This is a genomic window from Terribacillus saccharophilus (genome assembly GCF_046592895.1).
Lineage (GTDB): Bacteria > Bacillota > Bacilli > Bacillales > Amphibacillaceae > Terribacillus > Terribacillus saccharophilus_D.
The window spans coordinates 634,388-865,073 of record NZ_JAWVPU010000002.1 but is presented as its reverse complement, the minus strand read 5'-3'; the positions used below and the strand labels follow the sequence as shown (position 1 = coordinate 865,073).

The 230,686-nt window shown below is 45.7% G+C and carries 227 protein-coding genes and 2 pseudogenes (2 of these 229 cut by a window edge); 205 read left to right on the top strand and 24 right to left on the bottom strand.

The window, feature by feature from the left end; genetic code table 11:
- The 7 genes from rsmB to spoVM all read left to right on the top strand — a co-directional run.
- Nucleotides 1–86 carry the end of a 16S rRNA (cytosine(967)-C(5))-methyltransferase RsmB gene (gene rsmB / locus SFC66_RS10165; RefSeq protein WP_411218568.1) on the top strand. Its footprint begins 1,258 nt before the window's first position, so the window shows 86 of its 1,344 coding nt (coding positions 1,259–1,344); its start codon lies off the left edge, out of view; the stop codon is at nucleotides 84–86.
- Between the two features lie 63 nt (nucleotides 87–149).
- Entirely contained in the window at nucleotides 150–905 is a 756-nt protein-coding gene (locus SFC66_RS10160; RefSeq protein WP_411218737.1) for a Stp1/IreP family PP2C-type Ser/Thr phosphatase, read from the top strand.
- 1 nt (nucleotide 906) lies between these two features.
- Nucleotides 907–2,910 carry a Stk1 family PASTA domain-containing Ser/Thr kinase gene (gene pknB, locus SFC66_RS10155; protein WP_411218567.1) on the top strand — a complete coding sequence of 668 codons (2,004 nt, stop codon included), beginning with the start codon at nucleotides 907–909 and terminating at the stop codon, nucleotides 2,908–2,910.
- The gene (gene rsgA / locus SFC66_RS10150) at nucleotides 2,911–3,795 is read left to right on the top strand and encodes a ribosome small subunit-dependent GTPase A (protein WP_411218566.1); all 885 of its coding nucleotides are present in this window, start codon (nucleotides 2,911–2,913) and stop codon (nucleotides 3,793–3,795) included.
- Between the two features lie 2 nt (nucleotides 3,796–3,797).
- Nucleotides 3,798–4,451, top strand: a complete 654-nt coding sequence (gene rpe / locus SFC66_RS10145; RefSeq protein WP_411218565.1) for a ribulose-phosphate 3-epimerase — start codon at nucleotides 3,798–3,800, stop codon at nucleotides 4,449–4,451.
- Nucleotides 4,452–4,454: 3 nt separating this feature from the next.
- Nucleotides 4,455–5,099, top strand: coding sequence for a thiamine diphosphokinase (locus SFC66_RS10140; RefSeq protein ID WP_411218564.1), 645 nt, complete (start codon nucleotides 4,455–4,457; stop codon nucleotides 5,097–5,099).
- Entirely contained in the window at nucleotides 5,092–5,226 is a 135-nt protein-coding gene (gene spoVM, locus SFC66_RS10135; RefSeq protein WP_411218563.1) for a stage V sporulation protein SpoVM, read from the top strand. The genes SFC66_RS10140 and spoVM overlap by 8 nt, the downstream gene beginning before the upstream one ends.
- A gap of 81 nt (nucleotides 5,227–5,307) precedes the next feature.
- On the opposite strand, the gene rpmB is transcribed toward spoVM, so the two are convergent.
- The gene (gene rpmB / locus SFC66_RS10130; RefSeq protein ID WP_038560076.1) at nucleotides 5,308–5,496 is read right to left on the bottom strand and encodes a 50S ribosomal protein L28; all 189 of its coding nucleotides are present in this window, start codon (nucleotides 5,494–5,496) and stop codon (nucleotides 5,308–5,310) included.
- 218 nt (nucleotides 5,497–5,714) lie between these two features.
- Between rpmB and SFC66_RS10125 the strand changes: the two genes are divergently transcribed.
- The 11 genes from SFC66_RS10125 (at nucleotide 5,715) to rnc (ending at nucleotide 15,881) form a co-directional block, all read left to right on the top strand.
- The gene (locus SFC66_RS10125; protein WP_411218562.1) at nucleotides 5,715–6,077 is read left to right on the top strand and encodes an Asp23/Gls24 family envelope stress response protein; all 363 of its coding nucleotides are present in this window, start codon (nucleotides 5,715–5,717) and stop codon (nucleotides 6,075–6,077) included.
- A gap of 30 nt (nucleotides 6,078–6,107) precedes the next feature.
- On the top strand, nucleotides 6,108–7,754 hold the full coding sequence (locus SFC66_RS10120; protein ID WP_411218561.1) for a DAK2 domain-containing protein: 1,647 nt from the start codon (nucleotides 6,108–6,110) through the stop codon (nucleotides 7,752–7,754).
- 96 nt (nucleotides 7,755–7,850) lie between these two features.
- Nucleotides 7,851–8,513 (top strand): L-serine ammonia-lyase, iron-sulfur-dependent subunit beta, encoded by a 663-nt coding sequence (gene sdaAB, locus SFC66_RS10115; protein WP_411218560.1) that lies wholly within the window; start codon nucleotides 7,851–7,853, stop codon nucleotides 8,511–8,513.
- Between the two features lie 14 nt (nucleotides 8,514–8,527).
- Nucleotides 8,528–9,412, top strand: coding sequence for an L-serine ammonia-lyase, iron-sulfur-dependent, subunit alpha (gene sdaAA / locus SFC66_RS10110; protein WP_411218559.1), 885 nt, complete (start codon nucleotides 8,528–8,530; stop codon nucleotides 9,410–9,412).
- A gap of 5 nt (nucleotides 9,413–9,417) precedes the next feature.
- Entirely contained in the window at nucleotides 9,418–11,454 is a 2,037-nt protein-coding gene (gene recG / locus SFC66_RS10105) for an ATP-dependent DNA helicase RecG (RefSeq protein WP_411218558.1), read from the top strand.
- A gap of 75 nt (nucleotides 11,455–11,529) precedes the next feature.
- Nucleotides 11,530–12,099, top strand: a complete 570-nt coding sequence (fapR, locus tag SFC66_RS10100) for a transcription factor FapR (protein ID WP_411218557.1) — start codon at nucleotides 11,530–11,532, stop codon at nucleotides 12,097–12,099.
- Nucleotides 12,100–12,102: 3 nt separating this feature from the next.
- Nucleotides 12,103–13,113, top strand: a complete 1,011-nt coding sequence (plsX, locus tag SFC66_RS10095; RefSeq protein ID WP_411218556.1) for a phosphate acyltransferase PlsX — start codon at nucleotides 12,103–12,105, stop codon at nucleotides 13,111–13,113.
- A complete protein-coding gene (fabD, locus tag SFC66_RS10090) occupies nucleotides 13,114–14,064 on the top strand; it encodes an ACP S-malonyltransferase (RefSeq protein ID WP_411218555.1) in 951 nt (316 codons plus the stop codon).
- Complete coding sequence (gene fabG / locus SFC66_RS10085) at nucleotides 14,061–14,804, top strand: 3-oxoacyl-[acyl-carrier-protein] reductase (protein WP_411218554.1); 744 nt, start codon at nucleotides 14,061–14,063, stop codon at nucleotides 14,802–14,804. Before fabD ends, fabG begins: the two co-directional genes overlap by 4 nt.
- Before the next feature lie 68 nt (nucleotides 14,805–14,872).
- Nucleotides 14,873–15,106, top strand: coding sequence for an acyl carrier protein (gene acpP / locus SFC66_RS10080; RefSeq protein WP_411218553.1), 234 nt, complete (start codon nucleotides 14,873–14,875; stop codon nucleotides 15,104–15,106).
- Nucleotides 15,107–15,197: 91 nt separating this feature from the next.
- Nucleotides 15,198–15,881, top strand: a complete 684-nt coding sequence (rnc, locus tag SFC66_RS10075; protein WP_411218552.1) for a ribonuclease III — start codon at nucleotides 15,198–15,200, stop codon at nucleotides 15,879–15,881.
- A 34-nt stretch (nucleotides 15,882–15,915) separates the two neighbouring features.
- Here the strand turns inward: rnc and SFC66_RS10070 are convergent, their stop codons facing one another.
- Nucleotides 15,916–16,137, bottom strand: a complete 222-nt coding sequence (locus tag SFC66_RS10070; protein ID WP_411218551.1) for a DUF1128 domain-containing protein — start codon at nucleotides 16,135–16,137, stop codon at nucleotides 15,916–15,918.
- 134 nt (nucleotides 16,138–16,271) lie between these two features.
- Here SFC66_RS10070 and smc point away from each other — a divergent pair, with 134 nt between their 5' ends.
- The 121 genes and pseudogenes from smc to glnA all read left to right on the top strand — a co-directional run bounded on the left by smc (nucleotide 16,272) and on the right by glnA (nucleotide 137,098).
- Nucleotides 16,272–19,838 carry a chromosome segregation protein SMC gene (gene smc / locus SFC66_RS10065; protein WP_411218550.1) on the top strand — a complete coding sequence of 1,189 codons (3,567 nt, stop codon included), beginning with the start codon at nucleotides 16,272–16,274 and terminating at the stop codon, nucleotides 19,836–19,838.
- A 16-nt stretch (nucleotides 19,839–19,854) separates the two neighbouring features.
- On the top strand, nucleotides 19,855–20,865 hold the full coding sequence (ftsY, locus tag SFC66_RS10060) for a signal recognition particle-docking protein FtsY (RefSeq protein WP_411218549.1): 1,011 nt from the start codon (nucleotides 19,855–19,857) through the stop codon (nucleotides 20,863–20,865).
- A 74-nt stretch (nucleotides 20,866–20,939) separates the two neighbouring features.
- The gene (locus SFC66_RS10055; RefSeq protein ID WP_411218548.1) at nucleotides 20,940–21,266 is read left to right on the top strand and encodes a putative DNA-binding protein; all 327 of its coding nucleotides are present in this window, start codon (nucleotides 20,940–20,942) and stop codon (nucleotides 21,264–21,266) included.
- A gap of 12 nt (nucleotides 21,267–21,278) precedes the next feature.
- On the top strand, nucleotides 21,279–22,622 hold the full coding sequence (gene ffh / locus SFC66_RS10050; RefSeq protein ID WP_411218547.1) for a signal recognition particle protein: 1,344 nt from the start codon (nucleotides 21,279–21,281) through the stop codon (nucleotides 22,620–22,622).
- A gap of 79 nt (nucleotides 22,623–22,701) precedes the next feature.
- Nucleotides 22,702–22,974, top strand: a complete 273-nt coding sequence (rpsP, locus tag SFC66_RS10045) for a 30S ribosomal protein S16 (RefSeq protein WP_095217635.1) — start codon at nucleotides 22,702–22,704, stop codon at nucleotides 22,972–22,974.
- 14 nt (nucleotides 22,975–22,988) lie between these two features.
- Entirely contained in the window at nucleotides 22,989–23,216 is a 228-nt protein-coding gene (locus tag SFC66_RS10040) for a KH domain-containing protein (protein ID WP_411218736.1), read from the top strand.
- Nucleotides 23,217–23,286: 70 nt separating this feature from the next.
- Nucleotides 23,287–23,670, top strand: a complete 384-nt coding sequence (locus tag SFC66_RS10035; RefSeq protein WP_411218546.1) for a YlqD family protein — start codon at nucleotides 23,287–23,289, stop codon at nucleotides 23,668–23,670.
- A gap of 14 nt (nucleotides 23,671–23,684) precedes the next feature.
- Nucleotides 23,685–24,212, top strand: a complete 528-nt coding sequence (rimM, locus tag SFC66_RS10030) for a ribosome maturation factor RimM (RefSeq protein ID WP_486388641.1) — start codon at nucleotides 23,685–23,687, stop codon at nucleotides 24,210–24,212.
- Nucleotides 24,209–24,940 carry a tRNA (guanosine(37)-N1)-methyltransferase TrmD gene (gene trmD, locus SFC66_RS10025; protein WP_411218545.1) on the top strand — a complete coding sequence of 244 codons (732 nt, stop codon included), beginning with the start codon at nucleotides 24,209–24,211 and terminating at the stop codon, nucleotides 24,938–24,940. The genes rimM and trmD overlap by 4 nt, the downstream gene beginning before the upstream one ends.
- Before the next feature lie 129 nt (nucleotides 24,941–25,069).
- On the top strand, nucleotides 25,070–25,414 hold the full coding sequence (gene rplS, locus SFC66_RS10020; protein WP_411218544.1) for a 50S ribosomal protein L19: 345 nt from the start codon (nucleotides 25,070–25,072) through the stop codon (nucleotides 25,412–25,414).
- Between the two features lie 90 nt (nucleotides 25,415–25,504).
- Nucleotides 25,505–26,062, top strand: coding sequence for a signal peptidase I (lepB, locus tag SFC66_RS10015; RefSeq protein WP_411218543.1), 558 nt, complete (start codon nucleotides 25,505–25,507; stop codon nucleotides 26,060–26,062).
- Nucleotides 26,063–26,077: 15 nt separating this feature from the next.
- On the top strand, nucleotides 26,078–26,929 hold the full coding sequence (ylqF, locus tag SFC66_RS10010) for a ribosome biogenesis GTPase YlqF (protein WP_411218542.1): 852 nt from the start codon (nucleotides 26,078–26,080) through the stop codon (nucleotides 26,927–26,929).
- An 82-nt stretch (nucleotides 26,930–27,011) separates the two neighbouring features.
- A complete protein-coding gene (locus SFC66_RS10005; protein WP_411218541.1) occupies nucleotides 27,012–27,788 on the top strand; it encodes a ribonuclease HII in 777 nt (258 codons plus the stop codon).
- A gap of 15 nt (nucleotides 27,789–27,803) precedes the next feature.
- On the top strand, nucleotides 27,804–29,564 hold the full coding sequence (locus SFC66_RS10000) for a hypothetical protein (RefSeq protein ID WP_411218540.1): 1,761 nt from the start codon (nucleotides 27,804–27,806) through the stop codon (nucleotides 29,562–29,564).
- Complete coding sequence (locus SFC66_RS09995) at nucleotides 29,561–29,836, top strand: EscU/YscU/HrcU family type III secretion system export apparatus switch protein (protein WP_411218539.1); 276 nt, start codon at nucleotides 29,561–29,563, stop codon at nucleotides 29,834–29,836. The genes SFC66_RS10000 and SFC66_RS09995 overlap by 4 nt, the downstream gene beginning before the upstream one ends.
- A 201-nt stretch (nucleotides 29,837–30,037) precedes the next feature.
- Nucleotides 30,038–31,198, top strand: a complete 1,161-nt coding sequence (gene sucC, locus SFC66_RS09990) for an ADP-forming succinate--CoA ligase subunit beta (protein ID WP_411218538.1) — start codon at nucleotides 30,038–30,040, stop codon at nucleotides 31,196–31,198.
- Nucleotides 31,199–31,215: 17 nt separating this feature from the next.
- Nucleotides 31,216–32,118, top strand: coding sequence for a succinate--CoA ligase subunit alpha (sucD, locus tag SFC66_RS09985; RefSeq protein WP_411218537.1), 903 nt, complete (start codon nucleotides 31,216–31,218; stop codon nucleotides 32,116–32,118).
- A 63-nt stretch (nucleotides 32,119–32,181) separates the two neighbouring features.
- Nucleotides 32,182–33,078 (top strand): DNA-processing protein DprA, encoded by an 897-nt coding sequence (gene dprA / locus SFC66_RS09980; protein ID WP_411218536.1) that lies wholly within the window; start codon nucleotides 32,182–32,184, stop codon nucleotides 33,076–33,078.
- A 152-nt stretch (nucleotides 33,079–33,230) separates the two neighbouring features.
- Nucleotides 33,231–35,312 carry a type I DNA topoisomerase gene (topA, locus tag SFC66_RS09975; protein ID WP_411218535.1) on the top strand — a complete coding sequence of 694 codons (2,082 nt, stop codon included), beginning with the start codon at nucleotides 33,231–33,233 and terminating at the stop codon, nucleotides 35,310–35,312.
- 369 nt (nucleotides 35,313–35,681) lie between these two features.
- Nucleotides 35,682–36,590, top strand: coding sequence for a tyrosine recombinase XerC (gene xerC, locus SFC66_RS09970; protein ID WP_411218534.1), 909 nt, complete (start codon nucleotides 35,682–35,684; stop codon nucleotides 36,588–36,590).
- A gap of 15 nt (nucleotides 36,591–36,605) precedes the next feature.
- Nucleotides 36,606–37,154, top strand: a complete 549-nt coding sequence (hslV, locus tag SFC66_RS09965) for an ATP-dependent protease subunit HslV (RefSeq protein ID WP_093726606.1) — start codon at nucleotides 36,606–36,608, stop codon at nucleotides 37,152–37,154.
- A gap of 2 nt (nucleotides 37,155–37,156) precedes the next feature.
- A complete protein-coding gene (hslU, locus tag SFC66_RS09960; protein WP_411218533.1) occupies nucleotides 37,157–38,545 on the top strand; it encodes an ATP-dependent protease ATPase subunit HslU in 1,389 nt (462 codons plus the stop codon).
- A 17-nt stretch (nucleotides 38,546–38,562) separates the two neighbouring features.
- A complete protein-coding gene (codY, locus tag SFC66_RS09955; protein WP_411218532.1) occupies nucleotides 38,563–39,339 on the top strand; it encodes a GTP-sensing pleiotropic transcriptional regulator CodY in 777 nt (258 codons plus the stop codon).
- A gap of 425 nt (nucleotides 39,340–39,764) precedes the next feature.
- Nucleotides 39,765–40,163 (top strand): flagellar basal body rod protein FlgB, encoded by a 399-nt coding sequence (flgB, locus tag SFC66_RS09950; RefSeq protein ID WP_411218531.1) that lies wholly within the window; start codon nucleotides 39,765–39,767, stop codon nucleotides 40,161–40,163.
- Between the two features lie 2 nt (nucleotides 40,164–40,165).
- Nucleotides 40,166–40,621, top strand: coding sequence for a flagellar basal body rod protein FlgC (gene flgC / locus SFC66_RS09945; protein ID WP_411218530.1), 456 nt, complete (start codon nucleotides 40,166–40,168; stop codon nucleotides 40,619–40,621).
- Nucleotides 40,622–40,634: 13 nt separating this feature from the next.
- Nucleotides 40,635–40,934, top strand: coding sequence for a flagellar hook-basal body complex protein FliE (fliE, locus tag SFC66_RS09940; RefSeq protein ID WP_411218529.1), 300 nt, complete (start codon nucleotides 40,635–40,637; stop codon nucleotides 40,932–40,934).
- A gap of 75 nt (nucleotides 40,935–41,009) precedes the next feature.
- Nucleotides 41,010–42,626 (top strand): flagellar basal-body MS-ring/collar protein FliF, encoded by a 1,617-nt coding sequence (gene fliF, locus SFC66_RS09935; protein ID WP_411218528.1) that lies wholly within the window; start codon nucleotides 41,010–41,012, stop codon nucleotides 42,624–42,626.
- 15 nt (nucleotides 42,627–42,641) lie between these two features.
- Nucleotides 42,642–43,655, top strand: a complete 1,014-nt coding sequence (gene fliG / locus SFC66_RS09930) for a flagellar motor switch protein FliG (protein ID WP_411218527.1) — start codon at nucleotides 42,642–42,644, stop codon at nucleotides 43,653–43,655.
- Nucleotides 43,648–44,394, top strand: a complete 747-nt coding sequence (gene fliH, locus SFC66_RS09925) for a flagellar assembly protein FliH (protein ID WP_411218526.1) — start codon at nucleotides 43,648–43,650, stop codon at nucleotides 44,392–44,394. The genes fliG and fliH overlap by 8 nt, the downstream gene beginning before the upstream one ends.
- Entirely contained in the window at nucleotides 44,394–45,704 is a 1,311-nt protein-coding gene (gene fliI, locus SFC66_RS09920) for a flagellar protein export ATPase FliI (RefSeq protein ID WP_411218525.1), read from the top strand. Before fliH ends, fliI begins: the two co-directional genes overlap by 1 nt.
- Nucleotides 45,705–45,708: 4 nt before the next feature.
- Complete coding sequence (gene fliJ / locus SFC66_RS09915) at nucleotides 45,709–46,155, top strand: flagellar export protein FliJ (protein ID WP_411218524.1); 447 nt, start codon at nucleotides 45,709–45,711, stop codon at nucleotides 46,153–46,155.
- A 3-nt stretch (nucleotides 46,156–46,158) separates the two neighbouring features.
- Complete coding sequence (locus tag SFC66_RS09910) at nucleotides 46,159–46,791, top strand: MotE family protein (RefSeq protein WP_411218523.1); 633 nt, start codon at nucleotides 46,159–46,161, stop codon at nucleotides 46,789–46,791.
- Nucleotides 46,784–48,172, top strand: coding sequence for a flagellar hook-length control protein FliK (locus SFC66_RS09905; protein WP_411218522.1), 1,389 nt, complete (start codon nucleotides 46,784–46,786; stop codon nucleotides 48,170–48,172). Before SFC66_RS09910 ends, SFC66_RS09905 begins: the two co-directional genes overlap by 8 nt.
- Nucleotides 48,169–48,612: a flagellar hook capping FlgD N-terminal domain-containing protein gene (locus SFC66_RS09900; RefSeq protein ID WP_411218521.1), complete on the top strand. Its 444-nt coding sequence runs from the start codon at nucleotides 48,169–48,171 to the stop codon at nucleotides 48,610–48,612. The genes SFC66_RS09905 and SFC66_RS09900 overlap by 4 nt, the downstream gene beginning before the upstream one ends.
- 21 nt (nucleotides 48,613–48,633) lie before the next feature.
- A complete protein-coding gene (locus SFC66_RS09895; protein WP_411218520.1) occupies nucleotides 48,634–49,512 on the top strand; it encodes a flagellar hook-basal body complex protein in 879 nt (292 codons plus the stop codon).
- A gap of 36 nt (nucleotides 49,513–49,548) precedes the next feature.
- Complete coding sequence (locus tag SFC66_RS09890) at nucleotides 49,549–49,767, top strand: flagellar FlbD family protein (RefSeq protein ID WP_411218519.1); 219 nt, start codon at nucleotides 49,549–49,551, stop codon at nucleotides 49,765–49,767.
- Complete coding sequence (locus tag SFC66_RS09885) at nucleotides 49,757–50,179, top strand: flagellar basal body-associated FliL family protein (protein WP_411218518.1); 423 nt, start codon at nucleotides 49,757–49,759, stop codon at nucleotides 50,177–50,179. The genes SFC66_RS09890 and SFC66_RS09885 overlap by 11 nt, the downstream gene beginning before the upstream one ends.
- Before the next feature lie 32 nt (nucleotides 50,180–50,211).
- Nucleotides 50,212–51,213 carry a flagellar motor switch protein FliM gene (gene fliM, locus SFC66_RS09880; RefSeq protein WP_411218517.1) on the top strand — a complete coding sequence of 334 codons (1,002 nt, stop codon included), beginning with the start codon at nucleotides 50,212–50,214 and terminating at the stop codon, nucleotides 51,211–51,213.
- Nucleotides 51,206–52,342, top strand: a complete 1,137-nt coding sequence (gene fliY / locus SFC66_RS09875) for a flagellar motor switch phosphatase FliY (RefSeq protein WP_411218516.1) — start codon at nucleotides 51,206–51,208, stop codon at nucleotides 52,340–52,342. Before fliM ends, fliY begins: the two co-directional genes overlap by 8 nt.
- 26 nt (nucleotides 52,343–52,368) lie before the next feature.
- On the top strand, nucleotides 52,369–52,731 hold the full coding sequence (locus SFC66_RS09870) for a response regulator (RefSeq protein ID WP_411218515.1): 363 nt from the start codon (nucleotides 52,369–52,371) through the stop codon (nucleotides 52,729–52,731).
- 16 nt (nucleotides 52,732–52,747) lie between these two features.
- Nucleotides 52,748–53,437 (top strand): flagellar biosynthetic protein FliO, encoded by a 690-nt coding sequence (gene fliO / locus SFC66_RS09865; protein ID WP_411218514.1) that lies wholly within the window; start codon nucleotides 52,748–52,750, stop codon nucleotides 53,435–53,437.
- Entirely contained in the window at nucleotides 53,430–54,095 is a 666-nt protein-coding gene (fliP, locus tag SFC66_RS09860; protein ID WP_411218513.1) for a flagellar type III secretion system pore protein FliP, read from the top strand. Before fliO ends, fliP begins: the two co-directional genes overlap by 8 nt.
- Nucleotides 54,096–54,117: 22 nt before the next feature.
- On the top strand, nucleotides 54,118–54,387 hold the full coding sequence (gene fliQ, locus SFC66_RS09855) for a flagellar biosynthesis protein FliQ (RefSeq protein WP_411218512.1): 270 nt from the start codon (nucleotides 54,118–54,120) through the stop codon (nucleotides 54,385–54,387).
- A 5-nt stretch (nucleotides 54,388–54,392) separates the two neighbouring features.
- Nucleotides 54,393–55,172, top strand: a complete 780-nt coding sequence (fliR, locus tag SFC66_RS09850) for a flagellar biosynthetic protein FliR (RefSeq protein ID WP_411218511.1) — start codon at nucleotides 54,393–54,395, stop codon at nucleotides 55,170–55,172.
- Nucleotides 55,173–56,252, top strand: a complete 1,080-nt coding sequence (gene flhB / locus SFC66_RS09845) for a flagellar biosynthesis protein FlhB (protein WP_411218510.1) — start codon at nucleotides 55,173–55,175, stop codon at nucleotides 56,250–56,252.
- Nucleotides 56,253–56,269: 17 nt separating this feature from the next.
- Complete coding sequence (gene flhA / locus SFC66_RS09840; RefSeq protein ID WP_411218509.1) at nucleotides 56,270–58,303, top strand: flagellar biosynthesis protein FlhA; 2,034 nt, start codon at nucleotides 56,270–56,272, stop codon at nucleotides 58,301–58,303.
- The gene (gene flhF, locus SFC66_RS09835; RefSeq protein WP_411218508.1) at nucleotides 58,300–59,403 is read left to right on the top strand and encodes a flagellar biosynthesis GTPase FlhF; all 1,104 of its coding nucleotides are present in this window, start codon (nucleotides 58,300–58,302) and stop codon (nucleotides 59,401–59,403) included. Before flhA ends, flhF begins: the two co-directional genes overlap by 4 nt.
- Nucleotides 59,396–60,283, top strand: a complete 888-nt coding sequence (locus SFC66_RS09830; protein ID WP_411218507.1) for a MinD/ParA family protein — start codon at nucleotides 59,396–59,398, stop codon at nucleotides 60,281–60,283. The genes flhF and SFC66_RS09830 overlap by 8 nt, the downstream gene beginning before the upstream one ends.
- A complete protein-coding gene (locus SFC66_RS09825) occupies nucleotides 60,252–61,334 on the top strand; it encodes a protein-glutamate methylesterase/protein-glutamine glutaminase (RefSeq protein WP_411218506.1) in 1,083 nt (360 codons plus the stop codon). Before SFC66_RS09830 ends, SFC66_RS09825 begins: the two co-directional genes overlap by 32 nt.
- Nucleotides 61,325–63,316: a chemotaxis protein CheW gene (locus tag SFC66_RS09820; RefSeq protein ID WP_411218505.1), complete on the top strand. Its 1,992-nt coding sequence runs from the start codon at nucleotides 61,325–61,327 to the stop codon at nucleotides 63,314–63,316. The genes SFC66_RS09825 and SFC66_RS09820 overlap by 10 nt, the downstream gene beginning before the upstream one ends.
- A 13-nt stretch (nucleotides 63,317–63,329) precedes the next feature.
- Complete coding sequence (locus tag SFC66_RS09815; RefSeq protein ID WP_411218504.1) at nucleotides 63,330–63,800, top strand: chemotaxis protein CheW; 471 nt, start codon at nucleotides 63,330–63,332, stop codon at nucleotides 63,798–63,800.
- Nucleotides 63,800–64,444: a chemotaxis protein CheC gene (locus SFC66_RS09810; protein WP_411218503.1), complete on the top strand. Its 645-nt coding sequence runs from the start codon at nucleotides 63,800–63,802 to the stop codon at nucleotides 64,442–64,444. The genes SFC66_RS09815 and SFC66_RS09810 overlap by 1 nt, the downstream gene beginning before the upstream one ends.
- A complete protein-coding gene (locus SFC66_RS09805) occupies nucleotides 64,434–64,931 on the top strand; it encodes a chemotaxis protein CheD (RefSeq protein WP_411218502.1) in 498 nt (165 codons plus the stop codon). The genes SFC66_RS09810 and SFC66_RS09805 overlap by 11 nt, the downstream gene beginning before the upstream one ends.
- A gap of 50 nt (nucleotides 64,932–64,981) precedes the next feature.
- The gene (locus SFC66_RS09800) at nucleotides 64,982–65,758 is read left to right on the top strand and encodes a FliA/WhiG family RNA polymerase sigma factor (protein ID WP_411218501.1); all 777 of its coding nucleotides are present in this window, start codon (nucleotides 64,982–64,984) and stop codon (nucleotides 65,756–65,758) included.
- Nucleotides 65,759–65,794: 36 nt separating this feature from the next.
- Complete coding sequence (locus SFC66_RS09795) at nucleotides 65,795–66,268, top strand: DUF6115 domain-containing protein (RefSeq protein WP_411218500.1); 474 nt, start codon at nucleotides 65,795–65,797, stop codon at nucleotides 66,266–66,268.
- 173 nt (nucleotides 66,269–66,441) lie between these two features.
- The gene (gene rpsB / locus SFC66_RS09790) at nucleotides 66,442–67,182 is read left to right on the top strand and encodes a 30S ribosomal protein S2 (protein ID WP_095223141.1); all 741 of its coding nucleotides are present in this window, start codon (nucleotides 66,442–66,444) and stop codon (nucleotides 67,180–67,182) included.
- 81 nt (nucleotides 67,183–67,263) lie between these two features.
- A complete protein-coding gene (gene tsf, locus SFC66_RS09785; RefSeq protein WP_411218499.1) occupies nucleotides 67,264–68,145 on the top strand; it encodes a translation elongation factor Ts in 882 nt (293 codons plus the stop codon).
- A 67-nt stretch (nucleotides 68,146–68,212) separates the two neighbouring features.
- Nucleotides 68,213–68,938: a UMP kinase gene (gene pyrH / locus SFC66_RS09780; RefSeq protein ID WP_411218498.1), complete on the top strand. Its 726-nt coding sequence runs from the start codon at nucleotides 68,213–68,215 to the stop codon at nucleotides 68,936–68,938.
- Nucleotides 68,938–69,495: a ribosome recycling factor gene (frr, locus tag SFC66_RS09775; protein WP_411218497.1), complete on the top strand. Its 558-nt coding sequence runs from the start codon at nucleotides 68,938–68,940 to the stop codon at nucleotides 69,493–69,495. The genes pyrH and frr overlap by 1 nt, the downstream gene beginning before the upstream one ends.
- A gap of 145 nt (nucleotides 69,496–69,640) precedes the next feature.
- Nucleotides 69,641–70,405, top strand: a complete 765-nt coding sequence (gene uppS, locus SFC66_RS09770; RefSeq protein ID WP_411218496.1) for an undecaprenyl pyrophosphate synthase — start codon at nucleotides 69,641–69,643, stop codon at nucleotides 70,403–70,405.
- A 15-nt stretch (nucleotides 70,406–70,420) separates the two neighbouring features.
- Nucleotides 70,421–71,245 (top strand): phosphatidate cytidylyltransferase, encoded by an 825-nt coding sequence (locus SFC66_RS09765; RefSeq protein WP_411218495.1) that lies wholly within the window; start codon nucleotides 70,421–70,423, stop codon nucleotides 71,243–71,245.
- Between the two features lie 25 nt (nucleotides 71,246–71,270).
- Nucleotides 71,271–72,416: a 1-deoxy-D-xylulose-5-phosphate reductoisomerase gene (locus SFC66_RS09760; protein ID WP_411218494.1), complete on the top strand. Its 1,146-nt coding sequence runs from the start codon at nucleotides 71,271–71,273 to the stop codon at nucleotides 72,414–72,416.
- Nucleotides 72,417–72,431: 15 nt separating this feature from the next.
- Complete coding sequence (gene rseP / locus SFC66_RS09755) at nucleotides 72,432–73,688, top strand: RIP metalloprotease RseP (RefSeq protein WP_411218493.1); 1,257 nt, start codon at nucleotides 72,432–72,434, stop codon at nucleotides 73,686–73,688.
- A 15-nt stretch (nucleotides 73,689–73,703) separates the two neighbouring features.
- Entirely contained in the window at nucleotides 73,704–75,401 is a 1,698-nt protein-coding gene (locus SFC66_RS09750) for a proline--tRNA ligase (RefSeq protein ID WP_411218492.1), read from the top strand.
- Nucleotides 75,402–75,478: 77 nt separating this feature from the next.
- Nucleotides 75,479–79,771, top strand: coding sequence for a PolC-type DNA polymerase III (locus tag SFC66_RS09745; protein ID WP_411218491.1), 4,293 nt, complete (start codon nucleotides 75,479–75,481; stop codon nucleotides 79,769–79,771).
- Nucleotides 79,772–80,050: 279 nt separating this feature from the next.
- Nucleotides 80,051–80,524: a ribosome maturation factor RimP gene (gene rimP / locus SFC66_RS09740; RefSeq protein ID WP_411218490.1), complete on the top strand. Its 474-nt coding sequence runs from the start codon at nucleotides 80,051–80,053 to the stop codon at nucleotides 80,522–80,524.
- A 14-nt stretch (nucleotides 80,525–80,538) separates the two neighbouring features.
- Entirely contained in the window at nucleotides 80,539–81,648 is a 1,110-nt protein-coding gene (nusA, locus tag SFC66_RS09735) for a transcription termination factor NusA (protein WP_411218489.1), read from the top strand.
- Nucleotides 81,649–81,663: 15 nt separating this feature from the next.
- Nucleotides 81,664–81,936: an RNase P modulator RnpM gene (rnpM, locus tag SFC66_RS09730; RefSeq protein WP_411218488.1), complete on the top strand. Its 273-nt coding sequence runs from the start codon at nucleotides 81,664–81,666 to the stop codon at nucleotides 81,934–81,936.
- Nucleotides 81,933–82,250, top strand: coding sequence for a L7Ae/L30e/S12e/Gadd45 family ribosomal protein (locus tag SFC66_RS09725; protein WP_411218487.1), 318 nt, complete (start codon nucleotides 81,933–81,935; stop codon nucleotides 82,248–82,250). The genes rnpM and SFC66_RS09725 overlap by 4 nt, the downstream gene beginning before the upstream one ends.
- 4 nt (nucleotides 82,251–82,254) lie before the next feature.
- Nucleotides 82,255–84,417 (top strand): translation initiation factor IF-2, encoded by a 2,163-nt coding sequence (gene infB / locus SFC66_RS09720; protein WP_411218486.1) that lies wholly within the window; start codon nucleotides 82,255–82,257, stop codon nucleotides 84,415–84,417.
- Nucleotides 84,414–84,692: a DUF503 domain-containing protein gene (locus tag SFC66_RS09715; RefSeq protein WP_411218485.1), complete on the top strand. Its 279-nt coding sequence runs from the start codon at nucleotides 84,414–84,416 to the stop codon at nucleotides 84,690–84,692. Before infB ends, SFC66_RS09715 begins: the two co-directional genes overlap by 4 nt.
- A gap of 29 nt (nucleotides 84,693–84,721) precedes the next feature.
- Nucleotides 84,722–85,072 (top strand): 30S ribosome-binding factor RbfA, encoded by a 351-nt coding sequence (rbfA, locus tag SFC66_RS09710; RefSeq protein WP_411218484.1) that lies wholly within the window; start codon nucleotides 84,722–84,724, stop codon nucleotides 85,070–85,072.
- Nucleotides 85,073–85,147: 75 nt separating this feature from the next.
- Nucleotides 85,148–86,068 carry a tRNA pseudouridine(55) synthase TruB gene (gene truB, locus SFC66_RS09705; protein WP_411218483.1) on the top strand — a complete coding sequence of 307 codons (921 nt, stop codon included), beginning with the start codon at nucleotides 85,148–85,150 and terminating at the stop codon, nucleotides 86,066–86,068.
- Nucleotides 86,055–86,993, top strand: coding sequence for a bifunctional riboflavin kinase/FAD synthetase (locus tag SFC66_RS09700; RefSeq protein ID WP_411218482.1), 939 nt, complete (start codon nucleotides 86,055–86,057; stop codon nucleotides 86,991–86,993). The genes truB and SFC66_RS09700 overlap by 14 nt, the downstream gene beginning before the upstream one ends.
- Nucleotides 86,994–87,128: 135 nt before the next feature.
- Nucleotides 87,129–87,398: a 30S ribosomal protein S15 gene (rpsO, locus tag SFC66_RS09695; RefSeq protein ID WP_411218481.1), complete on the top strand. Its 270-nt coding sequence runs from the start codon at nucleotides 87,129–87,131 to the stop codon at nucleotides 87,396–87,398.
- 134 nt (nucleotides 87,399–87,532) lie between these two features.
- Nucleotides 87,533–89,659 carry a polyribonucleotide nucleotidyltransferase gene (locus tag SFC66_RS09690; protein WP_411218480.1) on the top strand — a complete coding sequence of 709 codons (2,127 nt, stop codon included), beginning with the start codon at nucleotides 87,533–87,535 and terminating at the stop codon, nucleotides 89,657–89,659.
- Between the two features lie 113 nt (nucleotides 89,660–89,772).
- On the top strand, nucleotides 89,773–90,726 hold the full coding sequence (locus SFC66_RS09685) for a polysaccharide deacetylase family protein (RefSeq protein ID WP_411218479.1): 954 nt from the start codon (nucleotides 89,773–89,775) through the stop codon (nucleotides 90,724–90,726).
- Nucleotides 90,727–90,767: 41 nt separating this feature from the next.
- A complete protein-coding gene (locus tag SFC66_RS09680; RefSeq protein ID WP_411218734.1) occupies nucleotides 90,768–91,982 on the top strand; it encodes a M16 family metallopeptidase in 1,215 nt (404 codons plus the stop codon).
- Between the two features lie 18 nt (nucleotides 91,983–92,000).
- Entirely contained in the window at nucleotides 92,001–92,231 is a 231-nt protein-coding gene (locus SFC66_RS09675; RefSeq protein WP_411218478.1) for a YlmC/YmxH family sporulation protein, read from the top strand.
- Between the two features lie 401 nt (nucleotides 92,232–92,632).
- Nucleotides 92,633–93,511 carry a dipicolinic acid synthetase subunit A gene (gene dpaA, locus SFC66_RS09670; protein WP_411218477.1) on the top strand — a complete coding sequence of 293 codons (879 nt, stop codon included), beginning with the start codon at nucleotides 92,633–92,635 and terminating at the stop codon, nucleotides 93,509–93,511.
- A 14-nt stretch (nucleotides 93,512–93,525) separates the two neighbouring features.
- On the top strand, nucleotides 93,526–94,116 hold the full coding sequence (dpaB, locus tag SFC66_RS09665) for a dipicolinate synthase subunit B (protein ID WP_411218476.1): 591 nt from the start codon (nucleotides 93,526–93,528) through the stop codon (nucleotides 94,114–94,116).
- Nucleotides 94,117–94,237: 121 nt separating this feature from the next.
- Nucleotides 94,238–95,287, top strand: a complete 1,050-nt coding sequence (locus SFC66_RS09660) for an aspartate-semialdehyde dehydrogenase (RefSeq protein WP_411218475.1) — start codon at nucleotides 94,238–94,240, stop codon at nucleotides 95,285–95,287.
- Nucleotides 95,288–95,296: 9 nt separating this feature from the next.
- Nucleotides 95,297–96,505, top strand: coding sequence for an aspartate kinase (gene dapG / locus SFC66_RS09655; protein WP_411218474.1), 1,209 nt, complete (start codon nucleotides 95,297–95,299; stop codon nucleotides 96,503–96,505).
- A gap of 32 nt (nucleotides 96,506–96,537) precedes the next feature.
- Complete coding sequence (dapA, locus tag SFC66_RS09650) at nucleotides 96,538–97,401, top strand: 4-hydroxy-tetrahydrodipicolinate synthase (RefSeq protein WP_411218473.1); 864 nt, start codon at nucleotides 96,538–96,540, stop codon at nucleotides 97,399–97,401.
- 100 nt (nucleotides 97,402–97,501) lie between these two features.
- On the top strand, nucleotides 97,502–98,233 hold the full coding sequence (locus SFC66_RS09645) for a ClpP family protease (RefSeq protein ID WP_411218472.1): 732 nt from the start codon (nucleotides 97,502–97,504) through the stop codon (nucleotides 98,231–98,233).
- Complete coding sequence (locus SFC66_RS09640; RefSeq protein WP_411218471.1) at nucleotides 98,230–98,439, top strand: YlzJ-like family protein; 210 nt, start codon at nucleotides 98,230–98,232, stop codon at nucleotides 98,437–98,439. The genes SFC66_RS09645 and SFC66_RS09640 overlap by 4 nt, the downstream gene beginning before the upstream one ends.
- Nucleotides 98,440–98,593: 154 nt before the next feature.
- Nucleotides 98,594–100,906 carry an FtsK/SpoIIIE family DNA translocase gene (locus tag SFC66_RS09635; RefSeq protein ID WP_411218470.1) on the top strand — a complete coding sequence of 771 codons (2,313 nt, stop codon included), beginning with the start codon at nucleotides 98,594–98,596 and terminating at the stop codon, nucleotides 100,904–100,906.
- Nucleotides 100,907–101,121: 215 nt separating this feature from the next.
- Nucleotides 101,122–102,198, top strand: coding sequence for a BMP family lipoprotein (locus tag SFC66_RS09630; protein WP_411218469.1), 1,077 nt, complete (start codon nucleotides 101,122–101,124; stop codon nucleotides 102,196–102,198).
- 152 nt (nucleotides 102,199–102,350) lie between these two features.
- Nucleotides 102,351–103,883, top strand: coding sequence for an ABC transporter ATP-binding protein (locus SFC66_RS09625; RefSeq protein ID WP_411218468.1), 1,533 nt, complete (start codon nucleotides 102,351–102,353; stop codon nucleotides 103,881–103,883).
- Nucleotides 103,883–104,926, top strand: coding sequence for an ABC transporter permease (locus SFC66_RS09620; RefSeq protein ID WP_411218467.1), 1,044 nt, complete (start codon nucleotides 103,883–103,885; stop codon nucleotides 104,924–104,926). Before SFC66_RS09625 ends, SFC66_RS09620 begins: the two co-directional genes overlap by 1 nt.
- A 1-nt stretch (nucleotide 104,927) precedes the next feature.
- Nucleotides 104,928–105,881, top strand: a complete 954-nt coding sequence (locus SFC66_RS09615) for an ABC transporter permease (RefSeq protein ID WP_411218466.1) — start codon at nucleotides 104,928–104,930, stop codon at nucleotides 105,879–105,881.
- Between the two features lie 164 nt (nucleotides 105,882–106,045).
- A complete protein-coding gene (gene yfmF / locus SFC66_RS09610; RefSeq protein ID WP_411218465.1) occupies nucleotides 106,046–107,332 on the top strand; it encodes an EF-P 5-aminopentanol modification-associated protein YfmF in 1,287 nt (428 codons plus the stop codon).
- Nucleotides 107,325–108,614: an EF-P 5-aminopentanol modification-associated protein YfmH gene (yfmH, locus tag SFC66_RS09605; RefSeq protein ID WP_411218464.1), complete on the top strand. Its 1,290-nt coding sequence runs from the start codon at nucleotides 107,325–107,327 to the stop codon at nucleotides 108,612–108,614. The genes yfmF and yfmH overlap by 8 nt, the downstream gene beginning before the upstream one ends.
- A gap of 2 nt (nucleotides 108,615–108,616) precedes the next feature.
- Nucleotides 108,617–109,330: an elongation factor P 5-aminopentanone reductase gene (gene ymfI, locus SFC66_RS09600; protein WP_411218463.1), complete on the top strand. Its 714-nt coding sequence runs from the start codon at nucleotides 108,617–108,619 to the stop codon at nucleotides 109,328–109,330.
- A gap of 79 nt (nucleotides 109,331–109,409) precedes the next feature.
- On the top strand, nucleotides 109,410–109,670 hold the full coding sequence (locus SFC66_RS09595; RefSeq protein WP_411218462.1) for a DUF3243 domain-containing protein: 261 nt from the start codon (nucleotides 109,410–109,412) through the stop codon (nucleotides 109,668–109,670).
- A 160-nt stretch (nucleotides 109,671–109,830) separates the two neighbouring features.
- Nucleotides 109,831–110,586 (top strand): DUF3388 domain-containing protein, encoded by a 756-nt coding sequence (locus SFC66_RS09590; RefSeq protein WP_411218461.1) that lies wholly within the window; start codon nucleotides 109,831–109,833, stop codon nucleotides 110,584–110,586.
- Nucleotides 110,587–110,616: 30 nt separating this feature from the next.
- Nucleotides 110,617–111,552 (top strand): helix-turn-helix domain-containing protein, encoded by a 936-nt coding sequence (locus SFC66_RS09585; protein ID WP_411218460.1) that lies wholly within the window; start codon nucleotides 110,617–110,619, stop codon nucleotides 111,550–111,552.
- Between the two features lie 75 nt (nucleotides 111,553–111,627).
- Entirely contained in the window at nucleotides 111,628–112,206 is a 579-nt protein-coding gene (pgsA, locus tag SFC66_RS09580) for a CDP-diacylglycerol--glycerol-3-phosphate 3-phosphatidyltransferase (RefSeq protein WP_411218459.1), read from the top strand.
- A 1-nt stretch (nucleotide 112,207) separates the two neighbouring features.
- Nucleotides 112,208–113,452 (top strand): competence/damage-inducible protein A, encoded by a 1,245-nt coding sequence (locus SFC66_RS09575; protein WP_411218458.1) that lies wholly within the window; start codon nucleotides 112,208–112,210, stop codon nucleotides 113,450–113,452.
- Nucleotides 113,453–113,621: 169 nt separating this feature from the next.
- Nucleotides 113,622–114,665, top strand: coding sequence for a recombinase RecA (gene recA / locus SFC66_RS09570; RefSeq protein ID WP_411218457.1), 1,044 nt, complete (start codon nucleotides 113,622–113,624; stop codon nucleotides 114,663–114,665).
- Nucleotides 114,666–114,884: 219 nt separating this feature from the next.
- Nucleotides 114,885–116,447 (top strand): ribonuclease Y, encoded by a 1,563-nt coding sequence (rny, locus tag SFC66_RS09565; protein WP_411218456.1) that lies wholly within the window; start codon nucleotides 114,885–114,887, stop codon nucleotides 116,445–116,447.
- Between the two features lie 76 nt (nucleotides 116,448–116,523).
- A complete protein-coding gene (locus SFC66_RS09560; RefSeq protein ID WP_411218455.1) occupies nucleotides 116,524–117,321 on the top strand; it encodes a TIGR00282 family metallophosphoesterase in 798 nt (265 codons plus the stop codon).
- 156 nt (nucleotides 117,322–117,477) lie between these two features.
- Nucleotides 117,478–117,738, top strand: coding sequence for a stage V sporulation protein S (locus SFC66_RS09555; protein ID WP_093726526.1), 261 nt, complete (start codon nucleotides 117,478–117,480; stop codon nucleotides 117,736–117,738).
- Between the two features lie 100 nt (nucleotides 117,739–117,838).
- On the top strand, nucleotides 117,839–119,398 hold the full coding sequence (gene miaB, locus SFC66_RS09550; RefSeq protein ID WP_411218454.1) for a tRNA (N6-isopentenyl adenosine(37)-C2)-methylthiotransferase MiaB: 1,560 nt from the start codon (nucleotides 117,839–117,841) through the stop codon (nucleotides 119,396–119,398).
- Nucleotides 119,398–119,760, top strand: a complete 363-nt coding sequence (locus SFC66_RS09545) for a YlbF/YmcA family competence regulator (protein ID WP_411218453.1) — start codon at nucleotides 119,398–119,400, stop codon at nucleotides 119,758–119,760. Before miaB ends, SFC66_RS09545 begins: the two co-directional genes overlap by 1 nt.
- A 161-nt stretch (nucleotides 119,761–119,921) precedes the next feature.
- On the top strand, nucleotides 119,922–120,494 hold the full coding sequence (gene cotE, locus SFC66_RS09540; RefSeq protein WP_411218452.1) for an outer spore coat protein CotE: 573 nt from the start codon (nucleotides 119,922–119,924) through the stop codon (nucleotides 120,492–120,494).
- Between the two features lie 114 nt (nucleotides 120,495–120,608).
- Nucleotides 120,609–123,200, top strand: a complete 2,592-nt coding sequence (gene mutS, locus SFC66_RS09535; protein WP_411218451.1) for a DNA mismatch repair protein MutS — start codon at nucleotides 120,609–120,611, stop codon at nucleotides 123,198–123,200.
- A 12-nt stretch (nucleotides 123,201–123,212) separates the two neighbouring features.
- Nucleotides 123,213–125,048, top strand: a complete 1,836-nt coding sequence (gene mutL / locus SFC66_RS09530; RefSeq protein WP_411218450.1) for a DNA mismatch repair endonuclease MutL — start codon at nucleotides 123,213–123,215, stop codon at nucleotides 125,046–125,048.
- Between the two features lie 110 nt (nucleotides 125,049–125,158).
- Nucleotides 125,159–125,554 (top strand): annotated as a pseudogene (locus SFC66_RS09525) (M23 family metallopeptidase); the annotation flags it as partial.
- Nucleotides 125,540–125,779, top strand: a complete 240-nt coding sequence (locus SFC66_RS09520; RefSeq protein ID WP_411218733.1) for a peptidoglycan-binding domain-containing protein — start codon at nucleotides 125,540–125,542, stop codon at nucleotides 125,777–125,779. The pseudogene SFC66_RS09525 and the gene SFC66_RS09520, both read left to right, overlap by 15 nt.
- 36 nt (nucleotides 125,780–125,815) lie before the next feature.
- On the top strand, nucleotides 125,816–126,274 hold the full coding sequence (locus tag SFC66_RS09515) for a Dps family protein (protein ID WP_411218449.1): 459 nt from the start codon (nucleotides 125,816–125,818) through the stop codon (nucleotides 126,272–126,274).
- An 85-nt stretch (nucleotides 126,275–126,359) separates the two neighbouring features.
- On the top strand, nucleotides 126,360–127,289 hold the full coding sequence (gene miaA, locus SFC66_RS09510) for a tRNA (adenosine(37)-N6)-dimethylallyltransferase MiaA (RefSeq protein ID WP_411218448.1): 930 nt from the start codon (nucleotides 126,360–126,362) through the stop codon (nucleotides 127,287–127,289).
- Between the two features lie 41 nt (nucleotides 127,290–127,330).
- Nucleotides 127,331–127,564: an RNA chaperone Hfq gene (hfq, locus tag SFC66_RS09505; protein WP_411218447.1), complete on the top strand. Its 234-nt coding sequence runs from the start codon at nucleotides 127,331–127,333 to the stop codon at nucleotides 127,562–127,564.
- Between the two features lie 143 nt (nucleotides 127,565–127,707).
- Nucleotides 127,708–128,628 (top strand): stage V sporulation protein K, encoded by a 921-nt coding sequence (gene spoVK / locus SFC66_RS09500; protein WP_411218446.1) that lies wholly within the window; start codon nucleotides 127,708–127,710, stop codon nucleotides 128,626–128,628.
- Nucleotides 128,629–128,788: 160 nt separating this feature from the next.
- Complete coding sequence (locus SFC66_RS09495; RefSeq protein WP_411218732.1) at nucleotides 128,789–130,384, top strand: spore germination protein; 1,596 nt, start codon at nucleotides 128,789–128,791, stop codon at nucleotides 130,382–130,384.
- Nucleotides 130,385–130,399: 15 nt separating this feature from the next.
- Nucleotides 130,400–131,512 carry a GerAB/ArcD/ProY family transporter gene (locus SFC66_RS09490; RefSeq protein WP_411218445.1) on the top strand — a complete coding sequence of 371 codons (1,113 nt, stop codon included), beginning with the start codon at nucleotides 130,400–130,402 and terminating at the stop codon, nucleotides 131,510–131,512.
- A complete protein-coding gene (locus SFC66_RS09485; RefSeq protein ID WP_411218444.1) occupies nucleotides 131,487–132,629 on the top strand; it encodes a Ger(x)C family spore germination protein in 1,143 nt (380 codons plus the stop codon). The genes SFC66_RS09490 and SFC66_RS09485 overlap by 26 nt, the downstream gene beginning before the upstream one ends.
- A gap of 136 nt (nucleotides 132,630–132,765) precedes the next feature.
- Entirely contained in the window at nucleotides 132,766–134,007 is a 1,242-nt protein-coding gene (gene hflX / locus SFC66_RS09480; RefSeq protein WP_411218443.1) for a GTPase HflX, read from the top strand.
- The gene (locus SFC66_RS09475; protein WP_411218442.1) at nucleotides 134,004–135,257 is read left to right on the top strand and encodes a methionine gamma-lyase family protein; all 1,254 of its coding nucleotides are present in this window, start codon (nucleotides 134,004–134,006) and stop codon (nucleotides 135,255–135,257) included. The genes hflX and SFC66_RS09475 overlap by 4 nt, the downstream gene beginning before the upstream one ends.
- Before the next feature lie 97 nt (nucleotides 135,258–135,354).
- Complete coding sequence (locus SFC66_RS09470) at nucleotides 135,355–135,747, top strand: MerR family transcriptional regulator (protein WP_411218441.1); 393 nt, start codon at nucleotides 135,355–135,357, stop codon at nucleotides 135,745–135,747.
- Between the two features lie 16 nt (nucleotides 135,748–135,763).
- Nucleotides 135,764–137,098 carry a type I glutamate--ammonia ligase gene (gene glnA, locus SFC66_RS09465; RefSeq protein WP_411218440.1) on the top strand — a complete coding sequence of 445 codons (1,335 nt, stop codon included), beginning with the start codon at nucleotides 135,764–135,766 and terminating at the stop codon, nucleotides 137,096–137,098.
- A 422-nt stretch (nucleotides 137,099–137,520) separates the two neighbouring features.
- Here glnA and SFC66_RS09460 read toward each other — a convergent pair whose 3' ends face one another.
- On the bottom strand, nucleotides 137,521–137,742 hold the full coding sequence (locus tag SFC66_RS09460; protein ID WP_411218439.1) for a DUF2188 domain-containing protein: 222 nt from the start codon (nucleotides 137,740–137,742) through the stop codon (nucleotides 137,521–137,523).
- Nucleotides 137,743–137,942: 200 nt separating this feature from the next.
- Between SFC66_RS09460 and SFC66_RS09455 the strand changes: the two genes are divergently transcribed.
- Nucleotides 137,943–138,329 (top strand): hypothetical protein, encoded by a 387-nt coding sequence (locus SFC66_RS09455; protein ID WP_411218438.1) that lies wholly within the window; start codon nucleotides 137,943–137,945, stop codon nucleotides 138,327–138,329.
- Nucleotides 138,330–138,726: 397 nt separating this feature from the next.
- Here SFC66_RS09455 and lexA read toward each other — a convergent pair whose 3' ends face one another.
- Nucleotides 138,727–139,356, bottom strand: coding sequence for a transcriptional repressor LexA (lexA, locus tag SFC66_RS09450; protein ID WP_411218437.1), 630 nt, complete (start codon nucleotides 139,354–139,356; stop codon nucleotides 138,727–138,729).
- 284 nt (nucleotides 139,357–139,640) lie between these two features.
- Here lexA and SFC66_RS09445 point away from each other — a divergent pair, with 284 nt between their 5' ends.
- From SFC66_RS09445 to SFC66_RS09390, 12 genes are all read left to right on the top strand, one after another.
- Nucleotides 139,641–140,300 carry a YneB family resolvase-like protein gene (locus SFC66_RS09445; protein ID WP_411218436.1) on the top strand — a complete coding sequence of 220 codons (660 nt, stop codon included), beginning with the start codon at nucleotides 139,641–139,643 and terminating at the stop codon, nucleotides 140,298–140,300.
- Between the two features lie 44 nt (nucleotides 140,301–140,344).
- Nucleotides 140,345–140,569: a DUF896 domain-containing protein gene (locus SFC66_RS09440; RefSeq protein ID WP_411218435.1), complete on the top strand. Its 225-nt coding sequence runs from the start codon at nucleotides 140,345–140,347 to the stop codon at nucleotides 140,567–140,569.
- Between the two features lie 125 nt (nucleotides 140,570–140,694).
- The gene (gene tkt / locus SFC66_RS09435) at nucleotides 140,695–142,698 is read left to right on the top strand and encodes a transketolase (protein WP_411218434.1); all 2,004 of its coding nucleotides are present in this window, start codon (nucleotides 140,695–140,697) and stop codon (nucleotides 142,696–142,698) included.
- 155 nt (nucleotides 142,699–142,853) lie between these two features.
- Nucleotides 142,854–143,240: a sporulation inhibitor of replication protein SirA gene (sirA, locus tag SFC66_RS09430; protein ID WP_411218433.1), complete on the top strand. Its 387-nt coding sequence runs from the start codon at nucleotides 142,854–142,856 to the stop codon at nucleotides 143,238–143,240.
- 43 nt (nucleotides 143,241–143,283) lie between these two features.
- Entirely contained in the window at nucleotides 143,284–143,505 is a 222-nt protein-coding gene (locus SFC66_RS09425) for a YneF family protein (protein ID WP_411218432.1), read from the top strand.
- 373 nt (nucleotides 143,506–143,878) lie between these two features.
- On the top strand, nucleotides 143,879–144,517 hold the full coding sequence (locus tag SFC66_RS09420; protein ID WP_411218431.1) for a hypothetical protein: 639 nt from the start codon (nucleotides 143,879–143,881) through the stop codon (nucleotides 144,515–144,517).
- Nucleotides 144,518–144,784: 267 nt separating this feature from the next.
- Entirely contained in the window at nucleotides 144,785–145,198 is a 414-nt protein-coding gene (locus SFC66_RS09415) for a DUF2512 family protein (protein WP_411218430.1), read from the top strand.
- Between the two features lie 91 nt (nucleotides 145,199–145,289).
- A complete protein-coding gene (locus SFC66_RS09410; protein WP_411218429.1) occupies nucleotides 145,290–145,982 on the top strand; it encodes a cytochrome c biogenesis CcdA family protein in 693 nt (230 codons plus the stop codon).
- A 54-nt stretch (nucleotides 145,983–146,036) separates the two neighbouring features.
- Nucleotides 146,037–146,510 carry a Na(+)/H(+) antiporter subunit B gene (locus tag SFC66_RS09405; protein WP_411218428.1) on the top strand — a complete coding sequence of 158 codons (474 nt, stop codon included), beginning with the start codon at nucleotides 146,037–146,039 and terminating at the stop codon, nucleotides 146,508–146,510.
- Nucleotides 146,485–146,844, top strand: a complete 360-nt coding sequence (locus tag SFC66_RS09400; protein ID WP_411218427.1) for a response regulator — start codon at nucleotides 146,485–146,487, stop codon at nucleotides 146,842–146,844. Before SFC66_RS09405 ends, SFC66_RS09400 begins: the two co-directional genes overlap by 26 nt.
- Nucleotides 146,845–146,872: 28 nt before the next feature.
- A complete protein-coding gene (locus tag SFC66_RS09395; RefSeq protein ID WP_411218426.1) occupies nucleotides 146,873–147,346 on the top strand; it encodes a CcdC family protein in 474 nt (157 codons plus the stop codon).
- A gap of 186 nt (nucleotides 147,347–147,532) precedes the next feature.
- Nucleotides 147,533–148,642 (top strand): ATP-binding protein, encoded by a 1,110-nt coding sequence (locus SFC66_RS09390; RefSeq protein ID WP_411218425.1) that lies wholly within the window; start codon nucleotides 147,533–147,535, stop codon nucleotides 148,640–148,642.
- Between the two features lie 39 nt (nucleotides 148,643–148,681).
- Here the strand turns inward: SFC66_RS09390 and SFC66_RS09385 are convergent, their stop codons facing one another.
- Entirely contained in the window at nucleotides 148,682–148,807 is a 126-nt protein-coding gene (locus tag SFC66_RS09385; protein ID WP_084160682.1) for a small acid-soluble spore protein P, read from the bottom strand.
- 244 nt (nucleotides 148,808–149,051) lie between these two features.
- On the opposite strand from SFC66_RS09385, the gene acnA reads away from it, so the two are divergent.
- The 5 genes from acnA (at nucleotide 149,052) to SFC66_RS09360 (ending at nucleotide 155,348) form a co-directional block, all read left to right on the top strand.
- Nucleotides 149,052–151,760, top strand: a complete 2,709-nt coding sequence (acnA, locus tag SFC66_RS09380) for an aconitate hydratase AcnA (protein WP_411218424.1) — start codon at nucleotides 149,052–149,054, stop codon at nucleotides 151,758–151,760.
- A gap of 90 nt (nucleotides 151,761–151,850) precedes the next feature.
- Nucleotides 151,851–152,294 carry a TlpA family protein disulfide reductase gene (locus SFC66_RS09375; RefSeq protein ID WP_411218423.1) on the top strand — a complete coding sequence of 148 codons (444 nt, stop codon included), beginning with the start codon at nucleotides 151,851–151,853 and terminating at the stop codon, nucleotides 152,292–152,294.
- 115 nt (nucleotides 152,295–152,409) lie between these two features.
- On the top strand, nucleotides 152,410–154,611 hold the full coding sequence (locus tag SFC66_RS09370; RefSeq protein ID WP_486388642.1) for an AAA family ATPase: 2,202 nt from the start codon (nucleotides 152,410–152,412) through the stop codon (nucleotides 154,609–154,611).
- Nucleotides 154,608–155,027 (top strand): acyl-CoA thioesterase, encoded by a 420-nt coding sequence (locus tag SFC66_RS09365; protein WP_411218421.1) that lies wholly within the window; start codon nucleotides 154,608–154,610, stop codon nucleotides 155,025–155,027. Before SFC66_RS09370 ends, SFC66_RS09365 begins: the two co-directional genes overlap by 4 nt.
- Before the next feature lie 3 nt (nucleotides 155,028–155,030).
- Entirely contained in the window at nucleotides 155,031–155,348 is a 318-nt protein-coding gene (locus SFC66_RS09360) for a hypothetical protein (protein WP_411218420.1), read from the top strand.
- Between the two features lie 2 nt (nucleotides 155,349–155,350).
- Here the strand turns inward: SFC66_RS09360 and yidD are convergent, their stop codons facing one another.
- The 3 genes from yidD to plsY all read right to left on the bottom strand — a co-directional run bounded on the left by yidD (nucleotide 155,351) and on the right by plsY (nucleotide 157,271).
- Nucleotides 155,351–155,608 carry a membrane protein insertion efficiency factor YidD gene (yidD, locus tag SFC66_RS09355; RefSeq protein WP_411218419.1) on the bottom strand — a complete coding sequence of 86 codons (258 nt, stop codon included), beginning with the start codon at nucleotides 155,606–155,608 and terminating at the stop codon, nucleotides 155,351–155,353.
- Between the two features lie 4 nt (nucleotides 155,609–155,612).
- Nucleotides 155,613–156,551, bottom strand: coding sequence for a GTP cyclohydrolase FolE2 (gene folE2 / locus SFC66_RS09350; RefSeq protein ID WP_411218418.1), 939 nt, complete (start codon nucleotides 156,549–156,551; stop codon nucleotides 155,613–155,615).
- Between the two features lie 114 nt (nucleotides 156,552–156,665).
- Nucleotides 156,666–157,271: a glycerol-3-phosphate 1-O-acyltransferase PlsY gene (plsY, locus tag SFC66_RS09345; protein ID WP_411218417.1), complete on the bottom strand. Its 606-nt coding sequence runs from the start codon at nucleotides 157,269–157,271 to the stop codon at nucleotides 156,666–156,668.
- A gap of 155 nt (nucleotides 157,272–157,426) precedes the next feature.
- On the opposite strand from plsY, the gene SFC66_RS09340 reads away from it, so the two are divergent.
- The 10 genes from SFC66_RS09340 (at nucleotide 157,427) to SFC66_RS09295 (ending at nucleotide 170,142) form a co-directional block, all read left to right on the top strand.
- Nucleotides 157,427–158,494, top strand: coding sequence for an ABC transporter ATP-binding protein (locus tag SFC66_RS09340; protein WP_411218416.1), 1,068 nt, complete (start codon nucleotides 157,427–157,429; stop codon nucleotides 158,492–158,494).
- A complete protein-coding gene (locus SFC66_RS09335; RefSeq protein WP_411218415.1) occupies nucleotides 158,491–160,011 on the top strand; it encodes an ABC transporter permease/substrate-binding protein in 1,521 nt (506 codons plus the stop codon). Before SFC66_RS09340 ends, SFC66_RS09335 begins: the two co-directional genes overlap by 4 nt.
- A 17-nt stretch (nucleotides 160,012–160,028) precedes the next feature.
- Nucleotides 160,029–160,457 (top strand): CoA-binding protein, encoded by a 429-nt coding sequence (locus SFC66_RS09330; RefSeq protein WP_411218414.1) that lies wholly within the window; start codon nucleotides 160,029–160,031, stop codon nucleotides 160,455–160,457.
- A gap of 78 nt (nucleotides 160,458–160,535) precedes the next feature.
- Nucleotides 160,536–161,963: a protein adenylyltransferase SelO gene (locus tag SFC66_RS09325; protein ID WP_411218413.1), complete on the top strand. Its 1,428-nt coding sequence runs from the start codon at nucleotides 160,536–160,538 to the stop codon at nucleotides 161,961–161,963.
- A 395-nt stretch (nucleotides 161,964–162,358) separates the two neighbouring features.
- A complete protein-coding gene (parE, locus tag SFC66_RS09320; RefSeq protein ID WP_411218731.1) occupies nucleotides 162,359–164,311 on the top strand; it encodes a DNA topoisomerase IV subunit B in 1,953 nt (650 codons plus the stop codon).
- 12 nt (nucleotides 164,312–164,323) lie between these two features.
- Nucleotides 164,324–166,756, top strand: a complete 2,433-nt coding sequence (parC, locus tag SFC66_RS09315; protein ID WP_411218412.1) for a DNA topoisomerase IV subunit A — start codon at nucleotides 164,324–164,326, stop codon at nucleotides 166,754–166,756.
- 159 nt (nucleotides 166,757–166,915) lie between these two features.
- Nucleotides 166,916–167,374 carry a flavin reductase family protein gene (locus SFC66_RS09310; RefSeq protein WP_411218411.1) on the top strand — a complete coding sequence of 153 codons (459 nt, stop codon included), beginning with the start codon at nucleotides 166,916–166,918 and terminating at the stop codon, nucleotides 167,372–167,374.
- Between the two features lie 23 nt (nucleotides 167,375–167,397).
- A complete protein-coding gene (locus SFC66_RS09305; RefSeq protein ID WP_411218410.1) occupies nucleotides 167,398–168,090 on the top strand; it encodes a response regulator transcription factor in 693 nt (230 codons plus the stop codon).
- Nucleotides 168,087–169,424: a sensor histidine kinase gene (locus tag SFC66_RS09300; protein ID WP_411218409.1), complete on the top strand. Its 1,338-nt coding sequence runs from the start codon at nucleotides 168,087–168,089 to the stop codon at nucleotides 169,422–169,424. The genes SFC66_RS09305 and SFC66_RS09300 overlap by 4 nt, the downstream gene beginning before the upstream one ends.
- An 88-nt stretch (nucleotides 169,425–169,512) precedes the next feature.
- Nucleotides 169,513–170,142 carry a PepSY domain-containing protein gene (locus SFC66_RS09295; RefSeq protein WP_411218408.1) on the top strand — a complete coding sequence of 210 codons (630 nt, stop codon included), beginning with the start codon at nucleotides 169,513–169,515 and terminating at the stop codon, nucleotides 170,140–170,142.
- 34 nt (nucleotides 170,143–170,176) lie between these two features.
- Here SFC66_RS09295 and SFC66_RS09290 read toward each other — a convergent pair whose 3' ends face one another.
- Nucleotides 170,177–170,461, bottom strand: coding sequence for a hypothetical protein (locus SFC66_RS09290; protein WP_411218407.1), 285 nt, complete (start codon nucleotides 170,459–170,461; stop codon nucleotides 170,177–170,179).
- A 134-nt stretch (nucleotides 170,462–170,595) separates the two neighbouring features.
- Between SFC66_RS09290 and SFC66_RS09285 the strand changes: the two genes are divergently transcribed.
- From SFC66_RS09285 to SFC66_RS09265, 5 genes are all read left to right on the top strand, one after another.
- Nucleotides 170,596–170,760 (top strand): hypothetical protein, encoded by a 165-nt coding sequence (locus SFC66_RS09285; protein WP_411218406.1) that lies wholly within the window; start codon nucleotides 170,596–170,598, stop codon nucleotides 170,758–170,760.
- 122 nt (nucleotides 170,761–170,882) lie between these two features.
- A complete protein-coding gene (locus SFC66_RS09280; RefSeq protein WP_411218405.1) occupies nucleotides 170,883–171,926 on the top strand; it encodes a C45 family autoproteolytic acyltransferase/hydrolase in 1,044 nt (347 codons plus the stop codon).
- Nucleotides 171,927–172,013: 87 nt separating this feature from the next.
- Nucleotides 172,014–175,574, top strand: coding sequence for a dynamin family protein (locus tag SFC66_RS09275; protein ID WP_411218404.1), 3,561 nt, complete (start codon nucleotides 172,014–172,016; stop codon nucleotides 175,572–175,574).
- Between the two features lie 61 nt (nucleotides 175,575–175,635).
- Nucleotides 175,636–177,138 carry an FAD-dependent oxidoreductase gene (locus SFC66_RS09270; RefSeq protein ID WP_411218403.1) on the top strand — a complete coding sequence of 501 codons (1,503 nt, stop codon included), beginning with the start codon at nucleotides 175,636–175,638 and terminating at the stop codon, nucleotides 177,136–177,138.
- Nucleotides 177,139–177,236: 98 nt separating this feature from the next.
- Entirely contained in the window at nucleotides 177,237–177,677 is a 441-nt protein-coding gene (locus SFC66_RS09265) for a PH domain-containing protein (RefSeq protein ID WP_411218402.1), read from the top strand.
- A 28-nt stretch (nucleotides 177,678–177,705) separates the two neighbouring features.
- Here the strand turns inward: SFC66_RS09265 and SFC66_RS09260 are convergent, their stop codons facing one another.
- Together SFC66_RS09260 and SFC66_RS09255 are read right to left on the bottom strand one after the other, a co-directional pair.
- Nucleotides 177,706–178,218, bottom strand: a complete 513-nt coding sequence (locus tag SFC66_RS09260; protein ID WP_411218730.1) for a DUF6141 family protein — start codon at nucleotides 178,216–178,218, stop codon at nucleotides 177,706–177,708.
- 53 nt (nucleotides 178,219–178,271) lie between these two features.
- Nucleotides 178,272–178,718, bottom strand: coding sequence for an AraC family transcriptional regulator (locus SFC66_RS09255; protein WP_411218401.1), 447 nt, complete (start codon nucleotides 178,716–178,718; stop codon nucleotides 178,272–178,274).
- Nucleotides 178,719–179,149: 431 nt separating this feature from the next.
- Here SFC66_RS09255 and SFC66_RS09250 point away from each other — a divergent pair, with 431 nt between their 5' ends.
- Nucleotides 179,150–180,325 (top strand): NupC/NupG family nucleoside CNT transporter, encoded by a 1,176-nt coding sequence (locus SFC66_RS09250; protein ID WP_411218400.1) that lies wholly within the window; start codon nucleotides 179,150–179,152, stop codon nucleotides 180,323–180,325.
- 132 nt (nucleotides 180,326–180,457) lie between these two features.
- On the opposite strand, the gene SFC66_RS09245 is transcribed toward SFC66_RS09250, so the two are convergent.
- Nucleotides 180,458–181,186 (bottom strand): IclR family transcriptional regulator, encoded by a 729-nt coding sequence (locus tag SFC66_RS09245; RefSeq protein WP_411218399.1) that lies wholly within the window; start codon nucleotides 181,184–181,186, stop codon nucleotides 180,458–180,460.
- A gap of 314 nt (nucleotides 181,187–181,500) precedes the next feature.
- On the opposite strand from SFC66_RS09245, the gene SFC66_RS09240 reads away from it, so the two are divergent.
- Nucleotides 181,501–183,198 carry a CocE/NonD family hydrolase gene (locus SFC66_RS09240; protein WP_411218398.1) on the top strand — a complete coding sequence of 566 codons (1,698 nt, stop codon included), beginning with the start codon at nucleotides 181,501–181,503 and terminating at the stop codon, nucleotides 183,196–183,198.
- A 27-nt stretch (nucleotides 183,199–183,225) separates the two neighbouring features.
- Nucleotides 183,226–184,488 (top strand): MFS transporter, encoded by a 1,263-nt coding sequence (locus tag SFC66_RS09235; RefSeq protein ID WP_411218397.1) that lies wholly within the window; start codon nucleotides 183,226–183,228, stop codon nucleotides 184,486–184,488.
- Nucleotides 184,489–184,695: 207 nt separating this feature from the next.
- Here SFC66_RS09235 and SFC66_RS09230 read toward each other — a convergent pair whose 3' ends face one another.
- A complete protein-coding gene (locus tag SFC66_RS09230) occupies nucleotides 184,696–185,115 on the bottom strand; it encodes a MerR family transcriptional regulator (protein WP_411218729.1) in 420 nt (139 codons plus the stop codon).
- 230 nt (nucleotides 185,116–185,345) lie between these two features.
- On the opposite strand from SFC66_RS09230, the gene SFC66_RS09225 reads away from it, so the two are divergent.
- Together SFC66_RS09225 and SFC66_RS09220 are read left to right on the top strand one after the other, a co-directional pair.
- A complete protein-coding gene (locus tag SFC66_RS09225; protein ID WP_411218396.1) occupies nucleotides 185,346–186,386 on the top strand; it encodes an NAD(P)-dependent alcohol dehydrogenase in 1,041 nt (346 codons plus the stop codon).
- A gap of 118 nt (nucleotides 186,387–186,504) precedes the next feature.
- Complete coding sequence (locus tag SFC66_RS09220; RefSeq protein ID WP_411218395.1) at nucleotides 186,505–186,777, top strand: HPr family phosphocarrier protein; 273 nt, start codon at nucleotides 186,505–186,507, stop codon at nucleotides 186,775–186,777.
- A gap of 373 nt (nucleotides 186,778–187,150) precedes the next feature.
- Here the strand turns inward: SFC66_RS09220 and SFC66_RS09215 are convergent, their stop codons facing one another.
- On the bottom strand, nucleotides 187,151–187,627 hold the full coding sequence (locus tag SFC66_RS09215; protein WP_411218394.1) for a pyridoxamine 5'-phosphate oxidase family protein: 477 nt from the start codon (nucleotides 187,625–187,627) through the stop codon (nucleotides 187,151–187,153).
- A gap of 293 nt (nucleotides 187,628–187,920) precedes the next feature.
- Between SFC66_RS09215 and SFC66_RS09210 the strand changes: the two genes are divergently transcribed.
- On the top strand, nucleotides 187,921–189,102 hold the full coding sequence (locus tag SFC66_RS09210) for an MFS transporter (RefSeq protein WP_411218393.1): 1,182 nt from the start codon (nucleotides 187,921–187,923) through the stop codon (nucleotides 189,100–189,102).
- Between the two features lie 83 nt (nucleotides 189,103–189,185).
- On the opposite strand, the gene SFC66_RS09205 is transcribed toward SFC66_RS09210, so the two are convergent.
- Nucleotides 189,186–190,535, bottom strand: a complete 1,350-nt coding sequence (locus SFC66_RS09205) for an MFS transporter (protein ID WP_411218392.1) — start codon at nucleotides 190,533–190,535, stop codon at nucleotides 189,186–189,188.
- A gap of 44 nt (nucleotides 190,536–190,579) precedes the next feature.
- Entirely contained in the window at nucleotides 190,580–191,968 is a 1,389-nt protein-coding gene (locus SFC66_RS09200; protein ID WP_411218391.1) for an aminotransferase-like domain-containing protein, read from the bottom strand.
- Nucleotides 191,969–192,372: 404 nt separating this feature from the next.
- On the opposite strand from SFC66_RS09200, the gene SFC66_RS09195 reads away from it, so the two are divergent.
- Both SFC66_RS09195 and SFC66_RS09190 read left to right on the top strand, forming a co-directional pair.
- Nucleotides 192,373–194,004 carry a catalase gene (locus tag SFC66_RS09195; RefSeq protein ID WP_411218390.1) on the top strand — a complete coding sequence of 544 codons (1,632 nt, stop codon included), beginning with the start codon at nucleotides 192,373–192,375 and terminating at the stop codon, nucleotides 194,002–194,004.
- 332 nt (nucleotides 194,005–194,336) lie between these two features.
- A complete protein-coding gene (locus SFC66_RS09190) occupies nucleotides 194,337–195,698 on the top strand; it encodes an amino acid permease (RefSeq protein WP_411218389.1) in 1,362 nt (453 codons plus the stop codon).
- A 138-nt stretch (nucleotides 195,699–195,836) separates the two neighbouring features.
- On the opposite strand, the pseudogene SFC66_RS09185 reads toward SFC66_RS09190, so the two are convergent.
- Nucleotides 195,837–197,229 (bottom strand): annotated as a pseudogene (locus SFC66_RS09185) (aminotransferase-like domain-containing protein).
- 198 nt (nucleotides 197,230–197,427) lie between these two features.
- Between SFC66_RS09185 and azlC the strand changes: the two are divergent.
- From azlC to SFC66_RS09170, 3 genes are all read left to right on the top strand, one after another.
- The gene (gene azlC, locus SFC66_RS09180; protein ID WP_411218388.1) at nucleotides 197,428–198,132 is read left to right on the top strand and encodes an azaleucine resistance protein AzlC; all 705 of its coding nucleotides are present in this window, start codon (nucleotides 197,428–197,430) and stop codon (nucleotides 198,130–198,132) included.
- Nucleotides 198,129–198,455: a branched-chain amino acid transporter permease gene (locus SFC66_RS09175; RefSeq protein ID WP_411218387.1), complete on the top strand. Its 327-nt coding sequence runs from the start codon at nucleotides 198,129–198,131 to the stop codon at nucleotides 198,453–198,455. Before azlC ends, SFC66_RS09175 begins: the two co-directional genes overlap by 4 nt.
- Before the next feature lie 185 nt (nucleotides 198,456–198,640).
- Nucleotides 198,641–198,787: a hotdog domain-containing protein gene (locus tag SFC66_RS09170; protein WP_411218386.1), complete on the top strand. Its 147-nt coding sequence runs from the start codon at nucleotides 198,641–198,643 to the stop codon at nucleotides 198,785–198,787.
- A gap of 212 nt (nucleotides 198,788–198,999) precedes the next feature.
- Here SFC66_RS09170 and hmpA read toward each other — a convergent pair whose 3' ends face one another.
- Both hmpA and hisJ read right to left on the bottom strand, forming a co-directional pair.
- Entirely contained in the window at nucleotides 199,000–200,217 is a 1,218-nt protein-coding gene (gene hmpA / locus SFC66_RS09165) for an NO-inducible flavohemoprotein (RefSeq protein WP_411218385.1), read from the bottom strand.
- A gap of 336 nt (nucleotides 200,218–200,553) precedes the next feature.
- Nucleotides 200,554–201,375: a histidinol-phosphatase HisJ gene (gene hisJ, locus SFC66_RS09160; RefSeq protein WP_411218384.1), complete on the bottom strand. Its 822-nt coding sequence runs from the start codon at nucleotides 201,373–201,375 to the stop codon at nucleotides 200,554–200,556.
- A 116-nt stretch (nucleotides 201,376–201,491) separates the two neighbouring features.
- Between hisJ and SFC66_RS09155 the strand changes: the two genes are divergently transcribed.
- Genes SFC66_RS09155 through hisIE form a run of 7 tightly spaced genes read left to right on the top strand, consistent with a single transcriptional unit; the run spans nucleotide 201,492 to nucleotide 207,118 of the window.
- A complete protein-coding gene (locus SFC66_RS09155; protein WP_411218383.1) occupies nucleotides 201,492–202,610 on the top strand; it encodes an ATP phosphoribosyltransferase regulatory subunit in 1,119 nt (372 codons plus the stop codon).
- Complete coding sequence (gene hisG, locus SFC66_RS09150; RefSeq protein WP_411218382.1) at nucleotides 202,607–203,224, top strand: ATP phosphoribosyltransferase; 618 nt, start codon at nucleotides 202,607–202,609, stop codon at nucleotides 203,222–203,224. The genes SFC66_RS09155 and hisG overlap by 4 nt, the downstream gene beginning before the upstream one ends.
- A complete protein-coding gene (hisD, locus tag SFC66_RS09145; RefSeq protein ID WP_411218381.1) occupies nucleotides 203,224–204,498 on the top strand; it encodes a histidinol dehydrogenase in 1,275 nt (424 codons plus the stop codon). Before hisG ends, hisD begins: the two co-directional genes overlap by 1 nt.
- A gap of 17 nt (nucleotides 204,499–204,515) precedes the next feature.
- Nucleotides 204,516–205,103 carry an imidazoleglycerol-phosphate dehydratase HisB gene (hisB, locus tag SFC66_RS09140; RefSeq protein WP_411218728.1) on the top strand — a complete coding sequence of 196 codons (588 nt, stop codon included), beginning with the start codon at nucleotides 204,516–204,518 and terminating at the stop codon, nucleotides 205,101–205,103.
- Entirely contained in the window at nucleotides 205,100–205,723 is a 624-nt protein-coding gene (gene hisH, locus SFC66_RS09135) for an imidazole glycerol phosphate synthase subunit HisH (protein WP_411218380.1), read from the top strand. The genes hisB and hisH overlap by 4 nt, the downstream gene beginning before the upstream one ends.
- Nucleotides 205,720–206,478 (top strand): imidazole glycerol phosphate synthase subunit HisF, encoded by a 759-nt coding sequence (hisF, locus tag SFC66_RS09130; protein ID WP_411218379.1) that lies wholly within the window; start codon nucleotides 205,720–205,722, stop codon nucleotides 206,476–206,478. The genes hisH and hisF overlap by 4 nt, the downstream gene beginning before the upstream one ends.
- Nucleotides 206,468–207,118 (top strand): bifunctional phosphoribosyl-AMP cyclohydrolase/phosphoribosyl-ATP diphosphatase HisIE, encoded by a 651-nt coding sequence (gene hisIE, locus SFC66_RS09125; RefSeq protein WP_411218378.1) that lies wholly within the window; start codon nucleotides 206,468–206,470, stop codon nucleotides 207,116–207,118. Before hisF ends, hisIE begins: the two co-directional genes overlap by 11 nt.
- An 11-nt stretch (nucleotides 207,119–207,129) precedes the next feature.
- Here hisIE and SFC66_RS09120 read toward each other — a convergent pair whose 3' ends face one another.
- Entirely contained in the window at nucleotides 207,130–208,305 is a 1,176-nt protein-coding gene (locus tag SFC66_RS09120; RefSeq protein WP_411218377.1) for a trans-sulfuration enzyme family protein, read from the bottom strand.
- Between the two features lie 132 nt (nucleotides 208,306–208,437).
- Here SFC66_RS09120 and SFC66_RS09115 point away from each other — a divergent pair, with 132 nt between their 5' ends.
- Together SFC66_RS09115 and SFC66_RS09110 are read left to right on the top strand one after the other, a co-directional pair.
- On the top strand, nucleotides 208,438–209,409 hold the full coding sequence (locus SFC66_RS09115) for a TRM11 family SAM-dependent methyltransferase (RefSeq protein WP_411218376.1): 972 nt from the start codon (nucleotides 208,438–208,440) through the stop codon (nucleotides 209,407–209,409).
- 362 nt (nucleotides 209,410–209,771) lie between these two features.
- Nucleotides 209,772–210,776 carry an LLM class flavin-dependent oxidoreductase gene (locus tag SFC66_RS09110; protein WP_411218375.1) on the top strand — a complete coding sequence of 335 codons (1,005 nt, stop codon included), beginning with the start codon at nucleotides 209,772–209,774 and terminating at the stop codon, nucleotides 210,774–210,776.
- Between the two features lie 236 nt (nucleotides 210,777–211,012).
- Here the strand turns inward: SFC66_RS09110 and msrA are convergent, their stop codons facing one another.
- On the bottom strand, nucleotides 211,013–211,540 hold the full coding sequence (msrA, locus tag SFC66_RS09105) for a peptide-methionine (S)-S-oxide reductase MsrA (protein ID WP_411218374.1): 528 nt from the start codon (nucleotides 211,538–211,540) through the stop codon (nucleotides 211,013–211,015).
- A gap of 136 nt (nucleotides 211,541–211,676) precedes the next feature.
- Between msrA and SFC66_RS09100 the strand changes: the two genes are divergently transcribed.
- A complete protein-coding gene (locus SFC66_RS09100; protein ID WP_411218373.1) occupies nucleotides 211,677–212,564 on the top strand; it encodes a 5'-3' exonuclease in 888 nt (295 codons plus the stop codon).
- Between the two features lie 33 nt (nucleotides 212,565–212,597).
- On the opposite strand, the gene gltC is transcribed toward SFC66_RS09100, so the two are convergent.
- The gene (gltC, locus tag SFC66_RS09095) at nucleotides 212,598–213,500 is read right to left on the bottom strand and encodes a glutamate biosynthesis transcriptional regulator GltC (RefSeq protein WP_411218372.1); all 903 of its coding nucleotides are present in this window, start codon (nucleotides 213,498–213,500) and stop codon (nucleotides 212,598–212,600) included.
- Nucleotides 213,501–213,632: 132 nt separating this feature from the next.
- Here gltC and gltB point away from each other — a divergent pair, with 132 nt between their 5' ends.
- The 3 genes from gltB (at nucleotide 213,633) to SFC66_RS09080 (ending at nucleotide 221,145) form a co-directional block, all read left to right on the top strand.
- Nucleotides 213,633–218,180 carry a glutamate synthase large subunit gene (gene gltB / locus SFC66_RS09090; protein WP_411218371.1) on the top strand — a complete coding sequence of 1,516 codons (4,548 nt, stop codon included), beginning with the start codon at nucleotides 213,633–213,635 and terminating at the stop codon, nucleotides 218,178–218,180.
- A 15-nt stretch (nucleotides 218,181–218,195) separates the two neighbouring features.
- Nucleotides 218,196–219,677 (top strand): glutamate synthase small subunit, encoded by a 1,482-nt coding sequence (gene gltD / locus SFC66_RS09085; RefSeq protein ID WP_411218370.1) that lies wholly within the window; start codon nucleotides 218,196–218,198, stop codon nucleotides 219,675–219,677.
- 172 nt (nucleotides 219,678–219,849) lie between these two features.
- Nucleotides 219,850–221,145: a protoglobin domain-containing protein gene (locus tag SFC66_RS09080; protein ID WP_411218369.1), complete on the top strand. Its 1,296-nt coding sequence runs from the start codon at nucleotides 219,850–219,852 to the stop codon at nucleotides 221,143–221,145.
- A gap of 119 nt (nucleotides 221,146–221,264) precedes the next feature.
- On the opposite strand, the gene SFC66_RS09075 is transcribed toward SFC66_RS09080, so the two are convergent.
- Nucleotides 221,265–221,582 (bottom strand): hypothetical protein, encoded by a 318-nt coding sequence (locus SFC66_RS09075; protein ID WP_411218368.1) that lies wholly within the window; start codon nucleotides 221,580–221,582, stop codon nucleotides 221,265–221,267.
- 206 nt (nucleotides 221,583–221,788) lie between these two features.
- Here SFC66_RS09075 and SFC66_RS09070 point away from each other — a divergent pair, with 206 nt between their 5' ends.
- From SFC66_RS09070 to SFC66_RS09050, 5 genes are all read left to right on the top strand, one after another.
- A complete protein-coding gene (locus SFC66_RS09070) occupies nucleotides 221,789–222,862 on the top strand; it encodes a branched-chain amino acid aminotransferase (protein WP_411218367.1) in 1,074 nt (357 codons plus the stop codon).
- A 290-nt stretch (nucleotides 222,863–223,152) separates the two neighbouring features.
- Entirely contained in the window at nucleotides 223,153–224,376 is a 1,224-nt protein-coding gene (locus SFC66_RS09065; protein WP_411218366.1) for a cytochrome P450 family protein, read from the top strand.
- Nucleotides 224,377–224,578: 202 nt separating this feature from the next.
- A complete protein-coding gene (gene proB / locus SFC66_RS09060) occupies nucleotides 224,579–225,670 on the top strand; it encodes a glutamate 5-kinase (RefSeq protein ID WP_411218365.1) in 1,092 nt (363 codons plus the stop codon).
- Between the two features lie 67 nt (nucleotides 225,671–225,737).
- Entirely contained in the window at nucleotides 225,738–225,866 is a 129-nt protein-coding gene (locus SFC66_RS09055) for a hypothetical protein (RefSeq protein ID WP_411218364.1), read from the top strand.
- 12 nt (nucleotides 225,867–225,878) lie between these two features.
- A complete protein-coding gene (locus SFC66_RS09050) occupies nucleotides 225,879–226,673 on the top strand; it encodes an SDR family oxidoreductase (RefSeq protein ID WP_411218363.1) in 795 nt (264 codons plus the stop codon).
- On the opposite strand, the gene shc is transcribed toward SFC66_RS09050, so the two are convergent.
- Nucleotides 226,670–228,532: a squalene--hopene cyclase gene (shc, locus tag SFC66_RS09045; RefSeq protein ID WP_411218362.1), complete on the bottom strand. Its 1,863-nt coding sequence runs from the start codon at nucleotides 228,530–228,532 to the stop codon at nucleotides 226,670–226,672. The two genes, SFC66_RS09050 and shc, sit on opposite strands and share 4 nt — an antisense overlap.
- Before the next feature lie 118 nt (nucleotides 228,533–228,650).
- Here shc and SFC66_RS09040 point away from each other — a divergent pair, with 118 nt between their 5' ends.
- From SFC66_RS09040 to dacB, 4 genes are all read left to right on the top strand, one after another.
- Complete coding sequence (locus SFC66_RS09040; RefSeq protein WP_411218744.1) at nucleotides 228,651–228,776, top strand: hypothetical protein; 126 nt, start codon at nucleotides 228,651–228,653, stop codon at nucleotides 228,774–228,776.
- Nucleotides 228,730–228,840: a zinc-binding dehydrogenase gene (locus tag SFC66_RS09035; protein ID WP_411218727.1), complete on the top strand. Its 111-nt coding sequence runs from the start codon at nucleotides 228,730–228,732 to the stop codon at nucleotides 228,838–228,840. Before SFC66_RS09040 ends, SFC66_RS09035 begins: the two co-directional genes overlap by 47 nt.
- Before the next feature lie 26 nt (nucleotides 228,841–228,866).
- On the top strand, nucleotides 228,867–229,634 hold the full coding sequence (locus SFC66_RS09030; RefSeq protein WP_411218361.1) for an exodeoxyribonuclease III: 768 nt from the start codon (nucleotides 228,867–228,869) through the stop codon (nucleotides 229,632–229,634).
- A 117-nt stretch (nucleotides 229,635–229,751) separates the two neighbouring features.
- Nucleotides 229,752–230,686: the 5' portion of a D-alanyl-D-alanine carboxypeptidase/D-alanyl-D-alanine endopeptidase gene (gene dacB, locus SFC66_RS09025; RefSeq protein ID WP_411218360.1), read on the top strand. 526 nt of this gene lie beyond the right edge of the window; the window shows 935 of its 1,461 coding nt (coding positions 1–935); it begins with the start codon at nucleotides 229,752–229,754; the stop codon falls past the right edge of the window.

The window sequence follows — 230,686 nt, the reverse complement described above, 5'->3', positions numbered from 1 at the left end:
GATTGACGGATGCAGGACTGCAAGTTTTTCCACAGGATTTCGATACCGATGGCTTTTTCCTTGTCCGACTTGTTAGAAAAGGATAAAAAATGTGGTAGGATGAATTTGGAGCAGCAAACAGAATGCAAATAGATGATGAGGTGAAGAGCGTGAGAGGTTTTTTCATTACTGACCGCGGGCAAATCAGAAGTCACAATGAAGATGCAGGCGGTGTTTTCTCTAATTCCAATGCACAATATCTAGCAGTGATTGCAGATGGCATGGGCGGCCACAAAGCCGGCGATGTGGCCAGTCAGCTGGCAATTTCCCATTTGCGCAGCTGGTGGGAAACCGCTGCAGTCTTCGATTCACCGCAGCAGACCGAAGAAGCTATCAAGCAGGCAATCAAGGATGTCAATACAAGCGTGTATGGAGCATCGCAGGAAAGTGAAGAATTGTCAGGGATGGGGACGACAGTCGTCGCTGCCGTTTGCACGGATGATTTTGTCACCATTGCCCATATTGGCGACAGCCGCTGCTATTTGCTCAATGAAGAAGGATTCAAACAAGTGACGGAGGACCATTCCCTTGTGAATGAACTGGTCCGCTCTGGAGAAATAACAGAACAGGATGCCGAGCATCATCCCCGAAAAAATGTCCTGCTGCGCGCCCTTGGCACAGATCAGGATGTGGAGATGGACTTGGTATCGATCACCTGGGAAGCCGGGGATCGCCTGTTATTATGTTCGGATGGACTATCCAATAAAATCGATAAGCAAGAGCTTTTGCAATACCTCACATCCGGAGAAGAAATCGAACATATCGCAGCTCGTCTTGTGACGATTGCCAATGAACGTGGCGGAGAAGATAATATATCCCTGATCATCGCCGATTTGGCTGATACACCTGTCCGGGAGGGTGCATAGCATGCTCGAAGGACGTACGCTGAATGAACGGTATGAAATACACCGTCTGATCGGCGGAGGCGGTATGGCAAATGTCTATCTGGGTCAAGATATCATCCTCGATCGCGAAGTCGCCATTAAAGTCCTGAAACTGGAATATGCCAACGATGATGAATTCATCGCCAGATTCCACCGGGAAGCCCATGCGGCTACCAGTCTTTCTCACCCGAATATCGTCACCATCTATGATGTAGGCGATGAAGATGGCATCTACTATATGATCATGGAATATGTCAGCGGCATGACATTGAAGCAATACATACACACACATGGTTCCATCGTTGTACCTGATACAGTCGATATCATGAAACAAGTCACTTCGGCAATATCCCATGCCCATGCGAACGGAATCGTCCACCGCGACATCAAACCGCAGAATATATTGATTGATGATTTTGGTAAAGTGAAGGTGACCGACTTCGGAATTGCGACAGCCTTGAGCGCGACGTCGCTGACACAGACGAATGCCATGCTTGGCTCTGTCCACTATTTGTCCCCGGAACAAGCTCGGGGAGGTACAGCAACAAAGAAATCGGATGTGTATTCGCTTGGTATCGTCATGTTCGAATTGCTTACCGGACGCCTGCCTTTCTCTGGTGAATCTGCAGTGAGCATCGCTTTGAAGCATTTGCAAACCGAGACACCATCCGTCAGACGCTGGGCTGGCGATATTCCGCAAAGTGTGGAAAACATCGTCTTGAAGGCAACGACGAAGGATCCTTTTTATCGTTATATGAGCACTTACGATATGGAAGCAGATTTGGAAACATGCCAAGATCCAGCCAGGGCAGCTGAGCCGCGCTTCACACCGCCAAAGGATGACGGGGAAACGACAAAAGCAATTCCGATCATTTCAGAAAAAGATCTGAATAAAGCATCATTGGCAGATACGATCGTACACAACGGTCAGACGAACCCGCCGAAGCAAACAGAACAACCAAAACCGAAAAAGAAGAAAAAACGCTGGAAAGTCCTGTTATGGCTGACGGTCATCATTGTATTGCTGGCAGGAGCCGGAGTGGGTCTTGTTCTTGCGACTGCGCCGAAAGAAGTCACCATGATCGATGTCACTGGGGAATCATATGCAGATGCCGTTGATAAGCTATCCGACTTGGATTTGCATGTGAAACGTGAAGCGACGGCATCTGAGTCTGTCGAAGAAGGGAATGTGGTGAAAACCGACCCTACAGCAGGCAGTGCCATCAAAGAAGGCAGCAGTGTCACGGTTTACACGAGCATCGGCAAAGAAAAGGAAGATTTTGATGATTACGAGGGCGAAACATTCTCCGAAGTGGAAAAATCACTCGATGCTAAAGGATATAAGAATGTCCGCTCATATGAAGAGTTTTCGGATGAGCCGGTAGGTACGATCATCTCTCAAATCCAGCCTCAAGCGGGCACCAAGGTTGTTCCGGAAGATACAACCGTCATCTTTGAAGTCAGCAAAGGACCGGAAGCAGTGACGCTGACCGATCTTTCAGGAATGTCAGAAGAAAAAGCACAAACGTATCTGGATAAGAACAACCTGAACGGCAATTTCATCGAGCAGCCATCCGATGAAGTCGATGAGGGTGTCGTCATCCGGCATGAACCAGGGGCAGGCCAATCGATCGAAGATAATGGCAGTGTCGATGTGTACGTCTCGACTGGTCCGGAAAACCTGCCTCCCGCAACACATACTGTGACATTCACAGTTCCTTATGAACCGGCTGAGGAACAAGCGAGTGAAGAAGAAACAACAGAAGAGGGGCAGGACGAACCTGCCCCACAAAAGGTGCAAATATATGTCGGGGATGCTGATCATGATGTAACGGAGCTTTATGATGAACGCGAGATTACCGAAGATGAGGAAATTTCGCTGACACTCAGCATTCCAGCAGGCGGAGAAGCCGAATACCGCGTATTGCGGGATGATGAAGTTTATCTGGAAAAAACGGTACCGTATGAAGACAGGGAAGGTGAATAAATGCCATCAGGTAAGATTATGAAAGCACTGAGTGGGTTTTATTATGTGCTTTCAGATGACGGAGAGACCTACCAATGCCGCGGCAGAGGGGTCTTTCGCAAACAAAAGATAACCCCGCTTGTCGGTGATGAAGTGGAATTCGAAGCAGAGACAAAGCAAGAAGGATATGTCTTGGATGTGCTTCCCCGAAAGAATGAGCTTGTCAGGCCGCCAATCGCCAATATCGATCAGGCCATCATCGTAACATCGGCAGCTCAGCCCGATTTCAGTACAGCATTGCTTGACCGATTCCTGGTATTGGTTGAATCAAAGCATATCGAGCCAGTGATTTTCATCACGAAAATGGACATGCTGTCAGCAGATCAGATGGATAAAATAGAAGCCTTTAAAGCGGATTATCAGCGGATCGGCTATTCGGTCGAAATGCTATCTTCCAAAGAAGAAACGAATCTGGAGCAAGTGCAGCTGCATATGAAAGATAAGATTTCGGTCATTGCAGGTCAATCAGGTGTCGGAAAGTCTTCGATGCTGAATGCAATCGATCCGCGCCTCGACCTGGAAACGAATGAAATATCCGAAAGTCTTGGACGCGGGCGTCATACGACAAGGCATGTGGAGCTCATACCGATCGGCGGCGGTCTTGTAGCGGATACGCCGGGATTCAGTTCACTGGAGTTCACCGAACTGGAAGCCGAAGAGCTGCCTTCTTGCTTCCCTGAATTCAGGAAGCGCGAAGAAGACTGTAAATTCAGAGGCTGTATGCATCATAAGGAACCTAAATGCGCGGTGAAACAAGCGGTTGAATCTGGGGATATCCCAGAATACCGTTACACGCACTATCTGCAGTTCCTGGAGGAAATCAAATCGAGAAAGCCGAGGTATTAATCATGACAAAAATCGCACCATCTATCCTTTCAGCAGACTTCGCCAATTTGGCAAATGAAATAAGGGATGTAGAAAACGGCGGAGCCGATTACATCCATGTCGATGTGATGGACGGTCATTTCGTCCCGAACATCACAATCGGTCCCCTGATCGTAGAGGCGATTCGTCCAGTGACAAAACTACCTCTTGATGTCCATTTGATGATTGAAAATCCAGAACGATATATCGGATCGTTCGTCAATGCAGGAGCCGATATCATCACCGTACATCAGGAAGCTTGTGTTCATTTGCACCGGACGATCATGATGATCAAAGAACAAGGCGCAAAAGCTGGTGTCGTATTGAATCCAGCCACTCCAGTCAGCTTGATCGAAGAAATCTTGCCTGAGGTGGATATGGTATTGTTGATGACAGTGAACCCAGGCTTTGGCGGTCAGCGTTTCATTCCTTCCGTACTGAAGAAAGTGGAAGAGCTGTCACGACTTCGCGAAGCATTGGAACTTGATTTTGAAATCGAGATCGATGGCGGTGTGAATATCGAAACAGCTGGATTATGTACTGCGGCAGGAGCGGATGTGCTTGTTGCAGGAAGCGCTGTTTATAATCAGGAAGATCGGGCTGCAGCAATTGCAGCAATCCGGAAAGCGGCGGAATGATCTATGAGTGACAAGCTTAGTATCGGGCTTGTTGGCGGTGCGGGCAGCCTGCCGGATTTACTTGCTGAAAAGCATGATATATGGGTTGGAGCGGATGCCGGTGCGAAAGCACTGGCATCTGCTGGTATCCGGATGAAGCTGGCAGTCGGGGATTTTGATTCTGTATCGGAAGAAGATATCGTGCTGATCCGTCAATATGCAGATGAAGTGATCATGTTCCCCCCGGAAAAGGATGAAACAGATCTTGAATTGGCTATTCGCTATGCAGAAGGATACGGTGCGCATGTTGTATCGGTGTATGGCGTCACCGGCGGAAGACTCGATCATGAATTGATCAACATCCAAATGCTTTACCGCCTGCTCGACACTTTTGAACAAGCCGTCATCATCGACAGGCAAAATGATATCCGCATGAACCGTCCGGGCACATACCATATCGAACAAGATCATACATACCGTTATGTATCATTTCTTTCCTTCTCTGAGCAAGTTACTGGTCTAACTTTGACTGGCTTTAAATATCCTTTAACAGATGCTTCTATCCATTGGGGTGAAACATTGTCCATCTCCAATGAGCTTGTTGCACAAACTGGTACTTATTCATTCGCTTCAGGCATAGTAATAATGATAAAGAGCAAGGATGTTTAAAAGCTACAGCGTCAGGCTGCTCAGGAAAAAGGAGGAAGAGGATCTTATGAAATTCTATACCTTTAAACTCCCGAGGTTCATCGGTGGCTTCGTCCGTGTCCTTATCGGAACGTTTAAAAAAGACTAGCACAAAAAAAGCACTCCTTTTGCAAGGGTGCTTTTTTTGTCGCATGCGAATGCTACCATAAAAGTATTTTAGAAATGCTATTTATACGCGTTCGATGTTACCTTTTTTAAGCGCACGAGCTGAAACGTAAACTTTTTTAGGTTTACCATCAACAAGGATGCGAACTTTTTGAACGTTTGCTTTCCAAGTACGTTTATTAGCGTTCATGGCATGAGAACGAGCATTACCAGAACGAGTAGTACGTCCTGTGATTACACATTTGCGTCCCATGTTATCCCTCCTAATATGACGAGTAGTTTGTAACACTAAACAAATTTATCACAACTTGGCACGTAATGCAATAATCTAACAAAAATATATCAAGAAAAATTACTTGACAGTATTCTGTTTAGCTGGCATTGTAAAAAGGGCTAATTTTAATCCGCTTTCAAATGGAGCTTCCATATAGTATAGTAGGAGTAGATTTGAGAAGTGTTAGGAGGAGCCGTATGACCCTTCATCTGAATACAGAAGACGGAAATATCACGATCGCCACGGATGTGATCGCAACATTGGCTGGAAGCGCCGCAGTAAAATGCTATGGCATCGTCGGTATGGCTTCCAAACATCAATTACGTGACGGCATAGCAGAAATTCTCCGCAGGGAAAACTACTCGAAAGGGATAGTCGTGACCCAAGCGGACAACAAAGTCCAGATCGACTTGCATATCATTGTGAGTTATGGAACGAAAATATCCGAGGTTGCACATAATGTGCAGTCCCAAGTGAAATATACATTGGATCGGGCATTGGGCGTACTGACGAGCTCTGTGAACATTTATATACAAGGCGTCAGTGTTTCTGCAGACTAGAATAGCCGGCAGATTTAAGGAGGAAACAGTTTGAGTGTTGGAAATGTGGATGGAAAGACATTTGCAGGGATGCTGCTGACTGGTGCACATCACTTGGCCAATAACGCCAAGACGATCGATGCATTGAATGTATTCCCTGTGCCAGATGGTGATACAGGAACAAACATGAACTTGACGATGACGTCTGGGGCGAAGGCTGTCCAGGATACCGACAGCGAAGAAGTCGGTGTGCTTGCAGCAGCCTTTGCCAAAGGTTTGCTGATGGGAGCAAGAGGAAACTCCGGGGTCATTCTCTCTCAGCTTTTCCGAGGCTTTGCCAAAGCTCTGGAAGGAAATGAAGATTTGACTGCCGGAAAGCTTGCCAGTGCACTCGATGCTGGTGTCAATACAGCTTATAAAGCAGTGATGAAACCAGTCGAAGGAACGATCTTGACGGTTGCGAAAGATAGCGCAGCTGCAGCAGTCGAGAAATCGAAAACGGAAGCTGACCCAGTTGAGTTGTTTAAATACGTCGTGGAATCAGCCAAGCAAAGTTTGAGCCGTACACCTGAACTGCTGCCGGTTTTGAAAGAAGTCGGTGTCGTGGATAGCGGCGGCCAAGGTCTGGTGACGGTTTATGAAGGTTTCCTTGCTGCGATGACAGGGGAAGAACTGCCAGCGGAAGTACAGCATGGCAAGATGGAGAATCTTGTGAGTGCAGAACATCATAAGCAGGCGCAGGACTTTTTGGACACAGCTGATATCACGTATGGCTATTGCACGGAATTCATGGTCAAATTCGAAGCGGACAAGCTGAAAGAGAATCCATTCGATGAACAAGCTTATCGCCAAGAATTGGACGGGCGTGGTGATTCCTTGCTTGTGGTTGCCGATGAGGATGTCGTGAAGGTGCATATCCACACGGAATATCCAGGTGAGGTAATGACTTACAGTCAAAATTACGGCAGCTTGATCAATATGAAGATTGAAAATATGCGCGAACAGCATCAAGCCATCGTAGGAAAAAAGGAAAAGCAACAACGCAATCAGCATGCAATTGTGACAGTTGCCATGGGTGATGGTGTAAAGGCACTGTTTGAAAGCTTGGGCGCAACAATCGTCATTTCAGGCGGTCAAACAATGAACCCTAGCACACAAGACATTGCCGATGCCATCAAAGCAGCAAACGCTGATGCTGTATATATTCTGCCTAATAATAAAAATATCATCATGGCAGCACAGCAGGCTGCTGAAATGGCGGAGGTACAGGCTTTTGTCGTTCCGACGAAAACGATACCGCAGGGTATGCGCTCTTTGCTTGCATTTGACTCCTCGCATGCTGCAAAAGCCAATCAAGAGGCGATGACGGATGCGATTTCTCAAGTGAAGTCCGGTCAAATCACGCATGCAGTCCGTGACACAACAATTGAAGGTGTCGAGATCAAAGAAGGTCAATACCTTGCCATATTGGAAGGCAAGATCATCACCACTGCTTCAGAAGCCGAAGAGGCACTTGAACTTTTGCTTGAGCAAATGGTAACGGATGAAGATGAATTGATTACAGTCATCCGCGGGGAAGATGCGGAATCTGCTGATGATAGATTGGAAAGTTTTGTGGAAGATAAATTCCCGGAAGCGGAACTGGAAATCCATGAAGGAAATCAGCCTGTTTATACGTACTTGATCGCAGTCGAATAAGAATGGGGAAAGCTCCTTGGCGGGAGCTTTTTTCATTGCTTACAGTAGGAACATATGTGTGATGCATGATAAAATGAAGATAGAAGGAGTGAGCGTATGAAATATCAATCCGTATTTGATATCATCGGACCGGTCATGGTCGGCCCATCCAGTTCACATACAGCTGGTGCCGCTCGTATCGGCCGTGCAGCAAGACTTATCTTCGGGAAAGAGCCGACTTGGGCCACCATCCATTTGTATGGCTCGTTTGCAAAAACGTATCGAGGCCATGGCACCGATTTGGCGATTGTCGGTGGTCTGCTTGGTTACGATACCGATGATGATCGAATCAGGTTCGCACTGGAAACAGCAAAAAAACAAAATATGAAAATAGAATTCATTGAAGATACAGCAGCTACAGAACATCCGAACACAGCAAGGGTGAAGCTTGGGACGAATGACAGCAGCATGGAGCTTGTCGGAATCTCAATCGGCGGCGGTAAAGTGGAAATCACCGAGCTGAACGGTTTCGAACTGCGGATGTCGGGAAACAAGCCTGCCATTTTGATCATGCACAATGATCGTTTTGGTGCTATTGCTTCGGTTACGCAGATTTTGGCACAGCATGAAATCAATATAGCGCATATGGAAGTATCTCGAAAAGATGTCGGAAAAGATGCGCTGATGGTGATCGAGACGGATCAAAATGTGGAAGATGACGTGATGCTTGTTTTGGAAAAAGCAGCACATATCAACCGCGTATCCCGATTGATGAATTAATAGGAGGAATTTTTATGTTTCGCAATGTAGCGGAATTGATTGAACAAGCAAATGCAGACAGCATTTCCATATCAGAGGTCATGATTCGGCAGGAGATGGATATCCATCAGCGTTCCCGTGAAGAAGTCATGGGTCAGATGGAGAGAAACCTGCAAATCATGGAAGAAGCAGTGGAACGCGGGTTGAAGGGAGTAACATCCCATTCAGGATTGACCGGAAATGATGCTGTCTTGCTTCAGCAATATATGGCAAAGGGTAATACCTTATCGGGAAATCTATTATTGGATGCAGTAAGTAAAGCTGTTGCGACCAATGAAGTGAACGCTGCGATGGGGATGATTTGTGCAACACCAACTGCAGGAAGTGCCGGCTGCGTGCCGGGAGCGTTATTTGCTGTCAAAGAAAGGCTGCATCCGACACGCGAACAAATGATCCGCTTCTTGTTTACAGCAGGTGCTTTTGGCTTCGTTGTAGCCAATAATGCATCGATCAGCGGCGCTGAAGGCGGCTGTCAGGCTGAAGTTGGCTCTGCGGCTGCGATGGCCAGTGCAGCGGTGGTGGAGATGGCTGGCGGCAGTCCGGAGCAAAGTGCTGAAGCGTTTGCGATAACGCTGAAAAACATGCTTGGACTTGTATGTGATCCAGTCGCTGGTTTGGTGGAAGTGCCGTGCATCAAAAGAAACGCAGCAGGAGCTTCCAATGCGATCGTATCTGCTGACATGGCGCTGGCAGGCATCACAAGCAGGATCCCTTGTGATGAGGTGATCGGCGCGATGTACCGGATCGGTAAGAGTATGCCATCCTCCCTTCGTGAAACAGCGGAGGGCGGTCTGGCTGCAACGCCGACCGGGCGCCGACTTGCGGATATGATATATGGCATAACAAAAGGAAAAGAGTGAGAGATGTGTTAAAGCAACCGGTTGATCAAGTCAAGGGAATCGGTGCGAAGCTTGCGGAAGGATTGGCGAATATGGGGATCTTCACAGTTGAAGATCTCCTTTTTCATCTGCCATATCGGTATGATGTCTTCGATGTCCAGCCGCTTGCTGAACTGATTCATGATGATAAAGTGACGATTGAAGGTGAAATCGCTTCTCCTGCCCAGGTACAGTTTTATGGAAGGAAAAAAAATAAACTGACGGTGACACTATTGGTGGAAAATGTAGCAGTGAAGGCGATCATGTTCAATCGTGCATTTGCCCAAAAACAGCTGCTGCCTGGCAAAAAAGTGACAATGACTGGAAAATGGGATCAGCATCGTCTGCAGCTGACTGTCAGCAACTTCAAGTTCGGCGGAGCGGATGAGCAAACGCCGGTTCAGCCTGTGTATGGTGTCAAGGGAACTGTGACAGTACGCCAGCTTCAAAAAAGCGTGAAGCAGGCGCTGGATCAGTATGATGAAGATATTGAAGAAATTCTTCCAGCATCATTTTTAAAATCGTATAAAATGCCGGACCGGAAAACTGCACTGCATTATATGCACTTTCCGCCTGACAGAAAGGCGCTGGCTCATGCGCGCAGGAGATTCACATATGAAGAATTCCTGCTTTTCCAGCTTAAGATGCAATTCATCCGAAAACAAAAACGGGAAGCTTCGGCTGGAGCCAGCTTAACGTATGATAAAGAAAAAGTGCAAGCTTTTGTGGCGACGCTGCCTTTTACGCTTACAAATGCACAGCAGCGGGTGCTGAAGGATATCATGCGGGATTTACAATCCCCTTACCGGATGAACCGCTTATTGCAAGGAGACGTTGGTTCTGGTAAGACGGCGGTTGCAGCCGTTGCCCTTTATGCTGCGGTTACCGCGGGTAAACAAGGTGCCATCATGGTGCCGACAGAGATTTTAGCCGAACAGCATGCCCAGTCATTGTCTAGTATGCTGGATGGTTTTGCGACAGTCGCATTGCTTACTGGAAGCATAAAAGGAAAGCGCCGCAAAGCTGTCCTCGAACAAGTGGTGAATGGGGAAGTGGATATACTGGTCGGGACGCATGCACTGATACAGGATGAAGTCCATTTTCAAAACCTGGCCCTTGCCATCGTCGATGAGCAGCATCGTTTCGGTGTGGCACAAAGACGGACGCTCCGAGATAAGGGGCTTTATCCGGATGTTCTTTTCATGACAGCCACTCCGATTCCGAGGACCTTGGCGATTACGGCTTTTGGCGACATGGATGTGTCGGCAATCGATGAAATGCCTGCTGGCCGGAAAGAAATCGAAACGTATTGGGTAAAGGAAAATACTATCGATCGCGTGCTGGATTTCATCCGGAAGGAAGTGGCAGCAGGGCATCAGGCGTATGTGATAAGTCCGCTGATCGAGGAATCAGAGAAACTCGACATCCAGAATGCCGTCGATTTGCATCAGATGCTATCTGCTGTCTTTGAACCCGATATCCACGTCGGACTCATGCATGGGCGATTGCGTGCGGATGAGAAGGAAGAAGTCATGAAGGAATTTGCGGCCAATGAAACGCAAGTGCTCGTTTCGACAACCGTAGTCGAAGTAGGGGTGAACGTGCCGAATGCCACTTTGATGATCATTTATGATGCAGAACGTTTTGGGTTATCCCAGCTGCATCAGCTCCGGGGACGAGTAGGTCGTGGAGATGCACAAAGCTATTGCATTTTGATTGCAGAACCAAAAGGGGAAATAGGCAAAGAACGCATGCGTATCATGACAGAGACCAATAATGGTTTCGAGCTTTCCGAACAAGACTTGCAGTTGCGCGGACCAGGTGATTTCTTCGGGAAAAAGCAAAGCGGGATACCGGAATTCAAAGTCGGGGATATGGTGCATGATTACAGGGCACTGGAGACGGCGCGCAAGGATGCGGAGCAGATCATAGCAGAAGAAAGACTCGAAAATGATCCTGCTTATCGCAATTTATTACAGGCTTTGGATACAGAATTTGCACTGAATGGAAATGTGCTTGATTAAAAACGGCGGTTGCAAATTCTGGTCTGCTATTATATATTACTTTTAGTACCTAGTCTTAATTTTGGCGGTGGAGAAATGAGAAGAAGCAAAAAAGACAGACAGGACTTACTGCGGGAAACGATTGAAAAAACACCGTTCATCACAGACGAAGATTTGGCCAAGAAATTCGGCGTCAGCATCCAGACCATCCGGTTGGACAGAATGGAACTGACGATCCCGGAACTGCGGGAGCGAATCAAGCATGTAGCTAATTCGCAGTGGGATGAAACCGTGAAATCCATCAATATTGATGAAGTGATCGGGGAAATCATCGACTTGGAGCTGGATGAACGTGCAATAAGTATATTGGATATCAAACCAGAGCATGTATTCACCCGGAACCAGATCGCCAGGGGACATCATCTGTTCGCACAGGCCAATTCTTTGGCTGTGGCGCTGATTGATGATCCATTCGCGCTTACTTTCCACTCCGAGATCACTTTTACGAGACAAGTGAAACTGCATGAACGGGTAGTGGCGAAAGCGAAGGTCATCCGCCAGGACAGGAAGCGGACGGTCATTCAGGTGGATAGTGCCGTGGACCAGGAACAAGTATTCAAAGGTACGTTCGAGATGTTCCGCTCGAACGTTAAAGAAGGGAAATAAGATATGCGAATCGCAATTGATGCAATGGGTGGTGACCACGCACCAGAGGAGATTGTCAAAGGAGCTGTGCTTGCGGCAGCGGAAGATGAGTCTTTGGAGCTGACACTTGTAGGAGATCAAAGCAAGATCGAAAAGCATCTCGGCGAGATCCGTCCGGCTAATATCCGGATCATACATACAGAGGAGTACATTACAGCAGATGATGAGCCTGTGCGCGCAATCCGGCGCAAGAAGCAGTCATCACTTGTACTTACTGCTCAGGAAGTGAAAGAAGGACGTGCTGATGCATGTATTTCAGCGGGGAATACTGGCGCGCTCATGACAGCAGGCTTGATGATCGTCGGTCGTATCAAGGGCATCGAGCGTCCGGCACTGGCTCCGACACTTCCGACAATGGATGGGAAAGGTTTTGTCTTGCTTGACGCTGGTTCCAATATTGACGCCAAAGCAAGCCATCTATTACAATACGGCGTGATGGGATCCATTTACGCCGAAAAGGTACGAGGCATTGAAAACCCGCGTGTCGCATTGCTTAATGTTGGTACCGAAGCTGGAAAAGGCAATGAGCTGACAAAGAAAACGTTCGAACTTCTCAGCAAAGCACCAATCAACTTTGTTGGTAATGTAGAGGGACGCGACTTTCTTTCAGGTGATTATGATGTCGTCGTGACCGATGGATTCAGCGGGAATATTGCGCTTAAGACAACGGAAGGCGCAGCAATGATGTTCTTCTCCATCATCAAGAAGGCTTTCTTGAAGAATATGAAGACCAAACTAGCTGCTGGTATGATGAAACCCGAATTGAAAGAATTGAAAGCAAGCATGGAATATGCGGAATATGGCGGAGCTGCTTTGTTTGGCCTCGCTGCACCAGTGGTGAAGGCACATGGTTCTTCCAATGCGCGTGCCATTCAAGTTGCAATCCAGCAAACCAAGCAAATGGCCGAAAATAATGTCACAAAAGTGATTCAAGAAACCATACAAGGCATGAATACCGACGAGGAGGAAGCATAAGTGAAAAAAGTCGCTTTTGTATTTCCTGGACAAGGCTCACAAGCAGTGGGCATGGGACAGGAAATGTATAATGAATATCCAGAAGTGAAAAGTCTATTCCAGGCTGCGGATGAACTATTGCCTCAGCCGATCACACCTTTGATGTTCGAAGGACCGGCAGAAAGCTTGACGAAGACTGAAAATGCACAGCCTGCTTTGCTTTTGACAAGTGCTGCCATTTACCAAGTGTTGCAAAATGAAGGCGTGCGCCCAGTCGTTACTGCTGGACACAGCTTGGGAGAATACAGCGCACTTGTTGCAGCTGGCGTACTTCGCGCAGAAGATGCAGCTGTTCTCGTGAACAAACGCGGTCAGCTGATGGAGAAAGCATATCCGGCGGGGCAAGGGTCGATGGCTGCTGTACTTGGGTTGAGCTTGGAAGATATCAAGACTGCTCTTGAGACGGTGGACAAGGAGCATGGCGAAATCGTCGATGCTGCCAACATCAACTGTCCCGGACAGGTCGTCATCTCGGGTACGAAAAAAGGAATCGAACTTGCAGAGCCACTTTTGAAAGAAGCAGGGGCGAAGCGTGTGCTACCGCTTAACGTCAGCGGACCTTTCCATTCCCGATTGATGAAACAAGCTGCTGAGGAATTCGCATCCGTACTTGCAGATGTTGAAAAGACTGATGCGTCCATACCTGTTTATGCCAACGTAACGGCAGAAAAAGTGCTGGATCACAAAGATATCGAGCAGCTGCTCGTACAGCAGTTGTACTCACCGGTTCGATTTGAAGAGACTATTGTCAACATGCTTCAAAACGACGAGTTGGATGCCATCGTCGAAGTGGGACCTGGCAAAGTGCTAAGTGGTTTGGTGAAGAAGATCAACCGCCGCACAACAACTTTCAACGTACAAGATCCAGAATCATTGCAAGCATTCTTGACGTGGTATAAGGAGGAAGAATGATGCTAACAGGTAAAGCTGCACTTGTCACAGGTGCATCCCGTGGGATCGGAAGGGAAATCGCATTGGAACTTGCGCGTAATGGCGTCAACGTTGCGGTGAACTATTCCGGAAGCAAAGAAAAAGCTGAGGCTGTTGCAGAGGAAATCCGTGTCCTTGGACAGGAATCGATCGTCATCCAAGCGAATGTAGCGGAAGAAGAAAGTGTAAAAGATATGGTCAAGCAGACCATCGACGCATTCGGCAGTTTGGACATACTAGTGAATAATGCTGGCATCACGCGAGATAACTTGCTGATGCGTATGAAGGAAGAAGATTTCGATGCAGTCATCGCGACGAATTTGAAAGGCGTATTCCTTTGCACGAAAGCAGTGACGCGTCAAATGATGAAACAAAAAGCCGGCCGCATCATCAATGTCGCAAGCATTGTCGGTGTCAGCGGCAACCCAGGACAAGCCAACTATGTTGCAGCAAAAGCAGGCGTCATTGGCTTGACGAAAACAGCAGCCAAAGAATTGGCTGCCCGTAACGTCCTTGTCAATGCTGTAGCTCCTGGATTCATCACGACTGATATGACAGATGAGATGACAGATGAACAGAAGCAGGCCATGCAAAGCATGATCCCGCTTGGTAAGCCAGGCAAGCCGGAAGACGTTGCCCGTGTCGTTCGCTTCCTTGCTTCTGAGGACAGCAATTACATGACAGGCCAGACGCTTCATATCGATGGCGGCATGGTGATGTGACCTTGGCGAAAAAAATGTAGTTTTCCGGGACGAAATGTCCTATAATACTGAAGGGAGGTGAATTTCCTATGGCAGATGTATTCGAGCAAGTAAAACAGATCGTTATTGATCGTCTTGATGTAGACGAGTCCAAAGTAACTATGGAGGCTTCTTTCAAAGAAGATCTAGAAGCAGATTCCCTTGATGTGGTGGAATTGGTTATGGAATTGGAAGATCAATTCGACATGGAAATCTCTGATGAAGATGCGGAAAAAATCGCTACTGTTGGCGACGCTGTAAACTACATAAACAGCAAACAGTAAGGTTTAAATATGATGCATAGGAAAGTCCCGCTTGATTTCAGGCGGGACTTTCTCCGCATCATCACACCAAATGGAAAGTGGGGACAGCAGAATGAACTTATCTACACTGCAGGAGAAGCTGGGAATACATTTTCATGATGAAGCTTTATTGCAGAATGCCTTGACCCATTCATCTTATGTGAATGAACATCGTCACCTGAAAAAGACGGATAACGAGCGCTTGGAGTTTTTGGGCGATGCCGTATTGGAACTGGGTGTGTCCCAATTTTTGTACAAGCATTATCCGGAGATGCCGGAAGGGAAGATGACGAAGCTCCGCGCGGCAATCGTAAGGGAGGAATCTCTTGTGCTTTTCGCCAAAGAAATGGATCTTGGTGCATATGTACTGCTTGGAAAAGGGGAAGAGCGTACGGGAGGCAGGACGCGTCCGGCATTGCTGGCCGATGTATTCGAGGCGTTTGTCGGAGCTTTGTATCTTGATCAGGATTTCAAAGTGGTTCTTCAATTCTTTGAAAAGATCGTTTTTCCGAAAATCAGTCAAGGTGCTTTTTCACATGCGATGGATTATAAAAGTCAGCTGCAGGAAGTCGTTCAGCAGGACAAGGACAAATTGATCACGTATACGATCATTGATGAGAGAGGCCCTGCGCATAGCCGGGAGTTCGTGGCCGAGCTTAAAATCCAGGGTGAACTTGTCGGTACCGGTACAGGCCGTACGAAGAAAGAAGCAGAACAGCAGGCTGCCCGCATTGCGCTGGAAGCGTTGAAAGAATAGAAAAACGGCGAAGAGCTGATGCTCTTTGCCGTTTTTATTTGCGGAAATTCGCCAGTTCCTGGATGAATGCTTCTATCTCGGAGACAGAGAGCTGTCCTTTGGATTCGATATGATCATATAAGAACTTGATATCGTTGTAGTTATCCAAGTGATAATCTTCCGGCTGCATGATGGAACGATTGACAAGGTTAAGCCGGTCGGCTATGCCATTGATGAGGATGGACAAGTTCTCCTCCGTTGCCTGTTCGAGCTTCATGTGCGAGCCTCCTTTGACGTAATTGATACCTATTATGTACCTTTAGTTTATGATAAAATAAATAAGTTAAAAACAAAAGAAAAATCAATGATTTTGCAGAAACAAGCATAAAGCTTTTATATAGGAGAATGAGTATGTTCCTGAAACGATTAGAAACCGTCGGATTCAAATCATTTGCTGAAAAAGTGACACTGGACTTCGTGCCGGGAGTAACAGCAGTGGTAGGGCCGAATGGGAGCGGGAAAAGCAATATAACCGATGCCATCCGCTGGGTATTAGGCGAGCAGTCGGCAAAAAGTCTGCGCGGATCCAAAATGGAAGATATCATCTTCCAGGGAAGTGATACGAGGAAGGCACTGAATGTAGCGGAAGTGACACTCGTATTGGACAATGCGGATCAGACATTACCGCTGGAGTATCAGGAAGTGAGTGTTACCAGAAGGGTTTCCCGTTCTGGGGAGAGCCAATTTTTGATCAATAACCAAAGCTGCCGTCTGAAGGATATCATCGATTTGTTCATGGGGTCCGGATTGGGACGGGAAGCCTTTTCCATCATCAGTCAGGGTAAAGTCGAGGAGATCCTGAACTCCAAACCGGAAGAACGGCGATCGATCTTTGAAGAAGCTGCCGGTGTATTGAAGTACAAACAGCGTAAGAAAAAGGCTGAATATAAATTAGCCGAAACGCAGGAAAACCTGAACCGAGTGGAAGATATCACGTACGAAATCGAAGGACAGCTTGAACCGCTCCGTGAGCAAGCTGCGATCGCCAAGGACTTCCTGGAGAAGAAAGCACAGCTGAAAGATGTTGAAATTGGATTGCTTGTCGCTGAGATCGAGCAATTACATAAAGAATGGCAAGCTGTTCTGCAGGAGCTTGAAGCGAACAAGCATCGTCTGGAAGAACAGAAGCAGGAAATCGGCGGTAAAGAACAGCTGCTGGAGACTGAAAAAGCAGAATTGCACGCCCTCGATGCTTCCATCGATGAATTGCAAGCTTCCTTGCTCATCGTCACACAAGAACTGGAGAACCTGGAAGGCAAGAAGCAGCTGTTGAACGAACGAACCAAGCATATGGCAGAGAATAAAGAAAAGCTGGAGAAAGATACAGCTCAGCTTGGCATCACATTAGAACAGCAAACCAAACAGCTCGAGCAAGAGCAACATGTGCTAGAAGCGCTCGAAAACGAAAATAAAACGATAAAATCCGAATTGCGGGACTTGGATAAACAGCTGTCCCGCACCCAAGAGGATTTGAGTGAACAAATCGAAGAGAAGAAAAGCGATTATATCGACTTGCTGAATGAGCAAGCTGCCAAACGGAATGAAACGAATTCACTGAAACAGCAGCTGACGAGCATCGATGCGAAGAAAGACCGTCAGCGAACGAAATATAAAGATGTTGTTCAAAACCGTGACGAAATCAGCGAAAAGCGCAACCAACTGGCTGCAAGCCTGGCGGAAGCCGCTGCCAATAGGGAGCAGGCGGAAGAGAAGGCAGACACACTCCGGATGGAGGCAGCCAAAAAACGGGAACAATACCAGGAAGCGCAAAGCAAATTATTCACCGGCTACCAGCATATCGAAAAGCTCCGTTCCAAACAGGAAATGCTGCAGGAAATGAAAGAAGAATTCCAAGGATTCTTCCAAGGCGTAAAGGCCGTCCTGAAAGCACGCCAGGATCAAAAGCTTGCCGGTATCGAGGGAGCCGTCATTGAACTGATCGATGTTCCGTCTGCTTATGTCACTGCAATGGAGACGGCGCTGGGAGGACAAGCGCAGCATGTTGTCGTCGATACGGAAGAAAGTGCTCGACAAGCAATCAATTGGCTGAAACAGACACATAATGGCCGGGCGACATTTTTACCGTTATCATCGATTCAGCCAAAGCAAATTCCGGCTAATATAGTATCGAATGCGAGCAATCGGGATGGATTTGTCGGTATCGCGGCAGATTTGATCCAAGTTGATTCCAAATACAAGCGGGCAGTCGATTTTCTATTGGGGAATGTAGTCATTGCGGAAGAACTTCAGCATGCCAATGCAATCGCTGCTGCTTTGGGCAGAAGATATCGTGTCGTGACGCTATCGGGTGATGTGGTCAATCCTGGTGGTTCGATGACTGGGGGAGCGCAAAAACGCAACAGTCAATCATTATTCACAAGGGAAAAAGAAATGCAGGAAGTGACGGAAAAGCTAGCCGACTTCCAAGCGCGGACCGAAGTGTTCGAGCGCAAAGTGTCGCAGCTGAAAGAGGAGCTGCAGCAGCTGGATGCTTCCGCCGAAGAAACGCGGCACAGCTTGAAGCAGCTTCAGGAACAAGAGCAGGATATCCAGGCTGCCTACACGGAAACTAGCATCCGTTTCATGCATGCCAATGATAATCTTACGATGTATGACCAAGATAATGCCCAGTATGATGCAGAGCGGGAAGAAGTGGAAGTACGCACGAAAAAGCTTCAAGCTGAACTTGTCGAATTGGATGAACAGCTAAAGGCGATACAGCGTGAAATCGCCGAGCTGACAGCAGCTCATGAGGCTTGGCAGCAGACGAAGGAAATCAAACGCGAAGAACAGCAGGCCCTCCAGATACGTTCTGCAGAAAGCCTTGCAAAACTACAGCATCAGCAGCAGCGTCTGGAAGAATTGACAGAACAGCAAAACCAGACCAGACAGAAACACGAAGAGCAGCTGCAAGTACTGCAACAAATGATCGAAGTTGCCGAAAAAGGGCAGACAGAGGAAGAAATCATCGAGCTGCTCAACGTCAAGCAGCTTCACAAGCAGCAGACAGCTGCCTTGATCGCGGAGCGTAAAGCAGAGCGTCAGAAGCGATATGATTGGGTGCAGCAGGAGGAACAGACTGTCAAGGAGGCAAATCGCCTTCATCAGAATCTGGTCCAGCAAGTACAAGATCAGGAAGTCCGCTCGAACCGACTGGATGTGGAGCTGGAGAATCGCCTGATGAATTTACAGCAAAGCTATTCCTTGACATTTGAAAAAGCGCTGGCAGCTTTCGGCAGGGCAGAAGATATCGAAACTGCCCGAACGGAAGTCAAACTCATCAAGCGTGCAATCGCTGAGCTTGGCTCAGTCAATGTTGGTGCGATCGAGGAGTTTGACCGGATCAACGAAAGATACAGTTTCCTTACCGAGCAAAAAGATGATCTTTACCAAGCAAAAGCAACGCTGCTTGCCGTCATCGAGGAAATGGATGAAGAGATGAAACGGTTGTTCGAAGATGTATTCAATAAAATCAAGGCTGAATTCACCGAGGTATTCCGTTCTCTCTTCGGCGGTGGTCATGCTGAGTTGAAGCTGACAGATTCGGGTAATCTCCTGGAGACCGGCGTGGATATCATAGCTCAGCCGCCAGGCAAGAAGTTGCAAAATCTAGGCTTGCTTTCCGGCGGGGAGCGCGCTTTAACGGCGATTGCCTTGCTGTTCTCCATTTTACGTGTCAGACCGGTGCCATTCTGTATCCTGGACGAAGTGGAAGCAGCACTGGATGATGCGAACGTCAGCCGTTTTGCTCAATATATGAAGCAATTCAGCGAAAAGACCCAATTCATTTCGATAACCCACCGCAAGGGTACAATGGAGGAAGCGGACGTCCTCTATGGTGTGACGATGCAGGAATCAGGCGTTTCCAGACTTGTTTCCGTGCGGCTGGAAGACACACCTGCATTAGTGAAGGTATAAGAAAGGAAGAGCGAAAATGAGCTTTTTTCAGAAACTGAAAAATAAATTCACCAATACAAACAATGAAGCAGAGCAACAAGCACCTGAAAAGTACAAAGAGGGTCTGAAAAAGACCCGTACTTCCTTTTCGGATCGGATGAACAACTTGATGGCACGCTACCGGAAAGTGGATGAAGATTTCTTCGAGGAATTGGAAGAAGTATTGATCGCTTCCGATGTTGGAGTGAATACAGTGATGGATTTGGTTGATGAGCTGCGTATGGAAGCGAAACGCCAAAATATCAAAGATAGCAGTCAGCTGAAGGATGTCATTTCAGAGAAACTGGTGGAAATCTACCAAGGTGACGAAGAGGAAAAACCGCAAAAACTGAAAATGAATGAAGATGGCCTGACGATTTACTTATTTGTCGGTGTCAACGGCGTCGGCAAGACGACGAGTATCGGTAAGCTAGCATATAAACTGAAGCAAGAAGGCAAAAAGGTAGTCATGGCTGCCGGTGATACGTTCCGTGCCGGCGCCATCGAACAACTGCAAGTATGGGGCGAGCGGACTGGTGTCGAAGTGATCCGCCACAATGCGGGCAGTGACCCTGCTGCCGTCATCTATGACGGCATCAAAGCGGCGCAGGCTCGCGGTGCGGATGTTTTGCTCTGTGATACGGCCGGCCGTCTGCAGAACAAAGTCAATCTGATGAATGAGCTGAACAAAGTGCATCGCGTCATCGAACGTGAGGTTCCGGGTGCGCCGCATGAAGTGCTGCTCGTCTTGGATGCAACGACAGGTCAGAATGCACTTGCACAAGCGAAGACTTTCCAGGAAACAGCGAGTGTTTCTGGTATCGTGTTATCGAAGCTTGACGGTACAGCCAAAGGTGGTATCGTGCTGGCGATTCGAAATGAAATGAAAATCCCGGTCAAGTTCGTTGGTCTCGGTGAACAGATGGAAGATTTGCAGGAATTCGATCCGAATGCTTTCGTATACGGATTGTTCGCTGATTTGATGCAGGATGAGGAACAGGCCGAATAGCAGTTTCTTGACAGCTGCGCACTAGGTTGGCTACAATTTTGTAAAGGCATTTCACTTAACAAGGGGTGCGTCGCATGTTAGAGAAAACGACACGGATGAATTATTTATTCGATTTTTACCAAGCATTGCTTACACCAAAGCAGCGCAGTTATATGGAGATGTATTATCTGGAAGATTTGTCTCTGGGGGAAATTGCGGAATCATTCGATGTATCCCGGCAGGCAGTATATGATAATATCAGACGCACCGAAGCGATGATCGAAAGCTATGAGAAAAAGCTGCATCTGTATGATCGTTTCAAAGAAAGAAGCGCACTGCTGGATGAATTGGAAGAAGTACTTGCTTCCGATGCCCAGACAGCTGCCACAGATTTGATCCAAAAGATAAAAGAATTAGATTAGGAGGTCGATTCCATGGCATTTGAAGGATTAGCCGACCGACTGCAGAGTACGATTCAGAAAATACGCGGGCGCGGTAAAGTCACAGAACAAGATGTAAAAGAAATGACGCGCGAAGTACGACTTGCACTTTTGGAAGCAGACGTCAACTTCAAAGTCGTCAAACAGCTGATCAATAAAATCAAAGAGCGGGCCATCGGTCAGGAAGTGATGGAGAGCCTTACACCTGGTCAGCAGGTCATCAAGGTTGTACAGGAAGAACTGACACAGCTCATGGGCGGCGAACAAAGCAAGATCGCTGTCGCGGACAGACCGCCGACTGTCATCATGATGGTCGGTTTGCAAGGTGCTGGTAAGACGACCACGACTGGGAAACTGGCAAACCTTTTGCGCAAAAAGCATAACCGTAATCCATTGCTTGTAGCAGCCGATGTATATCGTCCGGCTGCAATCGACCAGTTGGAGACACTTGGCAAGCAGCTGAGTTTGCCGGTGTTTTCGATGGGGACAGAAGCAAACCCTGTCGATATCGCGAATGAGGCGCTCAAGAAAGCAAAAGAAGAACATCACGATTATGTGATCATCGATACGGCCGGTCGTCTGCATGTGGATGAGAAGCTGATGGATGAATTGACACAAATCAAAACGAACGTCAAACCTGCTGAGATCTTTTTGGTGGTCGACGCCATGACAGGTCAAGACGCCGTCAATGTGGCAGAGAGCTTCGACAGCCAGCTTGATATCTCTGGAGTAGTATTGACGAAGCTTGACGGCGATACACGAGGCGGGGCGGCACTATCCATCCGCGCCGTGACCGGAAAGCCAATCAAGTTCGTCGGTATGGGAGAACGCACAGATCAGCTGGAAGCCTTCCACCCGGAACGTATGGCATCGCGGATCCTCGGCATGGGGGATGTGCTCTCCCTAATCGAAAAAGCACAGGAAAATGTCGATGAGAAACAAGCGCGTGACCTGGAAGAAAAAATGCGCAGCATGAGCTTCACATTCGATGACTTCCTGGATCAAATGAGCCAGGTGAAGAAAATGGGGCCGCTTGATGACTTATTAAGCATGCTTCCTGGCGCCGGCAAAATGAAAAATATGAAGAACGTCCAGTTGGATGAGAAGCAGCTTGTGTATGTGGAGGCCATCATCCAATCGATGACGCGCAAAGAGCGTCAGGAGCCGTCTTTGATCAATGCCAGCCGCAAAAAACGTATTGCCAAAGGCTCCGGCCGCAGTGTATCCGAAGTCAATCGTCTGCTGAAACAATTCGAAGATATGAAGAAGATGATGAAGCAAATGACCAACATGCAAAAGGGTAAAAAAGGCCGCGGAATGAAATTTCCTTTTATGTAATGTAAAAACCCTTTACAGTGATTATTTAATCTGATACAATCATATCTTGTGAGAAACATTAATTTGGAGGTGCAACAACATGGCAGTAAAAATTCGTCTAAAACGTATGGGTTCTAAAAGAAACCCTTTCTATCGTGTCGTAGTTGCTGATTCTCGTTCTCCTCGTGATGGACGTATTATCGAGCAAATCGGAACATATAATCCAACAGTTAACCCAGCTGAGGTTAAATTGGATGAAGTTAAAGCGATGGACTGGATGGCTAAAGGCGCTAAGCCAAGCGACACAGTTCGCAACCTTTTCTCTAACGAAGGTATTTTGAAAAAGTTCCACGACTCAAAAAACCAGAAGTAAAGGGCTGATCGATTCTGAAAGCACTAATTGAAACGATGGTTGCTCCGCTTGTTGATTTTCCCGAGCAGATCGTCGTGCATCAAAGGGAAGAGCAGCATAAGGTCATCTATCAGCTTCAGGTGCATGAATCTGATATTGGCAAAGTAATCGGGAAAGACGGCCGCAATGCACGTGCCCTGCGCACGGTATTGCGCGCCGCAGCTCACGATTGCAAAAAACGCATTTATCTGGACATAATGTAAAAGGGAGAGGGAAACCTTTCCCTTTTTTACCATGTCAAAAAAGCTTTGACAGCAGAAAGCCAGGTGCCAGGTGAAGATAATCAAAAAGCTGCGTGTTGATGAAGTCGTCACCGAATCCAGCAAAAAAAGCATAAGGGAACGTCTTCAAAAATCGGCGCATCAACTTGACCAAGAGTGTCAACAGCTGTTATTCGAGAAACGAAAACTGGAAAAGAAACAAGGTATATCCAAACAGGATGTGCACAGACGTTTTCAAGCAGAAATCCAAAAGCGTGAGGAAAAAGCGGCTTCGATCGCATTTCAGCTCACACAGCTGGACGTACTGCCTATCGGGAGCGAGATCAGGATCGAAGAAGTTGAAGCTCTTGTTGAAGTTGAAGTAGGCATGAAGTGGGACGAGCTTGCCACACAGAAAATCGTCATCCAAGATGGTATCATCATACGGATGGAATAATGAAGGTGAAAAGAATGGATTTGAAAATGTACAACGTAGGAAAAGTCGTCAATACACATGGTGTAGTAGGCGAAGTCAGGGTCGTTCGCATCACTGATTTCGATGAACGTTTCGAGCCGGGGGAAGAGCTGTACTGGTTCCAGGATGAAAACGAAAGCGGCAAGCCGCAAAAGCTGATCATCAATACACATCGTAAGCACAAGACGTTTGATTTGCTTACTTTCCAAGGGTATACATCGATTAATCAAGTGGAACAATTGAAAGGCGGCGTCCTGAAAGTCCGTGAGGATCAGCTAGGCGACTTGGAAGAAGATGAATTCTATTATCACGAGATCATCGGCTGCGCGGTTGAGACAGTTGATGGGGAGGTACTTGGGAAGGTGAAGGAAATCCTCTCACCTGGTGCAAATGATGTTTGGGTCGTACAACGAGCAAAACAGAAAGATTTATTGGTGCCTTACATCGAACCGGTCGTCAAACAAATCGATGTCGAGAATAAGAGAGTCGTGATTGAACCGATGGAAGGATTACTGGACTTATGAAAATAGATATTTTGACACTATTTCCGGAGATGTTCGAAGGTGTGCTGCAGCATTCCATCCTGAAGCGCGCGCAGGAATTGGGCGCCTTTCAACCGAATCTGGTGAACTTCCGGGAATTCACGACGAATAAGCATAAAAAAGTGGATGATTATCCGTATGGCGGCGGAGCTGGCATGGTACTTGCACCGCAGCCGATATTCGATGCGATCGAGCAAGTCACCTCGGAATCCTCAGCCAAGCCGCGCATCGTCCTCATGTGTCCACAAGGCGAGACGTTCAACCAAAAAAAAGCAGAGGAACTTGCAAAAGAAGAACATCTTGTCTTCATTTGCGGTCACTATGAAGGATATGATGAGCGTATTCGCGAACATTTGGTCACCGATGAGATTTCCATCGGCGATTATGTGCTGACAGGCGGGGAAATCGGTGCCATGGCGGTGATTGACAGTGTGGTGCGGCTTTTGCCGGATGTATTGGGCAATGCCTCTTCCGCTCCGGAAGATTCCTTCTCCACCGGATTGCTTGAACATCCTCATTACACGCGCCCCGCCGATTTCCGGGGCATGCAAGTGCCGGAGGTCCTTACATCGGGTGATCATGGCAAAATCGAGGCTTGGCGCCGGGAACAATCCCTATACCGGACAGCTACGAGGAGGCCTGACCTGCTGGATGATGCGGAACTTACCAGTAAAGAACGGGAACAAGTGAAAAAGTGGCAAAAAGAATGAATAAAGCTTTGTATTCATGACCTAAATATGATATATTAAATGCTGTGCTTACAACGGTGAGCACCATATTACGATGTTCCGCTGTCGTATATTGCGAGAATGAGCATTGGTGAGAAGGAGTTGAACAGAATGCAGGAATTAATTCATGACATTACAAAAGAACAGCTTCGCGCTGATCATCCTGAATTCCGTGCCGGAGATACGGTAAAAGTACACGTTAAAGTAGTAGAGGGTACACGCGAGCGTATCCAGATCTTCGAAGGTGTCGTTATCAAACGTCAAAACGGTGGAATTTCAGAGACTTTCACAGTACGTAAGATTTCTTCTGGCGTTGGTGTGGAACGTACTTTCCCAGTACACAGCCCACGTTTGGAAAAAATCGAAGTTAGCCGTCGCGGTAAAGTACGTCGTGCGAAACTTTATTACCTACGTAAACTTCGCGGAAAAGCTGCTCGTATCAAAGAAATCCGCTAAGTACCAGAAAAGAGAGCTTGCTTCGTCAAGCTCTTTTTTTGCTATATAGACGAATTAGATTCAATAGAAGACAATTGGAGGCTTATGAAAATGGCCAAACAGAAAAATGAATGGCTGGATTGGCTGAAGGCTTTGATCATCGCTGTCATCATCGCGGTGGTCGTTCGGATGTTTTTGTTTGCTCCGATTGTAGTCGACGGACCTTCCATGCAGCCGACTTTGCATGATAATGACTTCATGATCGTGAATAAAATCAATTATCGCTTCAGTGAGCCGGATCGGAAGGATATCATTGTCTTCCACGCCACTGAAACAAAGGATTATATCAAACGGGTGATTGGTGTGCCGGGGGATCATGTCGAAATGATTGACGATACATTATATATTAATGGTGAAATTGTGGATGAGCCTTATTTGGACAGCGAAAAAGCTTCCCTGTCTGATGGCGGCAATCTGACGAATGATTTCAAACTTGAAGATCTGCCGGGCAATTACGAGGAGATTCCGGAAGGCTATGTACTCGTACTCGGGGATAATCGCAGAAATTCAACTGATAGCAGATACATCGGCTTGATTCCAGAAGAGCAGATTGTCGGAAAAGTACAGCTGACGTTCTGGCCGCTGGATCGTATCGGTCTGACAAAATAGGAGGAACATATTCTCGTGACGATTCAATGGTTTCCCGGTCATATGGCCAAAGCTAGAAGAGAAGTAGAAGAAAAACTGAAGCTCGTGGACTTTGTCATCGAGCTTGTGGATGCACGGGCACCTGAAGCATCACAAAACCCGATGCTTCGTAAAGTCCTCGGTGACAAACCGAAAATGGTCGTTCTCATGAAGAAAGACTTGGCGGACAAATCGGTCACGGACGCCTGGATCCGTCATTATGAGGAACAAGGCACACCAGCGTTGTCTGTCAATGCAGATGAAAAAGGCGATATCCAGCGTGTCGTCCAGCGCGCCCACGATATGCATGCTGCGAAACGGGAAAAATGGAAGCGCAGAGGAGTGCAGAATCCACCACCAGGCCGAGCGATGATCATCGGTATCCCGAATGTAGGCAAATCGACACTAATCAACCGGCTTGCGAGTAAAAAGATCGCAAAAACAGGCGACCGTCCGGGTGTTACGACACAGCAGCAGTGGATCAAAGTGAAGAAGGATTTTGAATTATTGGATACACCAGGGATCCTATGGCCGAAATTCGAAGATCCGCAGGTAGGGTTGGTGCTTGCTGCCATTGGTACGATCAAAGATCAGATTTTGCCGATGGAAGAAGTAGCTACGTTCATCCTGAACTATTTGAAAGAGCAATATCCGAAGCAGCTTGCCGAACGATATGCAATAGAGGATGTTTCCATGGATACAGTCGAGATGTTCACCCATATCGGCCGATTCCGAGGTGCACTGGAAGCCGGCGGTGCAATCAATTATGAAAAAACGTACGAAATCATCATTCGTGATCTTCGCAGCAAGCGGATCACCAATGTGACGTTCGAAAGACCTACAGTGTAAGAAGCAGGCATACATATTTCTTTTATGTATGTCTTTATTTTTTGTCCAAATGACCGATAAACAGAGAAAAGGAAGATTGTCCATGAAAGATGCAATGACGATCCAGCAGATACGGACACATATGCAGGAGGGAACGTACTCGGAAGAAATGCTTTCTTCCTGGCAAGCTGACCATCGTGCAGGTGTCCAAAAGCTTATGGATACACATAGAAGGAAACAAATGAAAGAGCAGGAGCTTCGTGACCAGTATGAGCGTATGTGCAGCTTTGAAAATGCCTATCATGAACAAGGAAAGCAGTATATTGCTGGCATAGATGAAGCAGGCAGAGGCCCACTTGCTGGTCCCGTTGTCGCTGCAGCAGTGATTTTGCCAAACGATGCATACATAGCAGGCCTGAATGATTCCAAGCAGCTGAGCGAGCTGAAGAGGGAAGCATTGTATGAACAAATCATCAATGCCTGCATCGCCTATGGTATCGGAATCGTCGATAGTCAAAGAATCGATGAAGTCAATATCTACCAAGCAGCCAAACAAGCAATGCTGGAAGCAGTCGCAGAGCTTTCTTGCGAGCCGGATCAAGTACTTGTGGATGCCATGCCGCTTCCTGAGCTGTCATGTCCCCATGAATCCCTGATCAAAGGTGACCAGCGGAGTGTGTCGATTGCAGCTGCAAGTATCATCGCCAAAGTCACCCGGGATCGTCTGATGAAACAAGCCGATGTGCAATACCCAGGTTACGGCTTCAAAGATAATATGGGTTATGGGACGAAGCAGCATTTGGAAGCATTGCATAAGCAGGGCATCACACCACTTCACCGGCTGAGCTTTGCACCTGTCAAGGACCTTTCCCATAGCTAGGAAGGAAGAAACGTCATGCAACATCCATCCATTCAAATGTCGCAAGGAATTTTACCTGCTTTGCAGTCTCAGCTCCAGTCCCAGAACAATTTACAAGCAGGACAAATTGTCACTGGTAAAATAGCTAAGTTCTTTCCAGATAATAAAGCACTGCTTCAAATCGGTGCCAAACAAATCATAGCAGAGCTGCAAACGTCGTTATCTGCAGGTAGCGCCTATTGGTTTGAAGTGAAAGAAGGCGGAGAGCGACCCCGCCTGCAGGTCCTGCCACAAGCAGCAGGTAAACAACCAGACGTGAACCAGCTGATAGAACTCACCGGCCATAAGCCAAGCAAGATGAATACAAGTTTTGTGGACGGACTATCAAAGCAACAGACGCCTTTTTCCATGCCGCAGCTGAAGCAAGCTTTGGATCTATTGCAGCTTGATCCTCGGTCTTTTGAAGTCCACAAAGAAGCGCTGCAGGTTATGCTGGACCGCAAGCTGCCTCTGTCTGAGAATGTGCTGCAGGCGATTGCAGCGCGTCAAACACAGGACTTGACAAGCTCTTTGCGGCAGCTGACTGCCACTATCACCACCCAGAATAATAATCCGCCGCTGCAGCAGACGCTCACCAGTGTGTCCCCCGAGGGACCGGCAGTCAATGAGGGACAGCTTATACAGCAGATCATCCAGGAAGCAAAAATGGGAAAACAAGGATTGTACCAAGCAATCCGCCCATCTCTTCTACCGAATGCACCTTCCTATGAGGAGTGGCAGCAGCAATGGAATGATTTTGGGAAGCAATCAACCGTAGCTGGCAACCCGCAGGAAGGGATAAATAGGATATCTGACAAAACAGCCGGTGTGCTGCCATTTGGTCAAGCATTTGAATCTTTCAAAGCTGACTTGCAGGAAGTCGGTAAGCAGCCTGTGCTTGTTCAAGAACGCCTCCAGACATCACTGTCGACTGCCCAGCAGCTGCTCAGTATGTTTCCAGACCGTGCACTGCCGGAAGAGATAACAGCAAATCTGCGTAACTCTATGGAAGCTTTTCGGTCAGTTCCAGTAGTTCGAGACATAGACCAGCTGCTACAAAATACGAGCACGAACAAGGAGCAATTACTGGCAAAGACTTCGGATTTGTCTCAATTGCTTCAGATTTCGCAGCAGAATGAGCAAAGCAAAGATGGTGCTTTCTTCAGACAACTGATGCAGGATATCCTGCGACAGACAGGGTTTGCATATGAACATGACTTACTCGATACAAATGCAGAAGACACTCTGAAAGGCGTGCTGCTTCAGCACACAGCACAAGGTCATGAAAAAGCGGATTTGCCTGCGCAGCTCCTGCAGCAGATCACGGGCAGCCAGCTGCTGCAAGTCCATGATGATAAGCAAATGCTGCACATTCAGCTTCAGCTGCCGGGAGCTCCGTTTGGATTCGATAAAGATATCTTGATGGAGATGGAAGGCAAAAAAGAAGAGGATGGACAATTATCGGCAGACCATTGCAGAATTTTGTTTTACTTGCATCTGCCCAACTTGAAAGATGTGGCCATCGATATGTATGTGCAGAAAAAAACGATAAATCTGCATATTTATACAACTGCAGAAGAAGCAGAGCAAGTGATGCGTCCGTTGCAAGAAAAATTGAAATCAGCGCTTGATTCGAACGGTTATCATCTTTCAGCAGTGAAATTCTCAGCCAGTGACACAGTGAAGGAAAGAAATGGAACCAAATTGGATTATGCGGCAGTTCATCCTGAGCAGAAAGGTGTCGATTATCGTATATGAGTGAGAAACATACTATGCGGCAAGCAGCAGCGCTGAAGTACGATACAGCGAAACGGCAAGCACCAGTCATCACAGCGAGCGGTCAAGGGCTGACAGCAGAAGCAATCATCAAACGTGCACAGGATAATGGTGTGCCGATCCAGGAAGACCCTGCTTTGGTCGGGTTATTGACTGAACTGAAAGTGAACGACATGATACCGGCGGAGCTTTACGAAGCAGTTGCAGAGGTCTTTGCCTTTGTATATCAAGCAGACAAACAGGCAGGGAAATAAGCGCTCTAAATGAGGGCGCTTATTCCATAAATTCTCTTATGAAAGCATTTTCATAAATATTCAGGGTGGAGGGTTTCTGCATCTGTATTTACTTGTGCCAAGTTTTATGTAGATTCTGTCTTTTCTATAGTTTTTGGTAGACTTTTGCAGAAGAAATCGTTTACAATGGTTTTGCACGGAATCTGACGGGGAGGGTACAGAATGAATATTCATGAGTATCAAGGCAAAGAGGTTTTACGTGAATTTGGTGTGTCTGTTCCTGCTGGTAAAGTGGCATTCAGTGTCGAGGAAGCTGTGGAAGCGGCTGAGAGCCTGGGCACAAATGTATGCGTTGTCAAAGCGCAAATCCACGCTGGCGGACGCGGTAAAGCGGGCGGTGTAAAAGTAGCGAAGGGCTTGGATGAAGTTCGTACATACGCCGAGGAAATCTTAGGCAAGACGCTTGTAACGCATCAGACAGGCCCGGAAGGAAAAGAAGTGAAACGGCTTTTGATTGAAGAAGGCTGTGATATCCAGAAAGAATATTATATCGGTCTCGTTCTTGATCGCAGCACATCCCGGATCGTGATGATGGCGTCTGAAGAAGGCGGCACGGAGATCGAGGAAGTTGCAGAAAAGACACCGGAGAAAATCTTCCGGGAAACGATCGACCCTGTTGTCGGGCTGACTGGCTATCAAGCTAGAAGACTGGCATTTGCCATCAATATTCCACCTGAGTCATTGAACAAAGCTGTCGGGTTCATGATGAGCCTGTATCAAGCTTTCGTGGAGAAAGATTGCTCCATCGCAGAGATCAACCCGCTTGTCACGACAGGCGATGGTCAAGTACTCGCATTGGATGCAAAACTGAATTTTGACGAAAATGCATTATACAAACATAAAGATATCGTCGCACTTCGCGACCTGGATGAAGAAGATGAAAAGGAAATCGAAGCCTCCAAGCATGATTTGAGCTATATTTCCCTTGATGGGAATATCGGCTGCATGGTAAATGGTGCAGGTCTTGCCATGGCAACGATGGATATCATCAAGCATTACGGCGGGGATCCCGCTAACTTCCTCGATGTTGGGGGCGGTGCCACGACAGAGAAGGTTACCGAAGCCTTCAAGATCATTTTGGCTGATCAGAATGTCAAGGGCATCTTGGTCAATATTTTCGGCGGCATCATGAAGTGTGACGTCATTGCAGAAGGTGTGATCGGTGCGTCCCGTCAAGTCGGTCTGGAAATTCCGCTTGTCGTGCGTTTGGAAGGAACGAACGTTGAGCAAGGTAAGAAATTGCTCGAGGAGTCCGGTTTGAATATCACATCGGCAGCGTCCATGGCAGATGCAGCAGAGAAAATCGTCGCGCTTGTAAACTAACGGGGAGGTACAATTTCATGAGTGTTTTTATTAACAAGGAAACAAGAGTGCTCGTTCAAGGTATCACAGGGTCCACTGCGTTATTCCACACAAAACAGATGATTGAATACGGCACCCGTATCGTTGCTGGTGTCACACCGAAAAAAGGCGGTACCGAAGTCGAAGGTGTACCTGTATACAACACTGTCAAAGAGGCGGTCCATGAGACAGGTGCCACAGCTTCTGTCATCTATGTGCCTGCTCCGTTTGCGGCTGATGCGATTCTTGAAGCGGTGGATGCTGAAATGGATCTGGTCATCTGTATCACGGAACATATCCCTGTCATGGATATGGTTCGTGTCAAACGGGCAATGGAAGGCAAAAAAACAAGGCTGATCGGACCGAACTGTCCGGGTGTCATCACACCGGAAGAATGCAAAATCGGCATCATGCCTGGTTATATCCATAAAAAAGGTCATATCGGAGTCGTTTCACGTTCCGGTACATTGACATATGAAGCAGTGCATCAGCTTACGCAAGCTGGTATCGGACAATCGACAGCCGTAGGTATCGGTGGTGACCCGGTCAACGGAACCGACTTCATCGACGTTCTGAAAGCATTCAACGAAGACCGTGAGACAAAAGCGGTCATCATGATCGGGGAAATCGGCGGAACAGCTGAAGAAGAAGCAGCTGAATGGATCCGTCAGCATATGAATAAGCCAGTCGTCGGCTTCATCGGCGGAGCGACGGCACCACCGGGTAAACGTATGGGACATGCGGGTGCCATCATTTCCGGCGGGAAAGGCACAGCCGATGAAAAGATCAAAGTCCTGGAAGCTTGCGGCGTCAAAGTTGCCGATACGCCAGCAGTCATGGGAGAGACATTGATCGAGGTTTTGAAAGAAAAGGGACTATACGAAATCTGTCAAACGCACTAAGATGAAAGTGGGCCGGTCAATCGGCCCGCTTTCTTATTCTTTTCTAAAGACAGGAGTGGAAAATTGGATAAACGTAAACGATTGCTGTTACTGCACCGAGTGCTGCGGGGACGGCGCAAAGTCATGCAGCATATGCTTCGAATCGACCCTCAGCTGGACAATCTTCTACATGCATCCTCCCTTGAATTGACAACGCTTTATCAACTTCCTCACTCTTTTGCCGCCACACTGTTCCAAGAATTGCAGAACGAAGGACATGCTATTGCTCTGGAACAGGATATGCAGGATTACCACACGTTGACTTATTTTGATGAAGTCTATCCCCCAGCCTTGCGTTATATACCAGACCCGCCACTGGTTATGTACGCTGTGGGCAAAATGGAACTGCTGAGCCTTCAGCCAGCAATCAGCGTGGTCGGCACCCGCCAGCCGACGAAAGCGGCAGGTGAAAAAATTGCATATGTGCTCAACCCGCTACTGGCAGCTGGATGGACGATTGTGAGCGGAATGGCAAAAGGTATCGACAGTTTGGCGCATCATGCTGCCCTGCAGGCCCAAGGCAGCACAATCGCCGTATTGGGAAGCGGCTTGCGACACATTTACCCGCACTCCAATCAAAGATTATATGAAAGTCTCACAGCAACACAACTTGTCCTCAGCGAGTACTGCCCAGACCAGCAGCCGCTTAAACATCACTTTCCGGAGCGTAACCGTATCGTCAGCGGACTCGGGTTCTGTACACTAGTAGTCGAAGCAAAAAGGCAGAGCGGCACGATGCATACGGTAATGCACGCTTTGGAACAAGGGAAAGATGTATTCGCCATTCCTGGTGACCCTTTCAAAGATCAGACTGAAGGTTGTCATCAATTGATTGCGGATGGTGCAGGAATTATTTTCGAGCCGGGCCAGCTGCTTGACGAATGGGAGCATAATAAGTCGAAAAATATACACTTTATATAGTAGAAACTAGCATTTTTATGTATGTTTCATTACAAAAAATAACAAGTTATGTTTGACAAACGGAATATAAGTATTCAATAATAGGGAAGATTTATCGGAAGCTTAACTATAAAAAAACAAATAGAAAAGAAAACCTCTTGGGAGGAAACAATATGGCAGATTATCTTGTAATCGTGGAATCTCCAGCTAAAGCGAAAACAATTGAACGTTATTTAGGAAAAAAATATAAAGTAAAAGCAAGTATGGGACATATCCGTGACTTGCCAAAAAGTCAAATGGGTATCAATGTGGAAGAAGACTTTGAACCTCGCTATATCACCATCCGCGGAAAAGGGCCTGTGCTCAAGGAACTGAAGAGTGCAGCAAAAAAAGTGAAGAAAGTATATCTCGCAGCCGACCCCGATCGCGAAGGCGAAGCGATTGCTTGGCATTTGGCGCATAGCTTGAACATTGACGAAACGTCAGACTGCCGTGTCGTTTTTAACGAAATCACGAAAGATGCCATCAAGGAATCATTCAAGCATCCGCGCAGTATCGATATGGATTTGGTTGATGCACAGCAGGCACGCCGGATACTGGATAGGCTTGTAGGCTATAACATCAGTCCGCTGCTTTGGAAGAAAGTGAAAAAAGGTCTGAGTGCAGGGCGTGTACAATCCGTGGCAGTAAAAATGATCATGGATCGTGAAAACGAAATCAAGGCATTCGTTCCAGAGGAATATTGGTCGATCGATGCTGCTTTCCAATCCGGCAAAGACAATTTTGAAGGTGCGTTTTACGGAGTCGATGGTGAGAAAGTAAGCCTGGCGTCCGAGGAAGAAGTCAATGATATCCTCGGTAAACTGAAAGGCAAAGACTTCAGCATCGATAAAGTGAACAAACGGGAGCGCAAACGCAACCCAGCAGCACCATTCACAACATCATCTTTGCAGCAGGAGGCAGCACGGAAACTCAACTTCCGTGCCCGCAAAACCATGATGGTTGCACAGCAGCTGTATGAAGGGATCGACTTGGGTAAAAAAGAAGGCGGAATTACTGGTTTGATCACATATATGCGTACCGACTCGACGCGTATTTCGAATACAGCCAAAGAAGAAGCCGCCAACTATATCAAAGAAAAGTATGGCGAAGAGTTCCTAGGGAGCGGAGCAGTGAAAGGTAAGCAATCTGAAGGTGCGCAGGATGCCCATGAAGGTATCCGTCCAACTTCAGCTCACCGCCATCCTGACAGTGTCAAAGCAATCCTTTCACGTGATCAGTTCAGACTGTACAAGCTTATCTGGGAGCGTTTCATTGCAAGTCAGATGTCGCAGGCTGTACTGGATACCATGACGGTGCATCTTGTGAATGAAGGCGTGGAGTTCCGCGCTACAGGCTCCAAAGTCAAATTCAAAGGTTTCATGAAAGTATATGTGGAAGGTAATGATGATAACACCAGTGAAAAAGATCGCCTGCTCCCTAATCTCGAAGAAGGCATGACGGTGAAAGCGGATGAAATCACTCCGAATCAGCATTTCACACAGCCGCCGCCACGATATACGGAGGCCCGTCTGGTACGGACGATGGAAGAACAAGGTATCGGCCGTCCTTCCACGTATGCACCGACACTTGATACCATCCAGCGCCGCGGCTATGTGACGCTTGATAACAAGCGTTTCGTTCCGACCGAGCTTGGCGAAATCGTCATAGATATCTTGAAGGAATTCTTCCCTGAAATCATCGATTTGGAATTTACGGTGAAGATGGAAGAAGATCTTGACCACGTAGAAGAAGGCAAGACTCAGTGGGTGACGATCATTGATGATTTCTACAAAGGATTCGATACACGCTTGGAAAAAGCTGAACAGGAAATGGAAAAAATCGAGATACGTGACGAACCTGCCGGCATTGATTGCGAGGAATGTGGTCATGAGATGGTCTATAAAATGGGACGCTACGGTAAGTTTCTTGCCTGTTCCAATTTCCCGGATTGCCGCAATACGAAGCCTATCCTGAAAAAAATCGGTGTCACATGCCCAAAATGTAAGGAAGGCGAAGTCGTCGAACGCAAATCGAAGAAAAATCGTGTGTTTTACGGTTGTGATCAATATCCTGATTGCGATTTCCTCAGCTGGGATAAACCCATTTCGAGACCTTGTCCGAAATGTGCAAGCATGCTTGTCGAAAAGAAAGCCAAAAAAGGAACGCAGATTACATGTTCGAGCTGTGATTATAAAGAAGAAGTTCAGCAGTGATATGAAACCCCCAGCTTTTGATAAGCTGGGGGTTTTTGCTTCAATTGTTAAGACTTTGTGAAAACAAGAACAGAAACTAGAAATTATTTGACACAGATTTGTACGAGGTCTATAATAACGGATTGGAAAGGTATTTTGCTTGACACCTTGAGAGGGAAATACCGGGTCATGCATGAAGGCAGGGGAAACGTTGAGTCAACGAAGGCGAGTTTCCTTAAATTGAGGGTATAGTAAGTGGAAATCACATGGAGCAGGATCGAACTGTGATGCTGACATCAATTCAGAATTTTTCTACAATTGTATTTCTTTCGTTTGCTTCTGCGCTTGAAACTGTGTTAAGCTTTATACGCTTGAAGTGAGGAGATCAATTTGAAAAGAGCAGAACAGTATGTACAAGATTTTAAATCTTATCTGCAAGTGGAGAAACACGCATCTCCGCATACCGTTTACTATTATCTGAATGATGTGAATTTTTTCCTGGGATTTCTTGAAGCGGAATCTGTTCCATTTCAACAGGCAGATCCCGCAGTTGTCCGCATATTCCTGACGCAGCTATATGATAAAAAGCTGTCCAGGAGAACTGTTTCGCGCAAGATATCCAGTTTGCGTTCTTTTTATAAATTCCTGGAAAGGGAAGGTGTTGTATCGGCTAATCCATTCCTGCGCCTCGTCCAGCCGAAAGCTCCAGCGTACGTTCCTAGTTTTTTATATGAACAGGAGCTTGAGAAGTTGTTTGATGCTTCCGATTTGGAGAGCCCATTAGGTCAAAGGGACCAAGCCATCCTTGAGTGTCTTTACGGAACGGGTATGCGGGTCAGCGAATGTGCCGGCATATCGATCGATGATATCGATTTATCGATTGGAACTGTACTCGTACGCGGAAAAGGACGCAAGGAAAGGTATGTCCCGTTCGGCAGCTTTATGGAAAAAGCGATACAGACATACTTACAGGACGGACGTAACCGGCTTTTGGAGAAATCGAAAGAAAGCACAGGCAAACTGTTCTTGAACAGCAGAGGAAAACCGATCACGGAACGGGGGATCCGCCTCATCCTGAACAAACTGGTTGAGCAGTCCGCTGTACATATGCACCTGCATCCGCACAAGCTGCGCCACACATTTGCCACGCACATGCTGAATGAAGGTGCTGATTTGCGTGCTGTGCAGGAACTTCTCGGTCATGAACATCTGTCTTCCACACAGATTTATACGCATGTGACGAAGGATAGGCTGCGTACGATATATATGAATACCCATCCGAGAGCGAATCGGGAATAAAGGAGATGGATAACCATGAGTTCTGAATTTCATGCCACCACGATATTCGCTGTGCGTCATAAAGGGGAATGCGCCATGTCCGGAGACGGACAAGTGACACTGGGCAATCAAGTAGTCATGAAACATAAAGCTAAGAAAGTCAGAAGGCTTTTCAAAGGGCAGGTCCTGGCTGGTTTTGCCGGATCTGTAGCTGATGCGTTTACGCTTTTTGAGAAATTCGAAGGCAAGCTGGAAGCGTATAATGGGAACCTTGCCAGAGCTGCTGTTGAATTGGCGAAGGAATGGCGCAGTGATCAGGTCCTTCGTAAACTGGAAGCGATGCTGATCGTGATGAATAAGGAGCAGATGTTTCTTGTATCGGGAACAGGGGAAGTCATTGAACCGGATGACGATATCCTTGCTATCGGCTCAGGAGGCAATTTTGCCTTGAGTGCAGGACGCGCCCTGAAAAGATATTCCGAAGAGAAGTCAGCAGCTGAAATTGCACAGGCTGCACTTGAAATCGCCGGGGAAATCTGTGTATTCACGAATGATCAAATCACGTTGGAAACATTGGAGGCGTAATGATGGAGGCTAATTTAACCCCTAAACAAATCGTAGCGCAGCTGGATCGATATATCATAGGACAGCAAAATGCAAAAAGATCGGTAGCGGTTGCTTTGAGGAACCGTTATCGCCGTATGCAGCTTGATAGTGATTTGCGTGATGAAATAACGCCGAAAAACATTTTGATGATCGGACCAACCGGTGTCGGCAAGACCGAAATAGCCAGAAGGCTTGCAAAACTTGTCGGTGCTCCATTTGTCAAAGTGGAAGCGACGAAATTCACAGAAGTTGGTTATGTCGGACGTGACGTCGAATCGATGGTACGTGATTTAGTTGAAGCCTCCGTTCGGCTCGTGCGGGAAAAGAAAGTCGAAGCTGTACAGGATAAAGCAAAAGAGCAGGCACATAAACGTTTGGTCAAACTTCTTGTACCTGAAACGAAGAAGCAGAACAATAACTTCAAGAATCCATTCGAAATGCTATTCAACCAGCAGCAGAATGAAGAACAAGAAGAAAAGCCTTCCGAGGAAATAGAATCCAAGCGCGCCCGTACAGAGCGGATGTTGGCAATGGGTGAATTGGAAGATACGATGGTGACGATTGAAATCGAGGAACAGCAGTCTTCCATGTTCGATATGCTCCAAGGTTCCGGTATGGAACAGATGGGTATGAATATGCAGGATGCCTTGGGCCAATTCATGCCAAAGAAGAAAAAGAAACGCCGGCTGCCTGTATCCGAAGCACGTCCGCTTTTGATCCAGCAAGAAGCACAGAAGCTGATCGATATGGACGAAGTGTCGCAGGAAGCTGTGCAGCTAGTGGAACAAGCTGGTATCATCTTCATCGATGAAATAGACAAAGTTGCCTCAAAAGGCGATCAAGGTGCCAATGTATCCCGTGAAGGAGTGCAGCGTGATATCCTACCAATCGTAGAAGGATCCACTGTGACAACGAAGTATGGGCCTGTGAAGACAGATCATATTCTATTTGTGGCAGCAGGCGCTTTCCATATGGCAAAACCTTCTGATCTGATACCAGAGCTGCAGGGGCGTTTTCCGATTCGTGTGGAACTGGAGAAGCTTTCCGTCGAAGACTTCAAAAAGATCCTCGTCGAGCCGTCCAACGCATTGCTGAAGCAATATAGCGCATTATTGGAAACCGAAGGTATAAATGTGGAGTTTACGGACGAAGCTGTTACCAGACTAGCGGAAGTGGCTTTCGAGGTGAATCAGGAAACTGACAATATCGGTGCAAGACGCCTTCATACGATATTGGAAAAGCTGCTGGAAGATTTAAGCTTTGAAGCGGCTGATATCACTATGGCAACGATTCAGATCACACCAAGCTATGTGGATGACAAACTTGCATCCATTGCGAAAAATAAAGATTTGAGCCAGTACATTTTATAAAATCACAGGAGGAAATCATGAAATTATTAGATAAAGCAAGAGATATTAACTTTATGCTGCAAAAGACAGCAGGAAAGGCTGTCAACTTCAATAATATGTCCGAAACACTACAGCAGGTGATCGAGAGTAATATCTTTATCGTAAGCCGCCGTGGTAAACTGCTCGGCGTTTCGATCAACCAGGCAATCGAAAATGACAGAATGAAGCAAATGCTTGAAGAAAGACAATTTCCAAAAGAATATACAGAAGGTCTATTCCAAGTTCAGCAGACAACTGCAAACATTGGCATCGACAGTCCATACACTGCATTCCCTATCGAAAACAAAGATCTTTTCCAAGGTGGTTTGACGACCATCGTACCGATCATCGGCGGTGGGGAACGTCTTGGTACATTGATTTTAAGCAGACTCACAGAAAACTTCAGTGACGATGATCTTTTGCTTGCTGAATATGGCGCAACAGTTGTCGGCATGGAGATTCTGCACCAGAAAACAGCGGAGATCGAGACGGAAGCACGCAGTAAAGCTGTCGTTCAAATGGCGATCAGCTCCCTTTCCTACAGTGAATTGGAAGCTATCGAGCATATCTTTGAAGAATTGGATGGCAGTGAAGGATTGCTGGTTGCAAGTAAAGTAGCCGACCGCGTCGGTATTACACGCTCCGTAATCGTCAATGCACTGCGCAAGCTTGAAAGTGCAGGTGTCATCGAATCACGTTCCCTAGGTATGAAAGGGACATATATCAAAGTTCTTAATAATAAATTCCTAGTGGAATTGCAAAAGCATACAAGCTAATGAATAAAGAAGCAGGCCAAAAAGCCTGCTTCTTTTTTTTGTAAACTTTAGGGACCTCTATACTATAAATTCGAATGGTTTAGGAGAGATTATAGAAAGCCCTTTCATAGTTTGGGGTATGATTCATCCTGCACCGTAGTAAAATGTATTCAGTTTTTTTGATATTGAAAGGAAAAAAGCCGGGAAATAGATAAGGAATAATAGGCTTTAATCATGCTATCAAAAAAGTTAACATATAAAAGGAGGTCAAAACTGTAAGTAAATGTATGTCATATAGTCATAAAGGCTTAGTATGCTTAGACCATTTTTACATATATAAGAAAATTATCACAGAAGATATAGACATGAACTAATCCTTTCAATACAATAATCGTGTAGATTAGAGCAGGTTCGACACCGTACATAGAACTCTAGGAGGGATTACAATGGACCTATATGGTAAAACAATTCAGTCTTTGGACCGTTCATTGGATTATGCCACTCTTAAAAATCAAACCATATCCAATAATATTGCGAATGCTGATACACCCGGATATAAAGCAGAAGCTGTTTCCTTTAAAGATACATTGCAGGAAACGATGGATATGTCATTCACTTCCAAACGCACAAATCCAAAGCATCTGGCTTTTGGCAGTGCAGATGGAACTTCTGAATTCAAGGTGACAAAAAAGGAAGATACATCCTACACCAATAGCGGGAACAACGTGGACATCGATAAAGAAATGTCCGAATTAGCAGATAACCAGTTGTACTACCAAGCATTGGTAGATCGGATGAGCGGGAAATTCAACAGCTTATCCAAAGTCATCAAGGGAGGCAATTGAATTTGACTATTTTTTCTTCGCTTAATACTAGCGCTAGCGCATTGACAGCTCAGCGATTGCGAATGGATGTTGTATCATCGAATATTGCGAATGCAGAAACAACCCGTGCGACCATTGATGAAAATGGAGATTATGTTCCATACAGAAGGAAAATGGTTTCGCTTGAATCAAAGGATTCGAACAGTTTCTCATCATTTTTGGAACGAGCGCAAGGGAATTCTTCGAAATCAGGTGGTGTGAGAGTTTCAGAAATCACTGATGATGAATCGGAATTCCAGATGGTTTACAATCCCACCTCTCCCGACGCGAATGAGGAAGGGTATGTTGCAATGCCGAATGTCGACCCTTTAAAGGAAATGACGGATCTGATCAGTGCTACCCGTTCTTATGAAGCAAACGTTACGGCAATGAATGCAACGAAAGGTATGCTCCAGAAAGCATTGGAAATCGGTAAATAAAGGAGGGTGACAAATGGCAGTTGAGGGAATCAGCGGTGCGGCTGGACTAAGCGGGCTAACACCCATCAAGCAGACAACACCCGCACAAGCGCAAGCGAGCTTCACAGATAGCTTGAAATCAGCAATTGATGGTTTGAATGCAACACAGCAGGAATCGGATAAAATGACACAAGCACTTGCAACCGGAGAAGTGGATAATCTCCATGATGTCATGATTGCGTCTCAAAAAGCGAGTGTTGCACTGGATGCAGCTGTGCAAGTGCAAAAGAAAGCAATTGACGCCTATACTGAAATGATGCGCATGTCCATGTAAAAGGATGGAAACACCCATCCTAGTAAAGAGGATATGCTTTTGTTATGAATTTGACCTAAGCTTTGGGGGAACCAGATGAATCAGCGAATTGCAAGTTACAAAGAAAAGATAACTAGTTTCTGGCAAACAAGACCAGGATGGCAGAAGGCTCTGCTTATACTTACCCCGATTGTTCTAGTTTTAATCATCGGTATCAGTTCTTATTTTGCAACAAAAGAAACGATGGTACCTCTGTATAAAGATCTTTCAGCTCAAGAAGCCGGAAAGATCAAAGAAGAACTTGATGCGCAGGGTGTGAAGTACGAACTCGAAGGAAATGGATCGACTATCCTCGTCCCGGATGCACAGGCAGAAGGGCTGCTTGTCGATTTAGCGGCAGAAGGGCTGCCGGAAACAGGCAGTATCGACTATTCCTTCTTCAGCAACAATGCTTCCTGGGGTATGACCGATAATGAATTCGATGTTATCAAGCTCGATGCCTTACAGACAGAATTGTCGACATTGTTGACAAACATAGATGGGATAAAGAGTGCGGAAGTTTTAATCAACAAGCCCACTGATCCGGTTTTTGTGACAGACGAGCAAGAAGAGGCATCAGCGTCAATTGTCCTGAACACAGAGACAGGATATGATTTTCAGCCCGATCAGGTCGAAGCGATGTATCGCTTGGTATCCAAGACGATACCGAATCTGCCGGAAGAAAACATCGTTATAACGAATCAGGACTTCGAATACATCAACATGGATACAGCCAAATCTGGCGGGGATGCTTATTCCAACCAAATGGGCATCAAACAAGAAGTGGAACAAGGCATCCAGCAGCGCGTACAGCAAATGCTTGCTGCGATGGTCGGCGGAGAAAACGTACGAGTATCCGTTACGACAGACATCGATTTTGATCAGGAAACACGAACAGAGGAACTTGTCGAGCCTGTTGATGAAGAAAATAATGAAGGTCTCCCGGTAAGTGTGGAGACAATCACAGAAACATATGAAGGCGAACCGAATGGAGACGGCGGTGCAGCCGGAACCGGTGAAGAGGAAGTGCCAAACGTTGCTGCCGAAGACGAAGCGGCCAACGGTGATGGTGCTTATAACAATGTTAAAGAATCCGTGAATTATGAATTCAATAAAATCAAAAAAGAAATTACTGAAAGTCCTTACAGTATCCGTGATATCGGCATACAAGTCGCGGTAGACAGCAACAAAAACACAGCTTCGGAAAATGGAGAAGCTGAACAGCTGACACAGCAAGAACAAACGCAAGTGGAAGAAAGCATCACATCCATCTTGAATTCAATCGTGTCTACGTCAGTCGATACAGAAGCGGCAGCGGCAATCACCCCTGAAAACAGTGTTTCCGTCGTCTTCCAGCCGTTCGCAGCATCTCCAAGCTCACAAGCTGATGATCCGGCAGGTGCTGGTATTCCGATATGGGCCTATGTTGTAGGCGGTATACTTCTGGCTGCAGTTGCAGTTCTTGTCTTCTTGCTTATTCGCTCGAGAAGAAACCAAGAGGATGAAGAATTCCTGGAGGAAGAAGCAGTGACGGCCCAGCCAGTGAAAGTTGAAGAAATAGAGGATACACCCGAAACGGAAGCAACATTGAAACAGAAGCAATTGGAAAAATTAGCACAAGAGTCACCAGAAGACTTCGCCAAACTCTTGCGAAGCTGGATGGCGGAAGACTAAAGGAGCAATGAAGGAATGGCAGCTGTGAAAGGAAGTTTGACAGGTAAACAAAAAGCAGCGATCTTGATGATCTCTCTTGGAGCTGATACAGCTGCAAACGTGTATAAGCATTTGACAGAAGAAGAAATTGAAAAGATGTCGCTGGAGATATCTTCTGTCAAGAAAGTGGACAGTGTTGAGAAGGAATCCATCATAGATCAATTTCACCAGATAGCCATTGCTCAGGATTATATTTCGCAAGGCGGAATAGCTTATGCAAAGTCTATTCTGGAAAAAGCACTTGGAAATGATGAAGCTGCTGCAATCATGAACAGATTGACATCCACGCTGCAAGTAAGACCATTTGATTTTGCACGCAAAGCGGATCCGACGCAGATTTTGAACTTCATCCAAAATGAGCATCCACAGACAATCGCACTGGTATTATCTTATCTGGAACCGGAACAATCCGGCCAGATTTTGTCAGAGCTGGCGCAGGATATGCAGGCGGATGTGGCAAAGCGCATCGCCACGATGAGCAGTACATCTCCTGAAATCATCAGCCAAGTCGAACAAATACTGGAGAAGAATCTATCGGCGACCGCAACGCAGGATTATACACAAACCGGCGGTATCCAAGCTGTCGTGGAAGTACTCAATGGCGTGGATCGCAGTACGGAAAGAACCATATTGGATGAATTGGAAGTCCAGGATCCCGACCTTGCCGAAGAAATCAAGAAACGCATGTTCATATTCGAAGACATCGTTACATTGGATAATCGTGCAATTCAGCGTGTGATCCGTGAAGTGGAAAATGATGATCTGAAACTTTCACTTAAAGTGGCTAGCGATGAAGTCAAGAATCTTGTATTCCAAAACATGTCCGACCGTATGGCGCAGACATTCAAAGAAGAAATGGAATTCATGGGTCCTGTCCGTCTGAAGGATGTGGAAGAGGCCCAAAGCCGTATCGTCTCTGTTATCAGGCGTCTGGAGGAAGTTGGCGAGATCATCATATCCCGTGGCGGAGGAGATGACATCATTGTCTAATATCTGGCAATCAGTCGCAGTAAAGGAATCGAAAGTGATTGGTATCAGACCGGTTTCGCTGGCGGTGGGTACGGAAGATGGTACTGATCATGCTGCATCACTCCAGCAAGAAAGAGAAACTTCCCGGCAGTTTATCCAAGATGCCAAAGCGGAAGCGGAGCAAATCCTGGCTTCAGCCAGGCAGGCAGCCGACGAACAGCGGAAACAATGGGAGTCGGAAAAGCAGGAACTGATGGAGCAGGCGCAGCTGGAGGGCTATCAAAAAGGGTTTGAAGCAGGTCAGCAGGAAGGCTTGCATTCCTATCAGGAAAAACTGACAGAAGCACAAAAGCTTACCGAACTGGCACAGCAGGATTATAAAGAGACTGTGGAAGCCAGTGAAGATGCTTTACTTGATCTTGGATTGAAGCTGGCTGAAAAGATCATGCATCAGAAATTGACGGATGAACCAGAAAGTTATCTGGCGCTTGTGAAAGGTGCGATATCTGACTGGAAAGAACGCAGCGATTTGCGACTTTATGTTCATCCTGAAAGCTATGAACTCGTCCTGCAGCAGAAAGAGGAGCTCAGCATCCTCACAGGCAAGGATTTTGACTTGATGATCATGCCACAGCATGACCTGCCATCCGGTGGCTGTGTGCTTGAAACCAAGCATGGAAGAATCGATGCGAGCATCGATTCGCAACTCGTTGTTCTCCGCGAGAAGCTATTTGAACTGAGACGAGAGGAAACAAACTGATGCTCGACCGATATATCGATGAACTGAACTCTTTGGATACTTATAAGCGTTATGGGAGGATTCACAGGGTCGTCGGATTGCTGATTGAATCACATGGTCCCGTAACCAGTGTGGGAGAGATATGTTATATACATCCATCTTCGGCATCAGGCGAAAGATTCTTGGCGGAAGTTGTCGGTTTCGATGATGAAAAAGTACTGCTGATGCCTTTTGCACCCTTGAAAGATGTAGGGCCTGGCTGCTTGGTCGAAGCAACGAATGCACCACTATCGATCAAAATCGGTCATGGATTGATCGGCAGCATCATCGATCCATTGGGGCAGCCACTCGATGGGAGTTTACTCCCAAAAGGATTGAAATCTTTCACAACAGACCGAAATCCGCCGAACCCGATGACCAGGCCGCGTATTTTAGAGCCGCTTGAAACTGGTGTACGTGTGATAGACAGTCTGCTTACGGTAGGTAAAGGGCAGCGTGTAGGCATTTTTGCCGGCAGTGGAGTGGGAAAGAGCACGCTGCTTGGCATGATAGCCCGTAAATCCAGTGCCGATGTCAATGTCATCGCCCTTATCGGTGAGCGGGGCAGAGAAGTGCGGGAATTCATCGAAAAAGATTTGGGAGAAGAAGGCATTAAACGGTCGATAATCGTTGTTGCCACATCAGATCAACCAGCACTTATGCGGATCAAAGGTGCTTATACCGCAACGGCGATTTGTGAATATTTCCGGGATCAAGGTATGCATGTCAACTTGATGATGGATTCCGTCACAAGGGTGGCGATGGCACAGCGGGAAATTGGTCTTGCCTCTGGTGAGCCTCCGACGACAAAAGGGTACACTCCTTCTGTTTTCGCAGCTTTGCCTAAATTGCTGGAGCGAACCGGAACCAATGAATTGGGTGCCATCACAGCATTTTATACAGTTCTTGTCGATGGTGATGACATGAATGAACCGATAGCGGATACGGTTCGTGGTATTTTGGATGGACACTTTGTACTGGATCGAAAATTGGCCGAACAAGGCCAGTTCCCGGCATTGAACGTGCTGAAATCCATCAGCCGGGTCATGCCGCAAATCACGGATGAAGAAGTATATCAGCTCGCACAAAAGCTGCGGACGCTGCTTGCGCTCTTTGAAGAAAACCGTGAATTGATACAGATTGGTGCATATAAAAAAGGAACCAATAGGGAAATCGATGAAGCGATCAACTATCAAAAGCCAATCTTGGATTTCCTGAAGCAAGGCATGCATGAATTCACAAGTCGTTCAGATGCAATTCAGCTGATGCAGCAGCTGTTAGGAAAGGGTTGATCCGATGGCTGATACAAAAGTATTCGAAAAAATATTGCGCATGAAAGAGCGGGAACGAAAAACGGCACAGCAGGCTTTTGCTGAGAAACAGCAGCAATTCGAAACAGCAGCAACGGCTTTATACGAATTACTGAAAAAGAAAGAAGATGCTGAATACCAGCTATCCGAAGGGTTGGCAGCTTCTGTTCCGATTCAGCGGTTATCCGAGCATCATGCTTTCCTGGAATCGATCAATAGGCAGATTGACCGGGCCCAAATAGCCGTTCAATTTGCTAGAAGCGCAATGATGGAAAAACAGGAGTTGCTTTCGGAAGCCTATATCGAAGTGAAGAAAATAGAAAAACTGTTGGAGAAGAAGCGGCAGGAAGCTTGGCGCAAGCTGCAGGAAGAAGAAAATAAGCAGATGGATGACATATCGATCCGCCAATTCTTAGCAAATGGAGCACGATAGCATATGGCAAAACAAAAAAGTGATCAACCAAAGAAAAAAAGCAAAGGAAAAGGTTTTGTCCTTTACTTTTTATTGCCTGTCGTACTGGCAGCAGCACTAGTTATTGCAATATTGGAGTTTTCGGGTGTTTCTGTCGCAAAGCTGGCATCCGGCATCCCAGTCATTGGCAACATGGTCAAGGATGAACCTGCAGCTGGAGGCAGTGCAGCCGACGCAGAAAAATTGAAAAAACAGTTGAAGGATCAGCAAGCCACCCTCGATATGATGAAAGACACAGAGGATGCGAAAAATGCTGAGATTGATGACCTCAATCAACAAATCGTCAAATTGGAAAATCAACTCAATGGCACGGAACCTGAGACTGCGCAGCCTGCAGCAGGTGACGGTCAGGCAGCAGAAGGCGAAGAGCCAGCAACTCCTTACAAGGAAGCATCATCATCTTTCAGTAAAATGGATGATGCCAAAGCAGCGGCAATAATCAGCAAATTGGATAATGAGAAAGCTTTAGGCGTGCTGCAAGAGCTCTCAGGTAAGAAACGAGGAACGATTCTAGCTGCCATGGATCCTGAAGCAGCAGCATCTTATACGAGCGCGATGGTCGATGCGGCAGAAAAGGAGGGGCAGGCAGTTGAATAATATCGTCTCTTCCATGCCTTTGCATTCACTGCAGGCTTCTCCTGTTGCGAATGACCAAAAGGGGACCAATGCAGGGAAAAATATTTTTCAAGATTTGTTTCAGCAAGTCACCTCAAAAAACAATGACGACATTGCAACGGCGGGTGACACTGTCCCGTTGATTTCAGATTTGCAAGATAAACAAGATTTGCAAATAGTCATGCAGGCGTTCTTTGATAAGTTTCATTCGGAAGATTCCGTTGACTTGGAAAAACAGCCTGAGGATGCTTGGGATCTTATGGAGCAAGTAATTGGGGAAGACGTTCTGGCAGCATTTTTGCCGACTCAGTTAAAAAACAGAGCAGAAGAAGTTTTGCGAAATATCAAACCTTCGCAACAGGATTCAGCTGTGGAAGATATTATGAATCAGCTTGAAGAATTACAAATTCAGTTGTCTGATAGTGCGGCTCTTCCTAACAGAAATGGAAGTGCAGCAGCCATGCAGCCTATATATCCGAAGTTGAATGCAGCAGTTCCTTTGACAGCCGGTGATCGATCAACAATGCTTCCATCAAAAAATGATGGACTGCCGAATCCTCGGAAAGATTTACCAACTGTTACAACACCAGCTTCAAACTCTGGCAATCGGGAGCCATTAACAGCACTGCAGACATCAAAGCTGATTCCTGGTGCCAATACGATGGATGGTCAGTCACTGAGAGGACAAACAGCGCTGCAGCAGCGACAAACACAACTTGAGCCGAAGATGACGGAGATTACTGATGCCATTCGTCAGGTTGTGAAAGCTTCCGGGAATAGTGAAGAAAAAGCTTTATCCGGTAACAATGCAACCATTCTTCAGAGACAAGAACCTCAGACACTTGATACCAAACAGGTAAGCGCGTTTCAAGTATCCAAACAAGAACAGCTTGTCATCCATCTGAAGCAAGTCGAACAAGCTCCGGAGCAAGCTGGCAAGGATTTGGTTCAAAAAATAGAACAAGCTGTAAAGTTCAGCAGTATTCTTTCTGACAGAAATGGATTGAAGGAATTGTCGATGCAACTCCGACCAGCAAACCTTGGAGAATTACAAGTGAAGCTTGTCCGCGAAAATGGTGATATAACGGTTCAGATCATTGTATCTTCCAAACAAGCGAAAGAGATGTTGGATTCTAACATTGCCAGTCTCAAACATATGTTTTCTCCACATCAAGTGAACGTTACGGAACGTGTCGATCAAGTTCAACTTTCTTCATCCGAGAAGGGCAGTCAGCAGCAGTTCCATGATGCCGCTGATGAACAAGAAAGCCGGGATAGCAGACAGCAAGAACAGCAGAACCAGGATGGTTTTGATACCGCATTTGCAGAAATTCTCTCTGAACAGGAGGACATATTGATATGACGACAACAGGCAGTATAGATTCCAGCTATTATTTAGACTCACAACAAAAGCGGACACCAAGCGCAACGCTCGATAAAGATGATTTTCTTCAAATCCTGATGGTCCAATTACAGAATCAAGATCCAACAAGTCCGATGGATGATTCAAAGTTCGTGGATCAGATGACATCATTCACGAATTTGGAGCAAGTCATGAATATCTCGGAAGCTGTGCAGTCTCTTGCAAATAATCAAACAGTCATGTCGCCTGTCCTTCAATACAGTCATATGATCGATAAACAAGTTACTTATAACGAATATGACTTGGATACAGGCGAAATAACCGACACCATCACAAGTAAAGTCACAGCTGTGACGCAAAAGGATGGTCACGCTGTTTTAGAGCTTGACAACGGAAAGTCGATATATGCTGACGCCGTCACCAAAGTAGGCAACGAATAAAAAAGAAAAGGATGATGAAGCATGTTACGTTCACTTTACTCAGGTATTTCAGGAATGAAAGGTTTTCAAAATAACTTGGATGTCGTCGGAAATAATATTGCCAATGTCAATACAGCTGGCTATAAGAAAAGCAGAATCACTTTCCAGGATATGATGAGTCAGCAAATCAAAGCCTCCACTGATCCAGTTCCAAATGGCAGAGGTGGAACAAATGCCAGCCAGGTTGGAACTGGATCACAAATTGGTGCCATTGACAATGTACATACTCAAGGTAACCGCCAAAATACAGATCGGAACTTGGATTTACAATTGGAAGGCGATGGGATGTTCATCCTATCATCCAATCCTCAAGTGAACAGCATTAATGATGCAGGAGTGAGCTTCACTAGAGCGGGTAACTTCTATCTTGATGGGGAGAGCCGACTTGTCAATAGTGAAGGTTTGTTTGTTCTGAATACGGTAGGTGAAGCCATCAGAATTCCTGAAGGTGCTACACAGATAAGTATTAATGGAACCGGGAAAATTTCCTATACCGGTGGGGATGGTCCGGAAGATGGTGTTACAAATAATACATTCCAGATCGCGCTTGCTAAATTCTCCAACCCGGGCGGTCTTGTGAAAAATGGCGGCAGCACATATGGCCTCTCTGCCAATGCTGGTCTAATGCTGGAAGAAAACTATCAAGGTGGAGAAGATGTACCATTGAATGGCTTCAAAGTACCTGGCAGTGAAGCAGATGGTACTGCGAAAGTTGTTGCTGGAGCGCTGGAAATGTCCAACGTCGACCTTTCTGAAGAATTCACGAACATGATCATCGCACAACGTGGTTTCCAGGCTAACACGAGAATCATCACTACTTCCGATCAAATCCTGGAAGAACTTGTTAACCTGAAACGTTAAAGGAGGTGAAGGGGGCTCTTTGCTCCCTTTCATAATATGATTCAGTTAACAAGATTAAATGGGGAAACATTGACATTGAATGCATTGTTCATTGAACAGATCCAATCCTTTCCTGATACAACGATCACACTCACATCTGGTAAGAAAATAATTGTCCGTGAGTCAGAAATGGAAGTTGCCAGGGAAATCCGAGAATTCTACCAATCTATCGGCTTGATCGGTACAAAGGAGAAACAAGAGAAGAATGAACGCTAAAGTTATCATCATCATTTTATCAGCTGTCATCATCTTGGGTGCTGGGGGCTATGCAGCATGGAATTTCTTTATCAGCCCCACTTCGGAAGCAAAAGAAGCCAAGCAGGCTTCGGCAGCAGAGTTAGCTGAGAATTCCGTTGAAACAGATGAGATCACAACAGACTTGGAGGACGGCAGTATCGTCCAAATTCAATTCCAACTCATCACAGACGGTGAAAAAGCAAAAGAAGAAGTAACCGCAAGACAATTTCAGCTGAAAAACATCGTTATCAAAGAGATGACGACGATGAACAAAGACGATTTCCAAGCTGGTTTATCGGACTTGGAAGAAAGTCTGAAGAAAAAGCTAAATGAAGACATGCAAGAAGGCAAGATAGAGGATGTCTACACAATCAGTAAAGTATTACAATAAACCACTGAAAAGCAGGAACGGAGGTGACGTGCATGGCAGAAGAGGTCTTATCGCAGCATGAGATCGATGCACTGTTATCCGCTATATCTTCCGGTGAAATGGATGCAGATGAGCTGAAACAGGACGAAAAAGCAAAAAAAGTAAGAACATATGATTTCAAACGGGCCTTGCGATTTTCAAAGGATCAAATACGCAGCCTGACCCGCATACATGAGAATTTCGCCAGGTTACTGACAACTTTTTATTCAGCGAGACTACGTACATTCGCGCAGATATCGGTTGCGTCTGTCGATCAAGTACCTTATGAAGAATTCATTCGTTCGATTCCAACGATGACGATCCTGAACACATACAGCCTTGCTCCGCTCGAGGGTAAGATTCTGATAGAGTATGATCCAAGCATAGCCTTTGCAATGCTTGACCGGACACTTGGCGGCAGTGGCAGCGGCGTCAACAAAATCGATAATCTGACTGAAATAGAAACAACATTGATGACTCAAATGTTCGAATCCGGTATGGAAAATTTGAAAGCAGCGTGGCAATCCGTCGAGGATGTAGATCCTTTGATGGAAGAGTTTGAAATAAATCCGCAATTCCTTCAAATGGTCTCACCGAATGAAACGGTTGTCGTAGTTACACTGAACTCAACAATCGGCGAAACGAGCGGTATGATCAATATCTGTATTCCGCATGTAGTCTTGGAGCCGATAGTTTCGAAGCTTTCCATCCATTATTGGATGCAGGCACCTGTGGATAAACAAGGCAATGAGGCAGAATGGCGGGATCTGACGGCCGGCATACAGAAGGCTTCCATAAATCTGAAGGCAATCCTTGGAGAAACTTCGATCCAGGTCGAAGAATTGATGAATCTTCAGGAAGGCGATGTGCTGATGCTGAATCAGCCAATCGATCGCCCACTCGATGTAAAAGTGGACAACCAAGTGAAATTCAAAGCTCAACCTGGTAAACAGAAAAACAGGCTGGCGATACAAATAATGGAAGAAGTCGAAACAGGGGGGGAAGAAAATGACTGACAATATGTTATCCCAAGAAGAAATAGATGCATTGTTGAATGGATCGGACGATGATTCAAACGACACAAAAGATGAGCAGTTCCTCCCTAAGGAAGATCTGGATTCAATGGAAGTGGATGCATTAGGAGAGATTGGAAATATCTCATTCGGCAGTTCAGCAACAACTTTATCTACGCTTTTGAATCAAAAGGTGGAAATCACGACACCGAAGACGGCAGTAGTCAAAAAGTCAGACTTATACGATCAATTTCCTCAGCCGAATGTTGCCATTGAAGTAAGTTATACAGAAGGATTCGCTGGAGCGAACTTGTTCGTCATCAAGCAGCGTGATGCCGCCATCATAGCAGATCTTATGCTCGGCGGTGACGGCAATGCACCAGCGGAAGAATTCAATGAGATCCATCAGAGCGCTGTTCAGGAAGCGATGAATCAAATGATGGGTGCAGCAGCGACAAGCATGAGTACGGTATTCAGTAAGAAAGTGGATATTTCTCCGCCTTCGATTGCATTGATGGACCTGGCAAATGGCACTGGGACTGAAAAACTGCCAGAGGATGATCAAGTAGTCAGCGTATCCTTCGATTTGAAAATCGGGGACTTGATTGATTCTTCACTCATGCAGTTATTGTCAACTGATTTTGCCAAGGCCATGGTAAATGAGCTGATGAACCCAACACCAGCAGAGCCCGAAGTGACAAGTGCACCAGCAGAGTCGGCGCCTAGTCAAGCACAGCCTGTCATGCAGGAGAGTCATACACAAGCTGCACCGCAGCAGCCGCAAGCTGCACAGCTGGCAAAACCTGCACCGAATGTACAGCAAGCAGCTTTCACAAGCTTCGATACACCAGCAGCAAAACCTGCTGAGCATCCGCGCAACTTGGATCTATTGATGGATATCCCATTGAAAGTTTCCGTTGAGCTGGGACGTACCAAACGCACCATCAAGGAAATCCTCGAGCTATCCGTCGGTTCCGTTGTGGAACTGGACAAGCTTGCAGGTGAGCCGGTGGACATCCATGTGAATGATAAATTGATTGCAAAGGGTGAAGTCGTCGTCATCGAAGAGAATTTCGGTGTACGAGTAACGGATATCCTTAGCCAATCCGACAGATTAAAATCAATCAACTAATTTGACCATTGAGAGGAAGAGAAAATATGGGAAACAGAATTCTAATCGTAGACGACGCAGCTTTCATGCGCATGATGATCAAGGATATTTTGACAAAGAACGGCTTTGACGTTGTAGGGGAAGCCCAAGATGGCCAACAGGCTGTTGAAAAGTATAAAGAACTGACTCCGGATTTGGTGACGATGGACATCACGATGCCTGAAATGGATGGTATCGCAGCAATGAAAGAAATCAAGAGCCAATACCCTGATGCGAAAGTCATCATGTGTTCTGCAATGGGCCAGCAAGCAATGGTGATCGATGCCATCCAAGCTGGTGCGAAAGATTTCATCGTTAAGCCATTCCAAGCAGATCGCGTAGTAGAGGCAATCCAAAAAGCATTAAGCTAAAAAAGGTGAGTAGGAAATGATGAAAAGAACAGTCTGGGCATGCATGCTCCTTGTATTGCTGCATCTAGTCATTTCTCCTGTTGCTGCCGAAGCGGCAGCAAGTGTGGAGGATTGCTTGAAAGAAGGTGCTGCACAATCGGACGACTGCAAAGATATGAATGAAGCCGGAAATCAACAAGAAAATACACCAGCAGATGATTCGGCTGATGCGTCAGCTGGAGGCACATCGACTTTTTTGAATCTTGTCAAGCTTGCATTGGCGCTAGCGGTCGTGCTCGGACTGATCTATGTCTTACTGAAGTTTTTGAATAAGCGGAATCGTCTGTTCCAGCAAGTACGAGCCATGGAGAATATAGGCGGCATTGCACTAGGTAATAACAAATCCGTCCAGATCATCCGTGTCGGCGAGAAAGTATATATGCTTGGTGTAGGTGACAATGTCGATTTACTGACCGAAATCGATGATGAGCAGACAATCAAGGAATTATCCGAACAAGATCAGCAAGAAATGAAGGCATCGGCATTACTTGCCAATTTATTGCCTGGTAAGAGACGGCAAGAGGAAAGTCACCAAGAAGAGACAGAGAAGAAGTCAGATGATGCTGGATCAAGTTTCCAGAAACAATTCAAAGAGGAAGTCATGAAGCTCAAACAGTCCCGGAATCGATTGAAACAGCAGCAAAGGAAGGATACAGACAATGAATGATTTTATCAATATATTTTCTGGAACCGACCCCGAGAATGTCTCGACCTCGGTTAAACTGCTGCTTTTATTGACTGTTTTCTCCCTTGCACCAGGAATATTGATCTTGATGACATGTTTTACACGGATTGTCGTGGTGCTTTCCTTTGTGCGAATGAGTTTAGGTACACAGCAAACACCTCCGACACAAGTACTGATCGGTATCGCCCTATTCATGACCTTCTTCATCATGGCGCCGACATTCAATGAAATAAATGACCAAGCGATCACACCATTGATGAACGATGAAATTTCTCTCGATGAGGCATATACGGAAGCAAGCGGTCCGATCAAGATGTTCATGGCGGAAGAAACAAGACAAAAGGATTTATCTTTATTCATGAATTATGCCGGTTTGGAAAGACCGGAATCTGTTGAGGATATCCCCCTGACGACACTTGTTCCGGCATTTGCCATCAGCGAGCTGAAAACGGCTTTTCAGATGGGTTTCATGATTTTCATCCCATTTCTTGTCATTGATATGGCTGTAGCCAGCATCCTTATGTCGATGGGTATGATGATGCTGCCGCCAGTGATGATTTCTTTACCATTTAAAATTCTGTTATTTGTACTGGTGGATGGCTGGTACTTGGTCACATCCTCGCTGCTGCGGGGGTTTTAGCGAATGAAGGAGCGTAACATTTATGAGCAGTGAGTTTGTCATTTCCATCGCAGAACGCGGTATCTATACAGTGCTGATCATCAGCGGACCTTTACTGATCCTGGCGCTTGCGGTCGGTTTGATTGTCAGTATCTTTCAAGCTACAACACAAATACAGGAACAAACGCTTGCGTTCATTCCAAAGATTGTCGCTGTGTTGGTTGGGTTGATATTCTTCGGTCCTTGGATGCTGACACGAATGGTTGAGTTCACTGCAGGCATACTACAGAACCTGGATCGGTTTGTGGGCTGAAGCAGATGTTATCGCAGATCGATTATACCGCAGTACCGGCATTTGCATTGATCTTGGTCCGTCTTGTCGCTTTCTTTGTGACAGTTCCTTTGTTTTCATACCGGAATGTGCCGACACAATTTAAAATCGGATTCAGCTTCTTCCTTGCTTTGATCATTTACTTCACGATCGATCGTCCGTCCGTTCCAGTCGATCATACCTACTTTCTGCTGCTATTCAAAGAGGCGATGGTGGGATTGACGATTGGCTTGCTTGCATTCATCGTCATTCAAGCTATCAATGTGGCAGGCGGTTTGATCGATTTCCAGATGGGATTGGCGATTGCCAATGTCATCGATCCAGTTACCAGGGCACAAAGTCCATTGACTGGTCAATTCCTTTATACGATCGCAACATTATTTTTATTGTCAGTCAACGGCCATTTGCTGTTGATTGATGGCATTTTTTACAGTTATCAGCTTATTCCATTGAATGAAATGGTGCCATTTGGCGATCAATCGTTCATCGAACTGGTGCTGCGTTCCTTCGGCCAAATGTTCCTGATCGCATTTCAGATGGGTATCCCGATTGTCGGCTGTCTGTTTTTGGTTGACGTCGCCATCGGCATAGTCGCACGTACGGTGCCCCAGCTGAATGTGTTTGTCGTAGGTCCTCCTATCAAATTATTGGTGGCTTTTGTGCTGCTTTTCTTATCAATCGGCATTTACATGACAGTTGTAAGACAGCTGTTCGATTACATGCTCGTGACAATGCGCGATTTGATGGTTCTGTTAGGAGGGGCTTAGATGAAATATCGTTTGGACCTGCAATTTTTCGCTGGTGAAAAAACAGAAAAGGCGACGCCCAAAAAGCGTCAGGATACGAGGAAAAAAGGACAAGTCGTCAAAAGTCAGGATGTCAATACGGCATTACTGCTTTTGTTTACGCTGGGAGTCCTGACCTTGATGGGTGGTTATCTCAAAGATCAGTTCCTGCAGCTTTTCACCATAATATTCGATGATTATCTTTCGCAGGATATCACTGCTGATACTGTGCAGACACTGCTTGTCCAAATGACTGTTGCTTTGGCTAAGATTGTCGGACCGATAATGGGTATCGCAGTTCTTGCAGGGTTGGTTTCCAATTTTGCGCAATTCGGCTTGCTTTTCAGTGGGGAAGCCATCAAATTCGATTTGAAGAAAATCGATCCGATCCAAGGAGCAAAACGCATTTTTTCAGTAAGGGCATTGGTTGAATTATTGAAGTCCCTGCTGAAAATCGGCTTGGTTGGAGCAGTTACATTTTATGTGCTGTGGCAGAACATGGATACGATCATGACCATGTTTTTGAAAGCTCCCGAAAATGCGCTGCAGTTCTTTGGCAAAATAACGATATATATGGGATTCGCAGCAACGCTAGCTCTGCTGTTTATCGCGGTACTGGATTATACGTATCAGCGATTCGATTATGAAAAGAACATCCGCATGTCCAAGCAGGATATCAAGGATGAATATAAAAACATGGAAGGGAATCCATTGATCCGTTCCAAAATAAAAGAAAAGCAGCGTCAAATGTCCATGATGCGAATGATGAGTGAGGTTCCTAAGGCGGATGTGGTCATTACCAACCCAACTCACTTTGCCATTGCCATTCAATATGACGAAGAAAAATCAGATACACCGATCGTCATTGCGAAAGGAATGGACCATGTCGCGCTGAAAATAAAAGAAATTGCTAAAGCAAACAACGTAATGATGGTGGAAAACAGACCATTGGCACGAGGATTATATAAAGACGTGGAGCTGAATCAGCCGATCAAGGAAGAATTTTTCCAGGCGGTTGCCGAGGTGCTCGCGCTTGTCTACCGCACAGAGCGTAAAATGTAAGAGAGAGGAATCACAACATGAAATTGAAGGATATGTCAGTACTTATAGCTGTAATATTAGTGATCGTCATGCTGGTTATCCCGATGCCGGGCTGGCTTTTGAGCATTTTGATCCTTATGAATATCTCGCTTGCCTTAATAGTCATCCTTGTGGCTATGAATACGGAGGAAGCGTTGCAATTCTCGATCTTCCCCTCTCTCTTACTTTTGCTCACGCTTTTCCGCTTGGCATTGAACATATCGACTACAAGGGCGATCCTTTCAGAGGGACATGCCGGCGGAGTGGTAGAGACGTTCGGAAGTTTCGTAATCGGCGATAATCCGCTTGTTGGATTTGTCGTTTTCATCATCTTGGTGATCATTCAATTCCTTGTCATCACCAAAGGATCCGAGCGGGTATCGGAAGTTGCTGCCCGCTTCACACTCGATGCGATGCCAGGGAAACAAATGAGCATCGATGCTGACTTGAATGCAGGCATGATATCTGATGTCGAGGCAAAGAACCGTCGTGAAAAAGTAGAGAATGAAGCCGATTTCTACGGTGCGATGGATGGTGCGAGTAAATTCGTCAAAGGTGATGCCATTGCTGGTATCATCATCGTACTGATCAACATCATTTTTGGTTTGATCATCGGTATGATGCAATTGGGGTTGAGCTTCCAAGAGGCGATCAACACATATATGCGTCTTACTGTAGGGGATGGATTGGTAACGCAGATTCCGGCAATATTGATTTCGACAGCAACAGGTATCATGGTGACCAGAGTGGCTTCGGAAGGAAACCTTGGCAGTGATGTCACGAAGCAGCTATTCCGGTTTCCAAGTATGCTGTACATCGCTGCTGGTACGATCTTCATGCTTGGCTTGACACCGATTAACTTTTTCCTGACGACTTCCATTGCCGCGATACTAGCCGGTGCTGCTTATTTCCTATCTCGGGCACAAAAACAGCAAGAGCTAGTAAGCACAGAGCCAGAAGAAGTCCAGGAGGAAGCTTCGATGAAGTCATCCGACAATGTGGTGAACCTGCTCAGCATGGATCCCATCGAGTTTGAATTCGGCTATGCACTCATACCACTCGCAGATACAAATCAAGGCGGGGACTTGCTTGACAGGATCGTCATGATCCGGAAGCAGCTGGCCATCGAGCTTGGTATCGTCATACCCGTTGTCCGGATAAGAGATAATATCCAGCTGGGGCCGAATGAGTACAGGTTGAAGATAAAGGGTAATGAAGTGGCTGCGGGTGAAGTGCTGCTTGACCATTACTTGGCAATGAGTCCGGGAGTGGAAGACGATGGCTTGGAAGGGATCGAAACGCTTGAGCCTGCGTTCGGGTTGCCTGCCAAGTGGATCAGCGAAGATACAAAAGATGAAGCGGAGCTCTCGGGCTATACAGTCGTCGATCCACCATCTGTCGTATCGACGCATCTGACAGAAACCATCAAGCGTCATGCGCATGAATTGCTTGGCAGACAGGAAACGAAGCAGCTTATCGATCATCTGAAAGAATCTTATCCGATTTTGGCAGAGGAAGTGACACCAGATCCTTTGACTGTCGGGGATGTGCAAAAGGTGCTTGCGAAATTGCTGCGTGAGCATGTGTCTGTCAGAAACTTGCCGGTTATTTTTGAAACACTGGCGGATTTCGGTCGGATGACGACAGATACGGATTTGCTTGCGGAATATGCACGTCAGGCACTGGCACCGCAAATCACCAAACAATATGTCCAAAACAATCAAGCCCTGCAGGTCATTACCGTTTCCGGGGCTGTGGAAAAAATGATAGCAGATCATATCCAGCAAACGGAGCACGGCAATTATCTTTCTTTGGATCCGGAATCACAGCAAAAAATCGTCCAGTCCGTCATGGAACAGGCAGAACGTCTGTCTCTCCGGGAAGAAACGGTCATCGTTCTGTGTTCGCCGACGATTCGCATGTACGTACGACAGCTGCTTGATCGCAGTCTGCCTTACGCTGTCGTCCTTTCCTACAATGAATTGGATAACACAACAGAAATCAGGAGTGTCGGGATGGTGAATGTTGCATGAAAATGAAGAAATACACAGCTGCCACTATGCCCCAAGCAATGATTCAAATCCGACGGGAACTAGGCAAGGACGCAGTCATACTGCGTACAAAGGAATTGACAAGCGGCGGGTTCCTCGGTCTTTTCAAAAAAAAGCGCATTGAAGTCATTGCTGCGCTGGATCCGGACCAACGGGTAAGCAGCAGCCGCGAAGTACCAAAACCTGCAATGGCGTCGGTGAATGTGGAAAAAGAAATCGAAGAAACACGAGCAGAGTCAGGGTTCTTAACTGAAATTGCTAGTTTGCGACAAGAATTAAAAACAGCAGTGAGCAGCCAGACAAGACAGTACGCATTGCCTCTGCAAAAATTTTATGACCGGCTGCTTCAAAATGAGGTTCATCCGCAGATTGCTTCGGGACTGATGGAACATCTTTTGGAGAATGCATCCAATGCAGACACGGAAAAGCTATTATATGAAGACCTTGTGAAGCGTTTTGATAAGGTACAGCAGCCTGTACAGTTTGAGAAGAGATTCATTCATCTTGTAGGACCTACGGGTGTAGGGAAAACGACGACCATTGCCAAACTGGCAGCGAAAAGTGCCTTGGTTGATAAGAAGAAAGTGGCTTTCATCACGACTGACACCTATAGGATTGCTGCCATCGACCAGTTGCGCACGTATGCGAAGATCCTGGAAATTCCTCTGGAAGTAGCGTATTCACTGGAAGATTATCAGGAAGCAAGAAAGAAACTGGCTGATTATGATTTGGTTTTTGTCGATACAGCAGGCAGGAATTTCAGGGATTCCGAATACGTGAAAGAGCTTGAACGCACCTTGGACTTACACCACGATGCGGAGACTTACCTGGCGCTGTCTATCACTACAAGGGCTGATGATTTGGCGGCGATTTATGAGCAGTTCGCCCATTTGCCGATCAAGCAGTTCATCTTTACAAAAATGGATGAAGCAGGCCGCTACGGCGGTATCTTGAATTTGATCCAGCAAGCACATATAGGAGTTGCTTATCTAACACATGGGCAGGATGTACCTGATGACATATTCACGCCATCAGCGTCTTATTTGGCAAAAAGGGTGATGGAGGCGTCGGCTGATGCATGACCAAGCTGCTAAACTTCGGGCGACTGTTCAACGTATGACACTTGGACGCACGGTGGCTATCGCCAGCGGAAAAGGCGGAGTGGGAAAATCCAATTTTGCGCTCAACTTTTCCCTGGCTATCAGCCAACTTGGGAAGTCGGTTCTGCTTATCGATTTGGACCTTGGTATGGGGAATATCGAAATATTGCTCGGAACCTCGGCGGAACATTCCTTTATCGAAATGATCCAGAACCGATTAAGCTTGGAAGAAATCACAGAAGCTGGTCCTGATGGTCTTGACTTCATCGCAGCAGGAGCTGCAGTCGATGAATTCTTTCACATGGACAGTGCTGGATTCCAGCATTTCCAGCAGGAGTTTGAAAAAGCGCAGCGGAATTATGATTTTGTCATACTCGATATGGGGGCTGGTTTGACAGAAGAAAGTGCTGGATTCATTTTGGCGGCCGATGAAAGCATCGTCATCACGACGACAGAGCCGACCAGTATGATGGATGCCTATGCTTTGATCAAACACCTCAAAAACCAGAATGGTGCACTTCCGATGCATCTGCTTGTGAATCGTGCAAGTGACGACCGGGAAGGGCAGGATACTGCAACCCGGATGAAAGAAGTCGTAAAATCATTTCTTCATGCTGAACTTGAACTCCTGGGGATATTGCCAGAAGATAAGCAAGTTCCGAAATCGGTGAAAATGCAGGAACCGTTTATCAATCGCAGGGAATCGAAAGCAGGACTTGTCATCAAACAACTTGCAGCCAGTTATCTGAAACCTGCTGCAGAATCAACAGCAAAAGAAAACACATCATTTATGAGCAGACTGAAAGATATTTGGATGGGAGGCGGAACACGTGGTAAAAAAAATCCGCGTTTTAGTCGTTGATGATTCAGCTTTCATGCGAAAAATCATTTCGGATTTACTGAATAGTGACGATCGGCTCGAAGTCATTGGAACAGCTAGGAATGGCAAAGATGGACTGAGTCAAATCACGCAGCTGAAACCAGACGTCGTGACGATGGATGTCGAGATGCCGATCATGAATGGGATAGATGCGTTGAAAGAAATCATGCAGCGGCAGCCGCTGCCGGTTGTCATGCTTTCCAGCTTGACAAAGCAAGGTGCAGACATGACGATCCACGCGATGTCGCTTGGTGCAGTGGATTTCATTGCAAAACCATCCGGCTCCATTTCCCTGGATTTGGATAAGGTACGTGATGAACTGGTTGCGAAGGTGGTAGCGGCAGCTGCTTCCCGCTTGTCAGTCAGACAGCAGGTGAAAGCTGCCGATGTGAAGGTGACTGTCAAAGCACCTGCGGCGAGAAAACGAGCAGATTGCAGCCTTGTTGCAATCGGAACGTCAACTGGCGGTCCCAGAGCGTTACAGGAAGTGATAGGTAAACTTCCGGCTACTCTTGCTGCACCGGTAGTGGTTGTCCAGCACATGCCGGTCGGTTTCACCAAATCATTGGCTGAGAGACTGAATAGCTTGAGCCCGATTCGTGTAAAGGAAGCGCAGCACAATGAGACGTTGCGGAATGGAACGGTGTACATTGCGCCTGGTGGTCATCATTTGACGATCGAGCAGGCAGACAGCCGACTCATTGCCAAACTTACAATGGAAGACCCAGTAAGCGGTCATCGTCCTTCTGTCGATCGAATGTTTGAATCGATCAGCTTGTTGCAAAATGTCGATGTATGTACTGTCATCATGACAGGCATGGGAGCGGATGGAACGAATGGGTTGCGCAAAATCAGGGATAGGATATCATCTGTCTACAGCATCGGTGAGTCTGCTGAAACTTGCGTCGTATATGGGATGCCGAGGGCAGCTGCAGAAGCAGGACTGCTCCATCACGTGTGCCCGGTACAGTCCATCGCTGGAGCAGTGCAAAAAAGGATCAATCTATCAGAGGGGGTCAACCAATGGAAATAGATCAGTACTTAGGTGTATTCATCGAAGAAAGTAAAGAACACTTGCAAAGCTTGAATCAGCATTTGCTGGAACTTGAAAAAAAGCCAGAGGATATGGATGTAGTGAATGAAATATTCCGTTCTGCACATACGCTGAAGGGTATGTCTGCAACGATGGGATACCAGGACTTGGCGAATTTGACGCATCAGATGGAGAATGTACTGGATGCAATCCGGAATCATAAGCTCACGATCAATCCCGACATACTGGATGTCGTCTTTGAAGCTGTGGATAACCTGGAAGAGATGGTACTGGACATTGAATCCGGCGGAGCGGGAACAAAAGAGGTAACAGAATTGGTTCGCCAGCTGGAAGCAATCGAGTCAGGCGAAGCGCTGACACAAAGCGCAGCAGCAACAGAACCTGCTGAAGAGAAATCAGGTCTTTTATTGGATGAGTTTGAGCTGGCGGTACTGCGTGAAAGTGAGGAGAAAGGATTCCAGAACTTTTATACGAAAGTGACACTCCGCGAGGACTGCATGCTGAAAGCAGCACGTGTCTACATGGTTTTCGAAGTGCTTGAATCGTTAGGGGAGGTTGTGAAATCCAATCCCGATGTGTCGCAGCTGGAAGATGAAGCATTCGATTTGATGTTTGAAGTGCTGATCGTCACCAAAGAATCAAAGGAACTTATCGAAGAAAAAATCATGAAAGTTTCCGAGATAGACACAGTTTCAATACAGAATTTCTTCATTGATACATATAAACATCCTCAGGATGCAGCAAATGAAGAAGCAGCAGCCGTAACAGAAGAAAAAGTGGAAGTGGTTCCCACCGAGAAAAAAGCGCAGCAAAGCAATAAGACGATTCGTGTGAATATCGAACGTCTTGATATACTGATGAACTTGTTCGAAGAGCTTGTCATCGATCGAGGCAGACTTGAGCAAATAGCAGATGATGTGAAACACCCTGAACTGCATGAGACAGTGGAACGGATGGCCCGGATTTCCGGTGACCTTCAAAGCATTGTATTGACGATGCGTATGGTCTCCATCGACCAGGTGTTCAACCGTTTCCCTCGTATGGTTCGTCAGCTTGCAAAGGATCTTGGTAAAAAAATCGATTTGCAGATCGAAGGAGCCGAAACAGAGCTTGACCGTACCGTCATCGATGAAATCGGCGATCCACTGGTGCATTTGATCCGGAATAGTTTGGATCATGGTGTCGAAACGCCGGAAGTAAGACGCGAACTTGGCAAACCGGAAACAGGAACTATCAAACTGAAAGCCTATCATTCTGGCAATCATGTCTTCATCGATATCAGTGATGATGGTGCTGGTATCAATCGCAAGAAAGTTACCGATAAAGCGATCAATAATGGTCTGATCACAAAAGAACAAGCTGCCATCATGAATGATAATCAAATATTCGGTTTGATCATGGAAAGTGGCTTTTCTACAGCTGATACCATATCGGATATTTCCGGACGCGGTGTCGGACTCGATGTTGTCCGCAATACGATCGAATCACTTGGCGGAACGATTACAATCAATTCAGAAGAAGGAAAAGGTTCATCATTCAGCATCGAGCTGCCGTTGACATTATCCATCATCAGTGTATTGCTTGTTGAGATCCAGAAGGAAAAATATGCGGTTCCGCTTTCTTCCATCATTGAAACAGCCATCATTCCAAAAGCTGATGTCATGCATGTCCATAACCAAGCAGTTATCGATTTCCGCGGAAGAGTGGTACCGCTTGTTTCACTGAAAGAAGTATTCCAAGTACCGCAAGTGAGCGAAGAGACAGATCATTATTCTGTTGTCATCATCAAAAAGGGTGATAAGTCGGCAGGGTTGATCGTTGATGGCTTCATCGGCCAGCAGGAAATCGTATTGAAATCACTCGGAAACTACTTGACTGAAATATTCGCTGTCTCTGGAGCTACCATTTTGGGAGATGGGCAAGTGGCTCTCATCATCGACAGCAATGCGTTAATCAAATAAGGAGGGTTTAACCATGGCAGAAGAAATCGTACAAGACGTAAAAGTAATTGTATTCCAGCTGAAAAATGAAGAATATGCGGTACCAGTGACTCAAGTGGGATCCATTGAAAAGATGGAGCATATCACTAGGGTGCCGAATACCGAGAGCTTCATTAAAGGTGTGATCAATATGCGGGGTGTCGTCACACCGATCGTTGATTTGAGAAGCCGCCTTGGACTTGAGGAAACACCGGTCGATGAGAACACAAGAATCATCATCGTGGACTTGGATGAGACAACTATTGGTTTGATTGTGGATGCGGCCAATGATGTTGTCGACATCCCGGTCAATCAAATCGAGGAAGCACCTCGTGTGATCGGTGCGATTGATATCGATTATATCGATGGAGTAGTGAAATTGGAGGACAGACTTATCATTTTGCTTGATCTCAGAAAAGTACTGAAATTCCATGAGATTGAAGCAATCAAGTCTATCGAAAGCTAATGTATGATTTACATCATATAACAGAAGATCAGCTCGATGCATTGAAAGAGGCAGGAAACATTGGTGCAGGCAATGCTGCCACTGCCCTTTCGATCCTCTTGCAGCAGGAAATCGATATGAAAGTCCCGGCAGTCCGGATTTGTCACTTCAATGAATTGATCGATTCGATCGGCGGAGCAGAACAGCCGCTGGCTGCGATATACTTGAGAGTTCAAGGAGATGCGCCCGGGAATATGTTCTTCCTGTTGGAACCAGGTGAAGCAGAGTTATTTGTACACTATATAATGGGCAATCAAAGCTTTTCATGGTCCAATACGTCCAAAGACGATATTAACTTATCTGCTTTGCATGAAATGGGGAATATATTGGCTGGAAGCTATCTTTCTGCCATCAGCGACTTTGCGAAAGTGAATATGCAGCCTTCCGTTCCGCAAATCAGTGTCGATATGGGCGGTGCGATCCTGGCAAATGGATTGATCGAAATAGCCCATGAAAGTGATTATACTGTGCTCATTGATACAGTCATCGCACTAAGTCCGCCGAATCAGGAACAGCAAATGATTGAAGGTAAATTCCTGCTTCTGCTCGATCCCGAAGCGTTCGGCCATTTATTCCGTGCATTAGGAGTCGAGGATGATGATTGAAACAGACATTTTACACGTGGGCATTGCCGATGCGAAAATTGCCGTTCATCCGCAGCATCTGCGGACAGCTGGACTTGGATCTTGCGTCGGGGTCGTCATTTACGATAAGCAAACGAAACTTGCCGGAATGGCGCATGTGATGCTTCCTGATTCGAATCTAGCCAAACAGACACAAATGAATCGCAATAAATATGCAGATACTGCAATGGATGATCTAGTAGCCAATCTTTTGAAGCAAGGCGCAAGCATGGGCCGATTCAAGGCCAAACTTGCAGGCGGGGCACAAATGTTCACTTTCTTATCGACAGACGAAAAAATGAGGATCGGACCACGTAATATAGAAGCTGTGGAACAAAAACTCCGGGAATATCGGATACCGATCGAAAGCAAGGATGTCGGAGGAAGCAATGGGCGCACAATCCAATTCGACACGGAAACATGGGGATTGAAAATCAAAACAGTTAATAAAGAGGAAGCGATCATATAATGGAGCAGCTTCATGCTTATGACAGAGTGGCAAACAAAGGAGGGAGTTTCATGGTCAGTTATGGATCAGAAACAGAACAGCAGTATTGGAACAGCTGGTTTTATAAGAAAGATAGCGAAGCTGCCAATGAATTGATGCGGATGTACATGCACGTAGTCGAATACCATACGCAGCGCATCGCTGCTCACCTCCCCTCCAGTGTGAGCAGGGATGATGTCAGGAGCTTCGGTTATACTGGGCTGTATGATGCTTTGAAGAAATTTGAGCCAAGCAGGGACTTTAAATTCGAAACGTATGCGTCTTTCCGGGTCAGGGGAGCCATCATGGACGGTCTTCGGAAGGAAGACTGGCTTCCCCGGACAGTACGTGATAAAGTAAAAAAGATAGAAGCTGCTGCATCCAAGCTTGAGCAGACGCTTGAGAGGAAACCGACCAGCAGCGAGATTGCCGAATCCACTGGTTTGAGCAGGGAAGAGGTGGAGGAAGCAGTTCGTGATGCATTGTTTTCCAATGTCCTCTCCATGGATGACAAACCGACCGGACCAAAGCAGGATAATCAGGATACAAGTTATGTACTTCCTGATCTCAAGACACCGCAGCCAGAAGATGCGGTGCTGCAGAAGGAGCTGTTAAGTCAGCTCACAGACAGCATCAAACAGCTGAATGAACATGAACAGCTGGTGATCAGTCTTTTCTATAAAGAAGAATTGACGTTTACAGAAATCGGACATATTCTGGAACTGACAACATCACGCATCTCACAAATTCATAAACGTGCTGTATTCAAATTACGGGAATCCTTAGCCAAGCTTTCAGCCACCAGCTGAAAGCTATTTCCACTTTATATAGAAAGAAGGCTATCCATGCTCACACTATTAGTCTTTGCCAGTCTTCTCCTTCATGTACTGACTTTCATCGCGATACGCACACTGCAATCCAAAGTGATGCAGCAAGAAAACCAGTTCCAGAAGGAAAAAAAAGAATATGAAGCTATGCTCAGCACAATCCTTACAGAACTTAGGGAAGAGAATGAACGGCTTTTGGATGCTGAACCCATTAAAGCACCGAAGCAAACTCCGCTAAAGGAAAAAAATGACCAACCCAGAGTCACTCCGGCTGAAACTATGGAAGCAATGCCGGAAGCGGCCTATGCACCCCCTCCCGTACCTGAAGAGGAAGAAGATGATGTATCCATGTCCAATCTTGGACGGGTGCTTCAGCTGCATGATCAAGGCATAGCTCCAGCAGCTATCGCAAAGCAGCTGGGAATGGGGAAAACAGAAGTGGAATTGATACTCTTGATGAAAAAAAATGGGGAAAAGGGCAGAAAAAGCTAAGAAAGTTCAAAAACATGTCTAAGATGCTTGATTGACGGTAATAGCTGTGCTATATTTATTTTTGGTGTTAATACACACGGCTGCCGATTTTTACGGGAGGTGCTGGCAAATTGTCAGTTCCCGATAAAAGATGAAGCGGTCGGAGGAGAAAAAACCATTAGGAGGAAAACACTATGTCAGTAATTTCAATGAAACAATTGCTTGAAGCTGGTGTTCATTTCGGTCACCAGACTCGCCGTTGGAACCCAAAAATGAAGAAATATATCTTCACGGAGCGTAACGGTATCTACATCATCGACCTTCAGAAAACAGTTAAGAAAGTCGACGAAGCTTACAACTACGTAAAAGAGCTTGCTGCTGATGGCGGTACTATTCTTTTCGTGGGTACGAAGAAACAAGCACAGGAATCTGTGAAAGAAGAAGCGATCCGTTCCGGTCAGTACTTCGTCAACCAACGTTGGTTGGGTGGTACGCTTACTAACTTCCAGACAATCCGCAAACGTATCAACCGTTTGAAATCCATCGAGCGCATGGAAGAAGATGGTACATTCGAAGTACTTCCTAAAAAAGAAGTAGTAGGTTTGCTTAAAGAAAAAGAACGTCTTGTTAAATTCCTTGGCGGAATCAAAGACATGGAAAGAATTCCAGACGCTCTATTCGTTATCGACCCACGCAAAGAAAGAATCGCAATTGCAGAAGCACACAAATTGAACATCCCGATCATCGGTATCGTTGATACTAACTGTGATCCGGACGAAATAGATTACGTGATCCCTGCGAATGACGACGCTATCCGCGCTGTTAAATTGCTTACTTCCAAAATGGCGGATGCTATCTTGGAATCCAAGCAAGGTGAAGAATTGGAAGACCAAGAAGCTCCAGCTGAAGAAGCAACAGAAGCTGTAAGCGAGTAATGGATGAAGGGTGATAAGGGGGGACCTTTTATCACCCTTTTTTAAAAGACTAATTGTCCAAACCCCAAGGAGGCATTTACGATGGCAATCACAGCACAAATGGTAAAAGAATTGCGCGAAAAAACTGGCGCAGGTATGATGGACTGCAAAAAAGCTTTGACTCAAACAGATGGTGATATGGAAAAAGCGATCGACTACCTTCGCGAGAACGGTATTGCGAAAGCTGCTAAAAAAGCAGACCGCATCGCTGCTGAAGGTTCCACTTTCATCGCTACTGAAGGCGATCACGCTGTATTGCTTGAAGTGAACTGTGAAACTGACTTCGTTACAAAGAACGACCAGTTCAAATCTTTGCTTAACGAACTAGCACAGCATATCCTTACTAACAAGCCAGCTAGCGTAGAAGAAGCACTTGATCAGAAAATGAACGATGAGCAGACTGTTGGCGAGTACATCAATGCTGCAATCGCAAAAATCGGAGAAAAAATCTCCCTTCGTCGTTTCGCTTTAGTGAGCAAAACAGAAAATCAAGCATTCGGAGGCTACCTGCACGGTGGCGGACGTATCGGTGTATTGACTTTGCTTGATGGTACAACTGATGAAGAACTAGGTAAAGACGTTGCAATGCACATCGCAGCAGTAAACCCACGTTACGTTTCTCGTGACGCAGTAGCTGCTGATGAAGTGGAGCGCGAGCGTGAAGTATTGAAAACACAAGCACTAAACGAAGGCAAGCCAGAAAACATCGTCGAGAAAATGGTTGAAGGCCGTCTTGGTAAATTCTTCGAAGAGATCTGCTTGCTTGAACAAAGCTTCATCAAAGATCCAGATCAAAAAGTGAAGAAATATGTGACTGACAAAGGTGCTTCTGTTGTTAACTTTGTTCGTTATGAAGTTGGCGAAGGTATGGAAAAACGCGAAGATAACTTCGTTGATGAAGTAATGAGCCAAGTTAAAAAATAAGTATGACTGAAGAGGGGACACTTTGTGTTCCCTTTTTTACAAAATATACATACCTTTGGAGGCACAGATGACTACAGCACCTTATAAACGGATTGTATTGAAACTGAGTGGAGAAGCATTGAGCGGACAGGTTGGTTACGGAATCGAACCTGCGGTGATTCGCTCTATTGCAGAACAAGTGAAAGAAGTAGCTGAAATGGGCGTGCAAGTTGCGGTTGTTGTCGGCGGCGGGAACATCTGGCGCGGTAAAGTCGGCAGCGAGATGGGTATGGATCGTGCGAATGCCGATTACATGGGTATGCTTGCGACAGTCATGAACTCACTTGCATTACAGGACAGCCTGGAGAACCTTGGCATCCCGACAAGAGTACAGACATCCATAGAGATGCGACAAGTGGCTGAGCCTTATATCCGCCGCAAAGCGATTCGTCATCTGGAGAAAAATCGTGTCGTCATCTTTGCAGCAGGAACAGGCAACCCATATTTCTCCACGGATACGACTGCAGCTTTGCGAGCAGCTGAAATCGAAGCGGAAGTCATCCTGATGGCGAAGAACAATGTGGATGGTGTGTATAACGCCGATCCTAAACTTGTTCCCGATGCAGTGAAGTATGATGAACTGACATACTTGGATATCCTGAACGAAGGGCTTGCAGTCATGGATTCGACAGCTTCCTCACTATGCATGGACAACGATATTCCATTGTTAGTGTTCTCGATCAGTGAAAAAGGTAATATCAAAAAAGCGGTTTCCGGTGAGGAAATCGGAACAATCATCAGGGGGAATAATTAATGTCAACAGCAATCATTACGGATGCAAAAAGCAAAATGACGCAGGCAGTACAGGCTTTCTCCAGACAATTGGCGACTGTTCGTGCCGGACGCGCGAATCCTTCTTTGTTGGATAGTGTATATGCAGATTACTATGGTGCATCCACACCGCTTAATCAGCTTGCTAGCGTAACTGCTCCGGAAGCACGCATGCTAGTGATCACACCTTACGACAAAACAGCGATTTCCGATATTGAAAAAGCGATCCAAAAGGCTGACCTTGGGCTTTCCCCTTCCAGTGATGGTAATATCATCCGTCTGAGCATCCCTGCTCTGACAGAAGAACGCCGTAAAGATTTGGTGAAAGTTGTATCCAAATACTTGGAAGAAGCGAAAGTGCAAATCCGCAATATTCGCCGTGACAGCAATGATCAATTGAAAAAAGCTGAGAAAAACAAAGAACTGACAGCTGACGAATTGAAAGGCTATCAGGATGATGTGCAAACGGAAACGGATAAGCATATCAGCCAGCTGGAAGGTCTTGCAAAGGACAAAGAAAAAGAAATAATGGAAGTTTGACCCTTAACCATGTAAAATAAGTAGTACAAGACCCTCTTGTAAAAGGGGGTTTTTGCTCTTTTTGCGAGATGCAAAGAAGCAGTACTGCACAGGGCGCCTATGGCTGGCTAGTCATCAGAGAAAAAAGCCCAATGGAGGATTCAAAATGATTAAACTTCCTTTTTTTAATAGGAAAAGAAGAATAGAATTACAGCCATCGACGCTGAAGCTTGCGAATATCCCTGAACATGTTGCCATTATCATGGATGGCAATGGACGCTGGGCGAAAAAACGCGGACTTCCGCGGATTGCCGGCCATAAGGAAGGGATGACGACGGTTCGGAGAATTGTAAAAGCTGCCAACCGCATCAATGTGAAGGTGCTAACTCTGTATGCCTTTTCCAAAGAAAATTGGAAACGTCCGCAGACAGAAGTGGATTTCCTGATGAAGCTGCCAAAGGAGTTCCTGACAACTTATTTGCCTGAACTTATCGAAGAGAATGTCAAAGTCCAGACAATTGGTGACCTGGACGGGTTGCCGTCTTTTACACGCGAAGCAATAAGTGAAGCAATGGAGAAGACAAAATACAATGATGGATTGATCCTGAACTTTGCGTTGAATTATGGCGGGCGGTATGAGTTGGTGCACGCTGTACAAAATATGATACAAGATGTCAACGATAAAAAGCTGCAAACAGCCGACATAGATGAAGAGATCATATCCCGTTATTTGTATACAGAAAAACTGGCAGATCCCGATTTAATCATCCGTACTAGCGGTGAGCATCGCTTAAGCAATTTCCTGCTTTGGCAGAGTGCTTACTCGGAACTCTGGTTCACAGAAGTACTATGGCCTGATTTCGATGAACTATTGTTTGAACAGGCAATCAGTGACTTCCAAAACAGAAAACGGCGCTATGGCGGTATTTGAGGTGAATAGTTAACAATGAAGCAACGATTGATTACAGCGATTATCGCAGGCATATTCTTCATGATTTTTGTACTGCTCGGCGGTGCATGGTTCGAGGCGTTCATTTATTTGATCGCGACCATTGCATTCATCGAATTATTGCGTATGCGCAAAATCGCAAAATACAAAGTACCATCGATTGTGAGTGTCTTGCTGTTATGGGGGCTCTTGTCCCCTGAACTCGGCATGATCAATGCTATATTCGATATACATATCAATAAGACGGACCTCCTTTTATTCTCCGTCATTCTTCTTTTGAGTTATACAGTGCTTGCGAAGAATCGCTTCACATTCGAAGATGCCGGATTCCTGCTGATCACGGTAGTGTATATCGGTTTTGGCTTCCTTTATTTCATCATCACGAGGAATGCTCCGAGTGTAGCGATCGAAGGACACACTGTAACCGGCTTATCCAAATTCATTTTCGTACTGGTAGTTATATGGGCTACTGATTCGGGAGCATACTTCTTCGGCAGAGCTTTCGGAAAACACAAGCTATGGCCGACCATCAGTCCCAATAAGACAATCGAAGGGGGAGTTGGCGGACTCATTCTTGGCTGTATTGCCGGAATTGTATTCCACATCATCTCACCTGTCAGTGCATCTGTCTGGATCGTTGCCGGCGTGTGTATCCTGATTGCTCTCTTCGGTCAGCTTGGGGATATGGTCGAATCAGCATTCAAAAGGCATTATCTTGTAAAGGATTCGGGTAAGATCCTGCCAGGACATGGCGGAATATTGGATCGCTTCGATAGTATGATTTTTGTTTTCCCGATCCTGCATTTAATTCAATTCATTTAATAGAGTATAAAGAGGAGCGTGTCCGATGAAAACAATCGCATTATTAGGTGCAACGGGTTCGATCGGCCTGCAGACATTGGATGTCATCCGAAACCATCCGGAGGCATTCAAGCTGCACAGCATGGCTTTTGGCCGCAATATCGAGAAGGCACTGCCGCTAATCAAGGAATTCAACCCGGCTGTAGTAGTCGTACAAGATGAACAGACAAAAGAGGCACTTCATCAGACACTTCCACACTTAGAAATATTGGTCGGTTCCAAAGGGATGGTCGCAATCAGTTCTGCCGGTGAAACAGATGTCGTCGTGAATGCAGTTCTTGGCAGCATCGGCCTGGAAGCGACTTTAGAAGCCATCAGATCTAAAAAGCAGGTGGCATTCGCAAATAAGGAAACACTCGTTTCAGCCGGACATCTCGTGATGGCGGAAGCAAAGAAACATGGCGTCAATCTGCTTCCGGTGGATAGTGAACATGCTGCAATTTTCCAATGTCTGAATGGAGAGAAGCTAGAGGATGTGAACAAGCTGATCATCACTGCCTCCGGCGGCAGTTTCCGTGATAAGACAAGGGAAGAACTTAAAAGCGTGACGCTAGCAGATGCCTTGAAGCATCCAAATTGGAGCATGGGACAGAAAATCACGATTGATTCAGCAACAATGATGAATAAAGGCTTGGAAGTCATCGAAGCACACTGGCTCTTTGGGATCGATTATGATGATATCGAAGTCGTCCAGCATCGTGAGAGTATCATCCATAGCATGGTGGAGTACAAAGATCACAGTGTCATCGCGCAGCTTGGTACTCCCGATATGCGCGTGCCGATCCAGTACGCCCTCACCTATCCTGAAAGACTTGATTTAGCTGTTTCAAAAAGGTTAAACTTAGTGGAAATAGGTAAACTCCACTTCGAAGAAATGAGTATGGAACGATTTCCTTGTTTGCGAATGGCATATGAGGCGGGCAGGGCAGGCGGAACTGCTACAACCGTATTGAATGCCGCGAATGAGGAGGCAGTAGCGCTGTTTCTGGCAGGAAAAATAGATTTCCTGGCAATAGAGGATTATGTAGCGCGGGCACTTGATGCACATGTTTATGAATCTTTCCCTTCTTTGGAAACAATCTTGGAAACAGATCGTCTCACACGGAGTCAAGTGAGGTCCTATAACCAGTAAAGGCAGGTGCCCATTGTGACAACTATCATTGCGTTTATCCTAGTGTTCGGGCTGCTCGTTTTCGTGCATGAACTCGGACATCTGATTTTTGCGAAGCGGGCTGGCATGTTAGCACGTGAATTCGCCATCGGTTTTGGACCGAAGATTTTTACCTGGACCAAAAATGAGACGCTTTACACAATCAGACTCCTTCCTATCGGAGGATATGTGCGTGTTGCCGGTGAAGATCCGGAAATCGTCGAATTGAAACCAGGCCACCATATCGGACTGGAATTCAATGAAAAGCAAGAAGTAACGAAAATCATCGTGAATAATAAATCCAAACATCCGAACGCACGAGTCATCGAAGTCGAAAGTGCCGATTTGGATCATAGTCTGATGGTTCATGGCTATGAGATAGGGGAGGAAGAGCGCCTGTCTTTCCCTGTACATGAAAAAGCGATGTATGTCATGGACGAGACGGAAACACAAATCGCTCCGTACAACCGTCAATTTGCGTCGAAGAACAAGCGACAGCGCGCCATGCAGCTTTTTGCAGGTCCAATGATGAACTTCCTGCTTGCACTGGTGCTGTTTTTCATCCTTGCGCTCATCCAGGGGATACCTGCTGACAACGCGGCAGTAGGTACTGTACAAGATGGGTCTGCGGCACAGGAAGCGGGTATCCAATCCGGGGACGAGATTACTGCAATCGATGGAACATCGGTTCAGACTTGGGAAGAATTTACGGCTATCGTACGTGAAAACCCGGATAAAGCATTGGAAGCCACCATCGTCAGGGATGGCCAGGAGCAGCAGCTGACGATCACGCCGGCCCTTGTGGAAAGCGGTGACCAGAAAATAGGTCAGATCGGTGTGACGCTTGCAATGGAAAAAAGTTTCCTGGGAGCAATTCCTTACAGCTTCCAGCAGACATACGAATTTGGAACGATGATCCTTACCAATCTGGGACAACTTATCACTGGTCAGCTCAGTATCGATGCGTTATCTGGACCAGTCGGCATTTATGATGCGACCGACCAGGTAGTGAAAGCAGGATTGATCAATTTGATTCAGTGGACGGCACTTCTGAGTGTGAACTTAGGCATCGTCAATCTAGTGCCGCTTCCGGCGCTGGACGGCGGACGTTTGTTATTCATAGGTGTGGAGGCATTGCGAGGCAAGCCTGTGGAGCCGCAAAAAGAAGCTGTGGTTCACTTCATCGGATTTGCATTGCTCATGCTGCTGATGATCGTGGTAACCTGGAATGATATACAGCGGTTATTTTTATGATGCAGAGGTGGAAGTATGCGACAAAGTAAAACATTCATACCAACATTGAGGGAAGTACCTGCAGATGCAGAAGCAATCAGCCACCAGCTGCTTGTAAAAGGCGGATATATCCGCCAGACTGCTTCTGGCATCTACAGCTATTTGCCGCTCGGTACGAGAGTGCTGCGCAAAGTGGAAGCGATCATCCGTGAAGAGCTGGATCGCACGGGTGCGAGCGAAATGCTCATGCCGGCACTGCAGCCTGCTGAACTATGGAAGGAGACGGGGCGCTGGAAAGTATACGGCCCTGAATTGATGAGATTGCATGACCGGAATAACCGGGAATTCGCACTCGGACCTACGCATGAAGAGGTCACGACCAGTCTGGTGCGTGACGAGCTGAACAGCTATAAGAAATTACCGTTGACGGTTTATCAGATCCAGACCAAGTACCGAGATGAACAGCGTCCTCGCTTCGGTCTTTTGCGCGGCCGAGAATTCATCATGAAAGATGCGTATAGTTTCCATGCTGATTACGAGAGTCTGGATGAAGCTTACAAGACGATGTCCGATGCATATCATCGGATCTTTAAACGTGTTGGATTGAATTTCCGTGCTGTTGTAGCCGACTCAGGCGCAATGGGAGGAAAAGACACGCATGAATTCATGGCACTTGCTTCTGTCGGGGAAGATACGATTGCTTTCAGTGACGTGTCGGATTACGCGGCGAATATCGAGATGGCGGAAGTGCTTGATCACGGTCAAAAGACGGATGCTGAGCCGTTATCGCTGGAGAAGGTGGAAACACCGAATGTGAAGACCATGCAAGAAGTTGCGGATTTCCTTGGTCACAAAGTGGAAGAAGGACTGAAAGCAGTAGTGTTCAAAGTGGATGAACGCCTTGTGATGGTCATCGCGCGCGGCGATCACGAAATCAATGACATTAAAGTGAAGAATTTTTACCAAGCACAGCTTGTCGAACTGGCCGCCGAGGCTGAAGTGAAAGAGCTGCTTGGTGCAGGATTCGGCTCGCTTGGTCCGATCAATGTGCCGGAAGAAATGGATGTCATTGCCGATAATGCAGTCAAATACACGGCAAATGTCACATGTGGTGCCAACGAAGATGGCTTCCATTACAAAAATGTGAATCCCGGGCGTGATTTCCAAGTGAAACAATACGCAGATTTACGTTTCATCCAAGCAGGGGATAGTTCGCCTGATGGTCAGGGGACGATTCAGTTTGCTGAAGGCATCGAAATCGGTCAGGTATTCAAACTTGGTGAATTTTATGCAGATAAGATGCAGGCCAAGTTCCTTGATGAGCAAGGGAAAGCACAAAACCTGATCATGGGTTGTTATGGAATCGGTGTATCGCGTACACTTGCAGCAGCTGTAGAACAGCATAGCAAGGAAGGTGCGATTGTATGGCCGAAATCCATCAGTCCATTCCAGGTGCATCTGATCAGCTTGAATCCAAAGAAAGATGAGCAGCGCGAACTTGCCGATCGTCTATACGAAAGATTACTTGAAGCAGGCGTCGATGTGTTGTACGATGATAGAAAGGAACGTGCCGGTGTCAAATTCGCTGATAGCGATTTGATTGGCATTCCAGTCCGTGTCACAGTAGGAAAACGTGCTGCTGACGGAGAAGTGGAAGTGAAGTTCCGTGATACTGAACAAGAAGCGGTTTCCCATGAGAATGATCTCCTGGATCAATTAGCTGCTTATCTATAAAGATATCGAGCCCTTGTCAATCCTTTGACAGGGGCTTTCGTAAGACCGCAGTATCACTAGCGGGGGAGGAGAAGTCAATGAGTTTAAGCCAAAGTGAAAAAATGGACATGCTCCTTGAGCAGATCCAGCTGGATGAAGAAACCATCAATGCCCATTTCAAAGAAAGCCAGTTGGAGAAACTTGAAGTCGATCCAAAAGAAAAGTCCTGGCATTTTCATTTTCAACTGGCAAATCTGCTGCCGCCAAATGTATATAAGATTTTCACTGCAAAGCTGAGAGAAGCATTTGCACACATCGCTGCAGTCGACTGGTCGATCCGTTGCGTCAAGAATACGGTGGATGGTGAACATATCAAGGATTATTGGCAGGATTTTGTCTTGACATATCCGAAGCTGTCACCTGCTTATAAGGATTTAGTCCAGACACAACTGCCTATAGTTAACGGTAATAAGATTATGTTAACTGCGAGGAACGAAGCGGAAGCCAGCGCGTTGAAAAAACGGCTCGAACCTGCATTTCAGACATACTGCCAGAAAATCGGTGCAGGTCTATATATGCTCACTGTCACGGTGAAGGAACAGAATATGGAAGAATTGACGAAATTCCGCGAGCAAAAAGCTTTGGAAGACAGCTTATTGGTTCAAAAAGCCATCAAGGACTCCGAAGAACGAGCGAAGAAACAAGATGAAGCGCCTCAAGGTCCTGTCATGATCGGTTATGCCATAAATGATGAAATCACCCAGATGAAGGATATCCAAGAGGAAGAACGACGCATGGCTGTTCAGGGATATGTGTTCGATGTGGATATTCGTGAGCTGCGCTCCGGGCGCCATTTGCTTATTGCAAAAGTGACCGACTACACAGACAGCTTCCAAATCAAGATGTTCTCCAAAGGCAATGATGATGCCGGTAAATTCAAGCAGCTCAAAAAGGGCATGTGGATAAAAGCACGCGGAAGTATCCAGACTGATAACTTTACCAATGAACTGACGATGATGGCCAATGATATCAACGAAATCAGCATGACATTCCGTCAGGATAAAGCGAAAGAAGGGGAAAAGCGTGTCGAACTGCATACACACACGCTTATGAGTCAAATGGATGCTGTCACATCAGCCACCCGTTTGATCGAGACCGCAGCGAGGTTTGGACATGACAGCATCGCCATTACGGACCATGCCGTTGTGCAAAGTTACCCAGAGGCATTCGCGGCTGGTAAAAAGAACAATATCAAAGTCATTTATGGTCTGGAAGCCAATCTTGTCGATGACGGAGTACCAATTGCGTACAATAGCAAAGACATCGATCTGGAAAAAGCGACCTATATCGTATTCGACGTCGAGACGACCGGATTGTCAGCATCCTATGATAAAATCATCGAGCTTGCTGCTGTGAAGTTCCATGATGGTGAAATCGTCGACCGATTTGAGCGCTTTGCCAACCCGCATCAAAAGCTCAGTCAGACGATCATCGACCTTACCGGCATCACAGATGATATGCTTGTCGATGCGCCGGAAATCGAAGATGTACTCAACGATTTCAAAGCTTGGATGGGGGACGATGTATTGGTTGCCCATAATGCAAGTTTTGATATGGGCTTTTTGAATCAAGGCTTTAAGCGAATCGGGTTGGAGAAGGCGTCGAATGCTGTCATCGATACATTGGAGCTTGCCAGATTCCTATTTCCGCAGTTGAAGAATCACCGGCTGAATACGCTGTGTAAGTTCCTGGATATCGAACTCACGCAGCATCACCGCGCGATTTACGATACGGAAGCTACCAGCTATTTACTGTGGCGACTATTGAAAGAAGCATTCCAAAAAGAAATAATGAACCATGATCAGCTCAACGATTACATGGGGCAAGGAAATGCGTTCCAAAGGTCACGTCCGTACCACTGCACCATTTATGTCCAGAATGAAGTCGGCTTGAAGAATATGTATAAGCTTGTCAGCATGTCCCATGTTGATTACTTCTACCGTGTTCCCCGGATTCCGCGTTCCAAACTGGAACAGCACCGGGAAGGCTTGATCATCAGCTCCGGCTGTGATAAAGGTGAAGTATTTGAAGCGATGATGCAAAAATCCAAGGAAGATGCAGCGGAAGCAGCAGCTTTCTATGATGTCATCGAAGTGCAGCCTCCGTCCAATTACTATCATTTGATTGAGAAGGAGCTCGTTCAAAATGAAGCACATCTATTCGATATACTGCGTAACTTGGTAGAACTTGGAGAAGATTTGGACAAGCCGGTGGTTGCTACAGGCAACGTGCATTATATAGAAGAACATGAAAAGCAGTACCGCAATATTTTGATCAAAACGCAGAATGGTAATCCGCTGAGCAGACAGACGTTGCCGGATGTGCATTTCCGCACGACCAATGAGATGCTTGACTGCTTCGATTTCCTGCCTGCCGATAAGGCCAAGGAAATAGTCGTTGATAATACGCAGAAAGTATCTGCCATGATAGAAGATGTGAAACCGGTCAAAGAAGACCTATATACACCTAATATCGATGGTGCAGAGGACGAAATGCGTCAGATGAGCTATGACCGCGCCCGAAGCATTTATGGCGATGAACTGCCGGAGATCGTTGAAAAACGGATCGAAAAGGAACTGAAAAGTATCATTGGACATGGTTTCGCCGTTATTTACCTTATTTCGCACAAGCTGGTGAAAAAATCGCTGGAAGACGGTTACTTGGTTGGTTCGCGGGGCTCGGTAGGCTCTTCCTTGATCGCCACGCTCACCGATATCACCGAGGTGAATCCACTGCCGCCGCATTATGTGTGCCCAGGGTGTAAACACAACGAATTCTTCACGGATGGTTCCGTGGCAAGCGGCTATGATTTACCGGAAAAAGCATGTCCTTCATGCGGTGAAGCGATGAAACGGGATGGACAGGATATCCCGTTCGAGACATTCCTGGGATTCAAAGGGGATAAAGTACCCGATATCGATTTGAACTTCTCCGGTGCATATCAGCCGCAAGCCCACAACTACACGAAAGTGCTGTTCGGGGAGGATAAAGTATATCGTGCCGGAACGATCGGAACCGTTGCTGAAAAAACTGCTTACGGCTATGTAAAAGGTTATGCCAGTGATAATCAGCTGCATATCCGAAATGCGGAAGTGGATCGTCTTGTACAAGGGACGACCGGTGTGAAAAGGACGACCGGACAGCACCCAGGGGGTATAATTGTTGTACCGGATGACCAAGATATATATGACTTCACACCTATCCAGTTCCCAGCGGATGACCGCAATTCAGAATGGAAAACGACCCACTTCGACTTCCACTCGATTCATGATAATTTGCTGAAACTGGATATACTCGGACACGATGACCCGACCGTCATCCGCATGCTTCAGGATTTATCCGGTATCGATCCGAAGACGATCCCGACGAATGATCCGGAAGTGATGAAAATATTTTCCGGACCTGATGCATTGGGTGTGACAGCAGAACAAATCATGTGTAAAACGGGTACGCTTGGCGTGCCGGAATTCGGGACACGGTTTGTCCGACAGATGCTTGAGGATACGAATCCATCGACATTTGCCGAGCTTGTCCAGATTTCCGGTCTGTCCCACGGGACGGATGTATGGCTTGGCAATGCCCAGGAATTGATCAATAGCGGCATTTGCACACTGCCGGAAGTAATCGGCTGCCGTGATGATATCATGGTTTACCTGATGCACAGGGGTCTTGATTCATCACTTGCGTTCAAGATCATGGAGTCCGTCCGTAAAGGGAAAGGGCTCCAGGATGAATGGATAGAGGATATGAAGAAGAACAATGTACCGGACTGGTATATCGACTCCTGTCTGAAGATCAAGTACATGTTCCCTAAAGCCCACGCAGCTGCGTATGTTCTCATGGCTGTGCGGATTGCTTACTTCAAAGTGCATCATCCGATTTTATTCTATGCAGCATACTTCAGTGTGCGCGCAAGTGATTTTGAGCTTGATACGATGATCAAAGGACCCGATGCAATTCGGGAGCGTATCAATGAAATCAACCAAAAGGGGCATGATGCTTCCCCAAAAGAGAAGAACCTTGTGACCGTGCTGGAACTTTCGCTTGAGATGTGTGAGCGAGGCTTCCATTTCCAGCGTGTGGATTTGTACAAATCCAGTGCGACGGACTTTCTTGTCGATGGTGACAGCTTAATCCCGCCGTTCAATGCAATTGACGGACTGGGTACCAATGCTGCACTCAATATCGTGAAAGTGCGGGAAGATGGAGAATTCCTCTCAAAAGAGGACTTGCGTGAACGAAGCAGGATCAGTAAAACGGTATTGGAGTATATGGATCAGCATGGCTGTCTGGAAGGAATGGCAGACCAGAACCAGCTTTCGCTATTCTAACAGGATTCTTGCCTAAACAAGAAACTTGTGGTATATTATCCAGTAGCGGTATTGATACGAACCAGATCAAGAGTGGGATTACCCACTCTTTTTCATACCCATGGTTTTGTATCTTGTTTGTAAGGGGAGCGCCTCTTCGTTGTTTTGTAGCAAAAAGCACATGATAAACATTGTTCCCTTGCTTCCATTTCGGGCAAGGGTTTTCTATTGAGAGAGGCACAACCCACCCGAATTTAAAGTATCTCTCGCCTGGAAGCGTGCAGTAAAGGAGGAAGCATTTTGGCAGCCAATATAACGGAAGTTACAGAAAGCCATCTACAACCAATCATGGAAGAGCTGCAGCTGGAACTGGTCGATGTGGAATTCGTCAAGGAAGGCAAGAACTGGTTCCTGCGCGTTTATGTAGACAAAGCGGAAGGCATCGATATCGAAGAATGCGCCGTCGTTTCAGAGAAATTGAGTGCAATTCTGGATGAAGATGATCCGGTTGATTTCCCTTATTTCCTGGAAGTTTCGTCACCGGGAGCGGAAAGACCATTGAAAACGAAAAAAGCAATTACAAACAGTATCGGTAAGACAGTCAATGTCAGATTGTACGAGCCGATCGATAATGAAAAAGAGTACCAAGGTACATTGATGGCGTTCGAAGACGATGTGATGACATTGGAAGTCATGGTCAAAGCGAGGAAGAAGGAAGTATCCCTTCCATATGAGAAAATCGCGAAGGCACGTCTGGCTGTAACGTTTAACTAAAGGGGGATATACGAGTGAGCAGCGAGCTTTTTGATGCCATTACTTATTTGGAGAAAGAGAAAGGGATTAATAAGGATGTCCTGATCGAAGCGCTGGAAGCAGCCTTGATCTCCGCTTATAAAAAGAACTTCAAATCCGCGACGAATGTACGTGTCGATTTGAATGAAACAACTGGGTCCATGAAAGTATTCGCCCGCAAAGATGTTGTCGAGGAAGTCGAGGACAGCCAGCAGCAAATGACGCTTGATGAAGCTCGTGCCGTTTCTGGTACGTATGATATCGGCGATGTCGTTGAAATCGAAGTAACGCCGAAGGACTTCGGCCGTATTGCAGCACAGGCTGCGAAACAAGTTGTCACACAGCGTGTGCGGGAAGCAGAGCGCGGTGTCATTTTCAGCGAGTATGCTGATCGGGAAGAAGATGTCATGACTGGTATCGTTTCCCGCAACGACCCAAGATTCATTTATGTAGATCTTGGCAAGATCGAAGCGAAGCTGCCGGAAAGCGAACAGATGTCTACCGAGAAATACGAAATCCACGACCGCTTGAAGGTATACGTGACGAAGGTAGAGAACACGAACAAAGGACCAAGCATCTTTGTTTCCCGGACTCATCCAGGTCTTTTGAAGCGATTATTTGAAATGGAAGTCCCTGAAATTTATGATGGTACTGTAGAGATTCGTTCCGTTGCACGGGAAGCTGGAGATCGTTCGAAGATTTCCGTTTATGCATCCCAAGCAGAAGTCGACCCGGTTGGATCCTGCGTAGGGCAGCGCGGTCAGCGTGTCCAAGCAATCGTGAACGAATTGAAAGGTGAAAAAATCGATATCGTTGAATGGTCTGAGGATCCGGTCGAATATGTATCGAATGCGCTCAGCCCTTCCAAAGTCATCTCCGTATTGGTTGACGAGGAAGAAAAAGCGACAACGGTCATCGTACCTGATTACCAGCTTAGCCTTGCCATTGGTAAACGCGGTCAGAACGCGCGTCTTGCTGCGAAATTGACTGGCTGGAAAATCGATATCAAATCCGAGACGGAAGCGCTTGAGCTTGGCATTTTGACGAAACAGGATGCTGAAGCTACAGACTACGACGACGATTTCGACGACGAAGACACATATTGATAAGGGGCGCTGTATATGAAACAAAAGAAGGTTCCGCTTCGAAAATGTGTGGTTTCCAATGAAATGAAGCCAAAACAAGAATTGATCCGGGTCGTCCGCAATAAAGAAGGCGAAGTTTTTGTGGATGAGACCGGCAAGAAGAACGGCCGTGGTGCGTATATCTCCAAGGATACAGCTATCATTGAGAAAGCGAAGAAACAAGCTACGCTGGCGCGCCACTTGAGTACACAGATCGATGATTCTATTTATGAAGAACTTGAGCGTTTAGCGAAAGGTCAGCAATCATGAGTAAAAATTATTTGAATTTGTTAGGGCTTGCTGTACGTGCCGGACAATGCACCTTCGGGGAAGAAGCGATTGTCCGGGATGTACAGCGGCAAAAAGCAAAGCTGGTTATAGCTGCCAGTGATATCGGTCCCCAAACCTTGAAGAAACTTCGCAACAAGACCGATTTCTACAACATCGCCTTTCTACAGGTAGAGGAGGACCGGGAGCAATTATCACAAGCGATTGGTAAATCCGGCAGAGTCGCAATTGCCATTTTGGACAAAGGCTTTGCAGACAAATTGAAATCTTTGCTCACTGAATCCACTCGGAGGTGAACGTATGTCAAAGATTCGTGTTTATGAATACGCAAAAGAGAAAAATGTTTCCAGTAAGGAAATCATCAATAAATTGAAAGATATGAATATCGAAGTATCCAATCATATGTCCATGATCAATGATTCGGCAAAGGACAGATTGGACAAAAGCTTCACAGGAAAAAGCGCGAGCAGCGAGAAAGTAGCGATTAAAACGGGGAACTCAACAAACACATCCAACTCAAGCAACAACAACAACAACAGCCAAAGCAACAAGCCGAAAAGCAAAACTGGCGGCAATCAGAACCAAAACCGCAACGCACAGCGCGGCGGCAATAGAAAGCCAGGCAAAGGCGGACAGAACAATAACAGACGCGGCGGCCGGAATAATAACCGGAACAAAGCTCCGCAGCAAAAACGTCCGGAAATGCCGACTCCAGATAAAATTACCTTCAAGGAATCTTTGACTGTCAGTGAATTGGCGGCGAAGCTTCACAGGGAGTCCACTGAACTCATCAAGAAACTCTTCCTTCAAGGTGTCATGGCTACAAAAAACCAGGAATTGGACAAAGATGCAATCGAACTGATTTGTGCAGAATATGATGTCGAAGTGGAAGAAGAAGTAGATGTAGATGTAACGGATCTGGACAACTACAAGATCGAAGATAAATCCGAAGACCTGCAGGAACGCCCTGCCGTTGTTACAATCATGGGACACGTTGACCATGGTAAAACAACATTGCTTGATTCAATCCGCGACACAAAGGTCACTGAAGGCGAAGCAGGCGGAATCACGCAGCATATCGGTGCTTATCAAGTGGAAGAAAACGGCAAGAAAATCACATTCCTTGATACACCTGGTCACGCAGCCTTCACAAGCATGCGTTCCCGTGGTGCACAGGTGACGGATATCGCTATCCTTGTTGTAGCAGCAGATGATGGTGTCATGCCGCAAACAATCGAAGCGATCAACCATGCGAAAGCTGCCGAAGTGCCGATCATCGTAGCTGTGAACAAAATCGACTTGGAAGGTGCCAATCCTGATCGTGTGATGCAGGAACTTACCGAGCACAGCTTGATTCCTGAGGATTGGGGCGGCGATACGATTTTCGTTCAGTTGTCTGCGAAAAAACGTGAAGGTATCGACGATTTGCTTGAAATGATCCTGCTTGTAACAGAAGTGGAAGAATTGAAAGCGAACCCGAACCGTTCAGCTGAAGGTACCGTAATCGAAGCACAGTTGGATAAAGGCCGCGGTCCTGTAGCAACTTTGCTTGTGCAAAATGGTACGCTTAATGTCGGTGACAGCATCGTTGTCGGTAATGCATACGGTCGTGTACGTGCGATGGTCAATGATTTGGGTCGTCGTGTAAAAATAGCTCCTCCTTCCACTCCAGTGGAAATCACTGGCTTGAACGTGGTACCGAATGCAGGTGATCAGTTCATGGTATTCGAAGATGAGAAAAAAGCTCGTCAAGTAGGGGAAGCAAGACAGCAGAAGCAAGTCGAAGAAAACCGTTCCACTGGAGCGCGTGTCAGCCTTGATGATCTGTTTAACCAGATCAAGCAAGGGGAAGTGAAAGATATCAACTTGATCGTGAAAGCGGATGTTCATGGTTCCGTTGAAGCGATGGCAGCATCTTTGGAGAAGATCGAAGTTGAAGGCGTGAAAGTACGTATCATCCACACTGGTGTAGGTGCTATCACAGAATCCGATGTCATCCTGGCATCTGCTTCAAACGCGATCATCATCGGATTCAACGTCCGTCCGGACACGAATGCGAAAAAAGCAGCCGAATCCGAGAATGTAGACATCCGACAGCATCGCATCATTTACAAAGTGATCGAAGAAATCGAATCCGCGATGAAAGGCATGCTTGATCCTGAGTACGAAGAGAAAGTCATCGGACAAGCGGAAGTCCGTCAAATCATCAAGGTATCCCGTATCGGTACGATTGCCGGAAGTTATGTGACAGAAGGCAAGATCACACGCGATGCCAGCATCCGTGTCATCCGTGACGGTATCGTGATTGTCGAGGACGAAATCGATTCCTTGAAACGATTCAAGGATGATGTTCGTGAAGTTGCCACAAACTATGAGTGTGGAATTACGCTGAAGAACTTCCACGATCTCAAAGAGGGCGACACATTCGAAGCATATGTCATGGAAGAAATCGAAAGAAAATGATTCTGTCTGCCGTTGTAGAATGTATCATCTATGACGCGCATTCCCTCAAGGATAAGCGTTCGGTCGTCAAACGGATCACCACACGGATCGGCGGGTCTTATAATATCAGTATCAGTGAAGCTGACTACCATGATTTGTGGCAGCGGACTTGCTTTGAACTGGTGACGACATCCCCTGACCGTGTCCGGGCTGAACGGGTGATGGATCAAGCGCTTGCCTTGATTGATTCTTTTCCGGAGATCGAGAGAACGGTCACTGAGAAACAGTGGCTATAGATTCCTCCGAATGACGATGAGGTGACAATATGAGTGAATTAAGAGCAAATCGTGTTGCAGAGCAAATGAAAAAAGAGCTCGGCGATATCATTTCAAGAAAAATCAAAGACCCGCGAATCGGCTTTGTGACAGTGACGGATGTGGAAGTGACTGGAGACCTGCAGCAGGCGAAAGTTTATATTTCTGTCCTTGGCGAAGACAAACAGAAGCATAATACGCTTCTTGGTTTGGCAAAAGCAAAAGGATTCATCCGTTCTGAGATCGGCAAACGCATCCGTTTGCGCAAAACACCAGAGCTGGCATTTGAATTCGATGAAGCGGTTGAACAAGGCAATCGAATTGAGCATCTTCTGAAGGAACTCAATGATTCCGAAAGATAAGAAATGACGGAGAATCCCTTCGCCCTTCATGGGAAGAAGGGATTCTTTTTTACATAGAACAAAGGGGTGCTGGCATTGAATGGGATTCTAGCATTATGGAAACCAAAAGGGATGACATCCCATGATTGTGTGTTCAAAGCACGCAAGATCCTGCAAACGAAGAAAATCGGACACACCGGTACGCTTGACCCGGATGTAGAAGGTGTACTGCCACTTTGCATCGGACAAGCAACGAAAATTGTTCCGTATTTGACGGATACATCCAAAACCTACGTGGCTGAGATCACACTCGGAACGGCAACCGAGACAGAAGACAAAAGCGGTGATGTAATCGAAGAGAAACAAGTGACAGAAGCCATTTCTCTGCAATCCATCGAAAAAGTCCTGCAAGCTTTCACAGGGGAAATCGAACAAATACCGCCGATGTATTCCGCTGTTAAAGTAAATGGCCGTAAACTGTACGAATATGCCCGTAAAGGAGAGCAGGTGGAGCGTCCAGTACGCTTTGTGACGATTCATGACATCATTCTGGACAAGGATTCCGTAAACGAATACGGCAGTGTATTCCGCTTTACGGTCAGTTGTTCAAAAGGGACCTATATTCGCACGTTATGTGTTGATATCGGTAAGGCACTCGGCTATCCGGCCCATATGAGCGATTTGGAGCGGATTCAAGCCGGAGCATTTCGCACGCAGGATACGGTTACTTTTGCTAAAATGGAAGAGGCAATGAAAGACGGCAGCATGGAACGATTGCTGCAGCCGATCACAAAAGCAATCGAGTTCATGCCGCTGATTGAGGCAAATGAAGAAATCGAACTAAAAGTGAGATACGGTCAACGTCTCAAGCGACCAGCAGAAGCAGATCTTTATCGCGTGCAAAAGGGAGAGCAGCTGCTCGGTATTTATGAGACGCACCCATCTTATCCACAATTGTTGAAACCAAAACGAGTATTCGTATCAGGGAAAGCAGGGGGCACAGATGCAAACGATTAAACTACATTATTCAGAAGCGATGAAACTGGATGACATGCCTGCTGTAAGTGCAGCGATCGGCTTTTTCGACGGCATCCACCTGGGACATCAGGCTGTCATCAAGCGGGCCATTGATGCAGCGCAGGAAAAACAGCTCAAAAGTGCGGTGATAACTTTTCATCCGCATCCGTCGGTTGTGCTGGGAAAAGCCGATACAAGAGAAGATTATTTGACTCCGCTTCATGAAAAGGAAGCAATACTTGAGAATATGGGAATCGATTATCTTTATCTGATCGATTTCACGAAAGAACTTGCAAGTCTCACTCCGGGGAATTTCATCGAACGCTTCATCGATGGCCTGGCCGTTCGCCATCTTGTATCTGGTTTTGATTTCACGTACGGAAAGAAAGGTTCCGGAAACGCAGATACACTGAAGGAAGCTGCCGATCAGCACGCATTTTCATATGAAGCAGTAGCGAAAGTGGAAAATGCGCAAGAGAAAATCAGTTCCACGAAAATCAGGCAGCTTGTGGCAAGCGGAGATATGGAGGAAGCTGTCGAACTGCTGGGCCATCCGCTGACGTTGACAGGAGAAGTCATCACCGGTGATCAGCGAGGACGAACAATCGGCTACCCGACTGCTAATATCAAAATCGGGGAGAATTACTTCCTGCCTAAAGTAGGGGTCTATGCAGTGGAGATATCGGTGAAGGACAAAACGTATGCCGGCATGGCGAACCTAGGTTTCAAGCCGACCTTCCAGCAAGATGCAGTCGTACCGAACTTGGAGGTGCATATCCTCGATTTCGATGAACAGATTTACGGAGAGGATGTTACCGTATCTTGGCGCAAATTCATCCGGGAAGAGGTCAAATTCAACGGAATCGAAGCACTTGTTGCGCAGCTGGATCGCGATAAGCACCAAATCAGCGCGTATTTCGCCTAAATATTATCTAATGGACTTGCAATTTGTCTGTAAAAGGTGTAATCTGGACTATGGAAAACCTTCGCTTGGCAATTTGCTGCTCCGGCGATTGCTCGGGGAATGGGGTTACTAAAAGACTTTCAGGAGGAATTACAAATGGCAATTTCTAAAGAACGCAAGAATCAACTAATCGCAGAATACAAAACACACGATACTGACACTGGTTCACCAGAAGTACAGATCGCTGTTTTGACGGAGGAAATCACGACACTTAACGATCACCTTCGTACACACAAAAAAGATCACCATTCACGTCGTGGCCTATTGAAAATGGTTGGCCGTCGCCGTCACTTGTTGAACTATCTTCGCGATAAAGACGTAACTCGTTATCGTGACCTTATTCAAAAACTTGGCCTACGCCGATAATATTGACCGAGAAGCGGGAATTATTCCCGCTTTTTCTATAGGAGAAAACCTATTTTACATAGTGTGATAACCGATGCCGAAACTTGTGCATAATACAGGCAAGGCATGCAAGATAAATGAGAGGGGCTTTATTCATGGCAGATCAAAAACAAGTGTTCTCCACTGAAATTTCCGGACAGACTTTCACTGTCGAAATTGGAGAACTTGCCAAGCAAGCGAACGGCGCTTGTCTCATCCAGTACGGCGATACTTCCGTACTTTCCACTGTCACAGGTTCGAAGGAACCGAAGGACTTACCGTTCTTCCCTTTGACAGTGAATTATGAAGAAAGATTATATGCAGTAGGTAAAATACCGGGTGGTTTCATCAAACGCGAAGGACGTCCAAGTGAGAAAGCAGTACTCGCTTCCCGTCTTATCGACCGTCCGATTCGTCCTTTATTCCCAGATGGATTCCGTAACGACGTACAAGTGATCAGCATGGTCATGAGTGTGGATCAGGATTATTCTTCCGAAATCGCGGCAATGATCGGTTCATCCATCGCAATCAGCATCTCGGATATCCCTTTCCATGGTCCGATCGCGGGAGTCGTCGTCGGCCGTGTCGATGGTGAATTCGTCATCAACCCGACGAAAGAACAACAAGAGAAAAGTGACATCGATTTGTCCGTAGCCGGAACAAAGGATGCAATCAACATGGTGGAAGCAGGCGCACAAGAAGTGCCAGAGGATATCATGCTGGAAGCAATCATGTTCGGTCATGAAGAAATCAAACGTCTCGTTGCTTTCCAAGAAGAAATCGTTGCTGCTGTCGGTAAGGAAAAGATGGAAGTGCAGCTATTCGATTTGGACAAGGAATTGACGGAGGATGTCAAAAACCGTTGCTACGATCAGCTGAAAGCAGCAATCGAAGTGCATGAGAAAAAAGCACGCGAAGCGGCTATCAGTGAAGTCAAGAACGAGATGGTAGCGTTCTTCGAAGACCAGGAAGCAGACGAAAGCACGATCAAGCAAGTGAAGGGTATCCTTGATAAGCTTGTGAAAGAAGAAGTCCGCCGTGCCATCACGAAGGACAAGATCCGTCCTGATGGACGCGGAGTGGATGAAATCCGTCCATTGTCTTCCCGTATCGGTGTACTTCCGCGTACACACGGCTCTGCATTGTTCACACGCGGCCAGACGCAGGCACTTAGTGTTTGTACATTGGGTGCACTTGGCGATGTGCAGATTCTTGATGGTCTTGATACAGAAGAAACGAAGCGTTTCATGCATCACTACAACTTCCCGCATTTCAGTGTCGGGGAAACTGGACCGATCAGAGGCCCAGGCCGCCGCGAAATCGGTCACGGTGCACTTGGGGAACGTGCTTTGGAGAAAGTCATCCCTGATGAGAAGGATTTCCCATATACAATTCGTCTTGTGTCCGAAATCCTTGAATCGAACGGATCTACTTCCCAAGCGAGTATCTGTGCGAGCACAATGGCTATGATGGCCGCGGGTGTTCCGATCAAAGCACCGGTTGCCGGAATCGCAATGGGCCTTGTAGCATCTGGTGACGATTATACGATCCTTACTGATATCCAAGGTATGGAAGATGCACTTGGCGATATGGACTTCAAAGTTGCCGGTACCGAAAAAGGTGTAACAGCATTGCAAATGGATATCAAGATCGAAGGCTTAAGCCGTGAGATCCTGGAAGAGGCACTTACACAGGCGCGCAAAGGCCGCTTGGAAATCCTTGGACACATGATGTCAACAATCAGCGAACCGAAACAAGAGCTTTCCGCTTATGCTCCTAAGATCCTGACGATGACAATCAATCCGGATAAAATCCGCGATGTCATCGGGCCGAGCGGTAAACAAATCAACAAGATCATCGAAGAAACCGGCGTCAAAATCGATATCGAACAAGATGGTACTGTGTTCATTTCTTCCACTGAATCAGATAAGAATGAACAAGCGAAACAGATTATCTCAGACATCGTACGCGAAGTGCAAGTTGGCGAAGTTTACGATGGTACTGTGAAGCGTATCGAGAAATTCGGTGCGTTCGTTGAATTGTTCAAAGGGAAAGATGGCTTGGTGCATATTTCCGAACTTGCTGAAGAACGTGTAGGTAAAGTGGAAGATGTGGTCAAGATCGGCGATAAACTGAAAGTAAAAGTCAAAGAGATCGATCGTCAAGGACGAGTGAATCTTTCACACAAACAGCTCCTGATCGAAGCCAAGAAAGAAAAAGAAGAGCAGGAATCTGCTGAATAATAAGCAAAAAAAAGAAACTGGTCAGCCAGTTTCTTTTTTTTAACAGATAATCATGCGGTGCATGTTCTTCCTTGTCCCACTCCCTCATAAGCTAGAGTGGAGGAGGGATGGGAATGCATCGGATCATCATTCACTTGGTCGTATTCGTCACACTGATATTTCTGCTGATCGACAGCGACCATATACCGTTTCGTGCCTCGTCTGCCGACCATCACCCAGTTTTTTCTGATATAGCGGTACGAGCAGACGAAGAAGAACTGCGGCAGGAAATAGAAGCAGTACGTAAGGAAGTCGAGCAGCCGGCAGAAAATGCGCGCATCGATAAGATATGGAAGAAGATTCCTGGTAAAGCTGGCATCAAGGTAAATGTAGAGGCGTCTTTGGAGAAAATGAAGAAAGTTGGGACGTTCGACCGCGAGCTGCTGGTAGTCGAAGAAGTGGAGCCGGAAATTACACTTGATGAACTGCAGCCGTCTCCAATATACCGTGCAAGGGAAGACCAGGAGCAAATCGCGCTTTTGATCAATGTCTCATGGGGCGAAGAGCATATACCGGCAATCCTGCAAACATTGAAGGATGCAAACGTAAAAGCTAATTTCTTCATCGAAGGAAAATGGGCAAAAGAAAATAATCAGCTTGTCGAAATGATCAAAGAAGAAGGACATGTGATTGGTAACCATGCTTATAACCATCCCGATATGAAACGGATGAATAAGGTGGATTCGGCTGAACAGATCAGCCAGACGAACGAAATCATTCATGCCATAACGGGCGATAAACCAATTTATTTTGCTCCGCCAAGCGGAAGCTTCAATGATGGTGTGATCCAGGCTGCCAGTGACCAAGGAATGGAGACCATCCTCTGGTCTGTCGATACCATTGATTGGCAAAAGCCGACAGTTCCTGTTATGATGAAACGCGTGACCGAAAAACTGCATCCCGGGGCATTCATCCTGATGCACCCCACTCCTGTAGTGGAGGCGGGACTGGAAGAAATGCTGAAAGCGATAGAAGACAAAGGGTACAGTGTGTCGACTTTGGATACGATATTGAATGAAGGAAGATAATGGTTGAAATTATAGGTACTGTTGACTGGGAGGATTTGAATTTGCTGCAAAAGCATACGTGTAAAAATGGATTGAAAGTTGTAGTGGAAAATATGCCGTCCGTACGATCCGTAACGATCGGCATTTGGATTTTGACAGGCTCAAGGAATGAAGAAGAGCAGAATAATGGGCTATCCCATTTCTTGGAGCATATGTTTTTCAAAGGGACCAAGAAACGTTCGGCCAAAGAACTGGCAGAAGCTTTCGATGCCATCGGCGGCATGGTCAATGCGTTCACTTCCAAGGAATATACATGCTATTACGCCAAAGTGCTTGATACGCATAAAGAATTTGCTTTGGAAGTATTGGCGGATATGTTCTTTGAATCACAATTCGCCCAGGAAGAAATCGAGAAAGAACAGAAAGTCGTCTTGGAAGAAATCAAGATGGCAGAAGATACGCCGGATGATATCATTCATGACTGGCTGGCTGAAGCTGCTTACGGTAAGCATCCGCTAGGGCTGCCGATTCTCGGTACGGAAAATACGCTCATGAGTTTTACTAGTGAGTCAGTAAGAAAGTATAAAGAAACGCATTATGTGCCGGAGAAGATGGTCGTTTCCGTTGCTGGTAATGTGGATGAAACCTTTATCAGGACAGTGGAAGGCCATTTCGGAACGTTCCAAGCGGAATCAGCACATCGTGCGCTTGTAATGCCATCATTCCAACCACAGGTGATAAGCAGGTCCAAAGAAACAGAGCAAGCGCATTTGGCTATCGGATATGAAGGGTTGAAGTTGGATGACCCATCAAGCTATCCTTTAATGGTTGTGAACAATGTCTTGGGCGGCAGCATGAGCTCCAGGCTGTTTCAGGATGTCAGGGAAGAAAAGGGCTTGGCTTATTCCGTGTTTTCCTATCATAGTACGTATATGGACAGCGGTATGCTTACCATTTATGCGGGAACAGGCAAAGAACAGCTCGATGAACTGCAGGGAACGATCCAGCAGACGCTTGATAAGTTGAAGGCAGATGGCATCACAGCCAAAGAACTGCATAACACGAAAGAACAGCTAAAAGGCAACTATATGCTTGGCCTGGAAAGTACGAACAGCAGGATGAGCCGAAATGGACGGAATGAACTGCTGCTTGGCAAGCACCCATCCTTGAACGAGTTGATCGAGAAAATCGATCGAGTATCGATGGATGATGTGGATGCAGTCATTCACGAAATTTTCGGCAAAGAACAAGCAACAGCGATTGTTGCACCGAAATAAAAAAGGAGCTGAACTGCTTTGCGTTTCAAGGACATAGGTGATAAAGAGATCATTGATGTGAATAATGGCGAACGTTTAGGTGTGCTTGGACAGACGGATATCGAGTTCAACCCTGTCACAGGAAAGATCGATGCCTTCCTAATACCGAATTATAAGTGGTTCGGGTTGCGCAAAGAAAGCAGTGAACACCGCATTGCCTGGGAGGAAATCCAGACGATCGGGAAACATATGATACTTATAAATACGTAAGAAGCTGCTGACAAAAGTCTGTTAGCACTAAAAAACTCCAATCATTACCGCGAAGCAACGTTGGTATTGATTGGGGTTTTTTTGCTTTGTCAAAGAGCAGTCAGTGTCTGTCTTATGCTCCGAAAATACACGCCGGTTTCCGGTAGGTGGCTGGTGAGCCTTTGAAGTGTAAGTTGAGACCAAGTGAGCTCCCTAATGGCAAGCTCATTCCTGCTTGGGGGAAGTAGTGTGAACGGTATTGTCTAATCTTTAGCCATAATCACATTGTTTTATGTCCCGGCTATTTTGTATCCGCATGATGCCCCGATTCAATCACTTCTGCCGGTAATCCTCATATGATAACTGGAAAGCAACTTTTCTAAAAGGAAAATCGAAAATACGCTGCAGAGCGAGGTGAGAGTTTGACCACTGAATTGACGATCGCTGTCCTCGGCGGTGATGCCCGCTACCTGGAGATGATTCGCAGCTTGCAATGCAGTGCGAATGCATCTGTATTTGCTGTGGGCTTCGAACAAATCAGCCAAGGATTCACTGGCGGTATTCAACGGGAATTGGAAGACCTTGATCCCAAAAGTCTGGATGCAGTCATCCTTCCGATACCAGGAGTAGGTTCTGATGGACAGATCGAGACAGTATTTTCCGATAAGAATATTCAGCTGTCAGAAAGCTGGATGGATGATCTGCCACAGGATTGTGTCATTTTCACAGGAATAACAAATGATTATCTGACGGATTTATGCAAAAAACGTAAGCTGCGCCTTGTGTCTTTATTCGATAGGGATGATGTTGCAATCTACAATAGCATCCCCACAGCAGAAGGCGCCATCATGACGGCCATCAAGCATACCGATTTCACCATACACGGTTCCAAGGTTGTGGTGCTTGGATTCGGCCGCGTCGGTACGAGTGTGGCAAGCAAATTCGACGCACTTGGTGCCAAAGTCCATGCAGGATCGATCCATGATGCTGATATAGCACGGATAAGCGAGATGGGGATGCATGCATTTTTCCTCGATCGCCTTCCGGAAGTGATCAAGGACAGTGATATCTTGATCAATACAATTCCAGCCCTTGTTGTAAAAAAGGCCATAATCGAGCAGCTTCCAACAAAGACGCTGATCATCGACTTGGCTTCCAAACCGGGCGGAGTGAATTTCGAGTATGCCAAAAAACGAGGCATCCAGGCGATTCATGCATTGGGCCTGCCAGGCATCGTCGCTCCAAAAACGGCCGGAAATATATTGTCGGTCGTCATCAAACAGATCTTAACAAACAGCTGAAGGAGGAATAGTATATGAGTTTAGCAGGAAAACGGATCGGTTTCGGCATCACGGGTTCTCATTGTACGTACAGCGAGATATTCCCGCAGATCGAACAGCTTGTGAAACTTGGAGCGGAAGTGGTACCTGTTGTCAGCAATACCGTTCAATTCACCGACACATACTTCGGCGATGCCAAAGATCATCTGCAAAAAATCAGTGAGTTGACCAACACGAAAATCATCCGCACCATACCCGAAGCAGAGCCGCTGGGACCGCGCGAACCGCTGGATTGCATGGTCGTTGCGCCATTGACAGGAAACAGCATGTCAAAGCTTGCCAATGCACTGACCGACAGTCCCGTCCTGATGGCGGTGAAAGCGACTTTGCGGAATGAGAAACCTATCGTGCTCGGCATCAGTACAAACGATGCCCTTGGGCTCAATGGTGTCAACTTGATGCGGCTGATGGCTGCAAAATACATGTATTTCATCCCATTCGGGCAAGATGATCCATTCAAAAAACCGAATTCCCTCGTAGCCGATATGACAAAGCTCCCAGAGACGATCGAAGCCGCATTGCAGTATAAGCAGCTGCAGCCGGTAATCGTCCAACGTTTTTCCTAAACTCCTCAAACGATAACCTATCACAGAAAAATTATGATAGAATAGTGCTAGCGTTAAATCCAAGCTAGTGCAACAACTATATAAACGTATCCATTCAGATAGACAGAGGAGAGGGTTTTTCATGACACAGCAAGGTTATCATATCGCAGTAGTAGGCGCGACGGGCGCTGTTGGGCAAAAGATGCTTGAAACTCTTGCAGAGCGCGATTTTCCGATCGGCGAGCTATCCTTATTATCCTCCAGCAGATCCGCTGGACAGCAAATAGATTTCAAAGGTAAGAGCTATACTGTACAAGAAGCAAAACCGGAAAGCTTCGAAGGTGTCGACATCGCCCTGTTTTCTGCCGGCGGTTCCGTTTCCAAAGCATTGGCACCCGAAGCAGTTAAACGCGGCGCGGTAGTTGTCGATAACACGAGTGCTTACCGTATGGATCCGGAAGTACCGCTTGTTGTTCCGGAAGTGAACGAAGAAGATCTGAAAAAGCATAAAGGCATCATCGCGAATCCGAACTGCTCGACCATCCAGATGGTTGCGGCATTGGAGCCGCTTAAAGCTGCTTACGGTCTTTCCCGTATCATCGTTTCAACTTACCAAGCTGTATCCGGTGCCGGAGCAGTGGCAATTGATGAATTGAAAAACCAAGCACAGCAATTCCTGAATGGAGAGGACATGGAAGCAAACGTCCTTCCAGTCAAAGGAGATAAAAAACATTATCCGGTCGCATTCAATGCATTACCGCAAATCGATGTATTCCAGGATAATGGCTTCACATATGAAGAAATGAAAATGATCAACGAAACGAAAAAAATCATGCACGCAGAAGACCTTCATGTGTCGGCTACTTGTGTACGATTGCCGGTATTCACCTCCCATGCAGAAAGTGTGTATGTCGAGCTTGGCCAAAGCGGATTGACTGTCAAGGAGATCCAAGACAAATTGGCAGCCGGGGAAGGAATCGTGCTGGAAGATGATCCAAGCACACAAACTTATCCGACGCCGCTTTCTGCCGCTGGCAAGAAGGAAGTATTCGTAGGCAGAGTGCGCAAGGATCCAGATCATGACAACGGATTCCACATGTGGATCGTATCCGATAACCTTTTGAAAGGTGCAGCTTGGAATAGTGTCCAAATCGCGGAACGCTTGATCCAGCATAACTTGCTTACAGTCTGAGGTGTAAATATGAAAGTGTTAGTACAGAAATTCGGCGGTACTTCTGTGAGGGATAATCAAGCAGAAGCCATCCAGCATATCGAAGCAGCCCTTCAGGACGGGAATAAGGTCGTGGTTGTCGTATCGGCGATCGGGAGATATCCAGATCCATACGCAACCGACTCCTTGCTTGGGCTGATCGGTGTACCAGGTGAGACGTATATATCCAAACGGGAGAAGGACTTGCTGCTTTCCTGCGGCGAGCTCATCTCCTCTGTCGTCTTTTCCAATGCGCTCAATGCAAAAGGCATCCGGGCAGCTGCATTGACCGGGGCACAAGCTGGTTTTATCACAAATGAGGAATTCACGTCTGCGAAAATCAAAGAAATGCGGGTCGAGCGCATTTGGGAAGAACTCAAGGCGCATGATGTCATCGTCGTAGCTGGTTTTCAAGGCATGACGGAAGACGGGGAGATCACGACGATCGGCCGCGGCGGGAGTGATACATCTGCTGCTGCTCTCGGAGCTGCTTTACAAGCGGAATATGTCGATATTTTCACGGATGTGGAAGGAATCATGACAGCCGATCCCCGTGTTGTCGAAGAGGCTCGTATGCTTGACGTAGTCACATATACAGAAATCTGCAATCTTGCATACCAGGGAGCAAAAGTCGTCCATCCGCGGGCTGTGGAAATCGCCATGCAAGCAAAAGTGCCGATGCGCGTACGGTCGACGAATTCACTTTCCGAAGGGACGCTGGTCACTTCGTCCCGGGATGATTCTGCCGGCAAAGATATACCAGATCGATTGATTACAGGTATTGCCCATCTTGCGGGGATTTCCCAAATAAAGATCGAAATCGACACGGATGCTTATAAAACACAGTCCCGTGTTTTCAAAGCGATGGCCGAAGCCAATATCTCGGTTGACTTTATCAATATTTCGCCAAATGGTGTCGTTTACACAATTGCAGCCGAACAGGTCATGCTGGCACAGGATATCCTCCGTAAACTTGGCGTGGAGCCGGAAGTGATCAATAATTGTGCGAAAGTATCCCTTGTTGGTGCAGGTATGACAGGAATTCCTGGTGTGACGGCAAAAATTGTCCAAACATTGACGGATAATGAAATCGATATCCTGCAATCTGCGGATAGTCACACTACTATTTGGGTATTGATCAATGAAAAAGATCTAGTAGCAGCAGTGAACGCGCTTCATGCGACATTCGAGCTGAGTTAAACGATAATTGTTGAGTGTAGAGGAGTTTTCAGATGAAATTCGGTAAAATTATTACAGCGATGGTAACCCCATTCGATGGTCAGGGACAAATTGATTATGAAGCAACTACCCGTTTACTCGATTATTTGATCGATAATGGGACGGATGCCGTAGTCGTAGCTGGTACGACAGGAGAGTCACCAACGCTTTCCCATGATGAAAAGCTGGCATTGTTCCGGCACGTCGTGAAGACAGCTGGAGGGCGGATTCCGATTATCGCTGGAACCGGAAGCAATGACACGCAAGCTAGCATCGAACTGACAAAAGAAGCAGAAGAAATCGGCGTGGATGCAGCCCTGATCGTAGCGCCTTACTACAACAAACCGAATCAGCGTGGATTATATGCGCACTTCGAAGCGGTTGCCAATAGCACGAAGCTTCCAATCATGCTCTATAACATTCCAGGGCGCTCAGTCGTCAAAATTGAAGCAGAAACGGTAATAGAGCTTTCGAAGATTCCGAATATCGTTTCTGTGAAGGATTCGACTGGGGATTTGAGCAGCATGACGAAGGTCATTGCTGGAACTGCGGACGATTTCAGCTTATACAGCGGGGATGATGATTTGACGCTTCCGGTTGCAGCCATCGGCGGTGATGGTATCGTATCGGTTTCTTCCCATGTCATCGGAAATGAGATGCAGAACATGCTCAAAGCATATGAAAATGGAAATATCTCAGAAGCTTCCCGCATCCATCAGCAAATCCTGCCGGTGATGGAAGGAATGTTCCAAGCACCAAGTCCGACACCTGTCAAAGAAGCATTGAATCAAAGAGGTGTCGCAGTGGGCGGTGTCCGTTTGCCGCTTGTTGAACTGACAGAAGCAGAAAAAGAAAATATCAGCAAGCTATTGAAATGATATTCGCAAGAAGCAGGAGGGTTCCTTCTGCTTCTTTGTTTATGTATGCCGTGCGGGACACTGTCCATACTAAAAGCAAGTATGGAAAGGAGTTAGGCACATGGCAAAAGAACAAAATGATAACCAAGAAAATGAAAACGAAGAATCCGGCGGCAAGTCGATACTCGAAAAGATCCAGCAGCTCGGACAGACTTCGGTTGCCCAAGCACCAGACTCTCGCGTACATGTACTATCCATCATCGGCCAAATAGAAGGACATATGCAGCTGCCGCCGCAAAACAAAACAACCAAGTATGAGCATGTGATCCCGCAATTGATCGCAATCGAACAAAATCCCAAGATCGAAGGATTGATCGTATTGATGAATACGGTCGGCGGCGATGTCGAAGCGGGTCTTGCGCTTTCGGAAATGATTGCATCCTTATCCAAACCGTCTGTATCCATCGTCCTTGGAGGCGGACACAGCATCGGCGCCCCAATTGCTGTCAGCACGGATTACAGCTTCATCGTTCCGACTGCGACAATGACGATCCACCCGATCCGTCTGACGGGGCTGGTCATCGGGGTACCGCAAACATTTGAATACTTAGATAAGATGCAGGATCGGGTCATCAGCTTTGTAACGTCCCATTCCTCGATCACAGAAGACAAGTTCAAAGAGCTTATGTTTGCCAAAGGAAATCTAACCCGTGATATCGGGACGAATGTTGTCGGAACGGATGCAGTATCTTACGGACTGATCCATGAAGTCGGAGGAGTCCAGCATGCGATGAAAAAGCTGAATGAATTGATGGAGCAGCGCAAAGCAACTTTGAACGGGGAATTGCAATGATTTTGTACACACCGCTTGCAGCAGAAGATATTTTCCCTGTGGAGACAGAACAATTCCAGTCACATCAAATCATGCAGTACAACGGTAAAACGGTTCAAGCAGAGCATATGGGAAATGGGATGTATCGTGTCCACCAGTTAATGTCGACAGATCCTGCCGATTTTCTTGATGAAAGCTGCGCACCAGGAAAATTGTTTTCTTTATAAAATGAATACGTACGTTCGTCTTTTTGTTTGCTATGTTATACTGAATGCAGATGGCAAATCGACGTGCGATTTTGAAAACCCTTGTCGGCTGGCAGGGGTTTTCTTCACATCTAAAGAAGTACATAAGCAATGCAAAACAAGGAGATTCGCTACAATGGCTAAACGAAAAACAAAAAAACGACAAACCAAGTTCAAACAAGTGATGAGCTTTGAAGTGATTGGACTTTTATTAGTATTTCTTGCTGTATTCGGCAGCGGAGCAGGAGCGATAAGTGATGGAGCGATACCGAATGCATTGGAGCATTTGTTCCGCTTCTTCTTCGGAAGCTGGTATTTCCTGCTTGCGATTTTCATGGGCGGCGTCGGCATCTACTTGATGGCCAGATGCAAGAAACCGAATCTATTTCACAAAAGACTGATTGGGATGTATTTAATAACAGCCGGCATCCTCCTGTTCACCCATATTCACGCATTCGAGGACAAGCTGTCTCAAGTGGAGCAGCCATCGATCATCAAGACGAGCTGGAACTACTATTTGGCTTATATCCAAGATACGATCAATCCGGCCGCATTGGGCGGAGGGATGGTCGGGGCAGTCCTTTTCGCTTTGAGCTATTATTTACTTTCTGCAACTGGGGCAAAGATCATAGCCTTCTTCCTTGTGGTGATCGGGATAATGATACTAAGCAATACTTCCCTTTCTTCTGTTGTCCAAAAGCTGGTCGCAATGGTGAGAAAAGGAGCAAGTGCATCTTCTGATAAATTGAAAGATAAGCTATCGGAAAACAAACAGCGTAAACGGACGGAACGATCGGGAAGAAAACAAAAACCGAAGCCGGTCCAAGCCAAAAAAGAGGAAGCGGCAGAAGCAGAAACGGAATCCATTTACGAGGAACCAATCATCCAGGATTTCACGAATATTGCCTATGCAGAACCTGAACCAGAACCTGAAATCATCGAACCCAAACAAGAGGCTCCCTTAAAGACGGAAGAAGAGGCAACTGATGAAAAAGAAGCCTTGCCTGCGTCGGAGCTTGAAAACAGGGACTATCAGCTGCCGAGCATCACTTTGCTGAAGCAGCCGAAGAAAAACAGCCAAAAGCAGGAACGCTCACAAATTCAAGCTGTTGCACGGAAGCTGGAACAAACATTCCAAAGCTTCGGCGTCAAAGCGAAAGTGAGCAAGGTGCATGTCGGTCCAGCCGTGACAAAATATGAAGTATATCCCGATACCGGTGTGAAAGTCAGTAAGATCGTCAATCTTCACGATGATCTTGCGCTCGCACTTGCGGCGAAAGATATCCGCATCGAAGCACCGATACCAGGCAAGTCTGCAGTGGGTATCGAAGTTCCCAATAAAGAAGTAGCGAGTGTTTCGCTGCGGGAGGTGCTTGATAACAGCCAGATGAAAAATGGTTCCAAGCTGAGTTTTGCTTTGGGCCGTGATATTTCGGGCGAATCAATCGTCGCAGAACTGAACAAGATGCCGCATTTGCTTGTCGCTGGTGCGACCGGGAGCGGTAAGAGTGTATGTATCAACGGTATCATTACAAGTATCTTGATGCGTGCGAAGCCGCATGAAGTGAAGATGATGATGATCGACCCGAAAAAAGTGGAGCTTAATGTTTACAATGGTATACCGCATTTGCTCACTCCTGTCGTGACAGATCCGAAAAAAGCTTCCAGGGCTTTGAAGAAGGTTGTTGCTGAAATGGAGCGCAGATATGATTTGTTCTCCGATTCCGGTACAAGGAATATCGAAGGCTACAATGCTTATATCCAAAAGCAGAATGAACAAAATGATGAAGAACAGCCATTCCTGCCATTCATTGTCGTGCTTGTCGATGAGCTTGCTGACTTGATGATGGTCGCATCCAGCGAAGTGGAGGATGCCATCACGAGACTTGCGCAAATGGCCCGTGCGGCAGGTATTCATTTGATCATCGCCACACAGCGTCCGTCAGTCGATGTCATTACTGGTGTCATCAAGGCAAATATACCATCACGGATTGCCTTCAGTGTGAGCTCCCAAATCGATTCCCGGACGATCCTGGACAGCGGCGGAGCGGAAAAACTGCTTGGCCGGGGTGATATGTTATTCATTCCGGTAGGTTCATCCAAGCCGACGCGTATCCAGGGTGCTTTCCTTTCGGATGATGAAGTGGAGAATATCGTGAATCACTGCATCGAGCAGCAAAAAGCACAATATCAGACAGACATGATCCCGGATGAAGAACAAGATGTGCAGACCGAAGTCGAAGATGACTTATACCATGATGCTGTCTTCCTGGTGACGGATATGCAAAGTGCCAGTGTTTCCATGCTGCAGCGTCGCTTCCGCATCGGCTATACAAGAGCTGCCCGCTTGATTGATGCGATGGAAGAACGCGGTGTCGTAGGACCATATGAGGGGAGCAAACCGCGACAGGTGTTAGTATCCAAGTCGGCTGAAGATAAACTTTCGTAGGACATATTTTTTGAGAAAATCACCAAAATGTAGATGAAACGACTCAAAAAAAACAGGAATATTCGTGTTTTTTGTAAAATAAGTATTTATTTTCTGTAAAAAGCATGTTATATTATGTTCGAGTGAAGCGGATTGTAGTAATTATGTCCTATTAATCTACTAATTATGTATCATGCTTCAACTTAGCTATCAATCTATATTTGGGGGTTACTATCTTGAAAATGCGTCGTTATGCAGTACTTTTAGGTTTGATCCTGGTTGTAGGCGTCGTGCTTAGCGCATGTGGATCAGGCGGCAGCTCAGAGCAAGGCGGAAGCAGCAATGGCTTCAAAACAGCAATGGTTACAGATACTGGCGGTATTGACGATAAATCATTCAACCAGTCCGCTTGGGAAGGTCTTACACAGTTCGGTAAAGACAACGACCTAAAAGAGAAAGAAGGTTATGATTACCTTCAATCTAACAGTGCATCTGATTACGCAGCAAACTTGAATCGCCTTGTGCAATCCAATACGGATTTGATCTTCGGAGTAGGTTTCAAACTTGCAGAGGACATCAGTAAAGTTGCTGATCAGAACAAAGAAACGCATTTTGCCATCATTGACTCAGTCGTAGAAAAAGATAATGTAGCGAGCATCGTTTTCGAAGAGCAGCAAGGCTCTTTCCTTGCAGGTGTAGCTGCAGCGACGAAATCCGAATCCGGTAAAATCGGCTTCGTTGGTGGAGAAGAAAGTGAATTGATCAAGAAGTTTGAAGCAGGATATGTAGCTGGTGCGAAATCAGTCAATAAGGATATCGAAGTGGATGTTCAGTATGCAGGATCCTTCGGTGCACCTGATAAAGGTAAATTGATTGCATCCAACATGTACAACTCAGGCGTGGATGTCATCTATCATTCTGCCGGCGGTACAGGTAATGGTGTATTCGCACAAGCAAAAGATTTGAAAAACAATGATCCAGAAGGAAACTACTGGGTGATCGGTGTTGACCGTGACCAGTATGATGAAGGCCAAATCGGAGACAACAACGTGACATTGACGAGCATGCTGAAAGCAGTTGATGTAGCAGTAGCCAAAGTCGCACAACAGTCCAAAGATGGCAGCTTCCCTGGTGGAGAAATCGTATCCTTCGGTTTGAAAGATGATGGAATCGGTATTGCAGAAACAAACAAAGAAGCATACACAGACGATATCAAAACAGCTGTAGACGAATGGAAGCAAAAAATCATCGATGGTGATGTGACTGCTCCTACTACGGATGACGAACTGAAAGCATATGTAGATTCTCTATAAGAAAACAGAAGGGCTAGAGTACGCACTCTAGCCCTTTATAAAAAAATCTTCAACTGAAGCGTCTTTTAATCAGACAATTCCCCGCTTCATTTGACGATTTTTTTTTGAACAGAATCAAAGAAAGTTCGTAATTCCGACAAGGAGTGTAAAATATGGAGAATTATGTAATCGAAATGCTGAACATTCGCAAAGAATTTCCCGGAATTGTCGCCAATGACAACATCACGCTTCAAGTGAAAAAAGGAGAAATCCATGCGCTGCTGGGTGAAAACGGTGCAGGAAAATCCACATTGATGAACGTCCTTTTCGGTCTTTATCAGCCGGAAAAAGGAGAAATCCGCGTCGATGGCAAGAAAGTCGAAATCAATGATCCGAATATTGCCAATAAACTCGGCATCGGAATGGTGCACCAGCACTTCATGCTGATCGACACATTCACAGTCGCACAAAATATCGTCCTTGGCAGCGAGCCGAAAAAAGGCTTGAAAATCGATATGAAAAAGGCAGTACGTGAGGTCCAGGAACTGTCCGACCGCTACGGACTGCGAGTCGATGCCACTGCGAAAATCAGTGATATCAGTGTAGGGATGCAGCAGCGGGTGGAAATCCTGAAAACTTTATACCGTGGAGCCAATGTTGTCATCCTTGATGAACCGACAGCTGTGCTGACACCACAGGAAATCAAGGAACTGATCGTCATTTTGCGGACACTGATCAAAGAAGGAAAATCCATCATTTTGATCACGCACAAATTAAAGGAAATCATGGAAGTATGCGACCGTTGTACGGTTATCAGAAAAGGGCAGGGTATCGGTACTGTGGATGTTTCCGAGACGAACCCAAATGAGCTTGCATCCTTGATGGTCGGCCGGGAAATCCGCTTTTCGACAGAAAAGACTCCTGCTGAACCGAAGGAAACGATTCTTTCGATCAATGGACTCACTGTACAGGATTCCCGCCATGTGGATATGGTGAAAGAATTGGATCTTGATATACGTGCAGGCGAAATTGTCGGAATTGCCGGAGTAGATGGAAATGGGCAAACAGAGTTAATTGAAGCAATAACCGGAATTCGCAAAAAAACAGCCGGAAAAGTACTATTGAAAAACCAAGACATCACCAATATGCCTGTTCGCGCCATCACGGAAAGCGGCGTCGGACATATACCGCAGGATCGTCACAAGCTGGGTTTGGTGCTGGATTTCTCCGTCGGGGAAAACATCGTCCTGCAGACGTATTATCAAAAACCTTATGCAAAAGGCGGCATTCTTTCTTTCAAACGGATTTTTGACAAGGCGAAAGCTTTGATTGAAGAATACGATGTGCGCACGCCTAGTCATTTGACTAAAGCTCGCGCATTATCGGGCGGGAATCAGCAAAAAGCAATCATCGGACGTGAAATAGATCGCAATCCGGATTTATTGATTGCCGCTCAGCCAACTCGCGGTCTTGATGTAGGTGCGATCGAGTTCATTCATAAGCGCTTGATCGAACAGCGTGACCAAGGGAAAGCTGTATTGCTTGTATCCTTCGAGTTAGATGAAATCCTGAATGTCAGTGATCGCATCGCTGTCATGTTCGACGGGAAGATCATTGCAACAGTCGATCCGAAAGAAACAAATGAACAGGAGCTAGGATTATTGATGGCAGGTTCGAAGATTGAGAAAGAAGGGGCGCAAAACTAATGTTTTCCAGCACAAAATTTAATTTCCTCATTCCAATCATTTCCGTTATTTTAGGTCTGGTTGCTGGTGCAATCATCATGCTTATATTCGGCTACAATCCGATCCTTGGCTACCAGGCACTATGGAATGGCGTATTTGACAGCCCGTTCTTTATGTCCGAGACAGTCAATCGTATCACACCTTATATTTTGACCGGTTTGGCAATCGCTTTTGCTTTCCGTACTGGTTTGTTCAATATCGGCGCTGAAGGCCAGGTACTTGTCGGCTGGGTCGCAGCTGTATGGGTAGGTATTAGCGTCGATGCACCTGCTTTCATCCACTTGCCGCTAGCATTGCTTGCAGCAGCGGCAGCCGGAGCGCTTTGGGCTTTCGTCCCAGGTATCCTGAAAGCGAAACTCGGCGTGCATGAGGTTATCGTCAGCATCATGATGAACTATGTAGCGCTGCACGTTACGAACTATATGATCCGTTCTGTTCTCACAGAAAATCAGGAAACCACGGAGCCAGTCAAACAGTCTGCATCCTTGACCAATGATTTTCTGATCGGCTTGACCGGATCACGTTTACATCTTGGTTTCATCGTTGCATTATTGATGGTTGTCGTGATGTGGGTCATCCTGGAACGCACGAAGCTTGGCTTCGAGCTGAAAGCTGTCGGTTTCAACCAGCATGCATCCAACTATGCCGGAATGAAAGTCGAAAGAAATATCGTTGTTTCCATGCTGATTTCCGGTCTGTTCGCAGGTCTTGCGGGCGCGATGCAGGGTCTTGGAAGCTTTGGCCATGCTTTTACGAATACAGCATTCTCTAACCTCGGTTTTGATGGAATCGCAGTAGCGCTCCTCGGCGGAAACAACCCGTTCGGCGTCGTGCTGTCAGCCAGTCTTTTCGGATTCTTGAAAGTGGGCTCGCTCAATATGTCCACAGCTGGCGTGCCGAATGAGATCATCGAAATCGTCATTGCATTGATCATTCTATTTGTTGCTTCCGGCTTCATCATTCGCTGGGCACTGCTGCAATTGAAAAAAGGGGAGAAAAAATAAAATGCTGGATATTCTTTATTCCATTATTCCGCAAACACTGTTCTTTGCCGCTCCTCTAATTTTCACCGCTCTAGGCGGTGTCTATAGTGAGCGTTCGGGTGTCGTCAATATCGGTTTGGAAGGATTGATGGTCATCGGGGCTTTCTCCTCGGTAACTTTCAACTTGATGTATGCCGATCAATTGGATACAGCCACGCCATGGATTGCATTGCTCGTTGCCATGGTTGCGGGTATGCTGTTTTCGTTGATACACGCCGTTGCTACGATTACATTCCGTGCCGACCAGACAGTCACAGGGGTGGCAATCAACATGCTCGCACTTGGTTTTGGGGTTTTCATGATCAAACAGATTTTCGGGAAAGGCCAGACTGATTTCATCGCGCAACCGATTTATACGAAAGATGTACCATTCTTGGTTGATATCCCGGTGATTGGCAATATGTTTTTCAATAATATGTATATCACGTCTTACATCGCCATTGCACTGTCGTTCGTTGCATGGTACGTACTATATAAAACGCCATTTGGTTTGCGGATCCGTGCCGTCGGGGAACATCCGATGGCAGCCGATACGAATGGTATCAAAGTATATACGACAAGATATATCGGCGTTATCATTTCCGGGGCTCTTGCCGGTCTCGGGGGTGCTGTATTCGCCATGACGATATCCTTGAACTTCTCTGTTTCCACGATTGCAGGACAAGGGTTCATGGCAATTGCGGCAGTCATCTTCGGTAAGTGGAATCCGCTTGGTGCAATGGGAGCAGCTTTGTTCTTCGGTTTTGCTCAATCATTGAGTGTTGTCGGATCCTCGATCCCATTGCTTGAAAATGTACCGCAAGTATACTTGCTGATTGCACCTTATGTGCTGACAATCCTTGCTTTGGCAGGATTCATCGGACGTTCGGTCGCACCAAAAGCAAGCGGCGTCCCATACGTAAAAGGAAGCCGCTAAGACGAAAGACCCGAAGCTCATGGAAGCTTCGGGTCTTTTTATGCAATCTGTTTCGTTTACTTCCAGTCGATTTTTCATTAATATGGTAATCATAGCGGAGATTGTCGGATATATATAAGCAAAACTAGAGAAGCTATACATAACAGAAGCCAGGGAGGTTCCACATGAAAATCGCAACTGAACAAATCATCACGGGCAAAGGTGCGACGCTGCATCTGATCCCAACGAAGAAATATAAGACAATCAGCATCGCGGTGAAGCTGCAGGCCCCGCTTGAACGTGAAACGATCACGGCAAGGGCGCTGCTTCCATATGTGCTGCAGCAGGGGACAACCAATCTGCCCGATGCTCGCGCCCTGCGCATCAAACTTGATGACTTGTATGGTGCCATACTGTCCATATCAGGTACGAAAAAAGGGGAAAAACACATCATCACACTTCGTCTTGATGTAGCAAATGAGAATTATTTGAGTGACAAAACACCATTATTCGAAAAAGCAGTTGATTTGCTGCGCGAAATTCTATTCCAGCCGAAATTGGAAAACGATGCTTTTGCCGAGTCCATTGTCACACGTGAAATTCAAACGCTGAGACAAAAGATGACAGCCTTGAAAGACGATAAGATGAGCTATGCGAATATGCGTCTGATCGATGAAATGTGCAAGGACGAAACTTACAGCCTGCATGTGCATGGCTATGAAGAAGACTTGGATCAGATGGATGGCAAAAAATTGCTTCAATCTTATGAACTGTTGCTTAAACAAGACAAGATGGATATTTACATTCTCGGAGACGTGGAGCGGGAACTTGCTGAAAAGGCAGTGCAGCCTTTCCTTGATAGGGACGTCACACCAGTCGAAGAAAAAGCGGCTTCCGAGCAGCGAACAGCTGATAAAGTCCAGGAAGTGGTGGAAAGACAAGATGTACAGCAAGCCAAGCTTCACTTAGGCTACCGGACGAATATCCGCTATAATGATTCGGATTATGCAGCACTGCAAGTATTCAACGGCTTATTCGGCGGTTTTCCAAGTTCAAAACTATTCCGCAATGTCAGGGAGAAACACAGCCTAGCTTATTACGCAGCTTCACGTTTTGAAAGCCATAAAGGTTTGTTATTTGTTTTCTCCGGCATCGATCCAAAAGATTATGAGAAAGCGAAGGAAATCATCGACGCCCAGCTTGCGTCCATGCAGGCAGCCGAATTCGAGGATAACGAAGTCGAAGAAGTGAAGGATCTGATCGTCAGCCAAATCCTCGAAACAATCGACAATCCGGCTGGTCACATCGAAACATTGTACCAGCAAGTCGTAGGGCAAAAAAATATACCAATCGAGCAAATGCTCGAGGCAATCAAACAAGTTACCAAGGACGATGTACTGCAAGTTGCGGAAAAAGTCCAGTTGGATACCGTTTATTTGCTGACGAACAAGGGAGCTGACAAGGATGCATAAGAAGCAATACGAACAATTACAGGAATCAGTATACAGTGAAACGCTGCCGAACGGTCTGAAGGTATTCCTGCAGCCAAAATCGGAAATGGCGAAAACATATGCTATCTTTTCTACGAACTACGGATCGATTGACCAGACTTTCGTCCCACTCGACGGGAAGGAAAAAATCACAGTACCAGAAGGCATCGCGCATTTTTTGGAGCACAAGCTTTTTGAAAAGGAAGATCGGGATGTATTCCAGGATTTCACGAAACAAGGTGCATCGGCGAATGCGTTCACTTCCTTCACACAGACAGCTTACTTGTTTTCTGCCACTTCCCATATTGAAGAAAACGTAACAACGCTGCTTGACTTCGTACAAGATCCATATTTCTCGGATAAGTCGGTGGAAAAGGAAAAAGGCATCATCGCCCAAGAAATCCGCATGTATGATGACCAGCCGGATTGGCGCTCATTTTTTGGCACGATCCAAAGTCTGTTCCAGTCACATCCTGTCCGTATCGATATTGCCGGTACAGTGGAATCCATCCAGGAAATCACCAAGGAAGATCTGTACACGTGCTATAACACGTTTTATCATCCATCCAATATGACATTATTCGTCACGGGTAATATCGATCATGAGAAGATAATGGATCTTATCCGTACAAATCAGGAAGAGAAAACATTCGCTCCGCCTGCGGAAATCGAGCGCTTCTTCCCGGAAGAACCGGCTACTGTAGCCGAAAAGAAAAAAATCGTACGTATGCCGGTCAGCGTGTCAAAATGCATGGTAGGCGTCAAGGAAACGACTGACTATGCTTCACCGGAAGCTTATCTTAAACAAGAACTGCTCACCGATATGATGCTGGATTATTATTTCTCCAAGAGCGGTGTCTATTACGAAGAACTCTACAAAGATGACCTGATTGATGACAGCTTCGGATTTGAGACCAGCCTGGAGAAGAACTTCGGTTTTTCCATCATCGGCGGCAATACGAAGGATCCAGACAAATTTGCAGATACAGTCAAAGGCATGCTGCAGAAAATGAAAGATCATACTGTCACGGAAGATGAAATGGAACGTATGAAGAAGAAAACGATCGGCCAGATGCTCAGAGCATTGAACAGCTTGGAGTTTGTCTCCAATCGTTTCATCCAATATCATCTTGCAGGGGTGGATTTGTTCGACATCGTGCCTGCAATCGAAAAATTGACGGCTGCTGATGCCAATGAATTCCTGAAAGAGTGGTTCAGCGAAAATCGGCTGGCAGTCTGTCAGATCTTGCCGCAAGAGGCTTGAGTATGAGGAAAATCATCTTCATCACGGGCGCAAGCGGGGCTATCGGCTCTGCTTGCGCCCGTCAGCTTGCCAGCGAAGGACATCAGCTTTTGCTGCATTATAATCAGAATCAACAAGCGATGGAGACGCTGTGCCGCGACATCCCCGAAAGCGTGCTCGGGACCATACAGGCGGATTTGACGACGGATGAAGGCTTGTCTGAACTTCTTCGATTTCTGTCATTCCCGATCGATCAATTGGTTTATGCAGGCGGGATGGCGCATTATGGTATGTTCCAGGATATGACGAATCGTGACATGGATGATTTGCTTGCAGTCCATGTGAAAGCGCCTTGGCGGATAAGTCAGCATATCCTGCCATCCATGGTTTCCCGCCGATCTGGAGCGATCGTCCTCGTTTCGTCCATCTGGGGCGAAAGGGGAGCGAGCTTCGAGGTGGCGTATTCAAGCGTCAAAGCAGCTCAAATCGGCTTTATCAAAGGATTGGCCAAAGAAGTTGGCCCAAGTGGTATCCGTGTCAATGCAGTGACACCAGGTGCGATTGAAACCAGCATGAACAATCACCTGACTGAGCTTGAAAAGCAGCATGTCGCCGATGACATTCCGATGGACCGATTCGGAAAGGTGAGCGAAGTGGCTGATGCAGTGAGTTTCCTGCTCAGCGATAGAGCCTCCTATGTGAACGGACATAGCATGCAAGTCAATGGTGGCTGGTAAAATTAAGTTCTTATTTTGTGTATAAGGAAGCTCCTTCTGTCAAAAGCTAAACTGCAAGCTAATGAAGGAGGAATACACCATGTCAGTTCTTGATAATTTTGATTCTTGGAAAGACTTCCTAGGTGATCGTCTGCATCAGGCGCAAAACAAAGGGATGGAAAATGATACTGTCTCTGGTATTGCTTATGAGATCGGTGATTATCTTGCGACGAAAGTGGATGCAAAGAATACGGAAGAAAAAATTCTTCGTGATCTATGGACTGTTGCTTCCAAGGATGAAAAGCAAGCTATTGCCAACATCATGGTAAAGCTTGTCCAAGACAATGGCCATACTCGCTGAGTAGGTCAGCCAACTTCATTCAAGCCTGCTTCTTTTTAAGAAGCAGGTTTTCTTTATAGTTCCCCATCAAGCCTGTTATGGCTTTTCTAATCCACTGTTTTCCTTTATAGTAAGGATAGGTTTCGTTATTAGACGCTATTTCCTGTAAAGGGGCTTTTCTATGGAAACATTGGAATGGTATTTGGAATATGAAATACAGCATGACCGACCAGGATTGCTTGGGGATATCTCCTCTTTGCTCGGTATGTTATCCATCAACATCATAACGATCAATGGTGTGGAAAATCAGCGGCGCGGCATGCTTTTATCCGCCCAAAAAGAGCTGCAGATCATCCGTCTGCATTCCATTTTGCGGACGATGGAACATGTACATATCACGAAGTCAAGGGAGCCGAAGCTTCGGGATCGGCTTGCTGTGCGGCATGGCAGATATATCCACCGTGACGTGGACGATAAGAAAACATTCCGTTTTGTCCGCAGTGAAATCGGACTTCTGGTCGATTTCATGGCAGAATTGTTTAAACAGGAAGGCTCAAAGGTAATAGGGATAAGAGGGATGCCGCGTGTCGGAAAGACAGAATCGATCGTCGCTGCAAGTGTCAGCGCCAACAAACGCTGGCTATTCGTCTCCAGCACCCTCTTGAAGCAAACGGCCAGGAACCAGCTGCTGCAAGATGAATATAATGAGGACAACCTTTTCATCATTGACGGCATCGTGTCGACCAGCCGTGCGAGTGAGCGTCATTGGGAGCTTGTACGCGAAGTGATGCGCCTCCCTGTAGCAAAGGTAATTGAGCATCCAGATATATTCATCCGTGATACGGAGTTTACATTGGATGACTTCGATTATATTATTGAACTTCGGAATCATGATGGTGAACAAATCATCTATGAACCGGAATTTAGGCAGATTTAAGTAATTTTCTAAAGATGGATGGTGGTATTGATGGACATTGGTGCAAAGCTCCGGGAAGCAAGGGAATCCAAGGGAATGACATTGGAAGATGTACAACAGCGCACCAAAATTCAAAAGCGTTATTTGAAAGCGATCGAAGAGAACAATCACAGCGTCATGCCAGGGGAGTTCTACACACGTGCTTTCATCAAAGAATACGCACAGACGGTCGGTCTTGATCCGGATGAAGTGCTCGAGCTGAAAGAGCAGAAATCAGAAGCAGCTGTTCCTCCTGTCAAAGAAGAGAAAAGCGAGGCTCCATCACGTCAGGAACGCAGCCGCGCGCAGGAGAATGACAGGCCGCCCCGGCGGGAAAGAAAAGGTATTCCATACTTATCTTCAATCATCATCGGTCTGATCGTACTGGCTGCCATTGTGGTCGTCGTCTTCTTTTACGCTGGCGGATCCAATGATAACAACGAAGATAATTCCACACAGCAGCAAAGTCAAGATCAGGTTAACTCACCTGAAAACGACCAGACAAATGATCAAGCTGGTAAGGAAGATACAGCAGATCAATCTGCTGAATCAGAGGAACAAGCAAATGATGCTGCTGAAGAAGAGAAGGCAAAGCAAGAAGAGGAAGAACAAGCTGAGCCTAGCCTTTCTGTCGATGAAGAAGGAACTGCCAGCAACCCTGTGACGACGTATACATTGGAGAATGCTGGAGATGATGTGATATTGACACTGGCAGCTGAAGATGGAGATGCGTGGCTTCAGGTAGGTGACGGCAATAATGCTGGCAGCGTGTACACTGGTACGATTTCAGCTGGAAGCGAACCAGTTGAACAGGACGTGAGCGATTTGGAGACTGTCTCCATCCGAACAGGTTTTGCAAGAGCAACTAAATTGGAGATCAACGGTCAGGAATTGACATTCCCGATCGATAATGATGTCCAGACCATCACGGTCAATATCAAGAAATAATGGTACAAGTTAAACCCTTTACGTTAATGGAAAGGGTTTAACTTTTGTTCCACTGCACATACATAGGAGGAAGACATGAATATACCTAATAGAATCACGTTATCACGAATCTTTCTGATTCCAATTTTCATCATCTTGCTGGCTGTACCTTTTGATTGGGGAACACTCGATATCGGTGATGCAACGCTCCCGGTCAATCATTTGGCAGGTGCGATCCTTTTCATCATTGCATCATGCACGGACTGGGTCGATGGTTACTATGCCCGAAAATACAATTTAGTGACGAATCTTGGTAAATTCCTTGATCCGCTTGCGGATAAGCTACTTGTTTCAGCTGCGCTCATTTTACTGGTACAATTGGAATTAGCGCCGGCTTGGATCGTGATCATCATCATCAGCCGTGAGTTTGCTGTTACAGGTCTGAGACTTGTCGCTGCAGGTGCAGGTCTTGTGATGGCTGCAGGTAAAATGGGCAAGCAGAAAACGGCAGTGCAGATTGTTGCCATCAGCGCGTTGCTGCTGCACAACTGGCCATTTTCATATCTTGGATTCCCGTTTGCCACGATTTGCCTGTATCTTGCACTGATCCTGACGATTGTGTCCGGAGTCGACTATTTTGTTAGAAACTGGAGTGTCATGAAGGAGTCGAAGTAAAATGAAGCAAATCAATGCAGAAGTGATAGCTGTAGGAACAGAGATCCTCATTGGTCAAATCAACAACACGAATGCACAATACATTTCCAAACAGCTGGCTGATCATGGAATCAATGTGTTTTATCATCATGTCGTTGGTGATAACCTCGGCCGGGTGAAGTCTTCCTTTGAAAAGGCTCAGCGGGATGCGGATTTGGTACTCGTGACAGGAGGGCTCGGCCCGACGGAGGATGATCTGACAAGGGAAGCTTTCCAGCTTGTGTCTGGTCTTGAGATGCAGGAAGATAAAGACTCCATGGATCATATCAAAGCGTTCTTTGAAAAACGGGGACGTCAAATGTCTCCCAATAACCACAAACAAGCCCGCGTATTCGAGGGGGCGAAAGTGCTCGAAAATACTGTCGGCATGGCGCCGGGGATGCTTGTCGAGCATGACGGCACGCTTTGGGCTTTCATGCCGGGTGTCCCGCGGGAAATGAAGCAGATCATGTCTGATCATGTCATGCCCCAAGTGCGTGAAAGATTCCAGCTTCAATCCGTCTTGCAATCCCGCCTGCTTCACTTCATCGGCATCGGTGAATCGCAGCTGGAAACGGATTTGCTTGATTTGATTCAAGTGCAGGAAAACCCGACCATCGCCACATATGCTTCTGAAGGGGAAGTTGCAGTGCGGCTTACGGCCCGTGCGGAAACAAAGGAAGAAGCCGACCGGCTGATCGATGTTGTGGAAGAGAAAGTGATGGAGCGTGTTGGTGAATATTTTTATGGCTATGATGAAACATCCGTGCAGCAGCAAGTGTTCGAGCTGCTGAAAAAACGGAATTTCACGATAGCAAGCGCCGAAAGCCTGACAGGCGGACTATTCGCGGATGCACTTGTATCACTGAATGGTGCTTCTGAAGTCTTTCTTGGCAGTTTCGTCACTTATGCACCGAGCATGAAACAGCATGTGCTTGGTGTGAAGGAAGAAACGATCCAAAACGAAGGCACGGTGAGTGAGCGATGTGCCATCGAGATGGCTGAAAATGCTGCTCGGCTCACAGGTGCTGATATCGGTATCAGTTTCACCGGCGTTGCCGGGCCGGATGGTTCGGAAGGGAAGGAACCAGGAACTGTTTTCATCAGCTTGCATGAAAAAGGCAAACAAACACGGACGACCGAGCTGTCCATCAGGAGCTCGCGTCAAGGTGTACGGGCCCAGGCGGTCAAGAAAGCCTTCGATATGCTTTTCCATTATTTAAAATGATATTTTGAGCAGCGTTCAAAGCGGATAAATGTTCTTTTTGCCAGTATGAACAGTCATTTTAGGCATGTTCTGCAGAAATAAAAAAAGGGAACATTTATTCGCTTTTTGCTTGTTAAATCTCAAAAAACAAGTTAAAATAGAAATAGATAATCCAAAGGAGGAAATACATTTGAGTGATCGTAAACAAGCCCTTGATATGGCTTTGAGACAAATAGAGAAACAGTTTGGTAAAGGTTCTGTCATGAAATTGGGCGAAAGAGCAGAACAGAAGGTTTCCACTGTTTCCAGTGGTTCCCTTGCCCTTGATATCGCACTTGGAGTAGGTGGATACCCGAAAGGCCGTGTCATCGAGATCTATGGTCCGGAATCTTCAGGTAAAACGACTGTAGCCCTGCACGCAATCGCAGAAGCGCAGCGCAATGGCGGACAAGCAGCCTTCATTGATGCCGAGCATGCGCTTGACCCTGTTTATGCACAGAAACTTGGTGTGAATATCGATGAACTTTTGCTTTCCCAGCCTGATACAGGGGAACAGGCGTTGGAAATCGCAGAGGCACTTGTGCGCAGTGGAGCAGTTGACATCGTGGTCATCGACTCCGTAGCTGCATTGGTTCCAAAAGCGGAGATCGAAGGGGAAATGGGTGACTCCCACGTTGGTTTGCAGGCTCGTTTGATGTCCCAGGCACTTCGTAAACTATCCGGGGCGATCAACAAGTCCAAAACGACTGCAATCTTCATCAACCAGATCCGTGAAAAAGTCGGTGTCATGTTCGGTAACCCGGAAACAACGCCGGGCGGACGCGCACTGAAATTCTATTCTTCTGTACGTTTGGAAGTACGCCGCGCAGAAACATTGAAGCAAGGCAATGATATGGTCGGTAACAAAACAAGGATCAAAGTTGTGAAAAACAAAGTGGCGCCGCCTTTCAAACAGGCAGAAGTGGATATCATGTACGGCGAAGGTATCTCCAGAGAAGGGGAACTCATCGATATCGCGAGCGACTTGGATATCGTTCAGAAAAGCGGAGCTTGGTATTCTTATAATGAAGAGCGTCTTGGTCAAGGCCGTGAAAATGCGAAGCAGTTCCTGAAAGAAAACCCGGAAATTGCTACAACGATTCAAATGACTGTACGCGATCACTATAATCTTGATGCTGATAAAAAGCTTCCGGAAGATGCGCAGGCAGAAGAACAAGAAACATTGGATATGTAAGACTTTGGCCTTCGGTTCCAACCGGAGGCTTTTTACATAACGCAATCTGCTAGTACTTTCCATGTTTTCTTGACAACATGCGAACACAGGATTAAAATTAAGTTGTATAATTTTCTATCTTATTATACTTCTTTAAGCTTACCATAGTTTTTTTCATGAAAAACATTGAGCATGCCGACAGACATGTTTGTACAATTTCATAGCAGGGGAGGTGAAATCATGGAACTAATTTACCTGATCATCTCCATTTTGCTTGCTCTAATCGTCGGTGGTGTTGTTGGTTATCTTGTTCGCAAATCTATTGCTGAGAAAAAGATCTCCAGTGCGGAGGGTTTGGCGAAGCAAATAGTAGAAGAAGGCCATCGCAATGCGGAAACGGCTAAGAAAGAAGCCCTTCTGGAAGCGAAGGATGAGAACTTCCAGCTGCGTCAGCAGACGGAGCAGGAATTGCGTGAGCGCCGTCTGGAATTGCAAAAGCAGGAAAACCGCCTGATGCAGAAAGAAGAAAATCTGGACCGTAAAAGCGATACGCTTGATAAGCGTGAAATTACGTTAGAGAAAAAGGAACAATCATTAGCTGAAAAACAACAACAAATTGAAGAATTGGAAAGCAAAGTGGAAGTCTTGGTGAAAGAACAGCAGCTCGAATTGGAGCGGATTTCCGGCTACACGTCCGATGAAGCACGTCAAATCGTGCTGGACAAAGTCGAGAAAGAAGTAGCATTCGATGCAGCTGTCATGATCAAAGATGCGGAACATCGTGCCAAAGAAGAGGCCGATAAGAAAGCGAAAGGCATTCTTTCCCTTGCACTTCAGCGCTGTGCTGCCGATCATGTTGCAGAAACGACAGTATCAGTCGTGAACTTGCCGAACGACGAGATGAAAGGACGCATCATTGGACGGGAAGGTCGTAACATTCGAACGTTAGAGACGCTTACGGGAATTGATCTGATTATTGATGATACACCTGAAGCGGTCATCCTGTCCGGATTCGATCCTGTCCGTCGTGAAATCGCACGGATTGCTCTGGAGAAGCTTGTCCAGGATGGACGTATCCACCCAGCCCGAATCGAGGAAATGGTGGAGAAATCCAGAAGGGAAGTCGACGAGTATATTCGTGAAACAGGTGAAGAGACGACTTTCGAAGTGGGAGTACATGGTTTGCATCCGGATCTTGTGAAGATATTGGGAAGACTGAAGTATCGCACAAGTTACGGTCAAAACGTCTTGAAGCATTCCACCGAGGTAGCATACCTATCCGGATTGCTTGCAGCCGAGCTTGGCGAAGATGTCACTTTGGCCAAACGTGCAGGTTTACTGCATGATATCGGTAAGGCGATCGACCACGAAGTTGAAGGCAGCCACGTTGAAATCGGGAAAGAGCTCGCAATCAAATATAAAGAGCATCCAGTCGTCATCAACAGCATCGCGTCCCACCACGGGGATGAAGAAGCGACATCGATCATTGCAGTGCTCGTTGCAGCAGCCGATGCGCTTTCTGCAGCCCGTCCGGGAGCGAGAAGCGAGACACTGGAGAATTATATTAAACGTCTTGAAAAACTGGAAGAGATTTCAGAGTCCTTCCAGGGCGTGGAGAAATCCTTCGCCATTCAGGCTGGACGCGAGATCCGTATCATGGTCAAACCGGATGAGATCGACGACTTGGAATCCATCAAAGTCGCACGCGATATTCGGAAACGCATTGAAAGTGAACTCGATTACCCTGGCCATATCAAGGTCACGGTCATCCGGGAAACACGTGCAGTTGAATATGCAAAATAAGAAAGCGGCCCTGTGCCGCTTTTTTTAATGTTAAACTATATCTACTACAAGTTGAGAGTGAGAAAGGGATTTGATTATGAAGTTATTATTTATCGGAGATGTTGTCGGTGAACCGGGACGTCAAATGGTACAGGAATATTTGCCTCGTCTGAAACAGCGTTATCAGCCGCAGCTGACAATCATCAATGGCGAGAACAGCGCAGATGGAAAAGGTATCAATGAACGAATTTACAAGCAATTCCTGGAATGGGGAGCACAAGCCGTCACGATGGGCAACCATACGTGGGATAAGCGAGATATCTTCGAATTCATCGATGACGCCAAATACCTTGTGCGGCCGGCAAACCTGCCGCCGGAAACACCGGGTTCGGGAATCATTTATGTAAAAGTGAATAAACAAGAAGTGGCCATCATCAACTTATTGGCTCGTACTTTCATGATGCCGGCAGATGATCCGTTCCGGGCAGTCGATCGATTGATCGAGGAAGCACGTAAACGGACGAACTTGATCTTCATCGATTTCCATGGAGAAGCAACAAGTGAGAAGCAGGCTTTTGGCTGGTATGTCGACGGCCGAGTCAGCGCAGTTGTAGGAACGCATACACATACGCAGACAGCTGATGAACGTATATTGCCATCTGGTACGGCATATATTTCGGATGCTGGCATGACGGGACCTTATGAGGCGATTCTTGGTATGGAACGAGAAGCAGTCATCAAAAGATTTCTTACTGGACTGCCAGTACGTTTTGAAGTACCAAAAAAGGGTAAAACACAATTAAATGGAGTAGTAATCGATCTGGATCCGCAAACGGGGAAAGCTTCCTCCATCAAACGCATCCTGATCAACGATGACCACCCGTATATGGATTGAGATCTTTGCTGCTCCTCCACTAGGTCTTTGTTTACAGCATGAACCAGGACAGACCGCAGCACTTTTTTCGGACATCGCCCGAAATGGGCATATCTACTATCTTGCAGAAATATAGTAAAAAGGAAAGTAGTCCAGTAAACGAAGGAGGTACCAGTGTTGGATATACTAAAAGTTTCAGCGAAATCCAATCCAAACTCAGTAGCAGGCGCACTTGCGAACGTATTAAGGGAACGCGGCTCAGCGGAGATCCAGGCTATCGGAGCAGGAGCACTTAATCAATCAGTGAAAGCTGTCGCCATCGCGAGAGGCTTTGTGGCCCCAAGCGGTGTAGATTTGGTTTGCATCCCGGCATTTACGGATATCATGATCGATAATGAAGAACGGACTGCCATCAAGTTGATAGTAGAACCTCGATAAAATCCCGCCTAGGCGGGATTTTTTATTTCCAATACTTGGACCGGTTTTCAAGGATTGGTATAATGGACGAAAACAGATGGAAGATGGGGGAGCAGGCCTAGTGAATGAGGAACAGCGTAAATCCGTTAACTTGATTGGTGCAAAGCCGACAGAACAGATTGACAAGCCGCTTCATGAAAAGACGACTGCTGATTTCGCGAAGTATTTCCAGACAACATACCAGCCGCCAAATTTAAAACAGGCAAAGAAAAGGCGCAGGGAAGATGTCCAGTTCCATTATGATTTCACGATTCCACCCCAGATGCAAAAAGCAGGCCAGGGGAAGAAATTCCTCATCCGTACATACGGCTGCCAAATGAACGAACATGATACAGAAGTGATGGCAGGATTGTTTACGGAGATGGGATATGAAGCTACTACAGACACAAATGAAGCAGATGTCATCCTCCTCAATACATGTGCCATCCGGGAGAATGCGGAGAATAAAGTATTCGGTGAAATCGGACACTTGAAGCCTCTGAAGCTTGAGAAACCAGATTTGATCCTTGGTGTCTGCGGCTGCATGTCCCAAGAAGAAGCGGTTGTCAATCGTATTTTGAAGAAACATCCTCATATCGATTTGATTTTCGGGACACATAATATCCACCGCCTGCCACAGCTGCTGCATGAAGCAGCATTCAGTAAGGAAATGGTGCTTGAGGTATGGTCAAAAGAAGGGGACATCATCGAAAATCTGCCTAAAGCAAGGAAAGGTAAAATAAAAGCGTGGGTCAATATCATGTACGGCTGTGATAAGTTCTGCACTTATTGTATCGTTCCGTACACGCGCGGGAAAGAACGGAGCAGAAGACCGGAAGATATCATTGGGGAAGTGCGGCATCTGGCTGCAAGCGGGTATCAGGAAATCACATTGCTTGGACAGAATGTCAATGCGTACGGCAAGGATTTGCATGATTTGGAATTCGGGCTTGGGGATCTGATGGAGGAAATCAGCAAGATCGATATCCCGCGTGTCCGTTTCACGACTTCCCATCCACGTGACTTTGATGATAAACTGATAGAGGTACTCGCCCAAGGCGGAAATCTGCTCGATCATATCCATTTGCCTGTCCAGTCCGGCAGCAGCGAGATTCTCCGGATGATGGCAAGGCGCTATACAAGGGAAGAATATCTGAATCTGGTAAATAAAATCAGACAGCATATACCAAATGTGACACTGACGACCGATATCATCGTCGGTTTTCCGAATGAGACGGAAGCACAATTCCAGGAAACGTTATCCCTCGTCAGGGAAGTCGGATTCGAGGCTGCCTATACGTATATCTATTCTCCTCGCGAAGGGACACCTGCTGCTAAATGGGAAGATGATGTCCCGTTGGACGTGAAAAAAGAGCGGCTGCAGCGGTTGAATAAAGTGGTGGATGAGTATGCTGCCAAGTCCATGCGCACATATGAAGGTAAAATCGTACATGTGCTTGTAGAAGGGGAAAGCAAGCGGAATCCGGATGTGCTTGCAGGATATACCGAAAAAAATAAGCTGGTTAATTTCCGCGGTCCCAAGTCGGTGGTCGGCACCATCGTTTCTGTCCGGATCACGAAGGCAAAGACGTGGTCGCTTGATGGCGAGTTAATCGAAACAACAGCGGAGGTACAAATATAATGAGTCATTCCACCGAGGAAATTCTCAAACAAGCAGAAAGTTTGGCTGCCGAAATGGGCAATCTGGAAGAGATTGAACACTTTCATCAGCTGGAAGCGAAACTCAATGAGAACAAAAAGGTGCAATCATATATCAATCAGATCAAAATGAAGCAAAAGCAGGCCGTCAATTTGCAGGCATATGGCAAAAGGGAAGCCCAGCTGCAAATGGAAAAGGAAATCGATGAATTGCAGGAGAAAATCGACAGCATCCCGGTCGTCCAGGAATTCAAGGAATCCCAAGTGATCACGAATCATATCCTGCAAAGCATCAGTCAAAATATCCAGCAAACGGTTTTCCAGGATGAGGAAACGGACAAATAAGTCCGTTTCTTTTTTTGTGCAATGGTTTTTGATAACCTCCCCTTAGGCTGCTGCATAGAATGGAGGAGCATCCCGCCTGTGGTGGGAAAGTAATATTTTCTTTCACCATAGGTGAACACCCTGCATAACATGACTATGTAAAAAGAGGAGGTTTTGGCAAGATGGGTTTTCAAAATCAGTCATACCGGGAAATCATCACGAAAGCAGTCATCGGCCGCGGTCGTAAATTCAGTAAGAATATCGATCATATCCGTTCGGAAAGCAAACCATCCAGCATTCTCGGCTGCTGGATCATCAATCACCGCTATCACGCTAAAAAGAAAGGTGATATAGGAGTCGAAGTTGTCGGCAAATACGATATCAACGTTTGGTATTCCCACAGCGATAATTCAAAAACAGACGTTGTTTCAGAAACTGTCGAGTACAAAGAATTGGTCAAATTAAGCATCAAGGACGACAATTACCTGGATGATGAATTTGAGGTTTATGCGAAAGCAATCCAGCAGCCAAACTGCCTGGAATGCAAGATCGTCGAGCATGGCAAGAAGATTTTCGTCGAGGTCGAGAAAGAATTCCTGATTGAAGTAGTTGGAGAAACGAAGCTATGTGTAAAAGTGGACCCCGATGGTTGTGAAGTGGAAGATGAAGAAGAAGATTGGGACCTTGAACTTAGCGATGATGATTTCAAAGACGTAGATCCCGACTTTTTGGATAAGAAGGACGAGGAAGACTGAAACGAGAGCAAGCGCTCTCGTTTTTTGTATTATTCAGAATGAGCGGCAAAAGGAACAAGCGAAATACCTGTGTTATAATAGAGCTAATTGCAATGAAACAGGGGAGTAGGAAAAATGGCAGGATATACACCGATGATGCAGCAATATTTAAGGATAAAAGCAGATTACAAGGATGCATTCCTTTTCTTTAGACTCGGGGATTTTTATGAAATGTTCTTTGAAGATGCACTGAAGGCGACAAAGGAACTGGAAATCACATTGACGAGCAAAAATGCCGGTGTTGAGGAAAAGGTGCCGATGTGCGGCGTTCCGTATCATTCGGCTGATAATTATATAAAAACACTTGTGTCGCGAGGATACAAAGTCGCCATCTGTGAACAGGTGGAAGATCCCAAAACAGCCAAAGGCGTCGTCAAAAGGGAAGTCGTCCAGCTGATCACACCAGGTACCGTCATGGAAAATGGGATGCTCGATGAAAAAGAAAATAACTATCTGGCAGCTGTGATGGAAAATGAGGATCGTACATACAGTCTTGTTTATCACGATCTTTCCACTGGTGAAAACCGGGCTGCCCTGCTTGAAGCGGGCTTTGATAGTTTGCTGAGTGAGCTTTACAATCAGCCGGTCAGGGAGATCGTCATCACCGAGGAGCTTGATCCCAAGCATCAGGAAGCTTTAAAAGCCCGTCTTGGTGTCACACTATCCTACCAGGTTATGAGCGGTATCAATATATCACAGGAAAAACTCACTGGTGAGGTGACGGATGATAGATTGCTAGCATGCTTTTCCATGCTGCTGAACTATGTGGAACGCACGCAAAAGCGTGGGCTGGATCATTTGAAGCCGCTGCAAGTGATGGAGCTCAAGCACTTCATGACACTGGATATGTATTCGAAGCGCAACTTGGAGCTTACCGAAACGATTCTGAAAAAGGGCAAGCATGGCAGCTTGCTATGGGTGCTTGATGACACGGTTACGGCAATGGGAGCAAGGATGCTGAAGAAATGGCTCGAACGCCCGCTGCTGCAAAAAGAAGCGATCGTGAGACGCCAGGATTTGGTCCAAGCTTTTCTTGATCATTATTTCGAACGGGATACGATCCGCCAGCTCCTTCAATCCGTTTATGATATCGAGAGATTGTCCGGCCGGGTGGCTTTCGGGAATGTCAATGCCAGGGATCTGCTGCAGCTGAAACGCACGTTGGAGAAGCTTCCAGAACTGAAACAAGTGCTGTCTCTATTCGAGGAAGAGGAAGTGCAGCGCATCGGGAGCGAGCTTGATCCGCTGCCGGAACTTTGTGACTTTCTGGAAACGAGTTTGCATGAAGATGCTCCAATCGGTGTCCGGGAAGGCGGCATCCTGAAAGATGGTTTCCATGAGCAGCTTGATATGTACCGTGATGCTTCAAGGAATGGGAAGCAATGGATTGCGGCGCTGGAGAAACGCGAGCGCGACGAGACAGGCATCAAGTCACTTAAAGTCGGCTATAACAAAGTATTCGGTTATTATATCGAGATCACCCGGGCAAATCTGCATCTGCTGGCGGAAGGAAAATATGAGCGTAAACAGACGCTCAGCAATGCGGAGCGTTTCATCACACCGGAATTGAAGGAAAAAGAAGCGCTGATTCTGGAAGCGCAGGAGAAAAGTGTCGATTTGGAATATGCTTTATTCATGGAAATCCGCGACCACGTCAAATCGTATATTCCAGCTTTACAGCAGCTCGCAGAACAAATCAGCCGGCTTGATGTGCTGCAAAGTTTTGCAGAAGTTAGCGACAAGCAGCGATACGCCCGCCCGACATTCAATCTGGAGCGGTCTGTGGCGATTTCGGAAGGTCGCCACCCTGTCATTGAAAAAGTGATGAAATCCGGGGAATTCGTACCAAATGATGTGCAGATGGAGAATGACGCGGACATCTTGCTGATCACCGGTCCGAACATGAGCGGTAAAAGTACGTATATGCGCCAAGTGGCTTTGACGAGCATCATGGCACAGATTGGCTGCTTCGTCCCATGTGAGGCTGCTGATCTGCCGCTGTTTGATCAGATATTCACCCGTATCGGAGCAGCAGACGATCTAGTATCTGGTCAAAGTACGTTCATGGTCGAGATGCTGGAGTCGAGGCATGCACTGGAGCATGCAACCGATAGAAGCTTGATCTTGCTGGATGAAATCGGCAGGGGAACAAGCACGTACGATGGCATGGCATTGGCACAGGCGATCATTGAGTATGTGCATAATAATATCCACGCCAAAACATTGTTCTCCACGCATTATCATGAACTTACCAGTCTTGATGAGAATCTGGACAAGCTGCGGAATGTCCATGTCCGTGCGGAAGAGCACGATGGCAATGTCGTTTTCCTTCACCAGATTCGCGAAGGAGCAGCAGATGAAAGCTACGGCATCCATGTGGCGAAACTGGCAAAGCTTCCGGACAGCTTGATACAGCGAGCATCACATATTCTACAGGAGCTTGAAGGACAGGGAGAAAAACCGGCTGTAAGCAAGCCAGCTGCCATACAGGAAGACATGCAGCTATCATTTTTCGCAGAACCTGAGCCGGAAGTGAAAGAAACAAAACAAGACAGCCGGGCAGATAAAGTGCTGGCGGAGCTTGCTTCCATCAATTTGATGGAGCAAACACCGCTTGAAGCAATGAATACATTATATAAACTACAGCAAATGGCAATGAACAAGTAAGGAGGTTCCCTAATGGCGATTCAATTGATGCCGGATGATTTAGCGAATAAGATTGCAGCAGGCGAAGTGGTCGAAAGGCCGGCTTCGGTCGTCAAGGAACTGGTGGAAAACAGCATCGATGCAAACAGCACGGTGATCAAAGTGGCTGTCCGGGAAGCCGGACTCACTGAGATAAGTATTGTGGACAATGGTGATGGCATGGAACCGGATGATGTGGAGCGTGCATTCTTCCGCCATGCTACAAGCAAGATCCGCAATGAACATGATTTATTCCATGTCCGGACGCTCGGATTCCGCGGGGAAGCACTGGCAAGTATCGCTGCAGTCAGTCAGCTTGAAATCAAGACGAGCACCGGTGAAGATGCGGGTGTGAAGCTTGTCATGGAAGGCGGCACAATAAAGGAAACAGGCAAATGCGATGCCCGCAAAGGAACGGAGATGACAGTCAAGCATCTGTTCTTCAATACGCCGGCACGCCTCAAGTATATGAAAACTGTCCATACAGAGCTTGGTCATGTCTCGGAAGTGATCAACCGGCTTGCGCTTGCCCATCCGGAAATACGGTTCGAATTGACGCACAATGACAAGCCTTTGTTCCAATCGAATGGACGAGGGGATGTACAGCAGATTGTCGCTCAGATCTACGGTAATTCGGTAGCGAAGAAAATGGTCAAAGCATCCCATGAAACATTGGATTACAAACTGGAGGTTTTGGCAGCCAAACCGGAAATCAACCGGGCGTCACGACAGTATGTATCTTTTGTCGTGAATGGCAGGTACATCCGTAATCCGATCTTGGCCAAAGCTGTCATGCAGGCATATCATACGCTGCTGCCGATCGGCAGATTTCCGCTCGCCGTCATCACCATCGAAATGGACCCGATCCTTGTCGATGTCAATGTGCATCCGGCGAAGCTTGAGGTCAGGTTCAGTAAAGAAAAAGAACTTTTCGATGCGGTGGAGCAGGTTGTCAGTAAAGCATTGCGACAGCAGCGCCTCATTCCCGAAGCTGCTGCACCAAAACAAAAGAAAGTGGAGCAGCAAAGCGAACAGCAGAGTTTCACATTCTTTGATAACAAGCCAGTTAAGCAGCAAGAAGCAGTGCCGGAGAGATGGTTTTTTGACGAAGTGAAGGAAACGGCACCTTCACTGGTGGCAGAGGAACCGGAGATGCAGACAAATACTGCGTCCTCCGCTGAAGCAATTCCTGATATCGAACAAGAACCGGAAGTCGCAGCTAACCGAACCGAACAAGAGCCGGACTATGCAGTTCCGCCGATGTATCCGATCGGTCAGCATCACGGCACATACATCTTGGCGGAAAATGAAGAAGGTCTCTTCCTCATCGATCAGCATGCTGCCCAGGAGCGGATCAAATATGAATATTTCCGCGACAAAATCGGTGAGGTAGAAAAAGAACTGCAGGAATTGCTCATTCCGCTCACATTTGATTTCACCCGGCAAGAAGCACTATTTGTCGAACAATACAAAACTGAGCTGGAAGCGGTCGGGCTGTTCTTTGAATCTTTCGGGGGACATACGTATATCGTGCGATCGCATCCGCAATGGTTCCCTAAAGGTTTTGAAGAAGAAATCATTCGCGAGATCGTCGAACAGGTGATGCAGGAAAGCAAGGTGGATATCAAGAAGCTACGGGAAGAAGCAGCAATCATGATGTCCTGCAAACGATCGATCAAGGCGAACCATCATTTGAATCATGATGATATGTTTCATTTGCTGGAAGAGCTTCGCACATCGCAAGATCCATTCACTTGCCCGCATGGACGTCCGATCATCATCCGATTTACATCTTATGAGCTGGAGAAGCTCTTCAAACGAGTACAATAGGCGCAGGCATCTGCGCCTTTTTTGCTTGTCTAGGTGTTTACCGACCCGATGCGCTGCATCCTTGCTTATACTATCCTGTAACCATAAAACGAACAGGAAGGAGCATCATGATGGCATTATTCATCAAACCGACAGCAGGCAGGCTGACAAGCGGCTTCCGGGGTTCGAGACCGGATCATAATGGTGTCGACTGGGCGCAATCCGGGACTGTACGGGTCGTAGCCGCTGCTGCCGGGACAGTCAGCAGATCCTATGTATCCACGTCTTATGGAGAAGTCATTTTCATCGTTCATCAGCTCAATGGACAGACATATGAAACGGTGTACGCCCATTTGCGATCGGGATCACGCCAAGTGAACGTTGGCGATACGGTAAGACAAGGGCAGTTCCTGGGTTATATGGGCAGCACAGGGGATTCGACAGGTCAGCATTTGCATTTTGAACTGCATCGAGGCAGATGGAATGCAAATAAATCCAATGCGGTCAATCCGCTGGACTACATCGGATCAGCGAGCAGCAGCCAGCAAAGTGCAAGCACACCTTATCCTGGCAGTTACATCCGAACCGGTTCCCGCGGGGAAAATGTCCGCAGAGTCCAGCGGGCATTGGGTGTCACAGCAGACGGCATATTCGGTCCGGACACAAGACAGGCTGTCATCAACTTCCAGCGAAACAACGGACTTGGTGTGGATGGCATAGTCGGGCGGCAAACGTGGAATAGATTGTTCTGATTTTGGGCATGCTGACAGCCAGAGGAGGCGTTAGGCATGCAAAATCAGCATCTTGTGGATTTTCTCAATCAGCAAATAGCCAATATCAGTGTATTGCACGTGAAACTGCAGCGTTATCATTGGTATGCAAAAGGACCATACGGCTACGTGATAGAACAGTATACGGAAGATTTGCACAAGCAGCTGGATGATATGAAAAAATCACTGGGCGGACGTGTGCTCTCGATTGGCGGCCGGCCGATAGCTGTCATGAGCAAATTCCTGCAGGAAGCGACCATAAAGGAAGCCGAAGCTGATGATGAGGATTATGAGGTAGTCAAGACGATGCGTCATGATTACAGTCAGCTGGCGCAAGAAATCAAAATCACCGGGATACCGCTTGCGAAAAGGCAGGAAGATGATGCGACTGCAGGACTGCTCATCGATATTCTAGGCAAACTGGAATATGAAAGCATCCGTTTGACGAAATATCTTATCGATGCCGACCAGAAATAAGCTGTGCGCGGTGCGCATGGCTTTTCGTTTATCTTTCTTTTCCTTGTTATGCTAAACTAATGACATGTTAAAGAAGGAGAATGACATGGAGAAACAGAAAATAATCGTCGTTGTCGGGCCTACGGGAGTCGGCAAGACACAGCTGAGTATCGATATTGCCAAAGCATTCGATGGCGAGGTGATCAGCGGTGATTCGATGCAAATTTACCGCGGCATGGATATCGGGACAGCTAAAGTCACAAAAGAAGAACAACAAGGAGTACCGCATCATTTGATTGATATCCGTGAACCGGATGAAAGCTATTCTGCGGCAGACTTCCAAGCCGATGTGGAGACTTGTGTCCAGGATATCGCAAGCCGTGGGAAATTGCCGGTGATAGCCGGCGGAACCGGTCTTTACATACAAGCAGCTTTATACGGCTATGACTTCTCGGAAGCAAAGCGCGATGACAGCTATCAGCAGCAGCTTGAGCAAGAAGCCCAAACGCTTGGACAGCTGCATTTGCATAAAAAGCTGCAGGAAGTCGACCCTGTACAAGCAGAGCGCATCCACCCGAATAACGTCCGCCGTGTCATCCGGGCGCTGGAAATCTATCATCGTACCGGCAAGCGGATGAGCGATCACGAAGAAACGGAACCTGACGCACGCTATGACGCTATCATCATCGGTTTGGAGATGGAGCGGGAACTTCTTTATGAGCAAATCAATCTGCGGGTGGATAAAATGCTTGCAGAAGGCTTGCTGGAAGAGGTCAAACGCCTGGTCGATGGCGGTATAAAAGATACCCAATCCATGCGCGCCATTGGTTATAAGGAGTTTATCCCTTATCTGGAAGGGAAAATGAATTGGGAGGATACGGTTTCCCAGCTGAAACAAAACAGCCGCCGCTATGCAAAGCGGCAATATACCTGGTTCCGCAATAAGATGAATGTGGATTGGTATAATATAACGCCTGCGACAAAAAAACAAAAATTTAGAATTATTTTAGAAAAACTTGCAGGAAAGCAGGAATAAAGGTAGAAATAGGGAACGTATAGAAATTAGGAGGGGAATAGATGTCTCAATCTGTTAATATTCAAGACCAGTATTTGAATCAGCTTCGTAAAGAACGTGTGCAAGCAACTGTCTTCCTGACAAATGGATTCCAAATCCGCGGAACGGTAAAAGCTTTTGATAATTACACAGTATTGATCGAAACGGAAGGAAGACAGCAATTGATCTTCAAACATGCGATTTCCACATTCTCCCCAGTGAAGAATGTATCGCTGGATTATAAAGAGCAGAGCTAAAGTAAAAACGGGCGCCATCTGGTGCCCGTTTTGTTTTGTGGTGGTAAAGCGCGTAACTTGTGAATAAAGTAGTAAAAGACCATTGGGCATTTGTCACGGCCTGCCTGTCTTGAGCGTAAACTACTGCAACGAGGGGTGATCATATGGAGGCTCAAGTTACGAATGCGAAAGGAAAAATCAATATCGTCCTGAAAAACAGGCAGCAGGAGGCAGAACAGCTGCAAAGCAATGCTGTCAAACGCGATATCGATCCATTCCGTCATATCGACCAGGAATTCGACTCCTTCATCGGAATGGAAAAGCTCAAAAAAACAATCAAAGAAATATATGCAAATGTCCATATCAGCCAAAAGCGTGAAGCTGCAGGTTTAAAACAGGAAAAACAAGTACTGCATATGCTGTTTGAAGGCAATCCCGGTACGGGTAAGACAACTGTTGCCCGCAAGCTTGCAGCTGTTTTCCATGATATGAACGTGTTGGATAAGGGGCATTTCATTGAGGCCGAAAGAGCGGATCTCGTAGGTGAATATATCGGGCATACCGCACAGAAGACACGTGCACTCGTCCAGCGCGCCATGGGCGGTATCCTGTTCATCGATGAAGCCTATTCACTGGCTCGCGGCGGCGAAAAAGACTTCGGCAAGGAAGCGATCGATACGCTAGTGAAACATATGGAAGATGCTCACAACAGATTCATCCTCATCCTTGCCGGCTATCCACGCGAAATGAATCATTTCATGAGTTTGAATCCCGGTTTGCGATCACGCTTTCCGATCCAGCTTGAGTTTCCGGATTACAAGTCTGAGCAGCTGATGGATATTGCCAAAGGCATGCTTGCAGAAAAAGAATATCAGCTTACAAAAGAAGCAGAATGGAAGCTCAAAGAAATCATCGTCCAGCAGAAAGCGAAACGGACAGCTGACTTTTCCAATGCACGCTTTGTGCGGAATATCATCGAAAAAGCCATCCGGATGCAAGCAGTAAGACTAGTGCGCCATGATCACCATCTATCGACCGAAGAACTGATGAAAGTGACTGTTGCCGATTTGAATCAAGAAGATTGAAGTCATATAAGAGGGGCCCTGGCGTTTGAGCATCATGCGCCAGGGCTTTTTTTGTGCGGAAACGATCTAGTATAGCTGTATCCTACTAGGGTAACATACTTAGCAAGGAGTGCAGGTGATGGCAAATATACTGGAATTCATCATTCGGAAAGATGTTTGGATGGGAACGATCGTAATCGTGCTTGTTCCAATATTGTTAACTTTGATAACCAATAAGCTGAGAGATCTTCGGAAAAAATCATATACGCGAAAAGAACAACACAGCATACCGCCATATTTCAAGCTGACGACTAAGATAGCAGCAAATTTGACCCAATTGAAAGCAATTGTCGGGGAAAGCTCCGATATCATTTATCGCCAATTCAAACTGGGAATGGATAATCGTAACTGCGCCATCGTATACGTCGACGGATTGGTTGATCAACAGCAGCTGCATCAGTCCATCCTTCATCCGCTGCTACACACCAAGCAGTCGAAATCAGCACTGCATGTATTCAAGACAGTGAGCATCAAAGATTATTTGCTGCATCACACAATTGAAGTCAGCAGTGTCGAAGCATTGAAGGACTCAAACAAAATTGTCCATCAGCTTTTGTCTGGTTCCGTGCTTCTGATGGTGGACGGGCTGGATGAGATACTTGTGCTTAGCGTGAAACAATGGCTTAGCAGAAGTTTGAATGAACCAATCACGGAAGCGCTTGTCAGGGGACCGCGTTTGAGTTTCATAGAAAATATCCGGGACAATACAGCGATGCTTCGGCGTATGACTACCGATCCCAACCTGACTTTTACGGACTTCGAGGTAGGGGAGCGGACAAGAAGGCAGCTTACGATCGCATATGTAAAGGATATTGCCAATGATGAGCTGGTCGGGAATGTGACAAAAAGAATTCGGGATTTGGATATTGATCATGCGGCGGAATCTGGTTTTATCGAACAACTGATCGAAGATGACTATTTGTCCATCTTTCCGCAGGTTCAGGCAACTGAGCGTCCCGATCGTGTCATGGGAGCGATATTGGAAGGACGGGTGGGCATTTTGCTCGATGGGTCGTCGTATGCGTTGATTGTTCCCGGAACTTTCAGCATGATGCTGCAATCACCGGAAGATTATTACGAACGCTGGATTCCGATGTCGCTTATACGATTGCTTCGTTACGCAGCAGCATTTTTGAGTATCTTTTTACCATCCTTTTATATTGCATTCGTATCATTTCATCAAGGTTTGATTCCGACCGATTTGGCATTGGCGATAGCAGGAACACGGGAAGGTGTCCCGTTCCCGACCATCATCGAAGCGCTGATCATGGAAGTGTCCATTGAATTATTGCGTGAAGCAGGTTTGAGACTTCCGAGACCGGTAGGACAAACCGTCGGCTTGGTTGGGGCCTTGATCATCGGGGAGGCTGCCGTTCAAGCAGGACTGGTGAGTCCGATCATGGTCATCGTTGTTGCTGCCACAGCTATCGCATCCTTTGTCTCCCCGCATTATGGAGCGGGTATCGCATTAAGGGTATTGCGTTTCCTTGCGATGTTTTCGGCTGCTTTTCTCGGTTTATATGGGATCAGTTTATTCTTTCTGGCTTTATGTGTACATGCTGTCAAGCTGCGGAGTTTCGGTGTCCCGTATGTCACGCCAGGCACGCTTTACAGCAAGGACGATTGGAAAGACTTTCTCTTCCGCATGCCTTTGTTTTCGATGCGAAATCGCCCTGCTGAATATTTTACAAAAGATCGGGTCAGAAGGAAGAAATAATAGGAGATGCAGCAAATGAAAATAGGAACCTCAAGAATCACGACAATTCAAATGATTGCATTGCTTTCTTCTACCTTGATTGCAGCAGGTATTTTCACCCTGCCGCGAAATCTGGCAATGAAAGTCGGTACACCCGATTTATGGGTCTGTGTCTTGCTGGGCGGGATATGTGGATATGTATCATGTCTGCTCATCATATCACTGAGTCTTCGATTTGAACGATTAACCTTTTTTGAATATAACAAGCTTATTGTCGGAAAATGGATAGGCACGAGTTTAAGTGCTGCCTTTATAATCTATGCCCTCACAATAGGCGCATTCGAGATTAGGAGCATGGGTGAACTGACACAGTTTTATTTACTTGAGGAAACGCCTCTAAGTGTCATTTTGATCAGTATGTATTGGGTTGCCATTTATTTGCTGGTTGGCGGCATCAGTCCGATTGCAAGGCTGATCGAACTATTGACTCCTGCATCCATTTTTATCTTCATATTGGTGTTTTGCCTGGGATTCAAAGTATTCGAACTAGATAATTTGCGACCGCTGTTCGGTCTTGGCCCGATACCGGTGCTAAAGGGTGTGGTACCGACGTTCCTCACATTCAGCGGATTGGAATTTTTACTGGTATTCATTGCAATGATGCAAACACCAAAACATGCGAAGAAAGTGGCGCTATTCGGGCTGGGCATACCTGTATCCATTTATCTGTTAGCGGTCATCATCATTACCGGTGGATTGTCCGTCGACAGGATGAAGCATGAGAAATGGCCGACTTTTGCACTAATTCAAGAATATGAATATGAGGGTGTATTGTTTGAACGCTTTGATTCTTTGTTTTTGGTTGTTTGGCTGATTCAAATGTTCACGACATATGTAATCTGTCAATATGTTGCAGCAAAAGGAATCTCTACGTTGACGCGCTTGACATATAGGAAAGCAAACTATGTACTTTTAGCTGTCGTCTACATACTTTGCATGATACCCAAAGATTTGAATCAACTTGAAAAGATGGGTTCCTATATCGGATACACAAGTTTTGTTTTCTCCTTTGCAATACCAGCTATACTCCTGATAATTGCGATGGCAAGGGGGCTGAAGCGCAATGATGAAAAACAGGATGAAGCGTAAGCTCAGTATGTGTTTGTTCGCATTGATCATCCTGAGCGGATGCTGGGATAACGCAGATATCGAGGATATTTCCTTTGTAATGGGGTATGGATTTGATAATAGTGAGAATGAGGAAAATGCAATCAAGCATACCACGCAGCTAGCCGTCACAAAAAAGAAGGGAGAGCAGGGGGCAGCTCCGCAAGGCAAGATGTTTCAAAATATCACACTTGAAGGGAGCTCGATTCAAGATATCATCCGCAGCCTGTCCCTTCAGCAGCCAAATCCTGTTTTCACTGATCATTTGGAATCTGTCATCCTTAATCAGGAAACTGCGAAAACCTACGATCTTGCCATCCTGCTTGATCAAATGCTGCGGGATAATATCACACGTTTAAGCCCCTATGTCGTCCTCAGCAAACAACCAGCAAGTGAAATACTGAATACGAATATTGAAGGAGAAATACCGAGCAGTTATATAAGCACTATTTTTGATAATGAAACAAGCACACTCAAAATGCTGCCCGGAGTAAGGTTAGGGGAAGTCGCAGCCAACCTTTCTTCCCAAAAAAGCTTCGCATTGCCAAATGTCAAAAAAATAGATAATACAGTCATGGCAGACGGAGCAGGCGTGGTGGATGGGAAAGAAAGAAAGCTGGTCGGGTTTTTGACAATGGAGGAAGTGGAAGGCGTCAACTGGCTGTCCGGGAAAGGGAAGGCAGGTTTACTGGAATTCAAAGACAATGAAAACAATACGATTGTTTATGAAGTGCAGCATTATAACACGAAGGTGAAGCCGACCTTCCAACATGGTGCCGTTTCGTTTCAAGTACAAGTGAATGCAGAAGGCTGGATCACGGAAGACTGGTCCCAATCCTCCCATAATTTATCCGAGCGTTATATCGAAAGGCTGGAAAAGTTAGCGGCGGAACAAGTCCAGGAGCTGATGACTGAAACGCTGCATAAAGTCCAGAAAAAATATAAAGTGGACGTGGTTGATTTCTCGGATAGCTTCAGGATCGCTTATCCTAAAGAATTCAACAACATAAAGAAGAACTGGGATGACTATTTTGCAAAAGCGGATGTAAGTATAAAGACAGACGTCAAGATCATCAACACAGGTGATGTTGTGAAATGACAGCAGAGACCTTTTCGGATGATTAGGTTAGCTGATAAAAAGTTCCCATCGTGTAAAATTCTTAAAAGCATTCGCATAAACCGGAGGCTTTTTACCTGTCTGATAGGGTATAATGCTAAATGGAAAGGGTGACAGCATGGAACGTGTATTATTGATGGCAGTCCATCACCAGAATCAAACATTGGAGCGATTTCATTCATCGCTTGATGAATTGGAAGCATTGACAAAAACAGCAGGCGGCGAAGTGGCAGGTATCGTTACGCAAAAACGGGAACGTCTGCATCCCGGTACATATTTCGGATCGGGCAAGCTTGAAGAGTTAGCGGAATTGGTCGACCAGGAAGAGCCGCTGCTTGTCATCTCCAATGACGAATTATCGCCAGGACAATTGAAAAATATCAGCAACCGGATCGGCGTCCGTGTCATCGACCGAAGCCAATTGATCCTTGATATATTCGCAACACGCGCGCATACCCGTGAAGGGAAGCTGCAAGTGGAGCTTGCGCAAATGCAGTATTTGCTGCCAAGGCTTTATGGACAAGGAACAGAGATGAGCCGATTGGGAGCGGGAATCGGGACAAGAGGTCCCGGGGAAACGAAACTGGAAACCGACAGACGGCATATCCGACGTCGCATAGATGAAATCAAACAGCAGCTGAAAGCAGTCGTCTCGCATCGTTCCCGCTACCGCGAACGGAGAAAAGCGAATCAAGCTTTCCAAATTGCGTTGGTCGGCTATACGAATGCGGGCAAATCGACCATCTTCAATAGAATGACTGGTAACGACAGCCTGGAGCAGGATCAGTTGTTCGCGACATTGGATCCGATGACACGCAGATTGCGTATGCCTGCAGGATTCCAGGCATTATTGACCGATACCGTCGGTTTCATCCAAGATTTGCCGACAGCACTTATCGCAGCATTCCGTTCGACTTTGGAAGAAGTGACCGAAGCGGATTTCATCATTCATATGGTCAATAGCGCCCACCCCGATCACGAGCAGCAGCAGGCGACGGTTTTGAAACTGATCAAAGAACTCGGTGCCGACCATCTGCCTATTTTGACTGTTTACAATAAAACAGATCTGCTGACGGAAGATTTCATTGCAAGCGCGCATCCTTATTTGCAAATATCGGCATTCAAGGAAGAAGACCGCAGACGGGTGATGGAAAAAGTACAGGAAATGATCAAGGAAGCCAGCGAATATTATGATACAATCGTACCTGCGACAGGCGGACGTTTACTGGACAAGCTTGCGCAAGAAACGATTTTGACAAAAAGGGAGTACAATGAAGAATTGGATGTGTACGAAGTGAGCGGCTATGTATTGCCGGATCATCCGCTTTTTCATCAATTGAAGGGAAAGAATGAAGCATGATGAACGATATAGCAAAAAGAACGGAAGAAGAAACCAGTGCGCAGCGCGCGGCAATCGATGCGATTGCAGAAGGAAACCAGCGGAAAGTGATGGCGGCATTTCGCAACCAGCGCGTCAGTGACAGTCATTTCAACCCGACTACTGGCTATGGATACGATGATTTCGGGCGTGAGACGCTGGAGCAGGTTTATGCTGAAGTGTTCGGCGGCGAGGACGCACTGGTACGGCCTCAGATCGTCTCTGGTACACACGCGATTACCACTGCATTATTCGGCGTATTACGTCCGGGTGATCAGCTTCTATATATCACTGGTCAGCCATACGATACGCTGGAAGGTGTGATCGGGAATTCTGCGGAAGATACTGGCTCATTACAGGATTTTGGTATCACATACGATGCAGTGGATTTGACCGAAGTTGGTGCAATTGACTATCCGGGTATAGCAGCACAGCTTTCTGAGAAAACGAAGGTGGTGGCAATCCAGCGTTCAAAAGGATATGCCGACCGACCTTCGTTTTCTGTTGAAGAAATCGGGAAAATGATTGCATTTGTGAAAGAGAAGCAGCCAAACGTCATCGTGTTCGTTGATAACTGCTATGGCGAATTTGCCGAAACGAAGGAGCCGCTTCAAGTTGGTGCTGACTTGATGGCAGGGTCATTGATTAAAAACCCAGGCGGCGGTATTGTGCGTGCGGGCGGATATATCGCTGGGCGTTCCGATTTGATCGAGTTATGCGCCAATCGCCTGACAGCGCCAGGTCTCGGAAAAGAAACAGGTGCATCACTTGGAATGCTGCAGGAGCTTTACCAAGGCTTCTTCATGGCTCCGCATGTTGTCGGTGAAGCATTGAAAGGCGCAGTCTTCACGTCCAGATTCCTGGAGCTGCTCGGATTTTCCACTTCTCCGAGATTCGATGCAAAGCGCGTGGACTTGATTCAATCCGTCAACTTCCAAACTGCCGACCAAATGATAGCATTTTGCCAGGCTATCCAGCATGCATCACCAGTCAATGCCCATGTGACACCGCATCCGGCACCGATGCCCGGGTACGAAAATGATGTGATCATGGCAGCAGGTACATTCATTCAAGGTGCCAGTTTGGAGCTGACAGCAGATGGCCCAATCCGTCCGCCGTTCACAGCTTTCGTCCAAGGTGGCCTGATTTATGCCCATGTGAAGCTCGCCATTATCGATGCTGCTCAAAACTTAATGGAAAAAGGCTTGATATCAACTAATCAAGTAAACTGAAAATTTTCATGTCAACTAAGCTAACACGTGTTGACATTTAAAATTACCTACGTTTATAATAGACGTAGAGTACATAAGGAAAGGGGATGGACGATAAATGAGTGACATGAATCGCCGATCTATGCCCTTGTTCTCTATTGGTATTGTAAAATCTCTTACTGCTTTAACAGCAAGACAAATCCGTTATTATGAAGACAACGGACTGATTTTCCCAGCAAGAACAGAAGGCAATCAGCGTCTTTTCTCATTCAATGATGTGGATCGACTGCTTGAAATCAAAGAATTAATCGACAAAGGAATCAATCTTGCCGGAATCAAGCAAATGCTGCCGATGAAAGAAAAACCATCAGCAGAAATGCTTGAGGCACCGATCGCACCGGAAATTTCCGACAAAGCATTAAGACAGATGCTGCGCCAGGAACTGATGGACACCGGACGATTGGGTAAAGCTTCGTTACGTCAGGGAGAATTATCACGATTCTTCCATTAATAGAGGAGGAGAAATAATGGCGAAATTTACTAGAGAAGATGTAATCAAGACTATCAAGGAGGAGAACGTAAAGTTCATTCGTTTACAGTTCACCGACTTGCTTGGCACAATCAAAAACGTGGAAATCCCGCTTAGCCAATTGGATAAAGCGTTGGACAATGAAATGATGTTCGACGGATCCTCCATCGAAGGTTTCGTACGTATCGAGGAGTCCGACATGAAACTTTACCCGGACTTGGATACATTCGTTGTATTCCCATGGACGAGCGAAAAAGGCAAAGTGGCGCGTTTCATCTGTGATATCTATACTCCAGAAGGAGAGCCATTCGAAGGCTGCCCGCGTTATAACCTGAAGCGTAACATCAAGAAGATGGAAGAGCTTGGTTTCAGCGCATTCAACATCGGTACAGAGCCTGAATTCTTCTTGTTCAAACTTGATGAAAAAGGCGAACCGACGCTTGAATTGAACGATAAAGGCGGTTACTTCGACCTTGCTCCGACGGACTTGGGTGAAACCACTCGTCGCGATATCGTTTTGGAGCTTGAGGAAATGGGCTTTGAAATCGAAGCTTCCCACCACGAAGTGGCTCCAGGACAGCACGAGATCGATTTCAAATATGCAGATGCATTGAAACATGCTGATGATATCCAAACATTCAAACTAGTAGTTAAGACTATCGCCAGAAAACACGGCTTGCATGCAACATTCATGCCGAAACCACTATTCGGTGTGAACGGATCTGGTATGCACTGTAACATGTCTCTATTCAAAGACGGTAAGAACGCATTCTACGATGAAAGCGGCGAGTTGAAACTATCTGAAACAGCTTACCAATTCATCGCGGGTACATTGAAGCACGCAGTCAACTTCACTGCTGTGACGAACCCGACAGTAAACTCTTACAAACGCCTTGTACCAGGCTACGAAGCGCCATGCTACGTTGCATGGTCCGGTAAAAACCGCAGCCCGCTCATCCGTGTACCATCCGCTCGCGGAGCAAGCACACGCGTTGAAGTGCGCAGCGTCGATCCATCCGCTAACCCATACCTTGCAATGAGCGTATTGCTTGCTGCAGGACTTGACGGAATCAAAAACAGCCTGGAAGCACCAGCATCCATCGACCGTAACATCTACGTGATGGACAAAGCAGAAAGAGAAAAGAACGGCGTAGCAGATCTTCCGGCTACACTGTACGACGCTCTTGAGCAGCTTAAATCCGACGACATCATCGTCGACGCTCTAGGCGACCACCTATTCGAACACTTCATCGAAGCGAAAGAAATCGAGTGGGATATGTTCCGCACGCAAGTTCACCCATGGGAACGCGAACAGTACATGGAAGACTTTTAATTGAGGAAACCCTTGATACCACTGGTGTCAGGGGTTTTTATTGTATGGGGTTATTATAAAGAAACTAAGTTGATTTATAGTTTTGGCGGGTATTTCTTTGAAGTACGCAACAGCAACTTCGTATTCATTTATAATTCTTTATACAGCTGAAAAAATAGGATTCTAAAAAATTGGCTTTACCTTATTATCATGGGTTCTCTAGTTATAGGGGAAGGTCCATTCATCATAACATTTGTGGAAAAGATACAAGATTAAAAGAAGAATAGAGTTTGGATGACTTTTGAGCTAGTTATTATTGTAGAAAGTGATGCTACAAGTGAGGTATGTAATGAAAACCCCTGCACATATACACGTGTCAGGGGTTATTTGCGTAGGGTGACAAATGATTTAAGTATAGTCTTAAGAATAAGATATAGCGCTATTCAGCCTTTTGGCGGAAAAGGATCATTGCCATATGAAGCTCGATCTCGTATCTCCCCGTCTCTTCCATGGAGGAAATGCTCGCCTTTATTCTTCTTCGCTAATCGCTTTCCTTGTTCGGTCGCTTCTTTTTGTGTATCAAAGAGACCCGAAGCGCGTTCGGCTCCCTCTTTTTTTACTTGCCATTTGCCGTTACCGTGTGGGGTAGTGTGGTAGTTGGACAAGTTATCACCTCCAATAGTTTCTCTTACCTATACCACTAAAGGCAGACTTTATTACTGAATTTCTATATAAATATCAATTTAGCAAAATTCGTTTATCAGTTCTCTGGTTTGTCACTTAATTGTGAAAGAATATACAAACTCTACATGCTGCTGAAGCAATATTTGTGCAAGAATAGAAGTATAAACAAGGAGGAGATCATATGCCAAAACTACGCGTTACATTATTTCGTGAAATACTGGAACAGTTAGAAGCAGACCAACTCCAAGGTACGAAAGCAAGAGATTATCGCTGTGCTGTAGGCACTTGCACACCTTATGATGTAGTACATCACGCGGAAGTGCTGCTGCAGGAAGGGTTCATTTCAGGCGTGGTGACAAACTCAAAGGATTACAGAGATGTATTTATTGATGATATTTTGGTGAAAGGTCATGAGCTATTAGCTTTGTTGGGGAACAAACGTATTTTGGAAGCTGCCAAGCAGATGTTAGGGGAGACATATGAAAAAGCCACTCCAGGTATACTGCTTCAAGCACTGCATGTCGCCCTGAAACAAAATGACAAAACGCAAGAAGAGCTTGCCGTCTAGGTGAGCTCTTTTTCTTTGCTGAATCAACCATATCTGGAAAATCAAGATATAATATTGTAACCATATGTAGGATATCCTTATACAAAAACAGGAGTTTGCCAAATCAGGCAAGCTCCTGTTCATTTATTTGTAACTTATCGTTCCTTGAGATAATAATCATCCATACTGTGTTCCTTGCTGCGGTAGCTTCTCGTATATCCGCATTTGCATGAATCAGTAACGCTATCAATCTTATGACGGCCTCGCAACTTGCAAACAATCTTATGAAAGAGTTTCACGATTCCACCTACTTTCTAGCTTTTGGTAAAACTATAATCTAATTTACCCGAAAAGTATGTCGAAAGAACGTAGAATATGTGTAAATTTTATATAAAAAAAATCGGCCGAAGCCGACATTTTATTGGATGGATCGATATAAACCGATTACTTTTCCAAGAATACTGACATTATCCAGAATGATAGGTTCCATCGTGCTGTTTTCCGGCTGCAGCCGGATTTGGTTTTCTTCTTTGAAGAATCGTTTTACCGTAGCTTCATTGTCTTCGGTCATTGCAACGACGATTTCGCCGTTTTGGGCAGTCTGCTGCTGTTTGACGATGACCATATCTCCGTCAAGGATACCTGCTTCGATCATACTTTCCCCGACAATTACCAGTACGAAGATATTATCGTCCGGACCGACAAGGTGACTCGGGACGGGAACGTATTCTTCGATATTCTCAACTGCAGTGATCGGAATACCTGCCGTAACTTTACCGATGACCGGTGCGTAATTCGCTTCACCGCGAGGAATATCTGTCTGTTCTTCGGTATCCAGTGAAAGCACCTCGATTGCGCGCGGTTTGGTAGGGTCGCGCCGTATCAGCCCTTTTTTCTCAAGTCTTGAAAGGTGACCATGTACCGTGGAGCTTGATGCCAAGCCGACTGCTTCACCGATTTCCCTCACGGAAGGCGGGTAGCCTTTATCAAGTACCTGCTCCTTTATGTATGCTAGAATCGCTTCCTGTCTTTTCGATAGTTTTATCATGTATCGAACACCCCGTGCATATATTTTTATTACATACAGTATACCATGATAGATTGCAATATACAAACATCCGTTCGAAAAAACACTTGACTAGAACCTATGTTCGTATATAATGGAAGTAACAAAAGAGAACGCACGTTCCTAAAAAACGGAGGGGTCTACCATGTTCAAAAAACTAGCAAAATCGGATCTATTCTATTATGTGCTTTTTGGCTTCACGCTTTTCTTCCTATACTTTACACTTATCATGAGTGTTTAATTAGTCGAAGTGAGAGGGAACATCCATGAAAGCAGTCATCTATTGCAGAGTAAGTACAGAAAAGGACGAGCAGACAAGTTCGGTTGAGCGGCAGCGTGAAGAGCTCATCAGTCTTGCAGAGTCCTCAAACATAGAAGTAGTCGATATTATAGAAGAAAAACAGAGTGGGTATGAAATCGAACGTCCGGGCATTTTCCGCATGCTTGATCTGTTCACATCTGGCGAAGCAGATTGCCTCCTCATCCAGGATGAGACACGATTGGGGAGGGGCAATACAAAAATTGCGCTGTTCCATCATCTGCAAAAACTCGAAGTGAAGGTTTATACGCTGAGCCAGCATGGCGAATTCCAACTATCCGAATCGGATGGAATGGTGCTCCAGATCGTCGGAATCGTCGAGGAGTATCAGCGAAAAATCCACAATATGAAGATAAGACGCGGTATGAGAAGGGCAATTGAAAATGGATATGATCCAAGTAAGAATCTGAGCAACCAGGAAGCAGCACCAGGCAGGGATCGTATCGACTTCCCGATTCAGGAGGTAGTCAGACTGCGTAATAATAAGCTCACTTTCCAGGAAATCAGCTCCGTGTTGCGCGGCATGGGCTTTCAGGTATCGAAGGCAACCGTACATAGAAGGTACAAGGAGTACCTTTCGCTTGAATCGGAAGACGTCAGCAGGTAACATAGGGTGTATGAACTATAAATGCTTAAAGGAGCATACATCACATGATATCTAAAGATAAATTGTCGCGCATCAATGCTTTAGCTAAAAAAGCAAAAGCAGAAGGGCTCAGCCTCAGCGAACAGAAAGAACAAAAAGAACTTAGACAGGAATATTTAAAGAATGTCCGCTCTTCGTTCAAAAATCAGTTTAAGACAATGACCATCATTGACCCGGAAGGTAATGATGTTACACCGGATAAAGTAAAAGAAATGCGGGACGATAAATAAGAAGGGGAGGCTGGTTCTTGTACAGCCATTCCCTTCTTTTTCTATATATAAATCCTTGTTTATCGGAGCATTTCGGTATACGATGAAAAAGAGTACATAATTTGCAAGTTGAAAGGGATGTTTACATGGTTCAGACAACAGAATTGCTTTCTATCAATACAATTCGTACGTTATCAATCGATGCAATCGAAGCAGCTAATTCCGGCCACCCTGGTATGCCGATGGGTGCCGCACCAATGGCTTATACGCTATTCACCGATTTCATGACCCACAATCCGAAGAATTCTCATTGGTTCAACCGAGATCGTTTCGTATTGTCTGCTGGACATGGTTCCATGCTACTGTATTCCCTGTTGCACTTGTCTGGATACAAAGTATCCATTGATGATTTGAAATCGTTCCGTCAGTACGGATCCCGCACACCGGGACATCCGGAAGTACATCATACGGACGGCGTTGAAGCAACGACTGGTCCGCTTGGACAAGGTATCGCGATGGCTACAGGTATGGCTATGGCTGAGGCACATCTTGCTGCCAAATATAACAAAGATGGCTTCCCGGTAGTCGATCATTACACATATGCCATTTGCGGCGATGGTGACTTGATGGAAGGTATCTCGCATGAGACAGCTTCCCTTGCCGGCCACCTTGGTTTGGACAAGCTGATCGTGCTGTATGATTCCAATGATATTTCACTTGATGGCGATCTTCACCACAGCTTCTCTGAAAACGTGGAAGATCGTTTCAAAGCATACGGCTGGCAAGTGATTCGTGTGGAAGAAGGCAAAAACGTGGATGCGCTTCGTAAAGCTATCAAAGAAGCAAAAGCAAATACGACACAGCCGACATTGATCGAAGTCAAAACAGTTATTGGATATGGTTCTCCGAACAAATCAGCAAAAAGTGCTTCCCACGGCTCTCCATTAGGAGTCGATGAAGTGAAGCTTACAAAAGAATACTACAAATGGAAACATGAAGATTTTTATGTTCCGGAAGAAGTGTATGCTGATTTCGAAGAGAAAGTCGTCAAAAACGGCGCCAAAGCGGAAGAAGCTTGGAATGAGCTTTATGCTAAATATGAAGAAGCCTATCCTGAGCTTGCAAAAGAACTTTCCGCTGCCATCAAGAATGAGCTGCCGGAAGGATGGGCTGATGCGCTTCCGACTTATGAAGAAGGCAAGGATAAGACTGCCACTCGTTCTGCATCCGGAAAAGTATTGAACGCGATTGCGGATACAGTACCTGCTTTGTTTGGCGGAAGTGCGGATCTTGCTGGATCTAACAAGACGCTTTTAGCAAAAGAAGAGAACTTCTCCAAAAACAACTACAGCGGACGTAATATTTGGTTCGGTGTTCGTGAATTCGCAATGGGTGCTGCGTTGAATGGTATGGCGCTACATGGCGGTTTGAAAGTATATGGCGGGACATTCTTCGTGTTCAGCGATTACTTGCGTCCTGCTATTCGTCTTTCTGCGTTGATGGGAACTCCTGTAACATATGTGTTGACACATGATAGTATCGCTGTCGGGGAAGATGGTCCGACGCATGAGCCAATCGAGCATTTGCCATCACTTCGCGCAATGCCTGGTTTGAGTGTTGTCCGTCCAGCTGATGGTAATGAAACACAAGCTGCATGGAGACTTGCACTGGAATCGGAAAAAATCCCTACTGCGCTTGTCTTGACTCGTCAAGATCTTCCTACACTGCCATCAACGCAGACAGCTGCATATGAAGGCGTGAAGAAGGGTGCATACGTTGTCAGCCCGGCACAAAAAGAAACGGCAGATGTATTGCTTCTTGCTACTGGATCAGAAGTACAGCTTGCTGTACGCGCACAGGAAGCACTTCGTGAGCAGAACATCGATGCTTCTGTCGTCAGCATGCCATCTTGGGATCGTTTCGAGCTGCAAGAGCAGTCTTACAAAGATAGCGTCATCCCTCCAGCAGTGAAGAAACGCGTCGGTATCGAAATGGCTTCTCCGCTTGGCTGGGAAAGATATGTCGGCCTTGAGGGTAAAGTCATCGGCATCAACACATTCGGTGCATCCGGAAACGGCGATAAATTGATCGAAGCATTCGGCTTCACAGTTGAAAATGTCATCGAACAAGTAAAATCCATCTTGGATTAATGGAAAAGCCGGTCACACTCGTGGCCGGCTTTTCTTATATGACAAATATCGACTAAACTTCTTTAACTTCGTGCCTCTTTGCTACACGTTCCGAGGGATTAAGCAATGCTTCCTGCCGTATACTATAGTTTCAAGGGAGAAGGAGGGACAAGCTTATGAAAGAGTATTTTGTCTATTGGGTGAAACATGAGATTTACTTCCGCTATTTTTACAAATCGGATATTCTCTATCGCTTTTTCCTCTCCAGTCAAGTGGAGAATACTGTTTATGTGCAGGAACAACTCGACTATATCACGAATGATTTTCCTCCCAATGCATCACTCCATCAAGACGAAAATGTTTATATCGAAGCCGATCAGCACTATCTCCGGGTAGTTTGTGATTCGTTGACGACGGCAGAAGAAACCATCTTTTCGGAGCTCCGCCATTTCGATTCATCCTTTTTCATCATCGAACCAGCAGCCAGCAATTGCGGCTGGATAGCACCAATCATAAAAAATGACTTGCAATCACAGGTTCATCTATTGTATTCTTCCTTTTGATTGTCTATACTAGATTAGAGATATTTTGAAGGAGGAAGCCAATATGAGTCCGATCTGGATCGTACTTATAGCACTGGCTACATTGATTATCGGCGTAGCGCTCGGATTTTTCATCGCCAGAAAGTACATGATGAACTATCTTAAGAAGAACCCGCCAATTAATGAACAGATGCTTCGTACAATGATGATGCAAATGGGTCAAAAACCATCCCAAAAGAAAATCAACCAAATGATGCGCGCAATGAACAACCAACAAGGTAAATAAGCAATTATTATTATATAGCTTTGACGTTTCACGTTGGCGTATGGCATTGCAAAAGGGATTTAATTGTTTTGATTAAATCCGGAAACCACTTTTTCTGCTTGTAATATAGCGGGAAAAGTGGTTTTTTTATTGTGAAATAAGTGAGTACCACTATTTAGTTTGAGGTTATACAAATCATTAAAATAATTTGATTTCATATAAAGTATATTTTTTTAATTTCTGAACTAAGCAATAACCTATGCTGGTAAACTTAGGAGTACAATATAATCATTGATAGGATATAAGGTTAGAAGCAAAAAAATACATGTACGGAGATGATTACTAAACGTTCTTAGAGAATTAATAAAACATACATAGGAGTTGAAAAAAGAATATGGCAAGCGATAACGCAATACATAAACTGGATGAAGTTATCTGCAAATCATGGGAATTATTTATCCAGCAATTTGTACAAGGAAGATACTCCATAACGAAAGAAGCTCCGTTTCAATTTCATTTTGCTGACACTATTAATAAAGTTGGTAATTTATATTGCTTTAAACGTGGAGAATCCTTTTCTGTCGATTTGGAAACACGTATGGAAGGTATTTTGGGGAAAAACAAATACATTGATATCACTTGTGCTTTCTACCATGGTGGAGAAATACCTACAGCTTCAGCTGCAATAGAATTAAAGTTCAAAAAGAATAGTCAGGGAGCGGATGATGAAGCCAGAATTGATGCGTATCTGGATATACAGGCTCTGGAAGCATGCGCAGATCATTTTGATCTAGCTTACTTTTTTATGATTACTGAAAGTGCAGCATATTCTAAGCCATCCATAAAAGTAGGAAGCACTGCCGATATTTTCTCAATGAGGAATGATTATTCCCCACCTGTTGATAAAGTCCTCATACCAAAGTTGAAGTCCAGGTCAAAAAATCGAATTATATTCAAAAGTGCTCACGTATTCCAATGGAAGAGTGTCGGGAACAATGTATTTTTAAAACTGGATATTCATAAAGGGAAGTAAATAGATAGGAAGGACAACAAACTATTGCATGGAAGATCTATGCCAAGATAAGTTCAAAAGCAGTCACTATGGGGTTTACTTTAGGCATCTCCATTTAATAAATTTCTTTAAAATGCTTCTATGATTGTATGAAGAATCAATGCAAATGTTTCATTCTCCCATACTTTATTTAATATACATAAATCACACTACTAGCAACCAAACTAAGACCAGAGGTTTACTCCCACACAAAACAAGGTATTGAACACAAAAAAGGGAGGGAACAAAATGAAACACGTAAAAGCATTGTTGATCAAGTTCATCATGATTCTGGCGGTTTTATTGATTGTCTTCACCCTTATTTTCAATGCGGGAGTTGGTCCGGTGCTGTTGATGGGTGCGATTTTGACGGTGGCGGCTTATGTGATTGGTGATTTGCTTGTGCTTAGCAGGTCAGGTGATCGGAGTAAGCCGAATGGTGATTATCCTAAGCGGAATTTGATTGCGACAGCCAGTGATGCTGTGCTGACATTTGTATTGCTTTGGCTGCTGGGCAGTGCGCTGCTGGAGCCGGCGAATGATGTGATGCTGGCTTCGCTTATTGCTACGGTCGTGATCGGTGTCGGGGAGTGGGTATTCCACCGTTATGTCAATAAGCGTGTCATCAAAGACCGCAATGCACAGACTGTCGGCATGTTTTGAACTGTGCTATTTTTCGAACTGTGTTATATTGATGTATAAGTGTAAGGAATCCCCTACTTGAGGGGTTCCTTTTGTTTTAAAGGGGATGCTTATGGAAGTGACGTTGGTACTGGCTTTATCTGCTGGATTTCTTTCATTCCTCTCGCCTTGTGTACTCCCGCTTTATCCGGCTTTTCTTTCTTATTTGACTGGTGTAAGTCCCGGGTCTTCCGGTGATGGGGCGCGGTCTGGATGGTTATGGCATACAATTTTCTTCCTGATAGGCTTTTCGTCCATATTCTTGCTGCTGGGATACAGTGCATTGGCTTTATCTGAATGGCTATTTGCATATCAGTCATACATACGTGTCATCGGCGGAACATTGCTGATCATATTCGGTGCAGTGCAGGTTGGTTTGCTTGGGGGCAGGTGGCAGTCATCGAAAACATTGCTCCGTTTTAAGAGCAGGCCGCCTGGATATGCGGGGTCCTTCTTGATAGGGTTGTCTTTTGCAATGGGGTGGACGCCATGCACAGGACCGATACTAGCGGGTATCATGACAAGTGCTGCATTGGCTCCGCTTGGTGCTGTTCCGTTGATGTTCGCCTATATAATTGGGTTCAGCATACCATTTTTTGTTTCGGGCTTGCTTGGACAGCGTTTGCAAAAATGGATGAGAGCGGGGAAGATCTTACATACAATAAGTGGATATTCCCTTATTTTGATTGGTATTTTGCTTTTATTCGATCTGACAACGAAGATAACAGCATATCTTGCCAGTTTTTTCTCTTTTTACGGGTTTTAAATCGTGAAAAATGAGGTGAAGTAGTTTAGAATATGAAGGGAAAGGGTGTCGTGTGTGGAATTTTCACCGAATAATCTAATTTTCAAAACAACAACTGTGCTTATTTCTTTTTTGTTGCTGGGATTTTCGGTCTATTTGTTCTTTTCAGGCCATAATTCCCCCGGCGGTGGATTCATTGGAGGGTTGGGAACAGCTGCTGCTTTAGTGCTTATGTATATGGCATACGGTATTAAAACGGTAAGCAAGATCCTGCCAATCAATTATCGTGTATTGACCATAATGGGTGTAATGATTGCCGTTTTGACTAGTGCAGGCTCATTTCTTTTTGGGCAGCCATTTTTGAGTCATACATTCACCTATATCCACGTTCCTGTTATAGGAGAGCTGGAAATGGCTACAGCGACACTTTTTGATTTGGGGGTTTATCTGACAGTTGTAGGTATCACCCTGACGATCATACTGTCCATCGCACAAGATCGTTCAAGCAGTGAGGAGAATTTAAGTGGCAAAGATATTAATAGTAGATGATGCAAAATTCATGCGGAAAACATTGAGAGGATTGCTTACCGAGAATGATCATGAAATCGTCGGGGAAGCAGCCGATGGAAATGAGGCGGTCTCCCAGTTTCGGGATACGCAGCCTGACATCGTTTTCCTGGATATTACGATGCCGCATAAAGATGGGCTTGCAGCTCTGAAGGAGATCATTGACCTCGCTCCGGATGCCAAAGTGATCATGTGCTCTGCCATGGGGCAGCAGCGAATCGTGGTGCAAGCGATCGAGCTTGGGGCAAAGGATTTCATTACGAAGCCTTTTGATGATGCTCGTGTCATTGACACTGTAAATCGCATTCTCACGTAAGAAATGTAAACCGAAAGAAGGTAAGGGTATGACAATACCTGTTATCATTAGCACCATCCTGGTCGCATGCATGGGTTTGGCCGTTGCGATGGTCCGGATGCGTGCCGCAGCAAGACCGGTGACAGCGAAGAAAATCATCTTGCCGCCATTATTCATGAGCACTGGCGCACTAATGTTCCTCTTTCCAGTGTTCCGGGTGCCATGGTGGGAAGTGTGGTTCTCACTTGGGGCTGGAGTCATTTTCTCCAGTTTGCTGATTCTTACTTCCAATTTTGAAGTACGGGAGGAAGAAATCTTCCTGAAGCCGTCGAAGGCATTTGCCATCATCATTGTCGGTCTGGTATTTGTAAGGGTTTTGCTTAAGGTAGCAATCGGCCAGACAATCGAAATCGGGGAAATGGGCGGTGTCTTCTTCCTGCTTGCTTTTGGCATGATCGTATCCTGGCGAATAGCAATGCTTTGGAAGTACAAACGGCTTGAAAGAAGCTTGCATGTCACCTGATGGTTATGAAAAGACTTTCTTCCAGTAAGAAAGTCTTTTTCATATGCTGGCAGTCTGCCGTAACAGATTTAGTAAAATCGCGGCACCAGCGTTTTGTTTTTTGCCTAATTGTAGTAACATACATTACAAGAGATCCATACATACATAGATGCGCGAAAAGGTCACATAAAAGGGGGGCGAAGGAGCTTGAGCGAAGACGACTATAAGACAGAGAAAAAGAAACAAGCGGCTTCATTGAATTCTATAGACTTTGATGCACGTTCTTTGGCTGAACTTCCGTCGCCGATGCTGCAATGGATCGATCAAAACGGTTTTGATATCGTATTTGTCTGCAGCAATGATGGGATGATTCAATACATTTCCACATCGATAACACGGCTGCTGGGTTACTTGCCGGATGAAGTGCTCGGGACGTCTTCTTTGACTTATCTTGATTCGTGTGACGTGCCTATTCTGAAGAATAGGTTCAAGTCCGTTGTGGAATGGCCTCAGCGCTTCCATTTCACTGCCTTGGATAATAGAGGGAAGCACATATGGATGGAAGCGAGCATCTCCTTGATAGAAGAGGAGGATGCATCGTATTATGTCGGTGTCGCAAAAGATGTTTCCGACAAAAAAGAAATTGAGGAAATGATGTTTCGTTCAGAGAAGATGAGTGTCGCCGGACAACTTGCAGCTGGCATTGCGCATGAGATCCGTAATCCGCTCACGAGTTTGAAAGGTTTCCTCCAGCTCATCCAGGCAGGCATCAGCCGTAAGGAAGAATATTACAAGATCATGGTCGACGAAATAGAAAAAATAGAAACAATCACATCGGAGCTTCTATTCATATCCAAACCGGTAGCAGAAAACAAAGAACCGGAAACTATTCATGAAATGCTGCAAGATGTGATTACATTGCTGTATTCCCAGGCACGTTTACAAAATGTACAGATAAGTTTTGAAAAAGGGGCGAACAGCAGGCTTCTCTGTGATCGTTCGCAAATCAAGCAGCTCTTCATCAATCTTATCAAGAATGCACTAGAAGAAATGCCGAATGGCGGGAAGATTGATATCCGCCAGCGCGAAGAGGGCAGTGACTGCATCGTGGATGTGGTCGATGAAGGACCAGGCATTCCGGATGAAGTCTTAGCAAAGCTCAAGGAGCCTTTCTTTACCACCAAGAAAGAAGGGACTGGTCTTGGATTGATGATCTGCACCCAGATACTTGAGAAGCATCATGGAGCGCTTGATATTCTCCGTAATGACACCAAAGGGAGCACATTCAGGGTTTCCATGCCTATCACACCTATATAATATACATACATGGCCCCTTATAAGAGGCCATGTTTTATTTTACATATCATGTGAACTATTGTGTTTCTGTCTGCTATGATTTTTATTTTTCACTTTCTTCGACCCACTCAGCGGTTCATTCACTTTTTCCGGGTGTTTCCGTTGCTTTCCTTTCTGATCTCCCATTTCATCACCTCCGCACTACCTATTATCCCTTGTGTGAATCGGTCTATTCGAGTCTTAACAAAATCTATAGGTTGTACTCAAAATACGCTAGGATTCCCTATTTTACGCGTGTTTTTTGCTCTTAATTAATTTACTTATTAATCGTTTTCATTTAGAATGAAAAGTGCAAATCAATGTTAGCTCGTGCTGCTTTATCATAAGATTATGATAAGCAGGCTAATTCACAAGGGGGTTTGTTCATACGATGGTGGGAAATAATTCATACAACGCAAAGAAACAGTTTGAATTAAACGGAAAGACGTACAATTACTATCAATTGAAAGCGCTTGAAGAGAAGGGGCTTGGAACAGTCTCTCGCTTGCCATTCTCCATTCGTGTGCTGCTTGAATCGCTGATCCGTCAGCATGATGGCTTTGCAATCAAGGACGAGCATGTAGAAGGTTTGGCAAACTGGGGGAATGGTGACATCACCGATGTACCATTCAAGCCTTCCCGTGTTATCCTGCAGGACTTTACCGGAGTGCCGGCGGTCGTGGATCTCGCTTCCCTTCGCAAAGCGATGGTTGACCTTGGAGGGGACGCTGACAAAATCAATCCGGAAATCCCGGTCGACCTTGTCATCGACCACTCTGTACAGGTTGATAAATATGGTACCCAAGACGCATTGAAAGTGAACATGGAATTGGAATTTGAGCGAAACAAAGAACGTTATGAATTTCTGAACTGGGCGCAAAAAGCATTTGATAACTATCGTGCTGTACCGCCTGCAACGGGGATCGTCCACCAGGTCAACCTGGAATATCTCGCTAGTGTAGTGCACGGGAATGAAAATGAAGACGGCACATATACAGCGTACCCGGATACACTTGTCGGTACGGATTCCCATACGACGATGATCAATGGTCTCGGCGTACTTGGCTGGGGTGTCGGCGGTATCGAAGCAGAAGCAAGCATGCTTGGACAGCCTTCTTACTTCCCTGCACCGGATGTTATAGGAGTCAAATTCGTCGGTACGATGCCAGCAGGATCGACGGCGACTGATTTGGCGCTGAAGGTGACACAAGTACTCCGTCAAAAGAGCGTAGTCGGAAAATTTGTTGAATTCTTTGGACCTGGACTTGCGGATATGCCGCTTGCCGACCGGACGACGATTTCCAACATGGCACCAGAGTATGGGGCAACATGCGGTTTCTTCCCGATCGATGAAGAAACATTGAATTATATGCACTTGACAGGCAGAAGCCAGGAACAAATCGACCTGGTTGAAAAATATGCGAAGGAAAACGACTTCTGGTACACACCGGAAACACGCGATCCGGAGTATACAGAGCTAGTGGAAATCGACCTTTCTGCATTGGAGCCGAACCTTTCCGGTCCGAAGCGTCCGCAGGATTTGATTCCGCTTTCCGACATGCAGAAGTCATTTGTCGACTCCATCACAGCTCCATCCGGCAACCAAGGGTTTGGACTTGATAAGAGTGAATTCGATAAATCAGTCGATGTCCAGCTGTCGAACGGCAAATCAGCTACGATGAAAACAGGTGCAGTCGCAATCGCTGCGATCACGTCTTGTACGAATACATCGAACCCTTACGTCATGCTCGGAGCTGGTATTCTTGCGAAGAATGCAGTTGAAAAAGGATTGACTGTGCCAGCGTATGTGAAAACATCCCTTGCGCCAGGCTCCAAAGTCGTGACACGTTACTTGAATGATGCAGGTCTCACGCCTTATCTTGACCAGCTTGGTTTCACCTTGGTAGGGTATGGCTGTACGACGTGTATCGGTAACTCAGGACCATTGGCTCCAGAAATCGAAGAAGCGATTTCTTCGAACGATTTGACGGTTGCATCCGTTCTTTCTGGTAACCGTAACTTCGAAGGGCGTATCCATCCGCTAGTACGTGCAAACTATTTGGCTTCACCGCCGCTTGTGGTGGCTTATGCACTTGCCGGTACGGTTGATATCGACTTGGATAATGATCCAATCGGAACTGATAAAGATGGAAATGCTGTCTATTTCAAGGATCTTTGGCCATCCGCTAAAGAGATTCGCGATGCGGTCGCAAACGTCGTGACACCGGAAATCTTCCGCAAGGAGTATGAAGATGTCTTCCATTCCAATGAAAAATGGAATGAAATCGACACAACTGACCAGCCGCTTTACAAGTGGGACGCTGATTCCACTTATATCCAGAACCCTACTTTCTTCGAGAATATCTCTGGAGGAAGCGGCACGGTACAGCCATTGCAAGGTTTGCGCGTAATCGGGAAGTTTGGCGACTCCGTAACGACAGATCACATTTCTCCAGCTGGAGCAATCGCTAAAGATATGCCAGCAGGAAAGTATTTGCAAGATAAAGGTGTCACACCGCGCGAGTTTAACTCGTATGGTTCCCGCCGTGGTAACCATGAAGTGATGATGCGCGGTACATTTGCGAATATACGTATCCGCAACCAGCTGGCACCAGGCACAGAGGGCGGTTATACAACTTACTGGCCGACAGATGATGTGATGCCGATTTATGATGCAGCAATGAAATACCAAGCTGATCAGACAGGCCTTGCCATCTTCGCTGGTGAAGATTACGGTATGGGAAGTTCTCGTGACTGGGCTGCAAAAGGGACGAACTTGCTTGGTATTAAAACAGTCATCGCGCAAAGCTTTGAGCGTATCCACCGTTCCAATCTGGTTATGATGGGTGTGCTTCCGCTGCAGTTCCAGCCGGGCGAGAGTGCAGATTCCCTTGGTTTGACTGGCCGGGAGAGCATCGACGTATCAATCGATGAAAATGTATCCCCACGTGATATCGTGAAAGTGAAAGCTACAGCTGAAGATGGCAAAGTGACGGAATTCGAAGCTGTCGCACGTTTCGATAGTGAAGTGGAAATCGATTATTACCGTCATGGCGGTATTTTGAACATGGTACTTCGCGATAAATTACAACATGCATAAGTTAGATGGGAAGCAGCCGCAGCGGCTGCTTCTTTTTTTGGTTAGTTTGACTCTCTTTCGCCAAAAATAAACGGTGAAGGGGGAATTCTAATGAAACGAGGACTGATCCTCTTAAGTATTTTTCTGTTCATCCTTCCAACGATGGTTCGGGCTGATGCTGCAGAACTGAAATCGGTGGAAGAGCTGGTACAGAGTGCAGATGGCAAACCTGTTGTGATCATGTACTGGGCAACATGGTGTGAAACTTGCTTGTCTGATCTGTCAGAGCTGGAGGATTTCTATGCTGCAGCAGGTGAAAAGGTGGATGTTTACAGTGTCAATGCAACAAATAGCGAACGTAGCGAGAAGCAAGTACAAGCGTTCATCAGGCAAAGCGCGTTGAAGGTGCCGGTTTTTTTGGATAAAGACGGTTCCATCGCCAAAGAATTTCGTCAGGTTGCCGTTCCATTCACCATCTTGGTCGATAGAAAAGGGAAACACCGGGTCATCCCTGGGCCTGTAACGAAACAGCAGCTGGAAGAATGGATCCAGTAATACCCGCCAGTTCACCTGTTTGGCATTAATATGCTAAAATAATGGTAGAAAAGGGGGCATACTTGTGGAACAGACAGAGAAAACCCTGACCGAACAAGTCATTGCATGGAGTTCAATGGACATCTCACCGCCTCTATCGGAGATAGAGGCGTTACGTATGGCATCCGAGCTTGATTCAGGGGAAGAAGCTTTAAAACAGGGCTTATATCGAATCATTGCTTTTTACCGGATCATGCGTGTGCATAAACAGGATCCAATCAGCAAACAACTGCTCGCAGCATCGGAACGGACACATCCAATTGTGCAGGAAATCGATCAATTCGCCCAGGTGAATCAATATTATCAAGCATTGATGAACACTGAGCTACCGGTATGGTCGGTGCGGGAAACGGATTTTGATCCTGCGAAATTAAAGAAATCCCAATCATTGTACAGTCAGCTGACAGATGTAATGAAGGCGTATCCTCGGCGTCTTTCAGGTGCTAGCAAACTGGCATCGGCATATAATCGCTCTTATGAGGAATTGGAGGATTTGATCGTTCTTCTGGAACAGACGATCGAAACGATTGAAAACCGGAAAACCGGATCTCCTGTGACAGCCATGAACGTTACCATCCTGCAAATCATGAAATCATTGGCTATGGTGCAAGAGGCACTGCCAGATGTCTTGAGCCAGGCAAGTGAAAGCAGGCCGCTTGAAGTGCTTGACCAATTGATCGGCTTGCATGATGTAAAAGCATATATTCACGATTATTATCATTATTTGCGTTATCAGCAGGAACGGAAGCAGTTCGGCTTCCAAATGGTCGATGAACCAGGTTTGCATATGGTCATTACAGGTAATCCGGGCACCGGGAAAACGACGATTGCCCGTCTGCTGGCGAAACTGTATCATCAGTTAGGATTACTGGAATCCGATCACGTTGTCGAAGTGAATCGCTCGCATCTTGTTGGTTCCTATCTTGGTCAAAGTGAAGAAAACACGACCAACTATGTACAGCAGGCAATCGGCGGCGTATTATTCATCGATGAGGCATACAGCCTGAAACGGGAAGGCCAAAGCGGGAATGATTATGGACAGGCTGTCATCGATACATTGGTTTCCAGTATGACGAGCAGTGAATATGGCGGTAAATTCGCTGTCATTCTGGCAGGCTATCCAGAGGAAACGCGTCAATTCCTGTTTGCCAATCCAGGGCTGCGGAGCAGGATTCCCGAACAGAATCATATGGAACTGCCGGACTTCGGGACGGATGAACTGTTGCAGATTGCGGAGAACACTGCTTTGGCAAATGATTTCTTCTTTACGGAAGAAGCACTTCGACTAGTTGCGGATAAGATCGAACAAGCCCAGGTGGATGATACTTTCGGAAATGCCCGCACGGTACGCGATATCGTCCTGCGCATCATCTTCCAAAAAGGTGCTGATCGGGAACTGACGCAAGATTCATGGATTGATCATATGACCTTATCGGCCAAGGATGTCAAAGAGCAAGGTCAGGATGACAATGGATCTGCTCCTTTGCAGCAACTACAGCAGCTGATCGGTCTTGCATCGATCAAGGATGAAGTCAAAAAGCTGTCATCATTCGTCCAAATCCAGCAGGCGCGGAAGCAAAAAGGTGCCCCGGCAGTACCGATTCAGCTACATGCGGTCTTCACCGGAAATCCTGGAACAGGAAAGACAACGATAGCGAAAATTTATGCAGATATATTGAAAGAGCGTGGTTTGCTGAAAAGGGGCCATTTGGTAGTTGCTTCACGAAGTGATTTGGTCGCAGGGTATGTGGGCCAAACGGCTGCCAAGACAAAGGCGGTCATCCGTGATGCGTTGGGCGGCGTCTTGTTCATCGATGAAGCGTACAGTTTGTTCCGCGGTGCCCAGGATTTCGGGAAAGAAGCGATTGATACGCTTGTGGATGAGATGACAAAGCATAATGAAAATCTCGTTGTAGTGCTGGCAGGGTATCAGCAGGAAATGAAACAGTTCATCGACAGCAACCCTGGACTTGCATCCCGCTTCAAGAAATATTTCATCTTCCCTGATTACAGCAGGGAAGAGCTTGTCGCAATCTTCAAGCATGCGATGGAGAAATATGCGTACACACTTTCGGAAGAGGCAGAAAAATTCCTTAAGGGAAAACTGGACACAGAAACTGTTTCCGGCAATGCCAGATTCGTGACGAATTTGCTTGATGAGGCAATACAATTTCAATCACTTCGTCTGGTGGATGAGGATGAGCAGACAGAGATGGATTCATTGGTTAAAAAAGATATAGAGAATGCTTGGGAAATGGTAAGGAGAAGTGCTTTATGAAGAAAACAACATCAGAAATAAACGTAAGATATGGTGAAACAGACCAAATGGGTGTCGTATACCACGTCAATTATCTCGTTTGGTTCGAAATCGGCCGCACCGATTTCATCGAGACTTTGGGACTGCACTACGCCGGAATGGAAGAAGATGGCTTCCTATCACCGGTAGTGGATGCGAAGCTGAACTTCCATTATCCGGTGCGTTACGGTGAAAAACCGGTAGTGGAAACATGGCTTCATTCCTATGATGGCATCCGTACACAGTATGGCTATGAAATCAAAAATGGGGATGGCAAATTATGCGTATCCGGGACATCGACCCATACAGTTGTGAAAAAGGAAAACTTCCGGCCAGTTTCCATCCGTCGTTCTTTGCCTGAATGGCATGCGGCTTATACGAAAGCGCTGGAAGCATAATAGATGGCTTTCGGTGTGAAACGAGGCGAGCTGCTCCAATGGAAGGAGCAGGTTCGCCGGGGAGAAATCGCATTTTTGACTCATTATTGGCTGGATGCACGCTTCCCTGATGCAAAGACAGTGACAAAAGCTGGCTGTGCCGACCGTGAAAAGCTGATCGAATGGGGGCAGCAGTACGGCTTGCAAGCAGCATGGATTGATGAACACGAAGAATTATTGCATTTCGATCTGATCGGAGACTATCAGCTGCGCATACTTCAAGCAGAACAGCAATGGGAACAGCTGGAAAGATTTGATTTATTGCCAAATAAAAAGCAGTAATCCTATTTTGGATTACTGCTTTTTTCGTCGTGTTGATGCTCACAAGTCGCACCAGGCACAGGATCGAAGCCGCCCCGATGGAAGGGGTGGCATTTCGAGATGCGCTTGATGGTGAGCCAGCCGCCTTTCCAAGCACCATAGCGCTTGATTGCTTCCAATCCGTATTGGGAACAAGTCGGATAAAAGCGGCAGGAAGGCGGAGTCACCGGGCTGATGAATCGGCGGTAAAAACGGATCAAGGCCAAGAATACCTTGTCCATCGATTTATACCTCTTCGTCTTCGTCGCGTTTGTCGTAGCTCAATGTCGCTACCGCATCATGCAAATGGATGGATTCTTCGTTGCTGCAAGAAACGGTGAATTTCTGCACATAATCAAGTTCATACAAATCTGCTGCTACGAGACGAACCATGTCTTCGACGAAGCGAGGGTTCTCATAAGCAGTCTCTGTTACCATCTTTTCATCCGGACGCTTCAGCACGGGGTGGATGCGGGCGCTTGCGTTGCTTTCGGCAGCTTCCAGCAAGTCTTCTTTCCAATCGCGAACATCCTCATCGAATGCATCTGTCAATTGTACTTCCATGCTGACGATACCACGCTGGTTATGGGCACTGTATTCACTTATTTCCTTGGAGCACGGACAAAGCGTCGTCACGGTTCCGGAAAGTTTAGCGGTTGTGCGGAAACCGGTAATTTTATCATACGCAACTTCCAAGGTGGCATCGGCGTGATTCAGGCCAGTCATACCGGAAGCAGGTCCGCTGCGCTCGAAGAACCATGGGAATGTCACTTTCACGCGTGCATCATCTTGCTTCAAACGATCAGCAAGCTCTGCCACGAAAGTCTGCAAGCTTTTCACAGAAACAGTAAAACCATTTTTGTGATACATATCCAGCTGTTCCGTGAAGCGGCTCATGTTCGTGCCTTTGCTATCCTGCTTGATGCTGGATGTGAATTCGAAGGTACCGATCGTTGTCTGCATGGCAGGACGAGTCGTGCTGATCACTTGGATCGGGTGTTTCACTTTGGCGATACCGACTGCATCTATATGGAAAAGAAAGTTCTTTTTCGTATTTTGTAAGTCAGCCATATCGGCTTTGTTTTCAGGTTTCGTTTTCTTGCCTGGCGCTACAGAACCAAATAATTTATGGCGTTCTGCTTTGGAAGGCAGCTGTTTTCTTGTTGTCGTGTGTAGGTGTTGCATAATTGTACTCCTTTCAAAGTCGCATGGACTAGCTTAAAGTATACCCGATGCTAAGCTGGCATTTCAATTGTCTGAACCGAGTAAGTCAGGAAAATGAAGAAAAACAATCCCTTATTACTTGGAATTGTTTTTCTTTACGAGGAAGGAAGCTTTCGGCTCTTCCCGTCTTATGATTCGGCCGATATTCTGACGGTGCTTATAAAGGATGAAAATGGCCAATAATCCGAGCACGATGGACAAGACGATATCCTGTGCCAAGAAAATCGAAACGATCACACTGACCACTCCTGCTATCATGGAAGCAAGTGAGACATACTTGCTGAGAAGCAAGACGATGACGAAACTTGCCAAAACGATCAAAAACAGAAGTGGATTCACACCGAGTATGATGCCGGCGGAAGTGGCAACTGCTTTTCCTCCTTTAAAGCGGGCAAAGATCGGATATACATGTCCGATGACTGCCCCAAGTCCGATTACAAGCAAGTATAAATCGAAACCGAACAGAACAGGCAGGATGGTCGCAATCGTCCCTTTGAGTATGTCAGCGATCAAAACGATCGTCCCGGCTTTCTTACCGAGCGTCCGGAACGTGTTCGTCGCACCAAGGTTTCCGCTGCCATGCTCCCTCACATCTATATTGTAGCCTACCTTGCCGACTATCAGGGCGGATGGAATCGAACCGATGATGTAGGCGAGCAGGATGAATAACACGTACTCCATTTACATTCTCCTTTGACTGCTGAGGCGTTCCTGTTACTTGCTTATCCATTTTAGCACGAAGTATCATGGAAGAGCATAACTTTTTACATAGTATAGGATTAAATGCCCAGCAGCAAGGGTATTGGAACTTTTAGCACATAATACGAGGTGAAGGTATGATTGAATTCAGGAATGTACATAAGACATACCCTGACGGGACGGAAGCGATAAAAGATTTCAATTTGACAGTAATGGAGGGCGAACTGCTTGCACTAATCGGACCGAGCGGCTGTGGCAAGACGACAACGATGAAAATGATCAACCGGCTTGTCGAACCGACAGCAGGGGATATATACATAGACGGAAAGAAATTGAAAGACTACAACATACATGAGCTGCGCTGGAATATCGGTTACGTGCTGCAGCAAATCGCCTTGTTTCCGCATATGACCATCGAAGAGAACATAGCGGTTGTGCCGGAGATGAAAAAGTGGAAAAAGAAGCAAACGCATGAGCGAGCCAAGGAATTGATGCAGATGGTCGGGATGGAGCCATCCATCTATTTAAAGAAGAAACCTTCCGAACTATCCGGCGGCCAAGCGCAGCGCATCGGCGTCATCCGGGCGCTTGCGGCGGATCCGCAAATCCTGCTGATGGATGAGCCCTTCAGTGCACTGGATCCGATCAGCAGGGAAGGATTGCAAAAGGATATCCGGAAACTGCAGCAGCAAATCAAGAAGACAATCGTTTTTGTGACGCATGACATCGACGAAGCGACGGCACTTGGCGATCGCGTCTGTCTTATGAATGCCGGTGAGATTGTGCAGGTGGATACACCCCAGAAACTGATACTGGAACCGCGTGATTCCTTCGTTCGCAGCTTTATCGGGGACAAACAGTCTCCTTGGCAGACAGCGGTTGATATCGTGGCTGCTCAATCTGTATCGCGGATACTGACACAAACAGCATATGAAGAGGGCGAGTTCGACTCGGAACAATCGTATATTCTGTCAAGTGACGATGGGCAAGTGCTTTGTGCAGTGGAACACGGAAAACAGCAGCATGTCACGGCTATCCCGAATGATATGAGCATTTTGGAAGCGGTTGGTGTATTTGAGGAATTGACCGCAAGCATCCTGCCTGTCACAAAAGGGGAAGAATTGATCGGTACGATCACCCAGCAGGAGCTGCTCACATATCTGGCTAGCAAGATGGAAGTCAAGAATGGGGTGGTCACGCAATGAACGAATTCCTAGATGTATTTCAGCAGCGAAGCGACTCCTTCTGGACGGCATTGGGCGAGCATCTGCAAATATCGATCATTGCCTTGCTGATCAGTATTGCGATTGCGGTTCCGCTGGGACTGCTGCTCAGCCGTTCCAGAAAAATTGCCGAACCGATCATTGCCGTAGCAGCTGTGTTACAAACCATTCCGAGTCTTGCCATCCTCGCGTTTTTGATTCCGCTGATTGGCATCGGGACAAAACCGGCAGTCATGGCGCTGATTGCTTATGCATTGCTGCCGATACTCCGGAATACATATACCGGTATCGCAGAAGTTGATCCGGCTTTGAAAGAAGCTGCGACAGGCATGGGTATGAACAGTTTTCGCCGTCTGCGCAAAGTGGAACTGCCGCTGGCCATGCCGATCATCATGGCCGGTATCCGGACAGCGATGGTGATGATCGTCGGCACAACGACAATTGCCGCCTTGATCGGAGCTGGCGGGCTCGGAGAACTGATTCTGCTCGGTATAGACCGCGGCGGGGATGTGAATCTTATATTGCTTGGAGCCATCCCAGCAGCACTGCTTGCCATTTTACTTGATTTGATCATCCGTATTTTCGAGCGTACAAGCCGCAAGTTCGGTTTCAGATCACTTGCTGTCTTGCTTGTGGTTGCCGTGATCGGTGTGGCTGGACCGTTCCTGGCAGCCAAAGATAACCAAGCGGACTTAGTCATTGCCGGAAAACTGAATGCTGAGCCTACTATATTGATCAATATGTACAAGCTGTTAATCGAAGATCAGTCTGATTTGACGGTGGAACTCGAACCGAATCTTGGGAAAACAGACTTTTTATTCGAGGCTTTGAAAAGCGGCAGTATCGATATCTATCCGGAATTCAGCGGAACCGTACTGGTAACGCTTGCTGGTGAACAAGCTCAAAGCAATGATGGTCAAGAAGTGTACGAGCAGGCAAAAGAAGTGATAAAGGAAACCAACGACATGGCATATCTGGAGCCGATGGCGTACAATAATACGTATACATTGGCGGTGAAACGATCATTTGCAGAAGAAAACGATTTGCAATCGATTGCCGATCTTCGCAAAGTCGACGATCAGATGACTGCAGGCTTCACATTGGAATTCAGTGACAGGCAGGATGGTTATCTGGGCATCCAGGAATTATATGATGTCGAATTTGGTGAATTGAGTACATTGGACCCAGGTATCCGTCAACAGGCAATTGATGCAGGAGATGTTGATGTGATCGATGCTTATTCGACGGATAGTTATATCAAGGACTTGGATCTGATCACGTTGGATGATCCGGAAAACGTATTCCCGCCATATCAGGGTGCTCCGCTCATGCGCCAGGAAACACTGGACGAATACCCCGAGCTTGCCGACATCTTGAATCAGCTTGCAGGTAAGATAACAGACGAACAAATGACAGAGATGAATTATCAAGTCGATTTCGAAGACAAACAGCCAGAGGATGTAGCGAGGGAATTCTTGGAACAGGAAGGTCTGCTTTAAAGAAAGGAGCATGATTCATGGTATTTCAAAATCCTGAAAATGAAGAAATTCGTGATATACTGGTAAAAGCAAAGACGATTGCGGTCGTAGGACTGTCCGACTCGCCTGCCAGGACATCTTATGGGGTTTCCAAGGCGATGCAGCAGGCAGGTTACAGAATCATACCGGTCAACCCGAACGTAACGGAAGTACTCGGCGAGAAAGCTTATCCTAGCTTGACTGACGTGCCTGATGAGATCGATATCATCAACATTTTCCGCCGCTCGGAATTCCTGCCTGACTTGGCCAGGGAAGCAAGCAAGACGAATGCCCGTATTTTCTGGACCCAGCAAGGTGTCTATGACGTAGGTGCAGCGGCTTATTTAGAACAAGAAGGTTTCACAGTCTTGATGGACTTATGCATCAAAGTTGCACATAGTGTACTTGTCGGTTCTTCCAACAAGTGAATTTAACCCCATCTGCATATAAGCAGGTGGGGTTTCTGTATCAATGGCGTATACTAGAAATAAATCAACCAAGGAGGAATGACAGTGGGTTTAGATGGTAAACTGGGCAGCTCCTATACAGCATTGCCTGCGTTTTTTTACACAGAGATGGAACCGAATCCGGTCAGGGAACCGCAAATGGTGAAGTTTAACAAGAGACTCGCATCACAGCTTGGGATCGAGCAAGAAGGTATTCTCAAAAATTTGGCCGGCAGCACTTTTCCCGATGGTGCAACCCCGATTGCGCAAGCTTATGCCGGTCATCAATTCGGCAATTTTACAATGCTTGGTGATGGACGAGCCATCCTGCTCGGGGAATGGAACCATGCTGGAGAAAAGCTGGATATCCAGTTGAAGGGTGCTGGGAGGACGCCGTACTCCAGGGGCGGTGACGGCAGGGCTGCACTCGGGCCGATGTTAAGGGAGTATCTGATCAGTGAAGCGATGCACGGTCTTGATATCCCGACAACACGAAGCTTGGCTGTCGTTGCGACAGGGGAACCTGTTTATCGCGAGACTGCACTGCCTGGTGCTGTACTGACGCGGATAGCAGCAAGTCATATTCGGGTGGGTACGTTCGAATATGCGAGAAGATTTGGCACGGAATCGGATTTGATTGCATTGGCAGATTACAGCATTCAGCGCCATTATCCGGAGCTGAATGATCAAAAAGATAAATATGTGCAATTTTTCCAAAGCGTGGTCGAGCGTCAAGCCGAGCTGCTCGCAAAATGGGTCAGTGTAGGGTTCATCCATGGCGTGATGAATACCGATAATATGACGATCAGCGGGGAAACGATCGACTATGGCCCCTGCGCCTTTTTGGACGAGTATATACCGATGACCGTCTATAGCTCGATTGATGTGCAAGGACGTTATGCATATGCCAATCAGCCGCCGATTGCTGCCTGGAACTTGGCTCGTTTTGCAGAAGCGATATTGCCGCTTTTCAATGAAGCCCCAGACAAAGCAGTGAAAAAAGCCGAAGATATATTACGCGAATTTCCGCGTATATACAGAAAGTCATGGCTTCACATCATGTTCCGTAAGATCGGCATAGCCGAAGTGGAAGAAGGCGATGAAGCGCTGGTAGAGGATCTGCTCGGCTGGATGGAGAAAGCTCAAGTGGATTACACCAACACATTCCGAGCACTGACTATAGGAGAGACAGCCAGTTTGGAACAAAAGGAAGGCTTCTCCACATGGAAAGAACGCTGGGAAAATCGAATGGGTTCGACAGGAGTGGAAGAAGCCCGCCAAATCATGCAACAAGCAAACCCCAATGTAATTCCTCGCAATCATTTGGTCGAGGAAGCGTTGGATGCAGCAGGAAATGGGGATTACACGCTTTACAACCTTCTGTGTGAAGTTGTCGCCAATCCTTACAGTTACGAGCCGATTGACCCGAAATATACGGAAGATCCGCCGGAGTCGGAAGAACCATTCCAAACATTTTGCGGTACATGACATACCACCTGCCTTTTGGCAGGTATACATAGATAGACATAAGTACCGTCATAACGGTTATAAAGTGTATCATTCACATAAACTCCACTTATTTGTTACATTTGTGTCTGAGCTGTCAATAAACAGTATACAAAGGTAAAACAAGCGAAAATGAAGCCAAAATCGCCTCTAGCAGACGAGGAAATATGTGAAATCCCAAAAAGTGGATTGATTGACCGGCATTATTCTGCTACTTTTAATTAGGCATACACTGGACTCTGCTAGTCATGGGAGCTAGTTTACACAAACATATGTTTGCGTTATATTAATTATAGCGCAAGGTCATTTCACCATCGATAAGGATGGGGGATGATTTGGATACAGTTTTTTGTTCGAAGAAGGGAGCCGATGTCACATTGGCAAAACAAGCATCGCATTACTCAGATGACTCCATTCAAGTGCTCGAGGGACTTGAAGCGGTCAGAAAACGTCCCGGCATGTATATCGGTAGTACGGACAGCCGGGGACTGCATCATTTAGTTTATGAAATCGTCGATAATAGCGTGGATGAAGCACTGGCGGGCCATGGTGATAAAATCAATGTTACCATTCATGATGACAACAGTATTTCTGTGGAAGACTTCGGCCGCGGGATGCCGACGGGCATGCATGCTACCGGAAGACCTACTCCTGAGGTCATCTTCACTGTCCTGCACGCCGGCGGTAAATTCGGCCAGGGCGGCTACTCTACGAGCGGCGGGCTTCACGGTGTTGGTGCATCCGTCGTAAACGCGCTTTCCGAGTGGCTCGAAGTGACGATCCACCGCGACGGCAATATTTACACACAACGATTTGAACATGGCGGGAAACCTGTCACATCGCTTGTGAAACAAGGCAAAACGAAGAAGACAGGGACCAGCATCCATTTCAAACCGGATCCGTCCATGTTCTCAGTGACTAATTATAATTTCGACACGCTCGCTGAACGTCTGCGCGAAGCAGCTTTCCTGCTTAAAGGCGTAGCTTTCCATATAGCGGATAAACGCAGTGGCAAGGAAGAAACGTATCTTTATCCAGATGGACTGCAATCCTTCGTCGATTATTTGAATGAGGAGAAAGACACACTTCATCCTGTACTTGCTTTTGAAGGCGAACAGCAGGATATTGAGATTTTCTTCGCTTTCCAATTCAATGACGGCTACACCGAAACGATGCTCAGCTTCGTCAATAACGTCCGGACAAAGGACGGTGGTACCCACGAAGCTGGAGCTAAATCGGGTATGACACGTGTATTCAATGAATATGCTCGCCGTAATAATCTTCTGAAAGAAAAAGATAAGAACTTGGAAGGAACCGATATCCGCGAAGGTCTGACAGCGATTGTCAGTGTCCGGATACCAGAAGCACTGCTTCAATTCGAGGGACAGACCAAGAGCAAGCTCGGGACATCCGAAGCGCGCTCTGCAGTCGATGCTCTTGTATCGGAGAAGCTTTCTTATTTCCTTTCCGAAAATCCCGACATTGCCGGTATGCTCGTGAAAAAGGCCATTCGTGCGAAAGAAGCGCGTGAAGCTGCCCGCAAGGCTCGCGAAGATGCCCGCAGCGGCAAGAAGAAAAAACGCAAGGATACGCTGTTGAGCGGAAAGCTGACACCAGCGCAGTCCCGCAATCCGCAGAAAAATGAATTGTACCTGGTAGAGGGAGACTCTGCCGGCGGTTCTGCCAAGCAAGGCCGCGACCGTAAATTCCAGGCTGTCCTGCCGCTTCGCGGTAAAGTAATCAATACGGAAAAAGCGAAGCTTCAGGATGTCATGAAAAATGAGGAGATCTCCACGATCATCCATACTATCGGTGCTGGCGTCGGAGCGGAATTCGACTTGGAAGATGTTCAATATGACAAAGTCGTCATCATGACGGATGCCGATACGGATGGTGCACATATCCAGATCCTGCTGCTCACTTTCTTCTATCGCTACATGAAGGAATTGATCGAAGCAGGAAAGGTGTTCATTGCCTTGCCGCCGTTGTACAAGATTTCAAAAGGAAAAGGCAAAAAAGAAGTACTTCGCTATGCCTGGAGCGATGAGGAAATGCGTGAGATCGTCCAGGAAATGAAAAACGGTTATACGATCCAGCGTTACAAAGGACTTGGTGAAATGAACGCCGACCAGCTTTGGGAAACGACGATGGATCCAGCTACCCGTACACTCATCCGAGTAACGATCGAGGACTTTGCCCGAGCAGAGCGCCGTATCACGACGCTGATGGGCGACAAAGTGGAGCCGCGACGTAAATGGATCGAGAGTAATGTCGCTTTCGGTATGGAAGAAGACGGGAATATCCTCGAAAACGACAAGCTGCACAACTAAGGGGGATTTCGTTTGGAAAACTATTTGGATCTGCCATTGGAGGAAGTCATCGGAGACCGATTCGGCAGATACAGTAAATATATCATTCAAGACCGTGCGCTGCCGGATGCCAGAGATGGCTTGAAACCGGTACAGCGCCGGATTTTATACGCCATGTTCGATGAGCGGAACACACATGACAAACCATTCCGGAAGGCTGCCAAGACCGTCGGTGCGGTAATCGGTAACTTCCACCCGCACGGAGACAGCTCGGTTTATGAAGCAATGGTCCGACTCAGCCAGACATGGAAAGTACGTAATGTGCTCATTGAGATGCATGGTAATAACGGCAGCGTGGATGGTGACCCACCGGCAGCGATGCGTTATACAGAAACAAGGCTATCCCACATTGCCTCTGAATTGCTGCGGGATATCGATAAAAATACAGTCGAATTTGTGCCGAATTTTGATGATACAAATGCGGAACCGACTGTTCTGCCAGCCAAGTTCCCTAACTTGCTTGTCAATGGATCAACCGGTATTTCTGCTGGTTATGCAACCGAAATACCTCCGCATCATCTTGGCGAGGTGATCGATGCTGTCATCATGCGCATGGACAAGCCGAGCGCTACGGTTGAAGAGTTGATGACCGTCATGAAAGGTCCTGATTTTCCGACAGGCGGAATCATCCAGGGCGTAGATGGCATCAAGAAGGCATATGAAACGGGTAAAGGCAAGATCATCGTTCGCGGAAAAACAAATATCGAAGACCTCAAAGGCGGAAAACAGCAAATTGTCATCGATGAAATTCCTTATGAAGTGAATAAAGCGAATCTCGTCAAGCGGATGGACGAATTGCGTTTGGACCGAAAAGTCGAGGGTATCGCGGAAGTGCGTGATGAAACGGATCGTACTGGTATGCGAATCGTCGTTGAACTCAAAAAAGAGGCAGATGCCCAAGGTATCCTGCATTATCTATATAAAAATACCGATTTGCAGATTTCTTATAACTTCAACATGGTGGCAATCAAGGATAGGACGCCACAGCTGTTGGGTTTGGCGAGTTTACTTGATGCGTATATCGGACACCAAAAAGAAGTCGTCACAAGACAATCTGCATATGCTTTACAAAAGGCCAAGGACCGCAAGCATATCGTTGAGGGTCTGATCAAAGCTATTTCCATCCTGGACGAATTGATTGCAACCATCCGTGCATCCAAGGACAAAGCGGATGCAAAGCAGCGCATCGAGGCAGCATATGGCTTCACGGAAGCACAAGCGGAAGCAATCGTGAATTTGCAGCTATACCGTCTGACGAATACGGATATAACTGCTTTGCAGCGTGAAGCGCAAGAGCTGGATGAGCAGATCCAGAAGCTTGAAGACATCCTGAAAAACGAGAAGACGTTGCTGAAAGTAATCAAGCAGGATCTTCGGACGATCAAGAAAACATATCATACCGATCGCCGTTCCCAGATAGAAGATGAGATCGAAGAACTGAAGATCAATCTGGAAGTAATGGTAGCATCAGAGGATGTACTGGTCACCGTTACGCATGATGGTTATATCAAACGGACAAGCCTTCGTTCGTATCAAGCCTCCAATGGTGAGGATTTGGCAATCAAGGATGAAGACCATCTGATTGGCATGCAAGAGATAAATACGACGGATAAATTGCTTGTCTTCACGAACAAAGGGAAGTTCAGTTTCATGCCGGTGCATGAACTGCCGGATATCCGCTGGAAAGATCAAGGTCAGCATCTGGCCAATATCGTCAGCATGGATAAAGACGAGAAAGTGATTGCCAGCATTCCGGTGCGGGATTTCAAACAAGATAGATATCTTGTCTTCTTCACGAAAAACGGGATGGTGAAACGAAGCGAACTGCAGCTTTATGAAGCGAGCCGGGCTAACAAATCGCTCACGGCGATAAATTTAAAAGCAGACGATGAAGTGTGTCATGTAGCTTTGACTGACGGTAACAAACAACTATTCATGGCTACAAACACAGGATATGGTTTGTGGTTCACGGAAGAGGAAGTCAGTCCTATCGGTATACGGGCAGCGGGTGTGAAAGGGATGCAGCTGAAAGAAGGCGAATATATCGTCGGTGCTCAGACTTTCGAACTGCAGCATTCGCCAAGTGTTGTCGTCATCACGCACAGAGGATCGGCAAAACGGATGAAATTAAAAGAATTCGAGCCAACAGGCCGGGCGAAACGCGGCGTGGTGATGCTCCGTGAATTGAAGAAGAATCCGCATCGGATTGTAGGGTTCTATGTAGTGGAACAAGAGATGACCATCCATCTGGAGACAAAAGATAAGACGGACCATATTTTGGAGCCATTGAAACTGAATGCAAACGACCGTTATAGCAACGGTTCGTATGTACTGGATACCGACAAACATGGCGAGGTAATCGCTACGTATCCAGAAGCCATTTATGTAACAGCATTTCCTGAATAAAAGCATCAGGTAAACAATAATTTTATTATGTAAACTAGAGAGGCGATATGCCTCTCTTTTTTTCTGCACAAACACACTTCCGAGCAAATAGAATAATTGACAGACAACGCAATTCACATGGTATAGTTTTACGTATAGCTTAATGAACGGGGGAGCAGAATGGATAATCGAACGTTTAGAGATGCAATGGGGAAATTTGCGACAGGAATCACAATTGTGACAACCAAGGTGGACGGGGACACAAAAGGTATGACGGTGAATGCATTCATGTCTGTATCATTGGAGCCGAAGCTGATTGCCGTTTCCATCGACAAAAAAGCGTCACTCTACGATATCTTACAAAAAAACCCCACTTTCGGAGTCAGTGTTTTAACGGAAGCACAAAAAGAAATCAGCATGGTATTCGCAAAGCAAAAAACACAAGAAGAGCCTGTAGCAATCACCACACTGCAGGAAGTCCCGGTCGTGGAAGGGGCGCTTGTCAATTTAGCATGTAGAGTAGTCGATAAAGTGATAGCTGGCGATCATGTGATCATCATAGGGGAAGTCGAAGATCTGATATTGCGAGATGATAATCCTGTATTGTATTTTGGAGGCAGTTATCGAGAAATCAAATAGATACAAAGAAAGGAGCGCAGCCTATGGACGAAACGACAATCTTGGTGGTGGAAGATGAAAAGAAAATGGCTAGGCTGCTTCAGCTGGAACTGGAACATGAAGGTTTCCAAGTCGATGTGACATATGATGGTTTGGATGCGCTGGAAGCGTTTTATATGAAGACGTATCAATTTATTTTGCTGGATGTGATGCTGCCGTCATTGAGCGGGATGGAACTGCTGCGGCGCATCCGCAAGCAGGATGCCCATGTGCCGGTCATGCTGTTGACAGCACGTGATGCAGTACCGGATAAAGTGAGCGGGTTTGACCTTGGGGCGACGGATTATATGACGAAGCCATTTGAAATCGAAGAATTATTGGCCCGCATCCGTGCCCATCTTCGTCATAACGTTACAGTTCCCGAACAGGAGCCTGTGCTTCGGGTCGGTGACTTGACGCTTGATGAAAAGACAAGAACCGTCAAGCGCGGCAAGAAGGAAATTGAATTGACGCCACGCGAATATGATCTGCTGTTGTTCCTCATGAGACATGAAAAGCAAGTTTTATCGCGCGATCAGCTGCTGGAGCATGTCTGGGGCTTTCAATATGCAGGAGATACGAATGTAGTCGATGTGTATATCCGCTACTTGCGGAAAAAGATCGATGCAGATGAAAAACAGAAGCTGATAAAAACGGTCCGAGGGGTCGGCTACACTATCAAGGATGAAGAAAAGTGAAGCTTCGGACCAGGATCCAGCTATACATAATTGTTTCACTAGTCATCTTATTGATTGTCGCGAACATGTCCATCTACTTCTTGTTCCGTCAAGTGAGTCTGCATAATAGTGTGGACCGGCTGCACGAACAGAGCCGTGCTTTAGCAGAGACTGCGGCGTCTGTCGATTGGAAGGACACATCGCGTACGAGCTTGTTTCAAGCGGATTTGCCGACAGAAGGCATGGTGCGCTTCATCGGCAGCGATGGACAAAGCCAAGGTGTGATCACAAGGGCGGAAAAGTATCGCGAACTTCCTTTTTCATTCACTTCCCAAGAAGAAGATCGGACTTTTTATTACGATGGCAGCTGGTATGCAGAGGTTTCGGTTCCAGTGATCCGTGACAGTGGTATTCATTCGATGCAAGTCGTCGAAGAGCTGGTCAGTCTGCAGCAGTCATTTCAAGTACTCAAGTACAGTCTGACTATAGCTGGACTGATCATTTTGATTCCTTCCATACTTGGCGGAAGACTGCTTGGAAACTTTTTGCTCCGGCCGATTTTGGCTTTGACGTCGACGATGCAGGCAATCCGAAGCAGCGGGAAATGGAAGCGGATGAACACAGACAGCCGGAGCAATGATGAGCTGCAGACACTGAGTGATACATTCAATGAAATGGTCGATCAGCTGGAGGAGAACTTTACCAAACAGCAGCAGTTCGTATCCGATGCATCACATGAATTGAAAACGCCGATCAGCATCATCAAAAGCTACAGCAAGCTGCTCGATCGCTGGGGAGCCGATGATCCTGCTGTGCAGCAGGAAGCTGTACAAGCGATCCATAGCGAGACAGAACGGATGCAGGCATTGGTCGGCCAGTTATTGATTTTGGCCAAAGATGATCCGTCATTGCTGCGAAAAGAAACAGTCGATCTTGGCCAGATAGCCAAAAGCTGTGCAGCGAAAATGGAAACAGCGCATCAAAGGGAAATCTCTGTGCATGTTACTGGTGATATTATGGTCAAGGCTGATAGCAATATGCTGAAGCAGGTTGTGTATATATTGCTCAGCAATAGTATCAAGTATAGTGACGATGTGATTGGAATCAGCGTGCAGGCTGCTCAGGATCAAGCAATATTATCTGTCACTGATTACGGAGAAGGACTCGATAAAGAAGACCAGAGCCGAATCTTTGATCGTTTTTACCGTGTCGATAAAGCCAGGACACGGGAAAGCGGCGGCAGCGGGCTCGGGCTGGCAATTGCCAAACAGCTGGTGGAGCTGCATGAAGGCAAAATCGAAGTGGAAAGCACAATCGGGGAAGGATCGACATTCACGATTAGCCTGCCGTATTGATTCTCATGAAATTCTAATCCTGCAGATAGTCTTTCTTTCATGCACAGAAGATATACTGGCTATAGAACCATAGCTGGAGGCGAACATAATGAACAAAAAGTGGATCATTCCAATTGCTGCTATCGTGCTTTTGGCTGCTGTTTTCGGTATTTACCAGATGCAGGCTTCTGCTGGGGAACCGGAAATGACGATCGATCAAGCACGCCAGCAAGCGGAAAAACAATATAATGCAACTGTAACTGAAATAGAGCTGGATCGCAGCGGCAGCGAGCCGAGATATGATATTGATTTGGAAAACGGTGAAAAGTATTTTGATTTGACGCTGAACGGAAACACCGGGGAAGTGATCAGTTTGAAAGAAAGTGCCGTGCAGCCAACGATGCCAGGCACTAAAAACAAAGACCAGGAGCCAGCCGAAGAAGAACAGCCGCAGCAAAATGACCAAACTGCAGCTGACAAACAGCAAGATGAAAAACAACAGACTGAACCTCCAAAAAAGAGTGCTTCCCAGGCCGAAGTGAAAATCACTATGGAAGAAGCAGTGAAAATTGCCTCAAATGAAGTGGACGGTACCGTAACGAACGCAGAATTCGAGGAAGAAGATGGTCTGCCTGTATATGAGCTAGAACTAGAAACAGCAAACGATGAAGCAGAAGTTGTCATCAATGCACAATCTGGCGAAATCGTGACCATCACCTATGATAGTGAAGATGACTGAAGCAGCGGAGAGCTGCTTCTTTTTTTCAAAAATATCAACGAAACAATTTGTAGCCAATCAAGCTGCCGAGCCCTGTCAGCCAAAAATACAGAAGAACCACCATTGCAATAAACCAAAGGACCCTCCATCTTTTTGAGCTTTTCATGAATTGTACAGCATAAAAAATACCCCAAATGATAAAGGAAAAAACGATTGGGAACCAGTCAGAAAGAGTCATTCCGCCTTCCCCGATGCCGAATGCAAATAAAACCAGGCAATTGAATGCCGATAACAAGACTAAAATAATGACGTTATAGATATGGAAAGAAATTTTGCCCATAGATATCACTCCCTCTTCTTAAGATTGATTTATTTTTAATATGAAGTTACTATCCACAGTTTATTATTTTACATAATATGGGTAAAATCAAATATAAATGAAGCAATTAATTTCTAAGTGAGGAGAGTGTAAGAATGCGGATATTCTGGACATATGTTGTTCTTCTCGGTATGATTTCTGGCATGCTATTTTATGAAGACAGCTTCATAAAATCGGTAATTATCGGATTGGCAGGATTGGCAGGCGTATGGAGCTGGGGTCGTCCGCTTAAGGATTACCTTCATAAGAGGGAAGAATGATATACTCAACATCTTTTAGCCAAATTCATGATGATTTCTACTGGAACAAGCATATCATTTCCTTCATCCCCGTATCGTATCGGATAATAGGTAGATACTATACAGAAAAGAAGGGTCCGCCTATGAAACAGATAACTTCCAATGTTTTCACTTACCGTGGATCACATTATGATTTCGGCGTCATGCAAGGGGAGCGCCTTAAAAATACACCATTATATGCATACCAGCAAAAACAAAAAGAACGCAATCGCCGCAGGTTTACGGTCGATCCAACAGATGCTTTTCGTATGTTCCGCAGCTACCACCCTGGCATTTATGAAGAATTGACCGGACTCAGCGACGCACTTGGCTTATCAATCGAAGATACGCTGATGGATTACAGCGGTTTCCAGCAGGAATGGATCAACTCGGGCTGTTCGATCGTTGCCGGCAATGATTTTCTTGCGAGGAATTATGATTATCATCCTAAAACATATGAGGGGCGTTTTCTTTTATACCAGCCATCCGAACAGGAATATTTCGCTACCATCGGCCCATCTCAGCGTATTCTCGGCCGTATTGATGGCATGAATGAGAAAGGGCTGACGATCGGCTATAATTTTGTCCATCAAAGATTTCCGCAGGAAGGCTTTATCTGTAATATGCTTTCGCGTATCATTCTCGAAACTTGTTCCACGACGGAAGAAGCAGTGGAGAAATTGACTGAGATGCCGCATCGCCATTCCTTCAATTATCTGATAAACGATGCCTCCGGTATCCGTCGCGTCGTAGAAGGAAGCCCGCGCGGTACTGCAGTGAGGGAAGCAAGCTACAGTACAAATCACTTTGACGTGCTGACAAAAGAAAATCGGCATCATCTGGTGGATAGTGAGCGGCGATTTGATAATATCAAGAAACATTACCATGATAATATCGACGCCGAGGAAGGTTTCCACCTTTTGAACGATCCAGAATACGATGTGTTCTCTGATCAGTATCGCAATTGGGGTGGGACGATTCATACATCTGTTTACAAGCCAAAAGAATTGAAAATGGGCTTTGCGATAGGGAATCAGCCGCCGGTTGAAGTCGATTTTGGCAGCTGGCTAAAGGGTGAGGAGCTAGCCTTCAGCCAATTCACCGGTGACTTGGATACTGATGTGCGCATTCCATATATGGGAGAATGAGAAGAAAACCGCATTTACAATGGTAAGTGCGGTTTTCCTGTTTTATAATAAAAAATATGAATGCGCATACATGAGGAGGAATCAACCGTGCGGCGTACAGCAGAAACAGCGGAATTGTACAGTCTGTCTCACTTATATGAATTTTTCGAAGCTGAAAGGAAAACACAATATACAAAAAAAGCGCTTGATTTAGTAGAGAAGGCAGAAAAGGAGACAGCTTATATCTGCTTTACCGGTCATTTTTCAGCCGGAAAAAGCTCACTGATCAATGCATTGCTCGGTGATCATGTGCTTCCTGCCAGTCCGATTCCAACGAGTGCCAACATCGTGACAATCCAGCATGGGGAGCCGAGTGTGATGGCATATGACACAGTTGATACGAAGTATGTATTGCCAGCGCCATATAAAAAGGAAACGCTGGACACTTACTGCCGCCAAAAGGATATTCAGAGGATTGAAATTCAAGATCCTCAAACAAATCTTCCTGACAAAATCGCTTTGATGGATACGCCTGGGATCGACGCAAGTGATGATGCTGATCGTTTGATGACGGAATCTGCTTTGCATCTTGTCGATTGTATGTTTTATGTGACCGATTATAATCATGTGCAATCGGAAGTCAATTTGCTCTTTTTACAGCAGCTATCGGAGCAAAATCAGCCATTTTATTTGATTATCAACCAAATAGATAAGCATCGGGAAGAAGAGCTATCTTGGATTGCATTTCAAGAAGGTGTAGCACAAGTATTCGAGCAATGGCATATCACACCACAAGCTGTTTTTTATACCACCTTGAAAGAACCAGGTCACAAGTATAATCAGCTGCAGGATGTCCGGGAAAAAATGCAGGCAATGCTGGCACATAGAGATGAATTGCACAAAGCGGGGTTGGAGCGGGGCAGACAGCGCCTTATTGCATCTTACCTGCAAGAACAAAAGCAAGAAGCTGTAGAAAAGATAGAGCTATTGAAGGAGCAGCAGCATCAATTGGATGGTTCAGCTGCATCTGCAGCCGAGAATTGGCGAAGGCAGCAAACAGCGGCGGAAGAAGCTGGTCGGGAAACAATCCAGCAAACATTGAAAAATGCCAACTTGATTCCTTTTGAAGTGCGTGATGCAGCCGAAAAATATTTGGAATCCACCTTTCCCGACTTTAAGGTAGGACTTTTCGGCAGCAGACGGAAAACTGCCGAAGAACGTGAGCATCGCCGCACTAAAACAATGGAAATGCTGCAGCAGCAAATCGAAAAGCAGCTGTTATGGCGGCTGCGCGATAAACTGGGTGAGTGGGCGAATCAAAATGAGGTGTATACGGAAGCTGTGCAGTCTTTATTGCAAGATTTCAGCGTGACATTACCTGATGATTTACTGGAGCAGCATGTGCAGACAGGGGCAAGCATGAATGGAACGTACACACTTGTATATACAGCAGCAGTCCAAGATCACATCAAACTGGCTTATAAAAAAGCAGCCCTGGAAGTAGTGCAAGCTGCCATCGATACAACGCGAAATGCGGCTCAACAGGCAGAACGGTTGGAAAAACAGGAAAAACAAAAGAGAATAGAAAATGATCAAATAGACAATGATATCCTGCAGGTGAAATTGTCTTTGGAAGATTTGGAGAAACGTATTTTACAAACCAATCAGCGCATGTCTGCTGAGGGCATCGAAAAAGCAAAGCAGGCGCTGAAAGCTAGATATAAACCAGGCGAAAGTTCGAAGTTGCTGCATACCGCTGCCGGTACGGAAGATACCCAGACAAAAGAACCAAGTGTCCAAAGAATAGCAAATGCGATATATTCACCAGAGGAAATGGCTCATAATCTAGAGCTGGCGGCAACTGCCCTGCAAGGTGTGGAGGGTTTTCAATCTGCAATAGAAGATCTCAAGAATAGACAAGGGAAATTGATGCATCAAGATTACACATTGGTTCTCTTTGGTGCATTCAGTGCCGGGAAATCTTCTTTTGCCAATGCGTTGCTTGGAGAGAAAGTGCTGCCAGTGTCACCGAATCCGACTACCGCATCGATCAATATGCTGAAACAGGCAACTGACGAGCACCCGCATCAGACGGTTGTCGTCAAATGGAAATCCCGGTCGCAAGTTGAAATGGACATGGAAAGTCTCAGTGGCAAGCAGCTTACATTGGTGCAGTTTCTGTCCGGGAATCCAGCTGAACTGGTGCAGGATAAAAGGCATCAAGCATTTCTCCAAGCTGTGCAAAGCGGCTACGCAGCAGCAGAAGCTAAACTCGGTTCTGAAAGACGTATTCCTTATGAGGAATTCAGCGACCATGTCACGAAAGAAACATTGAGCTGTTTTATCGAGCAAATCACTGTTTATCTGGATAATGACTTCCTGAAGCAAGGCGTCACACTGATCGACACGCCTGGGGCCGACTCTGTCAATGCGCGCCACACTGATGTGACGTTCCAATTCATGAAGCATGCAGATGCGATTTTGTTTGTAACATATTATAATCATGCCTTCTCCAAGGCGGATGAAAACGTATTGCAGCAGCTGGGCAAAGTGAAGGGTGCTTTGGAGAAGGATAATATGTTCTTTATCGTGAATGCGAGTGATTTGGCTCGTGATAAAGAAGAAATAGAATATGTGACTTCGTATGTGGCAGCCAATTTGGCGAACTTTCAAATCAGACAACCGCGTCTGTTCGCTTTGAGCAGTCTGCTGGGACTAGAGGAAAAACAAACAGCCAAAAATCTTGGTTCAGGCTTGCAGCAGTTGGAACAGGAATTGAATGATTTCATCCGCAATGAATTGACTGAAGTAACGATCCAAGCCGCACAGCAGGAAGTGAACAGACAATACGGACAGCTTCGGGAATATGCAAAAGCAATGGAACTGGATGAGGAAGCGAAGGTAGAAAAGCTTAACCAATACAAGGAAGAACAACATGAGGCAGTAAACTTAGCGCAATCGTATGCACAGCCTGTTTTCAAACAAGCCATTCTCCAGCGCATCGAAAAACAGCTGCATTATGTAAAAGAAAGGCAGCTGCTCGAAGCGAATGACCTGTTCAAGCAATGCTTCAATCCATCTGTGATCAAGAGCAGCGGCGCAGCGGGAAGAGAGGAAGTCGCCCGGCAAATACAAGAATTTGCCAATCTAACTCGAATAGCACTGGAACAAGAGTATCGAGCAGTCACCATCCGTGTCGATAGAACTGTCCGGGAACAGACAAAACGGTGGCAACATGGCTTGGAGCAGACAGTACAAGAGGTGAACGCCGCCATAACACTCTCAGCTGCAGCAGAAAATGAGCTGCCAGAGACAGCGCCTCCAGAGACAGCTTTCAGCTTTGAAGAAGAAGCAATCACACGTTTACAAAAGCTGTATCGTAGTCCGAGATCATTTTTCCAGGATAATGAGAAAGAGAAGCTGAAAGAGGAAATGCTAAAGCTGATGGAACCTAAACTCTCTGACATTATACGGAATTATACTTTCAAAATGGAACATCATTATGAATCAATATGGCAACGTGAAGAAAAACAGCTGCAGAAACAGGCGGCAAGTCAGCTGGCAAGCTACTATACAGGACTGCTGCAGGCGTTGAGCGACGCTTCCTCCAGACAGAAACTGCTGCAAGCGATCGATACTTTCGTCCGCCTTTTTCCGGAAAACGTTTGACCAAGGGAAATCTAGGATACTGTATAACCAAACAGGCAAATAGTCCAGGAGGTTAACAGTCATGGAACAAACGAAGAAACTATTTTCAAAGAAACCATCATCATACTGGCGCAACTCCATCGAGATGCCGTCTTACCCAGCACTGGATAAAAATCTGGATACGGATGTTCTGGTCATCGGTGCAGGAATTGCCGGTATCACGACAGCTTATGAACTGACCAAACGCGGCAGGAGTGTTGTATTGATCGAAGGACGAGAACTGATTTCCGGCACGACAGGTTATACGACAAGCAAACTGACTGCACAGCATGACATCATTTATCAAGGTTTGATCGAGCGCTACGGCGAACAAGTTGCCAAAAACTATTTCCAAGCGAATCTGCAGGCAATCAACTATGTAAAAGACACAGCTGCTGAGCATGGAATCGATTGCGAATTCGAGGAACAGGAAGCATACATCTATACAGAACTGGATGAAGGTGTGGAGACAATCGAAAAAGAGGTGGATGCATATCGGAAGCTGCAAATCGATGGTTATCTGACGGATTCCATCCCGCTCGGGTTCCCGATCAAAGCAGCGGCAGTGATGCGTCAGCAGGCGCAATTCCATCCGGTCAAATACTTAGTGGGATTATTGAAGGAGATTGAACTGCGCGGCGGCAGCATCTATGAACAAACATTGGCAGTTTCATTCGATACAGAATCCCGTCCTGTGGTTCACACAGAAAATGGCTATACCATCACAGCTAACAATGTTGTCAGTGCAACGCATTTTCCGCTGCAGATTGAGAATGAATACTTTTCTTCGAATATGAATCCAAAAAATTCATACGGTATCGCCATCAAATCGAAGAAGCCTTATGCTGACGGTATGTACATCAGCCTCGAGAATCCAAAAAGGTCGATCCGCAGCTTGAAGAAAGGAGAAGACCATTTTGTCTTGGTAGGCGGAGAAGCGCATGTGACAGGTGATGGGTCATCTGTACTTGATCGTTATGAACGGATTTATAAGTTTGCCGACGAGCAATTTGGCGTCGAGGAATTATATGAGCACTGGTCAAGTCATGATTTACTGACAACAGATCAGCTTCCTTTTGTCGGAAAAGTGAGTGATGACGCACCTGGGATTTACACAGCTACCGGTTTCGGTAAATGGGGCTTGTCTAACGGTGTTGCTGCAGCTGTATTGCTCGCCGACTTAATTGATGAAAAAGAAAATCCATTTGCGGATCTGTATAAAATCGACCGCGAAATGGAAGAAGCAGATTCTACAAGTTTCGGCGAAGACAGTGTAGCCGAAATCAGTAATGAGACAGTCATCAAACCAGATGACCTACCTAACGGAAAAGGCGCTATCCTTGAAAAAGATGGTCAGACAATGGCGTATTATCGGGAAGAAAACGGGAAGCTTCACGAAATGAGTGCTTCTTGTACCCATAATGGCTGTCCTGTTGCTTGGAATGACGCAGATCATACGTGGGATTGCTCTTGTCACGGATCTCGCTTCACAGCTGTCGGCGAGGTTGCCGAAGGTCCTGCACTGCGGGCATTGGATAGAGAATGAATTTAAGCACAAGCTGCCGGGTTTTCCGGCAGCTTTTTTGTATGATGTGAAACTTTGCAAATAGAATTTGCGTATAAAAAAGTGGGGGTGAGAACACGATGCTGTTTCGTTCGAAGGTGGATACCTACTTTGTTTATTTCCTCATGATCATCGTCTTGATATTGTGGCTGGCAACATCTTGGCCGCTATTTTTCTTTCATGATATAAAATTGTACGAATTTCTCCAGCTTATCTCCATTTTCTTACTAGGGACAGGTTTTACTTTATGGTCCGCTTATTCGATTGAATATATATTCAATCAAGATCATTTAATGGTAAAATGCGGACCATTCAAAAGCCGGATTCCATACGCCAATATGACAAGAGTAACGCTGACCAAGGATATTTTCACTGGTTACAGAGTTTTGTCATCAAGGAATGCAATTGAGATTCATTATAAAATTTCATTTTGGGGAAGCGTTAAGATATCTCCTGAATGCAATGACAGCTTCTTGAGTGAGTTGGAAACACGTTGTGAGCACATTGAAATCCAAACATGAAACGTCAAGACACAACTGATTCTGCTACTCAGGACATGACTTTCAATTCATCCATCACCTTTATTATTTCCTCGGGTTCATCCGTACTTATGACAACCGTTTCATATGCCAGCATCAATTCTATTCCTTGTTTCCCGCTTGAGATATAGCCTGTTTCCCCTTTGAGATTCACCCTCAATCCCCAGCCGCCGAATCGCTTACATGTTCTGTAGTTCAGCTGCTTGTATTGTTTTATGTCCGCGAATGAAAATCGCTTAAATTGAAGATGAAAAGGCAAATAGCGTATATATAGACCATCCGCTCGCACTTCGATGATCAGCTTGATCGCTGTTAGGGAGAGTGTAGGCAGCACTATACCGAAAACGATCCAAAGAGCAATCAACGCTCCATTCGAAGCTGGCTTATCACCAAACGGAATATGTAACACAACTTGCCGGATGAAGCCGATCCACATTATAACCGCAATGGAGAAGACGATGAAGAAGAGTATCGGCTGCTGCAATTTTTGAACTTCTTTATAGAGTATGAGGGATGATTTTATAGCTATCGCTCCTTCTTTTTATATCTCTGAAAAGTAAGTGGTAGACAGCCGCTCTACTGGATGGGTATCAATATTTCACACAAATGATTCTCGATCATCTCTGATGTGTATCTTTCTATAATCGGTGTATTTCTCATGGGAAGATTATGCGTCTCCATCACCGAAAAAACATCTCCCCAAAAATCTTCGATTGCTTCTTTCGTATGGTCGAGTACGAAAACAGCATATCTCCCGCCAGCAAAATACCCAACTTGAGCCGGTTCTGCTACCATGAAATCTTCGTTAATCAGGACACACACATCATAACGGCATGCTTCTTTTGGTGTCACGGCTGGATTGTCTTGTGGTATGCCTAAAATAGGGGAGCGGTCTGCAAAGTTATCATAATATTGCAGCCATTTTTTAAATGACTCCATCAATTCTCTATTTTGCTTATCCCCATATTCGCCCGTATTTCGGAAGTATGCAATCCTGGAGTATGGCAACTTTTCCATTTTCATCTTTCTTCCTCCTTTCCTAGAAGGTAATGGCATATAAAATCTTTTTCAAGCCTTTTTTTTAAACTTCATAAAGCAGCATCAATATATGACAGTCTGAAAAAGGATAAAAAACTATACTTTTCCATAAACTAATCAATATATTTTATTATCATACTAAAAAGTATTTTAGGAAAAATGTAAATTATAGAACTACTTATAAAAGTGTTATCACATTATGTGATATATGTCATAATAGATGCCAGCAGATTGGTGGTAAGACATCTTATTAATATTTTTTCAGTTAATTGTGTAATTGGTGAAAGATTTTAATAAAGATGTAAGGCTACGGGGCTTCGTCCTTGCGTGCATATTGCCAACGTCAGATTTACGAAAGCTAGTAAAAGATTTCACTGTTGACTATTGTTGGTCTTGCAGGGTAGGAGGTAAAAGAATTGTCCATCATTATTGGAATAATAGGTATACTTGTATTAGTCGCTATCGCTTGGGCTATGTCGAATGATAAAAAGAATATCAATTATCGCGCAGTCGGCATCATGCTGGCTGTTCAGCTTATATTGGCTTGGTTCTTGCTGAATACAGCAATCGGCAGAACGATTATCAAGAAGATCGTGGATGTGTTTTCGAAGGTTCTATCTTTCGGACATGAAGGCATCTCTTTCGTCTTTGGAGACTTGTCAACGAAAGGATACTTCTTCCTTGATGTGTTAATGATGATTATTTTTGTTTCAGCATTACTTTCAATTTTAACTTATCTTAGATTATTGCCATTGGCGATTAAGTATGTGGGCGGTATCGTTTCCAAAATAACCGGTCTTCCGAAAGTCGAATCATTCGTTGCGGTAAATTCCATGATATTCGGGGATACAACGGCAATTCTTTCTGTAAAGTCACAAATACACAAGCTAAGTCCCAATCGTCTGTTCATCGTCGCTACTTCATCACTAGTAGCGGTATCCTGTTCGACACTTGGTGCATATTTGCAGCTGATTCCTGCTGAGTATGTTCTTGTGGCACTTCCGATAAACATCTTTTCTGGCTTGATTTTGTCTTCCATCGTAGCTCCTGTTACGAAAGAAGAAGATTATGATATCGACATCAAAGAGATGAATACGGATAAATCATTTTTCGAAGCAATCGGCAACGGTACCATTTTAGGCGGTAAAACCGCTCTGATTGTTGGGGCGATGTTGATTACTTATATGGCATTGTTAGCAATGATCAATTTCGTATTGGATGGCATCGTAGGCATGACATTCCAGGAGCTAATCGGTTATGTATTTGCGCCGGTAGCATATATTATGGGGATTCCAGCTTCCGAAATCCTTAACGCAGGATCTGTCATGGGTACAAAGGTTGCTGCCAATGAGTTTGTGGCAATCACTGATTTCGTGCAAATGGTTCCTGATATGTCCACCAAGACAGTCGGCATCATTTCGGCATACTTGATTTCATTCGCCAACTTCTCATCCATCGGCATGATCCTCGGAACAGTACAAGCAATCGACCAAAAACAAGCAAGTCTGCTTGCTAAAGTCGGTCTGAAGGTTCTATTGGTAGCTACAATGGGATCGATCTTGACAGGTACGATGGTAGGGCTATTTTTGTAATAAGTCATAAGTGAGCATAAAACCCGGGAGGATAGACACTGCAGAAAAGTCTATCCTCCCGGGTTTTTTATTACTTAAACCTGCAGCATACAGGGACATTATCCGTAATCGATCCGAACGAGTGTTGTAAAATCATTCCTGTTGAAACCCCAAAGCAGAGGATATGTCATTTGCGACATCTTTAACTCTGCCGATTAATTCCTTTTTTTTACTCTCATCATATAAATTCAATGGTATTGCTAAAATGATGCTGCCAATAACTTGGTTGGAAGCATCAAATATCGGAGCACCGATACCTACAGACTCGTTTTTCCGCTCATTCAAAGAAAAAGAATATCCTTGTTTTTTGATTTCTTCGGTGTCATGTTTGATTTGTGCTTGCTCTTCCACGGAAACTCCTTCTTGATGAAGTACCTCGATAATTTCATCTGTATTCAGGAAAGAAAGGATGGCTTTACCGCTGGCAGCTACATGAATAGGCTGCAGGGTGCCTAATTCCAGCAAATATTGAAGCGCACTGGAACTCTGGAAGCGAGAAATGAATGATAACTTTTTATACTGCGGATGATAGATCGCCAAATAGACTGATTGATCTAAATCCACGGAAAGTTTTTGCAGTAGAGGATTTGCAACGGTCCTTATGCTGGCCTTTGAACTTACTATGGAAGAAATTCTGATCCACTCGTTCCCGATTGTATATTTCTTTTTTACCGGATGCATGTACAGTATATTTTCTTCCTTGAGTGTTTTTAAAATCCTATGCAAGGAACTAGGCGGGTAATCCAGGTATCGAGCAAGCTCATTTACTCCCCATTCTGTTTGTTTATCAACAAAAGCCCTTAGGATCTCAAATGTTTTCATCGTTCCATTGGAATTGACCATTTTAATACCACCTATAATTTTATAGAAAAATAAATATTGAAAAAAATGAAAGCGCATGCTACGATTTCAATTGTAACATAAGACTATTCGATCATAAAGAATGGTATTCCGAATAATGGAATAATGTAAGCGGGTTCTCATTTTTAGAAATAGCATGTCACTTTTATGGTCTGTTTTTGGAATAGCATTCCATATATCCGAATGATTTAGAACAAAATCTATGATTTTCGATTTTGCAATCCAAACCACCACTTTATGTTTGCAATGTCATAGCGTGCTAAGGGGGAACAAAGATGACGAGTTTGAGTGATTCTGATATGTATAAAAAAAGCAAAGCTAGTTTACCTGAAGGTCGATTTTCATACAGTAGCAATATGGTAGAGTACATACCCATGCGGGATGGAACAAAACTTGCTACCTCGATATATCGTCCGGATAGAGGAAAAAGCTGGCCTGTATTATTCACACGCAACCCGTATCCTCATAATAAGGAATTGCTGGAAGCTGTTTATATGCCTTTGGTTGAACATGGCTATTGTTTGGTCATACAAGACTGCCGCGGCACAGGTGATTCCGAGGGTGAATGGGAGCCTTTCATAAATGAAAGGAATGACGGTATCGACAGTTTAAGATGGTTGACCGAGCAAGAATGGATGAATGGTAATATTGGTACCTTCGGACGTTCTTATTCAGGATTCACGCAATGGATAGTAGCTGACTGTCTGCCAAAAGAAGTAAAAACCATGGCTATTGAAGTGTTTGGTGTGGATCGGCATAGTCAGGTTTATATGGATGGTATGTTCAGGGAAGATATTTATACGTCTTGGGCATTTGCTAATTCGGGGGTGGAGAGTGAACTGTCGCCAGCTGAATTGTACCGTAAGGCGCTTCAAATTCAGCCGGCTGATCAGCGAGATGAGCAGTTATTGGGTGTCAAGCTTCCGTTTTATCAGCATTATTTGAAGGAAAGTTCCAATGAGTCCTCTTATTGGAAAGATAGCATCTGGCAAATCCTTAAAGAAATGCCGCGAAAAATCGATATTCCCATTCTTATTACAGGAGGATGGGCAGACCATCATCTAGACGGGACCATCTATGCTTATGAATCGCTGCTTCCTGCAATAAAAGCTAAAAGTAAGCTGATAGTAGGTCCATGGGATCACATAGGTAATACAACTGGTAACCTAGACTATCCTTTCTATGACAAATTCGGTTTTATGAACATCTCTGCACTGCATGAATGGTTTGACAATCAGATGCATGAAGAAAAACGGCTGCAAGAATCAGAGGTTTATGTAATCGGAAAACGGCAGTGGGAAAAAGTAGAGAACTGGCCGCCAAAATGTGACCAAACACAATTGTATTTGAATTGCGATTATAAACTGACTAATCATCCCAAAGGGGAAGGCAGTCTTTCTTATGAATATAATCCTTCCAACCCTGTGACTACGAATGGAGGCAGTGCACTTTTGGCTTGGATTTCACCAGGCTTCACCGATATACCTCATGGTTTTATCACCCAAGAGGATTATAAAGATAGGGAGGATGTTCTGACTTTCAAGACTGATCCGTTAAATGGATCCATGAAAATCATGGGAAAAATCATTGCCAAGTTACTGGTCAGCTCATCTGCAGAAGATACAGCCTTTACGATTAAGGTTTGTGAAGAATTTAAGAATGGCGAGACTTATAATGTAGCAGATGGGATCACCTCCATTGGTTATCGTAACAACTCATCCAGAAAGCTAAACTATGACAGAGATGAAATGCTGGAATTGGAAATAAAAACATGGGACATTGCTTGGCAGTTTCAAGAAGGCTCTAGGATCAGAATTGATATATCTTCTTCTAATTATCCGATGTATCATATTCACTCCAATACGAATAAACCGTGGGCTGCAGTAGGTAAAAGCGGAGTCATTGCCAAACAATTTCTTCATTTTGGGGAAAATGGCTGTCGCGTAATGATTCCGACTGTAAAAGAGATATGAATTCTATCATGATGGGAAGTGCATTTTATGAAAAAGTTGAAACTTACTAATCCATGGACGATATTCATCGGGTGCTGTGTATTGTCGTTCGTGGGATTTGGCATTATCGTCAACACACATGGCTTGTATTTTAATGCTCTGAGCGAAGAACTAGGTCTTAATAAAACCCAACTCGCCTTGACACTTACTTTCCAGGCAGTTGCTTGTGCTATAACTTTGATTTTCTCAGGGAAGATAATGTCCAAAGTTAATACGCAATTATTATTGTCGATTTGTGTAGTGATTTTCGGAGGCGGGTTCATTTTATTCGCCACTTTCAAAACGATCATTCCATTTTTAGTTGTGTGGACGATCATTGGAATAGCCCAAGCATTTGCTCTTGTACTTGCAATACCAGTATTGCTTGGAAACTGGTTTGAAAAGAAATTAGGACTGGTGATGGGAATTGCATTAGGTATTTCCGGAATTGGTGGCGCTTTCTTCAATACATTCATCAGTGATATAATCGTCGAGCAAGGATGGAGAACGGCAACGATATTATCAGGGATTTTAATTTTAGTTTGTATCTTGCCATTCACATTATTTGTTTTCCGTTTCAGACCAGATCCGGGTAAGGGTGAACTTCCTTATGGAAGAGAACCAAACAATGGCATCGATAAGATTGCAGCCAAACAAACAGTATTCGGAATAACGGCGAAAGAGGCTTTCCGTACACCATCGTTTTACTTCTACTTGATTACTATTTTCTCATTATCGATTGCTGGAGGACTTGTGCAGCATATTTCCGGTCATATAGTGGATCTCGGGTTCAGCTTGACAGTCGGAGCAAGCGTTGTATCAGGTATCATGATTGGAGCAGCAATCGGAAAAGCTCTGATTGGCGTTTTACTGGATCTTATGAATCCTAATATAGTGATTAGTTTATACGCTATTTCTGGCATCGTTGGATGGGGCGGTCTGATTTTCTTCCCAAGTGAACAGGCGCTAATCGTTTGTGGATTCCTCCTCGGTTTGGGTCAGGGTATCGTATTGGTAGCCATTCCATACTTTGTCAGGAAAACCTTTGGTAATAAAGAATACAGCCAAATCTTCTCGATTCTTTCGATGGTCGGTTCATTCGCTTCGGCTATAGCGGCGACTTTGGCAGGCGTATTATTCGACAGTACAGGAAGTTATACGCTGTCAATAAATCTCAATCTTGTCTTTTATGTAATCGCTTACGTTTGTATACTGCTAGGGTATTCTTTCAGAAGGAAAATAACTGTTCTCAAAGAAGAAAAGGCAGTGTGACGGACTGAAAGTTACACTAACCAAACTAATAGCTTTTTCAAAGAAATCAGGCTGTCGATGCTCTCGACAGCCTGATTTCTATTATTTAGCACATTTACCTTACCAAGGCTGATTTGTTGTATGCACATTCGTGACTCTATCACTTGAAAGAAGCAATTTACATGAATCCAAAAGGCCTACATGCAAATGTGTAAGGAGGCCTTCAAATTAAGTTGTTGTCACCGGTATTTCTAGTTTGTCTTGTTTATGAATTGCTTCTGTCCCGGCTTCCAAAGAAGTTTTGTAATAATGACATTTATGTTCAATGAGTCCCAGTGTATCTTGCAGATCTTTTATCTGTTTTTCAACGGCGGCTTTTCGTTCCATGAACATATCAAAACGCTGCTGCAGAGTGGAATCTCCATCTGCGCACCAATCGATGAAGTTTTTAATGCCTTTTATCGACATTCCGGTATTTTTTAGGCATTCAATGATTTTAAGTGCTGCGATATCGGATTCCTTGAATAGTCGCTGGCCTTTGCTGGTGCGCTCGACAAATGGCAGAAGACCTTCTTTATCATAGTATCTGAGCGTATAAGCTGTAACGTTCAATTCTTTGGCAACTTCGCTGATTGTATAGGTTTTCATCATATCGCTCCTAAACTTTTTAGAACCTTTGATGTGACGAATTATATCAATCTCTTTTACTAGCAGCAATGCTTTTTTGGTAATCATGGGTGAGGAATCAAGGGTTATTCCTTGACTTAGAGTCCACTCTATAGCTTAGGATGAATGGTAACAAGAGGTAAAAGTGTGAAAAATTCAACTTTTGAATCGTTTCTCTTGTATCAAACTGATTCTTTTGGAGGTTATATGATATGGTAATCGCTAAAGCAAGAGCCGTCGATGGGCCGGACAAAACTTTTCAAGCTGCCGAGATCGAGCGGCGCGACCTTGATACACATGATATACTGATTGAAATCAAATATGCAGGTATCTGCCACTCTGACATCCATACAGCAAGAGGCGAGTGGGGGTCAGTAGATTATCCGCTTGTTCCCGGACATGAAATTGCTGGTATCGTGACGGATGTCGGGTCGGAAGTTACGAAATACAAAGTAGGCGATCGAGTAGGTGTCGGCTGTATGGTTGATTCCTGCGGCAATTGCAATAACTGCAAACAGGGAGAAGAACAATATTGTCATGAAGGAATTGTGCCGACTTATGCTGGCGTGGACAAATATGGTCAGCCAACGCAAGGAGGCTACTCGAGTCATATCGTAGTGACAGAAGGTTTCGTTCTGCGAATTCCCGATAATATTGCACTTGATGCTGCTGCACCTTTGTTATGTGCGGGAATCACGACTTATTCGCCTCTTAACCATTGGAACGCAAGCCCAGGAAAAAAGGTGGCGGTAGTAGGGCTGGGTGGTCTTGGACATTTAGCTGTAAAGATTGCGAATGCCATGGGTGCCGAAGTAACGGTGCTTTCTCAATCACTTAGGAAAAAGAAGGATGGTCTTCAGTTTGGGGCAGAGCATTACTATGCTACCAGTGACGCGGAAACATTTGAAAAATTAGCTGGATCTTTCGATTTGATACTAAACACGGTTAGTGCAAAACTCGACATTGACGCATATCTTTCCCTGTTGAAACTAGATGGAGCTCTGGTTAATGTCGGAGCACCGGCTGAACCGTTGTCACTCAATGTGTTCAACCTTCTCAGTCAGCGTCGTACGTTTGCTGGCTCCATGATCGGCGGTATCAGGGAAACACAGGAAATGCTGGATTTCTGTGCGGAACATAACATTGTTCCTGAAATCGAGGTCATCTCGGCCGATCGAATCGACGAGGCATATGAACGGGTATTGGCTTCTGATGTACGGTATCGTTTTGTTATAGATACAAACACTTTGTAAATGGAATGAAAACTAGGAAAGGATGTCCTCGATACGGCATCCTTTCTTTTCTTATAAACTGCTATTTTTATCAATGATAGAGTAACTTTGAACAAACCTTTAAAAGAGAATGTGAAAAATGCTGATGACCAAACTTACAGTGACAGTTTCACGAGGTCTGCAGGCGAGAAATACTGTCTTATTCGTATCTAAAGCATACGCCTTTAAAAGTAATGTCATTCTCTTGAAGAATGACGCTTCTGCGGATGGAAAAGATATAATGAAAGTGATGGACTTACATGTAAAAGATGACGATATAATCACTTTGGCTGTTAATGGAAGTGATGAGGAAGCTGCGATGGATGCATTGAAAAAGAGTCTTGTTATAAGTTCAACTGCTGATAACGAATGATAGTAGGGACATGGCTTAGATGCAGAATATCAATGAATCGATATAAAAACCAGACCAAGTTTACTTGCCAACGATTATCATTCCGACCTGTACCCTTATCCGCACCTAATCACGGTTTGTCCTGGACGGTAATATAATCAAAACTTGTATTCAAACCGAATGTTTCTTCCATGAGTAATAAGACGACAAAAATGCCTGCTATAACCGAGAAGAAGGGAATCGCTTTTTTTCTCCACTCATGGTTCTACCGTTTGAAAGGCCTTCACACGGGTAACAAGTACAAACTTACTATAATGGAAAGAATAGAGTGGAAGGGTCGATAGAAAAAAGGCAAGGTTTCAACTGAATGAACCCTTGCCTTTTCTGCGTATGGTTATTTATCCAATTCAACTGTTTCATTGACATCTGTCGATTCAGAACTTTGCCCTCTCATCCGCTTGTATAGAAAGGCAACCTGTTTTTTGAAATTGCCCGTATCCCAATATTCGGCTGCTTCTGCTTTTACTTTTATCAAGACCACGCTGGAATCATCGTAAGAGGTTTGCATGATTTTCTCATATGCTTTGCTCCACAGTTCCTTCTTCTTATTTATGTCCTCTACGATCTCTGCTCTGCCGCGAACGGAAACATAGGATTTTCCTGCGTAAGATACGTTGACATCTTGATCGTGTAAAATTTCTTCATACTTATCCGTTTCTTTTTTAGTGAAAAACCATAAATCACCGTCGAATTCCACTTCTTGCGTTTTCATCGGACGAGAAACGAGTCCTTCTTCTGTTACCGTAGTCAGCATCGCTGTGTCTACATCTTTGATTAACTCTTTAAGTGTTTCCAATTCTTCCTGCTTCATGATTTCTCCCACCTTTTTAAAGTCTATATAGGAATAATACCCCTTGTATGATTTTTTAACCTGTTAAGGGAAATGGCATCGCGGCGGATAGCGAATGCGATTTTTCGATTATTTACATACCATTTGAGGGCCTACCAAGAGGTTGCTTTTGATTTGAAGTCACTTCGTATTTTTATAACAAAAAAAAGCATTATTTCACTGTTTGTCTTGTAATATTAGCGTAAAATCATGACATATTATTTAGAATAAGATAAAATATTGGAGGTAAATCACATTAGAAGAAGGTGCATCAATTGGGTACTTCCCAACCATCAGTTCGTCAGGAACCGCTTCATCGGCGGGCTGTATTTACTTTTAGCGGATCTCATTTTTTAAATGACTTGGTGACGACGGGGATGGTGCCTGCTTTAGTCGTGTTATATAAGCAGGCATTTGAACTGAGTTATACGCAATCAACTTTGATTGTGCTGTTGTCATATTTGACTTCATCTGTTTCCCAGCCGCTGTTTGGCTTATTTGCAGATCGAAAGCCGCGTATATGGCTCTACCCGGCAGGTGTTTTCTTTTCAATCATGGGACTGGCACTAACAGGGATTGCGCCATCTCTGCCTTGGCTTTTGTTATTCATTTCTATTTCCGGACTTGGTTCAGGCGCATTTCATCCGGAAGCTTCAAGAGGGACACATTTAGCTGCTGGTTCAAAAAAGAGCTTGGCGCAGGCTATCTTCCAAGTGGGAGGAAATGCAGGACAAGCCTTTGGTCCGCTCATCGTTTCTGTCTTCATCACTTATACAGGCATCAAAGGACTGATTTGGCTTATTCCAGTTGCGATCATCTCGATCCTGATCACGTGTCAGATATTGCCCTGGTTAAAAGAACAACTGATTATCAGTCAAAATGCAAAATCAAGCAAGAAAATAAAAGGTGCAAATAACTATATAGGCGCAAGCCTGCTTTCCTGCATCATCATACTGAGATCATGGTGCCAAATCGGGGTAGTGGTCTTTTTGCCATTTTTCATGGACTCCCTATCCGTACAGCAAGCGGAAATATTAAGCTTTGTATTCGTAGGGGCAGGTGCTCTTGGTACTTACCTTGGGGGAATTTGGGCAGATAAGATTGGCACGAAGCGATTGCTGATTTTCTCGATGCTGATTGCCACCCCTTTTGCACTTGTATTTCCGCATGTGCATGGCGTGTTATCAGTAATTGTACTGTTATTCTTCGGATTCAGTGTACTATCATCTTTTTCTGCCAGTGTTGTTTATATGCAGCATATGTTGCCGCAGAATATCGGCCTTGCATCAGGTTTGGCGATTGGATTTGGAGTAGGAGCAGGCGGTATCGGCTCGGTATTTATGGGCGGTATATCAGATGCTTATGGTGTTGCTACAGTGTTCACCATTCTGTCGTTTCTTCCGCTGGCAGGTGCATTGATTGGATTCTTCCTCCCAAAATTTCAGGAGCAGGTGTAACGGATGAGCAGGTTAACATATTTATCGTGAATATAAGTATTTCATACAAACAGGCTGACGAGAATTCCTCGTCAGCCTTTTCATTACATTCTGCTTCTGTAATACCAGATCATCAAAGGTACCAATAAAACAGATAGAATTCCTCCAAGTATCGATAAAGTCGGAAAACTGGAACCTGCGACAACCAACCCTGATAAAGCGCCGCCTGCAGCGCCGGATAATGCAATCAAGACATCCACGGTACCTTGGGTTTTTGCCCGGTTAGCTGCTTCAGTTGAATCAACAATGAGTGCGGTGCCGCTAATCAAACCGAAATTCCACCCCAGTCCAAGTAAGGATAGAGCGATCACAAGCAGAGTCATCGAGTCTGCAGGAGCAAATGCTGCTACCAAGCCTGCCATAAGTAATGTAATACCAGAAGCCACAGCCATTATCACACGCCCTAATTTATCAACGAGAATACCTGTAAACAGAGAAGGTAAATACATGGAACCTATATGAAAACCAATGACAAGACCTACTGTCCCTAATCCATGTCCATGATGATTCATGTGTACCGGTGTCATTGTCATAATGGCTACCATGACGATTTGTGTAATGATCATAATAGTCGCACCGATGAATATACCACTCTTGTCATGCGTTTGTTCAGCCTTACTTACATGATGGATATTGCCAGGATTTTGCTTAGCCGCTTCAATTGCTTTTGCTATCAGTAATGGCTCTGGTCGGAGTAAAGAGAATAAAACAAGACCTGCTGAAATATAGGCTGCGGCCGCTAAAATAAAAGGGCCAGCAAGCGATGGAACGCCGATAGATTCAGCAAAATGCCCCATTACATTTACTAAGTTGGGTCCGGCGACGGCACCGAGTGTCGTGAAAACCATTGTCATACTTATAGCTGTTGCCCGCTGCTTGCTGCTAGCCAAATCGGTTCCTGCATAACGTGCTTGCAGATTGGTTGCTGTTCCTGCGCCGTAAATCAATAGAGAAACAAGTAAAAGTAAAATACTGTTTATCATAGCAGCAAGTATGACCCCGATTGCTCCAATTCCTCCAATGATGAATCCAGCTGAAAGACCAGTCCGCCGTCCGTAACGTTGTGAAAGTCTGCCAACAGAGTATGCAGCTCCAGCCGAACCTAAAGTGAATAAAGCGGTAGGGACTCCGGCGTATGCGTCAGTACCAAGCATTTGCTGGGCAATCAGCGCGCCGACGGTGACTCCTGCTGCTAATCCAGCTCCGCCGAAAACTTGAGAAATACTTACCACAAATAAAGTACGTCTGTATAATGCTTTTTGTTTTTCAGGTGACTCTATATAGTTTTGTATGGATGAAGATTGTGCTCCTGCTACCGTTCTGTTAGTCGATATATAAATCCGCTCCTCTGTAAAAGCTGAATTATGCAGCCTGCGTTTGCAATATCGTAGCATGCATAAAAAAACCATACAATGTAATAATCGTATGGCAGACAATATTACTTGATTTTATCCAGAAGTTGTTTAAGGATAATTAATCCTTGCTCTAGCTCTTCGATGGTATCGGGTGCACAAACAGCTATCCTTACAGCTCTTTCCGGGGAGCTGTTGCCAACAGCAAAACGGTCTGCTCCATACACCTGCACACCTTTTTGTGCTGCTAATGTTTCAAAAGCAGCACCAGTCATAGTGCCTGGTAATAGCAGCCAGCGAAAGATGCCTGTCTCCGTACCTAAACAGGTGTAGTTCTTTAAATACATATCTACAATCCTGTTTCTCCGAATGGTTTCTTTGCGGTGATCCTCAATCAAAGTTTCAAACTGATTGGATACAATCGTACGAGCAGTGAGTTCTGCCAGCAGCGGTGAAACAGTTATATTCAAATTGTACAGTGCTCTTGCTATCAACTCCTTGAATTTACTTGGTGCAGCGACATAAGCTAGCCGCAGTCCTGGAGCTAATGATTTCGATAAACTCGCTATATGGATGACTTGCTCCGGTGCAAAAGAAGCAAGTGCTGGCAAAGGATCCTTGCCAAGAAGATGGTACGAGGCATCTTCGATAACAAACAAGTTATACTTTTTAGCTATCTCCGCAATTCTTTTACGTTTTTCAAGAGAAAGGAAGGAGGCTGTAGGGTTGTGATAATCCGGAATCAAATAAACACCTTTTATGTTTTCGTTTTTATAAGCATATTCAAGTGACTCCGGACTCATCTCGTAATGCTGTGCTTTTATAGGTACGATTTGGATGCTCAGCATGGAAGAAACTGTTTTTAAACCCGGGTATGTATGCAGATCAACACCAATGCGATCTCCAGGTTTGCAAAGACTGGCCAACACAGCTGCAATCGCATTTTGCCCGCCATTTGCAAATAAGATATTTTCAACAGAGGTGTCAAATCCGCTTCTTCCAATCAGTTTTACTGCGGCATCTTTTTGCCACAGAACTTCACCTGGCCGACCATAGCTGAACCACTTTGCGTAATCCGCTTCTTGCAGCATGCTTTTAAGCTGAAGCACAAGCGGCTCATAAGAAGTGTCATCCGGAAGTGTTGCTCCCATTTCGATTAGATGCCCTGGTTTTGTTTCTTCAAGTAGATAAGCATTCGATAAAGCATCATACGATACAAAAGTACCGCTTCCAACTGAGGCACTGACTAATCCCTTCATTTCACAGAATTTGAAGGCTTTTGAAATGGTACTTACATTTAGATCAAGATAATCAGCCAGTTCCCTTTGGGGAGGGAGTTTTGTTCCGGGTAACAAAACTCCATTGGTTATGTCCAGTTCCAATTGTTCGGCAATGGCTTGATAAATAGGTTTCTTGGTTTTATCGAGTAAAGGTTTCCAGCTCATATGGTAATTTTCAAAAGAATTAATCGGCATAATTCGCATCCTTCTTGACACAGTTAATATATACAGTTCATTCAATCAATTATATCTATATTATTCGTCCAGGTTCAATCGTAAATGAGGTTACTTTAAAGTCATATCTTTTACTTCGATATAAACGCATAAGCATTGTTCATCTGGTAAGAATATTCCTGTGATTTGATACTTATTTTCAAACGTTTAATTCCATTTGAAAAAGGGAAAACTTTTAATGGTTCCAAAGCAAGGAAAACTGTGTAATTGTATAGAAACATGGTAGTAAGTGAAATGAAAATGGCACTTCTTCAGATTTTAATAATTACAATTAAATAACTTTTATTAATTAATGGGTATAATAATTGAAGTCGTTAAATTAGAATGTTAAAATAATTTCGAATAATTTAAGGAGGTACACCAAATTGGCAGATAAACACGATAAAAATATTGAGCGAAAAACGTTAACGACAAGACAAGGACATCCAGTAACGGATAATCAGAATATCCGTACGATTGGTGACCGCGGACCGGCAACACTGGAGAATTATCATTTTATCGAAAAAATTTCCCATTTTGATCGGGAAGAGGTGCCAGAGCGTGTTGTACATGCAAGAGGCGCCGGTGCATTTGGGTACTTCGAAACGTACGGAAAAGTCGGGGATGAGCCTGTAGAAAAGTACACACGGGCAAAAGTTTTTTCCGGTGCAGGTAAGAAAACACCTTTGATGGTTCGTTTTTCTACAGTAGCTGGCTCGAAAGACTCTCCTGAAACAGAACGGGATCCCCGCGGATTTGCTGTGAAAATGTACACAGAAGATGGAAACTGGGACTTGGTTGGGAACAACCTCAAGATTTTCTTTATCCGTGATGCAATGAAGTTCCCGGACATGATTCATGCGTTCAAAGCTGATCCGGCTTCAAACGTTCCGAATCCGCAGCGCATGTTCGACTTTGTTTCACGTTCCCCGGAAGCAACGCATATGATTACATTCCTGTTCTCGCCATATGGCATACCGGCGACATACCGCCATATGCAAGGTTCAGGTGTTAATACGTATAAATGGGTAAATGACAAGGGAGAAGCCGTCCTGATTAAGTACCACTGGGAACCGAAGCAAGGCATCCGGAATCTGACCCAGGAAGAAGCTAATTATATCCAAGGAAAAAACACGAGTCATGCCACGCAAGACTTGTATGAGGCAATAGAGCAAGGGGATTACCCGGAATGGGAATTATTTGTTCAAATCATGGAAGATGATTATCATGAAGAACTGGACTTCGATCCTCTTGATGATACAAAACTGTGGCCGGAAGATAAATTCCCATGGCTTCCGGTTGGGAGAATGGTCCTTGATCGTAATCCAGTCGATTATCATGCTGAAATTGAGCAAGCTGCATTCGGCACAGGAGTACTCGTCGATGGAATGGACTTTTCCGATGACAAAATGCTTCAAGGCCGTACTTTCTCTTATTCCGACACGCAGCGCTACCGCGTAGGTGCCAACTACTTGAAATTACCGGTCAATGCACCAAAGACACAAGTCCATTCAAACCAGCATCGTGGTCAGATGGACTTCCGTGACCCGAAAGAGTCCGGTGATAATCCGCATATCAATTATGAACCATCCATGCTTGGCGGCTTACAAGAAGCGGATAAGTCAGATCGACCGCAGCATCGTCCAACGTATAACGCAGCGGCAATGACTGCACCGATCGACCGTCCGAATAACTATGGACAAGCAGGCGAAACGTATCGCAATTTCGAGGACTGGGAACGCGATGAGTTGATCAATAACTTATCCAACGCATTAGCTGTATGTGATGAATCCATTCAAGATGCAATGATTGAACACTTCACACAAGCCGATGAAGATTATGGCCGCCGTGTGAAAGAAGGCTTAGAAGCAAAACTGAAAGAAATCAAAGAAAATAAAGAAGAAAACCAGCTTCCAGGACGTGAAGCAGGTAAAACGAAATTCGGCCAAGGCTCATTGGCAGCTAATGAAGCAACGGATGAGGCTGTGGAAAAAAGCCGTAAATCGGACGAATATTAAGAAATGCGTATACAAAAGGCTGTCAGTCATGACAGCTTTTTTGTATTCTGGAAAAGACGGTTGGCGATGGTTTTAGAGTGCGTGAGAGAAGCAGCCGATAAGCATTACATATAATGTTTGTTTTTTATACTTATTACAGCCTTCACAACAAAAATTATTAAGCGATTCATCTTTACAGGTTTATCATCAAGTCCATTTGATATAACATATTATATAGCTCGCATTTTACTCTACTTTATTTTTACATGTAAAAGCTGTATAGCTTATTGATTAGGTCTGTATTAAATCAAATTAGAACAATGTAGGTAAAATAGGCAGCAAGGGAGGGTAATATGGAAAGAAACAATCGGTCTTCAAATGATTTACAAAGAGGTTTGAAAAACCGCCATGTGCAGATGATTGCACTGGGGGGAGCAATTGGTACCGGCTTATTTTATGGTTCAGCATCTTCCATCGGACTGGCAGGACCAGCAATTCCGCTAGCTTATTTGGCAGGCGGTTTGATGATTTTCTTTATCATGCGGGCCTTGGGTGAGCTTTCTGTTGATACGCCAAACTCAGGATCCATCAGTTATTATGCTTATGAAAACTTGGGAGGCTTTTTCGGATTCTTCTCCGGATGGAATTACTGGTTCAATTATGTGGCAGTGACAATGGCTGAACTGACGGTCGTTGGCATTTACGTCCAGTATTGGTTTCCGGAAGTGCCGACTTGGCTGACTGCATTTGGATTACTTATCATCATTACTTGCATAAATTTATTGAGCGTCAAGCTGTATGGGGAATTTGAATTTTATTTTGCACTCATTAAAGTGATTGCTATCATCGGCATGATCATTCTAGGCTTTATGATCATCTTCACAGGTATAGGGAATAATGGTGTGCCAACAGGTTTCTCCAATCTATTCGATGAAGGAGGTTTCATGCCGAACGGGATGGTAGGGGTTCTTCTGTCACTTGTACCGGTAATGTTCAGCTTCGGCGGAGTCGAACTGGTAGGGATAACCGCCGGTGAAGTTGAATCACCTAAAAAGACAATCCCCAAAGCAATCAATCAAGTTGTTTACCGCATCTTGATTTTCTATGTAGGTACCATGATTGTAATCACCGCTATCTTCCCGTGGAATCAAATAGACGGGGAAAGCAGTCCATTTGTCCAAATACTTGATGGCGTCGGAATACCAGCAGCAGCTGGAATTTTGAATCTGGTTGTATTGACCGCAGCTGTATCGGCGCATAATAGCAGTTTGTACAGCAATGGCCGCATGCTTCATTCCTTGGCGAAACAAGGTAATGCACCACGTTTCCTGCAGCATATCGGCAAGCGGACAGGTGCACCAGTACCAGCGATTTTGTTCTCATCAGGCGTAGCAGGTATCGCTGTTATCATCAACTTCCTGATGCCGGAAAAAGTATTCGGCTATGTGATGGCAACTGCAACGGTCGCGGGACTGATCAACTGGAGCATGATCATCATCATTCACTTAGCATTCCGGAAGCGGATCGGAAAGGAAGCAGCAAGCAAGTTATCTTTTAAACTGCCGTTGTATCCCATCTCCAATTATGTTGTATTGTTTTTCCTTATCGCAGTGATTGTCATCATTGGTTTCATTCCGGATTATCGTTTGGCTCTGTATATAATGCCAATCTGGATACTGATTCTGATAATAGGATACAAGCTGAAGAAAAAATGATAAAAGCTTCTTAGTATGATGGAACCTGAACTAAAGTGTAAATCCTCTGCGAAGGACTTGCATAAGTTCAGGTTTCTTTTTTATCTTTCTGGATGCAATGTCATTTAAGTAAGCTAAGTAGTGCGCCAATCATGCTTTTCAGTTTTCGATATAATCTTTTATTATAGCTAAACCTGTACGCAATTCCTCAAAAGAACTTGCAGAAGACAAAGCAATTCGTAGAAACTTCTTCTCTGACTCTTGCCCAATGCGAAAACGATCGGAGTGAAAAACAAAGACGCCTTTATGCTTCAAATCAGCTTCCAATTTGTAACCTTCCAGTGACTTTTGTGTTTCCATCCATCGATAAAAACTAAGCGGATGAACATTGTTGGTATCAGTATGGATCAATTCATCGAAAATCTGATTTGCTTTCTGTGCAAGTTGCTTCTTCCTTGAAATGATTTCGGCAGCTGTTCCCGATTGAATCAGCTCAGTGATTATTTCTGCATCTAGGGAAGATGTTTTAACATTGATGTTATACACGGATCTTAGGATCTTTTCCCTCATTATCTCCCCGAAAACAATATAAGCCACCCGCAAGCCAGAGCAGATTGTCTTGGATGTACTGCAAATATAAAGTGTTTGATCAGGTATTAAATTGTAGATGGGCTCTTTATAATCCGGAATTACTCCTGCTGTAAAAAATGCATGGATATCATCTTCAATTAAGATCAAACGATGTTTTTTGATGATTTCAGCTAATGTAACTTTCCGTGTGTGCGACATTATAGTTGTTGTCGGATTACTGCAAGAGGGCATAAGGAAAATGCCATGTATATTCGTTTGACGGCACTGTTTCTCAAGTTCACCAGGCAGCATACCATCCTCATCTCCGTCGATAGGCACTAACTGAATATGTAAAAGCTTTGCCAATTCAATGAAGTTCGAGTAGGTATGAGTATCTGTGGCGATTCTATTACCAGGTTCGAATAAAGCCGTCAATCCTATAGTCAATGCATTTTGTGCACCAGAAACAATCGCAATATGCTCGGTTGATGCATGAATTCCGATATTTTCCATCCAGTTTTGAGCTGCTGTCTTATGATGAGGCATTCCTGAGGGGTCATTATAATTCAAAAGCTTTCCCAGATAAGGTTTCGATAGAACTTGTTGAACTGTATTCGCAACAATGTTATTAGTCTCCTCGAAGGAGGCTGCAAATCCAAGGTCTATCATATCTTTTTCAGGATTTCTGGATATTGTTATGGATCGTGCAGCATTTGCTGCTACAAAGGTACCACGTCCTGTTACGGCATAAATGAGCCCTTTAAGCTCGCATTCCTTGTATGCACGTGTAATGGTAGTGAAATTGAGATCCAGAAAATCAGCTAATTCACGCTGTGGCGGTAATTTCGTGCCTGGAAGCAGCGATCCGCTATTTATATCACTTTCCAACTGCAATGCGATGGAACGATAAAAAGGTCGTTTCAAGGATTTCTTATCCGGCTTCCATGACATCGGGTAGTTCTCAAATAGAATTCACTGGCATGTCAAAAACCCCTATCTGTTACCGTTTTGGTTTTTAAGATTGTATGGATTATATCATGTTACAAATGAGATTATCCTTTTTTGATGCTTAAATTGGTGGATGGAAGTATTGTAATCCATACAATTCTTTTGTTCATTGTATGGTTTTTGTATGTTATAACTTTATGCATATAAAACTAATTTGCAGGATGTGATATGTATGAAGAAAAAAAGGACGGCCTTCAAAACTGCTTTTCCGTATACTTTACCCATTTTTGCCGGATTCACTTTTCTTGGAATTGCGTATGGCATTTTCATGAATTCACTAGGATTTCATGCCATCTATCCTATCTTGATGAGTCTGTTCATCTTTGCCGGGTCGATGGAATTCGTGGCAGCAAATATGCTATTGGCATCATTCAATCCATTAAGTGCACTGCTGATGACTATCATGATCAATGCTCGCCATCTCTTTTATAGCCTTTCCATGCTGGAGAAATACAGGGCAGTCGGGAAGAAAAGCATTTATCTCATTTATGGATTATGTGATGAGTCTTTTTCGATCAATTATACGGTTAAGGTCCCTCAAGGGGTCGATAGAGGATGGTTCATGTTTTTCGTAACCTTGCTGAATCATGCTTACTGGGTGATTGGTGCAGCCATTGGCGGTATATTCGGTTCTTTGGTTGCTTTCAATACCGAAGGATTAGAATTTGTCATGACAGCGTTATTCCTCGTCATCTTCTTGGAGCAATGGCAAAAGGAGAAGAACCATACTAGCGCAACGATCGGCTTGACGGTTTCGTTGATCTGCTTGCTTGTTTTCGGAGGGGATCATTTCATCATCCCGGCGATGCTGCTGATGTTGATCATCCTTTCAGTCTTGAAAAAACCAATGGAAAAATCGGAGGCGGATGCAGCATGACAATCATACAGCAAATCGTAACTATCGGCATGGTCGTACTAGGCACTTTGCTGACTAGATTTCTTCCATTCCTGATCTTTCCGGCTGGTAAAGAGACACCCAGATATATCAAGTATCTTGGCAAGGTCCTTCCGTCTGCTGTAATTGGGCTATTGGTCATATACAGCCTTAAAGATGTGAACATAGTATTCGGTAGCCACGGCTTACCCGAATTGATCGGTGTCGCAGCAGTATTGGGTTTGCATCTTTGGAAGAAAAACATGCTGCTTTCCATGTTGGGTGGGACTGTTGTTTATATGCTCTTAGTCCAGCTCGTATTTTAAAAAAGAGAGGGATAATTTTGAAGAAGGTGATTGATTGCAGATCTATCTGGCATCATGATGAAATCCTTAAACAAGTGAAGGTTGATACCTATGCCTGATCACTTGGAATTGAGCTTACACAATTTGGTCCAGGAAATGCAGAAGCTGCATTGATCATCCAGCCGCATATGTAGAATGGTGGAACGGTGCATGGCGCAGTTCTTTATGCCTTGGCAGATCATGCTTTCTCAGCAGCATGCAATGCTTACGGAAGAGTGACGCTGGGACTATCGATAACGATACAATTCATCGCAACACACGAGGCCTGGAGACAATCTTGTCGCTCAGGCTAAAGAACTTCGAGCATTACCGGATTGATATTTTGTATGGAACTGAATACGTGGCTAACATGGAAGCAGTGTCTTACGCAAAGAATCAGTATTTCATTGAAAGTATGAAGGGATAGGACATAAGGTTAGATACCCGTATTGGAGTTATTGTCGTTAAATCAAAAAATACGCCCATCATTTTGGACGTATTTTATAGTCATGATTACCTGCTGGCATCACTCATCTAACATGGCAATAGGGTTGAATACCTCATAGTTTATCTGTTCCATCGGTATTTTGAGTTGTTCCAAACTATGATTTATTGCTTGCATGAAAGGTATGGAACCGCAAAAATAAATCTCTGCATCCTTCACATAGGAGATGGAACTTATTAATTCTTTGTTTATAAATCCTTCTTTGTCAAAATTTCGTTGGGAGAGATCCTGATCTGTCGGCATGCTATAACAGATGACAGTGTCCAGATTGGAGTTCTTTTCTGTCAATGTTTCAACATGTTCTTTGAATGCATGGGTCTCACTATTGGCAGCAGCATGAACAAAGGTGATCTGACGGTCATCTTTGTTTTCCATCAGAGTGTTTAGCATACTCATCATTGGCGTCACGCCAATGCCTCCGCTGATAAAAACAATCGGACGATCATTCTCCTTCAGGACAAAATCACCTGCTGGTGCTGAAATAGCAAATGTGCCACCTTTGCTATTATTTTCATGAAGAAAGTTCGATACAATACCGGCGGGTCCATCTTCATTGCGGTCTTCCCGTTTGACGCTTATCCGGTAATATTCTTTATTTGGGGAGTCTGAAATACTATAGTGCCGAACATGCGTATATTGTTCGCCTGGTACAGCAGCTTTTATCGTTAAGTACTGCCCGGGCTTATAAGTGGCTATCTCTTTTCCGTCTTTTGGCTTTAAATAAAAAGATGTAATTTCATCCGTTTCTTTTACTTTGTGATCAATGTAGAAATCACGATAACCGCTCCATCCGCCATGTTGCTTCTCCGTTTCATCATACAGCTTTTTCTCCAAACTGATGAAGGCTTCCGAGATATAACCATAAGCCTGTCCCCAAGCATCAAGAATTTCATCTGTAGCAGCATCTCCCAACACCACTTTAACAGCCTGAAGAAGTGTCTCCCCGACGATGGGATACTGCTCAGGCATGATGCCGATTGCTCTGTGTTTATGGCATATTCTTTCAATTACCGGATTCAGGGCACTCAAATCCGTAATATGCTCGCCCGCTGCATAGACGGCATAGCCTAAAGCTTCTTGCTGAAGACCTCTTTTTTGATTTGTCTGATTGAAGAGATTGTACAGTTCCGGTGCCTTATCAAATAACAAACGATAAAATGTTATACCAATTTGTTTGCTATGTTCTTTCAACACAGGGGCAGTTGATTGAACGATTTTAATGGTTTCATCATTTAACATATGTAATTTCTCCCTTGCGTCTTGTCTAAGCCTTACGATGCCCGAATCATGGCGGTATATGCAGTTTTATGCTGTATCACTGAGAAGAAGATGGAATTCGTTTAGCCAAAAAGCAGAAAGGGAGAGGATATTTGTGAAAGTTGAATTGGCGGATTCTATAATAACCTTGCATCTTTCTTTCCTTGTACATGTCTGTCATTATGCTATTCTAACCGCAGTCAATTTGCAGTGGATTTGTAATGTCCCAAATCGGAGGAAAGTCCAGAAAAGATGTTATTCTTGTTCCAGATGAGAACAGCTGCTTGCAACGATGCTGCAGCAGCTGTTTTATCGTACCTATTTACGTGGCAGTGTGAGAGGGTAAGCAGACAGTTCTTCAAAAGCTTTTCCAATACTTGATGCAGCATGGCTGTCGGAACCAGGAACAAGCGGAATATCAAGCTGTACAGCTTTTTCTATTAGCTGTGGAGAAGGATAGATTTCCTTGCAAAAAGGCTTGGACAGTCCAGCAGTATTCACATCGAGTTCATATCCTTTTTCCTTGATAAGCTCCAGGATGTACTGTTGTTCTTTTGAAAAGTCAGCAGGTTGGGGATAAGCAAGCTGAAACTTCTGGACGAGTGTCATATGGCCAATCCTACTTGGCTTAAAAGAACCAAGTTCAGCTTCGATGGAGGCTATTAGATTGTCATAATATGCTTTATATAATGATAACAAGCCACCAAATTCGTCTGCAGCACGACCAAATTCTTCTTTACTGTAATCAATGCAAAAGTAAGCTTCATTTGGTGCTTGCAGCATATGAACAGAAAGGATACCATCATCCATCTCCGCGCCGTACGTATCGAGGAAAGTTTGTGTTTCTTGTTCGAAGCCTCTGATATAATCAACTTCAAAGCCAATCTTAATCTGTAAGTCGTTTTTGTATTGTGCTTGCAGCGCTTTTCCTTCCATTACATAAGCTTCCACAGCGTTCCTGTCCATGGCGCTGTCACGGCCCGGGGCGGGATCAATAAAACTTTCCGGAAGCGGTGCATGTTCTGTGAATGATAAATGCGTGAATCCTTTTTTGATTGCCTGCAGCACATAGGCTTCCATTCTATCATTTGCGCCATGTTGGCAATACTGGGTATGTACGTGAAAATCTCCTATCATCATGTTGCTCCTTTCATTAGTGTTGACGTTAGTATCTCATTATGTTACATTCTATTCAACAGAAATCCTTTATCTAAGTAAAGTGGTAGAATGATAAAGAGGGAATCGGAGGTTTATAGATGTTCTTACCAGCAGGAAGCCGTGATTTGACGGGTCGGCAGCTCGTCAATCGTGTCGCTATATATGAAAAGTTCCAGTCTGTCGTGAATTTACGAAATTATCAAGCGATTGAAACACCTGTGATTGAGTATAGCACAACTTTTACCAATCCATATGCCGGTATGACACTGAAAAAGATGCTGAAATGGTTCGATGAAGAAGGGGAGATCGAGGTATTGCGTCCGGATTGGACGATTGCCGTTGCTCGAGCACTTGCCAATCAGCAGTCAGATCAGCAGAAATGGGCTTATGCCGGATCCGTCTTCAAAAAAGATCACGCAGGTGTCGAGAGCCATCAGGCAGGGATCGAAATCATCCGGACTCCTGGTCTTTACGGAGAGTATGAGAGTTTGTTTACAGCTGTCCGTTTCCTGCGGGAACTAGAATTGAAGCAGTACAGCATTGAGCTTGGTCATACAGAGATCTTCGAAACATTCATTGCTTCCTTGGAGCTTGATGACGTAATAGCTTCCCAAGTCAGGCAGGCGATGCACGACAAACGCAAGGATGAAGTGTATCGTCTCGTTAGAGAAGCCGGAGATGAACAGACAGCTCGATCTGTAGCTGAATTAGCAGACGCATTCGGTGGAACAGCCATTTTAGATAAATTCGGGAAGGCATGGAAAAATAACACTGAATTATTGTCTGTCATTCAAGAGCTGCAGCAGTTGGCAGCTGCCTTGGAAGAGCTTGGTCAGGATGTCATCGTCGACCTTGGCCGCGTAAAGCAGCTTCCATATTACAATGGCGCCATGTTCAGGGGATTCCTTGCTGAAAGCGGCGCGGAATGCTTCTCAGGAGGCAGATATGATGAACTGTATGAACAATTTGGCGGCAGGATGAGCGCGGTCGGACTGGCATTCGATATGGATGTACTTGCAGCAGCAGTGCCGGCGTCTCAGGAACAAGAGCGCATTTGCTTGCTGACGGATGAGCACGGTCTGATTGCAGCGGAAGCACTGCGTTGTAAATACCCTGATGCTGTCGTTGATGTCAGGATAGAAGAAACTGCTGGGAATTATGATCGCGTTTATCAAGTGGTTCAGAGCGGAAAAGGATATGAGGTGGTCGAGAAATGAAACCTGTCATCGCATTGACGAAAGGAAGAGTGGAGAAGCAATTCCTTGCATATTTGGAAGCACGCGGCATCGATAGCACACCATTGAAAGAAAAAGGACGCAAATTGAGTGTTGAAACAAATCAGGCGACGTATTTCTTCGCAAAAGGCGTGGATGTGACGACTTATGTAGAGCATGGTATTGCTGACCTTGGTATCGTTGGGGAAGACATCATTGCTGAATTCAAGCCGGATGTATTCAATCTTTTCCCATTGCCGTTCGGGGCCTGTAAGATGGCGGTTGCTGCTGAGAAGGACAAAGTTTGGCCGGATCGGAAGAAACGAATCGCCAGCAAGTACACGAATATCACGAAGCAGTATTACTTGGAAAAAGGGGAATCGGTCGATATCATCAAGCTGGAAGGATCCGTGGAATTGGCGCCGCTGCTGGGATTGGCAGATGCCATTGTCGATATAGTGGAAACAGGCACGACATTGAAAGAGAATGGGTTGGAAGTGATCGAAGATATCCAGCACTTCACTGCCAGGGTCATTGCCAATCGTTCTTCATTGAAAATGAAGCGTAATATCCTGCAGCCCTATCTATCTACATTGCAGCAAGAGGTGGGACAGTAATGAAGAAACTTTCAAGCAAACAATTCCTGGAACAGTTTTGCACCCGAAAAGCTGATAGTGGCTTCGACCCGGATGTGCTGCAATCGGCAGCAGCTATTTTGCAAGATGTCCGGTTGAAGGGTGATCAAGCTGTCAGGAAATATACCGAGCAATTCGATGGTACATCAACGGAACAGCTGCTTGTCTCGAATGCGGAAATTGTAGCGGCAAACGAAAAGGTGGCTCCTGAAACGGTGACAGCCTTACAGCAGGCAGCAGCCAATATCTCGGCGTTTCATGAGAAACAAGTCATGACTTCCCGCATCATGGTGGCAGAAGAGGGCAAACAGCTTGGTCAGCTTGTTCTACCGATGGAAAGAATCGGTATTTACGTACCAGGCGGCAAGGCCGTTTATCCATCGACCATACTGATGAACGCTATTCCAGCGCGATTGGCAGGTGTGAAAGAAATCATCATGGTAACGCCTGTAAAGGATGACGGAGAGATCGCCCCGGTTTTAGTGGCCGCAGCGGAAATAGCCGGTGTGGATAAAATATATAAAATCGGCGGTGCGCAGGCAATCGGGGCTTTGGCATATGGAACGGAAACAATTGCTCCAGTCGACAAGATTGTTGGTCCAGGTAATGCGTTTGTTGCAGCAGCGAAGATGTTAGTATTCGGCCAAGTAGGAATAGATATGATTGCAGGTCCATCCGAAGTGGCAATCATTGCTGATGAAACAGCGGATGCTAGTTATATCGCCGCTGATTTACTGGCACAGGCTGAGCATGACGAGAATGCGAGAGTTGTGCTGCTGACAGATAGCGAGTCATTGATTGCAGCGGTGGAAAAAGAGCTGCAAGATCAGCTGGAACAGCTGCCCCGTAAAGCAATTGCAGCCGAAGCAATCCATGGTGATAGCGCGCTTGTCTTAACTGAATCCGCAGAAGAAAGTTTTGAGCTGTCCAATGCTTTCGCTCCGGAACATTTGGAAATCCAGACAGCCGACCCGCTGGCAACCTTGGGCAAAATCAAACACGCTGGCTCCGTTTTCCTTGGTTCTTATGCTCCGACAGCGCTCGGTGACTATTTCGGAGGAACGAATCATGTGCTGCCGACAAACGGCACCGCCAGATTCTCATCCGGACTCAGCGTGGATGACTTTATCAAAAAAACAACCTACACATACTATGATAAACAAGCACTTCAGCAAAGCAAAACGGCTATCACACAGCTGACCGAGGAAGAACAGCTGACAGGACACGGTGATTCTATCAATATCCGGTTCAAATGAGACAGGGGGATATAATGATGCGCACAGCAGAAAAAACACGCAAAACATTCGAAACAGATATCAAGATGCAGGTCAACTTGGACGATAACAGCAACATATCCATCAATACAGGAGTGGGATTCTTCGATCATATGCTGACGCTGTTTGCAAGTCATGCCAGAATCGGTCTTGTAGTCGAAGCCAAGGGAGACTTACATATCGATAGCCACCATACAGTGGAGGATACAGGCATTGTGCTCGGGCAGCTTGTGAAAGAAGCACTTGGTACAAAAGAAGCTATCAATCGCTATGGGCATGCGTTTGTACCGATGGACGAAACATTGGGCTTTGTTGCATTGGACATCAGCGGTCGTCCTTTCCTTGTATTTGATGCAGAATTCGAGAATCCGAAGCTCGGTAATTTCGATACAGAGCTGGTACGGGAATTTTTCCAAGCTTTCTCCGTCCATGCTGGTGTTACGCTGCACGCAAAAGTTCATTACGGCTCCAATACACATCACAAAGCAGAATCCTTGTTCAAAGGACTTGGCCAATCACTGGCTATTGCGATTAAAGTGAATCCGGATATCAAAGGTGTCAACAGTACGAAAGGGATGATCGAATGATCGCAATCGTCGATTACGGCGTCGGCAATGTCGCAAGTGTTGCCAATGCGTGCAAACAGTTGGGATATGAAGCGATCCTGACTGACAAAAAAGGAGAATTCGAGCAAGCAACGCATATCATCCTCCCGGGCGTCGGTTCATTCCGAGCTGCCATGCAAGAAATAGAGCGACGTAATTTGCGTGAACTGCTCGTTGATTTGGCTGCGCATAAGCCATTCATCGGTATCTGCGTCGGCATGCAGCTATTATTCGAAAAAGGCTTCGAACATGGCGAAACGGAAGGATTGGGACTCATTCCCGGAACAATCGATAAAATCAAGACAAGTCATTTGCTTCCGCATATCGGATGGAATGCATTGGAAGTGAGCGATAGCTTTCCGACTTACACAGAACAAAACGGCAAGCATGTTTACTTTGTGCACAGCTATCAGGCGTTCACATCGGAAGAATACATTGTTGCCAGCACGGAATATGGCACAAAAATTCCAGCCATCGTGCAAAAAGGCAGTATTTGCGGTATACAATTCCATCCGGAAAAAAGCGAGAAGGTCGGGCAGCTTTTACTGCAGAGTGTATTCGAAAGCAGTCAGCAAGCGTATGGCGAGGAGGAAAGCAAATGATCGCAAAACGTATCATTCCATGCCTGGATGTGAAGGACGGCACTGTCGTAAAGGGGACAAATTTCGTCTCGCTTCGTGAACTTGGCGATCCAGTTGCCATGGCAGCGGCTTATTCAAAAAGTGGCGCTGATGAAATTGTCTTCCTTGATATTTCTGCAACACATGAAGGGCGTGCAACGATGATGGATATCGTCCGCCAGACGGCTTTACATGTATTCGTGCCTTTCACAGTCGGGGGCGGCGTCAGGACGATTGACGATATGAAGACCATGCTGCAAGCTGGGGCAGATAAAGTAGCCGTCAACTCGGCAGCGGTCAACGATCCGGAGCTCATCACAAAAGGCGCTGAGAAGTTCGGTTCCCAGTGTATCGTTGTTGCCATTGATGCCAAGCGATTTGACGATGGCTGGCATGTGGTCACACATGGCGGTCGCCAAGATACTGGCATTGATGCCATCGAATGGGCAAAGGAAGCCCAAGCACGGGGAGCAGGGGAGATCCTGCTGACAAGCATGGATGCCGACGGTGTGAAAACAGGCTATGACTTGCCGCTCACGAAAGCAATCGTCGATGAAGTCCGCATTCCTGTCATTGCTTCCGGAGGCTGCGGCAGTCCGGAGCATATAACGGAAGTATTCCAGGAAACCGATGTGTCAGCTGCACTTGCTGCATCCATTTTCCACGATAAAACGTTCAGCATCGAAGAAGTGAAGCATAGTTGCCAACAGGAAGGGGTACGAATTCGTGAAGCCTGATTTCAGCAAAGGATTGGTCCCTGCCATCGTACAGGACAGCCAGACAAAGCAAGTACTCATGCTTGCTTATATGAATGAAGAAGCATACGAAAACACAGTGGAAACGAAAGAGACGTGGTTTTATTCCCGCTCGCGAGAGGAGCTTTGGAATAAAGGCGCAACCTCCGGCAATACCCAGCAGGTTGTCGACATGAAGCTTGATTGTGACAATGATACATTATTGATCAGCGTCATCCCGCAAGGACCTGCCTGCCACACTGGAGAAGTGAGCTGTTTCTTCAATGAAACACCTATCACGGGGGATGCAGACGAAGAAGCAAACATATTCAAGACAGTTATGGATGAAGCAGAAGACCGGAAAAAGAACCCTGTAGAGAATTCCTATACAAACTACTTGTATAACAAAGGTGTCGATAAGATCGGCAAGAAAGTGATCGAAGAAGCAGGAGAAGTGGTGATTGCAGCCAAAAATGATGATCTGGAAGAACTGGTCAATGAAGTTAGTGACCTGCTGTATCACAGCTTTGTCCTGCTGGCCAACCAAGGCGTCAGCCTGCAGGAAGTGGAAGCAGAATTATCCCGCCGGTTTCAGAAAAAAGGCAATAACAAAGGAGAGCGTCCGCCGATTGAAGAGTGGTGACGCTCTTTTTTTTACTCCAAAGCTTGCTGTAGATCCTTCATCATCTCATTTACATCTCCTTGGCCAATGGATAAACGTATAAGACCCGGACTTGTGTGTTCCTTTTTCAAATCCACCTCGTTATATCCGAAATTCGGAGAGGTGATCAAACTTTCAAACGATCCCCAGGACACCCCTGTCTGAAATACACGAGTTCTATCAATCACCTTTCTTACCGCATCGTAGCTAGCTTTTTTTAATTCAAAGCTAAGTAGTCCGCTGTATCCGGAAAGTTGTTTTCGTCCTAGCTCATAGTCAGGATGTGACGCTAATCCTGGAAACCGGACTGTTCTGACAGCTGGGTGGGAAGATAAGAAGTGTGCAATTTCCATCGCGTTTTCCTCGTGCCGTTTCATTCGTATAGGCAGAGTCCGCAAGCTGCGTATTAATTGCGAAGCTTCATGCGGAGACATGATTCCTCCCAGCATGATGAATTCATCGGTAAACAGCTTGCTCATGATTTGCTTGCTGGAAATGACGGCACCGCCCATCAAATCGCTGTGTCCGCCCAGGTACTTGGATGTAGAGTGAATGACGATATCAATGCCATGAGTAAGCGGCTTTTGAAACAATGGGGTAGCCCATGTGTTGTCCATGATTGTCCGTATGTCGCGTGCTTTGGCGAAAGCAGCCAGAGCCTGTAAATCAATCAAGCGGAAATTATGATCTGTTGGACTTTCGAAATAAATGACTTTGGTGTTTGGGCGTATTGCTCGTTGGATGGATTCGGTGTCCGTTGCATAAACAACAGAGTGAGTAACATTGAATTTCTCCATATAATTCAATAAATCCATCGTTGAGAAATAAACATTGCTGACACATAAAACATGGTCACCGCTTTTTAAGCTGTTCATCAGGGCAGCACTTATGGCAGCCATTCCCGAGGAAAAGCATTTACATGCCTCACCGCGCTCCAGCCTTGCTAATTTCTTTTCTGCTATATGTACAGTTGGATTTGTTCCGCGCGTATAAACATAATGATCTTGTTCCTTTGAAACGGCTTTACCCAACTCCTCAAAAGTTGGATAAACGAATAGTGTATTATGAAAAGTAGGGGGGATAACGGCCCCGAGATATTTTTCCGGCTCTTCCCCTTCATGCATGCAAATTTCGATATCCTTTTCTCTGTCCTTTTTATGTGTCATCATCTTCGCTCCTGTAAGTTTTCTGTTTTCAGTATGTGAATTTTACTCTTTCTCATACTTTTAAAGAGAGGATTGGTTATTTTGGTATAATAAAGTATCTATTTCAATGACTAGCAGCAAAAGAAAGGCTTGAAAATGAAAAACTTAAAACCGACAGAATATTTATATGCGTATACAATGGGTCTGGAAGAACGCTCACTTTGCCACTTGGAGCAAAGAGCGCTTTTCAAGCAAGAATCAGACAACCTGCTAATAAGTGATCGAAAAATCGATCCGAGCAGAAGTCCATTCATAAAAGGCAGGCTCACGATTCTTTTCTCAGGAGACTCGGTAGATGACATAGCTCATCAAGTGCACCAAATAAAACTTGAGGAACAGACATTCAAGGTATTTTACATAAAAATAAACGATCTTCCAATTGAACGGAAAATTGAGTTCGATGACCAGCGCATGATTGAGAAAAAAGTTGGATGGAATATCACAGGAAAAGCCAAAATGCGAAATCCGGATGTTCTGTTTGGCATCGTTCCATTCAAAGGACGCTGGTATTTCGGAATCTTTACAGAGAGCGAATCGATGTGGCTGAAGCATATAAAAAAACCGCATGAATACTCGACTGCTTTAAGTACGCGTCTAGCAAGAGCGGTTGTGAATATCGCAGTTCCGGATCCGGTCGACATCAACGTGATCGACCCTTGCTGCGGAATTGGCACTGTCTTAGTCGAAGCACTATCGATGGGAATACCGATCATAGGCGCCGATCGAAATCCGCTTGCGGTTAAGGGGGCACGGGAAAATATCGCTTATTTTGACATGGAAGGGGAAGTTGCGGTCAAGGATATCGCTGAACAGGAAGGTCATTTTGATGTGGCTATCATTGATATGCCGTATAATCTTTTTTCACCTGCTACTGCAGAAGAACAGTATACGATTATCAAGAATGCAAGAAGGATAGCGGACAGAGTGGTGATCCTGACGATTGAAGACATGGATGACATGATAAGGAAAGCTGGATTTAAGATAATCGATCGCTGTGCTGCCGATAAGGGGTTGAAGGCGTTGTTTTCGAGGCAGGTAGTGGTTTGTGAATCCATGAGTGGTTATTGAATGTTATTTCAGGAAGGTATTCATCTTCACGTTGATTGCGCTGTGAATGGACGGATTGTAGAAGGAATCTTCTTTAAGTGATAGACGAAGAAATCTGGTGTCTGTTCGTGGATGTTGCGTATTATGATCTCGCTTTGTCTGAAAGTATGTTTCCTGCTGTTAAACCCTTTGGATCATTGGTTGGTATATATCCAATAGATGGAGATCTAACATGTGAAAGAGGATCTTCTATCATGTGCAATTTCTTTCAAATGAACGAATTGTAATGAGTGCAGTACTAATGCGATCTGAGCGAATACCTTGTATGCTTCCTATCTCATTACCTACAATAAGAGGTAGAAGATCAAGGAAGAGGTGAGCCCATGAAGCTCAGCATATTGGATCAGGCACCGATCAGGAGAGGTGTAACGCCTGAGGATGCGTTACAGGAAAGTATTGAACTAGCGCAGCATGCAGAAAAACTAGGTTACGAGCGTTATTGGTTTGCCGAGCATCATAATACAAATGGTTTAGTCAGTGTCGCACCTGAAATCATGGCAACGCGGATTGCGAGTGCGACTGAAAGGATAAAAGTCGGGACTGGTGGGGTGTTATTGCCGCAGTACAGTCCATTGAAAGTTGCAGAGACTTTTCATACAATGGCAGGACTATTTCCAGGACGTGTCGATCTTGGTGTCGGACGTTCACCAGGCGGAACGGAACTGACAAGAAGCGCTTTGGCAGACGGGGCCGAAAGCGGGATGGGCGAATTCCCAAGGAAGCTTTCCGAGCTGCAAGGTTTTCTTTATAATACACTCCCGCGTGAGCATCGGTATCGTTCGGTAAAGGCATCGCCGCGTGTCAAGGAGCCTGCGCCATTATGGGTACTTGGTTTATCAGAAGGCAGTGCCAAGCGAGCGGGTGAGCTTGGCATCGGCTATGTGTTCGGTCATTTCATCAGTCCTGCCAAACCTAAAGCGATGCCTATATATAAGGAAGCATTCCGTCCGTCAGTGACTAGGGATACGCCATATGGCATTGTTTGTATCTTCGTTGTCTGCGCTGAAACAGAAGAAAAAGCTGAAGCACTGGCAAAAAGTCAGGATCATTGGCTGCTTAGTGTCGGGAAGGGACGCGATACACAGGTACCTTCTCCTGAACTGATAGAAAAACGCCAGCTGACAGAAGCTGATAAAGAAACGATCCGGCAAAACAGGAAGCGCTGTGTGATCGGAACACCTGAGAAAGTCAGATTGGAATTGGAAAAATTGCAGCAGCAATACGAAGCAGATGAGTTCATGCTGATTACGAATATTTACGATAAAGAAGCAAAATGGAAATCATATGAATTAATCAAACGCTCAGTAGACCGTAATAATATTATGTAAACTGTATGAGCAGAACCATTTTTATTTGGAGGCAAAGGGCTATGAGTATTTCAATCATTACTGTTGGCTGTTTTATCGTTTCTTTAACTGCTTTTTTGGTTGCTGGAGGAGTGAAGCTATACTTTAATGCGAAATAGAAAGAGCGCTGATGGAAAAAAATCGGGCATCATATGGTGAAAAAAAGAAGAATGCATTTCAATCTAGGTGAAATGCATTCTTCTTTTGTTGTTAACTTATTAATCCCAATGCTCTTCGATGAACGCATCGCGGCCGGATTTGGCGCGATCTTCTTCATAAGCATCTTTTTCCTTCTTATAAAAGTCCTGATGATAATCCTCAGCAGGATAGAAGACAGCTGCCGGCAAGATTTCCGTTACGATCGGCTGCTTGAATTTGCCGCTTTCCTCAAGTGCTTTTTTGGAGAATTGAGCTAATTCTTCTTGTACCTCATCGTGGTAGAAAACTGCGGTGCGGTATTGATCGCCGCGATCATGGAACTGACCGCCTGCATCAGTGGGATCGATTTGCGGCCAATATAAATCAAGTATTTGCTGATAAGTTATCTTTGTAGGATCATACGTGATTTCGACAGCTTCGTAATGACCTGTCGTGCCTGTTTTCACTTGTTCGTATGTCGGGTTCTCTACATGTCCGCCTGTATAGCCGGAGATGACGGATTCCACGCCGTCCCATTGATCGAACGGTTTCACCATACACCAGAAGCATCCTCCTGCGAATGTTGCTTTGGCAAAGTTTGTTGTCATAGTTATTAGCTCCTTCCTGGTGCAATATGATTTATTTTACCCTATATATATAACTTGTACTAGTATGTTAAACTAAGAGCTTGAATCAGTATGGTAAACTATTAGGATGAAAGAAAAAGGAGACATCGAAAACAACATGAAAAATCACATTTTATTAATAGATGGCATGGCGATTCTTTTCCGTGCCTTTCATGCAACAGCTTACCGCAATTATTATATGATCAATTCAAAAGGAATGCCGACAAATGGGCTGCATGGCTTTATCCGCCATTTGGCTGCTGCAGTCGACCATTTTGAGCCGACGCATGTGGCTGCGTGCTGGGATATGGGTTCCAAGACTTTCCGAAGCGAGATGCTTGATACGTATAAAGGAAATCGCGAGGCGCCGCCAGTTGAACTGATTCCGCAATTTGATGCTGTGAAGCAAGTTGCTGCTGGATATGGTATTCCGAATATCGGATTGAAAAACTATGAAGCAGACGACTGCATCGGTACATTGGCAAGTCTCTATGCTGCACAAGGGCATCATGTGACCGTTCTTACGGGTGACCAGGATATGCTGCAGCTTGTCCGTCCCAATCTGGATGTTGCCATCATGCGAAAAGGGGAGGGCAACTATGAGATCTTCCAGGAAGCGAGCTTCCTTGAACAAAAGGGTCTGACACCTGCACAAATCATCGATATGAAAGGTTTGATGGGGGATAGCTCGGATAATTATCCAGGTGTGAAAGGTATCGGCGAAAAGACAGCTATCAAGCTTTTGACGCAATTCGATAATATCGATAACTTGCTAGAAAACCTGGAAGCACTTCCGGCAGGTGTGCGTAAAAAGATCGAATCTGATTTGGATAATCTGCATTTGAGCCGTAAACTGGCTGCGATTCATTGTGAAGTACCAATCAGCTGCTCCCTTGAAGATGCTGTTTGGGCTGTAGATGAAAAACAAAAGCAAGCGATGCTTGAGGAATTTGAACTGACAAAGCTGAGCCGTTTATTGCGTGCGGCCGACCAGCTGGCAAACTAAAAAGCGATTGTGCGTCACGCACAATCGCTTTTTTTATCTGAACTGCTGCAATCGGGAAAAGAAGTCACGGACAAATTCATAGAATAATCGTTCAGAAGGTGCAACTTGCCTTTCCTTTGGCATGATGACCCCCACAGACCTCCTGACTTCTGGAAACGTGATTGGTATTTTGGCAGTCATCCTGGGTGTAGCATCATAGAATGTACTTTCCGGCAAAATGCTGATGCCGATACCAGCAGCGACGAGTCCCTTGATGGCATCCAAATCTTCACCTTCTGACGAAACAGTTGGCTCAAAACCAGCTTTCTTGCATCCTTCCATGACGAGCTGCCGTAATTTATATCCGTTGGGAAAAAGAACGAATTGCTCGTTCTGCAAATCCTTCAGCTGCAGTTGGTCCCGTTCCGCGAATGGATGGGCGGCTGGAACAAGCGCAGAAAAGCTTTCCGTAAAAAGGATTTCTCCGTCAATTCGGTCATGCTCCCTCGGGACCGGTCCGATAAAGGCGATATCAATGTCACCGCGGGATACTTGCTCGATCAAAAATTGATACGTGCCCTGCCTCAGCTGAAACTGGATATTCGGATATGCTTCTTTAAAAGAGTAAATGACTGTAGGCAAAAGCTGACCGGCCAGACTGGTTGGAAATCCGATTTTAACTGATCCGCGCTCGGGATCCAGATGTTCATCTATTTGTTTCTTTGCATAATCGATTGCCAGCATAGCCGTCTCGATATGGGATAAGAAGGTACGGCCGATTTTGGTCAGCTTGACATTCCTGCCTTCCCGTTCAAACAGATCAACTCCAAGTTCATCTTCCAAATTACTGATTTGCCGGCTGATGGCCGACTGTGCAACCAGCAAATATTCGGCCGCTTCCGACATATGCTCGCGCTTTGCAACCTCGATAAAATAGCGCAGTTGACGCAATTCCAAGCCGCATTCCTCCAATCCATCTCAAATTGAGATTAATTCTATCTAAATTATATATTGTTTCGATTAATTAGAAAACCTACAATATTCTATAAGACAACATGTCGGTTCGAGACAGAGAGTGAGGGATTAATAATGGCATTTCATTTCCTACCAAAAGCACAAGGCTTATACCGACCGGAATTTGAGCACGATGCGTGCGGAATTGGTTTATACGCGCATATGAAAGGTAAAGCCGCCCATTATATTGTCCAAAAAGGATTGCAGCTGCTTTGTCAGCTCGATCACCGCGGCGGACAAGGGAGCGATCCTGCATCAGGGGACGGAGCAGGGATCATGGTTCAGCTGCCACACCGTTATTTTTCTGAAAAGACAGAATTTTCGCTACCGGAGCCTGGTTCTTACGGGGTTGCCATGGTTTTCTTCAACACGCAGGACGCCCAGCAGGAAGAACTGGAGACTAAAATCAGTGCTCTTGTAAAAGCGGAAGGCCAGCATGTTATCGGCTGGCGCACAGTACCCGTCGATGACACGCACATCGGCACAATGGCAAAAGATGTCAAACCATTCGTTCGTCAGCTGTTCGTCGGCAAAGGGGAGCAAACAGATAAAGGACTCCCATTTGAACGCAAACTGTACGTAATCCGTAAACAAGCGGAAAATGAAGCAAAAGAAATGCAGCAGCATCTCTATTTTGCCAGCTTCTCAAGCGAGACGATCGTCTATAAAGGGATGCTGACATCCGTGCAAGTGGATCAGTTCTACTTGGATTTACAGGACCCGCTGTTTGAAAGTGCGTTTGCACTTGTTCACTCTCGTTTCAGTACGAATACATTCCCAAGCTGGGAGCGGGCCCACCCTAACCGTTATTTGATCCACAATGGCGAGATCAATACATTGCAAGGGAACGTCAACTGGATGCGCGCCCGTCAGGAACAATTCGTTTCCGAGGCTTTCGGCGATGATACGGAGAAAATCCTGCCGATCCTCGATACAGACGGAAGTGATTCCTCCATCATGGATAATGCATTTGAATTCTTTGTGCTTGCTGGCCGCAAACCGGCACATGCAGCGATGATGATGATTCCGGAACCATGGGATAAGAACCCTTATATGGATAAGGAAAAACGTGCTTTTTATGCGTATCATAGCACATTGATGGAGCCATGGGACGGACCGACCGCCATTTCCTTCACGAACGGTAAACAAATCGGTGCCGTTTTGGATCGAAATGGCTTGCGTCCAGGCCGTTATTATGTGACGAAGGATGATCATCTCATTCTTTCCTCCGAAGTGGGCGTGATCGATGTGGAAGAAGAGAACGTCGCATTGAAAGACCGGCTCAGCCCCGGAAAGATGCTGCTGTTGGATATGGAGCAAGGCCGGTTGATTCCTGATGAAGAAATCAAGCAGGAAATGGCATCGGCAGCTCCTTATCAAAAATGGCTCGATGAAAATATCGTGAATGTGGACGATCAAACAGTTTCCGATGATAGTGCTGTCGAGAATCTTGTCACCCGTCAAAAAGCTTTCGGCTACACATATGAAGACGTGAAAAAGTATTTAGTCCCGCTCGTAGCGGAAGGAAAAGATCCGATCGGTGCGATGGGTAGCGACACACCGCTTTCTGTATTATCAGATCGTCCGCAATCTCTGTTCAATTATTTCAAGCAGCATTTCGCTCAAGTGACGAATCCTCCGATCGATGCATATCGCGAGCAAATCGTTACAAGCACGCTTTCTTATCTTGGAAAAGAAGGCAATCTGCTGCATCCGGATGAGCGGAATAGCCGACGGATCAAGTTAGCATCTCCTATCATCACGAATAACCAGCTGGAACAGGTGGTTTCCGATAAGAGCGGTGATTTCAAGCTGCAGGAGATCCATACATTATTCGGGGAAAACCTGAAGAAAAGCATGCAGCGCATATTCCAGGAAGCGGAGGAAGCAATCAGCAATGGAGTCAGCGTACTCGTGCTGACAGACCGTCTCATGTCGGATATTTATGTACCGGTTCCAACATTGCTTGCTGTAAGCGGGCTGCATCAGCATCTTGTCCGGAAAGGCCTGCGGACGAAGGTCAGCTTGATCGCTTCTGCCGGGGAAGTCAGGGAAGTGCATCATGTGGCAACGCTGCTCGGTTATGGTGCAGATGCCATCCATCCTTATCTTGCTTATGCAACAGTGAAGGAAGCTATCGAAAATGGCGATATCGCCTTGTCATATCCAGATGCGATCCGAAAGTATGCAGCAGCGATGACCGAGGGCGTCGTCAAAGTGATGTCCAAGATGGGTATCAGTACGGTACAAAGCTACCGGGGTGCGCAAATATTCGAAGCAGTCGGCATCAGCCATGGTGTCATATCCAAGTACTTTACTGGAACAACATCCCAGATTGATGGAATCGACTTGAATACGATTGCTGCTGAAGCGAAAAAACGTCATCAGGCAGCGTATACATCTGCAACTACAGCTCTTGAAACAGGCAGTGAGTATCAATGGCGTAAAAACGGGGAGCATCATGCGTTCAACCCGAAAACGATCCATACCCTTCAGTGGGCATGCCGTCAAGACAATTATGATCTGTTCAAGGAATATACCGAAGCTGCCGATAAAGAAAGACTCGGTTTCCTTCGAAACTTATTTGAATTCAAAAAAGATAATGCCATTCCGCTTGATGAAGTTGAATCAGTTGAAAGCATTGTGAAACGCTTCAAGACAGGTGCGATGTCATTCGGCTCGATCAGTGAAGAAGCGCATGAAGCACTAGCCATTGCCATGAACCGTCTAGGCGGTAAAAGCAATAGCGGCGAGGGCGGTGAAAATGCCAAGCGTTATATGCTCGATGAAAATGGCGATAATCGCCGCAGTGCCATCAAGCAGATAGCGTCCGGCCGTTTCGGTGTCATGAGTTCTTATCTTGTGCAGGCGAATGAGCTGCAAATCAAAGTGGCACAAGGTGCAAAACCTGGTGAAGGCGGACAGCTTCCAGGTAAGAAAGTCTATCCATGGGTAGCAGACGTTCGGAAATCGACTCCAGGAGTTGGCTTGATATCACCACCGCCTCATCACGATATTTACAGCATCGAGGATTTGGCACAGCTGATTCATGATTTGAAGAATGCGAACAGCGATGCGCGTATCAGCGTCAAATTGGTTGCCAAAGGCGGTGTCGGAACGATTGCCGCCGGCGTAGCCAAAGGAGCAGCAGACGTTATCGTCATCAGCGGCTACGATGGCGGAACAGGGGCATCACCGAAAACAAGTATCAAGCACGCCGGTCTTCCATGGGAGATCGGACTTGCAGAAGCACACCAAACACTTATGCTGAATGGTTTGCGCGACCGCGTCCGATTGGAAACCGACGGTAAGCTGATGACTGGCCGTGATGTCGTCATGGCAGCATTGCTTGGTGCAGAGGAATACGGTTTTGCTACGGCACCATTGGTTGTCCTGGGCTGCGTGATGATGCGTGTCTGCCATATTGATACTTGTCCAGTTGGTATCGCAACGCAAAATCCAGAACTGCGCAAGAAATTCATGGGCGACCCAGATCATGTTGTCAACTTCATGACATTCATTGCTCAGGAAGTACGGGAAATCATGGCAGAACTTGGATTCCGTACAATGGAAGAAATGGTCGGCCGTACAGATGTGCTGGAAGTATCCGAGCGGGCAAAATCGCACTGGAAAGCAGGACAGCTTGATTTGAGCAGACTGCTGCACCAAATCGATGGACCGCGCACTTACCGTACTCCGCAAAATCATAAAATTGATATTGCGTTGGATACGACAGATATCCTGCCGCATCTCGAGAAAGCACTTGCTGGCGAAGGGAAAGTGAACCTGGAAATGCCGATCCGCAACATCAATCGGGTAGCAGGAACACTTGCAGGAAGTGAGATCAGCAAGAGATTTGCTGAAGCTGGTCTTCCGGAAGATAGCGTGAATCTGCATTTCAATGGTTCAGCAGGACAGAGCTTCGGTGCTTTTACACCGAAAGGCATGACGCTGAAAGTAACTGGGGATGCGAATGACTATGTCGGAAAAGGCTTATCCGGAGCTAAACTGATCGTTAAGAAACCAGCCGAGTTCCAGGCATCTGCAGCCAAGCAAGTAATTGCAGGCAATGTCGCACTGTATGGAGCGACTTCCGGTGAAGCTTATATCAACGGTATGGCAGGAGAGCGTTTCGCTGTCCGGAACAGTGGTGCGACAGCTGTTGTGGAAGGTATCGGGGAGCATGGCTGTGAATATATGACTGGCGGCAAGGTCGTCATTTTGGGAGAAGTCGGTAAAAACTTCGCTGCCGGAATGTCTGGCGGAATAGCTTACATTCACACAGCTGACCGCGAAGCATTCAAACAGCTTTGCAATACGGAAATGATCGACTTTGAACGATTGTCTGACAAAGGCGAAATTGCCGAGCTTCGCAGCATGATCGAGAAGCATGCGTTATATACAGACAGTGAGAAAGCTTCATTCATCCTGAATAATTGGGAAGCAGAGCTTGCTTACTTTGTCAAAGTGATTCCAATCGATTACCGCAGCATGATGCATCAAATCGATGCACAGCGTGATCTTGGGCTTTCTCAGGAAGAAGCGGTCATGGAAGCATTTGTTATGAAGAATCAGCAGCCGCGGCCAGTGAAAGAATCCGAAAAGCCTGCAGCAGTACATTAAGGAAGAGGTGGAAGTATGGGGAAAGCAACCGGTTTTATCGACTACAAAAGAGAAGAAGCAAAAGAACGCGATCCGAAAACGCGGACCCGGGACTGGAAAGAATACGCCGCTCCTTTCTCTGATGCTACGCTGAAGACACAAGGGGCACGCTGCATGGACTGCGGTACACCGTTTTGTCATATCGGCATGGAAATCGGCGGTGCAACATCCGGCTGTCCGATTTATAACTTGATTCCGGAGTGGAACGACCTAGTATATAAAGGAAAGTGGAAAGAAGCATTGGAAAGATTGATGCTGACCAACAACTTCCCTGAATTCACAGGCCGTGTCTGTCCGGCACCATGTGAAGGATCCTGTACAGTAGCAATCAGCGATCCGGCCGTTGCCATCAAGAATATCGAGCGGGCCATCATCGATAAAGGCTTTGAAAATGGCTGGATCACGCCGCGCATCCCGCAAAAACGGACCGGTAAAAAGGTTGCCATCATCGGTTCTGGTCCTGCTGGACTGGCAAGTGCCGACCAGCTCAACCAAGCCGGACACTCGGTGACGATTTATGAGCGCGCTGATCGTGCTGGCGGTTTGCTTATGTACGGCATCCCGAATATGAAGCTTGAAAAAGAAGTGGTGGAACGCCGTGTGAACCTGCTGCGTCAGGAAGGCATCGACTTTATCCTGAACACGGAAATCGGTAAGGACATCCTTGCAGAAGAGCTCCGCGAACAGTATGACGCGGTTATCCTTTGCACAGGGGCCCAAAAGCAGCGCGACCTTGTGATCAAGGGCAGGGAAGCCAAGGGCATTCACATTGCAATGGATTATTTGACCGCTTCTACAAAAGCATTGCTTGATGATAAGCAAACGATTCCGGCATTCGATGCTGCTGGTAAAGATGTCATCGTCATCGGTGGCGGTGACACAGGTGCAGACTGTATCGCGACAGCTGTCCGTCAAGGAGCGAAAAGTGTCACGCAGTTCGGGAAACACCCTCAGCTGCCGCTTGCTCGCAGTGCCGATAACCAGTGGCCGGAGTATCCTCATGTATTCGGCTTGGAATATGCACATAAGGAAGCAAAAGCGGTTTATGGTGAAGACCCGCGCCAGTACTCCATCCAGACGACGAAATTCGTCAAGGATGAAGCAGGAAATCTAAAAGAATTGCATACGATCGATATGCAGAAAGTACGTAATGAAAAAGGTATGTTCGTCTATCAGGAAGTGGAAGGTTCCGAGAAAGTATGGCCGGCTGAGCTTGTATTGATTGCCATCGGCTTCGAAGGAACGGAAACTCCGCTCCTGACAGAATTCGGCGTCAATATAACGCCTAATAAACGAGTGGAAGCAGCTTATGGCGATTATCGCACGAATGTCGATAAAGTTTACGCTGCTGGCGACTCCCGCCGCGGACAAAGCTTGATTGTCTGGGCAATCAACGAAGGTCGCGATGTAGCCAAACAAGTCGACCTCGAGCTTATGGGAGAAACCGTCCTGCCTTAATGATAAAGCAGAATTTCCGTATACCGGAAGTTCTGCTTTTATTATGCCCTGAGATTAGTGTTTGAGCCAGTGACTTGTCAGAAACCCTTCCCGTAAATTTGGAAGGAGACCTTCAATTTTTTGGTGTATCGACCGATATAGAAGGAATGGGGGATCCAATAGGAGGGTCAATATGCTATTTACACGTAAAAAAGAGAAAAATGCAGAAACAGTGGAACCTACATACGATGCGAAGAAATCCAATGCCGTATTGAAGATTGATGGTGAACTAAAAAAACAGATTGATATGATTCATTTGACAGAAGAAGATCTGGGAATCCTGACAGGATTGCAGGCGCTTGTTTGTCAGGAGATCGAGAACATTGTCAGCCGTTTTTATCAAAACATCACGAATCAGGATAATTTGCTTGCTATCATTGAAAGCAACAGTTCCGTCGACAGGCTCAAGCAAACATTGAAGCGTCATATCCAGGAAATGTTCGATGGAGAAGTGGATGCTGATTATGTGGAAAAACGTAAACGGATTGCGCTTATCCATGCCAAAATAGGGCTGGAGCCGAAATGGTATATGGGAGCTTTTCAAGACCTTCTGCAGCAAATGCTTTCATTATATGAAAAGCATCTGACCGATTTTCAGCAATATCGCAAAGCCGTCTTGGCAACTACGAAAATCTTCAATATCGAACAGCAAATTGTGCTGGATGCTTATAACACAGAGCATGAACGTATACATGTGGAGCATATCGCAAATCAAGATCGATTGTATGCGAGCATTCAAGCAACTTCGGAAAGCCTGACAGACATTTTCATGCAAGTGAATCGCGCGGTGGAGGAACTGGTATCTTTCTCGGCAACGCTTACAGAACAAAGCAATGAAACGAAGCAAACAGCAAAGGAAGTACTGATACATTCAGAGGAAGGCCAAGCAAGCCTGGTATCCCAGCAAGAGCGCATGCAGCGCATCAGTGAGCAAATGCACACCGTACAAAATGAATTATCATCACTGGAACGTGCAGCGGCTAAAATTGGCAGTATTGTTGAATTGGTGGAGAGCATAGCCGAGCAGACGAATCTGCTTTCCTTGAATGCATCGATCGAATCGGCGCGAGCGGGGGAACAAGGGAAAGGATTTGCCGTTGTGGCTAGCGAAGTACGGAAATTGGCCGAAGAAACGAAAACATCGGTTTCCAATGTCACTGCACTTATTGAAAATACGCATTCCCAAATCGGCAATGTAAGCAAGTTCATGACAGCAGCTGAAGACCAGATTGCCAGTGGAACGGTGCAGCTTGGCGATGTTACGAGTAAATTCAAAAACATCATGACCTATTCACAGAATAACGAACAAGTAAGCAGCAAGACAGAAGAAAGCATCAAACGCTTTTCCAATGAACTTATGGATGTGAAAGGTGCCATGCAGCAAGCAGATAGCATACTGCGCCAGCTGAATGAACTTACTGAAGCATAAGAAGAGGCTGAGACATAAGTGTTTTCGCTAGATGAAAACCCGAACTATATTACAAGTCTTCATACGAAGATTTGCATAAGTTCGGGTTTAAGCACTGGGATTTTAGTTATGTCCCAGCCTTATTTGTTTTCAAACTGTGTTTGCTTGAATTGTTCTTTCAGTGCAGAAGGTGCTTGTTTAATGGAAGAAATGACAGTCTTCGAACCTTCCGTGATCGATTGGACATTTGATTGGATTTCCTTTTGATGCTGCTGCAGAACAGTTTGCTCCTGCTTGATCGTCTGCATATCGGCTTGCATCGGGGCCAATGTCTTGTTGATTTTATTCTTTGTCGAAAGCATCGATTTGACGGCTTTCATGATCATCACTGCTGCAATGACAAGTGCACCGACAATGATGATACCGCAAATGATCCACATGATTGTTCCCATTTCCATGGCTCGTCCCTCCTTTATGTATCTGCTTGTCTTTTCCCTGATTTTCCTCCATCGTAACATAGAGAACGTTATTTTGTTAAAATTTTAGGTTGAAACTGTTTGGATTCTCCTTTATAATCTGTTGATAAGATATTGTTGTCGCAATATTCTATCTTCAAGAACAATTTAAAGAAAAAGAAAATCTAAAATGACAGGGAGTCCTAGCTTTGAAACAACAAACCTTTGCATTTACACGCAGCGAAAATTTAAAAGAGAAACCGGAAGCGAGCGCGCTTCAATTCGGGAAAGTGTTCACCGATCATATGTTTACAATGGACTATACAGCCGAATCCGGCTGGCATGATCCGCAGATCGTACCTTATGCCCCGCTGGAATTGGATCCGGCAGCCATGTGTTTCCATTATGGTCAAACTGTCTTTGAAGGCTTGAAAGCTTATCTGACGAAAGAAGGAAAAGTCCTGCTGTTCCGTCCGGATAAGAACTTCGAACGTATCAACCGTTCGAATGATAGGTTATGCATTCCTCGTTTGGATGAGGAGCTGGCATTGGAAGCATTGCGACAGCTTATTTCGGTCGAGAAAGATTGGATTCCGACTGCAGAAGGAACATCGCTTTATATTCGTCCATTCATCATTTCGACGGAGCCGTTCCTAGGTGTGGCTGCATCTGTCAGCTACAAGTTCATCATCATTCTATCCCCGGTGGGCGCTTACTACAAAGAAGGTATCAACCCTGTAAGCATTGCTGTGGAGAATGACTATGTACGTGCAGTCAAAGGCGGTACTGGCGATGCAAAAACAGGCGGAAACTATGCTGCCAGCTTGAAGGCGCAAGAAGTGGCAGCTGCATCCGGCTTCTCACAAGTGCTATGGCTCGATGGCGTCGAAAAGAAATACGTCGAGGAAGTCGGCAGCATGAACGTATTTTTCAAAATCGATGGTGAAATCGTCACGCCGCAGCTGAACGGCAGCATTTTGCAAGGTGTCACGCGTGACAGTGTTCTGCATCTATTGAAGGAGTGGGGATATACCGTGACGGAACGCCGCGTTTCAATAGCTGAAATCGTGCAGGCACAAAAGGATGGTAACTTGGAAGAAGTGTTCGGTACCGGAACAGCAGCAGTCATTTCACCTGTTGGGAAACTCTCCTATGAAGGGGAAACATATGAAATCAACAATGGTGAGACAGGTGAAGTTGCCAAGCGTGTATATGACACAATAGTCGGCATCCAAAAGGGCGAACTGGAAGATACATTCGGCTGGACGGTCGAGGTCAATTGATCATAGCTGATAAAAAGAGATTCTAAATGCTAAAAAACCTGAACTATGATGGTAATCCTTGAAACATGGATTACCGTAAGTTCAGGTTTTTTCATGAAAGATATAACTAAAAATATTGTCATGATAGGAAGTGGACAGCCAGAAATACTTGCCCAAATGGGCAGCTTCCATCTGATTCATAAGACTATACTGTTGCTGTAACCTCTTGTAAGTGCGTCGTTTCACATGTTGTATGGAAACAAGTTTTCTATTGTTCAGCTAGGTTTTCTTTATCTGAGAGGAGAATATATATGTCTGCTAATCAGCAAAATCAAAACCCCGCTCCAAAAATTGATTTTCAAGATCCAGAATTCATTAGGAATCCTTTCCCTGCCTATGATTACATAAGGGAGAAAGATCCTGTTTTCCGTATGCTTATGCCGCATGGTCAATATGCCTGGGTCATCACTAGATTTGAAGAAGCGTCAGAAATCGTCAGTGACGCTAGATTTGTGACCAACTATCCGATGCAAGATCCAGAGGATGATTCTGATCTACCAGCGCATAAGGCGATCATTTCCCGCAACTTACTGAGTGTGAATCCAGCTGATCACCGGCGGCTTAGACGACTGATACAAAAAGCGTTCACGCCGAAGATGATCAAGAATCTCAGGGGTAGAATCGAAGAGATAACCGATGAGCTCTTGGATAAAGTGCAGCATAATGGCGAAATGAATCTGATCGAAGACTTTGCATTCCCTTTGCCGATCAAGGTGATTTGTGAAATGCTGGGCGTTCCAGTGAAGGATCAATTCAAGTTCCAGGATTGGTCCAACCATTTGATGGAGAGTGTGAACAATCCTGCTTTATCCCAGCAAGGTGAAGATGCAACGATTGGATTCGTAAATTATCTCCAAACGCTGATAAGCGAAAGACGCCAGCAGCTTGGGGAAGATTTAATCAGTGATCTTATAAAGGTGGAAGAAGAGGGCGATTCACTTAGTGAACATGAGCTATATTCATTAATATTTGTCCTGATAATTGCAGGGCACGAAACGACCGTCAACTTAATCGGGAATGGTGTACTTGCATTATTGGAATTTCCGGAACAAAAACAAAAGCTGATAGAGAACCCTGAGTTCATTCATTCCGCAATCGAGGAAATCCTCCGGTACAACGGACCAGCTGAAGTAAGTAATGTCAGATGGGCCGCGGAAGATGTAACCGTTGCCGGAAAAACCATAAAAAAAGATGACATGGTTTTCGTTGCCCTATCTTCGGCAAACAGAGATCCGGAAGCATTCGCTGATCCAGATGCATTCGATATCACGCGGAAAGTGAACAACCATCTCGCTTTTGGCAAAGGCGTCCATTTTTGCCTGGGTGCGCCACTGGCAAGGCTTGAAGGTGAAATAGCGATACGTGAGCTTTTGCGGAGAATGCCCGATCTGCGTATGAAGGATGATCAAGATGCCTTGGTTTGGCGCCAAGGAATGATCATCCGTGGTGTGAAGGAAATTCCTGTCGTTTTCTAGTGATAATAAAGCATGTACCTTTTTCGTATGATAGTGCTGCTTTAAACAAAGGGTCCATTTACTGGACTCTTTTTTTGCGATTAAAGCAGATGTCGATCTCTTTGTTCGCTCAGGTATTTTTATGTTCGAATACTAGGAGCTTCTGACGATTTGCTATATAATCAGTACTAAATGAGTCGTTAGACGAGAAGGTGAATCTTATATGAAAAGAATAATTGTAAAAATAGGCAGCAGTATGCTGTCCGAGCAGGGCGGAGGTATGAGTGAAGCGAAAATCAGCCAGCACACAAACCAGATTGCAGCTTTGATTGCAGAAGGCCATGAAGTGATCCTTGTATCTTCCGGTGCGGTTGCAGCTGGATTCCGCCAGCTCGGCTATCCGTCAAGACCAGTGACGATTGAAGGAAAGCAGGCGGCGGCTGCGATCGGACAAGGTTTACTCGTGCAAGCTTACACAGAAGCATTCAAGCAACATGACATGAAATGTGCGCAGCTGCTTTTGACACGTGATGTGTTCACGAATGCCGATCAATATCACAACAGCTATAATACGCTGCAAGAGTTGCTGAAGCGTCATATCATTCCGATCATCAATGAAAATGACTCTGTGTCCATCCGGGAGCTTACCTTCGGTGATAATGATATGCTGTCAGCTTATGTCAGCGGACTTGTAAAGGCTGATTTGCTGATTCTGATCACCGATGTAGATGGGATATACGACAAAAACCCAAATACATATCCTGATGCAAAACGATACCAGCGCTTGGATGCGATTCCTCCCGAAATGCAGGCGAGCATCGAACAGACATCCGGCTCCAAAGTGGGGACTGGGGGAATGTATTCAAAAGTGCTGGCAGCACAAACAGCACTTGAATTAGGCGTAACTGTGTTCATCGGCACGACGAATGAGTCATCCACACTGCTTCAAATAGCACAAGGAGATGGGGCAGGCACCTATATTGGCGATGAAGCATCCGAAGTGCAGCGTAAAACGAAGCAATGGCTTACGCATCACGCCAGGGCTACGGGCATCCTTACGATTGATGCAGGAGCAGCCGAAGCACTGCTGCAGCATGGGAAAAGTTTACTGCCGATCGGTGTGACTGCGGTTCAAGGAACCTTCTCCGCTTCTGCAGTCGTGGATATCAAGACGACAGACGGTGATATGATCGCGCGCGGAATAAGTGACATGTCATCAGCCGATCTTCGGGAAATGCTTGCCCACCGGGAAAGTGATGTATCTTCCGTTTGGCATAAAGCCGTTGTGCATCGAAATTTCATCGTCTTTTTATAAAAAGCCGCCAAGCCTGCCAGCATGGCGGCTTCGGTGTATAATGAATGCAGGAAAGGGGTGCTGGCAGATGAAAGTAATCATGCTTGTGCAAACGATGTATAAAAATCAACTGCTTCGTGAAGGCGGTACATATGAAATTCCAGAAGATACAGCTGCTCGCTGGATCAAGAGTAAAATTGCCAAAGCTGCAGAGTAAGGAGGACTTGTAATGGATTTGGGATTAACTGGCAAGACAGCACTGGTTGTCGCTGCAAGTAAAGGGCTGGGAAAAGCAACAGCATTGCAGTTAGCCAAGGAAGGCGCTATCGTTCATATCGTCAGCCGCGAGGAACAAACACTGAAACAAACAAGAGCCGAAATCATAAAGGAATCGGGTAATGATGAAGTGTATTATTCGGTATGTGATATCACCGACGGAAACGCTATTATCCAGGCCGTCGCTGCAGCCAGACAGCATACAGGATCGGTCGATATTCTCATCAATAATGCAGGCGGACCGCCGGCAGGGAAGCTGATGGATTTTGATGATGATACATGGCAGCAGGCATTCGAACTGAATTTATTGAGCTTTGTCCGATTCATCCGGGCTGCAGCTCCAATCATGAAGGAAAATGGAAGCGGCCGTATCTTGAATATCGCTTCGTCTTCCATCAAGCAATCGATCGATAATTTGCTGCTGTCCAATACGTTCCGTGCCGGTATTGTCGGGTTGGCCAAATCGCTTTCGCAAGAGCTTGCTCCGGATAATATCCTGATCAATACACTAGGTCCCGGCAAAATCCATACCGACCGGGTTGATCAGCTTGATCAGAAGACTGCTGACTTGCAAGGCAGAAGCTTGGAAGAAGTACAGCGGGAAAGCCAGGCCAGTATACCGATAGGCAGATATGGCAAACCAGAAGAGTTTGCGAACATGGCTGTTTTCCTTTGTTCTTCCGCCAACTCCTACGTCACCGGCCAAGCATTCGTAGTGGATGGGGGCATGGTCAAAAGTATCAATTAAGATTTTGTCTTGATCTGATAGTGGCTCAGGGCTAGGAGCGGGAAGATATACGGATAGCTCTCATAGCGGATATAAAATTGGCCAGGGAGACCAATTCCGGTCGGATAGTCGATGGAGGCCTGCAGCTTTGGTTCCGAAAGTAAAAAATGAACGCCATGCTGCACTTCCTCGCTATCCTGCTCACCGCTTGCGATCAGGGCGTCGACTGCCCATGCGGTTTGCACGACGGTACTGATTGATAAATCCACATATGTTCCCACTTCCGCACTGCGACAGGATTCTCCCCAGCCGCCATCTTCATGCTGAACAGCTTTCAGCCAATTTACCGCTCTTTTTACCGTTTTGGCCGTCGGATCCACACCGACTGCTGCCAAACCAGTCAATGCAGCCCATGTACCGTATAGATAACATACTCCCCATCTGCCATACCAGGAACCATTCAACTGTTGGTGCTTGGAAAGCCAGCGCACAGCTTTCTTTATACTTGCATGATCTTTTTTCAGACTGGCATATGTGCCGAGGAACTCCATGACCCTGCCAGTAAGATCCGCAGTGGATGGATCGATGGCTGCGTCTTCTGCATTTTCGATCGGCAGCTTCCCGAGCACCCACCAGTTTGTATCCTTCTCAAAAGCTGCCCAGCCGCCGTCTTTATTTTGCATTGCCAGTAAATAATCAGTGCCTTTTTTCCATGCCCGCTTCGTCGTCAGCTCATCTCGAGCCTGTCTTGTCAGCGCACGGAGGACAGCAGCAGTGTCGTCATTATCAGGATGATTCGTATTGATATCGGAAAAACCCCAGCCGCCAGGTTCGATTCCGGATTGGTGAATTTGCCAATCTGCTTTTTGGGTATGCTGACGCTGCAGCAAATAATGGTTTGCTGACTGGATCATGGGTTGTTTGACACTTATGCCTGCTTGCTGCAGTGCGTAACTCAATAAAGCTGTATCCCATACCGTTGAAGTCGAATTCTCCACATGTATGCCGTTGCAGTTTTCATTGACGAGCCCATGAATGCCTTTCAGAGCTTGTTGGATTTTCAGATTGTTTTCTTCATACCCAAGTGCAAGATAAGCATAAATCATGAAAAAGGTGGCACTTGCATAACTGTAAAGTGTTCCATCCGACTCGGTTCTTTCCTGCATATATCTTTCTGCGTATGCATAACCTGCGCGATGCAAACGTGCTGGCAGGCGGGCTAATCTGCTCCATTCTTCCGTGACGGTACGAAATGGTGCACGCATATCTTCTAAATCATCCCACTCATCTTCATATAATAAATGATCAAGCTGGATACTGTGTTTACTGATTCGTTTGAACTTTTTATTCAGCAATATGAGCATCGGGACAAAATGAATTCTGGCATAAGAGCTGAATTGGAAGAAATTAATCGGGAATGTAGTAGGTACAAGCAAAGCAGTCATCGGGAATTTCAAAAAAGGCGGCCATGGAACCATGCCGTGTACCGCTAGCATGAATCGAATCATGAAATGTGCTTTATTGATGCCGCCATTGCTGCTGATGTAGCGCTCTGAAGTACGGAGCACAGCAGCCGGAACCCCCGCAAAACGAAGAGCGGCATAAGCGAGGACAGTGGCGGACAGACTGCCATTTCTTTCGCCGGGATAAGCTGACCAGCTGCCATCATCCCGCTGTCTTGCTAGTAATTTCACTTTTAATTTCTCTACCGTTGCATGTTCTTTTTCGAATGAGGTGAAGGTGATCAGGTAGAAGCAATCTGTCAGGATAGCTCCTTCAAAGCACATCCGCCAAGATCCATCTGGCTGTTGAAGCGCTTCAAGTCTCCTTGTGCGCTTTTCGATTGCCTTTTTCACATCATGTTTGTTGACCTGGCTCATGATTCAGCTCCTTTTCGCGAGAGTTATGGGAACGAAACACTGCCGCAATATGATAAAATATGCTGGGAATAACGGATTATGACTGATGACTTGTATTCTGAATGATGGGAGGCGCATTATGCGGGCAATTGTAGCAATGACAGCTGGTGGTCCGGAAGTGTTGGAATACAATTATAAGTTTAATAGAAGAAGGGGAAATCACTTTTCCTGGCATACAGGAATTCCAGCTGGAAGATGCGGCTAAAGCGCATCAGTTGATGGAAAGCAGGGCACATACAGGGAAAATAATCCTGCATATCACAGACTAGAGACGAACAACGGGGGAAATAGCGAAATGAAGTTGGTATCATGGAATGTTAACGGAATCAGAGCTTGTGTCAAGAAAGGCTTTTTAGATTATTTTAATGAGCAGGATGCAGATATCTTCTGTTTGCAGGAAACAAAGCTGCAAGCAGGTCAGATTGAACTGGACCTGCCAGGCTATCACCAATATTGGAATTATGCCCAGCGGAAAGGATACTCGGGTACCGCCGTGTTTACGAAGCATAAGCCGCTTCACGTGACCTATGGTTTGGAAGAAGGAGTCACAGAGCCTGAGGGACGCATCATTACTCTGGAATATGAGACATTTTATTTGGTGACGGTTTATACGCCGAACTCCAAACGAGATTTGGCGCGATTGGATGAGCGCTTGGAATGGGAAGATCGAATTCTTTCGTATGTACAGGAGTTGGATAATCGCAAACCTGTCATTTTATGCGGTGATTTGAATGTAGCGCATCAGGAAATAGATTTGAAGAATCATAAAACGAATCATGGGAATTCCGGTTTTACGAAGGAAGAGCGTGAAAAAATGACAGCTTTTCTTGCTTCGGGTTTTGTTGATAGTTTCCGCTATCTATATCCTGAGCGTGAGGATGCATATAGCTGGTGGTCTTATATGAATAAAGTGCGGGAACGAAATATCGGATGGCGCATCGACTACTTCATCGTCTCCGAGCGTCTGAAAGGCAACATCACGGAAGCTGAAATTCATGCAGATACATTGGGAAGCGACCATTGTCCGGTTTGTTTGTATATCGAGAGGGAAGGCACCTTATAAAGGTGTCTTTCTTTATGTCTTGATGAATATTTAAAATAATCAGATATTTTGTTACACTACATACATATAGTATGAAATGTGCAGGTTAAGCGAGGTGTGCAAAAGGAGGAGATGCCGATGTTGCGCAAATGGATGCGGATATTGGCTGTTATGCTTTTGTTTTTTGTATGTTTGATTCCCCATGGCCATACTCGCGTAGCCGGAAAAGAGGTGTCGATGAAGGAGAGGCTTAGTGAATATTTGGCAAAGGAAGAGCATCTGCAGGGAGCTGCTGTCAGCATTCATATCGCTGAAAAGGATACAGGAAGAATACTTTTTGAGAAAAATGCGGATCAACGCATGCGTCCGGCATCCAATATGAAGCTTCTGACTGCAGCAGCCGTTCTGGATGAGATGGGACAAGATCACCGTTTTGAAACGATCGTCGCAACAGATGGCCGCATCTCAAACGGACAGCTCCATGGCAACTTATACTTGATTGGCAGGGGAGATCCCTCCTTAACGTATGACGATATCGAGCAGCTTGCAATTCAGCTGCACGAAGCAGGTATCAAGCAAATCAACGGTGACATAGTTGCGGATGATACATATTTCGACCAAGAGCGCTATAGCGAGGATACGACTTGGAAAGATGAAGCTGCTTACTACGGGGCGGCAATCAGTGCCCTGACAGTCGCGCCCGACCTGGATCATGATACAGGAACGGTAAAGATAGTCGCAGATGCAAAGTCTGGATCGGATAAGCCTGAAATAAGCATGAGTCCTGCAACAGATTATGTGACGATAAAAAATCAAGCAGTCATTGTACCGAAAAATAGTGAAGCAGAACTTAATGTAACCCGTACACATGGTACAAATGAAATTGTCATAACCGGGTCAATCGCCGCTGGTGACAGAGAACAGCACTATGCAGCGGTCTGGGAACCGACAGAATATGTATTGCACCTGTTTCAACAATATATCGCAAGTGCTGGAATCCAAATTAACGGCAGCAGCAAAACAGCCAAAGCACCAACACAGCATACAGTGCTGCTGCGAAAGGAATCTGCACC

Bases quoted from the DNA above. Each gene is read 5' to 3' on its own strand.
- cotE (WP_411218452.1), top strand. From the start codon at position 119,922: ATGGGTTTTCAAAATCAGTCATACCGGGAAATCATCACGAAAGCAGTC.
- SFC66_RS09305 (WP_411218410.1), top strand. From the start codon at position 167,398: ATGGACGAAACGACAATCTTGGTGGTGGAAGATGAAAAGAAAATGGCT.
- fliQ (WP_411218512.1), top strand. From the start codon at position 54,118: ATGAGCAGTGAGTTTGTCATTTCCATCGCAGAACGCGGTATCTATACA.
- yidD (WP_411218419.1), bottom strand. From the start codon at position 155,608: ATGGACAAGGTATTCTTGGCCTTGATCCGTTTTTACCGCCGATTCATC.
- fliF (WP_411218528.1), top strand. From the start codon at position 41,010: ATGAATCAGCGAATTGCAAGTTACAAAGAAAAGATAACTAGTTTCTGG.
- SFC66_RS09235 (WP_411218397.1), top strand. From the start codon at position 183,226: ATGAAAAAGTTGAAACTTACTAATCCATGGACGATATTCATCGGGTGC.
- topA (WP_411218535.1), top strand. From the start codon at position 33,231: ATGGCAGATTATCTTGTAATCGTGGAATCTCCAGCTAAAGCGAAAACA.
- SFC66_RS09640 (WP_411218471.1), top strand. From the start codon at position 98,230: ATGATTTTGTACACACCGCTTGCAGCAGAAGATATTTTCCCTGTGGAG.
- SFC66_RS10070 (WP_411218551.1), bottom strand. From the start codon at position 16,137: ATGAAGCTCGAACAGGCAACGGAGGAGAACTTGTCCATCCTCATCAAT.
- hisH (WP_411218380.1), top strand. From the start codon at position 205,100: ATGATCGCAATCGTCGATTACGGCGTCGGCAATGTCGCAAGTGTTGCC.
- SFC66_RS09560 (WP_411218455.1), top strand. From the start codon at position 116,524: ATGAAGTTATTATTTATCGGAGATGTTGTCGGTGAACCGGGACGTCAA.
- SFC66_RS09830 (WP_411218507.1), top strand. From the start codon at position 59,396: ATGCATGACCAAGCTGCTAAACTTCGGGCGACTGTTCAACGTATGACA.
- SFC66_RS09030 (WP_411218361.1), top strand. From the start codon at position 228,867: ATGAAGTTGGTATCATGGAATGTTAACGGAATCAGAGCTTGTGTCAAG.
- hslU (WP_411218533.1), top strand. From the start codon at position 37,157: ATGGAGGCTAATTTAACCCCTAAACAAATCGTAGCGCAGCTGGATCGA.
- sucC (WP_411218538.1), top strand. From the start codon at position 30,038: ATGAATATTCATGAGTATCAAGGCAAAGAGGTTTTACGTGAATTTGGT.
- SFC66_RS10140 (WP_411218564.1), top strand. From the start codon at position 4,455: ATGAGTGACAAGCTTAGTATCGGGCTTGTTGGCGGTGCGGGCAGCCTG.
- SFC66_RS09685 (WP_411218479.1), top strand. From the start codon at position 89,773: ATGCATCGGATCATCATTCACTTGGTCGTATTCGTCACACTGATATTT.
- SFC66_RS09285 (WP_411218406.1), top strand. From the start codon at position 170,596: ATGCGGATATTCTGGACATATGTTGTTCTTCTCGGTATGATTTCTGGC.
- SFC66_RS09515 (WP_411218449.1), top strand. From the start codon at position 125,816: ATGCAAAATCAGCATCTTGTGGATTTTCTCAATCAGCAAATAGCCAAT.
- ffh (WP_411218547.1), top strand. From the start codon at position 21,279: ATGGCATTTGAAGGATTAGCCGACCGACTGCAGAGTACGATTCAGAAA.
- SFC66_RS09190 (WP_411218389.1), top strand. From the start codon at position 194,337: ATGGAAAGAAACAATCGGTCTTCAAATGATTTACAAAGAGGTTTGAAA.
- hmpA (WP_411218385.1), bottom strand. From the start codon at position 200,217: ATGTTAAATGATGAAACCATTAAAATCGTTCAATCAACTGCCCCTGTG.
- SFC66_RS09660 (WP_411218475.1), top strand. From the start codon at position 94,238: ATGACACAGCAAGGTTATCATATCGCAGTAGTAGGCGCGACGGGCGCT.
- trmD (WP_411218545.1), top strand. From the start codon at position 24,209: ATGAAAATAGATATTTTGACACTATTTCCGGAGATGTTCGAAGGTGTG.
- SFC66_RS09155 (WP_411218383.1), top strand. From the start codon at position 201,492: ATGTTCTTACCAGCAGGAAGCCGTGATTTGACGGGTCGGCAGCTCGTC.
- pyrH (WP_411218498.1), top strand. From the start codon at position 68,213: ATGACTACAGCACCTTATAAACGGATTGTATTGAAACTGAGTGGAGAA.
- SFC66_RS09810 (WP_411218503.1), top strand. From the start codon at position 63,800: ATGTATGATTTACATCATATAACAGAAGATCAGCTCGATGCATTGAAA.
- SFC66_RS09815 (WP_411218504.1), top strand. From the start codon at position 63,330: ATGGCAGAAGAAATCGTACAAGACGTAAAAGTAATTGTATTCCAGCTG.
- folE2 (WP_411218418.1), bottom strand. From the start codon at position 156,551: ATGCAACACCTACACACGACAACAAGAAAACAGCTGCCTTCCAAAGCA.
- SFC66_RS09055 (WP_411218364.1), top strand. From the start codon at position 225,738: ATGAAAGTAATCATGCTTGTGCAAACGATGTATAAAAATCAACTGCTT.
- fliP (WP_411218513.1), top strand. From the start codon at position 53,430: ATGAATGATTTTATCAATATATTTTCTGGAACCGACCCCGAGAATGTC.
- dapA (WP_411218473.1), top strand. From the start codon at position 96,538: ATGAAATTCGGTAAAATTATTACAGCGATGGTAACCCCATTCGATGGT.
- mutL (WP_411218450.1), top strand. From the start codon at position 123,213: ATGGCGATTCAATTGATGCCGGATGATTTAGCGAATAAGATTGCAGCA.
- uppS (WP_411218496.1), top strand. From the start codon at position 69,641: ATGATTAAACTTCCTTTTTTTAATAGGAAAAGAAGAATAGAATTACAG.
- SFC66_RS09455 (WP_411218438.1), top strand. From the start codon at position 137,943: ATGCCAAAACTACGCGTTACATTATTTCGTGAAATACTGGAACAGTTA.
- fapR (WP_411218557.1), top strand. From the start codon at position 11,530: ATGAGAAGAAGCAAAAAAGACAGACAGGACTTACTGCGGGAAACGATT.
- fliJ (WP_411218524.1), top strand. From the start codon at position 45,709: ATGGCTGATACAAAAGTATTCGAAAAAATATTGCGCATGAAAGAGCGG.
- SFC66_RS09110 (WP_411218375.1), top strand. From the start codon at position 209,772: ATGAAGCTCAGCATATTGGATCAGGCACCGATCAGGAGAGGTGTAACG.
- SFC66_RS09885 (WP_411218518.1), top strand. From the start codon at position 49,757: ATGAACGCTAAAGTTATCATCATCATTTTATCAGCTGTCATCATCTTG.
- acnA (WP_411218424.1), top strand. From the start codon at position 149,052: ATGGTGGGAAATAATTCATACAACGCAAAGAAACAGTTTGAATTAAAC.
- SFC66_RS09270 (WP_411218403.1), top strand. From the start codon at position 175,636: ATGGAACAAACGAAGAAACTATTTTCAAAGAAACCATCATCATACTGG.
- yfmF (WP_411218465.1), top strand. From the start codon at position 106,046: ATGAAAATCGCAACTGAACAAATCATCACGGGCAAAGGTGCGACGCTG.
- infB (WP_411218486.1), top strand. From the start codon at position 82,255: ATGTCAAAGATTCGTGTTTATGAATACGCAAAAGAGAAAAATGTTTCC.
- SFC66_RS09645 (WP_411218472.1), top strand. From the start codon at position 97,502: ATGGCAAAAGAACAAAATGATAACCAAGAAAATGAAAACGAAGAATCC.
- SFC66_RS09175 (WP_411218387.1), top strand. From the start codon at position 198,129: ATGACAATCATACAGCAAATCGTAACTATCGGCATGGTCGTACTAGGC.
- SFC66_RS09700 (WP_411218482.1), top strand. From the start codon at position 86,055: ATGCAAACGATTAAACTACATTATTCAGAAGCGATGAAACTGGATGAC.
- SFC66_RS09365 (WP_411218421.1), top strand. From the start codon at position 154,608: ATGAAGAAAACAACATCAGAAATAAACGTAAGATATGGTGAAACAGAC.
- SFC66_RS09245 (WP_411218399.1), bottom strand. From the start codon at position 181,186: ATGAAAACATTTGAGATCCTAAGGGCTTTTGTTGATAAACAAACAGAA.
- fliR (WP_411218511.1), top strand. From the start codon at position 54,393: ATGTTATCGCAGATCGATTATACCGCAGTACCGGCATTTGCATTGATC.
- fliE (WP_411218529.1), top strand. From the start codon at position 40,635: ATGGCAGTTGAGGGAATCAGCGGTGCGGCTGGACTAAGCGGGCTAACA.
- SFC66_RS09745 (WP_411218491.1), top strand. From the start codon at position 75,479: ATGAGTTTAAGCCAAAGTGAAAAAATGGACATGCTCCTTGAGCAGATC.
- fabG (WP_411218554.1), top strand. From the start codon at position 14,061: ATGATGCTAACAGGTAAAGCTGCACTTGTCACAGGTGCATCCCGTGGG.
- rny (WP_411218456.1), top strand. From the start codon at position 114,885: ATGGAACTAATTTACCTGATCATCTCCATTTTGCTTGCTCTAATCGTC.
- SFC66_RS09360 (WP_411218420.1), top strand. From the start codon at position 155,031: ATGGCTTTCGGTGTGAAACGAGGCGAGCTGCTCCAATGGAAGGAGCAG.
- flhF (WP_411218508.1), top strand. From the start codon at position 58,300: ATGAAAATGAAGAAATACACAGCTGCCACTATGCCCCAAGCAATGATT.
- SFC66_RS09280 (WP_411218405.1), top strand. From the start codon at position 170,883: ATGAAACAGATAACTTCCAATGTTTTCACTTACCGTGGATCACATTAT.
- SFC66_RS09890 (WP_411218519.1), top strand. From the start codon at position 49,549: ATGATTCAGTTAACAAGATTAAATGGGGAAACATTGACATTGAATGCA.
- SFC66_RS09100 (WP_411218373.1), top strand. From the start codon at position 211,677: ATGAAAAATCACATTTTATTAATAGATGGCATGGCGATTCTTTTCCGT.
- rnc (WP_411218552.1), top strand. From the start codon at position 15,198: ATGAACTTATCTACACTGCAGGAGAAGCTGGGAATACATTTTCATGAT.
- SFC66_RS09310 (WP_411218411.1), top strand. From the start codon at position 166,916: ATGGATAATCGAACGTTTAGAGATGCAATGGGGAAATTTGCGACAGGA.
- SFC66_RS09620 (WP_411218467.1), top strand. From the start codon at position 103,883: ATGTTTTCCAGCACAAAATTTAATTTCCTCATTCCAATCATTTCCGTT.
- SFC66_RS10000 (WP_411218540.1), top strand. From the start codon at position 27,804: ATGCAACATCCATCCATTCAAATGTCGCAAGGAATTTTACCTGCTTTG.
- hisJ (WP_411218384.1), bottom strand. From the start codon at position 201,375: ATGATGATAGGAGATTTTCACGTACATACCCAGTATTGCCAACATGGC.
- SFC66_RS09870 (WP_411218515.1), top strand. From the start codon at position 52,369: ATGGGAAACAGAATTCTAATCGTAGACGACGCAGCTTTCATGCGCATG.
- msrA (WP_411218374.1), bottom strand. From the start codon at position 211,540: ATGACAACAAACTTTGCCAAAGCAACATTCGCAGGAGGATGCTTCTGG.
- SFC66_RS09725 (WP_411218487.1), top strand. From the start codon at position 81,933: ATGAGTAAAAATTATTTGAATTTGTTAGGGCTTGCTGTACGTGCCGGA.
- rpsP (WP_095217635.1), top strand. From the start codon at position 22,702: ATGGCAGTAAAAATTCGTCTAAAACGTATGGGTTCTAAAAGAAACCCT.
- fliO (WP_411218514.1), top strand. From the start codon at position 52,748: ATGATGAAAAGAACAGTCTGGGCATGCATGCTCCTTGTATTGCTGCAT.
- SFC66_RS09805 (WP_411218502.1), top strand. From the start codon at position 64,434: ATGATGATTGAAACAGACATTTTACACGTGGGCATTGCCGATGCGAAA.
- SFC66_RS09050 (WP_411218363.1), top strand. From the start codon at position 225,879: ATGGATTTGGGATTAACTGGCAAGACAGCACTGGTTGTCGCTGCAAGT.
- shc (WP_411218362.1), bottom strand. From the start codon at position 228,532: ATGAGCCAGGTCAACAAACATGATGTGAAAAAGGCAATCGAAAAGCGC.
- SFC66_RS09205 (WP_411218392.1), bottom strand. From the start codon at position 190,535: ATGCTACGATATTGCAAACGCAGGCTGCATAATTCAGCTTTTACAGAG.
- spoVM (WP_411218563.1), top strand. From the start codon at position 5,092: ATGTTTAAAAGCTACAGCGTCAGGCTGCTCAGGAAAAAGGAGGAAGAG.
- SFC66_RS09265 (WP_411218402.1), top strand. From the start codon at position 177,237: ATGCTGTTTCGTTCGAAGGTGGATACCTACTTTGTTTATTTCCTCATG.
- SFC66_RS09615 (WP_411218466.1), top strand. From the start codon at position 104,928: ATGCTGGATATTCTTTATTCCATTATTCCGCAAACACTGTTCTTTGCC.
- pknB (WP_411218567.1), top strand. From the start codon at position 907: ATGCTCGAAGGACGTACGCTGAATGAACGGTATGAAATACACCGTCTG.
- SFC66_RS09470 (WP_411218441.1), top strand. From the start codon at position 135,355: ATGAGTGACATGAATCGCCGATCTATGCCCTTGTTCTCTATTGGTATT.
- yfmH (WP_411218464.1), top strand. From the start codon at position 107,325: ATGCATAAGAAGCAATACGAACAATTACAGGAATCAGTATACAGTGAA.
- SFC66_RS09795 (WP_411218500.1), top strand. From the start codon at position 65,795: ATGCTCACACTATTAGTCTTTGCCAGTCTTCTCCTTCATGTACTGACT.
- hisB (WP_411218728.1), top strand. From the start codon at position 204,516: ATGCGCACAGCAGAAAAAACACGCAAAACATTCGAAACAGATATCAAG.
- SFC66_RS09080 (WP_411218369.1), top strand. From the start codon at position 219,850: ATGCTATTTACACGTAAAAAAGAGAAAAATGCAGAAACAGTGGAACCT.
- SFC66_RS09255 (WP_411218401.1), bottom strand. From the start codon at position 178,718: ATGAAAATGGAAAAGTTGCCATACTCCAGGATTGCATACTTCCGAAAT.
- flhA (WP_411218509.1), top strand. From the start codon at position 56,270: ATGAAATTGAAGGATATGTCAGTACTTATAGCTGTAATATTAGTGATC.
- flhB (WP_411218510.1), top strand. From the start codon at position 55,173: ATGAAATATCGTTTGGACCTGCAATTTTTCGCTGGTGAAAAAACAGAA.
- SFC66_RS10055 (WP_411218548.1), top strand. From the start codon at position 20,940: ATGTTAGAGAAAACGACACGGATGAATTATTTATTCGATTTTTACCAA.
- SFC66_RS09395 (WP_411218426.1), top strand. From the start codon at position 146,873: ATGACAATACCTGTTATCATTAGCACCATCCTGGTCGCATGCATGGGT.
- acpP (WP_411218553.1), top strand. From the start codon at position 14,873: ATGGCAGATGTATTCGAGCAAGTAAAACAGATCGTTATTGATCGTCTT.
- rbfA (WP_411218484.1), top strand. From the start codon at position 84,722: ATGAGTGAATTAAGAGCAAATCGTGTTGCAGAGCAAATGAAAAAAGAG.
- SFC66_RS09445 (WP_411218436.1), top strand. From the start codon at position 139,641: ATGAAAGCAGTCATCTATTGCAGAGTAAGTACAGAAAAGGACGAGCAG.
- rpsO (WP_411218481.1), top strand. From the start codon at position 87,129: ATGGCAATTTCTAAAGAACGCAAGAATCAACTAATCGCAGAATACAAA.
- SFC66_RS09910 (WP_411218523.1), top strand. From the start codon at position 46,159: ATGGCAAAACAAAAAAGTGATCAACCAAAGAAAAAAAGCAAAGGAAAA.
- azlC (WP_411218388.1), top strand. From the start codon at position 197,428: ATGAAGAAAAAAAGGACGGCCTTCAAAACTGCTTTTCCGTATACTTTA.
- SFC66_RS09820 (WP_411218505.1), top strand. From the start codon at position 61,325: ATGGAAATAGATCAGTACTTAGGTGTATTCATCGAAGAAAGTAAAGAA.
- sucD (WP_411218537.1), top strand. From the start codon at position 31,216: ATGAGTGTTTTTATTAACAAGGAAACAAGAGTGCTCGTTCAAGGTATC.
- sdaAB (WP_411218560.1), top strand. From the start codon at position 7,851: ATGAAATATCAATCCGTATTTGATATCATCGGACCGGTCATGGTCGGC.
- SFC66_RS09325 (WP_411218413.1), top strand. From the start codon at position 160,536: ATGACAGTGGGTTTAGATGGTAAACTGGGCAGCTCCTATACAGCATTG.
- gltB (WP_411218371.1), top strand. From the start codon at position 213,633: ATGGCATTTCATTTCCTACCAAAAGCACAAGGCTTATACCGACCGGAA.
- rimM (WP_486388641.1), top strand. From the start codon at position 23,685: ATGGATTTGAAAATGTACAACGTAGGAAAAGTCGTCAATACACATGGT.
- fliI (WP_411218525.1), top strand. From the start codon at position 44,394: ATGCTCGACCGATATATCGATGAACTGAACTCTTTGGATACTTATAAG.
- SFC66_RS09220 (WP_411218395.1), top strand. From the start codon at position 186,505: ATGCTGATGACCAAACTTACAGTGACAGTTTCACGAGGTCTGCAGGCG.
- plsY (WP_411218417.1), bottom strand. From the start codon at position 157,271: ATGGAGTACGTGTTATTCATCCTGCTCGCCTACATCATCGGTTCGATT.
- SFC66_RS09410 (WP_411218429.1), top strand. From the start codon at position 145,290: ATGGAAGTGACGTTGGTACTGGCTTTATCTGCTGGATTTCTTTCATTC.
- SFC66_RS09750 (WP_411218492.1), top strand. From the start codon at position 73,704: ATGCGACAAAGTAAAACATTCATACCAACATTGAGGGAAGTACCTGCA.
- SFC66_RS09200 (WP_411218391.1), bottom strand. From the start codon at position 191,968: ATGCCGATTAATTCTTTTGAAAATTACCATATGAGCTGGAAACCTTTA.
- SFC66_RS09290 (WP_411218407.1), bottom strand. From the start codon at position 170,461: ATGGGCAAAATTTCTTTCCATATCTATAACGTCATTATTTTAGTCTTG.
- SFC66_RS09065 (WP_411218366.1), top strand. From the start codon at position 223,153: ATGTCTGCTAATCAGCAAAATCAAAACCCCGCTCCAAAAATTGATTTT.
- hfq (WP_411218447.1), top strand. From the start codon at position 127,331: ATGTCTCAATCTGTTAATATTCAAGACCAGTATTTGAATCAGCTTCGT.
- SFC66_RS09575 (WP_411218458.1), top strand. From the start codon at position 112,208: ATGAAGCAAATCAATGCAGAAGTGATAGCTGTAGGAACAGAGATCCTC.
- miaA (WP_411218448.1), top strand. From the start codon at position 126,360: ATGGAGAAACAGAAAATAATCGTCGTTGTCGGGCCTACGGGAGTCGGC.
- SFC66_RS09490 (WP_411218445.1), top strand. From the start codon at position 130,400: ATGAAAATAGGAACCTCAAGAATCACGACAATTCAAATGATTGCATTG.
- dpaB (WP_411218476.1), top strand. From the start codon at position 93,526: ATGAGTTTAGCAGGAAAACGGATCGGTTTCGGCATCACGGGTTCTCAT.
- SFC66_RS09340 (WP_411218416.1), top strand. From the start codon at position 157,427: ATGATTGAATTCAGGAATGTACATAAGACATACCCTGACGGGACGGAA.
- SFC66_RS09075 (WP_411218368.1), bottom strand. From the start codon at position 221,582: ATGGAAATGGGAACAATCATGTGGATCATTTGCGGTATCATCATTGTC.
- ymfI (WP_411218463.1), top strand. From the start codon at position 108,617: ATGAGGAAAATCATCTTCATCACGGGCGCAAGCGGGGCTATCGGCTCT.
- SFC66_RS09715 (WP_411218485.1), top strand. From the start codon at position 84,414: ATGATTCTGTCTGCCGTTGTAGAATGTATCATCTATGACGCGCATTCC.
- glnA (WP_411218440.1), top strand. From the start codon at position 135,764: ATGGCGAAATTTACTAGAGAAGATGTAATCAAGACTATCAAGGAGGAG.
- SFC66_RS09420 (WP_411218431.1), top strand. From the start codon at position 143,879: ATGGCAAGCGATAACGCAATACATAAACTGGATGAAGTTATCTGCAAA.
- rpsB (WP_095223141.1), top strand. From the start codon at position 66,442: ATGTCAGTAATTTCAATGAAACAATTGCTTGAAGCTGGTGTTCATTTC.
- SFC66_RS09800 (WP_411218501.1), top strand. From the start codon at position 64,982: ATGGTCAGTTATGGATCAGAAACAGAACAGCAGTATTGGAACAGCTGG.
- sdaAA (WP_411218559.1), top strand. From the start codon at position 8,528: ATGTTTCGCAATGTAGCGGAATTGATTGAACAAGCAAATGCAGACAGC.
- rsgA (WP_411218566.1), top strand. From the start codon at position 2,911: ATGCCATCAGGTAAGATTATGAAAGCACTGAGTGGGTTTTATTATGTG.
- SFC66_RS09370 (WP_486388642.1), top strand. From the start codon at position 152,410: ATGGACATCTCACCGCCTCTATCGGAGATAGAGGCGTTACGTATGGCA.
- SFC66_RS09120 (WP_411218377.1), bottom strand. From the start codon at position 208,305: ATGATGACACATAAAAAGGACAGAGAAAAGGATATCGAAATTTGCATG.
- SFC66_RS09485 (WP_411218444.1), top strand. From the start codon at position 131,487: ATGATGAAAAACAGGATGAAGCGTAAGCTCAGTATGTGTTTGTTCGCA.
- gltD (WP_411218370.1), top strand. From the start codon at position 218,196: ATGGGGAAAGCAACCGGTTTTATCGACTACAAAAGAGAAGAAGCAAAA.
- ftsY (WP_411218549.1), top strand. From the start codon at position 19,855: ATGAGCTTTTTTCAGAAACTGAAAAATAAATTCACCAATACAAACAAT.
- hslV (WP_093726606.1), top strand. From the start codon at position 36,606: ATGAGTTCTGAATTTCATGCCACCACGATATTCGCTGTGCGTCATAAA.
- SFC66_RS09040 (WP_411218744.1), top strand. From the start codon at position 228,651: ATGCGGGCAATTGTAGCAATGACAGCTGGTGGTCCGGAAGTGTTGGAA.
- SFC66_RS09115 (WP_411218376.1), top strand. From the start codon at position 208,438: ATGAAAAACTTAAAACCGACAGAATATTTATATGCGTATACAATGGGT.
- SFC66_RS09765 (WP_411218495.1), top strand. From the start codon at position 70,421: ATGAAGCAACGATTGATTACAGCGATTATCGCAGGCATATTCTTCATG.
- SFC66_RS10125 (WP_411218562.1), top strand. From the start codon at position 5,715: ATGACCCTTCATCTGAATACAGAAGACGGAAATATCACGATCGCCACG.
- SFC66_RS09335 (WP_411218415.1), top strand. From the start codon at position 158,491: ATGAACGAATTCCTAGATGTATTTCAGCAGCGAAGCGACTCCTTCTGG.
- fliM (WP_411218517.1), top strand. From the start codon at position 50,212: ATGGCAGAAGAGGTCTTATCGCAGCATGAGATCGATGCACTGTTATCC.
- smc (WP_411218550.1), top strand. From the start codon at position 16,272: ATGTTCCTGAAACGATTAGAAACCGTCGGATTCAAATCATTTGCTGAA.
- SFC66_RS09440 (WP_411218435.1), top strand. From the start codon at position 140,345: ATGATATCTAAAGATAAATTGTCGCGCATCAATGCTTTAGCTAAAAAA.
- tkt (WP_411218434.1), top strand. From the start codon at position 140,695: ATGGTTCAGACAACAGAATTGCTTTCTATCAATACAATTCGTACGTTA.
- SFC66_RS09475 (WP_411218442.1), top strand. From the start codon at position 134,004: ATGATGAACGATATAGCAAAAAGAACGGAAGAAGAAACCAGTGCGCAG.
- SFC66_RS09760 (WP_411218494.1), top strand. From the start codon at position 71,271: ATGAAAACAATCGCATTATTAGGTGCAACGGGTTCGATCGGCCTGCAG.
- SFC66_RS09425 (WP_411218432.1), top strand. From the start codon at position 143,284: ATGAGTCCGATCTGGATCGTACTTATAGCACTGGCTACATTGATTATC.
- SFC66_RS09995 (WP_411218539.1), top strand. From the start codon at position 29,561: ATGAGTGAGAAACATACTATGCGGCAAGCAGCAGCGCTGAAGTACGAT.
- mutS (WP_411218451.1), top strand. From the start codon at position 120,609: ATGGCAGGATATACACCGATGATGCAGCAATATTTAAGGATAAAAGCA.
- SFC66_RS09690 (WP_411218480.1), top strand. From the start codon at position 87,533: ATGGCAGATCAAAAACAAGTGTTCTCCACTGAAATTTCCGGACAGACT.
- hflX (WP_411218443.1), top strand. From the start codon at position 132,766: ATGGAACGTGTATTATTGATGGCAGTCCATCACCAGAATCAAACATTG.
- SFC66_RS09595 (WP_411218462.1), top strand. From the start codon at position 109,410: ATGTCAGTTCTTGATAATTTTGATTCTTGGAAAGACTTCCTAGGTGAT.
- codY (WP_411218532.1), top strand. From the start codon at position 38,563: ATGAAATTATTAGATAAAGCAAGAGATATTAACTTTATGCTGCAAAAG.
- hisD (WP_411218381.1), top strand. From the start codon at position 203,224: ATGAAGAAACTTTCAAGCAAACAATTCCTGGAACAGTTTTGCACCCGA.
- flgB (WP_411218531.1), top strand. From the start codon at position 39,765: ATGGACCTATATGGTAAAACAATTCAGTCTTTGGACCGTTCATTGGAT.
- sirA (WP_411218433.1), top strand. From the start codon at position 142,854: ATGAAAGAGTATTTTGTCTATTGGGTGAAACATGAGATTTACTTCCGC.
- lexA (WP_411218437.1), bottom strand. From the start codon at position 139,356: ATGATAAAACTATCGAAAAGACAGGAAGCGATTCTAGCATACATAAAG.
- hisF (WP_411218379.1), top strand. From the start codon at position 205,720: ATGATCGCAAAACGTATCATTCCATGCCTGGATGTGAAGGACGGCACT.
- hisG (WP_411218382.1), top strand. From the start codon at position 202,607: ATGAAACCTGTCATCGCATTGACGAAAGGAAGAGTGGAGAAGCAATTC.
- SFC66_RS09375 (WP_411218423.1), top strand. From the start codon at position 151,851: ATGAAACGAGGACTGATCCTCTTAAGTATTTTTCTGTTCATCCTTCCA.
- SFC66_RS09295 (WP_411218408.1), top strand. From the start codon at position 169,513: ATGAACAAAAAGTGGATCATTCCAATTGCTGCTATCGTGCTTTTGGCT.
- pgsA (WP_411218459.1), top strand. From the start codon at position 111,628: ATGAATATACCTAATAGAATCACGTTATCACGAATCTTTCTGATTCCA.
- fliY (WP_411218516.1), top strand. From the start codon at position 51,206: ATGACTGACAATATGTTATCCCAAGAAGAAATAGATGCATTGTTGAAT.
- rpmB (WP_038560076.1), bottom strand. From the start codon at position 5,496: ATGGGACGCAAATGTGTAATCACAGGACGTACTACTCGTTCTGGTAAT.
- dapG (WP_411218474.1), top strand. From the start codon at position 95,297: ATGAAAGTGTTAGTACAGAAATTCGGCGGTACTTCTGTGAGGGATAAT.
- proB (WP_411218365.1), top strand. From the start codon at position 224,579: ATGAAAAGAATAATTGTAAAAATAGGCAGCAGTATGCTGTCCGAGCAG.
- SFC66_RS09900 (WP_411218521.1), top strand. From the start codon at position 48,169: ATGACGACAACAGGCAGTATAGATTCCAGCTATTATTTAGACTCACAA.
- SFC66_RS09545 (WP_411218453.1), top strand. From the start codon at position 119,398: ATGAGTCATTCCACCGAGGAAATTCTCAAACAAGCAGAAAGTTTGGCT.
- SFC66_RS09635 (WP_411218470.1), top strand. From the start codon at position 98,594: ATGGCTAAACGAAAAACAAAAAAACGACAAACCAAGTTCAAACAAGTG.
- SFC66_RS09330 (WP_411218414.1), top strand. From the start codon at position 160,029: ATGGTATTTCAAAATCCTGAAAATGAAGAAATTCGTGATATACTGGTA.
- plsX (WP_411218556.1), top strand. From the start codon at position 12,103: ATGCGAATCGCAATTGATGCAATGGGTGGTGACCACGCACCAGAGGAG.
- lepB (WP_411218543.1), top strand. From the start codon at position 25,505: ATGGCCAAACAGAAAAATGAATGGCTGGATTGGCTGAAGGCTTTGATC.
- SFC66_RS09895 (WP_411218520.1), top strand. From the start codon at position 48,634: ATGTTACGTTCACTTTACTCAGGTATTTCAGGAATGAAAGGTTTTCAA.
- SFC66_RS09240 (WP_411218398.1), top strand. From the start codon at position 181,501: ATGACGAGTTTGAGTGATTCTGATATGTATAAAAAAAGCAAAGCTAGT.
- SFC66_RS09385 (WP_084160682.1), bottom strand. From the start codon at position 148,807: ATGGGAGATCAGAAAGGAAAGCAACGGAAACACCCGGAAAAAGTGAAT.
- SFC66_RS09590 (WP_411218461.1), top strand. From the start codon at position 109,831: ATGGAAACATTGGAATGGTATTTGGAATATGAAATACAGCATGACCGA.
- SFC66_RS10005 (WP_411218541.1), top strand. From the start codon at position 27,012: ATGAAAGATGCAATGACGATCCAGCAGATACGGACACATATGCAGGAG.
- tsf (WP_411218499.1), top strand. From the start codon at position 67,264: ATGGCAATCACAGCACAAATGGTAAAAGAATTGCGCGAAAAAACTGGC.
- fliG (WP_411218527.1), top strand. From the start codon at position 42,642: ATGGCAGCTGTGAAAGGAAGTTTGACAGGTAAACAAAAAGCAGCGATC.
- rpe (WP_411218565.1), top strand. From the start codon at position 3,798: ATGACAAAAATCGCACCATCTATCCTTTCAGCAGACTTCGCCAATTTG.
- SFC66_RS09625 (WP_411218468.1), top strand. From the start codon at position 102,351: ATGGAGAATTATGTAATCGAAATGCTGAACATTCGCAAAGAATTTCCC.
- SFC66_RS09415 (WP_411218430.1), top strand. From the start codon at position 144,785: ATGAAACACGTAAAAGCATTGTTGATCAAGTTCATCATGATTCTGGCG.
- SFC66_RS09585 (WP_411218460.1), top strand. From the start codon at position 110,617: ATGGACATTGGTGCAAAGCTCCGGGAAGCAAGGGAATCCAAGGGAATG.
- rplS (WP_411218544.1), top strand. From the start codon at position 25,070: ATGCAGGAATTAATTCATGACATTACAAAAGAACAGCTTCGCGCTGAT.
- rnpM (WP_411218488.1), top strand. From the start codon at position 81,664: ATGAAACAAAAGAAGGTTCCGCTTCGAAAATGTGTGGTTTCCAATGAA.
- spoVK (WP_411218446.1), top strand. From the start codon at position 127,708: ATGGAGGCTCAAGTTACGAATGCGAAAGGAAAAATCAATATCGTCCTG.
- SFC66_RS09215 (WP_411218394.1), bottom strand. From the start codon at position 187,627: ATGAAGCAGGAAGAATTGGAAACACTTAAAGAGTTAATCAAAGATGTA.
- SFC66_RS09495 (WP_411218732.1), top strand. From the start codon at position 128,789: ATGGGAACGATCGTAATCGTGCTTGTTCCAATATTGTTAACTTTGATA.
- SFC66_RS09230 (WP_411218729.1), bottom strand. From the start codon at position 185,115: ATGAAAACCTATACAATCAGCGAAGTTGCCAAAGAATTGAACGTTACA.
- frr (WP_411218497.1), top strand. From the start codon at position 68,938: ATGTCAACAGCAATCATTACGGATGCAAAAAGCAAAATGACGCAGGCA.
- SFC66_RS09225 (WP_411218396.1), top strand. From the start codon at position 185,346: ATGGTAATCGCTAAAGCAAGAGCCGTCGATGGGCCGGACAAAACTTTT.